Below are 230,686 nucleotides of genomic sequence, written 5' to 3' on the forward strand. Positions count from 1 at the left end.
TTATCCCACTCAGCCATTGCAGAATCAAGGCCCGTCGCACTCACTAAAATCAGGTCCGGGTGCAGGGTGGCAATAAGCTCAGGGTTGCTCTCCCCTGGGGGAAGCGCTTTAACCTTGCGCTGGACGGCTATTTCGCCCCACTGGCGTAAAAAACCATGGTCATCAGACACTTTATTGCCCGGACGCGTGGTACCGCTGGCAATCACTGGGGCATCCAACGCCAGTAACGAACCGGTAAGCGTGACGCTGGTGGAGACAATCCGCAACGGGGCTTTTGGAAGTGTATGAGTACCTTTGCTGTCAGTGAATGTGCGTGGCCAGCCACTGGCCTGGGCGGAGCAGGACAGCAGTACCATCAGGCAAGACAAGAAAAACAGGACAGTTTTTTTCACAATATCGCCATTCCATGTAATGAAAATTACTCTCATTTTCATTTTTATTTTTTTGCGACGCAAGCCCCGAAAGTGTTTTCACTGGTGTCTTGCTGCAACAGTGTTTTGTGATTTACATCAGAATTACATTCTTTTTTATTTTATTTAACATTTTACTTAAAGCATGATCCCGGCAGCGTTTTTTACCCACCGAAGCAGGTCAAATAAGCGCACATATCCTCTGTCAAACCTCTGTTGTGAAAATAAAAAAGGAAACCCTATGAATACCACGGGGAAACACCTTGTTTGGGGCATTCTGGCGCTGTTGGGGGCTTTTGCTCTGGGCTACATTGCGTTAAATCGGGGTGAGCAGATTAATGCATTATGGATTGTCGTGGCGGCAACCTGCGTGTACTTAATCGCTTATCGTTATTACGGGTTGTTTATTGCCAATAAAGTCCTGTCGGTCGATGCAACCCGCATGACACCTGCTGTGCGCCATAACGACGGGCTCGATTATGTCCCGACGGATAAAAAAGTATTGTTCGGCCACCATTTTGCCGCCATTGCTGGGGCCGGGCCTCTGGTTGGCCCGGTACTGGCAGCGCAAATGGGTTATTTGCCTGGGATGCTGTGGCTACTGGCGGGTGTAGTGCTGGCCGGTGCCGTTCAGGATTTTATGGTGCTGTTTGTTTCTACCCGCCGTGATGGCCGCTCTTTGGGTGAATTAGTTAAAGCAGAAATGGGCAATACCGCCGGGGTAATCGCACTGGTCGCCTGCTTTATGATTATGGTGATTATTCTTGCCGTGCTGGCAATGATCGTAGTGAAAGCCCTGACCCACAGCCCCTGGGGGACCTGGACCGTTGCGTTTACCATTCCACTGGCGTTATTTATGGGGGTGTACCTGCGCTATCTGCGCCCTGGCCGGATTGGAGAGGTGTCGGTTATTGGCCTGGTTATGCTGGTGTTCGCCATTATTTCTGGTGGCTGGGTAGCCGCAAGCCCCACATGGTCAGCATTCTTTGATTTCACCGGTGTACAACTGACCATCATGCTGGGCGTGTATGGTTTTATTGCCGCGGTGCTGCCAGTTTGGCTGCTGCTGGCTCCTCGTGACTATCTGTCTACCTTCCTTAAAATTGGCACCATCCTTGGTCTGGCTATCGGTATTTTATTGGTTCGCCCTGAACTGAAAATGCCCGCGCTGACTCGCTTTGTTGATGGCACCGGGCCAGTTTGGGCCGGGGATCTGTTCCCGTTCCTGTTTATTACCATTGCCTGTGGTGCGGTATCCGGTTTCCATGCATTGATTGCTTCTGGCACTACGCCGAAGATGCTGGCGAATGAAAACCAGGCTTGTTTTATTGGCTATGGTGGCATGTTAATGGAATCCTTCGTGGCGATTATGGCGCTGGTATCGGCGTGCGTGATTGACCCAGGTGTTTACTTCGCCATGAATAGCCCGCTGGCACTGCTGGTGCCGGACAATACGGTGGATGTGGTGACATCGGCGGCTCAGGTGGTCAGCAGTTGGGGCTTCCAGATAACACCAGATATTCTGCATAACATTGCCAGTGAAGTGGGTGAACAAAGTATTGTTTCCCGTGCTGGTGGTGCTCCAACACTAGCGGTGGGGATGGCTTACATCCTTCATGGCGCACTGGGTGGCCTGATGGATGTCTCCTTCTGGTATCACTTCGCTATTTTGTTTGAAGCTTTGTTTATCCTGACGGCGGTGGATGCCGGGACACGTTCTGCACGCTTTATGCTCCAGGACTTGCTGGGCCTGGTATCGCCTGGGCTTAAACGCACGGATTCATTACCGGCTAACCTGATTGCCACTGGTCTGTGTGTACTGGCCTGGGGCTATTTCCTGTATCAGGGCGTAGTCGACCCGCTGGGTGGGATTAATACGCTCTGGCCATTGTTCGGGATTGCCAACCAGATGCTGGCAGGAATGGCATTGCTGCTATGTGCCGTTGTGCTGTTCAAAATGAAGCGCCAGCGTTATGCCTGGGTTGTGCTGGTGCCTACTGCCTGGTTGCTGATTTGTACGCTGTCTGCCGGATGGGTGAAAACCTTCAGTAGCGACCCGCGTGTTGGTTTCCTGGCAATAGCCAACAAATTCCAGACAATGATAGACACCGGTGCTATTCCGGCGAAATACACCGAAGGCCAGTTGGCGCGCCTGGTATTCAACAACCGCCTTGATGCCGGTCTGACACTCTTTTTCATGGTGGTTGTGGTGGTGCTGGCCTGGTTTGCTCTGCGCTGCTGCCTGAAAGCACTGAAGAGTGATAAACCCACTGTGAATGAAGTGCCGTGGGAGGCCATGCCGCCAGAAGCTCCGGTAGCAACCCATTCGGCTCGTAACGCACATTAATCTGAAGGGCGGGCAACCGCCCCTCTGATTGCCGTGGCAGGCGGAAGGAGGAAACATGTTTGATACCCTTGCAAAAGCCGGAAAATATTTGGGCCAGGCGGCCAAACTGATGGTCGGGGTGCCGGATTATGACAACTATGTGCAGCATATGCGGCTTAATCACCCTGAACAAACGCCAATGAGCTATGAAGAATTTTTCCGTGAGCGCCAGGATGCCCGTTATGGCGGGAACGGTGGCCCACGCTGCTGTTAATACAGGATATTTATGCAACCGATAACCTTGCCTGTCACCTTGTTGACGGGGTTTCTTGGTGCAGGGAAAACCACCCTGCTTAACCACTTTTTACAACAGCCCCAGGCGGGTGCCGTTGCGATTGTGGAAAACGAGTTTGGCCCGGTGAACATTGATGGTGCGTTACTGGAAGCGCGCGATAATGTCAGTATTGTCGAGTTAAGCAATGGTTGCCTGTGTTGCAATGTGCGTGGCGAGTTCACGGCAGCATTGCATGATTTGCTGGATAAGCGGGCAGAAGGCGCGTTGAGCTTTGACCGGCTGGTAGTGGAAACCACCGGGCTTGCTGACCCGGCACCGGTTATTCAAAGTTTTTTTGTGGATGATCGCTTGCGTGAGTCACTGCAACTGGATGCGGTGGTTACCCTGGCAAATGCGCAACACATTCACCGGCAACTGGATGAGCACCCGGTTGCTGTCTCACAAATCGGGTTTGCCGACCGAATTTTGGTGACGCATGGTGACCAGGTAGAGCCGCAAGAGCGTGATGCTGTGATGGCTCGCCTTAACCGTATCAACCCACGGGCGGCGATTTACCAGGTGACGAATGGCGTGTGCCCGGCTGCGTTATGGCTGGATTTAGCGGCTTTCACTCTGAGTGATGATGCCACGTTGCAGCGGGGCTTTTTTATTGCCCGGCCACAAGTGAGTGAAGAGGTAAGCTTCCAGCCACTTTCACGGCCACGCGCAACCCGACACTGGGATGACGCTATCTCATCGTTGGTGCTTGAAGCCGGGTGGCTGGATTTGCATAGGGCCGGTGAATTTATGAACTGGTGTGTGGAAAACTGGGGTGCGGATATGTTGCGTTATAAAGGTGTACTGGCGGTGGTTGGAAAGCCGGAGCGCCTGGTAGTACAGGGTATACACAGTGTGGTGGGGTTTGATTACGGCTCACCCTGGCGTGAGAGCGAAACAGCTAGTTCCCGGCTGGTGATTATTGGCAGAAACTTGCCCACGGAAGATATTCGCCAGCGTTTTATGGCAGCCTGCGCGTAACCTATCTACGCAGGCCGCCACCTGTTAGCGTGTTCTGGCTTCGATATTTTCCAGTGCCGCCTGCAAGTGAGCCGGTGTCAGCTCACCGCCAAGATAGTGAATGGATTCACCTGGGCGAAGCGTGTGGGCAATAATGGCGTCAATTTGCGCCTGGTTATGAATGTCCACATCCAGTTCCGCCAGTGAAACGGGCAGGTGGAGCTGGCGGAACAGGGTGATTAATTGGCTGGTGACATCATCCTGGCCGAGTAGCGCACTCTGCACCAGAATCCCATAAGCTACTTTGGTGCCATGCAGAAAACGGTGGGTTTGCGGCGCAACTGTCAGCCCATTGTGGAAAGCATGTGCGGCAGCGACACGGGTGTAGCGGTCACCAAGCCCACCCACCAGGCCGCCACCGGCAATAATGGCATCCACCACATCACAAAATGCACGTGTCAGTTTCCCAGCCTCCTGGTCTGCCAGGGCCTGTTCACTCTGTTCAAGTAATACATCACGAATTTGTTCAGCGGCGGCAATGCCCATGCGTACGCTAAGCGGCAGTGTTTCCGGTTGCGGTGCCAGTACAACGGCTTCATACCACTTCGCCAGGGTATCGCCAATGCCTGCCAGCAGGTATTCTGCCGGAGCCTGAAGGATGATTTCAGGTTCAACCAGCACCAGGTGGTTGGCGTCATTAAATACTTCAAAATGCAGTGCCTGGCCTGCATCGTTATACCATACGGAAAGTGGTGTCCAGGCGGCACAGGTTGCGGCAATAGTGGGAATAGCCACCAGCGGGCAACCCAAACGGCGGGCCAGTGCTTTTGCGGTATCCATCACCGTGCCACCCCCTACGCCAATCACCACCTGGCGGTCTTTTCCCGCAGCATCGGCCAGCCGGGTGACTTCATTTTCGCTGCAATGCCCGGCGCTCAGTAATTTCTTTGCTCCGTCCAGGTGAAACTCTGGGGGCAAGAAAGGGGTTGCTGCCTTCAGGGCTTTTTCGCCATAAACCCATACAGCATGAGACAATTGTTCATGTGAATAGTGGCTGGCGAGTTTGTTAAGTGCTCCTGTCTGGGACCAGTAGTTCGCGGGTCCTGGCACAACGCGGATGTCGGTTTGTTGCATATATTCGGTTCCTGTCAGTGTTCAGGCGATTTTCGTCCGTTCTCCGTGTGTGGATAAAAGGAATCGTCTCTCTTTTATGTTATTTGCCTAATATTATGTCTGGATGTCCAGATGGCTAATAACATTTCGCTTTATGTTATGCCATTTCATTCATTGTCATGGAAGAGCCAATATGAAAAATACGATGAATTATTTCGTAAATTTCGTAGAGATTGGCATTTATGGCACAACCTCATCAGGTTGAAATGCGTGGTGTTTCCATCAGCTTTGGTGGTTTTAATGCCTTGCAGAACGTGGATTTCACCCTTAAAGGAGGAAGTGTTCACGCGCTGACAGGGGCAAATGGTGCCGGAAAATCCACCCTTATGGCAGTGTTGTCTGGTGTGTGGGAACACTACCAGGGGACGATTCTGCTTGATGGTGAACCCGTTCATTTGCGCACCCCGCGTGACGCTAAAAAACTGGGTATTCACCTGGTGCAGCAAGAAGTTGATGTTGCATTGGTGCCAGGCTTGAGTGTGGGTGAAAACATCATGCTTGACCACCTGGCAGCTCCTGGGCATGGGTTTAACTGGCGTGCTATTTGGCGGCAGGCGCGCGAAGCTCTGGCGCAACTGGATGTCAGCCTTAATGTGAAAAAGCCCATTGAGCACTGTTCTCTTGCCGAAAAGCAACAAGTGTTGTTGGCGCGTGCTCTGTCTCACCATTGCCGCTTTCTTATCCTTGATGAGCCTACCGCCCCTCTTGACCAGCATGAAAGCGACCGCCTGTTTTCAGTGGTCCGCCGCTTGCAATCGCAGGGTATTGGCGTGGTGTTTATTTCCCACCGAATTCATGAGCTAAAAGCAATTTGTGACACGCTCACAGTATTGCGCGATGGCCGCCTGATTGAAACCGCAGCAATGGCATCGCTTTGCGGTGAAGAAGTGGTAGAGAAAATGCTTGGCCACACGCTGGACAACCTCTATCCGGAACGCACTGCTGTGGCGGAAGATGCCCGCACACTGCTTGCTGTTGAAGGGCTGAATGACGAACACCTGTTGCGTGATATTAGCTTAACCCTGCGTGAAGGGGAGATCCTGGGCGTGGCCGGGTTAGCGGGCGCGGGTAAAACGGAATTGTGCAAAGCCTTATTTGGGGCGTCGCCTTGCAAGATATCCCATGGGATGTTGTTGGGTAAGAAATGGCGGCCAGTGAGCCCGGCGCGTGAAGTGTCCCGAGGCATTGCGCTGGTACCGGAAGAGCGGCGTAAAGAAGGCATTTTTATTGATGAACCGGTTGCGATGAACTTGTCTGTCAGCGCGGACAATCGCTTTTCGCGCGGTGGACTGTTTGGTTTTGGTGCCGCCAGACGTTGGGCTGAAGAAGTGATTGCGCGACTGGGTGTGCGCACAACCGGGCCAGACCAGGTTCTGCGGCGTTTATCCGGTGGCAATCAACAAAAGGTGGCAATTGGTAAATGGCTGAAAGGCGATGCCGATGTACTGATTTTTGACGAGCCCACTAAAGGCGTGGATGTCAGAGCCAAAACCGATTTGTTTACCCTGATAGCAGGCCTTGCAGACCAGGGAAAAGGCGTGATTTACGCCAGTGGCGAATTTGCCGAACTGGTTGGGTTGTGTGACCGAATTTGTGTGCTCTGGGATGGGCGCATTGTGGCTGAACTGGATGGCCGTGAGGCCAGCGAAGAAATTTTATTGATGTATTCCACTGGAGGAACCCCCGCGTGAGTAAAGCCCTGTCCCTTGAAGCGAAGGCCCCCGGGCGCCAGCGTCTATTTGATTTTTTCTATAAGTGGGGAATGTTACTCACTGTTGTGGCACTGATTGGGTTATTTGGGTTAACAACGGATAACTTTCTCGATTCGCATAACATCATCAATATTCTGCGCTCTATTGCCATCGTCACTGTTATTGCAGTCGGTGTGTCGTTGTCGCTCACGGTTGGTGGGTTTGATTTATCGGTGGGTTCCACGGCTTCACTTGCCAACTCGTTGGTGATTTCCCTGTTTGTCTGGTACGGCTTTGGCTCGACTCAGGCGATTGTCATCACCCTGGCGTTGTGCTGCCTGGTTGGGTTGTTTAATGCCTTCCTGATTGTGGTTCTGAAAATTCCCGACATGCTGGCAACCCTCGCCAGCCTGTTTGTCATCCAGGGTGTGGCGATGACATACAGCTACGGCGGTTCCATTACTGAAAACATGGTACTACCCAGCGGCGATATGGCTGAGGGCTTGATTCCTGCCGGATTTAATCTGTTGGGCCAGGTGCCGGTTATCGTAATAATCATGCTGGTGGTCACGGTGGTGGCACAACTTGGCCTTTCACTGACCACCCATGGCCGCCGGATGTATGCCATTGGTGGTAACCCGGAAGCTGCAAGGCTGTCTGGTATTCGCACCACGCGCTACCGCGTGCTGGCCTATGTCCTTTCCTCTTTACTGGCCGGGTTGGGCGGAATATTGCTGGCGTCACGCATTGGCTCTGCCCAGGTGAATGCGGGCAGTGGTTACTTGATGGACGCCGTGGCTGCCGCCTGGATTGGTTTTTCACTGGCAGGCTCGGGTAAACCCAATGCGCTGGGAACCTTATTGGGCGCAGTGATCCTCGGTGTGCTGCAAAACGGGTTAGTGATGATCTCTGTGCCTTATTACGCCATGGACATTATTAAAGGTTTGGTGTTGGCAGGTGCTTTGGCCCTGACTTATATCCAGCGCCGTTAACCAAAACGATTTTTGGGCAGATTAAACCTGCAACATATTGAATAACATCATCTAAAACAGACAGGAAACAGACAACAATGAAAATGCTTAAGTGCTCGTTAATTGCCCTGGGGCTACTGGCTGGCACCGCGACCAGTTTTGCTGCCACACTTGCGCCAGTACCCGCAGCAATTGCAGACCACAACGGGCCAATAAAAATCGCAGTGATTCGTAACCTGGGCTCAGATGATAATACTTCGCAGTTTCTTGCCGGTGCTATTCAACAAGGTAAGAAGCTGGGATTTAAAGTGAGTGTATTTTTGACCAATGGTGATGATGCGCGCTTCCAGGATTTTGTAAACCAGGCTATCAGCCAGAAATACGACGGGATTATCTTGTCTCAGGGCCGCGACCCGTATTCAACAAAACTGGTAAAACGCATTGTGGATAGCGGGATTAAGGTGTCGGTATTCGATACAGCCGTTAGCGGCAATATCCCAGGTGTGACAGTTACTCAGCAGGATGACGCTTCACTGACGCGTCTTTCCTTCGGCCAACTGGTAAAAGATTTCAACGGCAAAGCCAATATCATCAAACTGTGGGTTGCTGGCTTCCCGCCTATGGAACGCCGCCAGGCTGAATACGAAAAAATGCTCAAAGACAACCCAGGGATCCATGAACTGGAATCCATTGGCGCAGTGTCTTCCGATGTACAGGGCGATACAGCGAATAAAGTTGGGGCAGTGCTGGCGAAATACCCGAAAGGGAAAATTGACGCAATCTGGGGAACCTAGGATGCGTTCAGCCAGGGTGCTTATAAGGCTTTGGAAGAAAATGGCCGCACTGAAATCAAACTTTACAGCATTGATGCCTCTAACCAGGACTTACAGCTGATGCGCGAGGCTAACAGCCCATGGAAAGTCACTGTTGCTGTTGATCCTAAGCTGATTGGCGCCATGAATGTGCGTTTGATCGCGAACAAAATTGCTGGCGAACCGACACCGGCAACCTACGATTTTAAAGCCGCGGCAATTCCTCAGGCATTACTGGCAAGCCAGCCGGGTAATGTGAATATGGCTTCTCTGAGCAAAATTATTCCAGGTTGGGGCCAGTCTCAGGACTTTATCGCCCCCTGGTTTGCCACGCTTGAAGCGAAACAGCATAAATAAGGAGTACGGAGATGTCGTTGCCGGAACCCGAATATAGCCGCAATATGCGGCTGATAGGCCACAGTGATCAGGGCGGCCGCCCGGACGGTGTACAGGTTATGGTGCATCGTGGTTATGCCTATATTGGGCATATGGTGTCGCAGGGGTTTTCCATTGTTGATGTGCGTGATGCGAAAAACCCGCGCACCGTGGGTTATGTTCCGGCACCACCTGGCACCTGGAATGTGCATTTGCAGGCGCATGATGACCTGTTGCTGGTGATTAATGCCCGCGACTTGTTTGCAGACAGCCGGTTTGCTGATGAGCGGGTGTATTACACCCGCCAGGTAGGTGAGACTGTTAAAACGGTTTCCGGGCGTGACTGGTCTGCCGGGGTGCGTATTTTTGATATCTCCCAACCAGAAAATCCACGTGAAATCAGTTTCCTTTCCCTGGATGGAATTGGTGTGCACCGTATTTGGTATGTGGGCGGGCGCTGGGCATATGTCTCGGCGTTGCTGGATGGCTACACCGACTATATTTTCTTGACGATTGATCTGGCAGACCCGCGCAAACCAGAAGTCGCGGGGCGCTGGTGGATGCCAGGCATGAATGAAGCGGCGGGTGAGCAACCGGGCTGGCCTGAAGGAAAGCGTTATGCTTTACACCATGCGATTATCCATGGCGATACGGCCTATGGTAGCTGGCGTGATGGCGGCCTGACTTTGCTGGATGTCAGCGACCGGACTGCACCATCCCTTATCAGCCACCGAAACTGGAGCCCGCCTTATGGTGGCGGAACGCACACGGCATTGCCGCTTCCGGGCCGGGATTTGTTGGTTGTGCTGGATGAAGCGGTATTGGATGAACAGCAGGATGGTGAGAAATTTATCTGGTTGTTTGATATCCGTGAACCGGCCAACCCGGTGAGTATCTCCACCTTCCCGGTTCCGGGCGAGCGGGATTATGTTGCGAAGGGCGCACATTTTGGCCCACATAATCTGCATGAAAACCGCCCAGGAAGTTTTGTCAGTGAAACGTTGATTTTTGCCACCTGGCAAAATGCCGGGGTACGTGCTGTTGATATTAGCAACCCGTATCACCCAGTGGAAACCGGGGCATTGGTGCCTGCAGCACCAAAAACCATGATGGATACCCGCCCGGGAAGGCCACAGGTTATTCAGTCCTGCGATGTGTTTGTGGATGCTCAGGGAATTATCTATAGCACGGATTATAACGGCGGGTTGTCGATTATTGAGTACCTGGGCTAACCGGTTCTGATGCGGTTTAACTGAAACCTCATGGTGTTATGCCATGGGGTTTTTTTACTCCTAAACCATGTATTCAGGGCGTGTGTTTAATTTTCCGGTATGTTGGGGGCACAAGTATCATGGACGGAAAATCTCTGTTTCTTTAATGCAAAAGCGATTCCCGCTGTTGATAAGCAGACGTCTGGCGGTGTGGTAACTTTTATTGTTAACCGGCGTGTCAGGCTTCTGCGCAAGCCAGCATAGCGGGTGGAGATAAAATTGCAGGTACCTGTCTCTTCCCTGAGCAGGCTCTTGTGTTCTGGCTCAACTATACTGGCGTACCCGCGCGATAAACTCTTCCACTGTGTCTATTTTATCTGCAATAAGAATCAATGCTTTACCCAGTGCCAAAGCCTGGCGCTGGCAGGCAAGGCGCATAGCGTCATCGGCAATGGTGTCTATATCTGCCACATGGGATAACCCCACAGTACGGCGAATTAATTCGGTACCCGCATAGCCAATGGCATCGTGCCACACTTTTTTCAGAAACTGGGTGGTGTAGCCTGGGCAACTAAGTGCCTGGTCACGGGTTTTTTCCTGAGCCAAAGACTGAAAGCGTTCACTAAATGTGTGCCAAAACTCGTTAATATCCGCCAGACGCTGCTCACGAGCATCAGCCGCTTCGCGCAGTGGCAGTAAACCGGGCAGGCCGCAATAATTGAGCAACAGGTTGCCAATTGCTGTGCCTGGGTCAAACCCGGCCGGGCCGAAGAATCCAAATTCAGCATCAATCGCTTTCAGGCTGCCTTCGGCAACGAAAATAGAACCACTGTGGATATCACCGTGCAGCAGCGCTTCTGCATGGGAGAAAAAGCGGTGTTTCAGTGCGCTCACAGCAAGTTTCAGTGCGGTATCTTCACGCAGTGCAGCAACATCGGCCTCCAGTGCGGCAGGGTAGTTATTACGCTCGTGCTGGCAGTACGGGTCGTTAAAAAACAAGTCTTCAGTGATTTCGCACATTTCCGGGTTAATAAAGCGTGCGACTTCCGCTTTTTTCTGGTGCGGATGCAGGTAAAAATCAGAAGTATGGAACAGCACCTGCGCCAGGTATTCACCTAACTGGCTGGCGGCTTGCGGGTAATACTCACCGCGGATCAGCTCACCACGCCAGATACGGTAACGGGATAAATCTTCCATCACCATTACTGCAAGTGCCGGATCAAAATGAAGGATATTTACTGTATGTTGCGGGCAGTGCTGGTAATGGGCGATCAGTGTTTCTGCCTCCAGACGGGCACGGTCCAGGGTCAACGGCCAGGACTCCCCCACACAGCGCACATAAGGTAATGCCTGTTTAACAACAATGCGGCTTATTCCTTCGTTGTCGAACACCTTAAACACCAGATTAAGGTTACCGTCGCCCACTTCTTCAGCATGAGTAAGTTTTTCCGGGTTCTCCAGCCCACCATGTTGTTTGGCCCAGGCAACTGCGTCATCGGCAGTAAAAGTGCGGTAGTGCGACATGTGACTTCTTTCCTCGTCAATTCTTCAATTTTGGTTAATAAGCCGTTCAGACGTCTATACATCCGCTTTCCATCCTGACACAATAGAACACATCAACGCAACAAGGATTTAACTAAAATGAATAATCTCCAAACCACCAGTTTGCGCATTGCTGATAATCAACTGTGGATCCTCGACCAGCAGGCATTGCCGCAGCAGTCAAACTGGCTGGATGCCAGCGCTGTCGATTTACTGGTGGGCCATATTCACGCTTTGCGGGTGCGGGGTGCGCCACTGATTGGTTTATCTGCCAGCTTGCTACTGGCGTTATTGGCCGAGCGTGGTGACAATCGAGAAAGCCTGAATGTGGCGCTGGAAACCTTACGCGCTTCACGCCCAACCGCAGTAAACCTGATGAATAACCTCGACCGGATGAAGCAGGCACTGAACCAGAGTGACTGGGTGAGTGCCATGGTTAATGAAGCCTGGAGGCTGGTACAAGAAGATAAGCAATTATGTGATGCGATTGCCGTTGCCGGTAGCCAGTTAGTTACGCCGGGTAGCCGCCTGTTAACCCACTGCAATACCGGTGGGCTGGCGACAGCAGGGTGCGGTACTGCGCTGGGGGTGATTCACAAAGCATTTGAAGCCGGCAAAGTACAGCAGGTTTGGGTGGATGAAACGCGCCCGTTATTGCAAGGTGGGCGCTTAACTGCCTGGGAACTGGGGGAACTGAATATCCCATACCAACTGATTTGTGATTCGATGGCGGCCAGCCTGATGGCAAAAGGTGAGGTAGATGCCATCTGGGTGGGAGCAGATCGCATTGCAGCCAATGGGGATGTGGCGAATAAAATTGGCACTTATAGCCTGGCGGTTTTGGCAAAATACCACGGTATTCCGTTTTATGTTGCGGCACCGGTTACCACGCTGGATTCCTCTTGCCCGAATGGCGCAGCTATTCCCATTGAACAGCGTGCGGCTGCAGAAGTGACTGGCGTGGCAGGGAGTTTTGGTTCGGTGCAGTGGGCACCGGAGAATGCACAAGTGTACAACCCGGCGTTTGATGTGACACCGGCAGAGTTAATTAGCGGTTGGGTGCTGGACAGCGGGGTTATTACCCCGGAACAGGTGCGTGACGGGGTGTTTAAAGCTCAGGACTGAAGAGTGGCGCGGCCAGGTAATTCGTAGCCTGGCCGCATGCCGGTTCAGTCAATGCGCGGGTAAGTATCGGCAATAGGGTCGCCGGTAAATTTTGCCACCCAGCCTTGCGGGTTATCAAAAATACGAATGGCAGTGAAATTAGGTTGTGAACCCATATCGAACCAGTGTGGTGTGCCTGCGGGAACAGAAATTAAATCATTTTTCTCACACAAGACCTGGTAAACCTTGCCATCCAGGTGCAGGCAGAATAACCCCGCACCTTCAACAAAGAAGCGTACTTCGTCTTCACCATGAGTATGCTCAGAGAGGAATTTTTCCCGCAGCGCGGCTTTCTCCGGGTGGTTGGCGCGCATGCTGATGACATCCCAGCTTTGGTAGTTTTTCTCGGCAACTAACTTTTCAATTTCGTGCTGGTAGGCTGCCAGTACCGTTTCAGGTCCAGGTGCATCGCCCAGTTCCTGATTGGCTTCCCAGCGTTCAAAACGCACCCCGGCGGCATTCAGTTGTTCACGGATAGCCTCTGCGTCCTGGCTGTGCCAGAGCGCCTGGTTGGCATCGGTTTCGGAATAAATAGTAAGCGTACTCATGTGATTATGCCTCGGGGTTAATGGCGCTAAAGTCGCCGACCTGGGGATGTTGGCTGGCGTTATCTGCCGCGCCGCGAATCAGTTGAACGGTTTGCCAGCCTGCCTCACGTGCGGCATCCAGCTCCTGGTGTATATCCGATAAAAACAGTAATTCACTTGGTGCAACACCGGTTTCACGGGCGATAGCCAGGTAAGAGGCCGTTTCCCGTTTGTGGCCAATGTGTGTATCGAAATACCCACTGAACAACGGTGTGATATCGCCTGCGTCACTGTAACCGAACAACAGTTTCTGTGCGGCGACGGAGCCAGATGAATAGACATATAACGCGATACCTGATGCTTGCCATTTTTTCAGTGCTGGCAGTACATCCGGGTAGAGGTGGCCGGTGAAAGCGCCTTGCTGATAACCGGTTTGCCAAATCATGCCTTGCAACGCTTTGAGCGGGGTTGATTTGCGGTCTTCATCCATAAAGGTTAAAAGCGCGTTGACGACATCGCCGGTACTGGCTTGTGGCTGGCCAATTTCTTTGCGAACCGCATCCAGTGCAGCGGCAACATCGGGGTGTTGCTCATGGCTGGCAATAAAAGAGGCAAGGTGCTGGCGGGCATAGGGAAACAATACATTGTGCACAAAGCGAATATCGCTGGTTGTGCCTTCTATATCCGTCACGATGGCTTTAATCATAATACCTCCAGGCGGCGGCGCAATATTTCGCATTCAAATAAAAACTCCAGCCCTTCCAGATGGCGGCGGGCTTCTTCAACACTTCGTCCCCAGCAGGTCAAACCATGACCACGTAGCAGAAACCCCCATTGCAGGTCTTCTTTGCTTGTGCCGGAATGGATTCGTTGCGCCAGTGCGCTGATATCCTGGTCGTTATCAAAGACCGGGATTTGCAGGGCATCCAGATGCGATGACTGGCCGCGCAAGGATTTTTGCATTTCGTACCCTTGCAGTGTCAGGCGGTTGCCTTTGACCAGCCGGGATAATACGGTTGCATTGACCGTGTGAACATGGAGAACTGCCTGAGCTTCGGGAAACAGGCGGTAAATAAGAGTATGAAGCCCGGTTTCAGCGGAAGGCGTGCGCCCGGAAGGCGCTGTATTATCGGCAATACTGACCTGCAAGAAGTCATTTTCTGTCAGGCTGCCTTTATCTTTACCGGATTCAGTCAGCCAGCACCATTCGGTGTCCTGGCGCAGGGACATATTGCCGCCCGTTGCGGGAGCCCAGCCTTTGGCACCAAGCCAGCGGCAGGCCGCGACTAATTCTGCCAGTTGCAGTTGTTGTGTCATTACGTTCCTTATTATGCGCAGTGTTGATTCTGGCATTACGTTATTATTTGGACGTCTAAGCGTCTTGATTGCCAAATATTAACATCGTGTTATAGTGGCAGCAACACACGCATCACAACAAAATACCGGGAAGGGGAGAGAATGAATAGTAGTAACCCTTTGATTCCAGAGAGCAAACTACCATCTTTAGGCACCACTATTTTCACGCAGATGAGCGCTCTGGCACAGCAGCATAAAGCCATTAACCTGTCTCAAGGTTTTCCTGACTTTGACGGGCCGCGTTATTTACAAGAACGCCTTGCGTGGCATGTATCCCAGGGCGCGAACCAATATGCACCAATGACAGGTGCCCAGCCGTTGCGGGAAGCGATTTCCCGTAAAACGGCAGAATTGTATGGCTGGCAGCCGGACGCCAATAGTGAAATCACCGTAACAGCCGGGGCAACAGAAGCCCTGTATGCAGCCATCACTGCATTAGTACGCACCGGGGACGAAGTGATTTGTTTTGACCCCAGTTACGACAGCTATGCACCGGCGATTGAGCTGGCAGGTGGCGTAGTGAAACGCCTGGCATTACAGCCGCCACATTTCCAGGTGGACTGGGCTGCATTCAAAAACATGCTTACCCCGAAAACCCGCATGGTTATCCTCAATACCCCGCACAACCCAACTGCAACAGTGTGGCAGAAGAGCGATTTTAGCCAGTTATGGCAGGCCATTGCGGAGCAGGAAATCTATGTGCTGAGCGATGAAGTGTATGAGCACATTTGCTTTGCACCTGACGGCCATGCCAGCGTACTGGCTCATGAAGCACTGCGCGAGCGTGCTGTGGCGGTATCGTCGTTTGGTAAGACCTACCATATGACAGGCTGGAAAGTGGGTTACTGTGTGGCTCCTGCTGCAATTAGCGCTGAGATCCGTAAAATTCACCAGTACCTGACTTTTTCAGTGAATACCCCGGCACAGCTGGCTCTGGCAGATATGCTGGAAGCTGAACCTGAACACTACCGTGCATTACCGGCATTTTACCAGGCGAAGCGTGACCGTTTTGTGCAGGCGTTATCGGCCAGCCGCCTGGAGGTGTTGCCTTGCAACGGAACCTACTTCTTACTGGCGGATTACAGCGCTATTTCTGATATGGATGATGTGAGCTTTTGCCGCTGGTTAACCACCGAACATGGCGTGGCGGCGATACCGTTGTCCGTATTCTGTGCCGACCCGTTCCCTCATAAACTGATTCGCCTGTGTTTTGCCAAGCAAGAAGCGACGTTGGATGCGGCTGCAGAGCGTCTGGTGAAACTCTGATTGTTTCAGTGGTGGTCATATAAAAAAACCTGGCGTCAGTAACGGCGCCAGGTTTTTTATGCGCGGTTTTTACTGGCCGATATCGCGCAGTTTTTTCCCGGTCATCAGATTACGTTCAATATGTTCCAGCGTGACGTTTTTGGTTTCCGGAATCAGCACAAAGGTGACAATGATGAACAGAACGTTCAGTGCGGTATATAACCAGAACGTACCTGCGGCACCAATGCTGTCCAGCAGTGTCAGGAAGGTCGCGCCAATAATCATATTGGAAACCCAGTTGGTGGTCGTTGAGCAGGTCACCCCAAAATCACGGCATTTCAGTGGCTGAATTTCAGAACACAGGATCCAGACTACCGGTGCAGCGCTCATCGCATAGCCAGCAATACACATCATGGTCATACCAACAGACAACCAGGACAGCGTGCCAGAGCTGTGACCGCCTTCTACCTGCATCAGGCAGTAGCCAAGAATCAGCGTCCCCAGAGCCATAACGGTGAAGCCAATTTTCAGCGCGGGTTTACGCCCTGATTTATCTACCGTGAACACGGCAATAAATGTGGCCAGCATAAAGGTCAGCCCGACAACAACAGTGGCAACCATTTGTTGTTCTGTACTGGTGAACCCGGCCATCTGGAAGATTTTCGGGGCGTAATACATGATGATGTTCATCCCGGTAAATTGCTGCATAGCCTGCAACAACATCCCAAGGAATACCGCACGGCGCACATTGCGGTTGCTTTTAAACAGTGCCCAGCCACCTTGTTTCACTTTCAGGCTTTCGCGGATTTCGTTCAGTTCTTCACGGGCTTTTTCTGAGGAATCACGCAGCATACGCAGCACTTTTTCAGCCTGGTTGTGTTGGCCTTTTGCTGCAAGCCAGCGCGGGCTGTTGGGCAGAAACACTACCATGACCAGTAATGCGAGAGCGGGCAGCGCCAGAACACCCAGCATGGCACGCCAGTTGCCGCTGTAACTCAGTGCGGTATCTGATAAGAACGCCAGCAAAATACCCAGAGTGACCATTAACTGGTACATGCTGATCATTTTACCGCGTACATTCTCTGAAGCCATTTCAGACAAGTACAGTGGCGCAGTATAAGACGCTATCCCGACGGCTATCCCCAGTACCACACGGGACATCAGGAGAATTTCCAGGTTGGTGGACATCGCCGAACCCAGAGAACCAAGAATGAACAGAATCGCACCCGCCATCAGGCTGTATTTGCGGCCTAAACGGAAAGACAACCAGCCATTAAAGAGCGCCCCCAGCGCAGCACCGAGCATCATACTGCTGACAACCCATTCTTGTGCCTGGCTGGATAATGTGAAGTGATGAGTAATAAAAGGTAGCGCGCCTGATATAACACCGATATCCAGACCAAACAGCAGACCAGCTACAGCTGCTGAGATCGAGACAAACAGATTCATCCGGCGTGCTTTTTGTGCCTGGATAGAAAGTATATCGCCTGTTTCGCTGACATAAGACATATGTGTAACTCCAGCATAGGGTTGTTTTTATGAGGCTACGGTACGGTATTTCCGTTTGTTTGCGTCTGGCTTAAAACGTCAGTGATATGGATTATTATGCTGCTGCATGTGGTTTTGTGACGTGCGTTCCATAATGAAAACAGGCGTTACATCACAAAATATCGCTGATATGTGAGGTTTGAAGCGAGTTTGCTCACTTTAAACACGTTGTGGTAGCGAGTTTTTTTAGTTTGTGAATATGGATGATTCTTGTTTTCTACCTCTTGTTGTTGAGCGGTTACATCCTGCTTCGGTTATCCCGGTGACCGCTATTCGGCGTGGGCCACAGACAGAGAGCACCATGCCTGTTCAGGCAGGGTTTGGTGGTAAAGGTGTTTTCCTTGTTTTATGTGTGGTTAATTGCGTCTACACTATACAGGCTGAGTTTTAAGTATTTATTCATGTCCGGTAGCGTTTGCCTCGGCGATAGAAATGTGGGAACCGGGCGTAAGGAGCCTTGGCTGGTTTGATATGCAAAACCAATCACAGCCATAGGCAGGATGTAAGGCCGTAAGCATTGTCCGCCAGCCAGCCAGATGGTGTAATCGTTGCCTTGTTGCGTCTGAAAAATGGGGCAGCAGCGTACACACCAGTTGATATGGCGCTGAAGTACTGAGTGGTATTTCAGTCTCGGGCCGCCTTCCGGGTGGCTTTTTTATTTCAAGGTACCCGGTGGTTGGGCTGGTATGGCGGTTCATTCGTCAAGTTGCAACAATGAGCATGAATAGTAGGTATTGCTTATTGATTTGATAACGCAAACGCATTGGCTGAAGTGACGAATATTCGTTACTTTATATCCCGTCGATAACACGGAGGAAGTATAGATGTCCTTAATTAACACCAAAATCAAACCTTTCAAAAACCAGGCATTTAAAAACGGTGAATTCATCGAAGTTACCGAAAAAAGCGTAGAAGGCCGCTGGAGCGTGTTTTTCTTCTACCCGGCTGACTTTACCTTCGTATGTCCGACTGAGCTGGGCGACGTAGCTGACCACTACGAAGAGTTCCAGAAACTGGGTGTTGATATCTACTCAGTATCTACTGATACCCACTTCACCCACAAAGCGTGGCACGACGAGTCTGACACCATCGCTAAAATCAAATACGCGATGATCGGCGACCCGACCGGCACCCTGACCCGTAACTTCGAAAACATGCGCGAAGCTGAAGGTCTGGCTGACCGTGGTACTTTCATCGTTGACCCGGAAGGTATTATCCAGGCTATCGAAGTTACTGCTGAAGGCATCGGCCGTGACGCTTCTGACCTGCTGCGTAAAGTGAAAGCAGCTCAGTACGTTGCTACTCACCCAGGTGAAGTTTGCCCGGCTAAATGGAAAGAAGGCGATGCCACTCTGGCTCCGTCTCTGGACCTGGTTGGTAAAATCTAATTACCAAACCACACTGGTGCAGGCGATATAACACGCGCTGCACTGGTCAATAAATCGCCCGGATTGCTGGGCGACTAATTAAACGCATTCGGGTGCCTGGCACCCGAATTTCTTGCCAGGGAGATAAACATGCTCGACGCAACCATGAAAACACAGCTTAAGGGCTACCTTGAGCGTCTGACTAAACCTGTTGAGTTGATTGCTACACTGGATGACAGTGCACAGTCCGCTGAAATCAAGGAGCTTCTGGCAGAAATCGCGGCGTTGTCTGACAAAGTTTCTGTTAAAGAAGATAATGCAAAGGATGTTCGTAAGCCGTCCTTTCTGATTACTAACCCAGGCAGTGAACAAGGGCCGCGTTTTGCCGGTTCACCGTTGGGACACGAATTTACTTCATTGGTTCTGGCATTGCTGTGGACCGGTGGGCACCCGTCAAAAGAAGCGCAGGCACTGCTTGAGCAGATTCGCGATATTGACGGTGATTTTGAATTTGAAACTTACTATTCGCTCTCTTGCCATAACTGCCCTGATGTTGTTCAGGCGCTGAATTTAATGGCTATTCTCAATCCGCGGATTAAACATACTGCGATTGATGGCGGTACTTATCAGAACGAAATTACCGATCGCAACATCATGGGCGTTCCTGCGGTGTTTGTGAATGGTCAGGAATTTGGCCAGGGCCGCATGACTCTCGCTGAAATCGTTGCCAAAGTAGATACCGGTGCAGAGAAACGTACAGCAGAAGAACTCAGTAAGCGTGACGCTTATGATGTGCTGATTGTAGGCTCAGGCCCGGCAGGTGCAGCTGCAGCAGTTTACTCTGCCCGTAAAGGTATTCGCACTGGGTTGATGGGTGAACGCTTTGGCGGCCAGATCCTCGATACAGTAGATATCGAAAACTATATTTCTGTGCCAAAAACCGAAGGTGCCAAATTGGCCGGCGCGTTGAAATCACACGTTGATGATTATGATGTAGATGTGATTGACAGCCAGAGCGCGGCGAAACTGATCCCGGCAGATGTTGAAGGTGGCCTGCATCAGATTCAGACGGCATCAGGTGCAACACTGAAAGCGCGCAGCATCATTGTGGCAACCGGTGCCAAATGGCGCAACATGGGTGTGCCAGGCGAAGACCAGTACCGTACCCGTGGCGTAACGTACTGCCCACACTGTGACGGCCCGTTGTTCAAAGGTAAACGTGTCGCTGTCATTGGTGGTGGTAACTCTGGTGTTGAAGCAGCGATTGACCTTGCTGGTGTGGTTGAACATGTCACTCTGCTTGAGTTTGCGCCTGAAATGAAAGCAGACCAGGTATTGCAGGACAAAGTACGCAGCCTGAGCAATGTAGATATCATTCTTAATGCGCAAACTACGGAAGTGAAAGGCGATGGCACCAAAGTGACCGGCCTTGAATACCGTGACCGCAATAGTGGCGATATTCACCAGTTAGCGCTGGCCGGGATTTTTGTGCAGATTGGTTTGCTGCCTAATACCACCTGGCTGGAAGGGGCTGTTGAGCGCAACCGCATGGGTGAAATTATTATCGATGCGAAATGCGAAACCAATGTGAAAGGGGTATTCGCTGCGGGCGACTGCACCACTGTGCCGTACAAACAGATAATCATTGCGACTGGTGAAGGGGCCAAAGCGTCTCTTAGCTCGTTCGATTACCTGATTCGCACAAAAACTGAATAATTAATTATTTATACAGTAAAAAGGCTGCCATTTTTGGCAGCCTTTTTTTTACTTTAACGGTAACGCAATGGTAACGCAGCCAATACCTGGTCGTTACCATTTCAGCTCGAGTGCAGGTTTACAGAATAAGGCTACCCAGTGCTGCCAGCAGGAAAGCGATGGTTCCCAGCAAGGTTTCCATCACAGTCCAGGTTTTCAGCGTGGTTTTTTCATCCATTTCAAGGAAGCGGCCAACTAACCAGAAACCAGAATCATTCACATGTGACAGCACAGTGGCACCACCTGCGATAGCGATGACAATAAAGCAGAGATCGAACTGGCTGAGCCCTGGCGTTGCCTGCACCATCGGAGCAACCAGTGCCGCAGTAGTAGTTAACGCAACCGTTGCAGAACCCTGGGCCACACGCAAAATTGCTGAAACAACAAACGCGGCGACAATCAAAGGCAGACCAATATTGCCCAGAACATCTGCCAGCGCATTACCAATACCACTGGCGCGCAGTACACCACCAAACATCCCACCAGCACCCGTTACCAGCACGATGGCGCAAATTGGGCCCAGCGCACCATCACAAATTTTTTCCAGGTGTTGGCGGCTACGGCTGCCGCTGAAAACTTGCAGTGCGAAGAACACGGTAATCAGCAGCGCAACCGGTGTTTTACCCAGCATACGCAGTATTTGCACCAGTGTGTTATCTGCTGAAACCCAGCCGATAACTGTTGCGGTATTCAGGCCTGTGTCTAAGAAGATAAGTACCAGTGGCAGCATTAAAATGGTCATTACCATGCCAAATGACGGCGGCTGGTGCGAAGTATCACGCTCAATGTCACCTAAAAATGATGACGGTAATTTCACGTCAAATTTTTTGCCAGCATATTGCCCGTACAGGTATGCACCGATATACCAGGTCGGGATAGCGATAACCAGGCCAAGGATAACCAACAGGCCGATATTGGCACCCAGTAATTCACTGGCGGCAACCGGGCCTGGGTGGGGCGGAACCAGCGCATGCATCACGGCAAATGCACCTGCAGCCGGGAAGGCATATTTCAGTGTCGAGCCACCAAATTGCTTCGCCACGCTGAAAATGATCGGTAGCATCACGACCAGACCCGCATCAAAAAAGATGGGAAAGCCAAACATCAATGAGGCGACGCCAACAGCCAGTGGTGCACGCTTTTCGCCGAACTTGTTAATCAGAGTGTCGGCCAGAACCTGTGCACCACCAGAGACTTCCAGCAACCGGCCAATCATGGCCCCCAGCCCAACGAGTAAGGCTACCCCGGCAAGTGTACTTCCAAAACCATTTAACAAAGTGGGGACAACTTTATCGAAAGGAACTTTCGTTGCCAGAGCCACCAAAATACTGACCAGGGTAAGGGCCAAAAAGGCATGTACCCGAAAACGCATAATGAGAACTAAAAGGATGACAACGGAGGCAGCAGCAATCCCCAGAAGGGTACCTGCACCATATGCGTGTGTTAATTCTGTCATGGAATAACCCCTATGAAACTTGAGCGTAGTGCGAAGGTAAAAACCCTTCGTTCCGTGCTGATACCGGTAACATGATACTGGTAACATTCGTTACTCTTAAAGCGCTCCTGACATGTTTATTAATATTTTGAGATATGTATCAAGCATTGAATATAAATACGCCGTTTGTTGATCCACTCACTTGTTTTTGATGAATGACTTTGTTAGCTCATTGGGAATTGAATGTAATGTCTTTGTTAATTATAGGATTATATATAGCAGTGTGATCATTTTGGAGAATAAAAGGGAGTACAGATGGAGTTATATTATGGAAAATTCTGTATGCAGAACGCTGAATATTGCCGGTTTTCCTGGCATGTTTAGTCGATTTTTGGGGGGACGGGCTGTACCCATTAATAACGTAATGGGTACATAGATGTATCAGAAGCCAGCCTTATCCAGGCGGAATTGTTTCGGGCAGTTGCCAGGATGAGCGCCTGGGGCAAAACTATTTGGCGATAACGGTGCATTAATACTTTCTGCGCGAATGGCAATTTGAATCTCAGTTAGCCATGCCGGGTTGCCATGGCACATAAAGCGAAATGCCTTCACGCTTTTTTCACCGTAAGCCGTGCTGATAGCCTGATTAACTGATTCGCGTGAAACGGTTTCTCCATAGTGCTGCGCAAGGAAAACGCCAGCGGCACTGTGGCGTATTTCGTTGTTGAGACGCAGCATTGTGCCAAAGTAGTCGTCTGGTACAAAACCAAAGCAGACGCCATGTTTAGCGTATTCATAGCGTTCAAGGCAGGATGTTCCGCCAGCTCCGGGCATGTGCTTCACCAATTGCTCAGCAAGGGAAGGAGAAATGCCTGTATCGGGAGCGGCGCATTTTCTGCTGGCTTTCACTTCAGGCATATCAGGGGCCGGGCGTGTTGCACAACCAAAACGCATCCATCGGCGCCTGTCCACACCCTGCCTGGCAATACTGCGTGGCAGATCCGGCCATAATCCATGAATTGTCAGAAACTGTGTTTTGTCTGCCTGTTCTTGCTGGTTCTGGCATTCGCTGGGTAATGCACGCCGGCTTTGGTGCATTGACTGGCAAAAACCTGGCTGCCAAGAGAGTGCCAGTACATAGTGGTCAAAATCACTGTAATGCTGCGCCTGTAATGGCGCGCTATAGCCCGGTATGGAAACCGATAACAGTATGGCGAGAAAACAGCCAATTATTGTGCGGGTAATCATGGGGTAATCATTGAGTGGGTTGTGTTTAGCGCTACAGTGTAGCCCCTTTCGGGGCTCAGATTGATGAAAAAGAAGGAAAAAACGTAGTTTCTCCTTCTTTTTAGTTAGCAGCCGAAAGTCAATGAATTGATTTTCCTTGTTTTTTATTGGGTGGCATTCTTTCGTTCTGTGCGAACATAAAGTTTGTCATCAGACACAGCCCCCTTTCGGGGGCTGTGTGACTTAAGGGACGGCAACGGTTGCAGGAACCAGTATTTCGGTTGCTACGATAACCACAATCAGACCAACCAGCACCGGTACGGATGTGCGTTTTACTACTTCAAAAGGGGAGATCTTCGCCATACCTGCAACAGCAACCACCACGCCGGATACCGGTGAAATGGTGCGCCCCAGGTTCGATGCCTGAAGCATGGGAATGGTTAAATATGCCGGATTAATGCCTGACTGGTGTGCCAGGCGAGGAATCAGCTCAACAAAAGCATAGAACGGTGCATTACCAGAGCCTGTGGTCATTGCCGCTAACATGGTCAGGACAACCAGAACCAGCATCAGAATAATACTACCGGAACCAAATGACGTTGCAATGGATATCAGGCTCTGGATAAACCCAATCGTGCTGAGACCCTGAGCAAATAACCCGGCTGCCACTAACAACATAACCACGTTGGCAAAAGCATCGGCCATACCACGCCAGGCTACATCCAGCCCGGCAAAGACGGTTTTGCTATTAAAGCTGCGTAAAAATTCGATGATGGCGGACAGCAGCATGCAAATGACCAGGATGGTAATAATGTGCAGGCTCGGGCCCCATTTCCCGTCAAAGATTAAGACCCCAATGATGGGCGTGAAGGGTAAAATCGCATAGAAAGACGGGGCTTTGGTGTCAATTTCTTTGACGTCCAGTTGTTCACTAACAATATTTTCTTTTCTATCAAGAAAGCGCTGCCAGAAAAAATGCGCAACAGCCATACAGATAATGGCGGCAATAGAAACGGGCAGGGTGGTTTTAAAGGCAAAGTTAACCAATTCCATTTCTGATGCTTTCGCGGCAAGTACGACATCGCCAGAGGTGGGCGACAATATGATAGCAGCCGGTGATGCACAAATTGCGGCAGCAGCACCACGGCTGATACCAACATTGACCATCACCGGGAACAGCGTCGCCATTAGCAATACGCCAAGCCCGGTTGCGGAAGACACAGCCAGGGACATCAGGCAGGCAACAAAATATGCTGCGACCATCAGTAAATAAGGTGAGTTAATAAATTGAAGTGGTTTCGATGCCAGTTTCACCACCATATCATTGGCGCCAATATGCGTCATATATGCCGCAAAACCGCACAGCACCATGATCATCATGCCCAGATCACCGCCACGGCTCATCAATAATATTTTGATGTATTCCACAATATCGACGGTGAGAAAACCGGTACCTGTTTCATTGGCAGGCAGAATGCGGTGACCCATGATGGCACTGATGATAAGTAATACCAGACCACCGACAAACAGTACGCCAGTGGCCGAGTAGCCTTTGATAATGTAGCGGGCAACACCGACAATCACCAAAATGCCAACGGCAAGTTCAAAAAGAGTGAGCATAGTTTCCCCTGTTTGTGGCTAAACGCGCACGTTGGCTCATGGCATTGCGTGGCTATGGCAATGAGGTTGAAGCGTGACGCTTAGTAACACAGTGTAAATTATGTAAGCAATGCAGAGGAATGTGCCTAATCATTCCACTTTTTTTGCTGACAAAAATCAATAAATCAGCAATAAACTCTAATAATTTTTAGTTTTATGGTGTTGGAGGCTGCGGGGCTGTATGTAGAGAGAGTGGTTTGAGCAAACTGATATTTGTTGTGTGGTTATCTATTTACAGAGAGAAAGGTTGTTAGCTAAAAGAGAATTAATAGCGGTTGCAGATGTTTTGCATCAATAATAAAAATAACCAGGATTTTTCTGTGTTATATATCATGCGTTAAATGGCATGTTATGATGCACCACATACAAGAACGGTTCGTTTTATATATTCCCAGATATTTCTTGATTTGGTGATTAATGGTTTGTTAGTGCATGATAGATTTCTGCATGGTGCGCCAGGACTGGCTTGAAGGGGTGAACTGTGTGGCCGTTTTATCATGTCTCTGTATAAATCAAAATGGGGTGATTTTTCAGAATTGTAAATGTTGCTTTTTATAAAAATATTTTTTTGAATTCTTGTTCAGGTTTCATTAATAAAAGCGCGGATATGCTGTGCTTGTTTTGACTGTATTTGGTGGCGATAAAGTGATCAAGATGATTAAGCAGTTAGTTGTGTTATGTGGTTTATTGGTTCCCTGTTTATTTTCCTCATTGGCGCAGGCTGGTGATGGCGGAAATGAGAAAGGGTGGTTCAGCACCCTGACGGGTAACATTGGTGAAACCTGGCGTGAACCGCAGCATTATGATTTATACGTCCCGGCAATTACCTGGCATGCGCGCTTTGCTTACGATAAAGAAAAGACAGATAAATACAACGAACGCCCATGGGGTGCCGGCTTTGGTGTTTCTCGCTGGGATGATAAGGGCAACTGGCACGGTTTGTATTTAATGGCGTTTAAAGACTCATTTAATAAATGGGAGCCTATTGGCGGGTATGGTTGGGAAGCGACCTGGCGCCCCATCAGTGCAGACTCACGTTTTCATGTGGGGTTGGGGTACACGCTGGGTGTGACAGCTCGCGATAACTGGGACTATATCCCTATTCCTGTCGTGCTGCCTATGGCTTCTGTTGGTTATGGCCCAGCTACGTTCCAGATGACGTACATTCCGGGAACATATAACAATGGTAACGTCTACTTTGCCTGGCTGCGGTTCCAGTTTTGATAACGTGATGCTAAATTTTTTTCTTGTTCATTGTACGGAAAAGCAAAGGCTTATCGGTTGAAAAGCAAAAATATAGCGATTTTTATCACTTTTTAGTAAATATCAACTGGACAAACGGCACCACAATTGATGTACTGGACGCCGACACGGTATTTGTGTCGTTTTTTCATAAAAGGTAATTTTGATGTCTAAGATTAAAGGTAACGTTAAGTGGTTTAATGAGTCCAAAGGATTCGGTTTCATTACTCCGGAAGATGGCAGCAAAGACGTGTTCGTACACTTCTCTGCAATCCAGAGCAATGGTTTCAAAACTCTGGCTGAAGGTCAGCGTGTAGAGTTCGAAATCACTAACGGTGCCAAAGGCCCTTCTGCTGCTAACGTAATTGCTCTGTAATAACGTCTGGCTGAGAACGACAAAACCCGCCTTCAGGCGGGTTTTTTTTGTCCAGAATCCGGGGCGAAACAGGTTAGCAAGATAACCCGGCAATACCCGTGTGGCTAAAGCCACATTTCAGCTGAACAAGTAAAGTTTTAAAAAGCAACCGACGATAAGTGCGCTTAATAGCAGTGTGCTGATGTTTACCAGGCTCTCTTTCATTTTGCTGCCCATGTCTGTGTGATTGACTTAGGCAAATACTGTCAGAGAAAGATGAAGCCTACATTAACGCCCCACTTCGGGGGGGAAATTATCGTGTGGTAAGGAGTGATACCAGCCAAAATGCGAGCCCGGTCATAATTAATGAACCGGCCAGGTTGATAACCACATTTGTAGCCGCCCAGGCAAGACGCCCGTCTTGTAGCAAAAACACCACTTCTGATGAAAACGTTGAGAACGTAGTCAGCCCGCCACAAAAACCCGTCGTAATTAATAATTTCCACATGGGATCAAGGTTGGTAAGGCGGCTAAAACTTGCCAGAGCAATACCAATGATAAATGCACCCAGTAAGTTAGCTGAAAAAGTGCCCATTGGGATGGCATGATGAAGGGGGTTAAGGCGTTGGCTAATCAACCAGCGGCAAATACTCCCAAGGCCGCCGCCAATAAATACGGCAAATAACATCTGCATAAGGTATATCTCATTAATCATTAAAGCAGAAAGTCTACCGCGCAAGCAGGCTCTGGGGTAGTGTTGATTAACGCAATAAAGCGGGGAGAGTTTGTATGAATGTTGCAGCCGGGCAGTTTGCTGTTATGCCGGACTGGCAGAGTAATTTAGAACGGTGCCGTTTGTTTATCAGTGAAGCCATTGCTAAAGGTATCGATTTACTGGTGTTACCCGAAGCTATTCAGGCCAGGGATAATACTGACCCGAGTTATTCTGTCAGGCACGGGCAAGCTCTTGATGGGCCATTTGTCCGCGAGATGTGCCGGTTTACGGAAAATTGTCACCTGACCCTGATTTTCACTATCCACATTCCGGGCGATGCTGGCCGGGTGACAAATTCCTTACTCGTTTTACATCGTGGGCTGGTGACTGCGCGCTATGATAAGCTACATCTGTATGATGCGTTTAATGTTCAGGAGTCCAGCCTTGTTAGTCCTGGGCAGGCTGTTGCGCCTTTAATTGCGGTTGGTGACTTGATGGTGGGGGTTATGACCTGCTATGACTTACGCTTCCCTGAACAGGCTATGAGCCTTGCGCTGGCTGGCGCGCATGTTCTGGTGGTGCCAGCGGCATGGCTTAAAGGTGAAAATAAAGTGCACCACTGGCAAACATTACTGGCGGCACGGGCCCTCGATACCACTTGTTATATTGTGGCAAGCGGCGAGTGTGGTGATAAAAATATTGGTATGAGCCAGATTATTGATCCCATGGGTAATGTGCTTGCCTGTGCCAGTGATGAACCAGGGGTGATTGTCAGTGAACTGACACTTGAGCGTGTGAAGCAGGTCCGTGCTCAACTTCCTGTGTTAGCAAACCGGCGTTTTTTGCCGCCAACCCTTGGAAAAAGCTGAGTGTGCTTGATTCACTTTGTTACAGAATTATTTTGTATACGGGGAGTGAATAACCGTTAATAGCACAGGGCTATGTAGGTAATGCATGTAGGTAATGCATGTAGGTAATGCACTGTGGTGGGTGTGGCGCATTACGAATGAGTATGGCTGAAGATTAAGAAGGTAAGTATGGGTGAGATAAGTATTACTAAATTGCTGGTTGTCGGTGCGTTGATCGTGTTGCTTTTCGGCACCAAGAAGTTACGTACCCTGGGGAGCGACCTGGGCTCTGCGGTCAAAGGTTTCAAAAAGGCCATGAGCGAAGACGATAATAATCAGGCAATTGCCACTGGCGAGAAAAATGACGCACAAGAATTACGTGAGCGTTTGAACAACAAAGAGTAGCTTTGTGTTCTATGAAATGGCATGCAGGCTGCTGTATGCCTTGAATTTCTGAACAGAATACAAAGACAAAAAAACCGGCCTGTGCCGGTTTTTTTATAGAAAGCGGTGGGTTTATTTCACTTCTTCGCCACGAGCCTGTAAGTCAGCGTGGTAAGACGAGCGCACAAATGGGCCACAGGCCGCGTGCGTGAAGCCCATTGCCATTGCTTCAGCTTTCATTTCGTCAAACTCTTCTGGGCTGACATAACGCTGAACCGGTAGGTGATGGCGGCTTGGCTGCAGGTATTGCCCCAATGTGAGCATAGTTACACCATGGCGGCGCAAGTCACGCATGACTTCAATAATTTCTTCGTTCGTTTCTCCCAGCCCAACCATCAGACCCGATTTGGTCGGGATTTCCGGGTGTGCTTCTTTGAAGCGTTCGAGTAATTTTAGAGACCAGTTGTAATCCGCTCCCGGTCGTACCTGGCGGTACAGGCGAGGGACGTTTTCCAGGTTATGGTTGAAAACATCTGGCGGGGTAGCAGTAAGAATTTCCAGTGCACGGTCCATTCTTCCACGGAAATCAGGTACCAGTGTTTCAATTTTAATCGTCGGGCTTTCACGGCGAATTGCAGAGATACAATCGGCAAAGTGCTGTGCACCTCCGTCACGCAGGTCGTCACGGTCAACCGAAGTTACAACCACATAACGCAGCCCCATATCAGCAATTGTGCGGGCCAGTTTTTCTGCTTCACCGGCATCGGGTGCTACAGGACGCCCATGGGCAACGTCACAGAATGGGCAGCGACGGGTACAAATAGCACCAAGAATCATAAACGTAGCCGTGCCGTGGTTGAAGCACTCGGCAAGGTTAGGGCAAGATGCTTCTTCACAGACAGAGTGAAGGCCATTTTTACGCATGGCAGCTTTGATACCCTGAATACGGGTGGAGTCCGCCGGGAGTTTGATTTTCATCCACTCCGGCTTTCTTAACAGCTCCTGGCGTTCAGTGGCGACGTTTTTCACCGGGATTAGCGCCATTTTGTCGGCATCCCGGTATTTAACACCGCGTTCCATGACAATGGGTTTACTCATAGCGTGCGTATTCCAGTTGCGGATATCGAGTGAAAACGTTTCAATTCAATCAAATGTTGTATTTATCAACTATTTTTGAATTAATGGCAGGCAGTATAACATTTATAGTGCTGTGAAAGCAGCCTGCCAGGCGTTCAAAACGTGATTTTAGTGTAAATAAGTTGTTATTTTGTGCGTTTGTCGGTTAGAGGATTGCTTCACCATGTTTTTGCACAAACGCGCCCTGAATAGTTTCCATGCAGTTTCGCAATACTTCGTCATGCTGGCTGAGCTTGTTATAAAACAGGTGGGTTTCGAATTTTCCACCCGTAAATCCTTCGCACTCGATTTCACGCAGGTTCCAGTTATCCCGGAACATATGATAGAGGCCCGATGACATAAACCCAACCAGGTCGCTGTTTGCCAGCATGGCCGCCAGTGTTAGTACGTTGTAGCTGCTGAAAGTGATTTGCCTGTCAGGGAACGCTTGCTCCACTACATTACGCACATCGGGTAAAATATCATCCTGTAACACCAGCATGGTTTGCTGCTGCTGGCTGAGTAAATCTAACGATACTTCATCAGTTAATGCTGGGTGATCACTGCGGCAGACTATCACTACACGTTCTTCAAACAAGCGAAAGCTACCTATTTTGCTCATGACCGGCCTGCGGGTGTCTATCACCATATCCGCCTGAAGTTGGCTGAGTTGCGTTTCCGCCTGCGATATTGGGACATTATTTATGTTGATATTGGGGCAACGGTGATGGATAGCTTTATAAATGGTAGGCATAACCAGCGCCCCAACAGAAGGGTGGGTAGCTATGGTAATGGTGCGTTGCGCATTACTGACTTCATTAAACTCTAAAGCCCCCAGTATAGATGATAACCCCTGGCTGATATATTCATGCAGATGGGCAGCATAACTGGTTGGCATAATCCCCTGCCCATTGCGAACAAACAGCGGATCAGGAAAAACATTACGCAGTTTTTGAATAGACTGACTAATAGCAGAAGGCGTTAGATTTAACGCTCTTGCCGCGTTGACAATGCCTTTGTGAATGTAAACTGCTTCAAATACTGTCAATAAGTTAAGGTCAATCGTTCGCAGTGCCTGGAAACCACTCAGGCGTGCACTATTTGAACGGGAAAGTAAATTATTATCCTTGCCAGTGTTATTCATTCTTTCTCCCATTTTTAGAATGTGTTGTCTGTTTGCTGAAAAAAACTTCGTTTGTTTTGGGCACAAGCAAATATGGCCGTTTTGAAAGACAAAACGGCAAAGCACTTTTTATATAAGTTTGCAGTCGTGCTAAGTGCTTGCACAACATGAATAAAAGGTAGACGTAAAGTGCCGATTAAGCAAAAAAATAGGGAAAGGTAAAAAACAATTAAATAATCTAATAAACCGAAACAAAATCATTCTTGTTTCGGTTTTCTGGATTATTCATTGGCAATACAAATAGGCGGATTACCCAGTAAACGCAAAAAATTATCCAACAATATTGGTTGAATATCTGCAACTTGCGCGCCAGGACGAAATTGGTTGACCTGGGTCATTTTCATACCAGCATAACCACAAGGATTAATGCGCAAAAAAGGTGTGAGATCCATGTTAATATTCAGCGCCAGCCCATGGAATGAACACCCTTTGCGGATACGCAGCCCAAGTGAACAGATTTTATCGTCCCCTACATAGACACCTGGTGCGTCGGGGCGAGCGTGAGCGTGGATATCCAGTACCGCAAGCGTGTTCACCACACATTGCTCCAGAACTGTGACCAGTTCCCGGACGCCAAGTTTTCGCCGTTTAAGGTTGAGCAGCACATACATGACTTGTTGGCCCGGACCATGGTAAGTGACCTGGCCACCGCGGTCGCTCTGGATAACGGGAATATCTCCAGTGGCGAGCAGGTGTTCAGCTTTTCCTGCCTGCCCTTGAGTAAATACAGGGTGGTGCTCTACCAGCCAAATTTCATCCGGGGTATTTTCATCACGTGTATCAGTAAACTGATGCATGGCGAGTGATACAGGCTCATATGGCTGCAGGCCAAGGTGGCGAATCAGAATGGTATCTTGAGACAAAACCGATGTCTCCGGAGTGAGGAATACAGGCGGTCAGTATAACATAGCGGAACAAACAAATACCCGACCTTCGGCCGGGCATCAGGGAATCACGTTCGGTCACAGAACCATACGGACAATTTCGATTTTACCCAGTTCTTCGTAAAGCGTTTCTACTTGCTCAACGTGGGTTGCCGTAATAGTGATAGATACGGAATGGTAGTTACCTTTACTGCTGGGTTTGATTTGAGGGGTGTAGTCACCAGGCGCATGACGTTGCACAACCTCAACTACCCTGTCCACCAGTTCAGGTTGAGCCAGACCCATTACTTTGTAGGTAAAGGGGCAGGGGAACTCGAGGAGTTCATTCAGTTTGGTTTTCATGTCAGCTCCAGCAAAAATAAAAAACGAACTCCCGCCTGAGCGGGAGTTCCAGTGTTACATAGTATATGGGGGCAGCCGTCACACTTTCAAGTGTGCGATTTTTAACCAAACCAGTGGTGGAACATCAGTTTGATATAATCAATCATGCGGCCAAAGAAGTTGCCTTCCTGAATTTCATTCAGGACAACCAGTGGGCGCTGGTCAATTGTTTTACCATCTAGCTGGAAGTTAATGGTACCGACCACCTGATTTTTCTGCAGTGGCGCATGGAGTTCGGTGTTATTCAGCACATAGCTGGCTTTCAGATCTTTCATTCGCCCACGAGGAATCGTCAGCCAAACGTCTTTATCCACACCCAACGATGCACGGTCGCTGTCACCAAACCATACTGGCTCAGAGGCAAATTCTTTACCTGCTTTGATAGGGTTAACAGATTCAAAGAAGCGGAAACCCCAGGTCAGCAGTTTTTTACTTTCCACTTCACGGCCTTTAAATGTCCGGCCGCCCATAACTGCGGAGATGAGACGCATATTGCCATCAGTGGCTGAAGCAACCAGGTTATAGCCTGCTTTACTTGTATGGCCTGTTTTGATGCCATCCACATTCAGGCTTTTATCCCAGAGCAAACCGTTACGGTTCATCTGGCGAATGCCATTAAAGGTGAATTCTTTCTCTTTGTAGACTGCATATTCGTTTGGCACATCGCGAATCAACGCCTGGCCCAGTAACGCCATATCACGTGCGGAGCTGTACTGGCCATCTGCGTCCAAACCATGCACTGTCTGGAAATGGGTGTTTTTCATGCCCAGTGCATTGACGTAGCTGTTCATCAGGCCAACGAAGGCATCCTGGCTACCCGCGACAAAATCTGCCATTGCCACACAAGCATCGTTCCCTGATTGCAGGTTAATCCCGCGAATTAACTGAGAAACAGGAACCTGCATGCCGGGTTTAAGAAACATCAGAGATGAGCCCTGGAATACCGGATTACCTGTTGCCCAGGCATCTTTCCCGATAGTGACCACAGCGTTTTCATCGAACTTACCTGCTTTCATTGCCTGACCAATAACATAGCTGGTCATCATTTTGGTCAGGCTTGCCGGATCGCGGCGTTCGTCAGCATTTTGCTCGGCAAGCACTTTGCCTGAGTTGTAATCAATAAGAATGTATGATTCAGCGTCTATTTGCGGTACGCCAGGAATCATCGTTTTGATGTTCAGGTCATCAGCCCTGGCTAACCCAGTAGCGGCCAGTGTTAACGCAGCCCCAAAGGCAATACGCTTTACAGCAGAAGCAGAGAAAGTGGTATTCATGGTCAGAACAGCAACATCCGTGATGGAATTAAAAAAAGTGACTTACTATAACAAATGGTTTTTTACCTGGCACCAGACTTTGCACATGAGTTTGTTAATGTTACTTACGCAAATTGACAAAACTGGTGCCAGTAGCACTTATTGTGCCGGGGCAGCCGTAATAAATGATTGCTGTTGTGCCTCGTTAAGCAAGCGTTGTTGCAGGCTGATGGCCTGGCTACGGCTGGCAAATGGCCCAAGTTGCACCCGCCAGATAGCGCCATTCGGTGTTACCAAACCTGGGACACTAAATTGCTGGCTGAGCTTTTGCTGCCATTGTTGAGCCCGGCCTGCATCACTTACAGCACCAACCTGGACAACATAACCACCAGTGGCTGTACTTGCACTGCGCCCGGCAACATTTCCTTGAATGGAGCCTGGCGCTGTGACGGGATCGCTACGCAGGCCCAGGGCCGGGTTAACTGGCGTTGGTGCCGGTTCTGTCGCTGCAGAGCTTGTAGCAGAAGAGGTCTGATCTGATGGGGTAATCATTTGCGATGTAGCCGCACCAGTAGCAACAGTTGTGCTACCAGAAGATGTTACGCCTGTACCGGTAGTCGCCTGTGATGCTGGTGCCAGGAAACCGCTACTTTGTGTTTGTGTACTGGTATTTTGTGGCTGGAGTGTACTGTTACTGATAGCCTGCACGTTACTGTTTTGCGGTTGTGCCGCTGGAACAGCAGAGGATGCGCTACCTAACCCGGAGTCGAGGTTCGGGCGGGCGGGTAAGGCGTAAGTTTGTTTGGCAACAGTAATACATGCCATACCCGGGCCAGACATTGTGCCATCCTGAGCAACCAGAATCGGGTCGATACGCACGCGCGTATTATTGGACATATTCAAACGGTCGGCTGCTGCGCGGGATAATGCAACAACGCGCCCGTCATCATAAGGGCCTCGATCATTGATTTTAACAATCAACATTCTACCGTTGGCAAGGTTGGTAATCCGCGCATAGCTGGGGATTGGCAATGTTGGGTGTGCAGCCGTGAGCTGAGTTGGGTCGAACACTTCTCCTGAAGCGGTCAGGTTGCTGTTAGGTTCGGCATCATAAATAGCTGCAAGGCCGCTCTGACTGAAACGAGACGGGTCCTGGACAATAGTATAAGTCCGCCCATCTCGTTGGTAGTTTTGGTTTGCTGTAGCTGACGGGGTTTCATAGTGCGGTTCGGCACCAGAAACCTCCACGGTTGGTCCATTACATACTGGCGTGGCAGGCACTTGTTCAACACCTGCCTGCTGTTGCTCCCCACTACAGGCTGCCAGTAAAAGTGCGGCAACACAAACTCCAGGCCATTGCTTGCGCATCACTTACCTCTTATACGTTTTTCGATAACAGTTTTCGATGGGTATGTATCGACATAACAATACCAAACCCCGCCATGAGTACGATAAGTGCGGAACCACCATAACTTACCAGCGGCAGGGGAACACCCACCACAGGTAAAATTCCACTAACCATACCAATATTAACAAAGACATAAACAAACAAAATCAACATCAGCCCACCGGCCATCACACGGCCAAATGTAGTCTGTGCATGTGCGGCAATCCACAATCCCCGCATAATCAGCAATAAATACAGTGCTAACAAGACCAGCACCCCAACCAACCCTAACTCTTCAGCCAGTACGGCAAAAATGAAGTCGGTATGGCGCTCTGGCAAAAACTCCAATTGGGATTGAGTACCGTGCAGCCAGCCTTTGCCGCGCAAACCGCCGGAACCAATCGCAATTTTAGACTGAATAATGTGGTAGCCAGCGCCCAGCGGGTCACTCTCTGGGTTGAGCAGCATCATGACACGAGCACGTTGGTAATCATGCATCAGGAAGAACCACAGTACGGGAATAAATGCCGCCACTAATATCACGGCAATGCCAATCAAGCGCCAACTCATCCCGGACAGGAATAGTACAAAGATACCCGATGCGGCAATCAGGATGGATGTCCCCAAGTCTGGCTGAGCGGCAACCAACAAGGTGGGCATAAAGATCAACGCCAGCGCAATGGCGGTGTTTTTGAGTGTGGGCGGGCAGACATCGCGGTTAATGAATCGGGCTACCATAAGAGGAACCGCAATTTTGGCAATTTCTGATGGCTGGAAACGTACAACCCCCAGATCCAACCAACGTTGGGCCCCTTTGGAAATGGCACCAAAGGCATCAACGGCAACTAATAAAACGATGCAGAAAATGTATAACCAGGGCGCCCAGCCTTCATAAACCCGCGGGGGCACCTGGGCCAGCACTATCATGATGACCAGCCCCATACAAATCTGGGCGATTTTACGTTCCATCATTCCAGGGTCTTGCCCGCTGGCACTCCAGACGACCAGTGCGCTGTACAATAGCAGTGCCAGGATAGTGACCATCAGAAAGGGATCGATGTGTATCTTATCCCACAGGGACTTTTTATTCGGGTTGTCAGTCATGGGTTATTGATCCTCTCCGGCAGCGTGTTGGGCAGGGGAGTCAGTTGGTAGGGCGGTATTGTTATCGCCGAGCATAATATGATCGAGGATTTGCCGAACGACAGTACCAACTGCCGGGCCTGCGCCGCCGTTTTCCAGAATAATAGAAACCGCGACGCGTGGATTATCATAAGGTGCAAACGCGGTCATCAGTTTATGGTCACGCAAGCGTTCAGAAATTTTGTGGGCGTTATAGGTCTCGTTGGCTTTCAGGCCAAAGACCTGTGCAGTCCCTGATTTTGCGGCGATTTTATAAGGGGCACCCGCGAAATAACGGTGTGCGGTACCGTTAGGCCGGTTTGCTACACCATACATTCCGTCTTTGGCGATTTCCCAAAAACCTGAGTGAATATCGCCAATGTGCCCATCTTCTTTTTGGCTCCAGGGGACTTTCTTACCATCTACGACAGTATCCATCAGCAAATGCGGCGTTTTAATGACCCCATTGTTAATCAGTGTCATCAGCGCTTTGTTCATCTGTATTGGTGTGGCTGTCCAGTAGCCCTGGCCAATCCCTACCGGGATGGTATCTCCCTGGTACCAGGGTTTTTTGAACCGTTTGAATTTCCATTCGCGGGTTGGCATGTTGCCTGAGCGTTCTTCCGCCAGGTCAATACCCGTCAGGTGGCCGTAACCAAATTTACCCATCCATTCAGACAGGCGATCGATCCCCATATCATAGGCCACCTGGTAGAAGAAGGTATCGGCAGATTCTTCGAGCGCCTTGGTAACGTTAAGATGCCCGTGCCCCCATTTTTTCCAGTCGCGATAGCGTTTTTCGGAACCTGGAAGTTGCCACCATCCTGGGTCAAACAAGCTGGTGCTGTGGGTAATGACCCCGGCTGTCAGAGCAGATACAGCAACATAAGGTTTGACAGTGGATGCCGGTGGGTAGATTCCCTGTGTCGCACGGTTAACGAGAGGCGTGTCCGGGTCGTGCAACAGGGCAGAATAATCTTTAGATGAAATCCCATCGACAAACAGGTTCGGGTTATAGCTTGGCATCGAAACCAGAGCCAAAATGGCCCCTGTACGCGGGTCTGTCACAATGGTTGCGGCCCGGCTGCCTGCCAGCAGTGTTTCAATATAACTTTGCAACTGGAAGTCGAGCGTCAGGTAAATATCGTGGCCTGCCTGAGGCGGTACTTCTTTTAACTGGCGAATGACACGCCCACGGTTATTGACTTCGACTTCTTCATAACCGGTTTGGCCATGGAGCAAGTCTTCATAGTAGCGTTCAATGCCTAATTTGCCGATATCGTGGGTCGCAGCATAGTTTGCCAGTTTTCCGGCTTTATCCAGGCGGTCAACATCCCGGTCGTTGATTTTGGAGACATAACCAATGACATGAGTCAGGGCGGAACCATAGGGATAGTAGCGGCGTTTGTAGCCTTTTACTTCAACACCCGGAAAGCGATACTGGTTGACTGCAAAGCGAGCAACCTGTTCTTCGTTCAGGTTTACTTTTACGGGAATGGATGTGAATCGGTGTGAGCGTGCACGTTCTTTCTTGAAGTTGGCGATATCATCGTCAGTCAGGTTGACTACCGGGCGCAATGCATCCAGTGTACCCTGCACACTGTCCACTTTTTCAGGCATCATCTCTAATTGGTAAATGGTACGGTTGAGCGCCAGTGGCGTACCGTTCCTGTCATAGATAATGCCGCGTGTCGGTGCGATGGGAACCAGCTTGATACGGTTTTCGTTCGAGCGGGTTTGGTAGTCATCATGCCGGACGATTTGCAGATTATAGAGGTTGGCTATCAGCACCCCTGTCAGCGCCAGAATACCAACAAAGGCAACTAATGCCCTGCGCACAAAAAGCGCGGACTCAGCCGTATAATCGCGAAAAGAATCCTGTAATTTCATCCGCTGCTTAATCTACCTGGTGCATTACTCACGATGATAGGGATGATTCGTGGTTATACTCCACGCCCTGTACAAACTCTCCGCGACTAACACGCGCACCAGTGGGTGCGGCAGTGTCAGGGTGGAAAGAGACCAACTTTGTTCTGCTGCTGCTTTACATGCAGGAGAAAGACCTTCTGGGCCGCCAATTAATAAGCTGACATCTCGCCCATCCTGCTTCCAGCGTTCAAGTTGCTCAGCCAGTTGTGGTGTATCCCAGGGTTTTCCAGGGATATCCAGAGTGACGATTCGGTTACCTTTTCCGGCAGCAGCCAGCATGGCTTCGCCTTCTTTCTCGAGAATACGTTTAATATCCGCATTCTTACCTCGCTTGCCCGCTGGTACTTCAACCAATTCGAAAGGCATATCCTTAGGAAAGCGACGCAGGTATTCACTAAAACCGGTTTGCACCCAGTCGGGCATTTTGGTCCCGACGGCAACTAACTGAAGCTTCACACTTAACTCCAGAGTTTTTCCAGTTCATACAGGTGACGGCTTTCTTCCTGCATAACGTGCACAATCACATCGCCCAGGTCTACGACAACCCAGTCAGCACCGTTCTCACCTTCCACTCCCAGTGGCTGCAGCCCTGCCTGACGCGAAGACTGAACAACATGATCGGCAATGGAGATGACATGGCGGCTGGATGTACCGGTACAAATAATCATACAGTCAGTGATACTGGATTTGCCTTTAACATCAATGGCAATAATGTCCTGACCTTTCAGATCATCAATTTTGTCGACAATAAAGTCCTGGAGTGCTTTACCCTGCAAGTGTTCCCCCTGGTGGATTAACAATAGGTGATAGTGCCTGCATGATACCACACTGATGGCTCAGGCCTGACTGGCCGGCCAGCAGCATTACGCCAGGCGAGCTATCTTCCCACTGGCCGGGCTGGAATGCATCGCCATTTTTGTAAAACAATTTTGAAATGGCGGTGCAGGCAATTCTGGCTGCGGAGAATAACAGGCTGACAAGGGGTGTCAATGCCAGAATTGGCCCATAAGCCGTGGTACGGCGGGAGGGTTAATCATTATGCGTACTATTTCCATGGTTATTGAGATAGCGCAGGGTTGCATAATCGCCTTTCAGGTCGATACGGCTCCATGCTCCCTGTTCGATTGCAAAGTGCCACATAGCGGCGGGGGGCATATTCAGTAGTTGTGCCAGCAACATGCTAATTACCCCCTGATGGCTGACCAGAAGCAGGTTATCAGCCTGTAATGAACGTGCCGCCTGGGCAAGTTTTGCAACACGTTCAGTAAACATGGCAAAACTTTCCCCTTCCGGCGGAGTGACATGCTGCCAGTCGGCACACCAGGCCTGGTACTGTTTATCGTGTTCAATCAGCGTACTATGGTGCTGCATTTCCCAGGCACCAAAATCCATTTCGTTGAGTAGAGCGCTGGTGCGTGGTTGTGGGTGATGCGGTTGCAGGAGCAGTTGTGTTGTGTGGCGAGCACGTTCTCGTTCGCTCATCAGCACATGGTCGAAGGGCACATTGCGTAGCAGGTTGGCAACAACACATGCCTGCCCAATGCCGGTTGGCGTTAGTGGAGACTCACTTTTACCACAGAAAAGCTGCCGGGTATTTGCTTCAGTTTGCCCGTGCCGTACCAGCCATAAACGCATGTTCCTCTCCTGCAATGATTGCGGTCCAGACCGCATTATCTAATAGCGCGCAAGTTTCCGCTATGATAACGCTTTCAATAAAAGGAAAAATTATGTCCCGTTTCACGAGCCAGCATGGTGGAAATAGACGCGAAGTTGCGCAGTATTTAGGGATTGATGAGAGTGCGCTGTTGGATTTCAGTGCCAACATTAACCCTCTTGGGATGCCGTTGGGTTTACGACATCGGCTGGCGGAATCACTGGATAAACTGGAGCAGTATCCGGATGTCGACTATCAATCACTACACCAGGCGCTGGCTGCTTATCACTCAGTACCGCCAGGCTGGGTACAGGCTGGTAACGGGGAAACTGAGTTGATTTTTGACCTGGTGAAAACGTTGGAGCCAAAACAGGCTTTAGTGGTGTCTCCTGGGTTTGCAGAGTATCAACGGGCACTGGCTCTGGTTGGGTGCCAGGTGCATACCTGGTGGTTGCAGGAAAGCAGCGGTTGGCAGCTTGATGACGGTATTCTTGGTGCGTTAACACCTGAACTGGATTGTGTGTTTTTGTGTACGCCAAATAACCCCACGGGGTTACTGCCGGACTGGCCATTGCTGGAACGTATTGCCAGGGTATGCGCGGAAAATCATATTTGGTTAATTGTTGATGAAGCGTTTCTTGATTTTGTCCCGCAACAGCCTGGGTTTATACCTGTTCTGGGGAGTATGCCGTGGGTATGGGTGTTGCGTTCAATGACGAAATTTTATGCGATTCCTGGGCTGCGTCTGGGGTATGCATTGAGTAGCAACGCTGCATCGATGGCCTCGCTACGGGAAAAACGCGCTCCCTGGAGTATTAATACTCTGGCTGCTATTGCTGGTGAGCAGGTGTTGCACGAAACGGATTATCAACAAGAAACATGGCAGTGGGTGCGCGCAGAGAATCAGTGGTTACATCAGGCAATAAGTGCTGTGCCCGGCCTTCATTCCTGGGAACCACAGGCGAACTATTTATTTTTCCGCTGTGATGTACCTGACCTGGATTTACAGTGGGCGCTATTGGAACAGGCCGGTATTTTGATTCGATCATGTGCCAACTACCCAGGGCTCGATGCGCGCTACTACCGTGTTGCAGTGAAGTCACGCGCAGCGAACCAGTCATTGCTGGATGCGTTACATCTGGTGATGTCAGCTTTGGTATAAATGCTCGCGGCGGATGTAGCCCAGCACGCTGTCTGGTAATAAGTCATCACACGGGGTGTTGTTAGCCAAACGGGTACGAATGTCCGTTGCCGAGATTGCATACTCTGGGGTATCGGCAAGGAAAATTGAGCCACCAGGTGCCTGGTGGAGCTGGCTGGCCTCGGTTACCAGGTTATCTTCCAGCCATTGCTGGCGGCCTGGCTCAGGCAGGGTTAATGGGTAACCTGGGCGTCTGCATACTAATAAATGGCATAACGACAGAATTTTTTCGTGCTGGTACCACTTGTGGAGCGTTAACAGGGAATCCTGGCCAATAATAAAAGCGAGTGGTTGCTCCGGGCCATATTCACGTCGAAAGGTTTCCAGTGTGGCAACCGTCCAGGAGGGTGTGTCCCGCTCCAGCTCACGGCAATCCACAGTAAACAGTGGGTTATCTGCTACTGCCAGTTTCACCATGGTTTTACGCTGTTCACTACTTGCTTCGGGTTGTGGGCGGTGTGGCGGCACATTGTTGGGCAGGACGATGACCTGTTTAAGTTGTGCCGCTTTTGCCATGGCAATAACAGACTTGATGTGCCCGTAGTGCACCGGGTCAAAAGTGCCGCCATAGAGCGCTATGAGTTCAGGGAAAGAGTCAGCCATGAATAAAAGTATCGGGTAGTGCGCCGTGGCAGAGTAAAAGTGATAGCGCCGCGAGTGATGGCCAAATATCCTGACCAAAATCCTGTTTAAGAGTCAGCTCGGTCTGGCTTAATAACTTCACAGCCTGAAACAGTTGTTCAGACTGTAGACGGTTCAATGCCTCAGTCAGCAAGCCCCTACGGTTTTGCCAAACACGATGCTGGTCGAACAAGGTACGCAGTGGTATCTGGGGGGACTGGCGCTTCAGGTTTACCATCAGCAGCAGTTCACGCTGAATAGTGCGCACCAGTATGACGGGTTCGTCACCTTCGCGCTGGAGTTGGTTCAGAATATGTAACGCGCGTTTGCTTTTACCTGCCAACAATGCATCAACCCAGTGCCAGGGCGTAAAGTGGGCGGCATCATTGACGGCCTGTTCAACGCGGGGTAGCGTCAGTTTGCCATCTGGCCAGAGCAGAGCCAGCCGGTCAAGTGCCTGCGCCAGAGCCAGTAAGTTACCTTCATAACAATAGCAGAGTAACTGGTTGGCGGCTTTATCCAGGGAGAGCTTCATCTGTTTGGCGCGTGCATCAAGCCAGCGGGGGAGTTGAGCTTGTTCTGGTGTCTGGCAGGTGACTTGAGCTGCCTGTGCATTTACTGCTGTAAACCAGGCTGCATTTTCCTGTGCTTTGGTGAGCTTATTCCCACGAATTATCAGTAATAAATCTTCATGTAACAGGCTAACCAGAGTTTCCAGTTGCGCATTGATAGCTGCGTTTGGGCCATTCTCCGGTAATTGTAAAACCAAAGACTGGCGGCTGGAAAACAGGCTCAGAGACTGGCAACGTGTGAACAAGTCCTGCCAGTCTGTAGATGCGTCGATTTGCGCACTGTAGTGTTCTTCGAAGCCCTGGGTTTTGGCTGCATTCAGAATAGCCTGCTGGCATTCCTGCAACAGCAAAGGATCATTGCCCGCTAATAACCAAACAGTACGCAGCCCATCATTGAGCTGCGTACTGAGTTGTTCTGGATACAACTTAACCATTATTGAGCGGTAGCTGGCGTCAACGTGGACGACGGGCTGGGGGATGTTACAGCGGAGGGTTGAGTCGCTGTCGAGTTGCTGGTTTCGCTGTTTCTCTCTTGGTCCTTCGTCTGTACCGACATCAGTTTACGCACCAGTTGCTCTGCAGCTTTGTCGTACATTTCCTTCACGATAAGATCCTGCTCTGCGCTTTTTGCCAGTGCAGTGAGGGGGTTATCGAAGAATGAACGGAACACCTTGGTTGAAATGGGGTAAATACCATGCCCAGGGATCAATACAGTTGCGTTCACTGTCATTACCATCTGGTATTCCGCAGTTTGCCCATTCTGAAAAATTGACGCGGTGTCTTTGTGTATTGCCGCACCACCCAGACGCAAGGAAGGGATGTCCTGGCGAACAGAAGAGGCTTCCACAATTGTCACGTTATTAAGACGCAACTGGTTGCGTACCGCACGTCCCAACGGGCCATTCGGGTCACTTGAATTCAGAATCAACGTTTGCATGCTGGTTGGCACCGCGGAAGTACCCCGCAGGTGCCAGCCACACCCGGCGGTGACCAGCACCGCCATACTTAAGAATATAGTGAGCAAATATCTCACACGTCCTCCTGCGTTTAACCAACAACCAGGTTCAGCAATTTACCCGGCACGTAGATAACCTTGCGGATGGTTACCCCTTCAAGGTATTTCGCGACCAGGTGTTCCTGAGCAGCACTAGCCTGAACCTGTTCCTGGTTTGCATCTGCCGGAACGGTGATTTTGCCGCGGACTTTGCCATTAACCTGAACGACAACCAGGCGGGTATCTTCAACCATGGCTTGCTCATCAGCAACTGGCCAGGCCGCGTTATCGATATCACCTTCACAACCCAGTGCCTGCCACATGTTGAAGCAAATATGCGGCGTAAACGGATAAAGCATACGAACAACCGCAATCAGAGCTTCCTGCATCAAAGCACGGTCCTGCTCAGTTTCCTGTGCAGCGCGACCCAGGCGGTTCATCAGTTCCATAATGGCCGCAATTGCGGTATTAAAGGTCTGACGGCGGCCAATGTCATCGGTCACTTTAGCAATGGTTTTGTGCAATTCACGGCGCAGCACCTTCTGGTCTTCTGACAATGAAGCTACATCCAAAGCAGTAACAGCACCTTTTTCGGTATGCTCAAATACCAGTTTCCAGACACGCTTCAGGAAGCGGTTTGCCCCTTCAACACCAGATTCTTGCCATTCCAGCGTCATTTCTGCCGGGGAAGCAAACATCATGAACAGGCGCACGGTGTCGGCACCATAACGTTCAACCATGACTTGCGGGTCGATACCGTTGTTTTTGGACTTGGACATTTTGCTCATGCCCGCGTAAACCAGTTCATGGCCTGCGCTGTCAGTCGCTTTAACGATACGCCCTTTTTCGTCACGTTCAGTAATGGCATCAACAGGTGATACCCAGTTACGTTCACCATTTGCACCGGTGTAGTAGAAGGCATCAGCCAGTACCATTCCCTGACACAGCAGTTGTTTGGCTGGTTCATCGGAGGTGACCATACCTGCATCGCGCAGCAGTTTGTGGAAGAAGCGGAAGTAGAGCAGGTGCATGATGGCGTGTTCAATACCACCTACATACAGGTCAACCGGCAGCCAGTAGTTTGCTGCTTTTTCGTCCAGCATACCTTTGTCGTATTGTGCACAGGTATAACGGGCGTAATACCATGAGGATTCCATAAAGGTATCAAAGGTATCGGTTTCACGCAGTGCAGGCTGGCCGTTTACCGTCGTTTTCGCCCATTCAGGGTCGGCTTTAATCGGGCTGGTGATACCATCCATTACCACGTCTTCTGGCAGAATAACTGGCAACTGGTCTTCTGGAGTTGGAATCACTGTGCCGTCTTCCAGTGTTACCATTGGAATTGGCGCGCCCCAGTAACGCTGGCGGGAAACCCCCCAGTCACGCAGGCGGTAGTTAACTTTACGCTCACCAACCCCTTTTGCAGCCAGGCTGTCGGCGATGGCGTTAAAGGCCGCTGGGAAGTCCAGACCATCAAATTCACCGGAGTTAAACAGTACGCCTTTTTCGGTGTGTGCTGCAGTGCTCAGGTCAGGTGCATTACCTTCGGCATCCAGAATGACAGGTTTGATTGCCAGTTGGTATTTGCTGGCAAATTCCCAGTCACGCTGATCGTGCCCCGGTACTGCCATTACTGCACCAGTGCCGTATTCCATCAGGACAAAGTTAGCAATCCATACCGGAACAGCTTCGCCTGTCAGCGGATGGATGGCGTTAATGCCTGTTGCGATGCCTTTTTTCTCCATGGTCGCCATGTCGGCTTCGGCAACTTTGGTATTACGGCATTCGTCAATAAAGGTAGTAATTTCTGCGTTACCTTGCGCTGCCTGTTGTGCCAGCGGGTGGCCAGCTGCTACGGCAAGATAAGTGACACCCATAAAGGTATCCGGACGGGTGGTGTAGACGGTCAGCTTTTGGTCGCTGTTTTCAACGTCAAAGGTAATTTCCACACCTTCTGAACGCCCAATCCAGTTACGTTGCATGGTTTTAACGGTATCTGGCCAGTGATCCAGTTTATCCAGGTCGTTAAGCAACTCTTCTGCATAGTCGGTGATTTTAATAAACCATTGCGGAATTTCTTTACGCTCAACTTTGGTGTCACAACGCCAGCAGCAACCATCAATAACTTGTTCGTTAGCCAGTACGGTTTGGTCGTTCGGGCACCAGTTAACTGCTGAGGTTTTTTTGTAAACCAGGCCTTTTTTATACAGTTGGGTGAAGAACTGCTGTTCCCAACGGTAATATTCCGGTTTGCAGGTGGCCAGTTCACGGCTCCAGTCATAACCAAAACCCAGCGTCTTAAGCTGGTTTTTCATGTATTCGATGTTGTCGTAAGTCCAGGGTGCCGGTGCTGTGTTGTTTTTAACCGCAGCACCTTCGGCGGGCAGACCAAATGCATCCCAGCCAATGGGCTGAAGGACGTTTTTACCCAGCATGCGCTGATAACGGGCAACCACATCACCAATGGTGTAGTTGCGCACGTGACCCATGTGTAGTCGACCAGAAGGATAAGGAAGCATCGACAGGCAGTAATACTTCTCTTTGCTCTCGTCTTCAGTTACTTCGAATGTACGCTTCTCTTGCCAGTGAAGCTGAACGTTGGATTCTATCTCTTCCGGGCGGTATTGCTCTTGCATGGCTGCGAGTGGTCCTGTGCTATAGAAAGCTACAAATGTAGCCTGTGTGTGTTTTTTCAGATCGGCATAGCATAGCCGATTAGGGCGCGGCAAAACAGCACTTCCATGCCCCTAAGAATGATTTCCTGCTCCATTGCCTGTGTGAAATATTTGGTGCGGTTGCGAGGTGGTAAACATAGATGAGGCGGAATAACGTCTATTATTAGAAGACGTTAAGTCCAGGAGACAGGCGCCATGAATAAAGTTGCGCAATACTACCGTGAACTTGTTTCGTCCTTGAGTGAGCGATTACGTAATGGGGAGCGCGATATTGACGCGCTGGTGGCGAGCGCCCGTCGCCATATGAGTGAGACTGGGACACTCACGCGTACAGAAATGGATGAACTGGTGCGCGCGGTACGCCGTGATTTAGAAGAGTTCGCGCTGAGCTATCAGGAGAGCCAGCAAGAAGTGAGCGAAAGTGTTTTTATGCGTGTGATTAAAGAGAGTTTATGGCAAGAACTCGTGGATATTACCGATAAAACGCAACTGGAATGGCATGATGTTTTTGAAGATTTAACCCGCCACGGCGTGTACCACAGTGGTGAGGTTGTTGGTCTGGGTAATCTGGTATGCGAACACTGCCATTATCACCTGGCGGTGTATACCCCGGATATATTGCCCCGTTGCCCGAAATGCGGGCATAACCAGTTCCATCGCCAGCCATTTAATCCCTGAGGCTGATGACAAACCTCATGCCTGCACAATGCCAGAGGATGTGACCCAATAAAAAAACAGGAAAATCAATTCATTGATTTTCGCCCGCTTCATCAATCTGAGGCTGAAAGGGGAAACCTTTCAGCCTGCGTCTTTATTGTGTGGGCTGGGATAAATTAGTGAATAATTTTAGCCAGGAAGTCTTTTGCACGTTCGGATTGAGGATTGGCAAAGAACGCTTCTTTGGGCGAATCTTCAACAATTTTCCCTTCATCCATAAAGATAACCCGGGTTGCCACTTTACGGGCAAAGCCCATTTCGTGAGTCACCACCATCATCGTCATACCTTCTTTCGCCAGCTCAACCATAACATCCAGCACTTCGTTGATCATCTCTGGATCCAGTGCGGAAGTTGGTTCGTCAAACAGCATGGCTACAGGATCCATACACAATGCACGGGCGATAGCCACACGTTGTTGCTGACCACCTGATAACTGTGCCGGATATTTGTTGGCGTGGGCAGACAAACCAACACGTTCTAACAGTTTCAGGCCCTTTTCCCGTGCGGCAGCTTTATCGCGCTTGAGCACTTTCACCTGCGCCAGTGTCAGGTTATCGATAATCGACAGGTGCGGAAATAATTCAAAGTGTTGGAAAACCATACCAACATGGGAGCGTAACTGCGCCAGGTTGGTTTTTTTGTCATTCACTTTGGTGCCATTGACAACGATTTCACCTTGCTGAACAGGTTCGAGGCCATTCACGGTTTTAATCAGAGTGGATTTACCTGAGCCTGAAGGGCCGCAGACCACCACAACTTCACCTTTTTGCACTTCAGTCGAACAATCGGTCAGTACCTGAAAGTGGCCGTACCATTTAGAAATATTTTTCAGGGAGATCATCACACAGTCCTTTTCTTCAACCAGCCGACCAACAAGGAGGCACTGAGACTTATTACAAAATAGACCGCACCGGCAAACAGCACCATTTCAACCTGGGTGCCGTCACGTTCTCCAATAGTGGATGCGGTGCGGAAAAAATCAGACAGACTAAGCACATACACCAGCGATGTATCCTGGAACAGGACAATGCCTTGTGTCAGTAGCAAAGGCACCATGGCACGGAATGCCTGCGGCAGAATAACTAATTGCATGGTCTGCCATTGCGTCATTCCCAGCGCCAGTGATGCACTGGATTGGCCGCGGGAAATGCTCTGAATCCCGGCGCGGATAATCTCTGAATAATAGGCGGCCTCGAACATGGAAAACGCCACTAATGCTGAGACCAGGCGGATATCAGTTTTAGGTGATAAACCCAAGACTTGTTGTAGGAAACCTGGAACAATCAGGTAAAACCACAGCAACACCATAACCAGCGGAATTGAGCGAAACACGTTGACATAGGTTTTGGCAAACCAGGCGATGGGTTTAAAGGAGGACAGGCGCATTACTGCCAGCATAGTCCCCCACACAATCCCGACAATAATCGCAGTCAGGGTGATTTTGAAGGTCAAAATCATGCCATCTGCTAAAAAAGGCAGGGAAGGTGGAATAGAACTCCAGTCAAATTCGTACATTATTTGCTCCCCATATTACCCGGCAAACGCACTTTGCGTTCCACAATGTTCATCACCAGCATAATGACGGCATTGATGAGCACATAGGCCAGCGTGATGGCGGTGAAGGACTCCCATGCATGAGCGGAATAGTCCAGCAGTTTTCCTGCCTGTGCTGCCATGTCCATCAGGCCAATGGTGGATGCGATAGCTGAGTTTTTAACCAGGTTCATCATTTCTGATGTCATTGGTGGAACAATAACGCGGTAAGCATTGGGTAGCAGGACATAACGGTAGGTTTGCGGCAAGGTCAGGCCCATTGCCAGCCCGGCGTTCTTTTGCCCGCGGGGTAAAGACTGAATTGCTGCTCTGACTTGCTCGCAAACACGAGCGGCAGTAAACAGACCCAGGCATAGCATGGACGAGACGAAGAACTGGATATTCGGATCCAGTTCGGCCTTGAACCACATGCCGATGTTTTCCGGTAGCAATTCCGGTACGACCAGGTACCAGGTAAAGAATTGCACAATGAGTGGCACATTACGGAATAACTCAACATAGCAGGTACCAATGGCTGAAATGCCACGATGAGGTACGGTGCGTAAGATCCCGAAGAATGAACCGACAAGAAAAGCGATTATCCAGGCGCAAATTGATAACGCGATGGTGACCTGAAAACCACTCCATAACCAGCCCAGATAGGTGGTGTTCCCGAAAGGGGCAGGCTGAAAAAAGATTCCCCAGTCCCAGTTTATAGACATATTTCAACTCCGAAAAAAATGAGGGTAGCATTGCTACCCCCCAAGATTGATGAGAGACCTTATTCACGCCCGATGGGGAACGACCATCCGGCGCATAGTCTGTCCTGGTCCCTGTTGTCAATCGTAAGGGCAGGTTTTCCCGCCCATCTGTTTTTTAATTAGTTTAATGCTTTATCATTTGGGGTTTTGAACAGCGCTTTCATGTCGTCAGACAGTTCGAAGTTCATGTTGAGGTTTTTTGGCGGAATTGGGTTGCGGAACCACTTCTCAAACCATTTTGCTGCTTCACCAGACGTTTCTGCTTTGGCGATGGTGTCATCCATCAGCGTTTTAAACTCTGGGTCGTTTTTACGCAGCATACAGCCGTAAGCTTCTTTAGATTGCGGAGTCCCTACAATCACCCAGTCACCTGGTTTTTTGGCTTTGGCGCGTTCGCCTGCCAGCAACGCATCATCCATCATAAAGGCAACGGCACGGCCGCTTTCCAACGTACGGAAGGAGTCGCCATGGTCTTTAGCGCTGATAATGCGCATACCAAGGTGTTTCTCATCGTTCAGTTTATGCAGCAGCACTTCTGAAGTTGTACCGGAAGTAACAACGACATTTTTCCCTTTCAGGTCATCAAATCCTTTGATGGAACTGCCTTTTTTAACCAGCAAACGGGTGCCGATAACAAAGATAGTGTCGGAGAATGCCACTTGTTTCTGGCGTTCGAGGTTGTTTGTGGTGGAACCACATTCAAAATCGAAAGTACCGTTTTGCAGCAATGGAATACGGTTTTGAGAAGTGATCGGAATCATCTTCACGGTCAGGTTCGGCATGTTGAGCTTGGTTTTGATGGCATCAACAATGGCGTTAGAAAAATCCTGTGAGTAGCCCACCACTTTCTGTTCATTGTTGTAGTAGGAGAATGGTACGGAAGATTCACGATGACCAACCACAACCACACCGCTACTTTTGATTTTGTCCAGTGTGCTCTGAGGTGCATCTGCTGCATGCGCCACACCAGCGCAAATACCCGCGGCTAACAGTGCTGTGGCCAGTTTTGCTAATTGCATATCCAACTCCTTTATTGCAGCCCGTGGTGTAATCACCCGGGCCATTGTCGTGAGTTTGTAGTTGTGTTGTTAAAATTAGTATGGAAATACATTCAATTTATTAACATTCAATCCAGGCGAATGTAAACAAATTGCGTAATGCGTATGTATTTTTTGCGATACACCACGCACCAAATAGAGGCAAAAAGATGCCATTGCACCCTCGTGGTGCTGGCTGGGAACCCTGATGGTGCAACCAGACATTAATATTTACTGCTATAGCAGCAAACAGTTGTTACCTCTAGAAATGTCTAAGCAAAGGTCGTGCCAGAAAGGAAAGTAAAGGTAACAGCAGCATAACAAACGGATAAAAAAATGGCGCAGAGCGATGCCTGCGCCGGGAAGAGATTAGCGTTTACGGCGCCCCAGGCTCCAAACCAGTACCGCGAAACCAGCCAACAAAGAGAGCAGCCATACACTCCAGTTGCCGAACCGTGCATAAGGTGTCAGGCCACGAGTGGGCGTGACGGTGGCATCCAGCACCTGGCGGGTAAACTGCGGGATAATCGCCTGCACATCGCCATCAGGTTTGACTACAGCAGTTACACCATTGTTGGTGCTTCTCAGAAGTGGGCGAGCCAGTTCCAGTGCACGCATCCGGGCCATCTGGAAATGCTGCCATGGGCCAATTGAATGACCAAACCAGGCATCATTTGAGACGGTTAGCAGAAAATCAGTATCCGGGCGGAAGTTGTCGCGCACCTGTTCGCCAAGAATGATTTCATAGCAAATAGCGGTGGTAAGCTTGTAACCATTCGCTTCCAGTGGCTTCTGTTTATAAGGCCCACGGCTGAATGACGACATGGGTAAGTCAAAGAACGGTGCCAGCGGGCGCAAAATGGATTCCAGTGGGACAAACTCCCCAAAGGGAACCAAATGATTCTTGTTATACCTGTCGGTTGAGAAATAGTTATAAGGGTTGCCTTTCCCAAGTGTAATCACTGTATTGTAGGTATCGTAACGGTTTTGTTTATTCAGGCGGGCGTCCACGATACCGGTAATAAGTGCGGTGTTATGTGCCTGATAAGTATCATCTAACTGATGCAAAAATCGTTGCTGGTTAACTTCAAGATCACTGATTGCCGATTCCGGCCAGATAACCAGGCGTGCTTTACCTACCCAGGGTGAACTGAGGTCGACATAGGTTTGCAGGCTGTGCAGCAACTGGCCTTCATCCCACTTCATTGACTGGGGAATATTGCCCTGAACCAGAGCAACATTGACGGCTCGTTCAGGCTGAGCCTGGAACCATGTGATGTAACGCAAGGGCCAGGGCAACACTAATAACACGCACGCTGCGACCAATGAACGCCAGCTTTTTTTTGCAATTGCAAACGCCAGAAACCCTGTGAGCATTACCAGTAAAAAAGTAATGCCTTCCACCCCGGTAATAGGTGCCAGCCCTTTTAGTGGCCCGTCTATCTGGCTGTAGCCAAATTGCAACCATGGGAAACCGGTCAGCACCCATCCGCGCAGAAACTCGGTGACTTGCCAGAGTGCCGGGCTTGCCAGTACCAACCGCCATAATGTAGTGGATGGCAGGAGCCGGCTAAGAAGGCCGCTGAATAGAGCCATAAACAGTGAAAGCCAGGCTGCCAGCAAGATAACCAGGAAGATATTAACCGGGCCAGGCATGCCACCGAATTGAGCAATACTGACGTAAACCCAGTTAACTCCGGTACCAAACAGGCCAAAGCCCCAGGCAAAACCTATGGCAGCACTTTGCCATGGGCGGCGGTTCAGCGTGAGCAAATGCAGGCCAGTGAGCGAAATAATCGCCGCAGGCCAGAAATCATAAGGAGAAAAGGCCAGCGTGCCGCAGGCCCCGAAAAGTAACGCCAGCAGCAGCCGTTGCCACTGGCGAGACAAAAAGGCGAATGCCATCAATTATTCTTCCACTGTAGGCGCCGGAGAGTCATCCGGAATACGGACATGAACCTGAATAATACGGCGGCTGTCAGCCATGGCAACTTTGAACTGGTAACCGTCAATGTCAATCGTTTCGCCACGGGCTGGCAGGTGACCAAATGCCTGCATCACCAGACCACCAATTGTATCGACCTCTTCGTCACTGTATTGCGTGCTGAAGGTGTCGTTGAAATCTTCAATTGAAGCCAGTGCGCGCACGGTCCAGGTGTGGCGACTTAACTGGCGAAAATCGATATCTTCTTCTTCGTCGTACTCGTCTTCAATTTCGCCGACAATCAGCTCGAGGATATCTTCAATAGTTACAAGGCCGGAAACACCGCCAAATTCATCAATAACGATAGCCATGTGGTAACGCTGAGAACGAAACTCTTTGAGCATACGGTCTACACGTTTACTCTCAGGCACAACAACGGCAGGCCGTAACACTTTATCCATGCTAAATGGCTCAGAATCACTGCGCATAAAAGGCAGCAAATCTTTTGCCATCAAAATCCCTTCAATGTGATCTTTGTCTTCACTGATTACCGGAAAACGGGAGTGTGCGGATTCAATAATGACATCCAGACATTCATCAAGAGGTTGATTTCGTTTGAGGGTGACCATTTGTGAGCGGGGAATCATAATATCGCGAACTCGCTGGTCTGCGATGTCCATTACCCCTTCGAGCATATCCCGTGTATCCTGGTCGATAAGCTCATTTTGTTCAGAATCACGAATTAGCGCCAGCAGCTCATCCCGGTTTTTGGGCTCGCCATGGAAAAGCTGGCTGAGGATCAGGGAAAAGAAACCCTTTTTACTGTGAGGCGTGTCGCTACTGTGTGAATTATCGTCGCTCATGGCGGTGATTTTGGGTTCCTGTATCAGTTTAAAAATAACCGGCCCGGAGCAAACTCACCCGGCCGGAAACCATCTTCATTGAAGAATAACAGCAAAACGCCGTTATTCTTTCTCGGAAATGTACGGGTCAGCATAGCCAAGAGCAAGCATTATCTCTGTTTCCAGACTTTCCATCTCTTCAGCTTCATCATCTTCAATGTGATCGTAACCCAGCAAGTGCAGGCAACCATGCACTACCATATGCGCCCAGTGTGCTTCGGTAGTGATTTCCTGCTCTTGTGCTTCACGCTCAACAACCTGGCGGCAAATCACCAGATCGCCCAACAATGGCATTTCAATGCCAGGCGGGGCTTCAAATGGAAAAGAGAGAACATTGGTTGGCCGGTCTTTGCCGCGATAAGTATGATTCAGCTCATGGCTTTCCGCTTCATCAACCAGGCGGACAGTGATTTCCGCCTCTTCCTGAAATTGCAGAATCGCAGCATCAGCCCAGCGCTGGAATGCGGCTTCATCTGGCAGCCCCTGGTTGTTCTCACAGGCTAGCTGGAGATCGACTATCACCTTGCTCATTTATTCTCCTGCAGGCTGTTTTGGGCAGCCAGCGCTTCACGTTTACGCGCTTCGGCAAGTTCTGCTTTGCGTTTCTGGTCGGCTTCTTCCCATGCTTCATAAGCATTCACAATACGGGCAACCACCGGGTGGCGGACCACGTCTTCACTGTGGAAGAAGTTAAAACTAATTTCATCGACCTCAGACAGCACTTCAATCGCATGACGCAGACCAGATTTGGTATTACGTGGTAAGTCTATTTGGGTGACATCCCCGGTAATAACGGCTTTGGAGTTAAAACCGATACGTGTCAGGAACATTTTCATCTGCTCAATGGTGGTGTTCTGGCTTTCATCAAGAATAATGAATGCATCATTGAGGGTACGCCCGCGCATGTAAGCCAGTGGGGCAACTTCAATAACATTGCGCTCCATAAGCTTTTCGACCCGCTCAAAACCAAGCATTTCAAACAGCGCGTCGTACAGCGGACGCAAGTAAGGGTCTACTTTCTGGCTTAAATCACCGGGTAAGAACCCCAGTTTTTCACCCGCTTCCACTGCCGGGCGGGTCAGCAGAATACGGCGAATCTCCTGGCGCTCCAGGGCATCTACCGCAGCAGCGACAGCAAGGTAGGTTTTACCGGTACCGGCAGGGCCAATACCAAAGGTAATATCATGGTCAAGGATATGGGCGATATATTGCGCCTGGTTTGGCGTGCGGGGTTTAATAACACCGCGTTTGGTCTTGATATTAATGGCTTTGCCGTATTCCGGCACACTTTCAGCCGCTTGTTCCAGGACCCGAAATTCTTTAATCGCCAGGTGAATATGCTCCGGGTCAATGTCTTTCGTCTGGCCGCGTACCGGGGCGGTATCAACATACAGGTGGCGCAGAATATCTGCCGCAGCATTGATGACCAGAGTGCCTCCGGTCAGTTTAAAATGGTTGTCACGGCGGTTAATTTCGATACCTAACCGGCGCTCCAGATGTTTGATGTTGTCATCAAACGGGCCACATAAGCTCAACAGCCGTTGATTGTCTGCTGGCTCCAGCGTTAATTCGCGTGTTTCGATATTCAAACTTATCCTCTGGGTCACACAGGGCCTGTTAGCAAAGAAGATGCACCGCACATGATGGGCGGCATATGAAATTATTCCTGTCCGTTAGGCCGGACACAACACTTAAGGCGGATATGGGGATAGATTGCGAAGAATGCAAGGGGAACTGGCCCTGTGAAAGGGCCAGACCTGAATCAGGGTTGCCAGGTACCCACACCCAGTTCATTTTCTTTACGGGTACGGGCAATCACAGACGCCGGAGATTCGGTGATACGTAACCCCATTTCGTCTTCAGTGCGCACCACTTTTCCGCGCAATGAGTTGGGGAAAACATCAACAATTTCGACATCAACAAACTTACCAATCATATCCGGTGAGCCTTCAAAGTTAACTACCCGGTTATTTTCAGTACGCCCCGACAGCTCCATAATATTTTTGCGCGAAGTTCCTTCGACCAGAATACGCTGTGTAGTGCCCAGCATACGGCGGCTCAAAGCCATCGCTTGTTGGTTAATCCGTTCTTGCAGGATCCACAAACGCTGTTTTTTCACCTCTTCGCTGACATCATCAACCATATCAGCTGCCGGTGTGCCTGGGCGTGCAGAGAAGATAAAACTGAAGCTCATGTCAAAATTAACATCGGCAATCAGTTTCATTGTTTGCTCGAAATCTTGTTCAGTTTCCCCAGGGAAACCAACGATAAAATCGGAACTGATTTGGATATCCGGCCGTGCCGCTCGCAGTTTGCGAATGATGGCTTTATATTCCAGCGCAGTATGCGTGCGCCCCATCATCGTCAGTACGCGGTCAGCACCACTTTGTACAGGCAGGTGCAGGAAGCTCACCAGTTCTGGCGTATCACGGTAGACTTCAATGATATCGTCAGTGAACTCAATGGGGTGGCTGGTGGTAAACCGAATGCGGTCAATACCGTCAATTGCGGCAACCAGACGCAACAGCTCTGCAAAAGTGCAGATACCGCCATCAAAGGTAGGGCCGCGATAGGCGTTGACGTTTTGACCTAACAAGTTAACTTCACGCACACCTTGTGCGGCAAGCTGGGCGATTTCCAGCAGGATGTCATCACTTGGGCGGTTTACTTCTTCGCCGCGGGTATAAGGCACCACACAGTAAGTACAGTATTTGTTACAGCCTTCCATAATAGAAACGAATGCTGTAGGCCCTTCTGCACGAGGTTCTGGCAGGCGGTCAAACTTTTCGATTTCCGGGAAGCTGATATCCAGCACAGGGCTACGTGTGCCACTGACTTGTTTGATCATCTCGGGCAGGCGGTGCAGGGTTTGTGGCCCAAAAATAATATCGACATAATGGGCTCGCTGGCGAATATGCTCGCCTTCCTGCGATGCCACACAACCGCCAACACCAATGATCAGCTCAGGATTTTTGTCTTTTAATGTTTTCCAGCGGCCTAACTGATGGAAAACCTTCTCCTGTGCCTTTTCACGAATTGAACAGGTATTCAGCAGCAGAACATCTGCTTCTTCAGCCACTTCGGTCAGAGTAAAACCGTGAGTGGTCTCCAGCAGACTGGCCATCTTCGATGAATCGTATTCGTTCATCTGACAGCCCCAGGTTTTGATATGCAGTTTTTTTGTCATTGACTCATTGCTCAGTTAACGCCAGGAATGCAGGGCGCGTATTGTAATGCTTTGGCGCTGTTGTGACCAGTAGGTGAGAGACAGACAGCGCACAGGATTGAAAATCCGGTACACTTAGCCCATGTGTGCTAAGGATAATTAACCATGACGAATCTATCCACAGACGTTGCGATTATTGGCGGCGGTATGGTTGGGGCGGCACTGGCCCTGGGGCTTGCCCAAAATGGCTTTGAAGTTGCGCTGATTGAGCAGCAAATGCCGGCTGTTTTTAACCCGGAATTGCCCCCTGATGTGCGGGTCTCTGCTGTCAGTGCTGCGTCCATCGCTTTATTAAATAGCCTTGGTGTCTGGCAGTCAGTTACTGCCATGCGCAGCCATCCCTGGTGTGAACTGGAAACCTGGGAGTGGGAGAATGCCCGGGTACTCTTTTCTGCCAGGGAATTAGGTGTGCCAGTTTTAGGGCATATGGTTGAAAACCCTGTGTTACAACGTGCATTGTGGGATGCGGTTTCGTCGCATCCGGCCGTTGCGTGTTTCTGCCCTGCAACGTTAAGCGCACTATCAGTGGTGGATGATGGTCAGCAACTGGTGCTTAGTTCCGGTGAGGTGATTAACGCGCGGTTAGTGGTGGGGGCAGATGGAGCGCATTCAAAAGTGCGCGAGATGGCTGGTATCGGTATTCATGGTTGGGCCTATGATCAGTCCTGTATGCTCATTACCGTAAAACGCCCGCAGGAATCTGGCGAACGAACCTGGCAACACTTCACACCCGATGGGCCGCGAGCCTGGTTACCGTTAATGGGTAATTACGGCTCTGTCGTTTGGTATGACAAGCCTGCACGTATTCAGGCTTTAAATAAAATGCCTTTGTCACAACTGGCGAGTGAAATTCGTGCCTATTTCCCGGCACGCATTGGCGAGCCAGAGCCGGTTGCCAGGGGGGCATTCCCGCTGGTTCGACGCCATGCCTGGCGCTATGTCAAACAAGGTGTCGCGCTGATTGGTGATGCAGCACACACTATCCATCCGCTGGCGGGGCAGGGGGTTAACCTTGGGTACCGTGATGTTGATGCATTACTTGATGTGCTGATCAATGCCCGTAGTTATGGTGAAGATTGGGCATCCCAAAAAGTGTTGTTACGTTACCAGGCTCGTCGCTACCCGGACAACGTATTAATGCAAACCGGGATGGATCTGTTCTACGCTGGTTTTTCTAACCAACTGGGGCCTGTAAAACTGTTACGTAATTTAGGTTTGATGGCGGCTGAGAAAGCCGGGAAGGTCAAATCGCAGGTGCTGAAATATGCGATTGGTTTGTAACTGGCGTTGAACGTCATGCCCGGTAGTGATTGCCGGGCAATATTGTAGCCGGTTATTCACTGACTATTCGCTAAAACAACAGAGGTCGCTAATAAACAACAGATGCAAAAAAAGCCCGATAAACGGGCTTTTTTATTGAGTGGCTGGGGTACAGGGATTCGAACCCCGGATGGCGGAATCAGAATCCGCTGCCTTACCGCTTGGCGATACCCCAACAGGTGCGTTACGTATAACGTCTTTTAAATTTGGCTGGGGTACAGGGATTCGAACCCCGGATGGCGGAATCAGAATCCGCTGCCTTACCGCTTGGCGATACCCCAAGAAAATGGTGGCTACGACGGGAATCGAACCTGTGACCCCAGCATTATGAGTGCTGTGCTCTAACCAGCTGAGCTACGTAGCCAAATTGTATTGCTATTGACCAGCCTGAAGAAAACGACTGGCTGGGGTACCTGGATTCGAACCAGGGAATGCCGGTATCAAAAACCGGTGCCTTACCGCTTGGCGATACCCCAACGACTGACGCGTATCCACGCAGGAGTCGCAAAAAAATGGCTGGGGTACCTGGATTCGAACCAGGGAATGCCGGTATCAAAAACCGGTGCCTTACCGCTTGGCGATACCCCATCCGACAACGCTAACGGAAATGGTGCGGGAGGCGAGACTTGAACTCGCACACCTTGCGGCGCCAGAACCTAAATCTGGTGCGTCTACCAATTTCGCCACTCCCGCAAAAAAGATGGTGGCTACGACGGGAATCGAACCTGTGACCCCAGCATTATGAGTGCTGTGCTCTAACCAGCTGAGCTACGTAGCCATCTTTTTTTCGCGTTACCTTATCGGCGTTGCGGGGCGCATTATGCGTATTGGGCCTTGCAGCGTCAACACATTTTTTCCCGAAAAGTGGCTATGAATGTCTGTTTGACTATCTTGCGAACGACTTGGCGTGATAATCAACAAAATTTAGCGGTTTTTATTAGGCGGCTGGTTAAAAAGCCATCATTATCAGTAAGCAAAGTTTTCACCTGATGGTGGCGGTGCTATGAAAAACAGACACTACAGAACCGTGTTACCTGGCAAAACCGGGCAATAAGGGAAACCTGATTGCAGATATAAGAGGGCATGACGAGGGGGATTTTTGCTGGGCACAATAATGGGTTAATCGCTGTAGCCACAACAATGAAAAATGCCCGCTGTCGCGGGCATTGAATATTACATTAAGCAGCAAAGTTTCTGTGCTTATTTGTATGCAGACTGGTGCACACCAACAGCACGGCCAGATGGATCGTTCATAGCTTTGAATGATTCATCCCATTCAATGGCTTTGGCAGAAGAGCAGGCAACTGACGGGCCACCAGGTACACATTCAGCTGCGCTTGGTACCGGGAACAGTTCTTCAAAAATTTCACGGTACAAGTAACCTTCTTTTGACGTCGGTGTGTTGTACGGGAAACGGAAGTGCGCAGTTTCCAGTTGCTGGTCTGTAATTTGTTCAGCAGCAACTTCTTTCAGTGTGTCAATCCAGCTATAGCCAACACCGTCGGAGAACTGCTCTTTCTGGCGCCATGCCACACTGGCTGGCAGATAGGATTCAAAACATTCGCGCAGAATGTGTTTTTCCATTTTGCCGTTACCGCACATTTTATCTTGCGGGTTGATACGCATTGCCACATCGAGGAATTTTTTATCCAGGAAGGGCACACGTGCTTCCACACCCCATGCAGACATGGCTTTGTTCGCACGTGCACAGTCGAACATATGCAGAGCCTGCAGTTTACGTACGGTTTCTTCATGCAGTTCTTTGGCATTTGGCGCTTTATGGAAGTAGAGGTAACCACCAAATACTTCATCAGAGCCTTCACCGGACAGCACCATTTTTATGCCCATCGCTTTGATTTTACGTGACATCAGGTACATTGGCGTTGATGCGCGAATAGTGGTGACATCATAAGTTTCAATGTGATAAATGACATCGCGAATGGCGTCCAGGCCTTCCTGCACAGTGAAGTGAATTTCATGGTGCACAGTACCCAGATGGTCAGCAACTTCCTGCGCTGCTTTCAGGTCAGGAGATCCTTCCAGACCCACTGCGAATGAGTGCAGTTGCGGCCACCAGGCTTCGCTGCGTTCCTGATCTTCTACGCGGCGTGCGGCAAATTTCTTGGTGATAGCAGAAATAACAGATGAATCCAGGCCACCAGACAACAGTACACCGTAGGGAACGTCTGACATCAAATGGCTTTTTACAGAATCTTCCAGCGCCTGGCGTAATTCATTTTTGTCCGTTACGTTGTCTTTAACGGCATCGTAATCAAACCAGTCACGCTGATAATACTGACGAATTTCACCGTCTTTGCTCCACAGGTAGCTTCCCGGAGGGAATTCGCTGATGGTGCGGCAAACCGGTACCAGCGCTTTCATTTCTGACGCAACATAGAAGTTACCGTGTTCGTCGTGGCCCATATACAGCGGAATAATACCAATGTGGTCGCGGCCAATCAGGTAAGCATCTTGTTCACTGTCGTACAGTGCAAAGGCGAACATGCCCTGCAGATCATCCAGGAATTCTGGGCCTTTTTCTTTGTACAGCGCCAAAATGACTTCGCAGTCTGAGCCTGTCTGGAATGCATAGCGGTCAGCATATTCAGCACGCAGAGCCTGGTGGTTGTAAATTTCACCATTGACTGCCAGAGCATGGGTGTGTTCCGGGTTGTACAGTGGCTGGGCACCGGCGTTAACGTCCACAATAGACAGGCGCTCATGAGCAAGAATTGCTTTATCACAGGCGTAAACACCAGACCAGTCTGGGCCGCGATGGCGCATCAGGCGGGATAACTCCAGTGCTTTTTTTCGTAATTCAGCCGGGTCGGTTTTAATATCCAGCACACCAAAAATCGAACACATACACTTCTCCGTTTTACCGAACTGGGCGGTGATGTTGTCTTATATATATTGTGCAGCAAACCCTGTTTACCGCATTCCGTAAGTAAGAAAATGCCCCAATGTGCAAAACGGTGCAAGCCTTTTCAGGGTTCAAAAAATAAAAGTTAACCTGTCGCTGCAGAAAAGTGATTTTCTGCATGATTTTTGATTTGGCTATTATTGAATCTTCATTATTTTCTATTTTTTATTAGATAAACAATAATTGTGCTGTTTTGGTGCGCAGGTAACAAAAACGGCGCATGGGCGCCGTCAGATGTCGGGGGGGGGTGAGACTCAGAGAATGTCTATTTCGGCAACTGAAGGGTAAATCCACGATGGGCGGAAAGGTACATTATCTATGTCGTCCATACTTGAAACGCCAGAGAGAACCAAAATGGTTTCCAACCCTGCCTGGAAACCCGCAAGAATGTCCGTACGCAGGTTGTCACCGACTATCACTGTGTGTTCTGAATGCGCCTGCATTTTGTTGAGCGCTGAACGGATGATCCACGGGCTGGGTTTGCCAACATAAAACGGTTTGCGCCCGGATATTTTCTCAATACCGGCACACAAAGCACCGCAAGCGGGATAAAACCCTCTGCCGTGGGTATCCGGGTTTGTGGCAATAAAACGGGCGCCATTAGCAACAAAATAGGCTGCTTTATGCATCATTTCCCAGTTGTAAGACCGGGTTTCACCTACGATGACGAAGTCTGGATTAATATCAGTAATGGTAAAGCCGGCTTTATAGAGCTCGTGAATCAATGCGCCTTCACCTACGACATAGGCTTTTTTACCTTCCTGGCGGCGCAGAAAATCTGCCGTCGCCATGGCCGAGGTGTAAAACACAGAGTCTGGTACTTCAATGCCAGCTGCAGAGAAGCGGTTAGCTAAGTCCTGGCCTGTTTGTGAAGGGTAGTTGGTCAGTAATACTAGCGGTAAACCTTTATTCATAATGCGCGCCAGAAATTCGCTGGCGCCAGGCACGGCGACATTGTCGTGCATCAGCACACCATCAATATCGCAAATAACGTTCTGGATGGTCATTCGATACTCTTTATTAGCATACTCAAGGGGCTAACTATAGCCTGGAACAGATGAAAATCCTGTTAATTTTCCAACAAACGCTGGAGCAGTGCGCCGTTCAACATGGCTCGTTTAACCAGAGCAAACGCGCCAATTGCAGAGCGGTCATTGAGTTGAGAGCGGACTACAGGAAGTTTGGTTCTGAATGCATTCAATGCCTGAGTGTTGATACAACCCTGAATGACAGGCATAAGCACTTTTTCGGCTTCTACCAACTCGCCAGCAATAACAACTTTTTGTGGATTGAACAGGTTAATGGCGATGGCAATTGCTTTTCCAAGTTGCCGCCCGACATGCTCAATCACTTCAGTGGCCAGTGTGTCGCCCTTGTTGGCAGCTTTACAGATACTGGCAATATTGCAGTCATCAACGGTTAAACGGCTTGGGTAGCCTTGTTCGAGACGCTGGCGAACACGGCTTTCAATAGCGGCATTTGCAGCAATAGTTTCCAGGCAACCAAAGTTTCCGCAATGGCAACGTTCACCAAGCGGGTCGACCTGAATATGACCAATTTCACCTACGTTGCCATTGCGGCCAATAAATATCTGCCCGTTAGAGATGATGCCAGCCCCGGTTCCCCGATGCACGCGCACCAAAATAGCATCATCGCAGTCGCGGGTTGCGCCAAAATAGTGCTCAGCAAGTGCCAGGCTGCGAATATCATGGCCAACAAAACAGGTGATATTGAATTTTTTTTCCAGAACTGACACCAGCGGCCATTCGTTTACCGGGATGTGTGGCATATAGCGCACTACACCGGTTTCAGGCTCAACAAGACCAGGCAGGATAACGGAAATAGCGATTAGCTCACGAATTTTACGCTGATTATTGCTAATAAACGTGGCGAGGCTTTTCAGCAATGCTTCCTGCAATGTTTCTTGAGTGCGTTCAGGAAGTGAGAAATGCTCTTCCGCCAGTGTTCGGGCACTTAAATCAAATAAAGTCAGTGTGGCGTCATGGCGCCCAAGACGCACCCCGATAGCCTGGAAAAGACGTGTTTCAGTAATAATGGATATGGCGCGACGACCACCGGTTGAGGCCTGCTGATCGACTTCTTTAATTAACCCGCGCTCAAGTAACTGGCGGGTAATTTTGGTGACACTGGCGGGTGCCAGATGGCTGAGTTCGGCGATTTGAATACGCGATATGGGGCCTGCCTGATCAATCAGGCGGTAGACCGCCGCACTATTCAGTTGTTTAACCAAATCCACATTGCCAATTTGCGTTTGTCCGCCAGTTGTCATGCCTTACTTACTCTGTAACGACCTCGTTACCATTAACGATGGTCTTAATAATATGATAATCACGGGTAAACACGGTTAAATTGGCCACTTTACCAGGCTCAATCGTCCCAAGTTGTTTGTCCATGCCAATAGCTCGTGCTGGGTAAAGAGTTGCCATCCGCAGTGCTTCATCCAGCGCAATGTTAACGTGCTCAACCAGATTGCGTACTCCCTCAATCATAGTCAGTGATGAACCACTCAGTGTTCCGTTTTCATCCACACAAAGCCCGTTGCGATAGTATATTGTTTTACCAGCAAAAATGAACTGGTCGATATTCGCACCTGCCGGGGCGGTTGCATCTGTTACCAAACATAACTTGTCTTTTTTTACTTTTTTCGCTGTGCGGATATTTGCAAAATCAACATGCATGCCATCGGCAATAACACCACACCACACATCTTCTTCGTCAAAAATCGCGCCTGTCAGGCCAGGTTCACGCCCTGTGATGTAAGGCATTGCGTTAAATAAATGCGTGGCAAAGGTGATACCGGCACGGAACCCTGCTTTGGCTTCACGCAACGTGGCATTGGAGTGCCCGGCAGAAACGACAATCCCAGCACTGACTAACTGTTTAATGACTTCTGCCGGGACCTGTTCTGGGGCAAGCGTAATTTTGGTAATCACATCGGCATTCTGGCACAGAAAATCTACCAGGTGTTTTTCAGGTAACCGAATGTAATCCGGGTTGTGGGTTCCTTTTTTCTTGATATTTAGCCATGGTCCTTCGAGATGCAGGCCCAGCGCCTGGTTTGGGTGCTTACTCAAATAATCACGCATCACATTAACTCCCTGCATCATCAGGGTGTCACTGCAGGTAATCAGTGTAGGTAAAAAGCTGGTGCAACCGGATTTTTCGTTGGCAGCCTGCATTATCTCCAGCGTTTTAACACTTACTGCATCAGGTGTGTCATTGAACTGCACACCACCGCAACCATTGAGCTGCACGTCAATAAAACCAGGGGAAATAATCGCGCCGTTCACAGTATGCTGGACAAGCGTATCGGGTAGTTCAGATACAGGACAGACTCGGTCAATCAGGCCATTAGCAATGACAACGGCATAGTCTTCGAGAACTTCTCGGCCGGTATAAATTCGGCCGTGGGTTAAAGCGTACATAATTTCCCCCGGTTAATAGCGCGTGCTTAAAGATCTTTAATATTTTCAGCTTCTAATTCATTGAAATACTTCAGTGTTTTTACTTTCAGTTCCATCGTTGACGGCTCGTCACAAACGATAACGGCTTTAGGATGGAGTTGCAGGCAACTGATTGTCCACATGTGATTGACATTACCTTCTACAGCAGCTTGTAATGCCTGAGCTTTTACCTGGCCCAATGCCAGAATCATGACTTCTTCGGCATCAAGCAATGTGCCGACGCCAACAGTCAGTGCATATTTTGGCACCTGGCTGACATCACCACCAAAGAAACGTGAATTGGCAACACGGGTCTCGTGTGTCAGCGTTTTGATTCTGGTCCGTGAAGCAAGAGAAGATGCTGGCTCATTAAAGGCAATGTGCCCATCATTACCCACACCGCCCATGAAAAGGTGGATTTTTCCATAAGCGCGAATTTTTTCTTCATATTGGCGGCATTCTGCATCAATATCGGGTGCGTTACCATTCAGCAGGTTGATATTTTCTTCGGGAATATCAACGTGTTCAAAGAAGTTGCGGTACATAAAACTGTGGTAGCTTTCCGGGTGTTCTTTGGGTAAGCCGACATATTCGTCCATATTAAATGTGACCACATGTTTAAAACTAACCTGGCCTGCTTTGTGCATATCAACAAGTGCTTTATACGCTTCAAGCGGTGTGCCTCCCGTGGGCAAACCGAGAACAAAAGGGCGCTCAGCGGTAGGTTTAAATGCATTGATGCGGTTAACGATATGGCGTGCCGCCCACTTGCCAACTTGCTGTGGTGTAGCCAGGGGAATCAGTCTCATTGTTCACCTCATTGAAGATAGAAAGAAAACAGAAAAGCCGAATTGAATTGCTCTAAAGTGTAATGCTCTGTCGGTTTAAGGGCGAATAGGGTCAATCCGTCTTGATTTTTCGAATGATAAAATAAGTTTTCGTTTGAAGCCAGTTAAAAGGAGGGATATAAGAATATTTTGGTGATTTTTATCACAAAAAAGTGTAATTAATTTGCGGTGCGAATTATTTTTTCACACACTCCGGATGTAATATTAAAAGCTGTGCAGGTATTCCAGTGCCAGTTACAATAAAAACAGATAGTTAGCTAAGACTTATCGGGTCTTACAAGGGGGAATATGTGAGTGTATTAGGTTATTTACAACGCGTTGGTCGCGCGCTCATGGTGCCTGTTGCGACCTTGCCTGCCGCGGCGATACTGATGGGGGTTGGCTACTGGATTGACCCGGTTGGTTGGGGAAGTCAAAGTGCGCTGGCGGCGTTCTTCATCAAATCTGGTTCTGCCATCATTGACCATATGTCAGTGCTGTTTGCCATTGGTGTGGCTTACGGCATGTCTAAAGACAAAGATGGTGCGGCAGCGCTCACTGGCTTCGTCGGTTTTCTGGTGCTGACCACGTTATGTTCACCGGCATCGGTGTCCATGATTCAAAATATTCCTGTCGATAAGGTTCCGGCGGCTTTCGGTAAAATCGAAAACCAGTTTGTTGGTATCCTGGTTGGGGTGATTTCTGCTGAACTCTATAATCGCTTCAGCGGTGTTGAGCTGCCCAAGGCACTTTCGTTCTTTAGTGGCCGCCGGTTGGTTCCCATCCTGACGTCCTTCGTGATGATTGCTGTGGCTTTTGTCATGATGTATGCGTGGCCACTTATTTTCGGTGGTCTGGTTAGTTTTGGTGAACATATCCAGCATCTGGGGTCTGCGGGGGCTGGGATCTATGCCTTCTTTAACCGCTTGCTGATCCCGGTTGGTTTGCATCACGCACTGAACTCTGTGTTCTGGTTCGATGTCGCGGGTATCAACGATATTCCTAATTTCCTTGGTGGCGCTCAGTCTATTGAAGCGGGTAAAGCGATTCCGGGTATTACTGGCCGTTACCAGGCTGGTTTCTTCCCGATTATGATGTTCGGTTTGCCTGGTGCGGCTCTGGCTATTTACCATTGCGCTCGCCCGGAAAACAAAGCGAAAGTGTTAGGGATCATGATGGCGGGGGCGTTTGCCGCCTTCTTTACGGGGATAACTGAACCGTTAGAATTCTCCTTCATGTTCGTTGCACCGGTGCTGTATGTGATTCACGCCGTCCTTACCGGGATTTCTGTATATATCGCTGCCACCATGCACTGGATTGCCGGTTTTGGCTTTAGTGCTGGTTTGGTTGATATGGTGCTTTCTTCGCGCAACCCACTGGCTACCCACTGGTATATGCTGATTCCGCAGGGGCTGGTGTTCTTCGCGATTTACTATGTGGTGTTCCGTTTCACTATCACTAAATTCAACCTGATGACACCGGGGCGTGAACTGGCTGTCGCCGGAAGTGAAGCTGATGGTGAAGATATGAATGTCAGCAACGGTGGCGTTGCGAAAGAGCAAAACGCCACTCAGCTTGCCCGCCAGTATATTTCTGCAGTGGGTGGCTCAGATAACCTGACAGCTATTGACGCCTGTATAACGCGGTTACGCCTGAATGTGAAAGACTCTTCTCTGGTCAATGAAGCGATGGCGAAACGTCTGGGGGCTACGGGTGTTATTCGCCTGAATAAAACCAGTGTGCAGATAATTGTTGGTTTTGTTGCAGAGAAGATTGCCAATGCAATGAAAACGACCGGGCACGTTGAAGCTGCGTCTGCTCCAGCACCAGCACAAAGTGGTGCGAAATTGCAGGCTGTTCCCACGTCGACTGCAGTAACAGTGGTTTCACTGGTATCACCGGTTACAGGTGCGGTTGTTGCTCTGGAACAAGTACCTGATGAAGCCTTTGCCAGTAAAGCGGTTGGCGATGGTGTTGCTATTAAACCGACTGATAGTTTGGTTGTTGCCCCGGCTGACGGAACTATTGTGAAAATCTTCAATACTAACCACGCATTTTGCCTGGAGACTGAAGGTGGTGCCGAGCTGGTGGTACATATGGGGATTGATACTGTCGCACTGAACGGCAAAGGGTTCACGCGCCTTGTTGAAGAAGGTGAAACTGTTACTGCCGGGCAACCGGTACTGCAGTTAGATCTCGATTACCTGAATGCCAATGCTCGCTCCATGATTAGCCCGGTTGTCTGCAGTAATATCGACGACTTTGCTGGTCTGGAGTTAAAAGCAGAAGGGCAGGTTATCGCCGGGCAGACTATTTTGTTCGACATTAAAAAGTAATTAATCCCGCCTGATACGTAAATCAACGGCTGAAGGTTTTCTTCAGCCGTTTTTTACGCCCGCAGTAACTACGCAGAGCAATAAATCCAGAATTAATGCAACATAAAGGTTGTTTCCACGCGCCGCTTATTAGATCATTCTCCGTTAAATGATGTTTACGCTTTGAGGACTCTGCGATGAGTGAGGCTGAAGCCCGCCCAACAAATTTTATCCGTCAGATAATCGATGAAGATCTGGCTGCTGGTAAGCATGACCATATTTGCACCCGTTTTCCGCCGGAACCCAACGGTTATTTGCATATCGGCCATGCCAAGTCGATTTGCCTGAATTTCGGTATTGCACGTGATTACCAGGGGCAATGTAATCTGCGTTTTGACGATACTAACCCGGTTAAAGAAGACATCGAATACGTTGAATCAATCAAGCACGATGTACAGTGGTTAGGTTTCCAGTGGGCCGGGGATGTTCATTACTCATCCGATTACTTTGATAAGCTCTACCAGTACGCGCTGGAATTAATTAACAAAGGCTTGGCCTATGTTGATGAACTGACTCCAGAACAAATCCGTGAATATCGCGGTACATTGACTGCGCCCGGGAAAAATAGCCCGTACCGTTCACGTAGCGTTGAAGAAAACCTGGCGTTATTCGAAAAAATGCGTGCCGGTGGCTTCGAGGAAGGTACCGCTTGCCTGCGAGCTAAAATTGATATGGCCTCGCCATTTATGGTGATGCGCGACCCGGTCATTTACCGCATTAAGTTCGCTGAACACCATCAGACTGGGAACAAATGGTGCATCTATCCGATGTACGATTTCACCCATTGTATTTCTGATGCGCTGGAAGGCATTACGCATTCTCTGTGTACGCTGGAGTTTCAGGATAACCGCCGGTTGTACGACTGGGTGCTGGACAACATTACAATTCCGGCCCACCCACGCCAGTATGAATTTTCACGCCTGAACCTTGAATATGCTGTTATGTCCAAGCGTAAACTGAATTTACTGGTCACTGAGAAAATTGTTGAAGGTTGGGATGACCCACGTATGCCAACCATCTCTGGTTTGCGTCGGCGTGGTTATACACCCGCTTCAGTAAGAGAGTTTTGTAAGCGTATTGGTATTACCAAACAAGATAATACCGTTGAGATGGCAGCGCTTGAAGCCTGTATCCGTGAAGACCTGAATGAACACGCACCACGGGCAATGGCTGTGATCGATCCCGTTAAAGTGGTCATTGAAAACTACCCGCAAGGGCAGAGTGAAATGATTACCATGGCAAACCATCCAAATAACCCGGATATGGGCAGTCGTGAAGTGGCATTCAGTGGTGAAGTCTTTATCGACCGTGCAGATTTCCGCGAAGAAGCGAACAAGCAATACAAGCGCCTGGTGCTGGGTAAAGAAGTGCGTTTGCGTAATGCATATGTGATTAAAGCTGAACGTGTTGAGAAAGATGCTGAAGGGAATATCACCACGATTTTCTGTAGCTATGATGCCGAAACCCTGAGTAAAGACCCGGCAGACGGGCGCAAGGTGAAAGGTGTTATTCACTGGGTCAGTGCTGCACATGCTCTGCCAGTAGAAATCCGTTTATACGACCGCCTGTTTAGTGTCGCCAATCCTGGTGGAGCTGATGATTTCTTGTCAACAATCAACCCGGAATCTCTGGTGATTAAGCAGGGCGTGGCTGAAATGAACCTTAAATCTGCTCAGCCTGGCAAAGCGCTGCAATTTGAGCGTGAAGGCTATTTCTGCCTGGATGAGCGTTACAGTTCTGTAGATAAACTGGTATTCAACCGCACTGTTGGGTTACGCGATACCTGGGCGAAAATCGCTGGTTAATTATTGAATCCTGGGCTTTTGCCTGGTGAATACTGACCGTAGTCGTGTTGCACGACTACGGTTTTTTTTGCCTGCAATCCCCATTTTTGCTCCAACCCCGAAAATTTCCGCCAGCGTGCACTATTGTGTGCAGCGATTAACACCATAAATTCAATAAATTTATCCATAATTCGATTCTGTGAGAATTGCCGCAATTCTTTCTGAAACCGGTTGCAGAGGGAGTGTATGTTCAGTCAGTCTGAAACCGGTTGCAGAGAGCAAACAAACAAAGGATCAGCTATGGGCACTATCAGAGATTACAGCGCGCTGGCAAACAATATTCTCGCAGAAGTAGGTGGTGAAGCGAACCTGATAAGCTTCTCCCGCTGCGCAACTCGGTTACGTTTGGTGTTAAAGGAAGTTCCTGAATCTGCTATTGAGCGGGTGAAAAATCTGACGGGTGTTATTACCGTCGTTCTTAGTGGGGGGCAGTTTCAGGTAGTTATTGGCACGCATGTCGCTGATGTGTATCAGGCTTTTTCCTCACTGGTAGATAGCGACACGCTAACCAATGCTACAACTGAGAAAAAACGCCCATTAGATGCTGTTGTGGCAACGATGTCGGCGGTTTTTGCGCCTGTGATTTACGTCCTGGCTGCTGCTGGTTTGCTGCAGGGCCTGCTTATCATCATCAACTATTTCTCGGTATCGTTTCATACGACAGGCACTTTTGGTGTACTCAATTTTATTTCCTGGACACCGTTTGCATTTTTGCCAGTGTTCATTGCAATAACGGCAGCAAAACACTTTAAGTGCAATACCTATATAGCCGTGTTGTGCTGCTGTGCATTAATTAACCCTGACTGGGCAGTGATTGCCGGGAAAATTGCCAGTGGTGAAGGCTTTACTTTCCTCGGCATTCCGTTAGCGAAGACGGTTTATACCTCATCTGTATTACCGCCTCTGTTTCTGGTATGGGGGCTGGCACACCTGGAACGCCTGGTATTACGTGTTTTACCTGATGTAGTGGCGCCTTTATTTACACCACTCATTTGTGTTGTTGTGATGGTCCCTGTCACGCTGGTGGTTATTGGGCCGGTAACGGCCGGGCTGGCGAACGGTATTGCTCATGGTTATAACTGGCTGTTTAATGCAGCTCCTCCGCTGGCTGCTGCGGTGATAGGTGGTGTATGGCAAGTAATTGTTATATTTGGTGTTCATTGGGGAATTACCCCCGTCATTATGGCTAACTTTGATATGTATGGCCGGGACTCTTTCCAGGCGTTCCAGACGATGGCTGTTGTGGCACAAATGGCTGCAGCTTTTGCCTGTGCCATGAAAACACGCCAGGCCGCATTCCGGCCGGTTGCATGGTCTGCCGGGCTGACTGGGGTGTTTGGGATCACTGAACCCGCTATTTATGGTGTCACTCTGCGTCTGAAAAAACCGTTTATTTGCGGTTGTATCGGTGGTGCTACAGGGGCATGCGTCGCCAGTTTCTTTGGCAGTTACTACTATGCGTATGCAGGTCTCCCTGGGTTGCTGACGATTATGAATGCTATCAGCCCGGAAAACCCCCAGTCGTTTATTGGTGAAGTGGTGGGGCTTGGTGTGACTGTGGCGGTGACTTTTGCCCTGGTGTTTATGGTGGGTTTTACGGAACCGGAAATGCCGGAAAATAAACAAAACGCACCACAGCCACGCGCTAAAGAAAATATGCCCACTGAACTGGTTTTAAATAGCCCGGTTTCAGGGGAACTGGTTTCTCTGAGCCAGGTTAATGATGAAACCTTTGCCAGCAAGCTGCTGGGCGATGGTATTGCTATTTTACCTGACAACGGCGTAATTGTTGCCCCGTGCGATGGGGAAGTGGCTTCGGTTATTGATTCGCAGCATGCTGTCGGAATGCTGTGTGCAAATGGTGCCGAACTGCTTATTCATGTAGGCCTTGATACAGTCAAACTTCATGGCGCACATTTTACTACCCTGGTTAAAATAGGGGACTATGTGACCGCAGGTACTCCGTTGATTCAGTTCGATAAAGAAAAGGTTATTGAAGCAGGCTATGACATTACAACGCCGGTACTGGTGGTGAACAGTGATGAACATGCTTTGATATTTCACCAGCAGTCGGGGAAGGTTAATAGCGGTAACCCTTTATTTTCTGTTGCTTAAATCCTCGGGGCCAGCATTGCTGGCCCCGCTCTTGTTGCCTCAAAATTGAAACGGCACGCGAAACCCATTACAGTCGTGTAGCTCTGAATATATCTGTTGGGGTTCAGAGTGCAGGCTAATCTGCCTTTCAGGCCGTAGATAATTCGGGGAGTAGTTTTTCAATGGTAAAAATGCTGGATGTCGCTAAAGCGGCAGGGGTATCTAAATCTACCGTGTCCCGGGTGCTGAATGGTAAAGACATCGTCAGTGATGAAATTAAACGCCTGGTGTTTAAAGCTATTGAAGAAACGGGCTACCGGCCTAATTTGCTGGCTCAGCAGCTGGCGACGCAGAAAACACGCTTAGTGGGTTTTGTGATGACCAATGCTTTGTACAATGGCCCTTACTTCTCAACACTGATTTATGGTGCAGCAACCTGGAGTGAGCAATACGAGCATCAGCTTATTTTTGCCGATGGTAAGCACTCTGCAGAAGATGAAACAGCAGCTATAGACTACCTGGTACGTATGAAATGCGCAGGTATTATGGTTTACCCGCAATACCTCACTGCAGATGAACTTGATGCGATTATCGATACCAGCCCGGTTCCAATTATTGTTCTCAACCGCACATTACCACGCCACCCTGAGTGTGCTATCAGCGTCCTGCACTATCAGTGTGCCCGAATGATGATGTCCTTTATTCTGGATATGGGGCACCGGGAAATAGCCTGGATAAGTGGGAGAAATGGGTCTCCTACCAATAAAATGCGCTATCAGGCGTATTTGGATGAGTTATCAGCACAAGGTCTTACACCTGATCCAACACTGGCAGTGGCTGGTGACTGGAGTATGGAAAGTGGTTATGCCGCTGCCCGGCAACTGATTGAGCAGGAAGTGCCCTTCAGTATGATCCTCGCGGGTAATGATGATATGGCATTAGGTGCTATGAAAGCGTTACAAGAGGCGGGAATAGCAGTCCCTGGCGATATTTCTGTTGCCGGGTTTGATGACTCACGCATTGGCAGTTTTGTTTCCCCTGCACTAACCACTATCAAGATTCCCTTAATTGATATGGTCAAACTGGCTGTTGAACGTTTGTTAGGTATCTCCCCGCATACCAATAAGTCTTGTGTGAGTTTATCCGGTGAATTGGTCATCCGCGATTCAGTAGAAAAACTCAATTAACCTGTTTTCCATAAATGCAATTTCCTGCAAATAGCACTGGAACAACAGATAAAAAAAAGCCAGGTATTAAACCAGGCTTTTTTTTGGTGTCACATTGCACCGGCTTACAGGTACACCCGATTATTTGTTGTCTTCGTGCGCATTTTCATCGTCACGGCAATCGCCTTCTGCACAGTGACCATAGAGGTACAGGCTGTGGTTGGTCAGGCGAATTCCATGGCTGGAAGCAATTTCACGCTGGCGAGCTTCAATAGAATCGTCGCTGAATTCGATAACTTTACCGCAGTCGAGGCAAATCAGATGGTCATGATGATGTTGCTGCGTCAGTTCGAAAACGGATTTGCCACCTTCGAAATTATGGCGTGTAACGATTCCGGCGTCATCAAATTGGTTGAGCACGCGATACACGGTAGCAAGACCAATCTCTTCTCCCATATCAATCAGTCGCTTATATAAATCTTCCGCGCTGACATGGTGATTGTCCGGCTCCTGCAACACTTCCAGAATTTTTAACCGGGGAAGCGTGACTTTCAGGCCTGCCTTCTTTAATGCGGTGTTGTTGTCAGTCATGCGGAATATGTCCTGTTGCTTGCAAAATGCCCTTGAATGGGCGTACGACGGAATACGCTAAAGTTAATGCGTCTCATTATATGTTTGACACTCCCTAAAGAAAACCGCAAGTCTCCAGCAAAATTGAAAATAAATAATCTGATAGCACTGGCAAATTTACCAAAAAAAGCACGCTATCAACTGGATCATTGTACAGCGCTACTATCAAAAAGTTAAAAAAATGTAGCAATTATTTTTATTGGTTTTACCTATTAATCCGGCGCAATATAATTGCGCCGGGAAATTATCAGGCATTAATTATGCTATCGAGTTGCATTTCTTCCGCAATCTGTTTAACCCACTTTTCAACACGTTCTGCTGTCAGCTCGGGTTGACGGTCTTCATCAATTGCCAGACCAACAAAGTGTGCATCATCTGCCAGGCCTTTAGACGCTTCAAAGTGATACCCGGCTGTTGGCCAGTGACCAACGATAACCGCACCATGAGGTTCGATAATGTCGCGAATGGTACCCAGTGCGTCACAAAAATATTCAGCGTAGTCTTCCTGATCACCACAACCGAACAGGGCAACTAATTTACCAGTGAAATCAATTTCTTCCAGTGTAGGGAAGAAATCATCCCAGTCACACTGTGCTTCACCGTAATACCAGGTAGGGATACCAAGCAGCAGAATATCGAAACCTTCAATATCTTCTTTGCTGCTTTTAGCTATGTCATGTACTTCAGCAACATCTTTACCAAGCTGTTTTTGAATGATTTTAGCAATGTTTTCAGTGTTGCCGGTGTCGCTGCCGAAAAAGATGCCTACGATCGCCATGAGTTTAATAACCTCTTGAAACTTAATGTTATGGTGGCGTGAATTTGTCCACAGATAAGGCAATGATAGCAGAACAGCTTCCAGTGCGGAAACAGCTATCACCACCGGGTGCACACACTGCTACATGAAAAGGAAAGACGGCCAGAAATGCGTGGATTATATGTGACCAGATTTTGTGTCATCTAACAGAGCCATCAACATCTCTTCGATGAGTTCGCTACGGCTCATGTTACGCTCTTGCGCCAGCTCATTCAGCGCATCTACCGCATCTGCATTCAGTTTTAATTCCACACGCTTAAGCCCACGAACCTTATCGCGTTTAAGCTGGTTGCGTTTGTTGATACGCAGTTGTTCGTGACGTGACAATGGATTTGTTTTTGGGCGACCCGGACGGCGTTCATCCGCGAACAGATCTATTGTCGTACGGTCCGTTTGTTCTTTTGCCATGATTAGAATAGTGAGGAAAACAGGTGGCTGGAGCAACGTGCTCGGGCGCATTACAGCGCGCCATGATACATCAGGCAACATGACGCGCCAACGCGAAAGCCAATTTTGCCAGCCAGTCGGCGGGTTTTTAATCAGTTTTCGTCTGAAGGGTTAAGAAAACGGCGAATAGCGCGAATCACTGCCTCGGTTTTTTCCGCATGGACCCAATGCCCGGCCCCCGCAACGACCCAGGCTTTGGCACAAGGAAATTGAGCCAACAAGGTTTCGCGATATTGTTCTTGAATGTAAGGAGATAACCCGCCGCTGATAAACAACGCAGGATGTGGCCATGGCGCAACGGTTTCCCACCCGACAATATTGCCATATTGTTCTTTGAGCACCGGAACATTAAAACGCCACTCGCCATTGGCAAAAGATTTTAGCAAAAACTGAATAACACCTTCTTCATCGAGAACGTTGCGCATAATTGCCGCGGCATCCTGGCGAGTGTGCGCTCCGGCAGCGGTTACAGCTTCTATGGCGGCAAAGATAGTGTCATGGCGACGAACGTTATAATCGACAGGTGCAATATCAATCACAACCAGTTTTTCGACCCGGTTGGGAGCCAGTTGGGTAACCGCCATCGCGGTTTTTCCTCCCATGGAATGACCGATGAAAATCGCATTATTTATATGATATTCATCCAGTGTATCCAGTACATCCTGAGCCATGGCAGGCCATGTCATAATACTACTGCGAGCCGACTGCCCATGATTGCGTAAGTCTATTTGCAGCACATCATGGTCCTTAACCAGGTCCCTTGCCAGAACCCCCAGGTTATCCAGCGTACCGAATAACCCGTGTATTAACACAACCGGTGGATTGTTCGTCATTTGTTGAGCAGATTGCAGGCGAGCGTGTAATTTCATAGAAAACTTCTTTTTTTCGCTGTCTCAGGAATAGGGTATTATGTTGGCCATTCTGCCATCCGGCTGCAAGGGTTACAGTTAATTCTGACTTTTGACACCATCCCGGGTTGATGCTATTCGCCATTGGGTTTTGATTCTATAATCCCAATGATTTGTATTCAGAAAAGATATGTAACTGGATTAAAATGAAAACGATTGAAGTTGATGACGAGCTGTATCGCTACATCGCGAGCCACACACTGCATATTGGTGAAAGCGCGTCAGACATTTTGCGGCGTATGCTGAAACTCTCTTCTGGTCAGCAACCTGTTGCGCTGTCCTCTTCTGTAGTCTCAACAAGCAGTAGTGTCCCTGTGTCCCACGCTGAAAAAGCGCCTGAAAAACCGAAAGATAAAGTGCGGGCAATGCGTGAGTTACTGCTGTCAGATGAATATGCGGAGCAAAAGAAAGCGGTTAACCGTTTTATGCTGGTGCTTTCAACGCTCTACTCCCTGGATTCTTCCACATTTGCTCAGGCAACGGAGTCCTTACATGGGCGCACGCGAGTGTATTTCGCTGTTAATGAGCAAACCTTATTGAAGAATGGTAATCAGACAAAACCTAAGCAAGTTCCCAATACACCTTATTGGGTGATCACGAATACCAATACGGGCCGCAAATGCAGCATGGTCGAGCATATTATGCAGTCCATGCAGTTCCCGGCGGAATTAGTTGAAAAGGTTTGCGGCACCATTTAACGCTTGTGACAAAAAGGACCAGCAATGGCTAACCATCCTCGAGCAGGGCAACCTGCGCAGCAGAGTGATTTGATTAATATCGCTCAACTGACCGCTCAGTATTATGTATTAAAACCTGAGTCAGGTAATTCAGAGCACGCGGTGAAGTTTGGTACGTCAGGCCACCGAGGTAGTGCCGGTCGCCACAGTTTTAATGAAAGTCATATTCTCGCCATCGCTCAGGCGATAGCAGAAAACCGTGCCCAGAATGGTATTACCGGGCCGTGTTATGTCGGTAAAGATACCCATGCGCTTTCTGAACCAGCATTCATTTCTGTTCTGGAAGTGCTGGCAGCCAATGGTGTGGATGTGATTGTGCAGCAGGATAATGGCTTTACGCCGACACCTGCTGTGTCCAATGCGATTCTGGTTCATAACAAGCAGGGTGGCCCGTTGGCTGATGGCATTGTTATTACGCCATCTCATAACCCGCCAGAGGATGGTGGTATCAAATATAACCCACCGAATGGTGGCCCGGCAGACACAGGCGTGACAAAAGTCATCGAAGAGCGTGCCAATGCGTTATTGGCCGCAGGCCTTGCTGGTATTAAACGTGTGACGCTGGATGAAGCGTTGGCTGGTGGGCATGTTCAGGAAGTTGATCTGGTCCAGGCATATATTGAAGGGCTAGCAGATATCATTGATATGGCCGCTATTCAGAAAGCAGGCCTGAAACTGGGTGTCGATCCGCTCGGTGGCTCCGGTATCGAATACTGGAAACGTATTGCTGAGCATTACAAGCTGAATCTGACGCTGGTGAATGATCAGGTTGATCAAACGTTCCGCTTTATGCACCTGGATAAAGACGGCGTGATCCGCATGGACTGTTCTTCTGAATGCGCTATGGCCGGTCTGCTGGCACTGCGTGACAAGTTTGACCTGGCATTCGCGAATGACCCGGATTATGACCGTCACGGCATTGTTACCCCGGTTGGGTTGATGAATCCGAACCATTATCTTGCTGTAGCCATTAATTATTTATTCCAACATCGCCCACAATGGGGCAGCGATGTTGCGGTAGGTAAAACACTGGTTTCTTCTGCCATGATTGACCGGGTCGTGGATTCTTTAGGCCGTAAACTGGTGGAAGTACCGGTTGGGTTTAAATGGTTTGTGGATGGCCTGTTTGATGGCAGTTTTGGTTTTGGTGGGGAAGAGAGCGCCGGGGCATCATTCTTGCGCTTTGATGGTACGCCATGGTCAACCGATAAAGACGGAATCATCATGTGTCTGCTGGCAGCGGAAATTACGGCTGTGACCGGTAAAAATCCACAACAGCATTATGATGAGTTGGCTGCACGTTTTGGTGCGCCGAGCTATAACCGCCTGCAGGCGTCTGCCACTTCTGCGCAGAAAGCTGCCTTGTCCCGCCTGTCTCCGGAAATGGTCAGCGCCAGCACCCTTGCCGGGGATGAGATCACGGCTCGTGTGACGACGGCTCCTGGTAATGGTGCGGCAATTGGCGGTTTGAAAGTGATGACCAAAAACGGCTGGTTTGCTGCCCGTCCGTCAGGCACAGAAGACGCTTACAAAATTTATTGCGAAAGTTTCCTCGGCGCGGACCACCGTAAACAGATAGAAACAGAAGCAGTAGAAATTGTGAGTGCTGTATTGAGCAGTGCTAAATAATGCTCTGAGGAAAGCAAAACAACCTGTTCTGCTTTCCTGAATGAGTAAAAAAGAGCGCCGGTGGCGCTCTTTTTTTATGGCTGGTGCAGTATTGGGTCAATTAAGCATAAAACGGTAACCAATACCTGTTTCGGTAATCAGGTGGCGTGGGCGGGCAGGGTCAACCTCAAGTTTCTGGCGCAGATGCCCCATATAAATACGCAGGTAGTGGCTGTGTTCGACAGCATTTGGCCCCCAAACCTGGTTGAGCAACTGGCGTTGAGTCAGCACTTTGCCATGGTGACGTAGCAGTACAGCTAAAAGGCGAAATTCAATTGGTGTCAGGTGAATATCTGTGTCATTGCGGCAAATACGCCGGGCCGCAAGGTCGACATGAATATCGCCAAATGTATACAGGCTGTCACTTTCCTCATTGCCTGATGTACGGCGCAGAGCCACCCGTAACCGTGCCTGTAGCTCCCCAATGCCAAAGGGTTTACTCAGGTAGTCATCTGCTCCGGCATCCAGTGCGGCGATTTTATCCTGCTCATCACTGCGTGCGGAAAGCACAATAATCGGAATCGTACTCCACTGGCGAACATCGCGAATAAAATCCAGCCCGTCACCATCTGGCAGGCCCAAATCGAGAATAACCAGGTCCGGTTTACGTGTCGCTGTTTCAATTAATCCGCGTTGCAGTGTTTCTGCTTCGAAAATACGTACACTCTCTTCTTCCAGCGCATTGCGCAGAAACCGGCGGATTGCCTGTTCGTCTTCGACAACAACTATGGTAGTCACATAACCTCGTCAGTTTCATCGAGCCCCGGAGGGGAAAGGTGGGGCAGGCGGATATGAAAACTCGCACCGCCTTGTGCACGGTTCTCAGCATAGATCTCACCGTCGTGGACATCAATAATGGCCTGGCAAATCGCCAAACCCAGCCCAACACCGGGAATCGCCGATTCTTTGGTGCCACGGGCAAATTTTTCGAAAATCGTTGCCTCCTGGCCGGGAGGAATACCGGGCCCGGTATCCCAAACTTCCAGGTCAATGATGGATTCATCACTCTGCACTGTAATTCCAACCTGGGCCTGTTGGCCTGCATATTTAACTGCATTCTCCAGCAGATTAATTAGCACACGCTCAAACAGTGTTCCGTCTACATGAATTAGCATCAAAGGGTCGGGCAGGTTAATGTGTATTTCGCGTCCACCTGTTACTGGATCCAGTTGTTGAAGCGCGCCACCGATCAGTTCTTCAACAGGGATCCAGGCCCGGTGTAAATTAAACCCACCGGATTGGATCCTGGCCATATCCAGCAGGTTATTCACCAGACGAGTGGTATTGAGCACTTGCTGGCGAATTTCGTTTGCCTGAAGGGCATGTCGTGAGCCTTCAGAAGCCAGGTCAAGCGTTAAAATTTCCGCCTGGCCAAACAGCACAGTTAAAGGTGTACGTAAATCATGGGAGAGTGCTGCCAGTAACGTATTACGAATACGTTCCCGCTCACCAGCAACCCGGGCTTGTTCTTCACTGACCATTAGATTCAGATGATCTAAAGCTGAGGTAACCAACAGTAATGCTGTTTCGAGCAAGCGTTTTTGTTCGGGGATCATTAGCTGACGCAAATTATCGGGCATGATGACCATCAGACCCAGTGTTTTCCCTTGTGTTCGAAGAGGGTGAATCTGCCAGGGGACTCCGGGTAGTGTGTCGGTACCCGCCCCAGCGGGGTGCCCATTGTCAAAGCTCCAGCGAGCAATAGCATCATCCCACCACACTGCCGCCTCTTTATCACTTATTGGCCGCAGTTTCCCCTGGTTATCCGGGAGTAATAATTGTGCATCGGCCTGGAAACTCTGGCGGATAAACTGCTGGCTGGTGAGCGCTATTTCTTGCGTGTTTCGGGTTACCGCAAGAGCGCGGGATATTTCATACAAATGGTGGGTACGCTGTTCGCGGTGACGGGCTACTCGTGCCTGGTAACGAACACCAGCGGTTAAGGTGCCAATTAACAGACCAACCGCCATCATGACGGAAAAAGTGAGCAGGTATTGAACGTCGGATACAGCAAGAGTGCCACGTGGCTCAATGAAAAACAGATCAAAGCAGGCCACATTAATCACGGTGGCAAACACCGATGGGCCACGGCCATACAACAAGGCGACCAGCACAACCCCAAACAGGTAGATCATCACCATGTTGGCCGCATCCAGGCCCAGTAACCACTGGCTGGCAAATAATGTGATGACAAAACAAAATAAAGCTGCGACAACACATCCCAGTAACTGTACACGCCACTTTTCAAAAAAACGGCGTGTATCAGGCAAGTTGCCCGTTGGTTCTGGGCGGTCATCCATGGCAACCACAATGAGATCAAGATCAGGCCCATGTTGCGCCAGTTTGTCAGCAAAGGAGCGTGCGGGCCAGTAGCGTTTCCCCTGACGGCGCCCAGTGATCACTTTGCCCAGATTATGTTCACGGGCATAGCGCACAATGGCATTGACTTCCTGGGGGGCGGAAAGGGTTGCTGTGGTTGCTCCCAATTCTTGCGCAAGAGTTAATGCAGAAAGTATGGCTCGCCGTCTGGATTCATTCAGCCGGTGTAAGCGCGGCGTTTCAACATAAACGGCATGCCATGAACATCCCATCCTGGCGGCCATTCTGGCAGCGGTACGTATTAGTTTTTCATTGCCGCTACGGGCACCAATACACAGTAAAATAGCATCACGGGTATGCCAGACTTTGCCTGGCTGTTGGCGGCCGCGCCAGTCCTGCATCTGCTCATCTACACGGTCGGCAGTGCGCCGTAGTGCCAGTTCCCGTAACGCAATAAGGTTACCAGTACGGAAAAAATGCTCGATTGCCCGTTCCGCCTGGCTTGGAATATAGACTTTCCCTTCACGTAAACGCTGGCGCAAATCTTCAGCGGGAAGATCAACCAGCACCACATCACTGGCGTTATCAAAGATAGGATCGGGTACCGTTTCTTTTACCTGAATGCCAGTTACTGCACCAACAATGTCGTTCAAGCTTTCCAGGTGCTGTACATTGAGTGTGGTGAACACATCAATGCCGGCATCCAGTAGCTCCTCGACATCCTGCCAGCGCCGTGGATGGCGGGATCCTGGCACATTGCTGTGTGCCAGTTCATCAACCAGAATCAGGGCCGGGTGGCGTGCCAGAGCACTATCCAGGTCAAACTCTTCCAGTATCCTCCCCCTGTGCCCATGCCGTCTGGGGGGGAGAAAAACCAGGCCCTCCGTGAGCCTGGCGGTTTCTTCACGCCCGTGTGTTTCAACCACACCCACAACCACATCCAACCCTTGTTCATATAACCGGCGTGCTTCCTGCAACATGGCCCAGGTTTTTCCTACACCGGCACAAGCCCCGAAAAAAATACGCAGTTTCCCTCGGGCGGGAAGGTTAACTTGCTCAATTAAACGGTCCGGGTCAGGGCGGTGCGGCTCTTGGTGCATAGACATTCCTTATTAATGTGACGCCGGGTAACGGTCCAGTGCCAGATTCAGCAATAATACATTCACAACAGGTTCACCAAAATAGCCGGGTATTGGGTACTGTGTTGCTTGCTCGACCAGCGTGGTTAACACACTTTCCGGGATATGGCGTGCAGCGGCAATCCGTGGAATTTGCCATAACGCGGCTTCTGGAGGAAGCTGGCCATCCAGACCACTGCCCGATGCGGTTAATAAAGTGACAGGAATTGGTCCTGTGGCGTCCGGATTATTGTGTTTGAGTGCCCGAGCCCGCTCAGTTAACTCCTGGGTTAACTGCGGATTACCGACAGCAAGATTACTCCCGCCAGACGCCATGGGGTTATAAGGAAACTCAGCCGTAGCCGAAGGCCGACCGTGAAAATATCCGGCCTGAGTAAATGCCTGCCCAATCAGCGCAGAACCCCGAACCTGCCCTTGTATTTCAATCTGTGAGCCCATCGATTGCCACGGAAACAACCATTGCCCAAGTACAGTTGTGATGAGTGGGTAGGCACCACCAGTCAGTACAGTCAACACAAAGAACAGAGAAATCGCAGAACGTAACGGTAACATATTCACCTCAAAACAAGCCTGTGGCACTGAGCAGTAAATCGATAAGTTTGATACCGATAAAAGGCACGATTAATCCGCCTAGGCCATAAATCAGCAAATTGCGGCGTAACATGGCAGATGCGCCAAGGGGTTTATAGTGGGTGCCACGTAAGGCCAGCGGAATCAGGAAAACAATGATTAACGCATTGAAAATAACCGCACTGAGAATGGCTGAATTGGGTGAATGCAGGTGCATGACATTCAGCGCGTTCAATTGCGGCCAGTTTGCCGCGAAAGCTGCAGGAATAATGGCAAAATATTTCGCAACATCGTTGGAAATGCTAAAGGTGGTGAGTGAACCCCTGGTCATCAGCATTTGTTTACCAATATGCACAACTTCTATCAATTTGGTCGGGCTGGAATCCAGGTCAACCATGTTACCGGCTTCTTTTGCCGCCTGGGTACCTGTGTTCATTGCCACGGCAACATCAGCCTGAGCCAGAGCCGGAGCATCGTTAGTTCCGTCTCCTGTCATGGCAACCAGCCGCCCCTCTGACTGATACTGGCGTATCAAGGCCAGTTTCGCTTCGGGTGTCGCTTCGGCGAGAAAATCGTCTACGCCCGCTTCAGCAGCAATAGCGGCGGCTGTCAGACGGTTATCGCCAGTTATCATGACTGTCTTAATTCCCATTTGGCGCAACTGGGCAAAACGGGCCTTGATACCGCCTTTAACAATATCTTTCAGCTCAATAACACCCAATACCTGTGCCCCTTCAGCTACAAGCAGCGGGGTGCCGCCTAACCGCGCAATCTCCTCGACTTGTTTATCAATCTGAGTTGGAAAACGCCCTTTATTCGCCTCAATATGGCGGCGTACAGCGTCAACTGAACCCTTGCGTATAATGCGGTTTTCCAAATTGATGCCACTCATCCGGGTTTGAGCGGTGAAAGGTACAAAAGTCGCATTGAGTTGGCTGACATCCCGCTCACGCAAGTTAAAGCGTTTTTTCGCTAAAACCACGATACTGCGGCCCTCTGGCGTCTCATCTGCAAGTGATGCCAGTTGAGCGGCATCGGCCAGGCGTTGCTCATCAATGCCTGGTGCTGGCATAAACCGGGATGCCTGGCGGTTACCCAAAGTGATTGTGCCGGTTTTGTCTAACAGTAAAACATCAACATCCCCTGCAGCTTCAACCGCACGGCCACTGGTAGCGATAACATTGGCGCTGAGCATACGGCTCATCCCTGCCACACCAATCGCGGATAACAAGCCGCCTATTGTGGTGGGAATAAGACAAACCAAAAGCGCCACCAGAACCGGAATGCTGACTGCGTGGCCCATCCATGCGGTAAAAGGCCAGAGTGTGGCTGTCGCCAGCAGAAAGATAATGGTCAGTGCTGAGAGCAACACGGACAGTGCTATCTCATTAGGCGTTTTTTGGCGACTGGCATTTTCCACCATGGCTATCATTCGGTCGAGAAACGTCTCGCCTGGATTAACACTACAGCGAATAACTAACCAGTCTGAGAGGATACGCGTACCGCCAGTGACGGAGGAAAAGTCCCCGCCGGATTCACGGATAACAGGTGCTGATTCTCCTGTAATGGCGCTTTCATCTACAGATGCACCACCTTCCATTACCTCACCATCACACGGGATAATATCGCCTGCTTCAACCAGGACAATGTCACCTTTACGCAGAGCTTCTGCGGAGACCATCTCCGCATTACTGCCGTAATGTGGCTCAGACAGACGTTTTGCCTGGCTGGTTTTTTTGACTCCTTTAAGGGCGCTTGCCTGGGCTTTACTACGGCCTTCCGCAAGGGCTTCCGCAAAATTAGCGAACAGCAGTGTTACCCATAGCCAGGCACTTATTGCCAGAGTAAAACCGGTTTCTCCGTGAGTGATCCCTGCCAGCATGGCAAGACCCAGCACCGTGGTCAGGACACTGCCTACCCACACGACAAACATCACCGGGTTGTACCACAGCCTGGCTGGGTTAAGTTTGAGAACGGCATCAATGACTGCCCGGCGGCCGAGCGTTGTGTCGAACAGAGCCTGTGTTTTACGCATCATTATTCGCTCCGTTAATGGGAAAGTTGGTTTAAGTGTTCTACCACTGGGCCAAGAGCCAGTGCCGGAACAAATGTGAGGGCACCGACCAGAATAACCGTGCCGACAAGCAGCCCAACAAACAGAGGGCCACTGGTGGATAGCGTGCCGTTTTGTGGTGTTTGGGCAGGTTTGCTAACCAGAGAACCTGCTATACCCATGACTGCGGCAATAACGGCAAAGCGTCCAATAAACATGCAAAATGCCAGCATCAGATTCCAGAATGGCGTGGTGGCATTTAACCCTGCGAAGGCACTGCCATTGTTGTTTGCGGCGGAGGACAAGGCATACAGCACCTCACTGAAACCGTGAGCCCCGGGGTTCAGAATGGCCTCGTGCCCAAAAGGTGTCAGGGTTGCCAGAGCCGTACCCAGCAACACTAATGCTGGTGTGACCAGGATCGCCAGTGCAGTCCACTTCATTTCAGAAAGAGTGATTCGTTTGCCTAAATATTCAGGTGTGCGTCCAATCATTAATCCGGCAATAAATACGGCGAGGATTACAAACAAAATCATGCCGTAAAGGCCTGAGCCGACACCGCCGAAAACCACTTCACCTAACTGAATTAGCCACATTGGCACCATGCCACCCAGTGCGGTGAAGGAGTCGTGCATACCATTGACTGCACCACAAGATGCCGCAGTGGTAATCACGGCAAACAGGCTGGTGGCTAAAATACCAAAACGGCTTTCTTTGCCTTCCATATTGGCTGTGCTGTTTGCCCCAAGTGCAGCAAGGTGTGGGTTCCCCTGGGTTTCTGCCCACATCACAACCGCTACACACAAGACAAAAATCAGCCCCATCGCCCACAACAACGTGTGGCCCTGGCGGTTATCACGAGCGACCTCACCAAATGCAAAGCACAGTGCGGTTGGCAGTAAAAAAATAGCCAGCATTTGCACGAAATTAGTCAAAGCAGTGGGGTTTTCGAAGGGATGAGCCGAGTTTGCATTAAAGAACCCCCCACCGTTTGTGCCCAGCATCTTAATGGCTTCCTGAGAAGCAACTGGCCCCCCAGGTAACAAGTGATTTTGCCCCTCAAGCGTGAGGAAGGGGTGAGCAGGCGCAAAATTTTGCACTACGCCCTGTTGAATAAAAAATATGGCCATTACCAGTGCTATTGGCAGCAGCACCCATAACGTAATACGAGTGATATCGACCCAGGCATTTCCCAGCGTTTGAGCATTCTGGCGAGTTAGACCGCGGATCAGTGCGAATGCAACAGCGATACCTGTTGCGGCGGATAAAAAGTTTTGAACGCCTAATCCTGCCATTTGGCTGAAGTAACTCAGTGACGTTTCGCCGCTGTATGCCTGCCAGTTGGTGTTGGTAACGAAACTGATAGCGGTGTTGAGTGCCAGGTCCCATGGCATTGCCGCAACATGTTGGGGATTAAGCGGTAAGTGGTTTTGTAGCACGAGCAAAGTGAATAGCAGAACAATACCCGTGAGATTGAATATCAGGATAGCGCTTAAATATTCTCGCCAGCCCATCTCTTTTTGCGCAACGCCGGTAATGAACCAGAGACCTTGTTCTGGCCGTTGCATCCAGCGTGGCAGGTTACCTTCAATCAGATAACGCAGGCCATGCCCTAACGGGCGGGCCAATAATAAAAGCACCAGTAGGTAGCTACCGGTGAGCATAATCGCATTACCCATCAGAATTTCTCCGCATGTAATAAGGCGTATACCAGATAGCCGAGTAGCAGAAAGACCAGCACCATGCCGGTAACCAGGGAAAAACTCATCACGTTCACTCCGGTTATGAGATTGTCTGGGCTTACGGTAAGCAAATGGCCGGAAAAATTTCGCAAAAAAAGGTGGGGAGGGTGTAAAAAAAGTATAAAAATATACCCATAAATTAACTAATGATTAGTATTAAATTAACATTAATGTAACTAAGTTACGTCTACTGTGTATTTTTGGCGAAAAAATCATCATTTATGTGGTCGGATGAGTGGTAAAATTTCATCATGCCCGGTATGATTTACAGCAGATAACATTATTCATTCTTTACCAGCGGCGTTGCGCTGGTCCAAAAGGGGGAGAACATTATGTCGCTATACCAATCCTGGCCTCTGCACCGCATTCTCCTGCGCAGGGCCGGTGTCATTATCATCGGTACATTAGCATTGCCGGTTATGTTGTTCTGGAAAGACCGTGCGCGTTTCTATAGCTATTTACACCGCGTATGGATGAAAACCAGTGACAAACCTGTGTGGTTAGCCCATGCAGAATCAGCAGCAGGTGATTTTTACTGAGTTTAATTCCTCCGCGTTTCATTATTCCTCCAGCATTCACTGCCATGGCGTTTTTCTCCATGGCATTTTTTTATCCATTCCCTGTGCCGAAATGCCTGGCTAAACTTACAGGCAAATAGATAAGGAGTGGATATGCGAGAAAAAAAATGTTCAGGCTTGGGAAACTGTCTTGTGCTTAGTCATCACTCATGGTGCGTGCAGGCCTCTAACCTTGTGTTTCAGCGGCCTGCTCTGGAAAAACTGCGCATTACTGTTGGAGGCACTGCATCAGCATGATGTCTACTCAACAAGCTGTCCATTTAGTCTGGTTTCGCCAGGATTTACGTATTACCGATAATCTTGCTTTGTCTGCTGCTTGTAACAACACCGAAGCCCGGGTGATCGCTTTGTTTATTGCCACGCCCGTGCAGTGGCGTAGCCACAGTATGTCTGCACGCCAGGCATGGTTTATTCGTGAACAGGTGGTTTTGCTGCGCCGTTCATTAGGTGAAAAAGGGATCCCTTTGTATTGCCTCAGTGCGACAGATTTTGCTGATTCGGTAAGTAAACTGGCGGCATTTTGTGAAGCACAATGCGTGTCGCACATGTTTTATAACTACCAGTATGAGCTGAATGAAAGACAACGTGATAAGCAGGCGGAGAAGCAACTGTTCAGTAAAGTCACCTGCCAGGGTTTTGATGACAGCGTCTTATTACCACCAGGTAGTGTGCTGACAGGTAACAACGAAATGTTTCGCGTTTTTACACCATTCAGCAAAGCTTTTTTGCGCCGTCTGCGTGAAACACCGCCCCAATGCGTTCCTGCTCCTCGCCCCCGTGGTCCGGCAATCAGTGATGATACCCCTATTGAGTTTGATTACCCGCAAGAGCCAGTCGATACCGTTCAGTTTCCGCCAGGTGAAAAAGCCGCCTTGCAAAAGTTGCGAATATTTTGCCAGCAGCAGGTTCTGGATTACCACGAACAGCGAGATTTCCCGGCACTGAGCGGCACCAGTATGGTTTCTGCCTGGTTGGCGACTGGCGCATTATCTCCTCGCCAGTGCTTTCAACGTCTGTTGGCCGAACACCCTTACGTGATGGAGCGTGAAGGGGGAGCGGCTGTTTGGCTGAACGAACTCATTTGGCGTGAGTTCTACCGGCACTTATTGGTTGCCTGGCCTGCGTTGTGCCGGCATCAGCCATTTATTCGCTGGACTGATAGTGTTGCCTGGTCACATGATGAAAACCTGCTTGGCGCGTGGCAGCAGGGAAAAACCGGTTATCCCATTGTGGATGCCGGAATGCGGCAGTTAAACCGCACTGGCTGGATGCATAACCGGTTACGGATGATTACTGCCAGCTTTCTCACAAAAGATTTGCAGATTGACTGGCGAGAGGGCGAACGCTGGTTTATGGAACAGCTACTCGATGGCGATTTTGCTGCCAATAACGGAGGCTGGCAATGGGCTGCCTCTACGGGAACGGATGCTGCGCCTTATTTCCGTATTTTTAACCCTGAAACGCAAAGTAACCGCTTCGATGAGCAGGGAAAATTTATTCGCCAGTGGTTGCCTGAGTTACATCGGGTTCCCGACAGTGCCATTCATAATCCGTGGAAATGGGCGGATAAGCAGGGTGTTACTCTTGATTACCCCCGCCCGGTTGTAGACCATAAAACAGCACGTTTAAACACGCTTTCTGCCTGGGAAGCCGCAAGAGAAAAAATGAAGGATAAGCAATGAATAATTTCGAGCTGGAACAAGTGATTAACGAAAAGCTGAATGCCGCAGCTTTTAGTGATTATGCCCCTAATGGATTACAGGTTGAAGGCCAGCCAGAAGTGAAAAAGATTGTGACTGGCGTTACTGCGAGCCAGGCGTTACTCGACGAAGCAGTCAGGCTGGAAGCTGATGCGGTGATTGTTCATCATGGCTATTTTTGGAAAGGTGAATCGCCTGTTATTCGTGGTATGAAGCAGAAGCGATTGAAAACATTGCTGACGAATGACATTAATCTTTATGGCTGGCACTTGCCCCTTGATGCCCATGAAGAGCTGGGTAATAACAGCCAATTAGCTCAATTATTGGGAATTACGATAAAAGGTTCTATTGAGCCGTTGGTGCCTTGGGGAGAAGTCGCTGTCCCGGTTTCTGGTGCGGAATATGCATCCTGGTTGGAAGCTCGCTTAGGGCGTAAGCCGTTATGGTGTGGTGACAATGGCCCGGATAAAATTACCCGTGTTGCATGGTGTACCGGGGGCGGGCAAGGTTTTATTGACAGTGCGGCTCAGTTTGGTGTGGATGCTTTTATTACCGGTGAGGTTTCTGAGCAGACTATTCACTCAGCCCGTGAACAGGGTATCCATTTTTTTGCCGCAGGCCATCATGCTACTGAACGGTATGGAATCAAAGCGTTGGGCGAATGGTTAGCAGTGCAATACGAGTTGGATGTCGTGTTTGTAGATATCGATAACCCGGCATAAGTGCTATCGGAAATATGAGTCAGCAATACCACAGGAGGCAGGAGTGCAGCGAGCGCGGTGTTATTTACTGGGTGAGAATTCCGTCGTTTTATCACTGGAGCCACCTGTAAGCCTGGAAAGCCAGCAGCGGATATGGGGATTAATGCAGCGCCTGAAAGGGATGCCAGAGGTTCTGGAAGCGATTGCGGGTATGAACAATATCACGGTGATTTTACGCGTGGCTAACAGCAATGCACTGGATGCTATCGAGCGTTTGCAACGTTGGTGGGAAGAGAGCGAGGCCTGGATACCCGAGTCACGGTGCGTAGATTTCCCGGTAGTGTATGGCGGGCAACAGGGGCCTGATCTTGATGAAGTTGCTATGCATTGTGGTATGACACCCTCACAAGTGGTTGAACGCCACAGTAGCGTGGAATATGTGGTGTATTTTATGGGCTTTCAGCCTGGTTTTGCTTACCTCGGCGAGTTACCTCATGAACTGGCAATACCAAGAAGAGCAGAGCCTCGCCTGAATGTGCCTGCAGGCACGGTGGGAATAGGTGGTGAGCACACCGGCATTTATCCGCTTGAAACCCCTGGTGGCTGGAACCTGATTGGCCGAACGCCCTTGGTATTATTTGACCCGCATCGTGAGCCTCCTGCGTTACTGATGCCGGGTGACCGCGTGCGCTTTATCCCGCAGAAGGAGGGTGTATGCTGAAAATACATCATGCCGGGATGCATACCTCTGTTCAGGATGCTGGCCGTTCTGGTTTCCGTCAATTGGGAGTGAGCCTTTGCGGTGCGCTGGATCTTCCTGCGTTACGCACTGCCAACTTACTGGTAGGCAATGATCAATTTGCCGCAGGCCTGGAGGTAACGCTGGGTAACTTTGTGGTTGAATTTACCACACCAGGTTGGATTGCGCTGACTGGCGCGGGGTGTGAGGCAACACTTGCAGGAAAATCGCTGTGGACGGGCTGGAGTTTCCCTGTAAAGCCTGGCGAGCAACTCCGTTTGCATCAGCCGCGCCGGGGTATGCGAAGTTATCTTGCTGTCAATGGTGGCATTGTGGTTCCAGAGGTTATGGGATCAAGAAGTACTGATCTTAAAGGTGGTTTTGGTGGGGTTGATGGGCGGCTGGTTCGTGATGGTGACAACTTGCCTGTCGGTGAGCCAGAACGAATCGTGACGCGTTCACGGGGGGTTAAGCAACTGTTGTGGCATAACCGTGTACGGGCATTACCCGGCCCTGAATATACGGATTTTACCCCATCGGTCCGGCAAAATTTCTGGCGTAATGGCTGGCAACTTTCGGCACAAAGTAACCGCATGGGGTATCGCCTGGTGGGAAACAGCCTGGAACGTGAATCCGACCAGGAACTTCTGTCCCACGGATTGATTCCGGGAGTGGTTCAGGTACCACCGAATGGTCAGCCAATCGTGCTGATGGCTGATGCACAAACCACAGGAGGCTACCCGCGTATCGCCTGTGTAATTGAAGCAGACCGGTATCACCTGGCTCAGTTACGCCTTGGTGAGCCGCTACATTTTATGCAATGTACTCATGAAGAAGCTCATCAGGCCTGGGTTGAACAAGAGCGCTACTTTGAGCAACTGGCAAGGTATCTGATACAAGATACTTACTGACACAAAAGAAATAGAGACAAGAAGACCGTCGCAAGGCGGTTTTTTTTCCCCTGATCCAAATGAGTTACGCTAAAAATGTGAGAGTGGGTACTACTATTCTCTTTTGATAAATGTTTTTATTATTTCTTAATGGCGGTGAATGTTTCCTGAAATAACTTAGTGGAGGTTTTTCTTTTTTATTTGTTTTTGTCATTCCTGTTTTTTTGTGTGTTTTTTTAATGTGGTTGATTGTGTGGGTGGTGTTTTTTTATACTGATTTGTTGGTTATTATTTATATTAAATGGAATGTCGGTGGAAAATAAAGTGGTGTTTTTTTATTCATGGAAAGGTTTTGGCTATTGTTTTTTTGGTTATTCTTTTCTGTTTTCATTTAAACTATGTGTTTTTAATGACAGAGAGTGGAGTTCCTTCGATTTTACCTCGCTGATTACTCTAAATTCCCTACCTATTTGATTTTATTTATTGTTGTTTTGAATGTGTGATTATCTATTATTTGGTGTTTACTGTTTTTTTATTTAATTTTACTAGTATTTTATTTTGACTTAATTATTTTTTAAGGTTTTTATTCTGTTGTTAGTGGTGAAGGGGACTGTCTTATTCAGATATAAATGCGGAAAGTACAGTTTTTATTATTTCCCCTTGGGAATTAATATATTCAAACGCTTCCATCTGTATATTATTGTATGTCAGGGCAAAAAACTAAGCTGCATCAGTAAAGTATTCACTTAATCTGCATCAATAAAACATTCACCAATGAGAGAAGGGATATGAGCGATAGTTTTCAAAGGGAAATACCTAAAGCACGCATTAACTTGAAACTAGACTTACATACGGGAGGAGCACAGAAGAAAACAGAGTTACCTTTAAAGTTATTAGTTGCTGGTGATTTTAGTAACGGGAAGGAGACGCAGGCATTATCTGAACGTAATAAAATTAATATCAATAAAAATAACTTCAATAGTGTACTGGCTGACTATTCACCCTCTGTAAGCATGGCTGTAGAGAACACGCTGGCTGGTGATGGCAGTGAAGAAAATGTCAGCCTGACATTCCGTGACATGAATGACTTTTCCCCCGAACAAGTTGCCCGCCAGATCCCTCAACTCAAAGCTATGCTGGCGATGCGTAACCTGCTTCGTGATTTGAAAGCGAACCTGTTGGATAACCAGTCGTTTCGTAAGGAACTGGAAAAAATCCTGCTTGATTCTTCCCTGAGCGCTGAACTGCGGAATGAGTTGTCTGCACTGGCCCCGAAACAGGCATAACAACGGTAACAATTTTAACGGATTAAATAAGGAATGCTGATGGCTGTAAATACAGAAAGCGCAACCACTGGGGATACTGTGGTGCTGGAACGCCCTGAAGCGGGCAGTGTATATACCTCCCTGTTTGAGAAAATAAACCTTAACCCTGTTTCAGAGCTGAGTGCTCTGGATATCTGGCAAGATGCACAGGCGATGTCTGATGCGACTGCCGATGAGCGCCTGACTGCAGGTATGCAGGTTTTCCTTGAGTGCCTGAGTAAAGCGGGTTCACGTGTAGAAAAACTGGATAAGCACCTGATTGATCACCATATAGCAGAGCTGGACTGGCAAATTAGCCGTCAACTGGATGCAGTTATGCATCACGAAAGCTTCCAGTCCGTGGAATCCTTGTGGCGTGGTGTGAAATCACTGGTAGATAAAACGGATTTTCGCCAGAACGTCAAAATTGAACTTTTGGATTTGTCCAAAGACGATCTGCGTCAGGATTTTGAAGATGCGCCAGAAATTATTCAAAGTGGCCTGTATTTACAGACGTATGTTGCCGAATACGATACACCAGGCGGCGAGCCGATAGCGGCGTTAATCTCTGCATATGAATTTGATGCATCGGCTCAGGATGTTGCTCTGCTCCGTAATATCTCAAAAGTATCAGCCGCTGCGCATATGCCGTTTATTGGTTCAGCTGGCCCGGCCTTTTTCTTGAAAGACTCGATGGAAGAAGTCGCCGCTATTAAAGATATTGGTAACTATTTTGACCGTGCTGAATACATCAAGTGGAAATCGTTCCGGGAAACAGATGATTCCCGTTACCTTGGGCTGGTGATGCCACGAGTGCTTGGCCGGCTTCCATATGGCCCGGATACGGTACCAGTACGTAGCTTTAACTATGTTGAAGAAGTCAAAGGCCCGGATCACGACAAGTATTTGTGGACTAATGCGTCTTTTGCCTTTGCTGCCAATATGGTTCGTAGCTTTATCAATAATGGCTGGTGTGTACAAATTCGTGGTCCACAGGCAGGTGGCGCAGTCCAGGATCTGCCAATCCATTTGTATGATCTGGGAACGGGCAACCAGGTGAAGATCCCTTCTGAAGTCATGATTCCTGAAACCCGCGAATTCGAATTTGCTAACCTCGGTTTTATCCCGCTTTCCTATTACAAAAACCGCGATTACGCGTGTTTCTTTTCGGCAAACTCTACCCAAAAACCCGCACTGTATGACACGGCTGATGCAACAGCAAATAGCCGCATTAATGCGAGATTACCCTACATATTCTTGCTGTCGCGCATTGCTCATTACCTCAAGCTGATTCAACGCGAAAATATCGGTACCACCAAGGACCGTCGTTTGCTGGAGCTGGAACTGAATACCTGGGTGAGTGGGTTAGTAACAGAAATGACCGACCCAGGCGATGAGCTGCAGGCATCTCATCCACTGCGTGACGCAAAAGTAGTTGTGGAAGATATCAGTGATAATCCGGGGTTCTTCAGCGTGAAATTGTATGCGGTGCCGCATTTCCAGGTTGAAGGAATGGATGTCAACCTGTCACTGGTTTCCCAGATGCCGAAGGCGAAATCTTAACAAGGCAGGAAGCCGATGAAAACGGAACAACCGTTATGGGGGCGAGGCATCATGATTTCGCCCCAGCACTTCCAACAACAGGCTGCGTATGCAGCCTGGTCTGCCGAATGCATTGCCCGGATGGGGCTCAACCACCCTTGGGGGGTGGTTGAGGTTTCGTTTGAGCATGATGCACTGAAGCTAGGTTATCTCCAGGCCCGCCAATTACATGTCCGTTTCCAGGATGGTTCATTGATTGATACCAACAATGCAGATGCGTTACCGCCTGTTCTGCCGTTGGATAGTGAATCTCATGAAACGACGGTTCTCCTTGCTTTACCCCGTATGCGTGCAAATGGTGGAAATTGCCTGAAGCCTGAAGAAGTGGGCACCCGCCCGGTTCGTTTTCGTCAGGCCTGGCGAGATGTGCGTAATCATTATGGGGACGATGATCGCCAGATTGCCATACTTCAGCCTGAGCTGACCTTGCGTTTTGCGCACCAGGAAAATGGGGACTTCCTTACCTGCCCTGTTGCACATTTGGTTCAGGATTCGCAGGGCGCGTGGGGTCTGGACGACACTTTTCTTCCCCCATTACTCAGTGTGCAGAGTAGCCCATGGTTGGTACTCCACCTGGAGCAATTGATGGCACAACTGCGCGCGCGCCTGACTCGTTTAATGGCAATGCGGCGTGAAAGCAATGAACGAATGGCTGATTTTGCTGTAGCGGATGTCTCATTGTTCTGGTTACTCAATGCGCTTAATAGCGCTGAACCTGTGCTTGGGCAATTCCAGCGCTACCCACAGTCACCTGTTGAACGCCTGTATCCCGAGCTTGCTCGTTTGGCGGGTAGCTTGCTGACATTTTCCCTGGCGCACCAGGTCAACGCCATTCCTCATTATCGCCATGACGCACTGAATGAAGTCTTCCCACCATTATTCAATTTGTTGAGTGATTTATTAGAAGCCAGTCTGCCATCAAGGGTTGTGGCTATTGAACTTACTCATGATGAACGCTTGCGTCTATGGTCAGCCCGCCTGCACGACCCACGCTTGCGTGATGGGGCGGATTACTATCTTTCGGTCCGTTCCCCCATTCCAGCCTCTCGGCTGCAGGAGCAATTTCCCCTGCAATGCCGTGTTGGTAGCCCAGATTTTGTTACCAGTTTGGTTAATGCGTCTCGTCAAGGGATACCACTCAAGCCGTTGAGCCATGTTCCTGCAGCCATTCCATTGCGCCTGGAAAACCAGTATTTCTCGCTTGATTTATCTCATCCGGCAGCAAAAGAGATGCTGGAAAGCGGGAGTTGCATGTTCTACACCCCAGGCATGTTGGGCGAACCTGAACTTGAACTTTATGCGGTACTGAGAACATGAGTGAACAGACATTTGAAGACGTAAAACTTATTGATATAGATGCACTTTTGCAAAGTACATGGCTTCAGGTTATTAGCTTACGCCACAGCCCGGAATTTAAAGCTGGCGAAGGGAAAGTATTATGGGACCGCTGTGTTGAGAATATTAACCAGGTACAACAAGCACTGAAAGATGCGCAATTGGATGCAGCGAGTTGCCTGCATATTCTCACCGCGCAATGTGCGCTATTGGATGAAACGATTAAAGGGCGAGGCATTCAGGATGAAGCCTGTGTGCAGTGGTACAGCATTCCCCTGGAAGGGCATTTTCTGGGCACAATGAATGCAGGAGATACACTTTGCGACCACATGCGTGCGGTGTTGCGTGAGCCTGAGCCAGACCCTGCCGTTTTAGCCTGTTTTCATAGAGTAATGGTATTAGGTTTTTTGGGTAGTTACCGTTCACTGGATGACCCGGAGCGTAATAAATTACTCAAAGCGCTCAATGAACGAGTTGGCGCGTTTAAATACACACAATCACAACCGGTACTGGCAGAAAGATTCGATGAAGTGGGAGTAATGCGTTGTTTTTCCTCCTGGCCTGCCCGTATTGGTCTGGCAGTCTTTATGCTGGTTGTGTTGTGGTTAGGGCTTGATCTTTGGCTCGACCAGGTGCTGGTAACCCTGTTGCCTGAGGTGGTTCCATGACCCCTACACAACAGCGGATGCTGGTGTTATTGGCTGTACTGCTAAGTAGTGCGCTTTGTCTGGGATTCTTGCCTATCTCGCGTTTTCTTGCCGTATTGGTGGTGGTTGCCATTTGGGGAAGCGCCGCAGTATGTATAGGCTTGCTCTACCGCCGAGAAAACGCGATTGCTTCTACGTCCCTGGCTCATTTGCCAGGGGCGGCCTACCGTCAGCCGGTTGTTCTGGTTTGTGGTGATTTACCTTACCCATGGCCGGACACATCACCAATACTCACTGTGAGCCAGGGCTGCTGGATTCGAGTCGAAAACCCTCATAACCTGGTTGCAGTTGCACAGGAACTGTTGTCTCAACGCCCAGGCTGGAGCCGGCAGCTATCTGTAATGTTTTGCGTCTGCCCACAACAACATGAGGAGCAAAAATCGCTCACCAGCCAATTGCTCATGTTCCGTTGGCAAATAAGCCAGTTGCACAAGGTTACCGGGCATGCTGTTCCATTGCTGCTCAGCAGTGTGGTTGGTGCCTCAATGGTGAAGAATATTCATTGGCAATCGGCAACTCCTGAGGGAAATATCCGCGTATGGCATAGCGCATTAGTACCGGAAGCAGTTACTGACTGGCTTAACACAACAGACTCTCAATATGTTGAACACCCTGTATTGATGAATAGCCTGACGAACTGGTTCAGCCGCTATGTCCACTCAGTATTTACAGATAACAAACCGGATATGCCACCCGTTGTACCCACTGCAGTTGTCTGGGGAGTAAGCCCCGTTTTGGTGGGTAATTTACCCCGGTCTGTCTGGACCGACTGGTTGCATCAACATACAGCATTAAACAACGTAGCAGGCTGGCACCCGGAGGCGGCTGACAACATGGTGATGCCGCTGCTGCCTGATTTTATTTTGCCATTTTTGCCTGATGGTGAAGGGGTAACACCAGCCCAGCATTTGTGGCGTAACAGCCTTACCCTGTTAACACTGGCTATTGGTGTGGCTTTAGCCAGCAGCGCCTGGAACAACCAGCAATTACTACAACGCATCAGTTTTGACTTACAGCATTACAACCATATTGACCCGGAAGATCACCAGCTGAAAGCGCAAGCGGTAAAGCAGCTTGGCCTGCATGCGGCTCAACTGAATAGCTGGGCTCGTAATGGTGAGCCACTTCGTCTGGGCCAGGGGTTGTACCGGGGGGAATATTTACGAGCACCGGTTATGGCCGCTATCCAGTCTTATGTTGCACCGGTACAACCTGTTGTTTCCACAGCCCCGGAAACACGCCAACCCAATATCATTCACCTCGATAGCATGTCCTTGTTTGATGCCGGGAAATCTGAACTGAAACCGGGCTCCACAAAAGTTCTGGTCAATGCACTGGTGGGGGTGAAAGCCCGGCCGGGATGGTTGATTAGGATAACCGGGCACACAGATAACATTGGGAGCACGCCACTTAACCAGGCGTTGTCCTTGAAACGGGCTGAGTCGGTACGTGACTGGATGCGTGATACCGGCGAAATACCTGAGAACTGTTTTGCGGTTCAAGGGGTTGGTGCAAGCCGCCCTGTAGCAACTAACGATACAGCGGAAGGGCGTGCGCTTAACCGACGTGTCGAAATCAACCTGGTTCCACAGGCAAATGCTTGCCTGGCCCCAGGTTTATCCTCTGCGCCATCACAGGATGGTGGCGTTTAACAAAACGAAATGGAGTAACAAATGGCAATTCCTGTTTATCTTTGGCTGAAAGACGATGGCGGTGCTGATATCAAAGGTTCTGTTGATGTTCAGGACCGTGAAGGGAGTGTCGAAGTGGTGGCACAGGAGCACAACCTGTATATCCCGACTGATAACAACACCGGAAAACTAACCGGCACCCGTATCCACACGCCTTTTTTGTTCACCAAAGAAATTGATTCCGCCAGCCCGTACTTATACAAGGCTGTGACCACAGGGCAGACGCTGCAGTCAGCAGAGTTCAAGTGGTACAAAATCAATGATGCAGGCCAGGAAGTGGAGTACTTCAACACCAAACTTGAGAATGTGAAAGTGGTGAGGGTAAACCCGGTCATGCATGACATCAAAGACCCATCCTACGAGAAACACAATCACCTGGAGCGCATTGAACTGCGTTACGAAAAAATCACCTGGACTTATAAAGACGGCAACATCATTCATTCCGATTCATGGAATGAGCGCGCCACCGCATAAGTCGCCAACGCGGGCAGTTTCGGCTGCCCGCTTTTCTTTTTTGCTGAGCATCTGTTATGCGGGGGCTCAGCAAAAAATACTACAAACCCCAAACCAGACCGGATGCGCTAAGGCTCCTTATCACCAGGAAAAGCGATGGGCGGTAGCGTGCCTGAAGGTCTCTGACAGCGAGTAAAAGAATATGGAAAATTCCGCGATCCTGTTACGTCGTCTTAACCCGTACTGCGCCCGTGCTCTTGAAGGTGCGGCATCTTTATGTCAAACCCGGGCTCACGCAAAAATTCTACCTGAACACTGGCTACTCAAGTTACTTGAGCAGGGAGAAGGGGATTTGACGGTGCTGGGGAGACGTTATGAGTGGGATATGGATGCGCTGTGGCGGAGCCTGATGAACTGGCTGGATGCGTTACCCCTAAAGGTCCATAACCGACCACAACTTTCTGATGATCTTCTGGCTTTATTGCAGGAAGCCTGGTTGCGGGCTTCGTTGGCCGGGGAAGAACAGATTCGCAGTATTCATCTATTGATGGCTCTGGTTAACAAACCTCGTCTTGTCACCTGTGATGGCTTATGGCCACTGTTGACGCTGGCGCAAATCCAGCTAGAACGCCTGCGCCCACTTCTCAATACTCAATCTGATGAACGGCCAGAAGTACAGCATGATGCCAAACTGGCGCATCCACTTGCGGATAATGTCACCCTGGAAGGGCGCCCGGAAAGCCAACAAGAAAATACAGAAACATCGCACAACGCATTACAAAATACGTTGGATAAATTTACCGTTGATGTGACCGCCAAAGCCCGCAAAGGGGACATCGACCCGGTATTTGGGCGCGATACTGAAATTCGCCAGATGGTAGATATTCTTTCGAGGCGGCGCAAAAACAACCCCATTCTGGTTGGCGAGCCGGGTGTTGGAAAAACAGCGTTAGTGGAAGGGTTGGCTTTGCGTATCGCGCAAGGGAATGTTCCTGAATCCCTGAAACCTGTCACCCTGCGTACTCTGGACCTGGGGCTGTTACAGGCTGGTGCTGGTGTTAAAGGCGAATTTGAACAACGGCTGAAAAATATTATTGATGCCGTGCAGCAGTCAGATATTCCCGTTCTCCTGTTTATCGATGAAGCTCACACCATTATTGGTGCCGGGAACCAGGCGGGTGGGGCCGATGCAGCTAATCTGCTGAAACCTGCTTTGGCCCGCGGTGAACTGCGTACTATCGCAGCCACGACCTGGAGCGAATATAAACAATATTTTGAACGTGACGCCGCACTGGAACGCCGTTTCCAAATGGTGAAAGTTGATGAACCCGATGACGACACAGCCTGCCTGATGCTCAGAGGCCTTAAGCCACGTTATGCGCAACATCATGGTGTCCATATTACCGATGATGCTGTGCGTGCTGCAGTGATTCTGTCACGCCGCTACCTGACCGGGCGCCAGTTGCCAGATAAAGCGGTCGATTTGCTGGATACCGCCGCAGCCCGTGTTCGTATGAGCCTCGATACATTGCCGGAAGCTTTGACTGATCACCGTTCGCTCATTACCGCACTGGAAATGGAGCGCAAAGCACTTCAGGAAGATATTGATGCTGGTGGTGATGTGCCCAATGAGCGCATTACCGCCCTCGAACAAGAAGAAATTGGTCTGGTGGTGGCACTTGATGAACTGGAGGCTCAATACGGCAAAGAGCGGGCTTTGACCGAACAAATTCTGGGTTGCGCAGGCGATGCATCTGGCTCAGGGGAAAGAGCTTCCTTGCTTAAACAGTTGCGTGAAGTTCAGCAGGAACAGGCGCTGATCTACCCAGATGTTGAACCGCGCACCGTAGCAAATGTTATTGCAGACTGGACAGGGGTACCGCTCTCTTCGTTGATGAAAGACGAACAAACTGAGTTGCTAAGCCTGGAACATGAAATCGGCAAACGGGTAGTTGGCCAGGATGGCGCGTTGAATGCTATTGCCCAACGGTTGCGGGCCGCCAAAACTGGGTTGACACCAGAAAACGGCCCTCAGGGAGTCTTTCTGTTGGTTGGCCCGAGTGGAACCGGTAAGACAGAAACCGCACTGGCACTGTCCAACACGCTGTACGGTGGTGAAAAATCACTGATCACCATTAACTTATCGGAATACCAGGAGCCTCATACCGTATCCCAGCTAAAAGGCTCACCACCAGGCTATGTGGGGTACGGGCAAGGTGGCATTCTGACTGAAGCGGTGCGTAAACGCCCCTACAGCGTGGTGTTGCTGGATGAAGTTGAAAAGGCTCACAGGGATGTGATGAATCTGTTTTATCAGGTTTTTGACCGCGGCTTTATGCGCGATGGTGAAGGCCGCGAAATAGACTTCCGCAATACAGTGATATTGATGACATCTAATCTGGGTGGCGACTTGTTGATGCAAATGCAAGATGACCAACCTGAAGTCAAAGATGTGGATTTGCATGAACGACTGCGTCCTTTATTGCGTGATCATTTTCAGCCTGCGCTGTTGGCGCGTTTCCAAACAGTAATTTATCGCCCGTTGTCACCTGCTGCTATGCGCTCTATCGTCGAAATGAAACTGGCACAGGTGAGCCAGCGTTTGCAGCGACATTATGGGCTGAAAACACAAATAGAAAATAACCTGTATGACGCATTAACCTGCGCCTGCCTGTTACCCGATACCGGTGCGCGCAATATCGACAGCCTGCTTAACCAGCAAATTTTGCCAGTACTGAGCCAGCAACTGCTGGCTTACCTGGCGCAGAAACAGCTTCCACAGAGCCTGACTCTGGGTTGGCATGAAGCGGAAGGGATAACCCTGGTATTTGGCACGCATGCCGGTAATGGTGATACCCCTGACAATGGAGGTGTGGAATGAGCAGCAATCCGTCCCGGGTGCTATTCAGCCACAGCCACCATTTACTGACGATTAAAGGCTGCCAATCTGAGCCGGACGTGCTGGCTTTTGAAGGCCGTGAGGCGCTGAGTGAGCCATTTAGTTATCGTATTGAGTTTACCAGTACAGACCACGGCATCAGCAGGGAAAATATGCTGATGAAAGCAGGCTCACTGACGCTACAAGCGCCTGTAGACCAGGGCTACGGTATTAAAGTTCGCCAACCTGTCCGCACTATTCAAGGTGTGGTAACCGGGCTTGAACGCCTCAGCACTTCAAAAGATGAAACACATTATGCCGTGACGCTGCAACCGCGCCTGGCGCTACTCTGCCGTACACGCCATAACGCGATTTACCAGGATATGTCAGTTCCGCAAATTGTGGAAAAAATCCTGCGTGAACGCCATAAAATGCGTGGCCAGGACTTTCTTTTTTCACTGACCAAAACATACCCACGCCGTGAACAGGTAATGCAGTATAACGAGGACGACTTGCAGTTTATTACTCGTTTGCTCGGCGAAGTGGGGATTTGGTTTCGCTTCACTACTGACACGCGCCTGAACATTGATGTTGCGGAGTTCTACGATAGCCGACAAGGCTACGAAACCGGCCCTGTGCTGCCTTCTGTTCCGGTCTCCGGGCAGCTTGACCGGGGAGAAGAGTCCGTGTGGGGGCTGGAGAGCCGGTATCAGGTGGTTGAAAAAGCAGTTAGCTTGCGGGATTACAACTACCGGGAAGCCGCAGAGGACATGAATATCCGGGTGGACGTTGCCCGTGACGACCCCGGTACTTATGGTGAAGCGTACCACTATGCCGATAACTACCGCGCACCAGGTAGTGTTTATGAACACAACTCTCCACCTGAAAATGGGGTGTTTTACGCCCGAATGCGCCATGAACGCTATCTGAACGGGCAGGCAACGCTGTCTGGAATGTCTAGCTGCGCCACGCTGTGCCCTGGGCAGGTACTGAAGGTCACCGGCGGCCATGAGGTGACGGAAGACTTTACCCGCGGGGTGGCGATCACCACCATTACTTGCTATGCACGGCGCGACAAGAGCTTGCTGGTGTGTTTTGGCGCTATCCCAACTAACCCGGATTACAGTTTCCGCCCATCTCGGGGCTGCCGGCCAGTCATGGCCGGGACGTTACCCGCCAGAGTCACCAGCACAAAGAAAAACGACGCCTATGGGCATATTGATAAGTTCGGGCGTTATCGGGTCAACATGTTGTTCGACCGGGATGACTGGGAACTGGGTTCGGAAAGCATGTGGTTACGCCAGGTGCGGCCTTATGGTGGTGATACCTTCGGCCTGCACTTACCTTTACTGGCAGGAACCGAGGTGGCAATAGGGTTTGAAGATGGTAACCCCGACCGCCCTTATATTGCCGGTGTGCTGCATGACTCAACACATCCGGACCTGGTCACTATCCGTAATTATCGCCGCAATGTGTTACGCACTCCGGCGAACAATAAAATCCGCCTGGAGGATAACCGCGGCCGGGAGCATATCAAAATTTCCACTGAGTACGGTGGCAAAAGCCAGTTAAATCTGGGCCACCTGGTGGATAGTGAGAAGAAAAAACGCGGCGAGGGAATTGAGTTACGGACTGATCGCTGGGGGGCAATACGTGCACAGGCTGGGTTATTTATAACTGCTGACGCGCAGATTAAAGCTCAGGGAAATGTACTGGCAATGGATGCTGCCTTAGGTACTCTCAGACAGGCTCATGGGCTGGCGCAGTCATTAAGTGAAGCTGTGTCTGTTGCTCAGGCCGAGCTGGCACAACTCCGTGCGCAAAAGGATTTGCTCGAATCTTCATTAAAAGACCTGCAGATGTCCGCATTGCTGTTGAGTGCGCCAGACGGAATTGCACAAGTCTCGCCACAAAGCATTCAGATCAGTAGTGGGCAAAATTTCATTCAAACCTCCGGAGAAAATAGCGACTTCAGCGTATTTAAAAAATTCACGGTTGCTGCCGGAGAAATGGTCAGCCTGTTTGCTAAAACGTTGGGTATTAAAATATTCGCGAATCAAGGCAAAGTGGATATTCAGGCGCAGGGTGGGGAAATGTCCTTGACCTCGCTTAACGCGATGAATCTCACCAGTAAAGATGGCGAAATAACACTCCAGTCAAGTAATAAACTTACTCTGTCCAGCGGGAAGACTGCTTTGGTAATAGAGCCTTCAGGTATCACGTTAATGACACCCGGAGATCTGAATATTAAATGCACCAGTTGGCACAGGGAAATCGCGCAGAGTTATAGCCCATCGCCGGTGAGTGTACCGCCAACTGCAACCTGTGTGGAGAATAACCGCTGATGAATGCTCCGGACATGTCGCTGCTGGATAATCTCAATGCCCAGTCCGATGAGTATCGTTACCTGTTACTCGACCCCATCAAACCAGTGGCACCCTGGAGCCCGGTGAATGTGGATAATCTCTATCAAACAGCCGGACGTGAGGCTTTTTCTATTGTTCCCAGGCACGACCTTGCCTGGTCACCTGAACATTGCCCTCAGTTATTGTTACTGGCACCACCGCAGGCGTCCTGTGATGCCATGCTGGTTCAGGATAGTGAAATGTATTCACGCAATGAAGTGCTGCATGAGAAGCGCTATATCTGTGGGTGGTTAAGTTCACCGCTACCCCCGAAAGAAATGGCAAACTGGCTGGCTGAATTGTGTACAAGGCTAACAACTGACAGTGTTGTGCCTGTTTATGAACCATTCAGGCTTGAGTTGTTGAGTATGGTTGCTGAGCCTGCGTTGCTGGCATCGCTGCTCGCACCTGTTAACGCGTGGCACATAGCGTCTGTCACTGGAAGGTTAATCACATTACGGGGTGAGCAACAAAATAACGGTAGCCGCCTTAGCTGGCGAGCGGAACAGGTATTAAACAGTATTCACCCAATACGGCTTTTGTTGTCTGAGTGGGAAAAACAGTGCGCAGTGCTTTCAGAAAATGCGGTATCTCTGGCAACGGATGCATGGATAACTTCAGGGGAAAGCAAACTTCATCATTTTAGTGACCGTTTTTTTCTTGCGCTCAATAACCTGATTCTGGGCGTTGATATGACGCAACATCCCGCTATACAAGCACTGTTACAGCAAGTAGCTGATACCCCCAGCCTGTATTTCACCCAGGTGATAGAAAACATTGATGATTCAGTCTGGCAGGCCCTGCATCCTGCCGGGCCTTTAACGGAAAGGAGTTCCGGCGATGAATATCAAAGAACAGATTGCCCGTAATGCACTCGCAGCACGCCAGGCTGCGGCAGCGCCCTCTGGCTGTAAAGCCTGCAGCCGGCAGGGTGTGGCCATTTACCCGTTGCGGGTGGCGGCTGTGCCCGCTTTTCTGGTGCATCCTGCCTGGCGTCCGGCGGTGCCTGAACCGGCGGTTCCTCTGGCGGGTGGGGAATTCAAGTATGCCCTGCGCACCCTGCGTGGCGGGTACGTCTATGTGCTGCTGGACGGGGAAATCTGGCAGGGGTACCAGGTGACCCCGGAAGGGTACCTGCGCCAGTTTAATGTGGAAGAGATGCCGGCCAGCCCGGACATCCCGCCCCTGAATACCGCCTGCCGGAGACAGCACCATGACATCCTGGCCAGTTTTATCACCGTCGCACCCCATCACACGGATATTCGCATGGCATTCAGCAGCGACCCGTGGAGCATGGACGTCCTGGATGCCTGGCGCAGCAAAAACGGCCCGTCTGCGCGTTTTACCCAACTGACCCTGTCCGGGGGGCAGGTGAGCGCCACGCAGCCGCACCGGCACCGGGCGCTGGAGCCTTCCCTGGACACCCTGAAAGCACAGGTTGCTGAGTTTGCCGTGGAATCTTTCCCGTCGGTGGCCGGCCGTGGCGGCACCCCGGGCGGGGCGCACGGCTTTTATCCGCGCACGAACAGGGAAAAGCAGCGGGTGCTGGGGCTGCACCTTGCCCGTGCTGAGCAACAGTACGGTGCGCCGGTCAGTGCCGTGGTGCTGGATGACATTGTCGGGGTGGTACAGGAATTAAACCACAGCCGGCTGGACGTGACGGACGCGCTGGCGGCGTACACCGGGCAAAAGAAGGTGATTCACCAGTTGATGGTGTCGGAAAGCATTCTGGCACTCCGTGAAGGCACCCGGTTGCGGGTGCATAATGACCCGCAACTGAAAGGGTTTTCCACGCCGGGTTACCACGCCTCGTTCAGCCTGAGCCGGGAGGCGGAGGTGGCCCTCAGAACGCATGAAGCGTTAAGACGGATGGAGCGGTTTTATCATGAGCCTGCCCGGGCGGAGTTTGCCCGTGAATATGAAAGCATGGTGGGCAGCCATCGCCGGCGTATTGCAGCCATCTGGCAGGACCTGGCGCGGCTGCAGGGCTCTGCCGCCTGGCAGGGCATAATGCAGGACGACTATGCGCCGGAGCGTAGTGTGCTCAGCTGGTCGTTTCTGTTGCGCACACTGGCCAGTTGCCTGCATGGCGGGCCGCATAAAGACGTGCCGGAAGAGCGGGCCGGGCCAGCGGAAGGCCACGCGGATTTTTCCGGCTGGCGCGCCTGGCTGGAGAACCCGGCCAGCCCGCTGTTTGTGGCCATGCTGGGGGGGCAGAAAGTGTCTGCCGGGGTGTTCGGCGGGCTGTTTTCGTATGCCGACCTGAAATCAGCCCTCACCAGCAGCGAAGTCAGCCAGTTTGTGAACAGTGAGGTGTACCAGCGCCAGGCGGCGAGCCTGGTCACGGCGGTGAGCGGGGCGTTTGCTCACCTGCGCCATACCCTGCCTGAGAGGGTCAGAAACGGGGTGGAGCGGGTGGTGATGGCGGTGGGCAGTGCCACCACCGGTGGCCCGGGTGTGGGGGTCTTTACCGGGGAGATGACGGTGCGGGACTTCCAGTCACAGGTCCGCCGCCAGTTAACCGCCCACGGGCGGCCTTTATGGACCACCCGCACGGCCCCGGACGGGCAGCTTACCCGCACTACCAGTGCCCGGCACCCACCACAGATAACGGATGCGGAGATACTGAACCGCAGAATCAGGGTGCGGCTGGCACTGCCGCTGAACAGCCCGGAGCTGCTGGCCGGGGTAACGGGGATGACCCCGGAGGCGATGAGCAGTGCGCTGAAAAACGGGGATATCGCCCTCAGTGATGCAGAGATAAAACGCGTGGCCCGGGCGCAGGCCCGGATTTCTCCGCACCTGCAGAGCGGGGTGCTGGGTCTGGTGCTGGCCGGGGTGATGGTCAGCACCACTGCCGATAATCTGGCAGCCCTGAAAAGTGCGATGCCCGGCGACACCCAGGCAGAAATGGCGCTGGCATCCGGTGTGCTGATACTGATGGCGTCAGCCGTGGAAATTGTGGGGCAGAGTGCGGCGGTACTGAACCTGTTTAACAAGGGAGAGGCGTTACTTAAAGTTGCTGGTATGACTGCCGGGCTGGCGGTGATTATTCAGGGGATTGCACTGGGATTACGAGCCCGGGAGTTAAAGGAGAATAGCGATGTAATGGCATTCTATCTTTATGGTGCAGCAGCAGTATCCACATTTATAGCAGGTTTTATTGGTCTATATTTCAGTAAAATCGGTCATTTCGCTCTGCTTGGCCCGGTAGGCTGGTGTATTGCCCTGGGTATTCTGGCCGCCACCCTGGTGGCGCTGGGCAATCGCTATATCCGCTCTCCGCTGGAGCGCTGGCTGAGCCACTGCTGCTTTGGTAACCGTAACAGGTGCGATGAACGCGAACCGGTCTGGCACCCGCAAAGCCTGGAAGACCTGCAGGAGTGCCTGGACGCGCTGGCGATTATAACCAGCGGGGTGTCGGTGCAACTGCGTTATGACCGGCTGGCCGCGCTGAGCAAAGCGGCTCCATTACCGGGCACCCGTCTGCTGGCGGCCCGGGTCATTCTGGCAGACTGCCACCCGGAAAACTCCGCCTGGCGGGTGGAACTGGCGGGTATCACCCACGGGGGAATACGCCAGGTACTGGCATGCAGTGCCTCCGCAGACCAGCAGGGTAACCTGCCACCACTACAGCCACAGACCTATGAAGCCCTGCGGGTACAGTATTCCCGCGCGTATGTCATGGCGCCGAATCCCCAACCGGTCAGGCAGGTCACTGCCGCCACCACGCTGGCAGAAACCTGGTTTACCCGGGAACAGGCACCGGAGCCGGGCCGGCAGGATGACACCGGAAGGGCCAGGGCAGAACAACCGGTTCAGGGCCCGGCATCAGACGGCACCTGCCCGCAAGACAATGCCACGACAGCGGGCTCACAGCCGGAAAAAAACGGTGAGCAGAAAAAGCCGGAGCCCCACGGGTTGCAACTGGACGGCACCTTTCCCCTTAACACCACCCGTTTTAAGCGTGCGGAACTGTCGGTGGTCTGGTGGCCGGATAAATCACTGCCGGACGAATACCTGCAACTGGCCACCCATATAGACTGATGCGCTAACAAGGATGAATAACCATGTCTTTTATGCAGTTTGATTACCCCAAACCCCGTTTGCACCCCAAACACAACAACTGGCGTGAAGACCTGCTGGAAAACCATGAGCCACAACTGGTGCCGCCGCAACTGCGCTGGCTGACGGAGCGGAATGATATTTACCTGGAAGTGCCCCGTTACCGGATTGAGGTGATGTGGGGAGCCTGGATTGTCCTTGCTATTTTATTTTTTGCATGTTCAATTTTTTTTAGTTGTTTTGGTTTGATTATGGGTGATGGGGTAGCTCTGTGTTTTGGGCTACTTGGTGCATTGATTCCTTTTTCTTCGGGGCTCTGGGTGTTAAAAGTATATTTTGTTGAACCTCGCAGCCTTCCAATACGCCTGAACCGCAAGCGGCAAAAACTCTATGTCTATAACTATAAACAGCCCTGGCAGCTCTGGCGGAAAGCCATAATCCGTATCAGTGTGTATAACTGGGCAGATATCCACGGAGAAGTCCATTTTGAAAGCACCCCGGGTATCAGTGGCTACCACCTGTATGGGGCGTTGTGTGAACCCGGCACCCACCAGGTGGTGGAGCGATTTGTACTGGCGAAAGAGTGGGGGGAGCGGGAGCAGCTGAACCAAATCTGGAGTTACCTGTGTATGTATATGCAGCACGACGATGAACTGCCACCGCCACGCAATGCCGGAACCGCGGACTTCTGGCAACCCCGCAAGGCCGATGCCTGGCCGGAAGCCATGGAGCGGGAATCCACCAGCACACCGTAGACACACCGGCAACGGCCACCCATATGGACTGATACGCTAACAAGGATGAATAACCATGTCTTTTATGCAGTTTGATTACCCCACACCCCGTTTGCACCCCAAACACAATAACTGGTGTGAAGACCTGCCGGAAAACCATGAGCCCCAATTGGTGCCACCACAACTGCGCTGGCTGACGGAGCGGAATGATATTTACCTGGAAGTGCCCCGTTACCGGATTGAGGTGATGTGGGGGGGAATGCTTTGTGCTGCCCTGTTCCCACTTGGTGGGGCTTTACTGATGATAATCATACTAATAATTCAGTATGGGTGGGGGAGTTATGATTATGTCGCTATGTTATTAGGCAGTTGCGGAACTACTGTATTGTTATCGTTGTTCCTCCACGGATTGAAAACTACTTTCATAGAGCCTCGCAGCCAGCCAATACGCCTGAACCGCAAGCGGCAAAAACTCTATGTGTATAACTATAAACAGCCCTGGCAGCCCTGGCGGAAGGCCATAACCCGTATCAGTGTGTATAACTGGGCAGATATCCACGGAGAAGTCCATTTTGAAAGCACCCCGGGTATCCGTGGCTACCACCTGTATGGGGCGTTGTGTGAACCCGGCACCCACCAGGTGGTGGAGCGATTTGTGCTGGCGAAAGAGTGGGGGGAGCGGGAGCAACTGAACCAAATCTGGAGTTACCTGTGCATGTACATGCAGCACGACGATGAACTGCCACCGCCACGCAATGCCGGAACCGCGGACTTCTGGCAACCCCGTAAGGCCGATGCCTGGCCGGAAGCCATGGAGCGGGAATCCACCAGCACACCGTAGACACACCGGCAACGGCCACCCATATGGACTGATACGCTAACAAGGATGAATAACCATGTCTTTTATACAGTTTGATTACCCCACACCCCGTTTGCACCCCAAACACAATAACTGGTGTGAAGACCTGCCGGAAAACCATGAGCCCCAGCTGGTGCCGCCACAACTGCGCTGGCTGACAGAGCGGAATGATATTTACCTGGAAGTGCCCCGTTACCGGATTGAGGTGATGTGGGGAGGGGTACTTGGTTGGGGAATATTTACCATTGCATATATATTCTTTTTAAATGTATTCGTTTTTAGTGTGGGTATATATGTATTTACTTTGATGACGTTATTAGCTTCTGTCTTCAAGTTTGTAATCGCCTACTTTTGTTTTAAAACCTATTTTATCGAACCTCGCAGTCTTCCAATACGCCTGAACCGCAAGCGGCAAAAACTCTATGTGTATAACTATAAACAGCCCTGGCAGCCCTGGCGGAAAGCCATAATCCGTATCAGTGTGTATAACTGGGCAGATATCCACGGAGAAGTCCATTTTGAAAGCACCCCGGGTATCCGCGGTTACCACCTGTATGGGGCGTTGTGTGAACCCGGCACCCACCAGGTGGTGGAGCGATTTGTGCTGGCGAAAGAGTGGGGGGAGCGGGAGCAACTGAACCAAATCTGGAGTTACCTGTGCATGTACATGCAGCACGATGATGAACTGCCACCGCCGCGCAATGCCGGAACCGCAGACTTCTGGCAACCCCGCAAGGCCGATGTCTGGCCGGAAGCCATGGAGCGGGAATCCACCACGATATCACAGGTGTAGTTCACATCTATGTGTGATATGCATCATTTTATATGGTGTTCGCTATATGTGAATTTTTTCTTTAAATACACCACTCAGTCGAGTGTTTTTGTTTACTTAATTTAAGATGAAACTATGCCTGTTGATTTGAAAAAGATACCTGGTGTGAGCCTTCGGCCAAAAATAATGGGGATTAATCGATGGCTTATTTTATTTTCTTTTTTGGTGATTTTGTATATTTTTATTTTATATTTTTTTACGAATATTACGGGTGGTTTTTATTTTATTTTAGTACCTGTGTTTTTTGTTTTTTCTGGTTTTTATTGCGTATGTTTTGTCTGCTCATTAAAACATGTGTCTGCTAATGCATGGGACAAGCAGAGAGAGGAGGTTATTCTCCAGGAGGTTCGTCGGGGGCGCAGATCATTACAAATCCTGGCAGCTGAGTGTTGTACTGCTCATTCACTTATTGATACACCATTTACACCAGTGACTAGTAATCTTTTGAACAATGATAATGTGCTTTTTTCTCAGCAGTCATGGTTGGCAGAGGATAATGTTCACCTAAGCCAGTTAGATAGAATGGCGGGAAAAAATGAGGAGTGTAATGTTAGGATGCTATTTTTTGAACTGGCTAAAAAAATAGCAGAGCCGCTCTCTCAGTTGCCTGTAAATAATCCTGTTATGTTGTTGTTTGAAACATCATCATCAATATCAAATGATAAACTTAATAACTTATGGTTACAGGCATGGCAGACAGTGGGTATACAGCAATCTTATATACATATTAATGGTTCTGGCCTTGGGGTTATTGATGACTGGCTTGATAATAATATTCGTAGCAATGCAGTTTTGTTAATTATTGGATTACAATACGTGCCTGAGCATACTGCAATGTCTGCTGAAGTGATCAGTTGTATATTATTAGGTAATAGACTTACTCAACACATAATTCCTCCACTGGCTTTTATCCACAGACCTGAATCTGTAGAAAAACACACAAATCACCTTCATGATGCAATTACCCAGGCATTAGATTGGGTGCCTGTGAGTATGGATAAACCAAAACATATTTGGGTTAGTGGTATTTTGGGGGGAACCCATGAGTATAATGTATTAATGCAATCTCTTGAAAATGGACTTTTAACAGGGGTTAACCGGCAGACCGGTATTCACAATTTTGGTGATTTTATTGGAGACCCAGATAAAGCTGGCATGAGTCTGGCTATCGCTGCAGCAACGCAATCGGTGAATAAAAAATCTGAGTATCATCTTTTAATTATACGGGAAAAGGGTTCAGCCAATATTTGGGGTGTGGCTATATCTCCATGCTTTATTGCTAAGGACGGTACGTAATGAAAAAAATAAAAAAGTGGCTAAAAGAAAATGACAGAGCTTATTGGCTTCTGGTCATCAGTGTCTTGCTCGCATTATGTCTTCTCTATTATGTTGTTCATTTTTACCCGGGCTGGTTAGGGATTGTACGTGATACACCTTTGTGGAATAAATGGGAAGCTTATGCCAGAAATAGTGCTATTTTATTTTCCATTGCCAGTTTTTCTCTGTTTGTATTTTTTCATGAAAGAGGAAGAAATAAATTTGAGGCTAAGATAAATAGTATAACAGGAGATGATATAGCAATAGCCAGTAACGAAGGGTCAGCAGAGACTTCATGTGCTATAAATGTCGAAATTTGTGATTATCTACGAAATCGCTCCGGGCCATTCTGGCACCGCAAAGTCCGCCTGCTACTGATTACCGGTGATGACAGTGCTGTCAGTCGCCTGGTTCCTGGTCTTAAGGAAAACCAGTGGCTGGAATGCAACGGCACAGTGCTGATATACGGCGGTAACCTGGATAGCCTGCCTGATACTGAAACGTTTGATGCCCTGCGTAAACTGCGCCGCAGCCGCCCGTTGGACGCTATTATTCGGGTACTGGACACCGACCAGGCTCTAACGCCCCAGCGCAGCGACACAGACCTGCGTAGCCTGGAAAAGATCAGTGAAATCCTGCGTTATTCTCCCCCTGTCTGGCTGTGGCAACTGTGTGCCAGTGCATGGCCGCAAGAGGGCAGAGAACCACAGGCTGTGGGCGTAACCCTGCCACGCAATGCAATGCCGGATGACGTGAAAGCACAGCTAAATGCGCTGTTGCCACAGTTACGCCAGCAAGGGGTGGCGCAGGTGGGAAGTAACTGGTCATATGATTTCTTGCTGCGTCTTGCATGGCAACTGGGGCAAGGGGGTAGCGAGCAATGGAAGGCTCAATTGCTCCCTTGGCTGCAAGGTGCATCATCGCGCATTTCACTAAGAGGGGTGATGTTCAGCCTGCCTGAGCCTGTGGAAAAAAATAATGGTAAGAAGAACCTTCCATTGCATCCTCATGCGCTGGTGTTGTCACCAACCTGGCAGGGGGTACTGAATGGTTGTGCGCGGGTACGTGGTTTCCGAGTGGGCCGCCCATGGGAGCCGGTACTTGCGTGGAGCCTGGCGGCTCTGTGCGCTGTCTGGTTCACCGGCCTGTTGATTTCAGCAACGGTTAATTACCGCCATATTTCCAGTGTCGCGGCTCGGGCTCACTCTTTGAATGCAAATCCGCCAGTCTCTGATGAACAACTCACTGCTCTGCACGCCCTGCGTAACGAAGCCGGGCGCTTGCAATACCACATCCAGCGGCGCGCGCCCTTGTACTGGCGTTTTGGTCTGGATCATAGCCAGCCTTTACTGGATGCGTTACTGCCTTATTACGGCAGGGCGAATAACCACCTAATACGTGACTCGGCCAGCCAGGTGCTGGCACAGGCATTACGTACACTGGTGAATACCCCGCCAGATAGTAGCCAGCGAGCAGAACTGGCTAAATCAGGTTATGACCAACTAAAAGCCTGGCTGATGATGTCCCAGCCAGAACGGGTGGATGCAACTCTTTATGTCGAAGTAATGAAAAGCGTGCAGCCAACATTGCCCGGTGTGTCTTCTGGGTTATGGCAGGTACTGGCACCGGATTTATGGGAATTTTGGCTAACTTTGTTGCCATCTCAGCCCGGTTGGGCCATTACGCCGGACAATGCCTTGGTAACCTGGAGCCGCCAGGTGTTGTTACAGCAAGTGGGCCAGCGCAATGCGGAAAGTACACTCTATAACGACATTTTGCTGGCCGTGCGGCGTAATGTGGCCGATGTCACACTGGAAGACATGACAAACGGCACAGAAGTAGGGCGATTATTCTCAACCCGGGAAGTGGTTCCGGGAATGTTTACCCGCCAGGCTTGGGAAAATAGTGTTGCCCAGGCCATTGACCGGGCAGCAAATGCACGGCGAGAAGAAATTGACTGGGTCCTGAGTGATGGGCGGAACAGTGTGTCGGAAGACATTACGGCTGAAGCGCTGAAAACCCGGCTGACACAGCGGTATTTTACTGATTTCGCTGGGGCCTGGCTGAATTTTCTCAACAGCCTTCAACTGACCCCAGCAAACACAATTGCCGATGTTACCGACCAACTGACACTGATAAGTGATGTGCGCCAGTCTCCGGTTATTGCTCTGATGAATACACTTGCCTGGCAGGGGCAAACAGGCCGACAGGGGGAAGGATTGTCAGGCATTCTTTTACGCCCGGTTAAGAATCTGACTGGCGGCCAGCGGCCTGTTATTGACCAACTTGCCGCTGAACCGCAAGGGCCTCTGGATGATACTTTTGCTCCCCTGTTGGCGCTGGCAGGTATTTCTGGTGGTTCCAGTGTGATAACGGCAGACAGCAGTTTAAGCCTGCAAACATGGCTAACGCGTATTACACGAGTGCGCCTGCGCCTGCAACAAGTGGCTGCAGCGCCAGACCCACAGGAAATGATGCAGTCCCTGGCTCAAACTGTGTTTCAGGGAAAAAGTGTGGATCTGACAGATACGCGCCAGTATGGCAGCCTGATGGCCGCGAGCCTTGGGGAAGAGTGGAGCGGTTTTGGCCGCACGGTATTTGTGGAGCCTCTGACTCGGGCATGGGAATCGGTTTTGCACCCGTCAGCCATAAGCCTGAATGGCCACTGGAAACGCTCTGTGGTGGCCGACTGGCAGACAGCTTTTGGTGGGCGTTACCCAATGGCCGACAGCAAAAGTGAGGTATCACTGCCAATGCTGGCGGAATTTATTCGTGCTGATAATGGGCGGATTGACCGTTTCTTGTCCACACAACTGGGGGGTGTCTTGCATAAGGAGGGCAGCCGGTGGGTGCCAGATAGTGCTAACAGCCAGGGGCTGACATTCAACCCAGACTTTCTGGATGCGGTAAACCAACTGAGCCAGTTAGCCGCGATTCTGTTTACCGATGGCCAGCAAGGTATTCGCTTTGAACTACAAGCGCGCCCGTCACCAGAAGTGGTGGAAACTCGCCTGAACATTGATGGGCAACAACTGCACTATTTTAACCAAATGGCCGACTGGCATACTTTCCGCTGGCCGGGGGAAACATACCAACCCGGGCTGATGCTGACATGGGCATCAACCCGGGCCGGTACTCGTCTGTTTGGTGATTATACCGGCACTTGGGGGCTGGTTCGTTGGCTGGAACAGGGAACCAGTAAGCCTCTTAGCCGCAGTGAGTGGATGATGAGTTTCACAGCGCCGGATGGCCGGAAGCTGGAGTGGGTATTACGTTCACAACTGGGAAAAGGGCCATTAGCTCTATTGTCATTGCGTGGTTTTCGGCTGCCAGAACAGATATTTACCGTGGGGAAATATACTTCCGGGCAATATTCACCTCAAGACAGCACCATAGTATTACAACAAGGAATTGAAGAATGAGTGCCCTCCAGAATCTTATTTCCGCCTGTGAAACAGATGAAAATACTCTACGAGCGAAAACCCTGGCACATATTGTTAACTGGGAACGTTGGCTTAAACCTCTCAGCGATAACGAACCCACAGGGGGAGACTCTGGTTACGACGATGATTTCCAGATGGTGCGGAATGAAGTTAACAAGCTTACAGGCATAGATACCACCCTGATTTGCCAACTGGCTGAAAAGCTACTTACCAATACCAGTAAAGATCTGAGAGTGATCACGTTTTATGTCTGGGCTCGCTTACACCAGGATGGTGAAAGCGGGTTTGCAGAAGGGCTTGAATTGCTGGCCGGTATGCTTGAACGGTATGGCTCCCGTTTACACCCTTTACGAGAACGCACCAGAAAATCTGCGCTCGAATGGTTAACCAGCCGCAAGATTATGGACAGCCTTTTGCTGTACCCCGAAGTGGATATGGCTGTAATGCCACGCATTACCGGGGCATTACTGTTGGTGGAACAGGCTATTCAACAGTTAGATGAGCCATCCCGACCGGTATTGGCACCTCTCTACCAGGGGTTAAACCAGCGCCTGGAACAAAGTGGAGGGGCTAATAGCCTTGTGCCACAAAATAGCCGTGAAGAGGGGAGTTCACCACCCGTAACACGCTCTTCAGCGCCATCAATTTCCTCGGTATCTTCTGGAAGGGATCTTCTTGATCAAGCTAAAGTGCTGGTCGCCTACTTACGTGAGCAACCTGGTGGCTGGCTTGCAGGGCATCACCTGATAAAAAGTGTGCGTTGGGATACGCTGGCAACCTTACCTCCACTGGACTCAGCAGGCCGTACACGTCTGGTACCACCAAAACCAGATAACCGGGCACACTTGAAGCGCTTGTATCTGCAGCAAAGCTGGAGTGAATTACTTGAGCGTGCAGATAATTTGCTGGGGCAGGGGGTTAATCACCTGTGGCTTGATGTGCAGTGGTATATCTGGCAAGCCTTGCTCAAAATAGATGACGACACTGTTCGTGCCGATATTATTTGCCGCGACCTGCAGGGGTTGCTTTCCCGGCTTCCTGGGTTAGAAACCCTGGCATTTGACGACGGTACCCCTTTTGCCGACGAAGTCACATTGAACTGGATTAATGCCAATGTGCTGGATGATGGTAATAGCTGGAAAGAAGAACCGGTTAATGCACCAGACTTATCCGGCGATGCAGTACTGGCTCTTGAGGCAGAAGTGATACAGCTCGCAGACACCGAAGGCGTTGAAACGGCATTAAACTGGTTGCAATGCCGCCCTGGCTTTTCTTCTGCTAAGGACCGGTGGATGGTTCGCCTGCTAATGGCAAGAGTAGCTGAACAGTACAATAAAAATGAGCTGGCATTACATTTGTTAAGTGACCTGGACAACCGCGCCAGTGCTCTCACTCTGGATCACTGGATACCCGAACTTATGTTTGAAGTTAAAGCCCGCTGGGTAAGGTTACTCAGAGCAAAAGCTGGGCGTAATGACGTCGATAAATTGCGCCTTCAGGCTGATATGGACGCCCTGTTATCCGGGTTGATTGCACTGGATCCTGCTCGTGCTGCAGTATTATGCAATTGAATAATCAGATGAGTAATTAAAGGAGAGACTCGTTATGGCTAAAGGTCATTATCTGGTAATGGGAGATATAACAACCTGCGGTGGGAAAATTATAGGAGGCGCAACGGACCACAAGTTGTTTGGTATGCCGGTTGCGTGTGAGGGAGATAAAGTCTCTTGTGGTCGCTCTCCTTTTATTTACGTAATTCAGGGAGGAGTAATAAATGATACTCTCCATGGGCGTAAGCTTGCCGGTACCATTGAGAGTGTAAGTTCCTGCCCTTGTAAAGCCCGATTTATCCCTTCTGTGGTACAAGATACTTATGAGTAAATTAGCTGGGTGTTATTATATAATTGATTTAGTTGCTGCGTGATTTATAAATAAAAATTAATCTCAATATTTTTATTCGCTCTCTCTTAAGTTACAGGGGGGTTAATGTCGCCTTTTGGTTTGTATTAATACACATAAAAATGAAAAGTGGCATTGCCTGCTATGATGTTTGGATAAATAGCTTTTATAAAAATATTAAAGGTGAAGGGCGGAGTAAGTGATTTATTTACATCCAAAGTTCTGACAAAGATATTTGGTATTAACTTTTAGTAATTATTTAAGTAGAAAATATTATGGATGATTTAACCCTGCGTTATTACGACGCTGAAATGCGTTACCTGCAAGAAGCGGGTGAAGAATTTGCCAAGGCTTACCCGGACCGGGCGGCCATGCTTAATCTTGATAAATCCGGCGCCCGTGATCCCTATGTCGAACGCTTGTTTGAAGGGTTCGCATTTTTAATGGGGCGGTTGCGGGAAAAACTGGATGATGACTTGCCCGAACTCACAGAAGGGCTGGTCAGCTTGTTGTGGCCCCATTACCTGCGCACGATTCCTTCGCTATCCATTGTTGAGTTTTCCCCAGACTGGCGCGAAATGAAGGAAAGGCACCAGATCCGTAAAGGTTTTGAAGTGCTTTCCCGGCCAATAGGCGAAAAGGCAACCCAGTGCTGCTACACCACTACCCGCGAACTTGGCCTGTACCCACTTTCGCTGGAAAAGGTCTCTTTGAAAACTAATCAGAATGGATGTTCAGTCATTAATTTCCGCTTCAGTTGCAGTAACCTTGCAGACTGGAGCCAGATTAACCTGAGTGAACTGCCGCTTTATTTTAATGCTGATGCCCCGCTGGCCTGTGCTATGCACGAAGCATTTACCATGAATGTGGACCGGATGCGGTTGCACTTATCAGATGGCAGTGAAATACGTGAATTTGACGGCTATTTTACGGCTCATGGTTTTGATGATGAGGATTGCCTGTGGTCAAAAGGCACCAGTAGTTTCAGCGGCTATCAGCTATTGCTTGAATATTTCACCTTCCGTGAGAAGTTTATGTTCAGTGGTTTGCGTGGTCTGGATTCCATCCAGTTCCCACCTGATTTGCAGTGGTTCGAAATTGAAGTTCTTCTGGCTCAGCGGTGGGAGCATGATTTCAGTTTTAGCGAAAAACATATACGCATGAACTGTGTACCCGTTATTAATTTGTTTCGGCTGGAGTCAGACCCGCTCAATATAAATTCTTTGCAAACGGAATACCTGTTAACGCCAATGCGGATTCAGGACGGGTACACAGAGATTTACGCGGTCGATGTGGTGACCTCATCCAGTTCACATTCCTATGTGCCATTCTCAAGCTTTCGTCATAAAGGCGGCATGATGTGCCATGAGGCACCTGAGTATTACTATCATACCCGGGTTCGCCGTGGCCCATCTGGTTTGCATAACACCTGGCTGATTCTGGGCGGGGAGGCATTTGATAACCATACTGTCCCAGATGATGAAAGCCTGTCTCTCACACTAACCGGGACGAATGGGCAACTGCCACGCCGGGCGTTGCAAAGCACAGTGCTGGATACAGTAATGAGAGCGACTGATGTCAGTGTCACTGTAACCAATCTGTGTGCTCCTACACTACCCGTTTACCCTCCAGAGCAAGACCGTTTTCACTGGCGTATCCTCAGCCATCTCGGCAGTAGCTTTTTGTCCATGATGGAGGACGCGGAGGTCTTGCGCGGCACATTGGCGCTTTACGAATGGACTGGCAGCGAGATGAATCGACGGCGGCTGGAAGCCATTATTCATGTTAAGCATTCTGAAACCGAACGTTTTGAACAAGGTTACCTGGTTCGTGGTGTGCAAATTGATGTAACGCTGGACAGCCATGGTTTCGCCGGAAGAGGTGACATATGCCTGTTTGGTGAGATGTTAAGTCGTTTTTTTGCCTTGTATACCGACATCTATCTGTTTAATCGCCTAATAATCACTCTGCAACCAACCGGAGAGCGCCTGGAATGGGAAGAGAAACACAGCCGTCGCATTCCAGGCTGAGCCCGCGTCTGGAAAAAGAACTGAACCGGATTAATTTCTATCGATTCTGTCAGCTACTGGAAAAAAAACGGCCAGGTAGCCCACCATTAGGTTCCACCAACCATCCGGTAGATGACCCGGTACGTTTTTGCCCTCATCCCGGTATGGGATTCCCGGTCAGTGAACTAAAACGTGTGGAGTATGATGAAGAAGTCAGTGCTAATCCTCCTGTTATTCGTACCACGTTTATGGGCCTGTATGGTGTTGATTCGCCATTGCCAACTGCGTATCTCGATGACATCACGCAAAAACGTGAAGGCCATGAGGCACTACAAGGCTTTTTGGATATATTCAACCACCGCATTCTCACTCAGTTTTACCGCATTTGGCGTAAATATTCTTATCCGGCGTCCTTTGAACCTGGCGGAACAGACAATATCTCGCAGTCATTATTAGGGTTAGTTGGCTTAGGTATACCTGGTATGGCGAAGCATATTGGCACGCCTGTATCGCGGTTTTTAGCGCTGTTAGGCATGTTGCGCCAACCAGGTAAAACCCAGGAAGGGATTCGGGCGTTGGTGGCACTGCTGGCACCTGAAACCAGAGCGAAAGTAAGCCCTTATTGCCTGCGCCCTGTAGAAATAAGCCATCCGCTGGGTTTTTGTAACGGCGACGATATTTTGTTGGATGGCAATATGCCGCTGGGTGATGAAGTTATGGATGCAAGTAGCCAGCTATTAATAACACTTAACACGGAAAATCCCCTGGAGGCCCAGAGTTGGAGGCCTGATGGCCAGTTGTATCAAGACTTCCTGGTTATGTTGCGTGTTTATCTCGGATGGCGCTTTAAGGCAAAAATTCAACTGACGGTTTGCACTGAAGCATTGGGGATGCCCCCTCTGGGCGATGCGCCATTGTGGCTGGGCATAAATGGCGTGCTGGGCGTTGAAGGGGATAACGTGCCTGGGGATATCCCGCCAACTTTTACCACTGAACTTGGCTATTACTATGGCCTGCAACCCGCAACACAACGAGAAGGAAACCGACGTGTCAGGTACCAATTTAAGTAGCAAATTTTTCTGGATAGTGCCGGTGTTGGCATTTAGCCTGGTTGGGTGTGGTTTAACACAAAGTGTGGCCGATGGGAGTAAATCTGTATTTAACGCAGTTTTTTACAAACAGATCAAAGTGCTGCACCTGGATTTTACGGCTCGCGAAGCACTTAACACCGATTCACGAGAGAACCACTCACTTTCGGAGCCTGTCGTTGTGCGGGTCTATCAACTCAAAGACAGCCAGGAATTTGAAAAGATAGTTTATGAACAATTGCTTCGTGATGGTGAAAACAGCCTTAAAGAGGACTTACTGGTAACCCGCGATGTGGTGGTTAAGCCCGGCGGTGATGCCATGTTAGATGTCCCTCTTGAAGCCGGAGCCAAATTTGTGGGTATTGCGGGGCTGTTTCGCAATCCAGATAAAACAGCTAACAATTGGAAACTCATCATTCAGCGTGAGTCCCTATCAGTAGATAAAGCACGCATAATCGAGTTGGGTACGAACAGTCTGCGGTTATTACCCGTTAAGGATTAGTAATGCAAAGGAAACATCGATCACCTTCTCTTTATGAGATTCTCAGCGGTAATTTTAACAGCGGTTTGGACTTGTTTCAGGTGAGTGAGGAAAACCAGGTTATTTTGTCTGTGCTGGACAACATGCAGCGAATCCTTAACTGCCGGGCAGGTACACTGGCGCACTTACCAGACTATGGATTACCTGACATGGCGGATATCCTTCAGGGAATGCCGGGGACGGCTCACCAGCTAATGCGCACTCTCTCCGCTGTTTTGCTTAAATATGAGCCTCGCCTGAAAAAGATTGCTGTAGTGATGCTGGCACAGGTGCAACCTGGTGAACTGCGTTATGCCATTGATGCTGAACTGAAAGATATTGGCCTGGTGCGCTATGGCACACAGTTTATGCCTGAAGGTAAGGTGCTGCTCAGGCACTTGAAACAACAGCAATTTATTACCAACTCGCCTGGTTTTTAAGTTTTTTCACCACTGACGGAACAGACTTGTGAATACCCGAAAACACCTTCGTACAGGCAGTGACCCACGCTCTCAGCCTGACTATATCGCTCTGCGCGATGAAATGATGAAACTCACTCACCCCGCCCGGCCCGATGTGAATTGGCACAATGCCGAAATACGCTGCCTTCGGTTATTTGAACATAACGGCGTAGAGCTACAAAGTGCGGCATGGTACACCCTTGCACGTATGCACATTGCTGGCGTAGCTGGCATGAATGAAGGGCTTGCTTTGATTAATGCATTAGCCGCTCACCAGTGGTCAGTGATGTGGCCTGTGAGTATTCATGTGCGTATGGAAATCATTACTGGCCTTAACCAGCGGCTACAGGCTGTTTTTCGCACCCAGAGCTACCGCGACCCGGATGACCTTGCTGAACTCTACCAGGCGCAACAAGCACTGGCTGAACTCAGCGAGACACTTGGTCGCCATGAACTTAAACAAACAAGCCAACTGGATGTACTGCAGCAACAGATAACACAGGTCATTATCCGGCTGGAGAATTTGCCGCCTGGCGCGCAATCTGCTCAGGGAATAGTGTTGCCTGCTCAGGCAGTCAGTTCGTTTGCTGAACCCTTGCGCCCGTCCCCGGAGCGTTTGGTTTACATTGTTCCCCATGAACCAACAGTGGGTGTTGATATACAGCCACACCCAGGGAAATTGAAGCATAGAAATGTAGGGATGTTTCTGGCTGGGGCTGGCACTGCGTTAATGTTGAGTGGCATCGCTGTCTGGGGATGGGATTACCTGAATACACAGCCCATGGCTCTGGCGCAACTGAAAGCTTCACTTACTCCATTGCCAGGGGCTGTACCAAAAGAACAGAGAGTGGCTTTGAGCCAGTACGTGGGAGCAAAACGCAAGGGTAGTGAAACACTGAAGGAACAAACCCGTGAACAACTCAACTGGTTGGCAACGTTGCCACCAGATTGGCAGCACCAATACTCCCGGCAGCTACTATCGCAGGCTACATTTTTGTTGCCATACAATACGGCTATGGAACAGATGACGCGAGACTGGCAACAACAGGCCGAAGCAAATGCTCTGACTTTGTCACAGCTAAACGGCTGGCAAGAAGGTATGGCAAAACTAGAACATCTTGCTGACAAGCTTAATACCCTGGATGAGAAGCGTGGCAAGTACATGACTGTCAGTGAGCTAAAGTCACAAGTTTTTGGCATTACAGAAGCTTTCCGCCAGCATCTTCCTGCTGAAGAACGGTTGCGCCAGTTGATACAGGCAGGTGATTCCGGCATCCAACATGGTGCTTTACAGTTGCAAACCGAACTGCACATCAGGCAACTTCTTTACCGCTATAACCTGATAAACATGCACCTGGAAAGCCCGGTTACCGGAACAAGTGGAAAACAATAACGGCGTGAGGTTGCAGTGGAAGTCAGTAACCTTAACAACCGGTTATACAAAAAATAAAGCCCCAGTTCAGGGGCTTTATTTTTGTTTCCACAACAGCAGGCAAAAAGGTTTGCCTTAGTGGGACGATAAATCCGACGTAAAGTCACGCTTGGCATAGCCGGTATACAACTGGCGAGGACGAGCAATTTTCAAGCCCTCTGCATGCATTTCGCTCCAGTGAGCAATCCAGCCTACAGTACGCGCCATTGCAAAGATAACAGTAAACATTGAAGACGGAATCCCCATCGCTTTGAGGATAATGCCCGAATAGAAGTCAACATTCGGGTACAGTTTACGTTCAATGAAGTATGGGTCGTTCAGTGCAATGTGTTCTAACTCCATTGCCACTTCCAGCAGGTCATCTTTCATGCCCAGCTCTTTGAGCACTTCATGGCAGGTTTCACGCATAACTGTTGCCCGAGGATCGTAGTTTTTATAAACACGATGCCCAAAGCCCATCAGGCGGAAAGAGTCATTTTTGTCTTTCGCACGGCGAACAAATTCTGGAATGTGCTCTTTCGCGCTAATCTCTTCGAGCATTTTCAGGCAGGCTTCGTTCGCACCACCGTGAGCAGGCCCCCAAAGTGATGCAATACCTGCAGCAATACAGGCGAAGGGGTTAGCACCAGAAGAGCCTGCAGTACGTACTGTTGACGTTGAGGCGTTCTGCTCGTGGTCTGCATGGAGAATCAGAATGCGGTCCATCGCGCGTTCCAACACCGGGTTAACTTCATAAGTTTCACACGGTGTGGCGAACATCATATGCAGGAAGTTACCAGCATAGGAGAGGTCATTACGTGGGTAAACGAAAGGCTGCCCGATGGAATACTTGTAACACATCGCCGCCACGGTTGGCATTTTGGACAGTAAGCGGAACGCCGCGATTTCACGGTGACGAGGAATATTGACGTCCAGTGAATCATGGTAAAACGCCGCCAGAGCACCGGTTACACCGCACATTACAGCCATGGGGTGAGAGTCACGACGAAAACCATGGAACAGGCGAGTAATCTGTTCATGGATCATGGTATGACGGGTAACTATTGTTTTAAACTCATCATATTGTTCCTGTGTAGGTTTTTCTCCGTACAACAGGATATAACAGACTTCCAGATAGTTGGAATTTGTTGCCAACTGATCGATGGGGAAACCGCGGTGCAGCAAAATACCTTCATCGCCATCAATAAAGGTTATTTTAGATTCACAGGATGCGGTTGAGGTGAATCCAGGGTCAAAAGTAAAAACCCCTTTTGAACCAAGGCTACGGATATCGATAACATCCTGGCCCAGGGTGCCTTGTAGCACGTCCAGCTCAGCGACAGAGCCCCCTTCGAGGGTTAGGTTTGCTTTTTTATCAGCCATTTACGGTCTCCTTAGCGCCTTATTGCGTAAGACTGCGGCTTTACCAGTTTGCTTTCATGGCCAGGTTGAAGTTTACCAGTTTGTTATATCAGCTCTCGTCTCTGTTTTTAGAGGATATGACCAGGGTACAGAGCGATGGGCGCTTGCAGGTAACCATTCAGACCGTGGTGAAACAACAGCAAATCAGGGTGTTAGCAGTCAGTATCATAAATCTTTATATCACTAATAACTGTCCTGACTACTGCGGTCAATACCGACACACTGTTACATAACTTATTCTCAGGTGAAAGAGTGACCCTATAACTTTTGCGAATTATACGGCGTTTTCGGTGATGGATGTAACAATAATGTTTAAATTTTGTCAAATCAGATAATTAAAATTTAAATAATTGTTGTTATCGTGATCCTGTTCACTGTTCCAGCCAAAAACACACAAACTATTTGTAGGTTAATTGTAATGATATTGTGAACATCCTATACTGCCGCCAGGTCTCCGGAACATACTGCTCCCGCGAGCCACCCAGCGTAGTACTCGTCATTTTAGCACCTGGAAGCAGTTGTTTTACATGACGCTGAGTTATAGAAAACCACGCTGTCTGACCGCCTGCAGACCGGAGGAAGGAATAATAAAAACAGCATGTGGGCGCTATTCATAATGAAAAATGTGAAAAAACAAAGACCTGTTAATCTGGATCTGGCTACGATCCGATTTCCCGTCACCGCAATTGCTTCCATCCTCCACCGCGTTTCCGGCGTGATCACCTTCGTGGCGGTCGGCATTCTGCTTTGGTTGCTGGGGCTATCCCTTTCTTCACCCGAAGGCTTCCTGGTTGCTTCATCAATTATGGACAGCTTTATCGTTAAATTCATCATGTGGGGCATTCTTACTGCACTGGCTTACCATGTTGTCGGTGGGATTCGTCATATGCTGATGGACTTTGGTTACCTGGAAGAAACCTTAGAGGCAGGGAAGCGTACTGCCAACATCGGTTTCGGTATTACTGTCGTGCTTTCTATTCTTGCAGGAGTTCTCGTATGGTAAGCAACGCCTCTGCGCTTGGTCGTAATGGTGTGCACGACTATATTTTGGTGCGTGCAACTGCGATTATCATGGCGCTCTATATCGTCTATATGGTTGGTTTCTTCGCAACCAGTGGTGAACTGACCTGGCAAATCTGGACGGGTTTCTTCGCTTCCGCTTTCACAAAAGTATTCACCTTGCTGGCACTTTTTTCTGTGCTCATCCATGCCTGGATTGGCATGTGGCAGGTGTTAACCGACTACGTTAAACCACTGGCTATTCGCCTTGTCCTGCAACTTGCCATTGTTGCAGCGCTGGTGGTTTACGTCATTTATGGGTTCGTTGTGGTGTGGGGTGTGTAATGAAATTGCCAGTCAGAGAGTTTGATGCAGTGGTTATTGGTGCAGGTGGCGCAGGTATGCGTGCTGCACTGCAAATTTCCCAGTCAGGGCAAACTTGTGCTCTGCTGTCCAAAGTATTTCCTACTCGCTCCCATACGGTATCTGCGCAAGGGGGCATTACGGTCGCATTAGGCAATTCCCATGAAGATAACTGGGAATGGCACATGTACGACACCGTGAAAGGTTCTGATTACATTGGTGACCAGGACGCAATTGAATATATGTGCAAAACCGGCCCTGAAGCGATTCTTGAGCTGGAGCATATGGGTTTACCTTTTTCTCGCCTTGATGATGGGCGTATTTATCAGCGTCCGTTCGGTGGCCAGTCTAAGAATTTTGGTGGTGAGCAGGCAGCACGTACTGCGGCAGCAGCAGACCGTACTGGCCACGCTTTGTTGCATACGCTGTATCAACAAAATTTGAAAAACCACACGACTATTTTTTCTGAATGGTATGCCCTGGATCTGGTGAAAAACCAGGATGGCTCCGTGGTGGGTTGTACCGCACTGTGTATTGAAACCGGCGAAGTTGTTTACTTTAAAGCCCGTGCCACAGTGCTGGCAACTGGCGGCGCAGGCCGTATCTACCAGTCCACTACCAATGCGCACATTAATACCGGCGATGGTGTCGGTATGGCAATGCGTGCAGGCGTACCTGTACAGGATATGGAAATGTGGCAGTTCCACCCAACCGGTATCGCCGGGGCAGGGGTTCTTGTCACTGAAGGTTGCCGTGGTGAAGGCGGTTACTTATTGAATAAACATGGCGAACGTTTCATGGAACGTTATGCGCCAAATGCCAAAGACCTTGCCGGTCGTGATGTGGTTGCCCGCTCAATCATGATTGAAATCCGTGAAGGTCGCGGTTGCGATGGCCCGTGGGGCCCGCATGCAAAACTCAAACTCGATCACTTAGGTAAAGATGTCCTTGAATCCCGCCTGCCTGGTATTCTTGAACTGTCACGTACCTTTGCACACGTCGACCCGGTAAAAGAACCTATCCCCGTTATTCCTACTTGCCACTACATGATGGGTGGAATCCCCACCAAAGTAACGGGCCAGGCGCTTACCGTGAATGAAAAAGGTGAGGATGTTGTTATTCCGGGCCTGTTTGCCGTTGGTGAGATTGCCTGTGTGTCTGTTCATGGTGCTAACCGTCTGGGTGGCAACTCGCTGCTGGACCTTGTGGTATTCGGCCGTGCGGCAGGTATGCATCTGCAGGAATCCATAAATGAACAGGGTGCGCTGCGTGATGCAAGTGAGTCTGATGTGGAAGCCTCCCTTGAGCGCATGAATCGCTGGAACAATAACCGCACAGGTGAAGACCCGGTGGTTATCCGCAAAGCATTACAAGAATGCATGCAGCACAATTTCTCCGTATTCCGCGAAGGTGATGCTATGGCGAAAGGCCTGGAAGACCTCAAAGGTATTCGTGAGCGCCTGCAAAATGCACGTCTTGATGATACGTCGAGTGAGTTTAATACCCAGCGAGTGGAATGCCTTGAGCTGGATAACCTCATGGAAACAGCGTTCGCCACCGCTATGTCGGCTAACTTCCGTACTGAAAGCCGTGGCGCACACAGCCGCTTCGATTTCCCTGAACGTGATGACGAGAACTGGTTGTGTCACTCCTTGTACTTGCCAGAAAGTGAATCCATGGTGCGCCGTAAGGTGAATATGGAACCTAAATTGCGCCCGGCGTTCCCGCCGAAGGTACGTACTTACTGATTGCGGAGACAAGGTGATGAAACTCGAATTTTCAGTCTATCGTTATAACCCAGATGTTGACGATGCCCCGCGCATGCAGGATTACACGCTGGAAGCGGACGAAGGGCGAGACATGATGTTGCTGGATGCGTTAATCCAGTTGAAAGAAAAAGATCCTACGCTTTCTTTCCGCCGCTCCTGCCGTGAAGGTGTGTGTGGTTCTGACGGCATGAATATGAATGGCAAAAATGGCCTGGCCTGTATCACTCCCATTTCAGCATTGCGTAACGGTAATCAAAAAATTGTGATCCGCCCGTTACCTGGGTTACCCGTTGTGCGTGATCTGGTTGTGGACATGGGGCAGTTCTATACTCAATATGAGAAGATTAAGCCTTACCTGTTGAATAATGGGAAAAATCCACCGGCGAGAGAGCATTTACAGTCACCAGAACAGCGAGAAAAACTCGATGGGCTGTACGAATGTATTTTATGTGCATGCTGTTCAACATCCTGCCCATCATTCTGGTGGAACCCGGATAAATTCATTGGGCCAGCGGGTTTGTTGGCTGCTTATCGTTTCCTGATAGACAGCCGTGATACAGAAACTGATGAACGCCTTGAAGGGTTGAGTGATGCTTTCAGTGTGTTCCGCTGTCACAGTATTATGAACTGTGTCAGTGTTTGCCCAAAAGGTTTGAACCCAACTCGCGCAATTGGCCATATTAAGTCGATGTTATTGAAACGTAGTGCATAATATGAAGGGCCGGGAAGTGGTTTCCCGGCCTTTCAGGAAATCTTTAAAAACTGCCGGTAGCACCTTGCACCGGGTGTCCTACTCAAAAGGTGCAATTGCGTGAAGACAGTTTTTAAAGGTTCCTTCGCGGGCTATTCAATTATAAAAGCTCGCTGAAAGTGAACCCTGGTACGTGCCCCATAAGGGTGTACGATGTAGTTATTACGGCGAAAGTAAGCCTGTAAGGCTTAAGGGATCACGATGCAGAACGGCGCAATGAAAGCCTGGCTGGACTCTTCTTACCTGTCTGGTTCCAACCAGACGTGGATAGAACAGCTCTATGAAGACTTCTTAACCGATCCTGACTCAGTGGACGCACACTGGCGCTCCATGTTCCAGCAGTTGCCAGGAACAGGGGTAAGACCGGATCAATTCCATTCCAAAACACGTGATTATTTTCGTCGTCTGGCGAAGGATGCCTCACGTTACACTTCCTCAATTACCGACCCTGACACTGATGCTAAGCAGGTAAAAGTCCTGCAGCTCATCAATGCCTACCGCTTTCGCGGTCATCAGCAGGCTAATCTTGACCCGCTTGGGCTCTGGCAACAAGAGTCGGTACCTGATCTCTCTCCAGCATTTCATCACCTGACGGAAGCTGATTTCCAGGAGAGCTTTAACGTGGGGTCTTTTGCTATTGGCAAAGACACCATGAAGCTGGGCGACTTAATCGCTGCACTGAAGCAAACCTATTGTGGTTCTATCGGTGCGGAATATATGCATATCACCAACACAGAAGAAAAACGCTGGATTCAGCACCGGATTGAATCTGTGGTTGGTCAGCCTTCCTTCTCCACAGAAGAGAAAAAGCGTTTCCTCAGTGAGCTGACAGCAGCTGAGGGCATGGAGCGTTATCTCGGTGCCAAATTCCCGGGGGCAAAACGCTTCTCGCTGGAAGGTGGCGATGCGCTAATCCCCATGCTTAAAGAACTGATTCGCCATGCAGGCAACAGTGGCACCCGCGAAGTGGTACTGGGCATGGCGCACCGTGGGCGTCTTAACGTGCTGGTCAACGTTCTGGGTAAAAAACCGCAGGATTTGTTTGACGAATTCTCCGGGAAGCATAAAGAGCACCTGGGAACGGGTGATGTGAAATATCACATGGGTTTTTCGTCAGACATTGAAACAGACGGTGGTTTGGTCCACCTGGCGCTGGCGTTTAACCCTTCTCATCTGGAAATCGTCAGCCCGGTTGTTATCGGTTCAGTGCGTGCGCGCCTTGACCGCCTGGACGAACCTGGGAGCAACAAAGTTCTGCCTATCACTATTCATGGTGATGCCGCTGTTGCAGGCCAGGGTGTGGTTCAGGAAACCCTGAACATGTCTAAAGCCCGTGGTTATGACGTAGGTGGTACAGTTCGTATCGTTATTAATAACCAAATTGGTTTCACCACGTCGAACCCACTGGATGCTCGCTCCACACCTTATTGTACGGATATCGGGAAAATGGTGCAGGCACCTATTTTCCACGTGAATGCGGATGACCCGGAAGCAGTGGCATTTGTGACCCGTCTTGCGCTGGATTACCGCAATACTTTCCAGCGTGATGTATTTGTTGACCTGGTGTGTTACCGCCGCCATGGGCATAACGAGGCTGATGAACCCAGTGCAACTCAGCCGCTTATGTACCAGAAAATCAAAAAACACCCAACTCCGCGCAAGCTCTATGCTGACAAACTGGAACAGAACCAGATTGCCACTCTCGAAGATGCTACAGAGCTCGTGAACCTCTACCGCGATGCCCTGGATGCTGGTGAGTGTGTGGTGCAAGAGTGGCGTCCGATGAATATGCATTCATTCACCTGGTCTCCTTACCTGAACCACGATTGGGACGAAAGCTACCCGAACAAAGTTGATATGAAGCGTTTGCAGGAACTGGCAAAACGCATCAGTACTGTTCCGGATGCTGTAGAAATGCAGTCCCGCGTAGCGAAGATTTACGGTGATCGTCAGGAAATGGCGGCGGGTAACAAACCGCTCGACTGGGGGGCTGCAGAAAACCTGGCCTATGCCACGATGGTTGACGAAGGCATTCCGGTGCGTATTTCTGGCGAAGATGCTGGTCGTGGCACGTTCTTCCATCGCCATGCAGTCATCCACAATCAGACAAACGGTTCGACTTACACGCCACTGTGCCATGTACATAATGCACAAGGGACTTTCCGTGTATGGGATTCCGTTTTATCGGAAGAAGCCGTACTGGCTTTCGAATATGGTTACGCAACAGCAGAGCCTCGTACCCTCACTATTTGGGAAGCACAATTTGGTGACTTTGCTAATGGTGCTCAGGTAGTCATTGACCAGTTCATCAGTTCTGGTGAACAGAAATGGGGCCGGATGTGTGGTTTGGTAATGTTGTTGCCTCATGGCTATGAAGGGCAGGGGCCAGAACACTCTTCTGCTCGCCTGGAGCGTTATCTGCAACTGTGCGCTGAGCAAAATATGCAAGTGTGTGTACCGTCCACACCAGCACAGGTTTACCATATGCTGCGCCGTCAGGCATTGCGTGGCATGCGCCGGCCGCTGATAGTGATGTCACCCAAATCATTGCTACGCCATCCACTGGCTATTTCCAGCCTGGATGAACTGGCAAACGGAACTTTCCAGCCAGCTATTGGTGAAATTGATGATATCGATCCACAGGCCGTGAAGCGTGTGGTGATGTGTTCCGGCAAGGTGTACTACGATTTGTTGGAACAACGTCGTAAAAATGATCAACACAATGTGGCGATTATTCGTATTGAGCAGTTGTATCCCTTCCCGATCCAAACGGTGCAGGAAGTGCTTAAACGGTTCGCCCATGTACATGACTTTGTCTGGTGTCAGGAAGAGCCACTGAACCAGGGCGCATGGTATTGCAGCCAGCACCACTTGCGCGAAGTGATACCTTTTGGCTCCGCACTGCGTTACGCAGGGCGTCCGGCGTCGGCATCACCTGCCGTCGGGTATATGTCCGTTCACCTTAAACAGCAGCAAGATCTGGTTAATGACGCGCTGAATGTCGAATAGTTAAAGGATAAATAATGAGTAGCGTAGATATTCTTGTTCCCGACCTGCCTGAATCCGTTGCCGACGCCACTGTGGCAACCTGGCATAAAAAACCGGGTGACGCGGTAACCCGCGACGAAGTTCTGGTTGAAATCGAGACTGACAAAGTGGTACTGGAAGTACCAGCATCCGCTGATGGTGTACTGGATGCAGTCCTTGAAGCTGAAGGCACAACAGTGACTTCTCGTCAGATCCTTGGGCGGCTGCGTGAAGGTAACAGTTCTGGTAAAGAAACCTCGGCCAAAGCAGATGAAAAGGAATCAACACCAGCACAACGCCATACAGCGGATCTTGAAGAACAAACTAATGACGCGTTAAGCCCTGCTATTCGCCGCCTGTTGAGTGAACACGACCTTGATGCCAGTGCAATCAAAGGAACGGGTGTGGGTGGGCGTATCACGCGTGAAGATGTTGAAAAACATCTTGCTAAAGCTTCTGCAGCCGCACCGGCGGCTACGGCTCCGGCAGTAGAACCTGTTGCAGGTAACCGCAGTGAAAAACGTGTTCCAATGACTCGTTTGCGTAAGCGTGTTGCTGAACGTTTGCTGGAAGCGAAAAACTCGACGGCAATGCTGACTACGTTTAACGAAGTTAACATGAAGCCGATTATGGATTTGCGTAAACAGTACGGTGAGGCGTTTGAAAAACGCCATGGCATCCGCCTGGGCTTTATGTCTTTCTATGTGAAAGCCGTCGTCGAGGCTCTGAAGCGTTACCCTGAAGTGAACGCGTCAATTGATGGCGATGATGTGGTTTACCACAACTATTTCGATGTCAGTATGGCGGTTTCCACACCTCGTGGGTTGGTAACGCCAGTATTACGCGATGTCGATACCCTGGGAATGGCCGATGTCGAAAAACGTATCAAAGAGCTGGCTGTGAAAGGCCGTGACGGTAAACTTACCGTTGAAGACTTGACCGGTGGTAATTTCACGATTACTAACGGTGGTGTCTTTGGTTCCTTGATGTCCACCCCGATCATTAATCCACCGCAAAGCGCCATTCTGGGTATGCATGCCATCAAAGACCGCCCTATGGCGGTAGGCGGTAAAGTAGAAATTCTGCCAATGATGTATTTGGCGCTTTCTTACGATCACCGTCTGATTGATGGGCGTGAATCCGTCGGCTTCCTGGTGGCAATTAAAGAGATGCTGGAAGACCCGACTCGTCTGCTGCTGGATGTGTAGTTGTGTGGGGGGATTCCCCCACTCATTGATTACCCGGCCACGGCATTTGCCGTGGCGCAGAGTACCCCGAGCCTAGATGCTCTTCATCTGATTTGAATGGATAGAACTCATGAACTTACACGAATATCAGGCGAAACAATTGTTTGCCCGGTATGGCTTGCCGGCACCGGTGGGTTATGCCTGTACCACACCGCGTGAAGCGGAAGAAGCAGCGTCTAAAATTGGTGCTGGTCCGTGGGTAGTAAAGTGCCAGGTACACGCAGGTGGCCGCGGTAAAGCCGGCGGTGTGAAAGTTGTTAAAAATAAAGAAGACATCCGGGCCTTTGCAGAACAGTGGCTGGGTAAACGCCTGGTAACCTACCAAACAGATGCGAATGGTCAGCCGGTTAACCAGATTCTGGTTGAAAATGCGACTGATATCGCGAAAGAACTGTATCTTGGTGCGGTAGTGGATCGCAGCAGCCGTCGGGTGGTGTTCATGGCTTCCACTGAAGGTGGTGTGGAAATTGAGAAAGTTGCTGCTGAAACACCGCATCTTATCCACAAAACTGCTATTGACCCGCTGACGGGGCCGATGCCGTATCAGGGGCGTGAGTTGGCATTCAAGCTGGGGCTGAAAGGTAAGCAAATTCAGCAGTTCAGCAAAATTTTCATGGGCCTGGCTACCATGTTCCTCGAACGTGATCTGGCGCTGGTGGAAATCAACCCATTAGTCATTACCACCCAGGATGACCTGATTTGTCTTGATGGCAAGCTGGGCGTTGATGGCAATGCAATGTTCCGCCAACCAGAAATGCGTGAAATGCATGACCAGAGCCAGGAAGACCCACGTGAGGCCCATGCTGCGCAGTGGGAACTCAACTATGTGGCGCTGGAAGGCAATATCGGTTGCATGGTAAATGGCGCAGGCCTTGCTATGGGCACCATGGATATTGTGAAGTTACACGGTGGTGCGCCTGCTAACTTCCTTGATGTAGGTGGTGGGGCGACGAAAGAACGTGTTACAGAAGCGTTTAAAATTATTCTGTCGGATGATGCGGTTAAAGCGGTTCTGGTCAATATCTTCGGTGGGATTGTTCGTTGCGACTTGATTGCTGATGGCATCATTGGTGCTGTTGCTGAAGTTGGCGTGAATGTGCCAGTTGTGGTGCGTCTTGAAGGTAATAACGCAGAGATCGGGGCGAAGAAGCTGGCGGAAAGCGGCCTGAATATTATTGCGGCGACGAGTCTGACAGATGCCGCGCAGCAGGTTGTTGCTGCAGTGGAGGGGAAATAATGTCCATTTTAATCGATAAAAACACCAAAGTTATCTGCCAGGGTTTTACCGGAAGCCAGGGGACATTCCATTCTGAACAGGCTATTGCTTATGGCACCCAAATGGTCGGTGGTGTTACGCCTGGCAAAGGCGGTACCACTCACTTGGGCTTGCCCGTATTTAACACTGTTCGCGAAGCTGTAGATGCTACAGGGGCGACTGCATCTGTTATCTATGTCCCGGCACCTTTCTGCAAAGACTCGATTCTTGAAGCAATCGACGCGGGTATCAAGCTGATTATCACGATTACTGAAGGCATTCCAACCCTGGATATGCTGACAGTGAAAGTGAAACTGGACGAAGCTGGCGTGCGCATGATTGGGCCCAACTGCCCGGGCGTTATCACTCCGGGTGAATGCAAAATCGGCATCATGCCTGGGCATATCCACCAACCGGGTAAAGTCGGTATTGTTTCACGCTCTGGTACGCTGACCTATGAAGCGGTGAAACAAACAACTGACTACGGTTTTGGCCAGTCGACTTGTGTTGGTATTGGTGGTGATCCGATTCCTGGTTCCAACTTTATCGATATTCTGAAAATGTTCCAGGAAGACCCACAAACCGAAGCCATCGTCATGATCGGTGAAATCGGTGGTAGCGCAGAAGAAGAAGCCGCTGCTTATATTAAGGAACATGTCACTAAGCCGATGGTGGGCTATATAGCAGGTGTTACCGCGCCGAAGGGCAAACGTATGGGCCATGCGGGTGCCATTATTGCAGGTGGTAAAGGTACTGCAGATGAAAAATTTGCGGCATTAGAAGCTGCTGGGGTGAAAACTGTACGCAGCCTGGCGGATATTGGTGAAGCGCTTAAATCTATTCTTCCTCAATAAAAAAATGGTGATCGCCAGAAAGGCGTGAACCCCTTTTCGACATGGTTGGCCATCCACTGGGTGGCCTTTTTTTTCAGTGAATTCGGTACAGCAAAACAAAAAAACAAAATTGAAAATAAAAAGTTAAAAACTTGAAGAATTTTGTGAAAGAACTAAGCTTAAATTTATTTCATATAGTTACTGTTTCATTCTGAAAATGGCAACCACGCTGCACTTTAATTATTTATAACATTTAACACCCAACATATATAATTAACCTCAATTTGATTAACATAAAGTTAACCTTGCCATACGCTTAAATAACGTCATTAACATAAACTCGCGTTATTGATTTAAATCAATAAAATAACCTCTTGTTAGTAAATGAAAAATACGTGATTTGTCGAAGATCAAACTAGCGCTCAGAGCTGTTTTTCGCTATAAATTGATCACCGTCGAGAAACGCAAAAAACGTTCAATAAAAACCTATTTATTGTAAGTCTATTGAAGCGTAATATATTCGCGGGATTCATTTGGTATTAATTAACGTATTTGTAACCTTTTGGCTTTTCTTGTTTTACATTCAGTGGTGCCGGAAAAGAAAGAGGTCGCAAATGTTTTTTGTATTGGGGCAAGTGTAGGGGAATGCTGTAGCCAGGTATTCTTCTATTGCGCGTCTTCATGCGAGGAGCAAGGAGTCAAGATGTTTGATATAGTCGAACTGTCACGATTGCAGTTTGCCTTGACCGCACTGTACCACTTTCTGTTTGTGCCACTGACGCTGGGTATGGCGTTCTTGCTGGCCATCATGAATACGATATATGTGCTGTCTGGTAAACAAATCTATAAAGATATGACCAAGTTTTGGGGAAAGTTGTTTGGTATCAACTTTGCTCTTGGGGTTGCCACTGGTTTAACCATGGAATTCCAGTTCGGTACTAACTGGTCGTATTATTCGCATTATGTGGGCGATATTTTTGGTGCGCCGCTCGCTATTGAAGGTTTAATGGCCTTCTTCCTTGAGTCAACATTCGTTGGGCTCTTCTTCTTTGGCTGGGACAGATTGACCAAAGTACAGCATATGGCTGTTACCTGGTTAGTTGCATTAGGTTCTAACCTTTCAGCGTTGTGGATTCTGGTTGCAAACGGCTGGATGCAAAACCCCATCGCTTCTGAGTTCAACTATGAAACTATGCGTATGGAAATGGTCAGCTTCTCTGAGCTGGTCCTGAACCCGGTTGCGCAGGTTAAATTTGTTCACACTGTTGCTGCGGGCTATGTAACCGGTGCGATGTTTATTCTTAGCATCAGCGCATGGTACATGCTCAAAGGTCGTGACCTCGCATTTGCAAAACGCTCCTTTGCGATTGCTGCCAGCTTCGGGATGGCTGCTGTGCTTTCCGTTATCGTACTGGGTGATGAATCCGGTTATGAAATGGGTGACGTACAGAAAACCAAACTGGCTGCCATTGAAGCTGAATGGGAAACGCAACCTGCTCCTGCATCATTTACCTTGTTTGGTATTCCTGACCAGGCTGAGCAGAAAAACCATTACTCTATTCAGATTCCGTATCTCTTGGGGCTTATCGCCACACGTTCTGTTGATACGCCAGTGCTGGGTCTTAAAGACCTCATGGCGCAGCATGAAGAGCGTATTCGTAATGGGATGAAGGCTTATAAGCTGCTGGAAGAGTTGCGTGCAGGCTCAACCGACCAGACGGTGCGTACTGAGTTTAACAGCGTGAAGAAAGACCTTGGCTATGGCCTGTTGTTAAAACGTTATACACCGAATGTCACGGATGCCACTGAAGCTCAAATTCAGAAAGCGACCAAAGACTCCATCCCAGAAGTTGCTCCACTCTATTTCGCTTTCCGTATCATGGTTGCTTGTGGGATCTTGTTGCTCTTGATTATCGGCCTGTCGTTCTGGTCAGTGATTCGTAACCGTATCGGTCAGAAAAAATGGCTATTGCGTGCGGCTTTCTATGGCCTGCCACTACCGTGGATTGCAGTAGAAGCCGGGTGGTTTGTGGCTGAATACGGTCGCCAGCCATGGGCAATTGGGGAAGTGTTACCCACCGCCGTTGCAAACTCAACATTGTCTGTATATGACTTGATTTTCTCAATCGTATTGATATGCGGTCTGTACACCTTGTTCCTGGTGGCAGAACTGTTCCTGATGTTCAAGTTTGCACGTCTGGGGCCAAGTAGTCTGAAAACCGGTCGCTATCATTTTGAGCAATCCGGCGCTACAGCTCAAACGGCACGCTAAGACAGGAGTCGAAACATGATCGATTATGAAGTATTGCGTTTTATCTGGTGGTTGCTGATTGGCGTTCTGCTGATTGGCTTTACCGTGGCTGATGGTTTCGACTTCGGCGTAGGTATGCTGACCCGCTTTATGGGCCGTAATGATGTTGAACGTCGTGTGATGATTAACAGCATTGCGCCACACTGGGACGGTAACCAGGTATGGCTTATCACTGCAGGTGGGGCATTATTTGCAGCCTGGCCGATGGTATATGCTGCCGCTTTTTCTGGCTTTTATGTCGCGATGATCTTAGTGCTGGCATCATTGTTCTTCCGCCCGGTTGGCTTTGATTACCGCTCTAAAATTGAAGACACTCGCTGGCGTAATATGTGGGACTGGTGCATTTTTGTCGGCAGCTTTGTTCCACCGCTGGTTATTGGTGTTGCTTTTGGTAACTTGTTGCAAGGTGTTCCATTTACTGTCGATGAGTATCTGCGCCTGACATATACCGGTAATTTTTTCCAGTTGCTGAACCCGTTCGGCCTGTTAGCGGGTGTTGTTAGTGTGGCTATGTTCCTGACTCAGGGGGCAACCTACCTGCAAATGCGTACCAACGGTGAGTTACTGTTACGTGCTCGTGCAGTTTCTCAGGTTGCCACACTGGTCATGATGGTGTGCTTTATCCTTGCCGGTGTTTGGGTTGTCTACGGTATTGATGGTTATGTGGTTACATCCGCAATGGACCACCACGCAGCATCCGATCCGCTTGTCAAAGAGGTATCTCGCCAGGCTGGAGCATGGCTGGTCAACTTTAACAATGCACCAATTCTCTGGGCGATCCCTGCTCTGGGTGTTGTGCTGCCGTTGCTTACTGTGCTGATGACCCGTGTGAATAAAGCTGCCCTGGCCTTTATTTTCTCCTCGCTGACTATTGCGTGCGTCATTCTGACTGCTGGTGTGGCAATGTTCCCATTCATTATGCCATCCAGCGTTATGATGAATGCCAGCCTGACAATGTGGGATGCGACATCCAGCCAGTTAACTCTGTCTGTGATGACCTACGTAGCGGTTGTGTTCGTGCCAATCATTCTTTTGTATACCGCCTGGTGTTACTGGAAAATGTTTGGTCGTATCACGAAAGAACACATTGAAAGCAACACGCATTCTCTGTACTAAGTAAGGAGCTGATTATGTGGTATTTCGCATGGATTCTGGGCACCCTTCTTGCGTGTGCATTCGGTGTGATTACGGCGCTGGCGCTGGAACACGTTGAAGCCAGCCAGTCCGGGGAAAAAGAGCAGGGATGAAAAATCTGATTTCATCGCTCTACAAGCTGGTAGATAAGAGCCCGTTAAGGGCTCTTTCTCTGGTGATGGCACTGGTCCTGGCTGGTTGTATGTTCTGGAACCCGTCACGCTTTGCCGCGCACACCAGCGCGTTATCTGTCTGGCACGGTTTATTACTGATGTGGGCAGTTTGCGCTGGGGTTATTCATGGTATTGGTTTTAAGCTGAAAGCCATTCAGTGGCAGGCTGTTTTTTGCCCATTACTCGCCATGATCGTACTGGCAACGGGGTTGGTTTTTTTCTTTTTTTGAATAAGCTACCTCCGTCACAATTTATGGGCTTTACAAAGCCCATAAATATTTACACTCCGCACCCCTTAACCCATTCCCAACCCACTTCAGCTTGCGTATAGTAGCAACGTTTATTTTGCCTTACCGGGATGTAAAGTGAGCACTAAGCAGTTTCAATGGCCTGTGCGTGTCTACTATGAAGATACTGATGCAGGGGGAGTGGTTTACCACGCCAGTTACATTGCCTTTTATGAAAGAGCACGTACTGAAATGCTGCGTGAACATAACTTCAGTCAGCAGGCATTGCTGGAAGAGCGTGTTGCCTTTGTTGTGCGCCGTATGTCCATCGAGTACCACGCGCCAGCCCGGCTTGACGACTTACTCGAAATCCAAACAGAGATTACCACGCTACGCAGGACATCTATGGTCTTTACGCAGCGTATAGTCAATGCAGACAACAAGATCCTTAATGAAGCGGAAGTGCTTATTGCTTGCGTTGATCCAATCATCATGAAGCCAAAAGCGCTTCCACTTTCTATTGTCGCGGAGTTCAAGCAGTGACTGACATGAATATCCTTGATTTGTTCCTGAAGGCAAGCCTTCTGGTCAAACTCATCATGTTGATTTTAATGGGTTTCTCTATTGCATCCTGGGCTATCATTATCCAGCGAACCCGCATTCTCAATGCGGCAACACGCGAGGCTGAAACCTTCGAAGATAAGTTCTGGTCAGGTATTGATCTATCCCGCCTGTATCAGGAAAGCCAGGGGCGTCGTGAGAATTTGAGTGGTTCCGAACAAATTTTCTATTCGGGCTTCAAAGAGTTTGCCCGCCTGCATCGGGCTAACAGCCATGCACCGGAAGCCATTGTTGAAGGGGCATCGCGGGCAATGCGTATCTCAATGAACCGTGAGCTTGAGTCGCTGGAAACGCATATTCCGTTTCTGGGGACTGTAGGCTCTATCAGCCCGTATATTGGTTTGTTTGGTACGGTGTGGGGGATCATGCATGCGTTTATCGGCCTGGGTGCAGTGAAGCAAGCTACATTGCAGATGGTTGCTCCAGGGATTGCAGAGGCGCTGATCGCGACTGCGATTGGTCTGTTTGCCGCTATCCCGGCGGTTATGGCTTACAACCGTTTGAACCTGCGTGTTAACAAGCTTGAGTTGAATTACGACAACTTCATGGAAGAGTTTACCGCGATTCTGCACCGTCAGGCGTTTACCACTAGTGAGAGCCAAAAGGGGTAAACCATGGCCAGAGTGCGGGGACGAGGTAGCCGGGAGCTGAAGTCCGAAATCAATATTGTGCCGTTGCTGGATGTTCTGTTAGTGCTGGTGCTTATCTTTATGGCCACGGCACCTATCATCACACAGAGCGTCGAGGTGGATTTACCCGATGCAACGGATTCACAGTCCGTGGCGACTAACGATGATCCCCCCGTCATTATTGAAGTCTCTGGTGTGGGGCAGTACAGCGTTGTGGTTGCGAAAGATCGTATGGATCAACTTCCGCCAGAGCAAGTTATTGCAGAGGCTCAACGGCGCCTGGCAGCAAATCCGAAAACGGTATTTCTGATCGGGGGCGCGAAAGAAGTCCCTTACGATGAAATTATTAAAGCGCTTAATTTGTTGCATCAGGCTGGTGTGAAATCGGTAGGTCTGATGACCCAACCAATTTAATCAGCGCTATAACGGCAGAGTTTTTGGGAACCAAGAGTGTCAAAGGCAACCGAAGAGAACAAAAAGCTTAAACGTGCCATCATCATCTCAACGGTACTGCATGTCATACTGTTTGCGGTGCTGATTTGGAGTTCGTTTGACGAACATATTGATGCCAGCGCCGGTGGTGGTGGCGGTTCGTCTATTGATGCCGTGATGGTTGATCCTGGCGCTGTAGTCGATCAATACAACCGCCAGTCACAACAGCAGGCCAGTGCGCAAAGAGCGGCTGAGCAGCGTGAAAAACAGGCTCAGCAGCAGGCTGAAGAACTCCGCGAGAAGCAGGCTGCGGAGCAACAGCGTCTGAAAGAACTCGAAAAAGAGCGGTTAGCTCAGGAGCAGGCACAACAGCAAAAAGAGGCTGAACAGGCTGCAGCAGAAAAAGCTGCTACGCAAAAAGCAGCAGCAGATAAGGCAGCAGCCGAGAAGGCTGCAGCTCAAAAAGCAGCAGCAGATAAGGCAGCCGCCGAGAAGGCGGCAGCTCAGAAAGCAGCAGCAGATAAGGCAGCAGCCGAGAAAGCGGCAGCTCAGAAAGCAGCAGCAGATAAGGCAGTAGCCGAGAAAGCGGCAGCTCAGAAAGCAGCAGCAGATAAGGCAGTAGCCGAGAAAGCGGCAGCTCAGAAAGCAGCAGCAGAGAAGGCCGCAGCCCAGAAAGCGGCGGCAGAGAAGGCCGCAGCCGAGAAAGCTACAGCCCAGAAAGCGGCGGCAGAGAAGGCCGCAGCCGAGAAAGCTACAGCCCAGAAAGCGGCGGCAGAGAAAGCGGCTGCTAAAAAGGCGGCAGCCGAGAAAGCCGCAGCAGAAAAAGCTGCTGCCAGTAAAGCCGCAGCTAAACAGGCTGCAGGGGTTGATGACTTATTAGGTGACCTCAGCGCCAATAAAAATGCACCAAAAGCTGGGGGTGGGGCAAAAGGTAGCAACGCCTCACCAGCAGGGAGTGGTAATACCAAGAATAATGGTGCATCAGGTGCTGAAATTAATGGCTATGCTTCGCAAATTAAATCTGCCATTGAAAGCAAATTCTATGATTCAGGCTCTTATGCAGGCAAAACCTGTACGCTCAGAATCAAGCTGGCACCTGATGGCATGTTGCTGGATGTGCAGTCAGAAGGTGGTGACCCGGCATTATGCCAGGCGGCACTTGCAGCTGCTCGCCAGGCGCATATGCCAAAACCGCCAAGCCAGGCAGTTTATGAAGTATTTAAGAATGCGCCGCTGGATTTCAAACCGTAATTCTATTCCCCTGTAATAAGGGGATAGCATGAACGTTAAGTCGCCGTGTGGCGGTAGTTGTGTGTTGTTGGGTTTGTTAACCTTCTGCTAATTATCGTGGATCTAGTGTCCAGATAAGGGAGATATGATGAAGCAGGCATTACGAGTTGCATTAAGTTTCCTGATGCTGTGGGCAGCAGTGCTGCACGCGGAAGTACGCATCGAGATAACCCAGGGGGTGGACTCGGCTCGCCCCATCGGTGTTGTACCGTTTAAATGGGCGGGTCCTGGTGCCGCACCGGAAGATATTGGCAGCATTGTGGCTGCAGATTTACGTAACAGTGGCAAATTCAATCCGCTGGATACATCGCGCTTGCCTCAACAGCCTGCTACTGCGCAGGAAGTTCAGCCCGCAGCGTGGTCCGCATTGGGGATTGATGCTGTAGTCGTTGGCCAGGTCTCTCCGAATCCGGATGGCAGCTATTCTGTATCATACCAACTGGTTGATACTGGTGGTGCCCCAGGCTCTGTTCTGGCTCAGAACACCTACAAAGTGAATAAGCAGTGGTTACGCTATGCCGCTCATACTGCCAGTGATGAAGTTTTTGAAAAACTGACGGGCATCAAAGGCGCTTTCCGTACACGTATTGCTTATGTTGTCCAGACAGCAAACAGCCAATATCCTTATGAACTGCGTGTCGCAGACTATGATGGCTACAACCAGTTCCTGGTACATAAATCACCAGAACCGCTGATGTCTCCGGCATGGTCTCCTGATGGTAGCAAACTCGCTTATGTGACCTTTGAAAGTGGCCGTTCTGCCTTAGTTGTTCAGAACCTGGCTAATGCTACTGTACGACAGATAGCGTCTTTCCCGCGGCATAATGGCGCACCAGCATTTTCACCGGATGGTACCAAACTGGCTTTCGCACTGTCTAAAACAGGCAGTCTGAATCTGTATGTGATGGATTTAGCATCTGGGCAGATTCGCCAGATTACCAATGGTCGTAGCAATAATACTGAACCAAGCTGGTTCCCGGACAGCCAAACCCTGGCTTACACTTCTGACCAGGCTGGTCGTCCGCAGGTGTACAAAATCAACATTAATGGCGGTGCTCCACAACGCCTGACCTGGGAAGGTGCACAAAACCAGGATCCGGATGTTAGCGCCGATGGTAAATTCCTGGTGATGGTGAGTTCCAGTGGTGGTGCTCAGCATATCGCCAAACAGGATCTGGAAACGGGAGGAGTCCAAACTTTAACTTCTACGTTCCTGGACGAAACGCCAAGTCTGGCACCTAACGGCACTATGGTAATCTACAGCTCTTCTCAGGGGATGGGATCCGTGCTGAATTTGGTCTCTACAGATGGGCGTTTCAAAGCGCGTCTACCGGCTACTGATGGTCAGGTGAAATCACCAGCCTGGTCGCCGTATCTGTAAATAAAAGAGTTCTTACTAAGGATTATAAAAAATGCAATTTAACAAAGTGCTGAAAGGGCTGATGCTGGTTCTGCCTGTTATGGCCATCGCTGCTTGTAGCTCTCACAAGAATGCAAATAATGGTCAGAGCGAAGGCATGCTGGGTGCCGGCACCGGTATGGAAGGCAATGGCAACATGTCTTCTGAAGAACAAGCTCGTCTGCAGATGCAACAACTGCAGCAGAACAATATCGTTTACTTCGATCTGGATAAATACGATATCCGTTCTGAATTCGCAGCGATGCTGGACGCGCATGCCGCATTCCTGCGTAGCAACCCGTCTTACAAAGTGACTATTGAAGGTCACGCGGATGAACGTGGTACGCCGGAATACAACATCGCACTGGGCGAACGCCGTGCGAACGCAGTGAAAATGTACCTGCAGGGCAAAGGTGTTGCTGCAGATCAGATCTCTATCGTTTCCTACGGTAAAGAAAAACCAGCAGTACTGGGCCATGACGAAGCCGCTTATGCGAAAAACCGTCGCGCCGTACTGGTTTACTAAGAGAATGGCATGATCAGTAACTTCAGACATCATCTGTTGAGTCTGTCGTTACTGGTTGGCGTAGCGGCCCCCTGGGCCGCTAATGCTCAGGCGCCAATCAGTAGTGTAGGCTCAGGGTCCGTAGAGGACCGCGTAACGCAACTCGAGCGCATTTCCAATGCGCACAGCCAGCTTTTAACCCAACTCCAGCAGCAACTTTCAGATAACCAGTCCGACATAGACACACTCCGTGGTCAAATTCAGGAAAGCCAGTATCAACTTAGCCAAATTGAAGAGCGGCAAAAGCAGATATTGTTGCAGTTAGGGAATATGTCTGGTGGAGCATCTGCGAATGGTGCGGCTCCTGCAGACGGGAGTACGAACGGTGATACCGGGAATACGGCAGCACCTTCTGCACCAGCTCCATCAACGCCGGTTCAAACCGGTGACGCCAATACAGATTACAATGCTGCGTTTGCTCTGGTGCAGGATAAATCGCGCCAGGATGATGCCATTGCTGCATTCCAGAACTTTGTGAAAAAGTATCCGGATTCAACCTATGTTCCAAATGCTAATTTTTGGCTGGGGCAATTGTATTACAGCAAAGGCAAAAAAGACGACGCGGCTTACTATTTTGCTTCAGTCGTTAAAAACTTCCCGCAGTCACCGAAAGCACCGGATGCAATGTATAAAGTCGGTTTGATCATGCAGGAAAAAGGCGACACGGCAAAAGCGAAAGCGGTTTACCAACAAGTGGTCGCAAAATATCCCGGTACCGATGGTGCTAAACAGGCTCAAAAACGCCTGAATGGTATGTAATGACCATGGCAAGGCCTGATAATGTCGTTTTTCTGGCCTTGCCGCCTGAAACATAAGCAGTTGAAGCGCCTTTCTCGAAATTTTTGTTGCGCTGAAATGAGAAAGCAGTAATATATGCCGCCGTTGCCGGGGGATACGTCACTTAAGAGTGATGAGCCTGCAAGACGATGGGTCGTTAGCTCAGTTGGTAGAGCAGTTGACTTTTAATCAATTGGTCGCAGGTTCGAATCCTGCACGACCCACCAAAAATTTTGGTGTTCGTCACGGCAAAAGGTGTTTCATGTGGTTTTTATCCATGACCCACCATTAAGGCAGTTACTGCCTGTCAAAGTAGTACATGTGGGTGATTAGCTCAGCTGGGAGAGCACCTCCCTTACAAGGAGGGGGTCGGCGGTTCGATCCCGTCATCACCCACCACTTCGGGTCGTTAGCTCAGTTGGTAGAGCAGTTGACTTTTAATCAATTGGTCGCAGGTTCGAATCCTGCACGACCCACCAGTTTTCTCCGGTGGATATGTCTAAGGCAGCAAGTTGTCTTGTTGCGTGGTTTGTTTACTTTGTGAAAACTGTTGAACAGTAGTAAAAGTAGTCGCTTAATTGATGGGTCGTTAGCTCAGTTGGTAGAGCAGTTGACTTTTAATCAATTGGTCGCAGGTTCGAATCCTGCACGACCCACCATCACTTAAGCCAGTATTACCCGAAAGGGGTCGTTAGCTCAGTTGGTAGAGCAGTTGACTTTTAATCAATTGGTCGCAGGTTCGAATCCTGCACGACCCACCAGTGTGGAAAGGCGCCCTAAAGGCGCCTTTTTGCTATGTGCAAAAAGTGCAGGATGAGAACCTGCGAAGGTTCGAGCCGAGCGAAGCGAGACAACGTTGCCTCGGGCAACGGCCCGCAGGGTGAGGCCAACGGCCGAATAATCCTGCACGACCCACCAGTGTGGAAAGGCGTCCTAAAGGCGCCTTTTTGCTATGAGTAAAAAGTGCAGAATGAGAACCTGCACAGGTTCGAGCCGAGCGAAGCGAGACAACGTTGCCCCTGGCAACGGCCCGCAGGGTGAGGCCAACGGCCGAACCGTCCTGCACCTCAACGATTCAGCTCCCAGCAAATCATCACAAGTAAGCCCTGCCCCATACAGATATTCTCCCGCCAGTAAAATGTGGCAACGCACAAAACTGCAATTTCGCGTATTTGGTAAACAAAATTTCACGACAACAAGCAATAATTCGGCTATCTTGTTTAGCATATAAAACAAATGACCTGCTCTGAATGGAAAAATACGGGTTGCAGGCATTTTTTGGTTAAGTTGTTAAACGAGAGTGTCCCATGAGTGTAATGGCCGAACTGCACAATTCCATTTATCCCTTTCCACCCAAACCGCCTCGTCTGAGTGATGCTGAAAAAGCACTGTATCGGGAAAAAATTAAAACGCTATTGAAGGAGCGTAATGCGGTCATGGTAGCGCATTACTATACCGACCCAGAAATTCAGGCTCTGGCTGAGGAAACGGGAGGGTGTGTAGCCGATTCGCTGGAAATGGCCCGATTTGGAGCTAATCACCCGGCTTCTACACTATTGGTTGCGGGTGTGCGTTTTATGGGGGAGACAGCAAAGATCCTCAGCCCAGAAAAAACAGTATTAATGCCAACGCTTGCAGCAGAGTGTTCCCTGGATTTGGGCTGCCCGGAAGATGAGTTTAGTGCATTTTGTGATGCACACCCGGACAGAACCGTAGTGGTGTATGCCAATACATCGGCAGCGGTTAAAGCGCGTGCTGACTGGGTTGTGACATCCAGTATTGCAGTAGAACTTATCGAGCATCTCGACAGCCTGGGTGAAAAAATTATTTGGGCTCCGGACCGCCATTTAGGGCGTTATGTCCAAAAACAGACAGAGGCCGACATTCTTTGCTGGCAGGGTGCCTGCATTGTTCATGATGAATTTAAAACTCAGGCACTGTTACAGATGAAGGCGCTTTACCCGGATGCTGCCGTATTGGTTCACCCCGAATCTCCACAGGCTATTGTTGACCTGGCAGATGCGGTAGGCTCAACCAGCCAGCTCATTGCTGCTGCACGTAAATTGCCGCATCCAAGGCTGATTGTCGCTACCGACCGCGGCATTTTTTATAAAATGCAGCAGGCCTGCCCGGATAAAACATTGCTGGAAGCACCAACAGCAGGCGAAGGTGCAACTTGCCGTAGCTGTGCTCATTGCCCATGGATGGCTATGAATGGTTTGAGTGCGATTGCCAGTGGGTTGGAGCAGGGGGGATCTGAGCATGAAATTCATGTCGATCCGGCTTTACGGGAAAAGGCGCTTTTGCCTTTGAACAGAATGCTACAATTCGCGGCGTCTCTGAACCAGGTTGTCAAAGGGAATGCGTGACCTCATGCCCGTGGGGCCTGGCACGGGCATATCGTTTACTCAATGCTAATGATGGTGGTGATGAGCCCCGGCAGGCTGTGTTTGGTTGAGATCGCACAGCGCTGTTTCGCACGGCTGGTATTCCATTTGTACCGTGGCATGTGCAATGTGGTAATTTTCACGCAGAAAAGTATGGATACGCTCCAGTAGTTCGTCGTGATCACGTGGAGGAATGACTTGCACATGCAGTGTAATAAGTGGTTGCTCCCCAACCAGCCAAACATGGACATGGTGCACCTGGCGAACTTCAGGCAAAGCCCGTGTAAGGGCTTTTTGCATTTTCGCAATATCCAAATCCCGCGGTGCGCCTTCCATCAATTCATTGACACTTTCCTTTAACAGCTTCCAGGCACTGCGCAACACCAGGCAGGAAACCAGTACGGACAATATTGGGTCTACCGGTGTCCATCCTGTCCACATAATCACAATCGCGGCAACAATAGCGCCAACCGACCCCAGCAAATCCCCCAGCACATGCAGTGCTGCGGCACGCACGTTCAGATTACTTTCGCTGTTACCACGATGAAGCATCCAGAAAGCCGCAAGATTCGCCAGTAACCCCAAAATGGCGATGGTGAGCATCATGGTGCCGCCAACTGGCCGTGGATGCCAGAAGCGCACCACAGCTTCCCAGACAATCAGTACGGTGATAACGACAAGCGCAATAGCATTAACAAATGCGGCAAGGGTGGGCAGCCGTAGCCAGCCAAATGTATGGCTACGCACCGGCGAGCGACGTGCTATTCGCACAGCTATAAGGGCAATAAACAGCGCTACGGCATCTGTGAGCATATGACCAGCATCTGCCAGCAAAGCCAAAGAACCCGACAGTAAACCACCAATAACCTCTGCGACCATAAACAAGGCAGTTATTACAAACGCATAGAACAAGCGCTTTTCATTGTCATCACTGCCATTATGCGAATGATGATGGGAATGGGTGTGAGCCATGTTTCTCCTGAGCAATAATGGGGTACACCAAGAAATTCGTTGAAGTATAAAGCTATTATGGCTTCAGGACCGGTATGGGTACAGAAGAGAAAACGGCAAACAACCGTTATTCTTTCACGGTGGATTTAAAAATATAATTTATTATCAATTAATTAAGTGATTTCGAGCGAAAAATTATGTTTTTGGCTTATCTGGTGGGTTTTAGTGGTTAAAAGTTCAATTAGAAACCTGTTGTCCAGCATTAACTCCTGTCGCGCCAGTCTCTGTCTGGTATTTTGTTCTTGAAGTGTAAAATTGCGTTTACACAACCAGAGTGAAGAGATAGATTGAGCAGGTTGCAATCAGGAAATTAGCATAGCCAGTCTTTATTGGGATTATCATGAATTATCAGAATGACGATTTACGTATTAACGAAATTAACGAGCTTTTACCTCCGGTAGCGTTGTTGGAAAAGTTTCCGGCAACCGACAATGCTGCGGCGACCGTGTCAGGTGCCCGTAATGCCATCCATAATATTCTCACCGGGCAGGATGATCGCCTGTTGGTCATTATTGGCCCTTGTTCAATTCATGATCCCAAAGCTGCGCAAGCTTATGCCGCGCGTTTGCTGGAAATGCGTGAGGCCCTCAAAGGGGAGTTGGAAGTCGTAATGCGGGTGTATTTTGAAAAGCCGCGCACCACGGTTGGTTGGAAAGGGCTTATCAACGACCCTTACATGGACAGTAGCTATCAGATTAACGATGGTTTGCGTATTGCCCGTAAACTCCTGCTGGAAATTAACGATACCGGTTTGCCGACTGCGGGTGAGTTCCTCGACATGATCACGCCGCAATATATGGCGGATCTGATGAGCTGGGGGGCTATTGGCGCACGCACAACGGAATCTCAGGTTCACCGTGAACTGGCCTCTGGCCTGTCTTGCCCGGTTGGTTTTAAAAATGGTACCGATGGAACAATAAAAGTCGCAATTGACGCCATCAATGCAGCTGGTGCGCCGCACTGCTTCTTGTCTGTAACGAAGTGGGGCCATTCAGCCATTGTTAATACCAGTGGCAATGGTGATTGCCATATCATTTTACGCGGCGGTAAAGCACCAAATTATAGTGCGGAACATGTCGCGCAGGTGAAGCAAGGCCTGGAAAAAGCCGGTTTGGCACCGCAAGTTATGATTGATTTCAGCCACGCGAACTCCAGCAAGCAATTTAAAAAGCAAATGGATGTGTGTACTGATGTTTGCGGGCAAATTGCTGGCGGCGAACAAGGCATTATGGGTGTGATGGTTGAAAGCCACCTTGTTGAGGGTAACCAGAGCCTGGAAAGTGGTAAACCTCTGGAGTATGGCAAAAGTATCACTGATGCCTGCATTGGCTGGGAAGACACTGCAACACTGTTAACCCAGCTTGCTGATGCAGTAAAAGCACGCAGAACAAAGTAAGAAAACCGCTCTGGTGAGCGGTTTCGTCGAGAAACGGTGCCGGGGTAAGCCTGGCACCGTTTTTTATTACTTAGCTTTACCCTGGTTGGCAACAGCCGCCGCTTTCGCTGCGATTTCATCTGCGTTGCCCAGGTAGTAGCGTTTAATCGGGTTGAAGTTTTCGTCAAACTCATAGACCAGCGGAACACCTGTTGGGATATTAAGCTCAAGAATCTCATCTTCGCTCATGTTATCCAGGTATTTAACCAGCGCACGCAGAGAGTTACCGTGAGCGGCAACAATCACACGTTCACCACTTTTCATACGTGGCAGAATGCTTTCAGTCCAGAAAGGAATCACACGTTCGATGGTCAGCGCCAGGCTTTCTGTTACCGGCAATTCTTTTTCTGACAGGCTTGCATAACGAGGGTCATGACCCGGGAAACGCTCGTCGTCTTTAGTCAGTTCCGGTGGCGTAACTGCAAAACCACGACGCCATTGCTTAACTTGCTCGTCACCATATTTTTCAGCAGTTTCTGCTTTATTCAGCCCCTGCAGAGCACCATAGTGGCGTTCATTCAGTTTCCATGATTTTTCGACAGGCAACCATACCTGGTCTACTTCATCCAAAATATTCCACAGGGTGTGGATGGCTCGTTTCAGCACAGAAGTGTATGCAAAATCGAAGCTATAGCCTTCATCTTTGAGCAGTTTACCTGCAGCTTTCGCTTCGCTTTTACCTTTTTCAGACAGGTCAACATCGTACCAGCCAGTAAAGCGGTTTTCCTGGTTCCACTGACTTTCACCGTGACGAACCAGAACCAGCTTAGTTACAGCCATAATATTACTCCTCGTAATCCTGGGGATTGAATGATAACAATTATCATTATATTGCCGTGGTGGCGCCAGCGGCAACGCCAAACCTTAAACATAGCGAAATTCTTGGCAGAGTGTAAGGCTGATGTGAATTTGCAGTTGCTCTTTTGCTGCTAAATGGTTTTAAAAACAGCATTTTGTTTAAAAAGTGTGCTTATTGGGTATCTGGCAAGGCGAAATAACAGATGCTGCTGAAAGGATACAACATCAGTAAAATTGGAGGATGGCATGAGTTTTAACAACGCCCTCAAGTGAGGGCGTTCAGAAAACAACGTGCAGATGGCTTACCGTGATACTGCGGACAGCTTCCTGCTGCTCTGTAGCCGCATGGGGCTCTGTATCAAGCTGTTATAACGCCGTGAACTGGTACTCTGTAATACTTTGCCAGGTTTCACCCGGTTTGAGCACACAGTCAGGTTGTGGCCATTCGGGGTGATTAGGGCTGTCTGGCAAAAACTCACTTTCCAGCGCCAGGCCTTCAAAGGATGCATAGTGGGTAAAATGCCGAGCCGGCGTGCCGTCAAGATAGTTCCCTGAATAAAACTGCAATGCCGGTGCTGAGGTAAACACGCTCATTTTGAGTTTGTTATCTGAAGACCAAACGTTAGCAGCGGGAACCGTAGCATCACCGCGTGCTGTGAGCAGAAAAGCATGATCGTAGCCTTTAACGCCAGCCTGGTTTTCATCACGCAGGAAATCTTCATCAATAGTCTTCGGCCCGCGGAAATCAAACCCTGTATGCTGTACGCCAGCCAGTTCGCCCGATGGAATACCGTCACTATTAACCGGCAACCACTGGTCTGCGAACAACTGCAGGCGGTGCTGGCGAATATCGCCTTTTTTGCCGTCCAGATTGAAGTAGGCATGGTTGGTCAGGTTAACCGGGCAGGGTTTATCCACCTGAGCATGGTAAATAATAGCAATACGGTTATCAGGTGTTACCCGGTAAATGACGCTGGCTGTCAGATTACCTGGAAAACCCTGATCGCCATCCGGTGAGGTCAGTTGTAAAACCGCCTGTTGGCTGTCATGGCTGACTATCTCCCAACGGCGCTTATCGAAGCCTTCAGGGCCACCATGCAGTTGGTGTTCCCCCTGGCTGGGTTTCAAATGTACTGTTAGCCCATCGAGGGTGTACTGGCTGTTGTTAATACGGTTTGCATAGCGGCCAATTGAAGCACCCAGAAAAGCACCTTGCTGAGTATATTGCTCAGGTGTTTCACAGCCCAACAGCACTTCACGGGTATGCCCGTCTTTCAGCGGAACGCGACACGACAACAGTGTTGCGCCCCAGTCCATCAGCATGACTTCCATGCCAGCCTGGTTGTGTAGGGTTATCAGTTTAAATGGTTGGCCATCCGGTGCCATACCGTGTTCCTGGCTTAACATAATCCGGCTCCTTCGGAGGGTTTGCACACGTAAAAGGTTTCTTTAATACCGGTTTTTGCTTCGTACTGGCTGGCAACCGCCTGGCGAACATCATCCACCAGTGTTTCAGGCACCAGTGCCACAACGCACCCACCAAAGCCACCGCCAGTCATACGCACGCCGCCTTTATTACCGATAGCAGCCTTAACAATATCAACCAGCGTGTCAATTTGTGGGACGGTTATCTCAAAATCGTCACGCATAGAAACGTGAGAAGCTGCCATCAGCTCACCCATTTTCTGCAAATCGCCTTCAGCCAGTGCATCAGCGGCTGCCAGAGTGCGTTCATTCTCAGTTAACACATGGCGTACACGTTTTGCTACCACTGGGTCCAGCTCATTAGCGACAGCATTAAACGACGCCAGGCTAACATCGCGTAATGCTTTTTGCGTGAAGAAGCGGGCACCCGTTTCACACTGTTCACGTCGGGTGTTGTATTCACTGCCAACCAGTGTGCGTTTAAAGTTACTGTTGATAATGATAACTGCCACGCCTTTTGGCATTGGGACAGCTTTAGTACCCAGGCTACGGCAATCAATAAGCAATGCATGGTCCTGCTTGCCCAACGCGGAAATCAGTTGGTCCATAATCCCGCAGTTACATCCCACAAACTGGTTTTCTGCTTCTTGCCCATTCAGCGCCAGTTGCGAACCATCCAGTGGCAGGTGGTACAGTTGCTGGAAGACTTTACCTACAGCAACTTCCAACGAGGCAGATGAGCTCAAACCGGCCCCTTGGGGCACATTGCCGCTAATCACCAGGTCGGCACCACCGAATGCGTTGTTGCGTTTTTGCAAATGTTTAACTACGCCGCGCACATAATTAGACCATTGTTGGTCTGGGTGGCTCAGAATCGGCTCATCAAGGGAAAACTCATCACGCTGGTTATCGTAATCTGCGGCGATAACACGCACGACACGGTCATCGCGTGGTGCACAACTGATCACAGTCTGGTAATCAATTGCACAAGGCAAAACAAAGCCATCGTTGTAGTCAGTGTGCTCACCAATCAGGTTCACACGGCCTGGTGCCTGGATAGTTTCTTTTGCCGGGTAGCCAAAAATTTCAGTAAAAAGGGCCAGGGTGTTTTCTTTCAGACTCATTGTTATTCTCCTGATTCGCGAAAATGAATATCACTGACCGCCCGCAAGCGCTCAGCAGCCTGCTCCGCGGTTAAATCGCGCTGTGTTTCCGCCAGCATTTCGTAACCCACCATAAATTTGCGTACCGTTGCTGAGCGCAACAGTGGTGGGTAAAAGTGAGCATGTAACTGCCAGTGTGAGTTATCTTTGCCATTAAATGGCGCGCCATGCCAACCCATGGAGTAAGGGAAAGAGCACTGAAATAAGTTGTCATAGCGGCTGGTCAGCTTTTTCAGGGCGACAGCCAGGTCTTTGTGTTGTTCGGGTGACAAATCAGTCAGGCGCTGAGTGTGCACTTTAGGCAATAGCAGTGTTTCAAATGGCCAGGCTGCCCAATAAGGCACTACAGCCAGCCAGTGTTGTGTTTCGACAACGGTACGGCTGCCATCATTCATTTCTTGCCGGGCATAATCCACCAGCATAGGTGACCCATGTTGGGCAAACCAGGCTTGCTGATGTTCATCTTCGCGAGCCGCTTCATTAGGCAGGAAGCTGTTAGCCCATACCTGGCCATGTGGATGCGGGTTAGAGCATCCCATTGCGGCCCCTTTATTCTCGAAAACCTGAATCCAGGGGTAAGTCTGCCCCAGTTCTGCGGTTTGTTCCTGCCAGGTGCTGATAACACCTTCCAGCGCCTCTGGTGTCAGTTCCGGTAGGGTTTTACTGTGGTCAGGAGAGAAACAGATTACCCGGCTGGTACCACGAGCACTCTGGCAACGAAACAGTGAGTCCGGTGTTTCTGTTGCATCTGGTGTATCGGGCATCAGTGCTGCAAAATCATTGGTAAAAACGTGCGTCCCGGTGTAATTGGGATTGGTATCTCCCGTTACTCGGGTATTACCCGGACACAAATAACATTCAGGGTCGTGCTGTGGTAATGCTTGTTTGGCTGGCGTCTCCTGCGCCCCTTGCCAGGGGCGCTTTGCACGGTGCGGAGAAACCAGAACCCATTGCCCTGTTAACGGGTTATAACGGCGATGTGGGTGTTCGACAGGATTAAAGGGTTCCATAACATTTCCTTAGTCAGGGTAACCTTGCGGGTGAGCAGATTGCCACCGCCAGGTATCGGCAGCCATTTCATCCAGCGTGCGTGAAACACGCCAGCCCAGTTCTTTATCCGCTTTGGTTGCATCGGCCCAGTAAGCAGGTAAGTCACCCGCACGGCGCGGTGCAAAGTGGTAATTGACGGGTTTGCCACAAGCTTTACTGAACGCATTAATCACATCCAGCACGCTGCTACCAACACCAGCCCCCAGGTTGTAGATATGTACGCCGGGTTTATTTGCCAGTTTCTGCATGGCCACAACATGCCCATCAGCCAAATCCATAACATGGATATAGTCCCGCACGCCGGTGCCGTCTTCCGTCGGGTAGTCGTTACCGAACACAGCCAGTGACTCCCGGCGGCCAACAGCAACTTGAGCAATATAAGGCATCAGGTTATTAGGAATACCTTGTGGGTCTTCGCCCATGTCGCCTGATGGGTGAGCACCAACCGGATTGAAGTAGCGCAGCAGGGCAATACTCCAGCTTGGGTCTGCGGTATGCAGGTCGGTTAAGATCTGTTCCACCATTAACTTGCTGCGCCCATAGGGGCTTGCAGGCATCCCGGTTGGGAAGGTTTCTACGTAAGGGATTTTCGGCTGGTCGCCATATACCGTAGCTGATGAACTGAAGATAAAGTTTTTGACATTGGCTGCCCGCATTGCAGCAATCAGGCGCAGGGTGCCAGTGACGTTGTTATCGTAGTATTCAACAGGTTTTTGGACTGATTCACCAACAGCTTTCAGGCCAGCGAAGTGAATAACAGCCTCAATTGCATGGTCATGAAGAATTTCAGTGAGTAAGGCTTCGTTGCGAATGTCACCATCAATAAATAACGGCTGTTTTCCGCCAAGGCGTTCAATGACAGGCAGTACACTACGTTTGCTGTTGCACAGGTTATCAAGGATAAAGACCTCGTGCCCGCTTTGTAGTAACTGAACGCAGGTATGACTGCCAATGTAACCGCTACCACCTGTTACCAGAACTCTCATTTTTCGCTCCATTACGCTTATGGTATGTAATAAACATAGCATAACAGAGTGGCAAAAAGTGTGACATGGAATAAATTAGTGGAATCGTTTACACAGAGATTTCATCTACAGATCAACCCTGAACAGGCGCATTGTAAATCAACAGGATAGATTGTGTAGATGCGGGGATTCCGAAAAAACGGGCCAGTGGCCCGCTTGTTTTTACAGAATATCGGTCTGGTAACGATAAATGCCGTTGTCCGGAACAAAGGTTAAACGATGAGTGATGCAGTCTGGTGCATCCTGCATGTGGTGAGAGACGAAAAGCAACTGGGTATCACCTTCACTAATCAACACATCAATAAAGCGGCGTACCAGCAAACGGTTTAACGGATCCAGGCCTTGCAAGGGTTCATCCAGAATCAACAAAGTAGGGTGTTTGACCAGTGCGCGGGCAATCAATGCAATACGTTGCTGCCCCCAGGAAAGGGAGTGGAAAGGGGCATCGGCCGTAGCATTATCCATCCCCAGTAATTGCAGCCATTCACGGACCAGGCGTTGCTGGCGTTCAGATACGGCCTGGTAAATGCCAATCGTATCGAAGAAACCAGAGAGAATGACATTACGAAGTGTTGTGCTGACACGGTAGTCAAGGTGCAGGCTGCTACTGACATAGCCAATATGTTTTTTAATATCCCATATGGTTTCGCCACTGCCACGACGCCGCCCAAACAACGTCAGGTCATTACTGTAACCCTGAGGATGATCGCCAGTAACCAGACTCAGCAACGTGGATTTTCCTGCACCGTTTGGGCCGACAATTTGCCAGTGCTCGCCAGGGCTTACTTGCCAGTCAAGCTCATGCAAAACCGGGCGGTCATTCCAGGATACTACGCCTTTATTCAGGGTAATTAATGGCTGCGCAGGGTCGAGAGTGGCACGTGGTGAAGGTACATCGGCTTCTGGAATACTGATGCCTGCCAACCGTTCACTGTGGGCCAGTTGTGCAATCAGTGCCTGTGAAAGTAATTCAGCTTTATCACCAGTAGTCTGCAAAGCACAATCGGCCAGCACACCCGCATAGCGGATAAATTCGGGGATCTCATCGAACCGGTTAAGTACCAGCACCAGGGTGTAACCTTGCTGGTTGAGGTGGGCGAGTTCACCAGCCAGTTGCTCCCGCGACTCAATATCAAGCCCATCAAAAGGCTCATCAAACACCAGTAAATCCGGGTTGGGCATCAGTGCCTGGCATAACAGCGCCTTGCGCGTTTCGCCAGTTGACAGGTATTTAAACCGCCTGTCCAGCAAATGGCTGATACCGAACCGTTGCGCCAGTTGCAGGCATTGTGCCGGGTCTTTTACTGAGTCCTGAATAATTTCAGCGGTAGTGCGGCCGGTATCGTCCTCATCAGCACTGAGCATATCAGTATTATTGCGTTGCCACTCCTCACGAACTAATTGGTGCAGCAATTCAAATGACAGCAATACAGGCTTGTGAAACGAACTGGTCAGTGTGCCGCGCATGGCGGGCAGATTGCCACTCAGTACGCGGGCGAGTGCAGATTTTCCACTGCCGTTCGCGCCAACAAAAGCCCAGCTTTCCCCGGCGCGAATAGTTAAATCATCAATCACCAGTGAACGGGTATCGCTCAGGTGAAACGTACATTGCGAAATTTGCAACAATGACATCATATATCCCGTTTATTGCAGTAAATAATACAGGGATACGTGTTCCGCACGGGCTTGTCAATCACTATGCAGTGTAACGCCACCATCCAAGGATGCTGGCTAAGCCCGATTAACAGAGTGTGGCAATGATAACGTGATCGGCATTGAAATAAGCTGTAACCTGGCTCTCGGCCTCCAGCGCTTCCGCCGCTACAACCTGGTTGGGAAGTGTTGCACACAGCGTTTGCCCATCTGGCAGTGTCACCAGAACCTCACTTTGTTCTGGGCCCTGTTCAATGGTTTTGATTGTGCCGGGTAGTATGTTGTCAGCCTGGCTTGCGCGTTGCACATCGCGGGTAATCCCTACCCAGGGCGCTTTTATCAGAACCAGCACCTCTTTACCTGGTTCCAGCCCAAGCCTGTGCGCACTTTGTTCCGTCAGGGCTACTTTTAACTGTGTTTGCCCGTCGGCGAGTAGAATATTAACGTGTTGCTGAACATGTTGATTATCGCGCTCAAGGAGGGTGCCAAACAGCTGGTTTCTGGCACTGGTTTGCAGTGAGAAACGTGAAATGGCTGCCAATAAACTGTCCAGTGGAAGGGCGTCATCACGCAGTACATCGAACGCTTTTTGCTGAATTTGCGCCAGCAAATCATACAACTGAATTAACCGCTTTCCATAAGGCGTCAGTAGCGCGCCGCCACCGCCTTTGCCCCCGGTCGCTCTTTCTACCAGCAACTGGTCGGTCAGTTGGTTCATTTCATTTATGGCATCCCAGGCGCTCTTGTAGCTAATACCTGCCATTTTAGCGCCCTGGCTAATTGAGCCCGTTTGTTCTATTTGTTTAAGAAGAGAAATACGCCGTGGGTCTGCAAAGAGGCTTCCCTGAAGTTTTAGCGTGAGTAAGATTTCAGCCTGCATGTGCGGCTCCTGGTTAAATGAGAATCCAGTGATTGTAAACGTCAGGGCAAATTCGCACAAAAGGCGTGTGCGTTTTTGGTGGATAACAGTACAATGGCCGGGAATTTACAAGGGAGACAACCATGTTAGAGTTATTGAAAAGTCTGGTTTTCGCCGTTTGCATGGTGCCTGTCATGATGGCGATTATTCTCGGGCTGATTTATGCGTTTGGTGAGGTATTCAACATCTTTTCGGGTATTGGTCGTAAAAAAACCTCCTGAGTCTCCATGCATAACGCCATTTCCAACGCCCGGTTTGCCCGGGCGTTGCTGTTTTTAGTAAGCAAGAAAAAACATAGTTTACCCTGCCTGTAGCTGAAAACAGCACCTCAATAAACTCCACTAAGAGCCAATTACAGCAAGTGATGCTGGCTTTTCGTATCACCCGGTTTAACCGGGCTTTTTTCGTTGTAAAGACCCTGGTTTTTTTGCCGATAAATGTTATGAGAATCACAGGTGTTACGTTATATTGCAAAATATACAACGAAAAACCTGGAGAAAATCATGGCTAAGACGTGGGTAAAACTGGCAGTGGGTGTCACTTTATCATTGGGAATGGCAGCACAGGCGATGGCAGACAATGCCAAAGTCACTATTTTTGCGGCAGCCTCTTTAACCAATGCACTGCAAGATATTGCAACACAATATAAAAAAGAGAAGCATGTTGATGTGGTCGCTTCTTTTGCTTCGTCCTCAACGCTGGCACGCCAGATAGAGGCAGGTGCTCCGGCTGATTTATACATCTCCGCAGACCAAAAATGGATGAATTACGCAGTCGATAAAAACACCATTGATACCGCCAGCCGTAAAACGCTGTTGGGCAATAGCCTGGTGCTGGTCGCGCCAGCAGCCGCTTCCCAGGGCGATGTTACAATTAACGATAAAACTGACTGGGTGGCGTTATTGAAAGGCGGGCGTCTGGCTGTGGGGGACCCTGCTCATGTTCCGGCAGGGATTTATGCAAAACAGGCACTGGAAAAATTAGGGGCCTGGGATACACTTTCCGCAAAACTGGCTCCCGCGCAAGATGTGCGTGGTGCGTTAGCTCTGGTTGAACGCAGTGAGTCACCCTTGGGGATTGTCTATGGTTCTGACGCAGTAGCCAGCAAAGGGGTAAAAGTGATTGGAACCTTCCCGGAGGATTCCCATCCGAAAGTTGAATACCCACTTGCGATAGTAAAAGGGCATACTGATGCTCAGGTGAAAGCATTCTACGAATACCTGCAAGGCCCTGAAGCAGCCGCAGTATTCAAACAATATGGGTTTACAACGAAACAATGATATTGACTGATCCCGAATGGCAGGCGCTATTACTCAGCCTGAAAGTTTCAACATTTGCTGTTTGCGTGAGTTTGCCATTTGGGATTGCATTAGCCTGGGTGCTGGTCCGTTGCTCCTTCCCCGGAAAATCTTTACTGGATGGCATTGTCCACCTTCCTCTTGTTTTGCCGCCTGTTGTTGTCGGTTACCTGTTGCTGGTGGTGATGGGGCGCAATGGCGTGGTTGGCCGTTTTCTTTATGATTGGTTTGGCCTGACATTCGCCTTTAGCTGGCGTGGTGCGGTAATGGCTGCGGCAGTGATGTCATTTCCTTTAATGGTGCGTGCTATTCGCCTGGGGCTTGAAGGGGTGGATCAGCGCCTGGAACATGCGGCAAGAACCCTTGGTGCCAGCCGCTGGCGGGTGTTCTGGACGATTACGCTGCCGCTAACGTTGCCCGGTATTATTGTTGGTACCGTTCTGGCATTTGCCCGTTCGCTGGGCGAATTTGGCGCTACTATCACGTTTGTTTCGAATATTCCCGGTGAAACCCGCACACTGCCTTCCGCAATGTACACTTTGATTCAGACACCTGGTGGCGAAGGTGCTGCCGCCCGTTTGTGCGTTATTGCCATTATTCTGGCTTTATGTTCACTGATGATTTCTGAATGGCTGGCCAGGCTGAGCCGTCGGCGCATAGGGAGAGAGTAATGCTGGAGCTGCAATTTACCCAAACACTTGGCACACATCGTTTGCATATTGATGAAACCTTGCCTGGCAAAGGAATTACCGCCATTTTCGGGGTGTCTGGTGCCGGGAAAACTTCGTTGATTAATGCAATAAGCGGCCTGACTCGCCCCCAGGAAGGGAAAATTGTGCTTAATGAGCGGGTACTGAGCGACACCGAACGGGATGTCTTCCTTGCCCCGGAAAAACGGCGTATAGGCTATGTCTTTCAGGATGCGCGCCTGTTTCCCCATTACCGTGTGCGCGGCAATTTGAAATACGGCATGGCAAAAAAAATGGCACCACAGTTTGATAAACTGGTGCAATTACTGGGGATAGAACCATTACTCGATCGCCTGCCAGGCAGCCTTTCCGGTGGTGAAAAACAGCGGGTGGCGATTGGCCGTGCCTTGCTGACTGCACCTGAACTTCTGCTGCTCGATGAGCCTTTAGCCTCACTGGATATTCCCCGCAAGCGAGAAGTGCTGCCATATCTCCAGCGGCTGGCTCAAGAAATCAGCATCCCAATGTTGTATGTGACGCACTCTCTGGAAGAAATTCTGCACCTGGCGGAAAAAGTGCTGGTGCTGGATCAGGGGCTGGTTAAAGCCTACGGGAATCTGGAAGACGTGTGGACCAGCCAGGTTATGCACCCGTGGCTGCCGGAAGAGCAGCAAAGCACGGTGTTTAAAGTGACTGTGCTCGAGCACCACCTGCATTACGCCATGACGGCTCTGGCTGTGGGCGACCAGCATTTATGGGTACACCGGCTGGAGTTATCTGAAGGGGCAGCGGTGCGGATTCGCATTGCGGCTTCGGATGTCTCTCTGGTGTTGGTCCCGCCACAAAGCAGCAGTATCCGCAACGTTCTGCGAGCCAAAGTTGTCGAGTGCTATGACAACGAGAACGGGCAGGTTGAAGTACGCCTGGAAGTGGGCTCCCGCACACTCTGGTCACGTATCAGCCCGTGGGCCCGGGATGAACTGGCGATCAAGCCTGGCCTGTGGCTGTACGCACAGATAAAAAGCGTTTCTATTACTACATAATTTTCGGTGGTTATGGGGCAATAGCTACAATACCAGACAGAGAAAACATTGGTTTTATTCGGGCATGTTGAAAGCCGTGCTGCCTGCATGGGTACGACGCTGGTGGCGCTTATGCCATTGGTGAATGGTTGTATCGGTTATTTACCAGTAGCATAATCTCCCGTACCCGTTCAAACACAAGGAAAGGTAATGACCTGGCAGGATGTTGATATTACTACTGGTGGCCCGGCATTAAGTATGTGGCCGCCTGTTATTTATTATTTTTTGTCAATCATTGTCGGTGGGGGTTTATATATTGGCAGGCACTTTGTTGAAAAATGCGCCAATATTACAGTTTTTGTGATTTACGTTTTTTGTGTGCTATTCATTGCAGCGCTTCATTACTGTCTTTTCAAATTTGGTGCGGAGTTTGCCAGTGATGTACTCAGGGTACATTTAGATGTATATGCTTATGATTCTATACACTTTGGCTCAATTGCATTTGCACTTATCTATATTTTTGCAGTTCCATCAAAATTCAAGTAATTGAACATGTTGGAGGGCAAGGAAAGTACAATGACCTGGAATGATATTATAATTACGGCTCCAATATGGCCTCCCGTAATTTACTATATTGTGTCAATTATTGTAGGTGTATTGTTATACGTAGGGAAGTACTATGTGCATCGCTGTGCTAATTTTACTGTCTTCATGCTTTATGGGTTAGTTGTGGGTGCTGCCGCCTCGGTACAAATGTGTCTATTTAGGTTTGGTGAAGACTTTGCGAAAGATATATTAAGAATAAATTTAGATGTGTATGGGTACGATTCAATATATAATGGCGCATTTATATTTTTTGTAATATACATTTTTTCGATGCCAATAAAATTCAAATAATCACAATGTCCAGTACTTGTATTTAACTGAAGTGCCTGGGCATAATTACAACAATAAATACTAAGTGTTTCTAATAATAAAATAATCAACAGGCGGTAATGATGCCAACTTACTGATTTAGCGTATGATGGTGTTTTTGAGGTGCTACGTCGGCGCTAAATCATGCCAGCGCTGGCTGTTTTAGGCATATGACAGGGTATGCAGGACGGTCGTGGCCCACATTTTTGGTGAATGCACCATAAAGAATACACTGGAGCGCCTTCTGAGCCTGCTGTCGGCCTTTGACGTGGGTAGGATCAAATGATGTTCATCTGCTGGTTTAAATTTTCCCTTCGCTGATTGTGCTCGTGTTTAACTCGCCTCAAGTACTTTGATAGCGGTACTAATCCTATTGACTGTTTGACTTTCAGTGAGTTAATGACACTAACGTGAGGTTACACTCTTGCCACGACACAACCCGTATCAGGGCGATTTTGAACGCAAGGCCAAAGAACTCGAAAACTATGCACAGCTTATGGTAATGAGATGGAGCATGGGGAGATCTGGTACTAATCAGTTTGTTCATGAGCAGCAGGTATTCATTGAAAACCTGAAACGTGATATCACGACATACTGTATGTCTTATCGATATGGTATTGCTGAAATCGATCGCCATATGGATGGTCTAAAAAAACAAAGTGATATGCTTGCTTCCACAGAAACAGAAATGTATGCGGTTATCAAAAAGGAAAGAAGGAAAGGTAGAATAGCACTTGTCCTTGCTGAGGTTGGTTTTGTTTCCGGGCTAACTCAAATGGTTGGTGGTGGAGTGTTGTGTGTTAAATCCAGAGGGGCTGCATGTGCTAAATATGGGATGCCAAACATTATACAGGGTGCTAATAATATATATGAGAACGGCTACTATATTATCTTTATGAAAAATACCACGGGTACGGTAAGGGATGTATATCATTATGTGGCAAATAAGTTAGGTGTATCAAATGATGCGGCAGATCAAATATATGGGGTAGTAGATATTGCTTTAACCACTGGAAATTATACAAAACTAACACTGTTGGCCAGAGAAAAATCTTGGAGGTTATTCAGGCATGTCAGATCGGACTTCATTCGTGGATGGCAAGGCATAGGGGCAGTAGGTTTTTCTATCGATGCATTAGGTGTAGTTGGTACTGGTTATCAGATATATCAAATTGAGATGGAAAATAAACCACTGGTTAGTGAATAAGGATAAATATAATGAGTTGGCAAAATATAGATATTTACTCATCTGGTCCTGTATTGAGTCTGTGGCCTCCTGTGCTGTACTATATAATGTCTATTATCACTGGCGTATTATTATTTATTGGTAAGCAGTTTGTACATAACTATGCTAATTTTACTGTATTCATCCTTTATGCTTTTTTCGTTGTAGGTGTTGGGGGGTGCCAACTGGCTCTTTTCAGATTTGGTTCTGATTTTGCCAGAGATGTATTTAGAATACATTTAGACGTATATGCATATGACTCAATTTTTTGGGGAAGTCTTTGTTTTGCATTTTTATATTGTATTGCAGTCCCGACAAAATTTAAATGAAAATATATTAAGTGCCTTACAGGGCGTAGTTGTGGGGGCTAAAAATATAATTGAAAGGGAGGGGGGCAATACTGGTACTGTTAACCAGAAGAAATAGTTTGTGTGAGGATGGTTTTTATTAAAGTTATGATTTAAGTCTAATCCTATTGACTGGTTGAGTACTGGTGGTTTAAAAACAGCAAAGGAAAGTAGGGAGGTTAAATCATGCCACTACATAACCCGGATCTGGTCGATTTTTGACGCAAGGCTAAAGAATTAGGGAGTATTGCCTGTCATTATGAGAATGAGATGGAGCATGGGAATATCTGGAACTGATGATTTTGTTCATGAGCAGCAGGTATTCGTTGAAAGCCTGAAACGTGATATTACTACCAACTGTATGTCTTATAGATATGGTATAGCTGAAATCAATTGCCATATGGCTGATCTCAAAAAACAAAGTGATATGCTTGCTTCTAAATAAACTGAATCATATGCGATTATTCGAAAGGAGAAAATAGAAGCATACATAAACCTTGCCCTTGCTGAAGTTGGTTTTTTGGCTGGTCTTTCTCAAATGGTAGGTGGTGGAATAATATGTGTGAAGAGTCGAATTTCATCTTGTAAAAAATATGATATTCCGAACTTTATACAAGGTGCTAACAATATTTATGAAAATGGTTATTATGTTATTTTTATGAGAAACACTACAGGATCTGTAAGAGATGCGTACCATTACGTAGCAAACAAATTAGGTGTATCAAATGATACAGCAGACTTGGTATACGGAGCCGTTGATCTTGGGCTTACAACTGGTAACTATACTAAACTTACTCTTTTAGCTCGTGAAAAATCCTGGAGTTTATTCAGACATATAAGATCTGATTTTATCCGTGGCTGGAAAGAAGTTGGAATAACGGGGTTCCTTGCTGATACATCCGGTGGTTTTGCGACGTTATACCAGATGTACCATATAATAAATAAACCGTCTGCTACACAAGAAAACGTACAAGGGGAAAAATAATGAATTGGCAAGATGTTGATATTACCAGTACTGGAGCAACACTAAGTATGTGGCCTCCTGTACTGTATTATATAGTTTCAACGATTGTTGGTGTATTATTATATATCGGTAAGCTTTTTGTTCATCGCCATGCTAATTTTACTGTTTTTATTCTTTACGCTTTCTTCGTTACTCTGTTTTCTGGTGTTCAAATGTGTTTATTTAGATTTGGAGATGAATTTGCCAAAGATATACTCCATATAAATCTAGATGTAGATGAGTATGATTCTATATTCTTTGGAACATTTCTATTTTTTTTATTATATGGCATAGCTGTACCAACAGAATTTAAATAATCATACCTAAGCACAAGGAAAGTACGATGACCTGGAATGATATTGTAATCACAAATTCAATATGGCCTCCCGTAATTTACTATATTGTGTCAATCATTGTTGGTTTGTTGCTATTCGTTGGTAAGTACTATGTACATCGCCGTGCTAATTTTACTGTCTTTATGCTTTATGGCCTTGTTGTGATCTTTTGTGGTGGTTGCCAACTGGCACTTTTCAGGTTTGGTGGTGGTTTTCCCAGAGATATACTAAGAGTAAACTTAGATGTATATTCATATGATTCAATTTTCTATGGTTCATATCTGTTTGCTTTAGTGTATGCTCTTGCAACTCCAATTAGATTTAAGTAACCACACCTAAGTGCAAGGGAAATACAATGACCTGGAATGATATTATAATAACAGATTCAATATGGCCTCCAGTGCTATATTATACCGTATCAATTATTGTTGGCATATTACTATATATTGGTAAGCTCTTTGTACACCGTTATGCTAATTTTACTGTGTATATGTGTTATGCTTTGTTTGTTACTCTTTTTTCTGGTATTCAATTATGTATATTCAGATTCGGCGGTGAATTTACTAATACAGTATTTGGAATTGATTTGGATACGCTTACCTATAAATCCATATACAATGGTGCTTTTGTGTTTTTCCTGGCATATGGCATAGCTGTACCAACAGAATTTAAATAATTACACCTAAAGAGTAAGTAAAGCACAATGATCTGGGATAATGTTATAATCACAAATTCAATATGGCCCCCAATAATATACTACATTGTTTCAATTGTCGTTGGTGTGCTGTTATTCATTGGTAAGTATATTGTGCATCGCCGTGCAAATTTGCTAGGCTTTCTACTTTATGCCTTCTTTGTTATTACCATTACAGCAGTACAATTTTGTTTGATGCGGTTTGGTGCGGATTTTGCCAAGGATATACTAAGAATAGATTTAGATGTATATGGATATGATTCAATATTCAATGGAACATATATTTTTACCATTATATATTCCCTTGCATTACCAACTAAGCTTAAATGATCATAGTCTCCGGTATGTTGCAGGGAATTATTGCGGATTATGGCAACAGTCATGCTTAAAACCCGCTGTTGTAAATACCGCTACTTTATTTCCACATACTTTTCGGGTGTAGCCAGGAGTGTATGGGAATGACACTTGCCCCGGCGAGTGAGAAAGGCTATGACGCAATCACCAGTGATGGTAGAAAAGTACAGATAAAGTCACGAAAGAATAATGCTAAGAATAAATCAATGATACTTGGTATAATCTGAAATTATGAACTTAATCAATTTGATGATCTGATAGCTGTAATCTACCATCCAGACTTCAGTATTCGATATGCATTACAGATACCCCATGAGTTGGTTAAAGTCTATGGAAGGTTTAACCTAAGTCATAGTGCTTTATTGGCTAACTAAATGCATCGTTATTATATTTTCATTGACCTATCTTTATTGTTAAACTTATATCTTTAGAAGATTCTCTTACAATCTTTGATGATCTATCCATCGCTTTGAATAAAGAATTAAGTGACTCAATATTTTCAATGGATTTCGTAAGGTATTCAGGTGATTGTTCTTCAGTATCAGGATTATAAGACTTATGATGATCAATGCTGAAGTAAAGATGCTCGCTGAATTTATTTGAGAATTGTTTTATGCTTTTTAGAGTTTCATCAATTGGTATAATGAAGGAAACATTGAATCTAATCAACTTGTTCTTCATTTTATTAATTTCAATTAATTCAGTTTCAAGCGAATCAATTGTATTGATGATTTTTTTAAACGATTCAACTGGTTCATCAATAAATTGATTAACGACTCGAAACTCTTGAAAAATTATATCATATTCATAGACCACATCATCCAGTTTAGAGAAGAAATCTGCTGATTTATCAAATGCAAATTGCTGTGATTTTGAGCGAAACCAATTCTTAGCTTGATAAGCAGCATAAGCAGCAGCACAAGCCATAACTACATTAGAGCCAGCACTCACCCAATCACTAACACTACCAAATTCCATAGCATGCCCCGTATATTGAATAAGAAGTACATTAGCAAAGGCTACAATAGCTACCAATAATAGTACTACCACTAACGATACCAGAATGTAGTTAAATTTCTTAATCATACTGGCATTCTCATTAATGGGAGAGGAATATGCCATTTATTTGCTAGGTAATATATAAACATGATTGTAAGACCTATACAAAAAGTAGTTAACACCTTAAATATAAGACTCTTGATATGGGATCTTGTATCACTGCGATGTGCCTGTTTAATCTCATCTGTCAACGTGGTAATGCCTTTAGACATTTGTGTTAATTGATGCCATACCGATTGATAACCACTTGCAGTTATACCTGACTTGAAAAGTGATGCAATTTCATGCGGTGCTCTATCTTTTTTATGTTGGCAAACGTCAGAAATGAAATTATCAATAATTCTATTGAAATATTCTTCATCTGGAACAGTGTACTTGGTTTTTTGTTTTCTTATAGCCTCTAAAATCCGCTTAGTAACTGTATGGTGTTCTGTCTCTAGTGCCATATTAACAACCCCTAAGTTATTCAATGTTTCGAATTGCACCCTAAATACCTTATAGACAACTATAAGGAATACCCAATGATAGAACGCAATGACTATGGCGAGAATATCGAGCTAATAAAAACAAACGCTGAAGGTGAAGTACTCGCACTGTCCTCATGACAGATCTACACGACGAATGCCATCGAGTCACTGAACAGCGTGATCCGTGCGGCTATCAAGAAGCGCAAGGTGTTCACGACTGATGACTCGGTGCGAAAAGTTATCTATCTGGCGATCAAGGATGCGTCGAAAAAATGGAGTATGACGATCCAGAACTGGCGGCTGGCAATGAGTCGTTTTATTATCGAGTTCGGTGACCGTCTGAGCGATCACCTTTAATACAGTGGCAGTTACACAGAATTACTGACAGGCTCTCAAAAGTATTTCTTAAGCAGGTCAGCAATACCTGTTTGAGTATTATCACCAATCACCATATCAGCACAGGCTTTAAGTTCTTCTACTGAATTCCCCATAGCCACACCAAGCCCGGCACTTTGCAACATACTCAGGTCGTTATGGTTATCACCAAAAGCAATCACCTGGTTCATTGATAAACCCTGAGATTCCACCCACTGTGCCAGGCGTTTCCCTTTACTGTTTCCGGTCTGCGCAACATCAACCTGATCATGCCAGGACCACTCACAGGTAAGGCCCAGCTCCTGTTCAACCACTGCGGTAAATTGTTGCAGGCGGGGAATGTTGTCATCTGTCAGGGCGAACTTCCATATGGAATCACACTGGTCTACTTCCTGCTCTAAAGAAGCAACATGCAAAAATACCGGGCGTTGTTCTTCTGGTAACGTACTGGCCCATTTCCGGGTACGCTCAACATGCCCAACATCATGCTGATACAACATAGCATCATCGACATACATCAGCCCGTGTACCTGGTGTTGCGCCAGTAACTTCACCACAGCATGAGCCTGCTGGTGGGAGAGTGGGTCGGATGAAAGCACTTTTTTTGCATGATAATCATACAAATAAGTGCCATTACAGCAGATGGCAGGTGTATCAAGGTTCAGAGCCTGATAAAAAGGATGTATAGCAACGTGATGGCGCCCCGTCACAATCAAAACCTGGTAACCTGCCTGTTTTGCTTTTTGCAGTGCAGCAAGGGATTCAGGCAAGATGGTTTTTTGTGGCGTCAGTAAAGTGCCATCTAAATCAAGTGCAATAACACGATAAGTCATTTAAGGTTCCATTACGAAAGGGTCTGGTTCGATGGTACACCGTTGGCGCCAACAGGAAAACTCCCGGCGCCACTTGAACCGGGTACTGTCGGCGGCCCTTCAGCCCGTTGCTACCAGGCTACCGTGATAACAGGAGTATTCATGAAACAAATCGTCTATACCGCCAGTCCTGAAAGCCAGCAAATCCATGTATGGCAGCTTGATGCCAGCGGTGAGCTGACCTTGCGGCAAGTTGTGGATGTCGCAGGCCAGGTTCAGCCCCTGGTTATCAGCCCGGACAAGCGTTTTCTGTATGCCGGTGTACGCCCTGAATTCAGGGTTATCGCCTGGCATATCTCACCAGAAGACGGCACATTATCCGATGCCGGCCATGCTGCTTTACCGGGCAGCCCTACGCATATCTCAACCGACCACACCGGGCGTTTCTTATTCTGTGGCTCTTATAATGGTGGTTGTGTCAGTGTCACCCCGCTGAACGACGGCCTGCCGGGGGAAGTGGTCGAAGTGATTGAAGGCCTGGAAGGGTGCCATTCCGCCAATATCAGCCCGGATAATAAAACCTTGTGGGTTCCGGCATTAAAACAGGATCGCATCTGCCTGTTTACCCTGGAAGAGAGCGGAAAGTTAACACCGCAAAAACCGGCAGAAGTCACTACGGTGGAAGGGGCCGGACCACGCCATATGGCATTTCACCCCGGCGGGAAATTCGCCTACAGCGTGAATGAGCTTAATGGCACCGTCAATGTTTGGGCGCTGAGTGACCCACACAACCAAATCGCCTGTGTGCAGACCATTGATATGATGCCGTCCGATTTCACCGACACCCGCTGGGCGGCAGATCTTCACATTACACCTGACGGCAGGCATTTATATGCCTGCGACAGAACCTCCAGCCTGTTAACCATTTTCACTGTTTCGGAAGATGGCAGCGTACTGGCGCTGGAAGGCTTCCAGCCAACAGAGACACAACCGCGTGGGTTCAATATAGATAACAGCGGCAAGTATCTGATTGCGGCAGGCCAGAAATCGCACCATATCTCGGTTTATGAAATTAAAGGCGAGCAAGGTTTGCTGGAAGAAAAAGGGCGTTATGCCACCGGCCAGGGGCCAATGTGGGTGGTGGTGAATACGTTATAAAAACGGGTAACGATGTGTGCCATTGAATGTGTCACATCCCGCTAAAATAAAAACGCCGCAGAAATAACTCTGCGGCGTTTTTTTCAGGCTAATTGGGTAGTTTACTTGTTGGTATTAAAAACCACTTTGCTGCCTAACCCACGGTTGTTGAATTCCCACATACGGTTGAAATTCACATCGTTCAGGTCGCGAACCCATTTTTTATCCTGTTCGCTGCCAGTATTCCCGGCAAACGGGCGTTGGGAGTCTTTGGCTGCACCCCATGGCTGTGCGATGTTAAACCCGGCGTTAATCACGCTGTCGCGGATCACTACCTGGCCGTTGGCACTTTGCCCCGGAACATAACCATTTTCGGCACCTAAATCCCACGCGCGGCCAAGTTGAGCCACACCTTCGCCAGCAGCGTTGAATTCGCTGTTAACCGCCAGGAAGCCATAGTAGATGTTAGGCAGGGTTGCTGGTGCGAACACATAACCTTCTTTCTGAGTGCGGCTGTTCACCACATTGAAACGAGTGTGTTCAAACACCACAGCACCACGGCCAGAAACCAGGTCAACATCCCCTTCGATATAACTGTTGGTTACCAGTGTGCGAGGCTGGCCGGTGGTCATCATCCGGTTATTCACATCACTGTTAGTCACAAAGAAGGTGTTCTGGCGGCCAAGAATGTTCACATTGTTAATCTGAACCTGGTCGCCATCGCTGCGTAATGCCACCGCTTCGTGATTACCGGCATCCACACTGTCACCCAGGGTGTTCTGAATGGTCAGGTTCTGCAATTGCAGACCACTGTTTTGCGACCACACAGCAGCAGAACACATAATCCCCATATCTGCACCACGCTGATTCAGGCAGTTCTGGTACATGTACCATGCAGATTTGCCGGGCATAAACTGCCCTGCCGGGTTAAGGGTTTTACGCCAGGTTGCTTTGTCCATCCGCGCATCTAACGCCAGGCCAATTTTAACATCGCCAGGCTGGCTGCCAGTGCCGTACAGCGTCAGGCTGCCAGGTGCTGCGGGAATATAGACTGCTTCCTGGTAATCGCCGGGCATAATCGCGATATACAAACGGCGGCTGGAGTGACGGGCCATTGCTGCATCAACCGCAGATTGAATGGTGTTCTGTGTCACACCTGGCGTACCGGCTGGCCCAACCACAAAATCAGCCTGAGCAGGTAAGGTAATACCGGTGGGTTTCCAGGGCTGAGCACTGGGCGTCATGCTGGAAAAATAGCGCGAAGGCACAAAGTTTTGTGCTTCATCTGTAGACAGTACCGGGCGTGACTGGCTTCCCGGCGCAACCTGTTCTGACGGACGGTCCTGAGGTGGAACGGATTTACATGCCGTTAAAGTCAGGCCGAAGGCAAGAGCCAGTGCCAGGCGAGAAACCGAAAGAGTGTTCAAGGGTTGCTCCTTGCTTAGCAAAAAAAGAGAACGATTCAGTAAAGTTTGCTTTTTTATACTAAGTTGAGCAAAACAGGAAGCCGATTTATGTATCGGCCCCCAAAAAAGCATATTCAGCGGTACATTGCGGTCAGTGTGGCATTCCCTAAGGTATGAAAATGCACATTAAAGCCAACCATGGCACCGCTGGATTGTGTATCAACATCTATCTGTTCTACATCCAGTGCATGCACCGTGAAAATATAGCGGTGGCGTTCACCGGCAGGCGGCGCTGCACCACCATACTGGCTATTACCAAAATCAGTACGTGTCTGTAATGCTTTACCAGGCAGTGGGGCAATACCAGAACCTGCGCCCCGAGGTAATTCACGGGCATCTGCAGGGATATTGGCAACAACCCAGTGCCACCAACCAGAGCCTGTCGGCGCATCAGGGTCATAACAGGTGACAACAAAACTTTTGGTGCCTTCCGGGGCATCATCCCAGGCGAGGTGAGGGGAGATGTTATCCCCCTGGTAACCCATGCCGTTAAAAACATGGTGGTCAGGCAGCGTCTGCCCTTCCTGAAAATCCTTGCTGAAGAGTTTCATGATATCTCCCGTAGTTGGTCGTCTGCCAAGTGTAGAGCATCTGCCAGAAGCGGGAAAACTCAGCCGCCATTAATGTTAAATAGTGCTGGCTGCTCAATGGCCTGGGCGGTGGCATGGGTAAGCCTGGCAAGTTCCTGTTCACTAATAACAAAGGGTGGCATCAGGTAGATTAACCGCCCGAATGGCCTTATCCAGACGCCTTCATCCACAAAGAAACGTTGTAATGCAGCCATGTTTACCGGGTGTACTGTTTCGACAACACCAATTGCCCCCAGCACTCTCACCTCTTTTACCAGTGCAGATTGTGCCAGTGGCTGTAACTGTATCCGTAACTGGTGTTCAATCTGCGCAACCTGTGTTTGCCACTCGCCACTTTCCAAAATACTCAGGCTGGCGCAGGCCGCGGCGCAGGCCAGTGGGTTCCCCATAAAGGTTGGGCCGTGCATAAAGCAGCCCGCTTCCCCATTACTGATAGTCTCGGCAATTTCCCGGCTGGCCAGCGTGGCTGACAGGGTCATCGTACCGCCAGTCAGCGCTTTCCCCAGGCACAGAATATCGGGGCTTATCTGTGCATGTTCACAGGCGAACAGTTTACCTGTGCGGCCAAAGCCGGTAGCAATTTCATCGGCAATCAGCAAAATACCTTCGCGGTCGCACATTTGCCGCACACGTTTAAGCCAGTTCGGGTGGTAGAACCGCATCCCACCAGCACCCTGAACCACTGGCTCAAGGATGATGGCGGCAATTTCGTTACGGTGTGCTGCCAGCAGCCGGGCAAAAGCAATAACGTCTGCCTCATTCCATTCTTCGTCAAACCTTGTTTGCGGGGCGGGAGCAAAAAGATTCTCTGGCAGGTAGCCTTTCCACAGGCTGTGCATGGAGTTGTCCGGGTCACAGACCGACATAGCGGCAAATGTATCACCGTGGTAACCGTGGCGGAAAGTCATAAACCGGCGGCGTTGCTGGCCTTTCGCCTGCCAGTATTGCAATGCCATTTTCATGGCAACTTCAACGGCCACCGAGCCCGAATCAGCCAGAAAAACACACTCCAGCCCATCCGGGGTCATCTCAACTAACTTGCGGCACAGTTCTATGGCAGGAGCATGAGTTATCCCGCCAAACATTACATGGGGCATGGCATCAATTTGCTGCTTCATCGCCTGCGTAATTTGTGGGTGGTTATAGCCATGAATTGCCGCCCACCATGAAGACATCCCGTCAACCAATTGCCTGCCGTCCGCAAGCGTTAAGGTACAACCTTGTGTACTGGCTACGGGGTAAACCGGCAACGGATGCGTCATCGACGTGTAAGGGTGCCAAATATGGCGCTGGTCGAAATCCAGACCATGTTGATCGATCATGTTCTTGTAAACCATTTTAAAAAGATTTAGTTTACGACACTAAATCATGTAAACCAAAAATAACAGATTTTAGTTTACAACTATAAGCTCAAGCTTACCGCTCGTTTCACTTATTCTGGAGATGCCAGTGGCACATACTCAACGTTGGACAATGTCGCAAGTTACCGCTCTGTTTGAAAAACCGCTTCTTGAACTTCTGTTCGAGGCGCAACAGGTACATCGCCAGCATTTTGATCCCCAGCAAGTCCAGGTGAGTACATTGCTGTCGATTAAAACCGGGGCCTGCCCGGAAGACTGTAAGTACTGCCCACAGAGCGCACGTTATAAAACCGGCCTTGAATCAGAGCGTTTGATGGAAGTGGAGCAGGTGCTGGCTTCTGCCGAAAAAGCAAAAGCAGCAGGCTCTGGCCGCTTCTGTATGGGGGCTGCATGGAAAAACCCTCAGGACCGTGACATGCCCTACCTGGAACAAATGGTGAAAGGGGTTAAAGCGCTGGGCCTTGAAGCCTGTATGACACTCGGCACACTGAGTGGCAGCCAGGCACAACGGCTGGCGGATGCCGGGCTGGATTACTACAACCATAACCTGGACACCTCGCCGGAATTTTACGGCAACATTATTACCACCCGTACTTACCAGGAGCGCCTTGATACTCTGGGCAAAGTACGCGATGCCGGTATTAAAGTGTGTTCAGGGGGAATAGTGGGGCTGGGGGAAAGCGTAAACGACCGTGCCAGCCTGTTGCTGCAACTGGCAAACCTGCCCACACCACCGGAAAGTGTACCGGTTAATATGCTGGTGAAAGTGAAAGGCACACCGCTGGCCGACAACGACGATGTTGACCCTTTTGATTTTATCCGCACCATTGCGGTCGCCCGCATCATGATGCCTTCGTCCTGGGTCCGCTTATCCGCCGGGCGTGAACAAATGAATGAACAAACCCAGGCCATGTGTTTTATGGCAGGAGCGAATTCTGTGTTCTATGGCTGCAAACTGCTCACTACGCCTAACCCGGAAGAAGACAAAGACCTGCAACTGTTCCGCAAACTGGGGATCAACCCGCAAACCACGCACGTCAGCCATGGTGATAACGCCCAGGAAAGTGAATTAACGGAGCAGTTATTACATGCAGACACCGAACAATTTTACAACGCCGCACTCTGATGAGCTGGCCGCAACGTATTGATAACGCGCTGTCAGCACGGCGCGAACAAGGCCTGTGGCGCACAAGGCAAGTGCGCCACCCAGGCACTGAACGCATGTTCTCCAATGGGCAGCAGCAGTGGCTTAACTTTGCCAGTAACGATTATTTAGGGATGAGCCAGCACCCTGCGGTTATCCGCGCCTGGCAAGCCGGTGCTGCACGCTATGGGGTGGGAAGTGGTGGCTCCGGCCATGTCACTGGCTATACCCGCGCCCATGCTGAGCTTGAAACGTCTCTGGCCGACTGGCTGGGCTACCCGCGCGCTTTACTGTTTATTTCTGGTTTCGCAGCCAACCATGCCGTGATAAGCGCGCTAATGCAGCAAGGCGACAGGCTACTGGCCGATAAGCTCAGCCATGCCTCGTTACTGGAAGCCGCCATGCAATCACCCGCCGTGTTGCGCCGTTTTGCACATAACGATGCCGGTTCACTGAGCCGCTTACTTGCTGGTGGGCACACCGGTGAGCAACTGGTGGTCACGGAAGGGGTGTTCAGTATGGATGGCGACCAGGCCCCGCTCCCCGAACTTGCACAACTTACACAGCAGTCCGGTACCTGGCTGATGGTAGATGATGCCCACGGTATTGGTGTGTTGGGGGAAGGTGGCCGGGGAAGTTGCTGGCAGGCTGGTATTCAGCCAGACATCCTGGTGGTGACTTTTGGTAAGGCGTTTGGTGCCAGCGGTGCTGCTGTGTTGTGCAGTGAAGCTGTTGCGGATTATCTGGTTCAGTTTGCCCGCCATCTGATTTACAGCACATCGCTTCCCCCTGCTCAGGCTGAAGCACTCAGTGCCGCGTTGGCCGTCATCCGTCACGCAGATGAATCACGGGAAACCCTTCAGCGCCACATTGGGCATTTTCGGGCCGGGGCGGCAGGGCTGCCCTGGGCGCTGTGCGAGTCATCTACGGCGATTCAGCCACTCATCATTGGTGATAATGCCCACGCGTTACACCTTGCACAGTGCCTGCGAGAGCAGGGCATTTGGGTGACGGCGATACGCCCGCCTACAGTACCGCCGGGCACGGCCCGTTTGCGTTTTACGTTGACGGCGGCTCACAAGCCAGAGGATATAGACCGCTTGCTGGAGGTGCTTTATGCCCTTGCCCGTGAATAAAACAGCGGTAGCGGCAGCTTTTGGGCGTGCTGCTTCTGGTTACGACAAACATGCTCATTTTCAGCGTGAAAGCGGCCAGCAGCTTATTGCCATGCTGGGTGATGTATCACCTGCTCAGGTACTGGATGCCGGGTGTGGTACCGGCTGGTTCAGCCGTTACTGGAGCCAGCGTGGTGCAGCTGTTACCGGGCTGGATCTCTCGGTTGCCATGTTGGAGCAGGCAAGCCTGCAGAGCCCGGCAATAGAGTTCCTGTGTGGCGATATAGAAGCGTTGCCACTTTCGGATGCCTGTGTTGACCTCGCCTGGAGCAACCTTGCAATTCAGTGGTGCGCAGATTTACGCCAGGCGTTGAGTGAACTCTGCCGGGTAACCCGGGCCGGAGGGCATGTTGCATTCACAACACTGGCGGCGGGTTCTTTGTGTGAATTGCATCAGGCCTGGCAGGCGGTTGACCAGCGCAGCCATGGCAACCATTTTCTCCCCCAGCAAGCTATTGACGATGCCTGCCGGGGCTGGCAGTGCCAAATAAACACGGTCACTGTGCGTGAACGTTGGGTTGATGTGTTAAGCGCGATGCGTTCCCTGAAAGGAATTGGCGCCACGCATCTACACGCGGGGCGAGCGTCCACCACCTTAACCCGGCAACAACTTCAGGCGCTGTCACTGGCCTGGCCACAGGAAGCGGGTGAATACCTGTTAAGTTACCAATTAATTGTAGGAGTGATTACACGTGAGTAGATTACACGTGAGTAAACGTTGGTTTGTTACCGGTACGGATACGGAAGTCGGGAAAACCGTTGCCAGTTGTGCACTATTACAGGCGGCAGCACAGCACGGGTTTAGTACTGCAGGCTACAAGCCTGTGGCATCAGGCAGCGAAACCACGCCGGAAGGAATACGTAACAGCGATGCGCTGGCACTGCAGCGCAACAGTACCGTACCGTTGGCCTATCATCAGGTAAACCCGTTGGTCTTCCTGGAAGCGACTTCGCCACACCTGGTCAGCCGGGATACCGGGCAACCCATTACTTTTACCGCAATATCTGCCGGGTTAGCTGCGCTGGAGCCCCTTGCCAACTGGGTACAAGTTGAAGGTGCTGGTGGCTGGTTTACACCACTGAGTGAAGAAACAACGTTTGCAGGTTGGGTGGAAGAAGAGCAATTACCCGTGATTCTGGTTGTGGGGGTTAAGCTTGGGTGTATTAATCACGCCATGCTGACTTTACAGGCTATACGCCAGTCCGGGTTACCCGTCGCAGGCTGGATTGCTAATACAGTATTACCACCAGGGGCGCGTCATCTGGATTATCTGTCAACATTACGCCAGCGGCTCAATGTACCTTTTCTGGGGGAAATTCCTTTTTTGGAACATGCTGAAACACATACCAATCTTGGGCAGTATCTTGATATCACTGCCCTGATTTAGTCTTGTGGCATCACGGTGCTATCCAGTCTGAAACCATATTGTCATCCAGCATGGTCAGGTCGCCCTGAGCAATGCTCCGCCCGCGATGTAGCAGGCAAAATTTATCCGCCACCCAACGAATAAATGACAGCCGTTGTTCAACCAACAGTATCGTCAGGCCAAACTCCTGGTTCATGCGGCGTAACGTCTGGCCCAGGTCCTGAATAAAGCTGGTTCCCCGCCCATTTGTTGGTTCATCCAGAATCAGCAGCTTAGGGTCGTTAACCAGTGCTCGCGCCAGTGCCAGTTGCTGTTGTGTATCTCCTGCAAGGTCACCACCGCGCACCTGGCGTAAGGTATAAAGTTCAGGAAATAACTCATAAACCAGCGGTGAAATCCGTTTGTGCTGCTCACCGGCGGCCATCATGGCGATATGCAGGTTTTCTTCCACACTCAGTTGCGAAAAAATCCGCTTATCCTGGGGAACATAGCCTATCCCCAGCGCAGTACGCCCCTCTGGTGGCCGGGTTAACAAATCTTCCGGCGGGCAGCCTTGCGCCTGCCAGAGCATACTGCCACTTTGTACCGGAATATGGCCGGTAATACAGTTCACCAATGTCGTTTTCCCCACGCCTGGTGCACCAAGCAGGCAAATGCATTGCCCTGTGGGCAAGTCCAGATCAACATTCCATAATGTATGTTTTTCACCATAAAATTGGTTAACGGCACGCAAACTCAACATAATGTCCTCCTCCCGGACCGGCTCTACGTCAGGCTATTCCACTAAGGCGTAAATGCCCCCAGCGCTGGTAACCACTCATATCACCACTGCGTCCTGCATCGCTTTCTGCCAACAGGAAAGGGGTTGAGCTCCAGTCTGGTAGACTGTGCAATTCTCTTGCCAGAAAGCGTTATCACGACAGAAATTTCCACGAACCAGGATGATGCTTACAAAAAATACTGTTTTTGGCGGCTGCAACTACGACTTTGGTAGCACAGTGCACTTTGGCAGTGCTTCCCTGAGGATAATTTTGGTGCAGCGTATTGACACAAAAGAAATCCCTGTGTGGTGCAGTGCAAATAATGTTGTCAGGTCATCGACAAAAAAGATGGCTGGCAGCGAAAAAATTTTGACGGAAATTTTTTTATGCGGTGTTTTTGCAAGAAAGCATCAATCAAAAGGACTATGCCCTTACAGGGCTGGAAGCAGTTATCCACTATTCCTGTGGATAACCTTGTGCATTAGAGTTAGAAAACTCATGGCAAGCGAGAGAATACGCGGCTTTCGACTGAATTGATGTTAAAGCCGCCTTTATTTAAAAATAAATATTTATCAAATAGTTATATAAAATCAATCCTTCAAGATTTTGCTGTGTGTTGTTTCATAAAACTTTCATGACGTCCCTTGACAAATGTTAAAAATGGAAAAAATCTGGGGATAACCGGGTCATGGCGAAAGTTGCTGGTATAAACGCCGGGTGTTTGTGCCAAAACGTGTCATTTTGTGCTGTCATTTTCTGGTTTCACTGTGGGTTACTGGTTATTTACCCAGTTATTAAGGTTGGCAAAAAATAGCACGGCAGTTAAAATTGCTTCTTCCTTCCGCCATGGTGCAACAGGTCACGTCTTATGAGTAAATTGTTTAAATTACACTCCAGCTTTACCCCATCCGGGGACCAGCCCGATGCCATTCGTCGTTTATCCGAAGGGTTGGAAGATGGGCTGGCGCACCAAACGCTGCTTGGCGTGACCGGGTCAGGGAAGACATTCACTATTGCGAACGTTATTGCAGACCTGCAACGCCCTACTATGGTGCTGGCACCTAACAAAACACTGGCGGCGCAACTCTATGGCGAAATGAAGGCGTTTTTCCCGGAAAATGCTGTTGAGTATTTTGTCTCCTACTACGATTACTACCAGCCTGAAGCTTATGTTCCCAGTTCTGACACCTTTATTGAAAAAGATGCGTCTGTGAATGAGCACATCGAACAGATGCGGCTTTCAGCCACCAAAGCATTACTGGAACGGCGAGATGTGGTCGTGGTGGCATCTGTTTCTGCCATTTATGGCCTGGGTGACCCGGATCTCTACCTGAAAATGATGCTGCACCTGACTGCCGGGATGATTATTGACCAGCGCGCTATTCTGCGCCGTCTGGCTGAATTGCAGTACACCCGCAATGATCAGGTGTTCCAGCGCGGTACTTTCCGGGTACGTGGCGAGGTTATTGATATCTTCCCGGCGGAATCTGATGACATCGCCTTGCGGGTTGAATTGTTTGATGAAGAAGTTGAGCGGTTGTCGCTATTTGACCCGCTGACCGGGCAGGTGGAGTCTGTTATTCCGCGTTTTACCATTTACCCGAAAACCCATTACGTTACACCCCGCGAACGTATTCTGCAGGCCATGGAAGAAATCAAAGTTGAGCTGGCTGACCGGCGCAAGGTGTTACTGGAAAACAATAAATTACTTGAAGAGCAGCGCATTACCCAGCGCACCCAGTTTGACCTCGAAATGATGAATGAGCTGGGGTATTGCTCAGGCATTGAAAACTACTCCCGCTTCCTTTCCGGGCGAGGCCCAGGCGAGCCACCACCAACCCTGTTTGACTACCTGCCAGCTGATGGCCTGCTGGTTATCGATGAATCTCACGTTACAGTGCCGCAAATTGGCGGGATGTACCGGGGTGACCGGGCACGTAAAGAAACGCTGGTTGAATATGGTTTCCGGTTGCCTTCGGCGCTGGATAACCGCCCCATGAAGTTCGAAGAGTTTGAAGCACTGGCACCGCAAACTATTTATGTTTCTGCCACACCAGGCAATTACGAATTGGATAAATCTGGCGGTGAAGTCATAGACCAGGTTGTGCGCCCTACAGGTTTGCTGGACCCACTGATAGAAGTGCGCCCGGTCGCTACACAAGTGGACGATTTGCTCTCAGAAATTCGCAAGCGTGCGGCCATTAATGAACGTGTACTGGTTACCACCCTGACGAAACGCATGGCGGAAGACCTCACAGAATACCTTGAAGAGCACGGTGCTCGTGTGCGCTACCTGCACTCAGATATCGACACTGTCGAGCGCATGGAAATTATCCGTGACTTGCGCCTGGGTGAATTTGATGTACTGGTTGGGATTAACCTGTTGCGTGAAGGCCTGGATATGCCGGAAGTGTCGCTGGTGGCGATTCTCGATGCAGACAAAGAAGGCTTCCTGCGTTCTGAGCGCTCGTTGATTCAGACCATTGGCCGTGCGGCTCGTAACCTTAATGGCATGGCAATTCTCTATGGCGACAAAATTACGCCGTCTATGGCAAAAGCCATTGGTGAAACCGAGCGCCGTCGTGAAAAACAGGAACTCTATAACAAAGAGCATGGCCTGGTGCCAAAAGGCCTGAACAAGAAAGTGGTGGATATCCTGGCGCTGGGCGAAGGGGTAATGAAAACCAAGGCGAAACGGGGTAAAACCCGTGGCGGAGACGCCGCCCGCGCTATTGCGCAGGATATGTCACCGAAGGCCATGGAGCAGAAAATCCATGAACTGGAAACACAGATGATGACTCACGCGCAGAATCTGGAGTTCGAAGAGGCGGCTAAAGTACGCGATCAGCTCCAGCAATTGCGCGCATTGTTTATTGCCGCCTCGTAAACGTTAGTTGCTCTTCTGTAGCGCCAGGTCAATCGCCTGGCGCAAACGCTGGCGGTCGTGGCGGTAGGGAACGTCACTGGCTGTCAGTGCTGTCTGAATTACCGTTTTCGCGTCATGGCTGGCGGGCAAGGGGTTATTCTCCCCAGTGATAACTGTGCTAATAACGGGTTTTCCTATTGCCTGTTCCATTATATCCAGCCGCTCATCCAACGACAGCAGCGCCGCAGCACTGTGTTCTTTACCCAGGTTATCAATAAACACGACTTTCGCCTGGGTGCGCCGTAACGCTTCTGTCAGCTCTCGCATTAATAAAATAGGCATCAGGCTGGTGTAGAAACTTCCTGGGCCAATAATCACCAGGTCGGCTTTTTCAAGGGCGAGAACGGCTTCTCGCGTGGCACAAACCTGCGGGGATAATTGCAATCCTTTTGGGGGAACCTTGAGTTGGTCAATATTCACTTCTCCCCAAACTTCGTGGCCTTCGTCATCTATTGCCACCAAATCCACCGGTTGTTCGGACATCGGGATTAGCAGAGCGTCCACATGCAGCCAGGTGCGGATCAAGTTAATCGCTTCCAGTGGACGGACACTCAGGTGGTCGAGCGCCTTAAGAATTAAATTCCCCAGGTTGTGCCCGGCTAATTCACCATTGCCACTAAACCGGTATTCAAATAATGCGGAGGCGACACTCGGGTCGGTAATTAACTGGTTCACGCAATTACGCATGTCACCCCACGCAATTCCCCCTTCTGAACGGCGAATGCGCCCGGTTGAACCGCCATTGTCTGTCGTGGTGACAATGCCTGTCAGGCGTTGGCCTAAAAAACTCAGGGCTGACATTACCCGGCCAAGCCCATGACCACCACCCAGAGTGACCACACAATCCAAATCGGCCAGAGCCCGACTGCGCATAGGATTTCCTTATAAAACAGATTTACCGCCTAAATTACCTGAATAGCGGTTAAAAGACGAACCTTTGGCAAGGGAAAATGACATCTGTCAAAGCAATGCTGGGAAACAGCCGCTATTTTGTCGCGAAAATGCAGAATTGTGTCGCTATATACTTGTTTATATAACGAAAGTCGCCTGGCACTTCATGTCAGAAAGCGCTACTATCCTGCTAACCCGGTTTCAGATATCTGAAACTGACACTCAAGCCTTGGTACCTGTGTCGCAAGATATGGTGCCCTGGCCGTGGCGCTACGTCGTCACCAGGGTGCAGAAAGAAATGCCTGCATCTCCCGTATTTGGAAAGGTGTACATGGTCTCTCAACTTACCGATGCATGGGCACGTAAGTTCTATTACTTGCGCCTGTCTGTGACTGATGTTTGCAACTTCCGTTGCACATATTGCCTGCCTGATGGCTACAAACCACACGGTGTGGCGAACAAAAGCTTTCTCAGCCTCGATGAAATTCGCCGGGTTACCCGCGCATTTGCTACTGCAGGCACTGAAAAAGTTCGCCTGACCGGAGGTGAGCCTTCTTTACGCCGCGATTTTACCGATATCATTGCCGCCGTTCGTGAAAATGCCTCCCTGCGCCAAATCGCCGTGACCACCAATGGTTACCGCATGGCGCGTGATGCACAGAAATGGCGTGATGCCGGGCTGACAGCAATTAACGTCAGTGTCGATAGCCTTGATGCCAGGCAGTTTTACGCCATCACCGGGCAGGATAAATTCCGCCAGGTGATGGAAGGTATTGATGCCGCATTTACTGCCGGTTTTGAGCGCGTGAAAGTCAATACCGTGCTAATGCGTGACGTAAATCACCACCAACTGGACACCTTTCTCGGCTGGATTAAAACCCGGCCAATTCAATTACGTTTTATTGAACTGATGGAAACTGGCGAGGGCAGTGATCTGTTTCGCCAGCATCATATTTCCGGCATGGTAATTCGCGACCAACTACTGGAACGAGGGTGGATTCACCAAATTCGCGAGCGCAGTGATGGGCCAGCCCAGGTATTCTGCCACCCTGATTACCAGGGCGAAATTGGCCTTATCATGCCCTATGAGAAAGATTTCTGTGCCAGTTGTAACCGTCTGAGAGTGTCATCCATTGGTAACCTGCATTTGTGCCTGTTTGGTGATGGCGGCATTCCGCTGCGCGATTTGCTGGCAGACGACCAGCAACAGGGAGAACTGCAGGCACGTATCAGCCAGGCACTGGCAGGCAAAAAACAAACCCATTTCCTGCATCAGGGAAACACGGGTATCACGCAGAACCTGTCGTATATCGGTGGGTAAGCGTTCGTAAGGAGAGAATCATGAGTCAGGTAAGCAGTACTTTTGTTCCGGCGCGTGTCGCTATCATGACCGTAACTTCACACCGCACCGAAGAAGAAGATTCTTCAGGCCATTACTTGCGCGATGTTGCCACTGAAGCTGGCCACCAGGTTGTTGCTAAAGCGATTATCAGTGAAAACCGCTATGCCATTCGCGCTCAGGTTTCACAGTGGATCGCCAGTGACGATATCCAGGTAGTGCTGATTAACGGCGGGACCGGGTTGACTGATGGCGATCAGGTTCCTGAAGCCCTGTTACCCCTGTTTGATCGTGAAATTGAAGGTTTTGGTGAAGTTTTCCGCATGCTGTCTTATGAAGAAATCGGCACTGCGACATTGCAGTCGCGCGCAGTGGCTGGCATGGCAAACCGCACGGTGATTTTCGCCATGCCGGGTTCAACCAAGGCCTGCCGCACAGCCTGGGAAAATATCATCCAGCAGCAGCTCGATGCACGCCAGCGCCCGTGTAACTTCCATCCTCATCTCAAGAAATAGTTATGTCGCAATTAACCCATATTAATGCGGCTGGAGAAGCACATATGGTGGATGTTTCCGCCAAAGCTGAAACAGCCCGCGAAGCCAGAGCGGAAGCTTTTGTCACTATGCATCCCGACACGCTGGCAATGATTGTCGAAGGGCGTCACCACAAAGGTGATGTCTTCGCCACGGCGCGTATCGCCGGTATTCAGGCCGCTAAACGCACCTGGGAATTGATTCCTCTGTGCCACTCATTATTACTCACCAAGGTAGAAGTTCACCTGGAAGCGCAACCTGAAGAGAACCGGGTGCGCATTGAATCAGTTTGCCGCCTGAGTGGTAAAACGGGTGTCGAAATGGAAGCGCTCACGGCGGCTTCGGTTGCCGCGCTGACGATTTACGACATGTGTAAAGCGGTTCAAAAAGATATGGTTATTGGCCCGGTGCGTTTGCTGGCGAAATCGGGTGGAAAATCAGGTGATTTCAGGGCGGTGCAGAATGATTGATGTACTTTTCTTTGCGCAAGTGCGCGAACTGGTTGGGTGTGACGCTTTACGTCTCGACGCCTCTTTTTCTTCAGTTGAAGCGCTGCGCCAGCACCTGGAAAACCAGGGGGGGCGTTGGGCTCTGGCACTGGAAAGCGGCAAATTATTAGCGGCTGTTAACCAGACGTTGGTTCCGCTCGACCATGCCATTCAGGCAGGCGATGAAGTGGCGTTCTTCCCCCCGGTGACCGGAGGCTGATATGTCAGAACAAACACGCATTGGTGTGGGGCGCAGCAATATTGATGTGGGTGCGGAATACCAGTGGTTGTCGGCTTGTGATGACGATGGCGCTGTAGTGACGTTCACCGGAAAAGTACGTAACCATAATCTGGGTGATAATGTTAGCGCACTGTGCCTGGAACATTACCCGGGCATGACAGAAAAAGCGCTGGCAGACATTGTTGCCACTGCCCGTGAACGCTGGCCGTTGCAGCGCGTAACTGTTCTTCACCGCATTGGCGAAATGTACCCTGGCGAAGAAATCGTTTTTGTCGGCGTGACCGGCGCGCACCGCAGCAGCGCTTTTGCTGCGGCGGAATTCATTATGGATTACCTGAAAACCCGCGCACCATTCTGGAAACGGGAATCCACAGAGCAGGGTGCCCGCTGGGTGGAAGCACGCGAAAGCGATAAAGTCGCAGCAGAGCGCTGGTAAGACTGCGCATCACCGTCGAATGTGGTAGTCTGAAAGTCTGTTTTCCCATCAAAATCAGAGGATATGTCATGGACCGCTTCCCACACGCCAATGGCTCAATCGTCCAGAACACCCGCACAGGTCTGCAAACCTATATGGCGCAGGTGTACGGCTGGATGACTTGTGGCCTGTTACTGACGGCGTTTGTTGCCTGGTATGCCGCAGCGACCCCGGCAGTACTGATGTTCGTTTTTTCCAGCCAGTTAATCTTCTTTGGTTTGATCATTGCTCAGCTGGCACTGGTATTTGTTCTGTCTGGTATGGTGCATAAACTGAGTGGCGCAATGGCAACCACGCTGTTTATGCTTTATTCCGCGCTTACAGGGCTAACGTTGTCGAGCATTTTTGTTGCTTACACCTACTCATCCATCGCCAGTACGTTCATTGTGACCGGCGGGATGTTTGGCGTAATGAGCCTGTATGGTTACACCACCAAGCGTGATTTGAGCAAGTTCGGTAGCATGCTGTTTATGGCGCTGATCGGCATTGTTCTGGCTTCTGTCGTCAACATTTGGCTGAAAAGCACCGCGTTAATGTGGGCTGTAACCTACATCGGTGTGGTCGTTTTTGTTGGCCTGACCGCCTGGGACACCCAGAAGCTGAAAAGTATTGGCAGCCAGATTGATACCCGTGACAGCACCAACCTGCGCCGCTACTCCATTATGGGTGCTCTCACTCTGTACCTTGATTTCATCAACCTGTTCCTGATGATGCTGCGCATTCTCGGCAACCGCCGTTAAGCGCTTATTGTAACCCGGTGGCGCGCGTTTTAACCGCGCCCACCTGGTTGCGCTTTACCTCGCCTTCCTTGCGTAATTTGCCCGCCTTGCCTTCCAGTACGGCATAACACACAGCAGCAATAATCAATGGGATAAAGTAATACAGCGCCCGCCAGACCAGTAACGCGGCAATAATACTGCCATGGCTTATTTGCGACGACGGTAGCAGCGCCAAAAACACCGCTTCCAATACCCCAATCCCTGCCGGGATATGAATAATCACCCCTGCAATACTGCTGAGTAACGTCACGGCAAGCACAGTCATAAAATCAACCTGCTGCTGCATAAGCAGCCAAATTGTCGCGCCCATAATCAGCCAGTTCAGCGCGGATAATAAGAACTGCATAATGGTGAAACGGGCCCCCGGCAGCCGTACCCGCCGCCCACGTACTCGCCACGTTCTTTTTGGGGAAAAAGAACATAGCAATAACCAGCCAAGGCTCAGAGCAAGCAGAACACCACCAATACAGCGCAGCGTCAGCGTATCGATATACCACCCGGAGGGCAGGTGCAACGTACCAAAGGTAAACAGTATTCCACCAACCAGAACATAGCCCAGCCAGTTCGTCATAATGCTAAAGGAAAAAATCCGGGCTATGGTGCCGCTGCCTAATCCTAACCGTGAATACAGCCGGTAGCGCATACCAATCCCGCCCACCCATGTACTCAGCGTCAGGTTAAAGGCATAGCAAATAAAAGAAACCAGCATCACTATTCGGGCATTAAGGCCATGGCCTGACCATGACTTGCTCAACAAATCATACAGACCATAAATAACGTAACTCACCACCACCAACCCGGCGGCACTGAGAAGCGCATTACGGTTATAAGTGAGTAACGCTTGCCAAACCTCCTGCCAGTCTACCTGGCGGGCATACAGTACAAGCAGTACCACAACGGCCAGTAAGAATACGCCAGACAGCCCTTGCTTGACCCGGCGGCGGTAGTGGGCAGGTAATGAACGGTGCAGTAACGACATGGCTATTGTCCTCCTGAGTCCGTGGTGACATGTTGGTCCTGTTGCTCAAGCTCGGGTTGAACTGGCGGTGGGACGCGGGTAATACGTGGCGTATGCGCGGGTAACCAGCCCACCATGGCCGGGAAATGCCGCACAAAGTGGAAGGCAAGAACACTACAGGTCAGCCCCCACCAGCGTGGGCCGGGCAGCAACACACGGTCGGCTTGTGTCTGCTCTGTGCTGTGGCTTATCAGTTTCATCAGGTTGTCGCGCAATGTCTGGTTGAATTCACGGTCGTGAATCACCAGGTTGGCTTCAAGATTCAGTGATAAACTCAGCGGGTCAAGGTTACTGGAACCCACGGTTGCCCAGTGGCTGTCCATCACCGCCACTTTGCCGTGCAGCGGGCGTTGCTGGTATTCATAAATATGGACACCGGCTTTAAGCAGGTAAGGGTAGAGCAGGCGGGCTGCAGTCTTTACCACCGGAATGTCTGGCTCACCTTGCAAAATCAATTTAACACTGACACCACGGCGTGCTGCGTTACGCATGGCGTGTAGCAGCCGGTACCCTGGGAAGAAATAAGCATTGGCGATAATCACCTCACGGCGTGCCCGTGCCAGCATACGCAAATAATAACGCTCAATATCATCGGGGTGGTGGTTGTTATCCCGCCAAATAAACAGTGCCTGTGCTTCCCCAGCCTGGTTTTGGTCTTGTGCTCTGTACCGCCGCCAGCGCCAGCGACGTGTTCGGGTACTTTCCGGCAGGTTATCAATAACAAATTGCTGAATATCGCTGACCACCGGGCCGCGAATGGCAACGGCATAATCCTGTTTAGCTTCCGGACCATAGTTGGTGAGATGCTCTGCGGAGTAATTAATACCGCCAACAAATGCCAGTTCGCCGTCAATCACCACTATTTTCCGATGCATGCGGCGGAACAGATTGGTTCGCATCCCAAGAAACAGTGGTGACGGGTCGTAATAACGTACAACCACGCCCGCCTGAGTCAGTGTGCTGATAAACGTCTCACTCAGGTCCGGGGAGCCATAGCCATCCATCAATACTTCTACCTGCACACCACGTTGTGCGGCTGCCAGTAAAACCTGGTGCAATGCCTGGCCCACGTCATCGTCAAACCAGATGAACGTTTCCAGTAGTACCTGCTTTTTCGCCTGATTTATGGCATCGAATACTGCCGGATAATAGGCATCGCCATTCTCCAGTAACGTAATTTGATTACCGCTGCGCCATGTTGTTTTCACAGACTAATCTCCACAGCTAACGGTGCGTGATCTGACAACCCACGCCATGGGCGCGAAGAGAAGGGCAAAGGTTGGCACTGTTGCACGTGGCGTACATAAATTCTGTCCAGGCGCAACAAAGGCTGCCATACCGGGAATGTGCGAGCGGGTTTTCCAAACTCACGGCTGAATACTTCCTCCATGCCATCACACCCGTGCAGGCGCGGGTGGAGCCGTTGTCGCCAGTCATTAAAATCGCCGGCTACAACCAGTGGCGCATTCTCGGGGAGTTGGCGAATAACTTCCCATAGCTTATTCAGTTGCGCCTGGCGATGGGCCTCTTTAAGCCCAAGATGAACACAAATAACATGCAGCGGCCCGGCTTGCCCTGGTAATGCGATTCGGCAATACAACAAGCCCCGTTGTTCATGCCCTTCAATGGATACATCAATGTTTTCGCTGTATTCAATAGGAAAACGGGATAAAACTGCATTCCCGTGGTGACCTTCCGGATAAACCGCATTGCGCCCATAGGCATAATCGCGCCACACTGTATCGGCTAAATATTCATAGTGGCTGGTCGTTGGCCAGCCCGGAATTGCCCTGGACAATGTTTGGTGTTCACCACTGACTTCCTGCAAGCAAACAACGTCCGCAAGTGTTGCACGCAAAGCATCACGCAGAGCTGGCAGAGAAAAACGGCGGTTAAAAGCAGTAAATCCTTTATGTGTGTTAATTGTTAGTATTTTGATAATTGTATGTGAAGGCATAACGCCAGTTTCCTCCTTGTTTTGTTTCTGTGTGCAAATAAAGTGTAGTGTTTGTCACAAAAAACTGGCGGGATACGGAATTTTCCGTAAAGTGCGGTACTCTGATTAGTAGTCAAAAAATCCATCAGGAGAGAAGACATGAAATGGCAACAACGACTTCGTGTCGCAACAGGCCTGAGTTGCTGGCAAATTATGCTGCATTTGCTGGTTATAGCTGTGCTGGTTTCCGGCTGGATGAGTAAGTCCCTGGTTCAGGTTGGCATTGGTCTGTGTCTGTTATACACCCTGACTTTAGTGATGATGCTGGCTTTACAGCGTTTTCACGATGGTTGGTTAAGGGAGTTGGGTGATTTTCTCGAAGAGCTCACCACCACATGGTATTTTGGTACGGCGTTAATTGGCCTGTGGCTGTTATCCCGTGTTTTTCAGAGCCATCTGGTGCTGGTGCTTGCCGGCGTGGTTATCCTCGCCGGGCCTGCAGTTGTGTCGTTGCTGGCGAAAGACAGCAAACGGCACCGGTCAGGCGATTTTTCTGCGAAACATAGCGTACGCCGCTGAACCGGTTATGGCCGTTATAACTAATAACGGCCATAAGCTTTGCCACACAATACTGAAATCCGCATCCTTCAGGTAAATCTCTTTGGTGATATCGGTGAAATGCCGAATCGGGTTTACCCACGTCAGGTCTTGCAACCATACAGGCATATTCTCTACCGGGGAAACATACCCGGAAAGCAAGATTGCCGGCATCATAAATACAAACACGCCAATAAACGCCTGCTGCTGGGTTGAACACAGCGACGAAATCAGCAAGCCGAACCCCACCAGTGATAACCCATAAACCAGCATAGTGAAATAAAACAGCAGCAGAGAACCGGCAAAGGGGATCTGGTAAGCCCATATCCCCACGCCCAGTACAATTGATGCCTGAAAACAGGCGACAATTAATGCTGGTACCGCTTTGCCAACAAAAATCTGCCAGGTAGCAAGCGGTGAAACCAGCAATTGGTCCAGTGTGCCTTGCTCGCGTTCGCGGGCAACCGACAGTGACGTCACAATCATCACGCCTATGGTAGTAATCATGGCAATCAGCGAAGGAACAACAAACCACTTGTAGTCCAGGTTCGGGTTATACCAGTTACGTATCACCAGTTCACTGTTGTTCTGTTTCTGCCCGTTAAGCAGCGATTGCTGGTAATCATTAATTATCTGTTGCACATAACGGGCCGCAATTTGCGCACTGTTTGAATTGCGCCCGTCCAGCAGTAACTGCACTTGTGCGGGGGTTAATTGGTCCAGATTACGGGAAAATGTGGGCGGGAAACGTACCACTAACAGCGCCCGCTGGTTATCAATCACATCACGAATTTGCTGTGGGTTGTTGAGTAGCAGAATATGGGAAAACGCTTTTGCCTGCGCAATACGCTGAGTCAGTTCAACCGAGTGTTTGCCGTTATCTTCATTATAAATAGCGACAGTTGCATTGGTGACTTCGAGTGTCGCGGCAAACGGAAAGAGTACAACCTGGAGAATAACCGGCATTATCAGGATTGCACGGGTTTGCGGCTCTCTTAATAACGACTGTAACTCTTTACGGATAAGCGTCCACAAGCGATGCAGCATAATGTGTTACTCCCTGTCGAGCCGGCGGCTGGTTTTCAACAATGTCAGCCCAATAAACACGACTGCTGAAGCAATTAAAAACAGCACATTGACCACCAATACCGAAGCAATATTACCCGCCAGAAACAGTGTTTGCAGCGTGCTGACAAAATAGCGGGCAGGAATAATGTACGTCACGGCACGAATAATGGCAGGCATGCTGTCTATCTGGAATATAAAACCAGACAACATAATCGATGGCAAAAAAGCCGCGTTCAGCGCAACCTGCGCGGCATTAAACTGGTTACGTGTCAGCGTGGAAATCAGCAGGCCCATACCCAGAGTGCTCAGCAAAAACAGGCTGGTAATAAGAAACAAAATCAGCAGTGACCCGCGCCAGGGAACACCCAGAATAAACACCGAAACCAGCATACACAGCAACATAGCCAGCATACCGAGAAAGTAATAAGGAACCAGCTTACACAACAGTAATTCAGTGCGAGTGACTTCGGTGGACAATAACGCTTCCATGGTGCCGCGTTCCCATTCACGGGCAATCACCAGTGAAGTGAGAATTGCGCCAATAACCGTCATGATAATAGTAATCGCGCCAGGAATAATAAAATGGCGGCTGATAGCGGCCGGGTTGAACCAGTAACGGGTTTGTACATCAATCAGGGGTTCGAAGGTTTCACCACGGTCTTCGGCGCGTTGCTGTTGCCAAATTTGCCAGATACCCTGGGCATAAGCCTGCACAAAATTGGCCGTATTGGGTTCGCTGCCATCCGTTATCACCTGAATGGGAGCCGTATCGCCAGCGCGAGCCATTTGTGCGGCAAAATTCACTGGAATGGTAATGATGCCGCGTATTTTCCCGGCCTGCATCAGGTCAATTAAATGCTGGCGGTTATCGCTTATTGTTGGGGCAATAAAAGGCGAAGCACTAACTGTATGCGCAAAAGATAGCGCCTCTTCACTTTGTTGCTCCAGCAATACGCCCACATGCAAGCGGCTGGAATCCAGGTTAATGCCATAGCCGAAGATAAACAGCAGCATGAGCGGGATAACTACCGCAATCAACCAACTACTCGGGTCGCGAATAATCTGGCGGGTTTCTTTAATGCACAGCGCTCTCACGCGATGCCAGGCAAGGATGCTATGGGTGGACACTGGCATGCTCCTTATCCCATTGGTGAATCAGTTGAATAAATGCCTGCTCCATGGTTGGGTCGGGCATTTCATCACTGGCGGCGCTGGCTTTAAGCGCATCCGGGGAACCACTGGCAATTAATTTCCCACGATAAACCAGCCCGATACGGTCACAATATTCGGCTTCATCCATAAAGTGAGTTGTGACCATCACGGTGACACCACGTTCCACCATGCTGTTAATGTGCAGCCAGAATTCGCGGCGGGTGAGGGGGTCAACACCGGATGTCGGTTCATCCAGAAACAGAATGTCCGGCTCATGCATTAATGAACAAGCCAGGGCAAGGCGTTGTTTAAATCCAAGGGGCAGGGCATCGGTTGCCTGATTTGCGACTGCCTGCAAGTTGAATGCATCGGTCATGCGCTGGATCTTTTCTTGCTGGCGTGCGCCGCGTAAACCGTAGATCCCGGCAAAAAAACGCAGGTTCTGGGTAACGGTCAGGTTGCCATACAGCGAGAATTTCTGTGCCATATATCCCAGGTGCTGGCGGGCTTTGCCTGAACTGGTTTTTAAATCCATATTGAGCACTAACGCCTGGCCATCGGTAGGGACCAGCAACCCACACATCATTTTAAATGTTGTGGATTTTCCGGCACCATTCGGCCCTAATAAGCCGAATATTTCGCCACGTTTTACCGCGAAGTCAACGTGGTCAGTTGCGGCAAAATCACCAAACTTCTTGGTCAGGTTGCGGGCCTCAATCACGGTTTCTCCTTTACTGCCTTGCACCTGGTGCAAAATAGCGCCCAGCGGGGATTCCCGCGTTTTGGTGCCACCTAGCAGGTCAATAAAGGCATCTTCAAAACGTGGCTGAGTTTCCCGAAAGCACGTTTCAGGTAACGATAATGTGTTGGCGAGTTCAGGAATAGCTGAGGGTGTATTGACAATCAGGCGAACCGAGTGGCCCTGAATCATTCCGTCGCTTACGCAAGGCTGGCGCAGTGCTTGTTGAAGCAGCGGGCGATTTTTCCCCTCTGGGCTGGTAACAAGCCAGGTGCGCCCGGCGATTTGTTGGGTCAGAGCATCTGGCGTGCCCTGGTACAGCCGTTCACCTTCATTCATTAACAACACTTCCCGGCATTGTTCCGCTTCATCCAGGTAGGAAGTGCTCCATAAAATCAGCATGCCGTCATTAGCCAGCTCATGCACCATACGCCACAATTCACGCCGAGAAATAGGGTCAACACCCACACCGGGTTCATCCAGCAACAGCACGCTGGGCTGGCCAACCAGGGTGCAGGCCAGCCCCAATTTTTGTTTCATACCACCAGAAAGTTTACCTGCAAGGCGTTTGGTAAATGGCCCAAGATCAGTAAATTCAAGTAACTGGTTAAATACCTGTTGGCGTTGTTCACCACGAACACTGCGTAAATCGGCGTACAAATTCAGGTTTTCCATCACCGTTAAATCTTCGTACAGGCCAAATTTTTGTGGCATATAGCCCAACATGCTGTGCAACTGTGTATCGTCACGAATGGGATCAAGGCCCAGCACCTCAATCCTTCCCTCGCTCGGGGTCAGTAACCCGGCAAGCATGCGCATCAGCGTGGTTTTACCTGCACCATCGGGCCCGACCAGGCCGGTGACGGCACCTGCGGTAATTTCCGTATTCAGGCTGGCAACGGCGGGGCGGTCGAGCCCCCGAAAACATTTGACGACGTTCTCCAACCTGATTGTCGCCGCCTGGCTCATTACTGCTCTCCCTCAAACCGAATGGTAACAGGCATCCCCTGGCGTAATGTATCGTCGGGGTGGGTGACAATAATACGTAACCGGTACACAAGGTCAGTTCTCAAGTCGGGGGTTTCTACTGTTTTCGGGGTGAATTCTGCAGTGGGTGAAACGAAACCAATTTTGCCCTTCCACGGGTTCCCAGGGCGGCCATCAATATAAATCAGCACATTGCGCCCAGGCACTGCTTGCCCCAGGTTTTTCTCATCAACATAAGCGCGCACCCAAACCGGGCGGGTTAATGACAATGTCAGAACAGTGCTACCCGCACTTAACATCGTGCCGGGTTCTACTGCGCGTGTCAGCAGCGTGCCATCTGAGGGCGCGGTGAGTACCGTGTCGTTTAAATCCAGTTGTGCCTGTGCAAGGGCCGCCTGGGCTTGCTCCAGGCTCGCTTTAGCCTCAGCAATTTCCTGTGGGCGGTTACCAGCCTTGTACTGGCTAAGTTTATCTTCAGCGGCTTTCAGGTTGGCCTGCGCTTGAATACTTGCTGAGCGTGCATTGGCTAAATCATCGGCGGAGTTGACCCGTTGTTGCCACAGCGCCTGCTGGCGCTGGTAATAACGTGTGGCATACTGGGCTGCGGCCTGCGCCTGTTTCACTGCGGCTGCCGCCTGGGCGATTTCTTCACTGCGGTAGCCTGCCATCACCAGGTCATATTTTGCCTGTGCGGCATCTTCGTTGGCCTTAGCCTGCGCCAGTGCGATGCTGTAAGGCTTTTTATCCAGCATACCGAGTGTTTCACCGGCAGAGATTTTATCACCTTCATCGACATTCAGTTCTTCAAGCCGCCCACCAACCCGAAAACTCATGTTAACAGTACGAATATCAACATTGCCGTAAAGTGTCAGAGTGTCATCCTGGTGTTGCTGATACCACCAGACTCCGGCACCTGCCACAATCAGAACAAATAAAATCACAGCGGCTATCAGTGGCTTGCGGTGTTTCATGCCAGCGTTCCTCAGTGTTGAGACAGTCCGTATAAAATGAAATCAATATGCGATGCAATAACGTTGCTAATCAGCCCAACTTTTTGATTATCAAATTGTGTCCAGCCCATGCGCAGTAAAATTGTTTCGCGCCCAAGGCGAAAGGCGAGGATTTCGCCCAATAAAGCATGGGTGTGCAAAATAGTGTCGGTATCCAGCGGGTCGCGGCCACAGTAACTGGCAATTAATGCACACAGATGATCGTGCATCGGCGAGATAACCTGGTCGTGAATCAGGGTATAAGCGGAGGTAGGGGAAAGTTGTTCACGGGAAATAAACTTACTCAGATTAAGCGTTTCATCTGAGGTCAGCAATTTGCACATATGGCCACAGGCCAGGTGAATTAACTCGCGCACGGCTGATTTATCGGGTTGCTCCTGGGAAAGTAATTGCACAGCAGAAGCAACATGTGGCCGAAAATTATGACTGATAAAATCCGCTATCCACTGCGCACAGGCCATATACAGCTCTTCTTTAGAACCAAAATAGTAAGTAATGGCAGCAATATTTTGGTCTGCCTGTGTGGCAATATCGCGAGTGGTTGCATGCAAACCAAATTCACCAAACTGGGCAATTGCGGCAGTAATTAATTGGTTTTTAGCAAGTTCACCCCTGGAGGTGACGGGCGTATTCGTTGTGTTCATCACCAGACTCTTTAAAACTTAATCAATCATTTGATTAAGTTTATGTCATCTTTTGGTATCCGGCTACTGGCAGCTTTTTATTTTGTAGATATTTCTGTTCGCGGGAATTTATGCAGCACGAAGGAAAAGCTGCTACACTCCGCCGCTTCATGACACTGTGGTTGTGTCACTGTTGTTTGGCTAAGGGAACCCCCTTGCCACGAAAACGACGATCCCTGGAACTACGCCGTAAACTGCGGGCAGGGTGAGTGAGGAGTTGTTATGTCTTTTGAATCACTCGGGTTAAATCCGGCAATTTTACAGGCAGTAGCTGAACAGGGTTATAGCGAGCCAACCCCAATTCAACAACAAGCGATCCCGGCAGTGCTTGCCGGGCGCGATTTAATGGCTAGTGCACAAACTGGCACCGGGAAAACCGCCGGGTTTACCCTGCCATTACTGCAAAAATTATCCCAGTCTCCGCACACGCTTAGTGGCAAACGCCCGGTACGAGCCCTGATTCTGACCCCTACCCGGGAACTGGCGGCTCAGGTTTGGGAAAATGTGCGTGCCTACAGCAGCCACCTGAAACTACGTTCACTGGTGGTATACGGCGGCGTCAGTATCAACCCGCAAATGATGAAGCTACGCGGCGGTGTCGACATTCTGGTTGCCACACCGGGGCGCTTGCTGGACCTGGTGCATCAGAATGCTGTCAGCCTGGACAAAGTTGAAGTGTTGGTGCTCGACGAAGCAGACCGCATGCTGGATATGGGCTTTATCCATGATATTCGCCGTGTGCTGGCAAAATTACCGTCGAAACGCCAGAACTTGCTGTTCTCTGCAACCTTCTCCGATGACATTAAACATCTTGCTTCCGGGCTACTTAAAAACCCAGAAGTGATTGAAGTTGCACGCCGTAATGCGCCTTCAGAGCAGGTAACACAATATGTGCATCTGGTGGATAAAAAACGTAAGCGTGAATTGTTGTCTCACCTGATTGGTAAAGATAACTGGCAGCAGGTACTGATTTTTACCCGTACAAAATACGGTGCCAACCACCTTGCGGAACAACTGAATAAAGACGGCATCAGCGCTGCGGCTATTCATGGTAATAAAAGCCAGGGGGCGCGCACCCGTGCACTGGCTGATTTTAAATCCGGCGCAATACGTGCGCTGGTGGCAACAGACATTGCCGCACGCGGGATTGATATTGAATCACTGCCTTATGTCGTTAACTACGAACTGCCGAACGTACCGGAAGACTACGTACACCGTATTGGCCGTACCGGGCGTGCTGCTGCAACCGGGCAGGCAGTGTCATTAGTGTGTGTGGACGAACACAAACTGTTAAAAGACATTGAGCGGTTACTCAAACGCCCAATACCGCGTATGGCGATTGAAGGCTATGAGCCAGACCCATCAATTAAAGCCGAACCGGTGGAAGACCGCCAGTCGCGTGGCCGCCGTGGTGCGGGGCAGGGGCGTGGTAGCCGCCCTTCAGCCGGAGCACCGGCGAAGAAACGTAACTCCCGGCCAGAAAACCGTGGTGCTAAACCTGAAAATGCCAACGGCAAACCAGCAAACCGCCCGGCAAAACCCCGCCGCCCACGCCCGCCAAGAAAAGAGAGTGGCAACGGCCAGTAATAGTCTGCCACAGTAAGTTATCTCCGGCCTGTTGGCTGCTTCCGGCAATTCTGGTTCACGGAATTGCCGGCTCTCTTCCAGTAAACCATTTTGCTCTAAAAAGCAGTTCAGCCAGCCACGAAAAAATGCCACAATAGTGGTTGTTTATACAGTACAGGAACTGCAATGGCCTTATCAGCGGCACAAAAGGCGCAAATAGCCGCATGGTACAAAGCGCTGCAACAACAAATTCCCGATTTTATCCCTCGGCCTCCCCAGCGGCATATGATTGCCGAAGTGGCAAAAAATCTGGCGGGTGATAGCGGCAGGCATTTGGTTATTGAAGCGCCCACCGGTGTAGGTAAAACGCTCTCCTACCTGATTCCGGGTATTGCCCTTGCCAGAGATGAAAAAAAAACGCTGGTGGTCAGCACTGCCAACGTCGCATTGCAGGATCAGATCTACAGTAAAGATCTCCCCCTTCTGAGCAAAATAATCCCTGAATTGCGTTATACCGCGGCATTCGGCCGTGGGCGTTATGTTTGCCCGCGTAACCTGGAAGCGCTCGCCAGTGATAACAGCAACCAGGGCGACTTGTTGGCCTTTCTTGACGATGACCTCACGCCGAAAAATAAAGCGGAACAACAGCGCTGTGCGGCATTAAAAAAAGACCTCGACAGTTACAGTTGGGATGGCCTGCGTGACCACACGGATAAAGTCATTGATGACGGCTTGTGGGCGCGCCTGAGCACTGACCGCGCTGGTTGCCTTGGCAGCAACTGCCGTTGGTACCGGGAATGCCCATTTTTTGTCGCCCGCCGTGAAATTCGTGAAGCGGAAGTCGTGGTGGCGAACCATGCGCTGGTTCTGGCGGCAATGGAAAGTGAATCCGTGTTACCAGAGCCGGACAATCTGCTATTAGTGCTGGATGAAGGCCACCATATACCCGAGGTCGCCCGTGATGCACTTGAAATGAGTGCTGAAATCACGCCGGGCTGGAGCCGTTTGCAACTGGATCTGTTTTGCAAACTGGTCAATACCTGTGTGGAACAATTTCGCCCCAAAACGGTGCCGCCACTGGCAACACCAGAGCGCCTGGCAAACCATTGTGAAGAAATCACTGAACATCTTGCTGGCCTGGTTGCACAGTTTGATTTAGCGCTGCCTGCCACAGAAGAGGGGGATTACCGTTTCCCCATGGGGGTTTTGCCCGAAGATGTCATGGCGCATTGTGAGCGCCTGGCAAAACTCACAGATGCACTGCGTGGCCTTGCCGAATCCTTCCTGAATGATTTAAGTGAACGTACCGGGCAACATGATATTGTGCGGTTGCACCGCTTGATTCTGCAAACCAACCGGGCTTTTGGGCATTTTGAGGCTCAGAGTAAATTGTGGCGGCTGGCAGCTATGGAAAAAGCCTCTGGAGCACCGGTATCAAAATGGTTTACCCGTACTTTCCAGGATGGCCAGGCACACCTGTTTTTTCATTGCGTCGGGATCCGTGTCAGCGACCAACTTGAGCGCCTGCTCTGGCGGCAAATCCCCCATATTGTGGTGACGTCGGCCACATTGCGTTCACTGAACAGTTATACACGTATTCAGGAACTCACCGGGTTGAATGAAAAGCGGGGGGATACCTTTGTTACCCTGGACTCCCCATTTAACCATGTTGACCAGGGGCGCATTGTTATTCCCCAAATGCAAACCGACCCACAGCCAGCAACAGAACGCCAGCATATTGCTGAAATGGCGGCGTTTTTCCGTGAGCAACTCAAGGCAGGCAAGCATAAAGGGATGCTGGTGTTATTTGCCAGCGGTCGCGCCATGAATATTTTCCTTGAAGCAGTGCAGGACTTGCGCCTGGTGTTACTGGTCCAGGGGGATCAACCCCGTTACCGGCTGGTGGAACTCCACCGTAAACGGGTAAGCCTGGGGGAAACCAGTGTGCTGGTGGGGTTGCAGTCTTTTGCCGAAGGCCTGGATTTGAAAGGTGAACTATTAAGCCAGGTGCATATCCATAAAATCGCGTTTCCTCCCGTGGACAGCCCGGTAGTGGTTACCGAAGGGGAGTGGTTGAAAAGCCTGAAACGCTACCCTTTCGATGTGCAAAGCCTGCCCGGTGCTTCCTTCACGCTGATTCAGCAAGTGGGCCGGTTGATTCGTAGCCACAGCTGCTGGGGGGAAGTCGTGATTTATGACCGTCGCCTGCTGACAAAAAACTATGGTAAAAGACTGCTGGATGCGTTACCTGTATTTCCTATCAGCCAGCCTGAACTTCCTGAACTCCCGCGTTCTGCTAAGACGGAAAAGCGGGAAAAACCGGAAAAAAAACGCAGGCGCTCACCTCGCAAGGCGCTGGAAAAACCAGGCAGAGAGTAAAACATGGATTACCGTAAAATTATCAAAGAAATTGGCCGGGGAAAAAACCATGCCCGGGATCTGGACCAAGAAACCGCTCAGGCGTTATATGCCGGTATGTTGCGTGGCGATGTACCAGACCTGGAACTGGGTGGGGTATTAATTGCTTTGCGTGTGAAAGGCGAAGGCGAAAGCGAAATGCAGGGCTTTTACCAGGCCACCAGGGCGCACACAATGCAACTTTCAGCCCCTGCAAACCGGCCATTGCCCATTGTTATTCCCAGCTATAACGGCGCACGTAAGTTACCGAACCTGACACCGCTTCTGGCACTATTACTTTCCCGGCTGGGCTTTCCGGTTGTGGTTCATGGTGTGAGCGATGACCCTGGAAGGGTTATAACTGAAACCTTGTTTTCCATGATGGGCATAGAAGCGGTGCATTCCCGTGGCCAGGCTCAGGCGGAGCTGGAAGGCGATAAACCAGTTTATATTCCGGTCAGTGCATTGTGCCCGCCACTGGCTACGCAACTGGCACTGCGCTGGCGCATGGGGGTACGTAACAGTGCCCACACCCTGGCAAAATTACTAACACCGTTCCCGGAAGGGGCTGCATTGCGGCTTTCGAGTGTCTCGCACCCGGAATATTTATCCCGCGTGAGCCAGTTTTTCCAGACAATAGGTGGCCAGGCGCTGGTTATGCACGGAACGGAAGGGGAGGTTTACGCTAACCCGTTGCGTTGCCCGCAAATTAACTGGGTGAATGCACAAGGTGAGCAGGTAGTTTATGCACGCCAGGCAGAAGTCATCCCGGCACCTGTTTTCCCTTCAGGTAAAGACCCACAACTGACAGTTGAGTGGCTAACACGTTGCTTGCGTGGAGAAGAACCTGTTCCTGAATCCATCCAGGTTCAGTTGGCATGTTGTTTACTGGCGGCAACAGAGGTCGCTACTCTGGAAGAGGGTTTACAACGGGTAAGGCAGTCAATTCAGGGCTAAAGGCGTGTAAAAATGCCACCGCACAGGCTCTGGGCCAGCAATACGGGTTACTGGAAAACAGTAGAAGCATGGCGGTGGTTGGCCTGATGTTCAGGCAAAGATAAGGGCAAATAACAATAGGGTAATACACGGAGCCAGGCACCCATATAACTAGGGGCAGGCTCATAAGAGCCTGCCCCAACAACGTCTGTACGCAAATAGCGATGGTGGAAAACCCCCTGTTAAATACAGGCGTTTCCGTGCAGGTACGTCTTTATATGTATTGTCTTACTCTGTTGGAGCTATTATCGCAGCCTTTTGGTAAGCATTAACAGGTAAAAACCTTGTTGTAGTTATTCAAAAAAATTGAATGTAACAATTCGGGCGAATTTATCACTGGCGATCATCGGGCCGAATAAGATCAAATCTCAATGATTCATCAATACCATAATAAGCACTCGGGCCACCGGCCCGCATAACCGGATGCGCTTTTGCTGTTTGGTAAATACCCTCTTCCAGCAGGTGAGCGGCAATATGCACCGCAACCACTTCCCCTAACACCAGCCAGGTATTCAGCTTCTCTTCTGCGGCATTCGTCAGTTGTATGCACTGGGTCAGTTTGCATTCAAAATTAACCGGGCTTTCGCTGACTCGGGGTACGGGTACTCTGCGCGAAGGTGCAGCAGTTAACCCGGCAAGGGTGAATTCATCTACACCGGCAGCTACCGAGGCGGATGTTTCATTCATGGCGCTGGCAAGCTCGCGAGTAACCAGGTTCCAAACAAAGTGCCCGGTACGGGTGATATTCTCCACACTGTGTTTCCAACCAGAACTGGCAAAACCAATGATTGGGGGTTGGTAATTGAAACAGTTAAAGAAGCTGTAAGGTGCAAGGTTGGCCACCCCTTGTTCATTTACCGATGAAATCCAGCCTATCGGCCGGGGGCCAATTATTGCGTTCAGTGGGTTATGGGGCAAACCATGCCCATGTTCAGGCTCATAATAGTAGCTTTCAGCAGTCATTTTTCTGGCCAGTTTGTTAACAGGTGATAACAGGCTAGCACAAGGTATATGGCTTGCACTTTACCTTGTTATGCTGAACGCGTATCTTACGCGCCCGGACACAAGGAGCCAGGATGAAACAGATTGCTGAAAAAACGCAGTTGCACCCGCGTAACCGCCACCAGGGCCGTTATGATTTTGACCGCCTGATTCAGGCTTTACCCGAACTGGGGAGCAAAGTAATACTTTCACCTCGCGGGGAAAAAACGGTTAATTTTGCTGACCCCGAGGCGGTTAAAATGCTTAACCGTGCATTGCTGGCGGCGGATTACGGCATTCAGCACTGGGATATTCCCGCGGGTTTTTTGTGCCCGCCAGTGCCTGGCAGGGCCGATTACATCCACCATCTGGCTGATTTATTGGCTCAGACAGGTAAACAGGGTATACCGCACTCCGCCAGTCTTCTGGATATTGGTACCGGGGCGAATTGTATCTACCCGCTGATTGGGCAGCATGAGTATGGCTGGCGTTTTACCGGAACAGATACCAGTAAAGAAGCGCTGAGCCATGCCCAACAGATTATTCAGGCTAACCCAGGCTTAAGTACCCGGATTCGTTTGCGTCGCCAAAAAACACCCGGCGCTATTTTTTCTGGGGTGGTTACCAAAACAGACCGTTTTGATGCCACGCTATGTAACCCGCCTTTTCATGCATCAGCGCAGGCGGCTCAGGAAGGTAATACCCGCAAGCGCAAAAACCTGGGGCTTAAAGATGCCACTCCGGCACTTAATTTTGGCGGGCAGCACAATGAGCTATGGTGCGAAGGAGGAGAACTGGCTTTTATTCGCCAGATGGTAGACGAAAGCCGTAATATTGCCCGGCAAGTATTATGGTTTACTTCATTGGTCTCTAAAGCGGAACATATGCGCAGTATTGAACATGCCTTGCGTGATGCGGGTGTGGCTATTGTGGTGAAGCAAGCTATGGCACAGGGGCAAAAACAGAGCCGCTTTGTGGCCTGGAGCTATTTATCCCCGGAAGAACGCCAGGCCTGGGCCAACAAATGGCATAAATAAAAGTGGTAAAGCGTGGGGCAGTTCTGCCCCACATTACGCCGTTTTATTCGTTATTTCTTTTGAGTTTCATCAGTATTACCTTGTTATTATCACCGTCAGGTGAGTTTGGCCTTACATCAGTAATAAAAACCCACGTATTTAATATACCCGCCAGCATATTCACTCTTTAATATTTTCAAATTTTGTCTGAATGGTAAATTAATTATTTTCAATTATAAATTTGAAAAATAAGGAAATTATTCTTTATTTTTTTGTGCTGATCGCCCGTAACGATCAATCTCTTAAAATTGATCGATCACTTATGGCGATCAATTTTTCAATATTGATCGTTATTTACCTTTCTCCCCTTAATTTTTTGCGTGCTTTGGTCGCTTCTATTATCAGACGCCGGGGCGTCTCCCCGGCTGTGGTTTTTGGCCCGCGGCCCCACAAATTAAGGACAGTTTGATGAAAAACAAAACCGCAACACTGAGTGCGCTTTCTGTGTGCATATCTCTGGCGCTGAACGGCCAGGCGATGGCACAAACCCCACCCCTTACAGGCACAGTTCCTGCAGACGCCGTGGAATGCCCGGCAGACCTGAGCCTGCTCACCCGCGAAGAGCTGGCCGCCCTGCCGGAGCAGTGCCAGTTACCCGAAGAGGAAACCCCCGCACAGGCTTCCGGCAGTGAACTGCCCGGCTGGATGACCGACCAGACCACCCTGTTAGCCGGGGGCGGTGCCGCTGCCCTGGCTGCCACCATTGCCATTGTGGCGGGTGGCAGCAGTGGCAGCAGTGGCGGTGGCAGTGATGACGGCGACCGTAACGAAGGTGGTGACGGAGGCGATGACGGCAACAACTACGAAGAGTGGGAAATTGGCAACCAGCTGGACGGGGATAACCAGGAAAACACCCTGGAAGGTAACACCAGCGCCGGAGACGGGGAAATCGGCAACCTGGTCACCGGCAACAACACCGACAACACCCTGGAAGGCAACACGGACGTCACCGAAGGCGGTAAAGGCACGGTGGTGGACGGCAACAACACCAGCACCACCAATGAGGGCGACATCAATGCCAGTGGTGAAGGCTCGGTGGGGCTGGAAGTGAACGGCAACGATGCCACTGTCACCAACAACGGCAACAATAACGTGGGCGGTGGCAGCACCGGGGTGAACGTGAACGGCGACAATGCCACCGTGAGCAACGAAGGCAACAGCACGGTAACCGGTGGCGGCACCGGCACCCAGATCAGCGGCGACAACGCCAGTGTCACCAACACCGGGGAAACCAGTGTCAGCGGCGAAGGTTCGGCGGGCACGGTGGTCACCGGGGATAACGCCAGCGTCAGCAACGAAGGCAACAGCACGGTAGCCGGTGGCGGCACCGGTACCTGGATTAGCGGTGATAACGCCAGTGTCACCAACACCGGGGAAACCAGTGTCAGCGGTGAAGGCTCGGTGGGGCTGGAAGTGAACGGCAACGGTGCCACTGTCAGCAACAACGGTAACAACAACGTGACCGGCGGCGGCACCGGCACCCAGATTAGCGGCGACAACGCCAGTGTCACCAATACCGGGGACACTGATGTCAGCGGCGAAGGTTCCACCGGGATCGCCATTACCGGGGACAACAGCGATGTACAACTGGGCGGTGACCTGTGGGTAACCGGCGGGGCCACCGGGGTGCAGGTGGATGGCAACAACGCCGCCCTGGAAAACCAGGGCAATATCACCGTGCAGGGTGACGGCAGCACCGGGCTGGTGGTGACCGGCTCCGGTGCGCATTTCAGCAACCAGGGCGACATGCATATTTCCGGCAACGGCCTGGGGATGGCGCTGGAAGGTGACGGCTTTAACGTGAACCTGGGCGGCAGCATTACGGTGGATGCCGGTGAGCAGCGTGAGGCGGCAGACGGGGTGAAAATCACCGGGCATAACGGCACGCTGGTGGTCAGCGGCAACCTGAACCTGACGGATGTGGCCATGACCCTGGCGGGAACCCGGCCGGACCAGACCGGGCTGGCAGTGCAGGGGGATAACAACCAGGTGACCATCAGCGGTGCGGTGAATCTTAGCTACCAGGGCCTGGTCAGCACCCAGCCCCATGGCAGTACCACCCAGACCGGGGTGCAGGTGTCGGGGAGTGGTAACCATATTCTGATAAACGGCGGCCTGAATGTGGACTACCGGGCGGAAGACGGTGGTGGTTCGTCGGCCTCAAGGCAGCATAATCTTTACGGCCTGCAGGTAACCGGCACCGGCAACACGGTGACACTGAGCGGGGAGTCCAGTTATCTGCATGATGGCGCTACGCCCGATAGCCGTACCATGCGTTATGTGGATATAAATGGGGCGGGCAACCGGTTAATCCTGGATAAGGATTTTGCTTTCACCTACACCTCTGCCAACAAAACATATGCGAATGCGTTTCTCGGTGCCTTGAGTATATTCTCTCTGACGAATGGTGCGCGGATGGATAACCACGGTGAGCTGGCTTTCGAACAGGGGTTTACCTGGGGAGTAAGTCTTGACGGAGGTTCCAGCCTGTATAATAACGGCACACTGCGTTTCCGGCCAAATAAGGACAACGGAGAATATATTGCCAGTTCGTTGGTACGCATCGACAACTTATCACTGATGCATAACGATGCAGACGGCCTGCTGGATGCTGTCTCGGTGCGGGATTCACGAAGTTCCACTGGTGGTTATTCGTCAGGTCTATATATTAATTACTGGACAGGGCTGTACGGCGTGGGGGTGGGAACTAACTCCACATTTATCAATGACGGTACCGTGCAGGTCAGCGGCCAGGGGGCCCACGGTGTGTCTGTGGGGCGTAACGGCCTGGCCGTCAATAACGGCCTGATAACCCTGAACAGTATGTCGAACGACCTGGATGAAGACGGCAACCTGTTAACCGAAACCGGCCTGCACCTGACCGCGCAGAACTTCCGCCGCGGCACGGCGATGCTGGCGAACTTTGCTGGTGCACAGGCAGTGAATGCGGCCGGTGGTGAAATCCGGGTGCATAACGCCGGGATGGGGATGGTGGCGAATGACGGTACAGCCCTGAACCAGGGGACCATCACCCTGACGGTGGATAACGATAATACAGATGGCCTGTATGCCATGGCGGCCATCGGGAGTGGTATTGCCATTAACGACACCACCGGGGTGATTAACATTAACACTGACCTGGGCCAGGCATTTTACACTGAAGGCAACGGTCAGGTGTTTAACTTTGGTACGGTGAACTTTTACGGCAGCCCGATAAATAACGGCGACCCGAACTGGGGCGCCTCTACCAGTGAATCTGATTATGCCGTTATCACCACCCCGGTGCTGACGGCAGAGGGGGAAACCGGTAGCTGGAGCGGTGAGACCCGGCCCTGGCTTCTTGTTCAGGATACCGCCAATTATGGCGATGCCACCTTTGATGGTGCGCTGGAATTACTCCCTGGCAGCAACATCTGGCTGCACAACTTTGGCAACCTGTCGGCCACCGCCCTTACTGCGGGAAACCTGAACAACGCCGGTACTCTGGTGGTGGACGGCCAGCTTTCTACCTACGGATGGCTGCACAACGCTGGTGAGCTGTCAGCCACCACCCTGACGGCGGAGGGCCTGAACAACACCGGTACCCTGAATGCCGGCAGCCTGACGGTTGGCACCCTGCTGAACGGCGGTGAACTGACCGGCGACCTGCAGGTGACGTCCATGGGGGTGAACCTTGAAGGTGGAACCCTGAACGGCAATGTCCATGTCACCGGCAGCAATTTTCGAAATGACGGTACGGTGAACGGCACCCTGCGTGGCGGGGGGGCCAGCTATAACCTGGTGAATAACGGCACGGTGGTGGTGAGCACTTCCGGGGATGCCGGTATGAAAAATGCCAACCTGTACAACAGGGAAGGCGGGCATATTTATAACGGGGTGCAGGCCACGGCAGAGAACGCGGGCACCAGTGCGCTGATGTCTGTCAGCGCAACGAATGGTTCCCCGGCCATGGTGAATGCCGGAACGCTGACCGCGACTGACGGGTATTCTGCGATGCGGGCGGCCTGCACCACCTGCACCAGCCAGACATGGATGACGAACACGGAAAGCGGCGTGATAAGCGGGGTGATGGATGCCGGTATCAACCGTTCCCTGGTGTCTGCCGGGCGGGGGTATCACTTCTATAACGCCGGTGAAATCACGGTGCAGGGTGATAATGCCGTTGCCGTGGATATGGGGGATTCCGCAGACTTACCCCGAGTCCTGGTCAATGACGGTGTGATTAACGTTGGCCGGGAAAACGGGGGGGAAGCCAACGGCACCGGGCTGACCGGGATAATGGGCACGGCGGACAACACCACGTTCTACAACAACAGCGGTGGCGTGATTAACCTCTGGGCGGACAATTCCTGGGCGTTTAACGTGAAGGGAACGCTGTATAACTTCGGCGATGTGCTGCTTCACGGTGAAAACACGCTCCTTTTCCACCCGGACAGCACTGCCCCGGTCACCGAAGGTAATGACCATGATGCGCCATCGGTAGGCACCGGCCCGGATATCAGCACACCCAACCCACCTACAGTGCCCACCGCACCCACTGAAAACGGCGCCAGCCTGGTCAACAACTATGTTATCGGCACCAATGCAGACGGCACGGCGGGGAAACTGGGGGGCAACAACCTGCATATCGACAGCACGGTGACCATCAGCGCCGGGTTTACGGCGGGCACGGCAGCGAAGGAAGTCACCTTCAGCGATGTCTTCACCGGCAACAGCATCAGCGGGGCAGAGAACATCGGTTCACAGACCGTGGTGTGGAACGCACAGGGGTATAACAACGCCGACGGCAACGTGGACGTGACCATGACCAAAAACGACTACGTGGCGGTCATCAGTGACCAGCGCGTGGCGGGCGTGGCAGCGGCGCTGGATAACGGCTACACCAGCAACAGCCTGTACAGCAGCCTGAACGTGTCCACCTCTGCCGAGCTGGACCGGGCGCTGAAACAGGTGTCCGGTGTCCAGGCCACGGGCCTGAACAAAGAAGCGCGTATTCTGGGCCAGCGCTTCACCCGGCTGGCGGCCGAATCCCCGGTGGCCACCGACAGCGGCCTGTCGTTTAACGTGGTGGCCAAAGGCGACAAACGGACCGAAATGGCCAACAAAGTGACCTACGACATGGTGGCGGTGGGCCAGCGCTTTGACAGCGGTTTTGGGGAGCTGGAAGCGCACTACGGCATGGCACGGCTTTCCGGCAGTGGCGGCAACGCCATGAGCCGCGCCGGGGATAACGGGCTGACCGGCGGTTACAGCCAGTTCTTCGGGCTGGGCCACCACCTGAGCCTGGGCGACGGTCTGGGCTGGCACAACAGCCTGCGTTACGACCGCCACCAGCTGGACAGCCGCCGCGACATCCGCTTTGAAGGGGTGCGCAACAGTGCGCGCAGTGACGTGCACATTCAGCAACTGGCGCTGCGCAGTGAAGGGGCGAAAACCCTGAACCTGGGCGACAGCCTGAGTGTGAAACCGTTCGCCGGGGTGGCGGTGCGCCACCAGATGACAGGCGGCATGCAGGAGCGCGGCGCAGGTGATTTCAACCTGAGCATGAGCCGTTACACCGAAACGGCGGTGGATGCGGTAACGGGCCTGCGGGTGAACTGGGCAGGGGAAAGTGGCTGGGGTGCCCATGCCCACCTGGAAGCGGGGCCGAACCTGGCATTCAGCCGCCAGGGGCGCACGGCAAGCCTGGCAGGTGCATCGGGGCAGCAGTTCCGGGTGGAAGACGGCAAGCGCGGTGGCGGGGTGAACAGCCAGGCCACGGCGGGCACGAACTACCGTCAGGGCAACCTGGATATCGGTGCAAATGCGTTCCACTGGCGTGAGGACGGCGCACAGGACAAAGGCTTCCTGTTAAACCTGACCCGCTATTTCTGATATAAACCACCCGTAATGGGGCGGTAATAACAAAGGGCGCGGCCATTACTGGCTGCGCCCTTTTGCTAACATTTGGCTTCCTGGTTATATCAGGAAACGTGTTGCAGGAACTCTTGCAAACGTTGGCTTGGTGGGTTTTCGATAAGCGCTTGTGGATCACCGTCTTCCGCAATACGCCCTTTATCAATAAAGATCAGGCGTGAAGCAACTTTTTCTGCAAACCCAACTTCGTGCGTAACGATAACCATCGTCATGCCTTCTTCTGCCAGGTCCTGCATCACTTTAAGTACTTCATGGCGTAATTCAGGATCCAGCGCGGAGGTGGGTTCATCAAACAGCATCATTTTCGGTTTAACTGCCAGTGCACGGGCAATGGCAACACGCTGTTGCTGCCCGCCAGACAGTTCAGACGGGTAATGATTCGCACGCTCAGCCAGCCCCACTTTTGCCAGCAGGTCTTTTGCCAGTGCTTCGGCTTCAGGTTTGGACATCCCGCGTACACGGGTAGGGCCGAACATGACGTTTTCCAGCGCAGTCAACTGCGGAAACAGATAGAACTGCTGGAACACCATCCCAGCTTCCTGGCGAATCAGGCGCTCGTCTACTTTGGGGTCATTAACCTTCAGCCCATCAACGAACAGATCACCGCTGGTTATCTCTTCCAGTTTATTAATGCAACGCAGCAAGGTGGATTTACCGGAACCAGAAGGGCCGATGATGACTACCACTTCACCCTGGTTAATTTTCAAATCAATATTGTGCAGCACCTGGGTTTGACCAAAGTGCTTGGAAACATTCTTAAATTCAATCACAGGATTTTCATCCTTTTCTCAAAGCGACGCAGGATAAAGCTTAAAACAAGAGTAATGATGAGATAAATAACCGCTACAGCACTCCAGATTTCCAGTGCCCGGAAGTTACCAGCGATAATCTCCTGGCCCTGACGGGTCAGTTCGGCTACCCCAATGACAATAAACAGTGACGTATCTTTAATGCTGATGATCCACTGGTTACCCAACGGTGGCAGCATACGGCGCAAAGCCAGTGGCATGATGACATAACGGATGGTTTCCCTGCGGGATAAACCTAATGCCAGGCCAGCTTCACGAAAGCCTTTGTGGATAGACAACACTGCACCACGAGTAATTTCTGCGATATAGGCACCGGAGTTGATCATAATCGTGACAACAGCGGCTGTCAGAGGATCGATACGTATTTCCGGGAAAGCCATTGGCAGTGCAAAGTAGATAAACATGACTTGCACAACAATTGGCGTACCGCGAATAACTTCGATAAATACCAGTGCGATGAGGTTAGCGATTTTACCGCCGTAAGTACGGGCAAAACCCGCTGCCAGGCCAATGATTAAACCACCAATTAACCCGAGGACAGAGATCCATAAGGTTAATCTTGCGCCTTCCATTAAGGCGGGGATGGCAGGCCAGATGGCGCTCCAGTCAAACTGCATGATGGGTTCCTGTTACCGTGTTTTTTAAAAATAGCAGGGGCGACAAAAGAGCGCCCCTGGGACTGCTTTGTTTTTTTAATTATTTAGGTTCGGTATCGAACCATTTTTTGTAAATCGCGTTGTAAGTACCGTTAGCTTTCAGCGTTTTCAGTGCTGCGTTAACTTTGTCACGCAGTGCATCGCTGCCTTTCGGGAAAGCGATACCGTATTCCTGTGCTTCCAGCGATTCACCTACAGCTTTGAACTGGCCATGACCCGCGGTTTTGATGAAGTACAGAATGTTTGGTGTATCGTGCAGTACTGCATCGGCACGGTTGGTACCCAGTTCCATATAAGCGTTGTCGATATTCGGGAACTGGTGCAGCTCTTTGGTTTTGATATGCGCTTTCGCATAATCAACAGAGCCAGTACCACTTTTCACCGCAACAATCTTGCCGTCTAAATCTTTAACGCTTTTGATATCGTTATTGTTGGCTTTTACCATAACCAGCAAGCCACTGTGGTAGTAGCCATCAGAGAAGTCGACCGCTTTTTTACGTTCGTCAGTGATGGTAATACCTGCCATGGCAACATCGATGTTTTTGGTTTGCAGTGCCGGGATAATCCCGCTGAAGTCCATCGGTTTCAGTGTGTAATCCAGTTTCGCTTCTTTAGCGATAGCGGCCCACAGGTCTACATCAAACCCAACGTATTTATCGCCTTGTTTGAATTCAAATGGCACAAATGCAGTATCGGTTGCCACAATCAGTTTTTTCTCTGCTGCGTGCGAAGAAGAAACAGCAAAGGCCAGGGTAAGTGCAGCCAGTGAGACTTTTAAAATAGACTTCATAGCGTTTCCTTAGTTAAACCTTGGGGCAAGCCCCTGCGAAAGCATGCGCAACATGAAAAAATCGTGCCAGATTTACAACATATTGTTTTTGCTTATGACTGATATGTAACATCGCACAAACAGTGATGCAAGGTGGTATTAATGCACTATGTTGGGGCTTTATTATGGTGCATAATATCAGCCGCTAGTGCGGTGCTGTTTTTTGAACCATATTTCGCTGAAACAATAGCCGTATTTTACGTATTTGCAACTGATTAGATTTATCTTATTTACCTGGTGCCAAAAAAAAGCGCACTTACGTGCGCTTTTATGGTGCATATGGCTATGCCTGCCAGCGTAACTAAGTGTTATGGCCGGCGCAGAATTAATCGATGTTGGATTCAATAAACCACAGGAATTTATCCAGATCACGGGATGCAGCAGTGAAAATATCCGCTGTATCTTCGTCTTTGGCTTCTGTAATAGCTTTACGTACATCGTTCGCGACAATCGCGTAGCGGTCTGCCAGTTCTTTAAGGTGATCCTGAACTGAATGAATATCCAACGGGTAACTTTTCAGTGGTGTCTGGGTATTAATAACTTGTGTGGTACCCAAAGCAACACCGCCAAGCTGCACTGCTCTTTCCGCCATCGTATCCAGGTGGTCGGTCAGTGCCGTTCTGAAACCATCCAGCATTTCGTGTACAGCAATAAAATTAGCGCCGCGCATATTCCAGTGAGCCTGTTTCGTTATCAGTGACAGGTCAATAAACTGAATCACCTGACGGTTAAGTAATTCAATAGTGGCTTTTTTATCACTGTCGGCGACATCATTACGCGTATCCAGAAGTGAGGTTTCATTCATTTTAACCAATTTTGCAGTACTCATTGTTGATATCCTCTCTCGTCAGGTTCCAAATATCTTACGCAACTGAGTATAGCAGTTGATTGGGGTAGGTTATTTCTGTCACTGCCTATCAGTTAAATAGCTACAGCAATGCTTGTTTTATTTTATGATTAATAATCAATGTGTTGTATGTTTTTGTGGCGAATTGTCGGGATGAGGGATTATCAGAATGTTCTATATGAATATATTTTCTTACGGGTTGCCAGTGTTACCAAATAAATACATCGCTATGAATTAAACTGCATTTTGGTAAAAAATAACCCGGGTGAACGGGTTATTTAATGGCGAGCGAAATTTAAATGTAAATATTAATTAATCTCAACACGCTGGATTTGTGCATCACGGCGCAAAGTCATAGCGGAACCTGCGGATGCAACAATAATAGAAATTAACGCTAACCCCTGAGGCCAGGTGAGTGTTTCACCAAGAAAAATCAACCCGGAAATGGCCGCCAGAGCAGGTTCCATACTCATTAAGGTGCCGAATGTACGGGTTGGCAAGCGGGTTAGCGCAATCATTTCCAGGGAATAGGGTAATGCGGTTGATAACAGCGCAATACACAACCCCAGCGGTATTACTGCCCAGTGCCATAACCCGGCACTGGCCTGAAACATGCCCAGCGGCACAAAGACAATAGCGGCTATTAATGAACCCATTGCCACGGTTGCCGGGCCATGATCGGCACCAGCCCGGTGACCAAAGAGTATATACAGTGCCCAAAACGCACCAGCGCCCAAAGCACAGAGCGCGCCAACCAAATCCACACCGGCAACATTCTTGCCCAGCGGTAACAGAAACCATAAGCCCAGTACGGCTAAAATTACCCACACAAAGTCAATTACCCGCCGGGAAGAGAACAGGGCAACAGTGAGGGGCCCGGTGAACTCCAGTGCTACGGCAATGCCCAAAGGGACGGTGCGAATAGACAGATAAAACAGGTAGTTCATTCCCCCCAGCGCAATACCGTATATCAACAGTGGGATGCGTTGTTCGGCTGTAAAACGCAGCCTCCAGGGTTTAAAGAAGAGGGCCAACATGAGTGTACCCAATGCCAGACGCAAAGCAGTTACGCCTGGCGCACCAACCTGAGCAAACAAGGATTTAGCCAGCGAGGCACCACTTTGAACTGAGATCATGGCAATAATCAGAACAAAAACAGAAAGCAAAACAGATTTTCGGGATTTGCGCAGTTGTGCTGGCATGAGCGTCCTTTCATCAACAGATTTAGTCATTAGGCCACAAGGCAAAAGCGTCGCTTATTCTAGTGGATTTTAATCGTGGTGGTTGATGTTCTATTGAAAAAAAATCGGCAAAGGCGGCATACAATAGCCATTTATGGAGCTTATGAATATAACGCGCATTAGGAATAATCCTTTATTAATACAAATTCTAAGTGATTAATAAATTAGCGTTTAATAGGTTATTTTCATGAAAAATAAGGAAAATCTTCCGATGGGAAAATTCCTGTTACAGGAATTCCTGCTTTAGACAACACAAAACGGCAGGAGTTTCTTCCATAAGTTTGATATATTGGACACTTACGGAATTATTTGAAGCACATTTGAGGTGGTTATGAAAAAAATTGCATGTCTTTCAGCACTGGCTTGCGTTCTGGCCGTTTCCGCAGGTACTGCATTTGCAGGTACCAGCACTGTTACTGGTGGTTACGCGCAGAGCGATATGCAGGGCGCTGCTAATAAAGCTGGCGGCTTCAACCTGAAATACCGCTACGAATTTGATAACAGCCCGCTGGGTGTTATCGGTTCCTTCACTTATACCGAAAAAAATCGCAGTGAAGACAGTGTTTACCATAAAGGCCAGTACTACGGCATCACTGCTGGTCCTGCTTACCGCATCAACGACTGGGCAAGCATCTACGGCGTAATTGGTCTGGGTTATGGTAAATTCCAGCAGACTGACTACCCGGAAAAAGCTGACATGAGCGACTACGGTTTCTCTTACGGCGCTGGTCTGCAGTTCAACCCGATTGAAAACGTTGCGCTGGACTTCTCCTATGAACAAAGCCGCATCCGTAGCGTTGACGTTGGCACCTGGATTGCCGGTGTAGGTTACCGCTTCTAATTCCTTTCGGGGAATAAAAAATCCGCCATCCGGCGGATTTTTTTTATCCCACAGATATGCCGTTGCTGAATGTGTTGGGTTGGTATCACTTTGGCAATGCCTGCTGGTATTTTCTTCACTAAAAGCGTGTTACATCCACCCGGCTGAAAATGGCTGGGGCACAGGATTGTATCGGCGCGAATCATCTTGTTAAAAAATGCAAAATATGTCTTGCTGAACGAGGCGTTGCCCTGGGATAGGCGTAATTCTTTTATTGGTACCTGCCGCCGAGGGCAAAAATCAGGCTCTTTGGTGACGAGCTGGCGGGCAAAGCTAAGCCGCAGCTTTTTAGGTTGCTGAGCTGCGGCGCTGAATTCGTGGGATCAGGCGCTTTTGTCGTTACAATTACGCGGCGTGCTGCTAAGCCGTTCACACAGCAATTGCAACAACATCAGGCGTACTTTAAAAGGAGAATGACTGAACACGTTTAGGCACCTCTTAACTTCATTCATTGTGACCTCCCTGGTTGTTGTATCTGTAGGGTTGCCAGCTTTCCTTTCTGGCTGTGTTATATACAGATATAGCATGAGCTATATTATATAGCTATGGCTATTTATGTTTTTTTTTGCGTCAGGGCCTGGCTGGATTACAATGACTGCCCCGTGATGACACCATCGCGAAAGAAAGAAAGAAAAAGAAAGAGGAATCACTATGGTCCGTCGCGCCGGAAAAAATAATACGGATAGCGCCACTCAATTGGTGAATGTTGAGGAACATGTTGAAGGTTTTCGCCAGGTTCGGGAAGCGCATCGGCGAGAGTTGGTTGATGATTATGTTGAGCTTATTTCTGATTTAATTCGCGAAGTAGGGGAAGCTCGCCAGGTTGACATGGCGGCACGTTTGGGGGTTTCTCAACCTACTGTTGCGAAGATGCTTAAGCGTATTGCCGGAATGGGGTTAATAGAACAAATCCCATGGCGTGGTATTTTTCTGACTCCAGAAGGTGAAACTCTGGCGCAGGAAAACCGTGTACGCCACCAGATTGTGGAGCATTTTTTATTGGCGTTAGGAATAAGCCCGGAAACCGCGAGAGTGGATGCCGAAGGTATGGAGCACCACGTAAGTGAAGAAACACTGGCGGCCTTTGCGCGTTTCACCCAACAACAACGCGAGCAGGAACCTTGCTAAAAGCGGTCCCCAGAGGTTGCTTTATCGTGTATAGAAAAACCCCCAGCCAGGCTGGGGGTTTCCGTTTTACAGAGACGCCGCATAGTCTCAGTTCAGGCGAACAGGCATACCAGAGCGTTGCTCGATAGCCTGGCTCAGAACATCCTGGTTAACGTCGGGTTCATTAGTTACAGCCTGAACACCTTTGGTCAGGGCAATCGGAACCACTTCGTTGTTGGCCATTTGTGCTTCCGTTGTTGACAGCGGATTATGCACTTCAATAAACCGTGAACCGTCTGGCTCGGTGGTGGCTTTTACTGGTACATCAATAAACTGAACACGGGTACCAACTGGCACGTGGTCGAACAGGTATTTGATATCTTCAGCACGCAGACGCACACAGCCATGGCTTACACGCAGGCCGATACCAAAGTTGGCGTTGGTACCATGAATGGCATACAGGCGGCCGATATACATGGCATACAGCCCCATCGGGTTGTCCGGGCCTGCCGGAACAACGGCTGGCAACGGTTTACCCATTTCAGCATATTCAGCATGCATCTTGGCCGTTGGTGTCCAGGTTGGGCCGGCTTTTTTCCGCTCAACTTTGGTCACCCAGTTAATTGGCGTGTCTTTACCTAACTGGCCAATACCAATCGGCAGAACAACGACCGTTTTGGTGCCAGCCGGGTAGTAATACAAACGCATTTCAGCACTGTTGATAACAATGCCTTCATGGGGCGTATCCGGCAAAATCAATTGTTGGGGGATGTTGAGCACTGTACCAGGTTTCGGTAAGTAGGCATCCACGCCTGGGTTTGCCTCAAGCATGTTGGACAACCCCATTTGGTATTTCGCGGCGAAATACTCCAGCGGTTCCCTACTACCCTCTGGAATAGTAACAACCTGATTTTGACCAATCAAACGGCTGCCATCGGTGGGCAGGGGATAGGTCACAGCCGAGGCGGTTTTGCAAAAACTCACCACAGAAAATGCTGCCAGTAAAAGAGTACGTAATTTCATGTTCATATTGCGCTATGCAAGTCACGATGCCACATGGGCCGTTAGTTGAAAAAACAGGTAGTGGCGTATTATAGGTTTATTCTTACTTGCTGGGAATTCAGATGTGGATGAAATCACATTTTTTTCTTCATGGTGCAGTAGGTAGTGAAGCGCCGACGGGCGTGATGCGAGGTTTTATGGCATAATAGATCGTTTGTCACATTTTTTTGGGAAGAGAGCCTGTGTTAGTCACCAGTAATATCACCATGCAGTTTGGCAGTAAGCCGCTGTTCGAAAATATCTCAGTTAAGTTTGGCGGCGGAAACCGCTATGGCCTGATCGGCGCCAATGGTAGCGGCAAATCCACCTTCATGAAAATACTGGGGGGTGACCTGGCCCCGTCTGTTGGGAATGTGTCCGCCGATCCGAATGAACGTATTGGTAAATTGCGCCAGGATCAGTTTGCGTTTGAAGAGTTCACCGTGCTGGATACCGTGATCATGGGCCATGGTGAACTGTGGGAAGTGAAACAGGAGCGTGACCGTATTTATGCCCTGGCCGAAATGAGCGAAGAGGATGGCTATAAAGTTGCCGACCTCGAAGTGAAATATGGCGAAATGGATGGTTATTCCGCTGAAGCTCGTGCTGGCGAATTGTTGCTGGGGGTTGGCATCCCGATGGAGCAGCATTATGGGTTAATGAGTGAAGTGGCTCCTGGCTGGAAGTTGCGTGTGTTGTTGGCACAGGCACTGTTCTCTAACCCAGATATACTGTTGCTCGATGAACCGACCAACAACCTGGATATCGACACCATCCGTTGGCTGGAGCAGGTGCTTAACGAACGTGAAAGCACCATGATAATCATTTCCCATGACCGTCACTTCCTGAATATGGTCTGCACCCATATGGCCGACCTCGATTACGGTGAGTTGCGTGTCTACCCGGGTAACTACGACGAGTACATGACTGCAGCAACTCAGGCGCGTGAACGCTTGTTGGCTGATAATGCCAAGAAAAAAGCACAAATTGCCGAGTTGCAGTCTTTTGTCAGCCGCTTCAGTGCGAACGCATCAAAATCGCGCCAGGCAACGTCTCGCGCCCGCCAGATTGATAAAATCAAACTGGATGAAGTGAAAGCGTCCAGCCGTCAGAACCCGTTTATTCGCTTCGAACAAGACAAAAAACTGTTCCGTAATGCACTGGAAGTGCAAAAGATAAAGAAAGGCTTTGATAATGGCCCGTTGTTCAGCGATGTGTCGTTGTTGCTGGAAGTGGGTGAACGCCTGGCTGTTCTGGGTACCAACGGCGTGGGTAAATCCACATTGCTGAAAACCCTGGTGGGTGAACTGGCTCCTGACGCGGGCGAGGTGAAATGGTCTGAGAACGCGAGTATTGGCTATTATGCTCAGGATCACGCAGCCGATTTTGACAACGACCTGACAGTGTTTGACTGGATGAGCCAGTGGAAACAGGAAGGTGACGATGAACAAACCGTGCGCAGTGTGTTGGGGCGGTTGCTGTTCAGCCAGGATGATATTAAGAAACCGGCCAGCGTACTTTCGGGTGGTGAAAAAGGGCGGATGCTGTTCGGCAAACTGATGATGGAAAAGCCGAACATCCTGATTATGGATGAGCCAACTAACCACCTGGATATGGAATCTATCGAATCGCTGAATGCCGCGCTGGAAATGTACCAGGGAACACTGGTTTTCGTTTCCCATGACAGGGAGTTTGTTAGCTCACTGGCAACCCGCGTGCTGGAGATAACCCCGGAACGTGTTATCGACTTTACCGGTGGCTACGAAGATTACCTGCGCAGTAAAGGTATTGAATAACTGCCGTTAGGTTCATCTATAAGCACGGCTTCCAGGGTGCCTGGAAGCCGTGTTATTTTTCAGCATCAGCGTGACGTATTTTTTAGCGCGTCCAGTGTGTGCTTTCCACCCCGTTAATCACTAATTTACGGGTTTCTCCTGCCGGAAGTTGTACATCCAGCTGTTGCCAGGCTGGCTGGTAATCCCCTTTTGCGGTTACTGTTAGCTGGATTTCTTCTGCGGTACAGTTCATTACCCAGTTAACCCATAGTGCATTGCCTGTCTGGTAACCCCAGCTTTCACCGTCGTCTTCGAACAGCATGCCGCTGCAGCTACCCGGGTTACGCAACGGGAACAGTTGCAATGCGCGTTTGTTGTCAGCAGACGGGTTAACATGGCCGATATATCCACTCAGTGGCAGACCAGCTCCTGCCCGCACCAGCAATGGCAACGTTTCCAGTGGTGCCGGACGGGTTATCCACTGGCCACCGGCAAACCATTCCCCGGTATGGAAGTCATACCAGCCTGCCTGGTTGTCTGGAAGCCACAATGTCCTTTCCCGTGCACAGGGTTCTACCACACTGGCAACCAGAATATCGCGGCCCAGCATAAATTCATCGCACTCTGCGAAGGTTTGCTCGTCCTGCTCGTGGTCAAGGAATGTTGGGCGCAGCATTGGCTCATCGTCCTGGTGTGCCTGCCACAACAGGGTATACAGGTAAGGCAACAGGCGGTAACGCAGTGCAATTGCTCCGCGAATAGCTGGCGTAACCGCCGGGTACATCCAGGGTTCATTCACCGTCTGGTCATCATTCCATGAGTGAATGGTAAACCGCGGGTGCATGATGCCATTCTGTACCCAGCGAACAAACAATTCTGCATCTGGTTTATCGCCCGAGAAACCACCGACATCATGGCCGACGTTATACAGTCCAGACAGGCTCATGCCGAGGCCCATGCGAATGTTATAACGCAGTGTTTGCCAGTTGGTTCGGTTATCGCCACTCCAGGTTTGAACATAGCGCTGCATCCCGGCGCAACCTGAGCGTGAAATAAGGAATGGGCGTTTACCGGGGGCAAACTTCTGTTGGGCTTCCATTGATGCCCGCATCATCAGTAATGGCATCACCGGGCGAATATGTTTAATAGCGACTGGCTGCCCAAAACCACAGCAGCGTGCTTCACCATCCCAAACTTCATACTCGTTGTTGTCATTCCAGGTGGAATCAATACCTTTTTCCAGTAACTGGCGGGTAACGCCTTCCTGCCACCAGGCAATCGTCGCGGGGTTAGTGAAATCAAGGTGAGAACCTTCGTCATCCCAAAAACTGGAGCGTTCGGGTTGCCCGGTTTCTGAATCCTGAATGAACAGCCCCTGTTCGGCAACCTGCGCATATTGTGGATGGTCTTGCAACAGGCAGGGTTTGATATTGGCAGCCAGGCGTAACCCGGCATCATGAAACGCAGCACTCAACGCATTTGGATTTGGAACTTTGTCGTAGTTCCAGTTAAACACATAACGCTTGTTGTTAATGGAAGTGTAACCCGACGAAAGCTGGAAGGAATCGCAGGGAATAGCATGTTCCTGGCACAGCGAAATAAACTGCATGAGTTGGTTTTGTGCATCTGGTGCATCGGTGTAATGCATGGTCGAGCCACTGTAACCCAGGCTCCATTTCGGGCCAAAAAACGTTTTCCCGGTTAAGCGTACAAAGGTTTTAGTTACATCCAGAACTTGTTTACCGGCAAAAATATAATAATCAATATCGCCAGCTTCAGCCTGCCAGCGGCGGTAGGCGGTGTGGTAGTTGTCCAGTTCATTACCCAGGTCAAACCAGCAACTGCTCAGGTTGTCGTAAAACAACCCGAAGCTGATATCCGGGCGGCGCGTAATGGTAAAAGGTACATGTTTATACAGGGGGTCTGTGGACTGGGCGTTATACCCCATGGCATCCAGATTACGCATTTCATAGCGCTTGCCGTTGCGGGACAGGTCACCTGATTTTTCACCCAGCCCGTAATAGCGGTCCTGAGCAAAACGGCGCTGGTAGTGGGCAACACCATCGCCATGGGCATTGAGCAGGTAAGCGCTGGTTGGGCGGTCACTTGCCATAAATTGCCACTGGCCCGCGTCATCACGGTAATGCCATTCCAGCCATAGAGGCTGGTGAACTGTTACGCGTAGCTGGCCGCTGGCAAGGGTTAGGGTATCATTCTGTTGTTGTGCCACCATTGGGGGAAGAGTGAAGCCATCGAGTGCGTCACGCGGGCGGCCAGAAAGCGGCGTGTCTTCTTTGCCAGGTGCGACAGACCAGGTGCGGTCCAGGCTCCAGTTCCCCTGGCGTTTCAGGCTAACCCGGAACATACCGGGTTCCAGGAGAGTGATACAGAGCTGATGTTTTTCCTCAACATCCAGTACAGCCTGGTGCTCATCAATATGCGCAACGCGCCAGTGTTTTAGGGTTTTCATCAGTGACTTATCCTTTAGTTACGTGCAGTGCGGCGTTCAGCAATAAACATCACTAAGAAGACCGCGCCTATCAAATCGAAGAAGCCCATTGCAATGAACAGTGGGTTAAAACCAATCTTGTCGGCAGTCACACCGATAAGCAGTGAGAACAGGAAGCTGGCAATCCAGGCAGCAGAACCCCGCATACCATTTACTGTTGCCATCTGGCCTTTATCAAAGGACTCAACCACCAGGGCGCTTAACATGCAGGAGATAATCTGGTGGCCAAATCCGCCAATGGAGATAAGTGCAATGGTGATGTATGGGTCACGGGTAAAGGCAACAATGGCCAGTGAAATCATTAAAAAGGCACCGGTTACCGAACTGGCTACCACGGAGTTGATGCGGGTGCAGCCAAAAAAGCGGGTATAGAGGCGGGTCAGATAACCGCTGGTAACACTGCCAAGGTCGGCGGCGAGAAACGGCAGCCAGGCGAACATCGCAATTTGTTTAAGGTCCATGCCATGATCTTTTGCCAGGTAAAGCGGTACCCAGAAGCTCAGTACAGCCCAGGCGGGTTCCGCCATAAATGCCGGGATAGCGATACCATAGAAGCGTTTATTTTTTGAGACTGTTTTCAGTGCGGTGAAAAAAGGTTGTTTAACGGCAGGGGGTTCATTGTCTTGCTTGATATAATCCAGTTCACTTTTTGCCAGGTTCGGGTGTTTATCGGGAGTATTGTAAAAGACCCACCACAGAATCACCCATAGCGCAGCCAGCACACCGGTAAACATGAAAGCGCCTTGCCAGCCGAATGATGCATGTGCGAAATAGATAATGGGCGGGGCGAGCATGGCACCAATCGAGAACCCAACACCTGCCCAACCAGAAGCAACCGGACGCTCTGATTTCGGGAACCATTCACCAATGGTTTTGGCGTTAGCGGGCGTAGCAGCGGCTTCAGAAGCCCCCATCATAAAGCGCAAAATAGCAAGGTGTATCCAGGAGCCAGCACCAGCATGCAGGAGACACATCAGTGCCCAAACCCCCGCACAAACCATAAAACCTATCTTCAGGCCAATAACATCTATTAGCCAGCCACACAGGGGTTGGAACAGGGTATAGGCCAACTGAAAACCACCCACAATCCACGAATATTGTTCAGTGGTAATCCCCAGGCTGGTTTTCAGCTCTGGCGCAAGAATACCAAGGGAGTTACGGGTTATGTAATTAACGGTGACACCGAGTAAGAACAGCGCCAGCATATACCAGCGCAGGTTTTTTATAACGCGGCGGGTTTTGCTGACCGCGACTGGGGTATTTATGTCCTGACTCATTTCTTTTTTCTCCACAAGACGGACGGTAGGGGATATGTCTCAGGTGCAATGATTTTTATATTGTTGATATTGCTTATCTTGTTACTATTTTCACCAGAAAAACTAGTATGGAAGTTAGCTGGTGAATTCACCTTAAAGGAGAAAAAAAGCAGGTAATAGCGGATTTTGTGCAAATATTCTCATACATGGCAAAAATGCTCTGCCATTATTAGCTTGAATCCAGTTATCGCCTTATTTATGGGAAATGAAAATTTTTTCATTTCGCAAATGGAGCCAGATCACAAAATGGATAAAAAGCTAAAAATCGCCGAAATCGCAGCCCGTACTCAGCTCTCTGTCAGCACCGTTTCCCGCGTACTGGCAGGGAAAGCAAATACCAGCCAACGCGCCCGCGAGCAGGTTATGGCTTGCGCCCGCGAATTGGGGGTATTTCAGGGGATGGCGGCAGGCCGGTTGTTGCTTAACAGTATTGTGGTGTTTGCGCCACAACGTGCTTTTGACGAACGCTCGGATATCTTTTACTACCGTGTGATTCAGGGCATCAGTAAAGCGGTTGCCGCCCATGATGTTCGGCTACGGTTTTGTGCGCTGGAAGAAAATGACAGTGACGCCAATGCGTTTTTGAGCCGCATGAATGAAAAAGAGACCGAAGCTGCACTGTTGGTGGGGATTGATGACCCTCATATCCATGACCTGGCCGTCGATATCGGTAAGCCCTGTATCCTGATTAACTGCCGTGACCAGAAAATGCGCTTGCCTGTAGTGGCTCCCGACCATGCGTTAATTGGCACATTTGCTGCCAGTTACTTGTTTGATATGGGGCATAAATCTGTCATGAATCTGCTGTGCCTGCGCCGCTATACCATGGAGTTACGCCTGGCCGGAATTCGGGATGCATGGGATGCCCATAACCTGCAATTTTCCCCGGCAGATAACCTGCTGGTGGCCGATAATTTTAGCGCGGCGCAAAGTGAGCGCATTGTTACGCAATGGCTTGGTAACTTACCCGCCGCACGCTTGCCCAGCGCTTTGTTGGTGGGTGGGGATTTTATGGCTTCAGGGGCGGTGAATGCCCTGCAAAAAGCAGGTTTACGGGTGCCACAGGATATTTCTGTAATGAGTATTGACGGGTTCAACCTGGCGGCTATTCAGGATGTGCCGTTAACTGCAGTGCATGTCCCGCGTGATACTTTGGGCGAAGAGGCTGTGCATGTTTTACAACAGCGGCTCATTCGCCCTGAAGCTCCGGTTGGGACATTGCTACTTAACGGCTCATTGGCTGTGCGTGATTCAGTCCGGCGTATCCGGCCAGGTAAACGCCCGGCCAGCGTACAACGGGATGGTTTGTATGGTTAACTGGCCGCTGTGCCACAGACCTCACAGCCCGGATTGCGCGGCAGGCGCATTTCCCTGAACTGCCCGCTCATGGCATCGTACATCAGGATTTTGCCACTTACCGGGTTACCAAACTGCGCCTGAACTTTAATGGCTTCCATTGCCTGAAGCGCACCAATAACGCCTACCAGTGGAGACATCACGCCAGCTTCTGCGCAGGTGAGCGCATTTTCACCAAACAGACGGCTCAGGCAGCGGTAGCAGGGTTCATCCTGTTGCCAGGTAAACACGCTAATTTGCCCTTCCATACGAATTGCGGCCCCGGATACCATGGGAACCCGATGGTTGTAGCAGCTTTGGTTGATTTGGTTACGGGCAGCTACGTTGTCTGTACAGTCAAGCACTAAAGTATGCTGGCTCACCAGTCTGCTCAGTTCACTCCCTTCCAGTAATGCATTGTGTGTAGTAATTTGCACCAGCGGGTTGATAGCAGCCAGAGCCTGGCGGGCCGATTCTACTTTTGGCATGCCCAGGGTTACATCTGTGTGTAACACCTGGCGCTGCAGGTTGGATACCGAAACGGTGTCGAAATCGAGTAACGTCAGATGGCCGACCCCCGCTGCTGCCAGATACTGCGCCGCGGCGCAACCTAACCCACCCAGCCCGACAACCAGCATACGCGCCTCTTTCAGCGCTTCCTGGCCTTCAAAGTCAAAACCACGCAGTGAAATTTGCCTGTTGTAGCGCAGTATTTCGGCATCGGACAGTTCAGCCATATCAACCCCCGAATAAGTGGTTGAATAACTCGACATCCACCCATTCTCCTGGCTCAACATGGCCCCGTTCGCGTTCCAGCACAATAAAACAGTTGCCAGCATGGAAAGAGCTGAACACATGTGAGCCCTGGTTGCCGGTGCTGCTGACAACTAACTCGCCCGCGCCATTGGTGTGCAGAATGCCACGCTGGAAATCCAGGCGACCTGGCGATTTTTTAAGGCGCTGAGTGGTTTTCACCCGCAGCCGTTGGCCCCCCGCTAAGCCAGTTTGCCCGCTAAAGCAGGCCAGCATGGGTAAAACCAACTGGTAGAATGTTACCGCGGCTGAAACGGGGTTGCCCGGCAAGCCACAGAACCAGCTATGGCTGAGTTTGCCAAAAGCGAAAGGTTTACCTGGCTTCATTGCCAGTTTCCAAAAATGGATGGTTCCCAGTTCATCAAGAATTTGTTTGGTGTAGTCGGCTTCACCAACCGATACGCCACCAGAACTGATCACGACATCTGCAAGTTCATCGGCTTTCTTGAACGTTTCCCGCAGTAACTCAGGGTCATCTTTCACCGCACCAAGGTTAACGACTTCATACCCGGATTGCTCCAGCATGATGTGCACAGTTAGGCGGTTGGTGTCATAAATTTGCCCCGGCCCCAACGGTTGCCCTGGCTGTTGCAGTTCATCTCCGGTGGAGAATACTGCCACTTTGACCTTACGCTTCACACAGACTTCACCAATACCCAGAGACGCAATAACCGGGATTTCAGCAGCAGTCAACCGTTGCCCGGCGGCAAACACCACGGCATTTTTGGCAATATCTTCGCCACGACGGCGAATGTTTTGGTGCAACTTGATGGCACGGTTAATGACAATACCGTCGTCACTGGCTGTAACATCTTCCTGCATGACAACGGCATCACAGCCTTGTGGCACGGGCGCGCCTGTCATTATGCGCACACAAGTACCGGCAGGCCATTCACCAGTGAAAGGTTGCCCGGCAAAGGCTTTTCCGGCCACAGGCAATGGCGTGCTGGCGGTAAAATCCGCTTCCCGCAAGGCATAGCCATCCATCGCGGCATTATCAAAACCTGGAACATCAAGGGGAGAAAGAATATCTTCGGCCAGAATTCGGCCAAAAGCGTCGGTCAGGGGAACAATGTTAGTAGCGGAAATCGGTGTGATTTGAGACAACATTTGTTCCAGCGCCGTATCAAGAGAAATTAGCTCACTGGGCTGTGCCATGGTAAAGCTCCTGCGCTGGTAAAAAGATGGCGGTCATTATGGCAGAAAATACCCGGCCACAGAATGGTGAATCATTCAGCCAGGTATACAAGCCCGCGGATGCTCTGGCTGTGTGTTTGTTGTGTGTAACGAAACAGGAATTCGTCACCGTTAGCTATTGCGAAATAAACTGCTGACAGTACAGTAACGAATAATAAACACAGGATTATCTCATACTGACGACGTTATTCAGGACAGAGCTCAATGGAAAAAGCGGTGATAGCGATTCATGGTGGCGCAGGGACTCTTTCCCGCAGCAATACCAGCCCGGAAACAGCTCGCGAGTATACAGAAGCATTACACCAGACATTACTGGCAGGGCAGGCAATCCTCGCGGCAGGGGGAAGTGCGCTGGATGCAGTAACAGAAGCTGTGCGCTTACTGGAAGAGATTCCGCTGTTTAATGCGGGTACCGGTTCGGTATTCACCCATGCAGCCACCCATGAAATGGACGCTTGTATTATGGACGGGAGGCTGCTTGATGCCGGTGCGGTTGCTGGCGTGCGCTGCGTGCGTAATCCTATCCTGGCTGCACGAGCTGTGCTGGATAACAGCCCACATGTCCTGTTGATCAGTGACGGAGCTGAACAATTTGCTCGTGAGCAAGGCCTGGAAATAGTCGCGCCTGATTTTTTTTCCACAGCAGAACGTGCCGCGCAACTTCGTCAGGCCCGCGGCCAGGAGCAAATAGTGCTCGACCACGATGTGCCGGTACCACCGATTGCGCCTGATACGAAGTTTGGCACCGTGGGTGCTGTTGCCCTGGATGCACACGGCAACCTGGCCGCAGCGACTTCAACGGGTGGCATGACCAATAAACGCCCTGGGCGGGTGGGGGATTCACCGTTACCGGGAGCCGGGTGTTATGCCAACAATGCCAATGTGGCGGTATCTTGTACCGGAACAGGGGAAGTATTTATGCGTATGCTGGCGGCCTACGATGTGGCAGCACTAATGGAATACAGTGGTGTCAGCCTGCCGGAAGCAGCAGATCGGGTTATTAAAGAGAAGCTGGCGGCGCTTAACGGTGAGGGTGGGCTAATTGCAATAGACCGTGAAGGCCATGTTGTGATGCCTTTCAACACCGAAGGCATGTACCGTGGTGTGGCTTGGGTGGGTGATATGCCCAGTGTTGGTATCTGGCAGGAGTAGCCGGTGAGTAAGCTGAATCTGCTTGAAAACCAAGTGCTTTCTGTCTCGAACCTTAATATCTCTTTTTCCGATGGCAGGCAGGATACTGCCGTGGTGAATAATCTCAGCTTTACACTTGAGCGTGGGCAAACCCTTGCGTTGGTTGGGGAATCCGGTGCCGGTAAGTCTGTAGTGGCAATGGCTTTGATGCAACTGACTGACCCGGTGGCAGGTAAAGTGAAGTGCGATGCCATGTTATTGCGCAGGCGCAACGATCAGGTGGTTTCTCTAAGTAATATCAGTAAATCGCAATTGCAATCGGTGCGCGGGGCCGATATTGCGATGGTGTTTCAGGAACCGATGCGCTCACTAAACCCGGTATTTACGGTGGGTGAACAGGTGGCTGAATCTATCCGCCTTCATCAAGGGCTGAGTTTTCGCAATGCGTTACACGAAGCGGAACGGATGCTGGAACGGGTGCGTATTCCTGATGCCGCGCAAGTGCTGTCGCGCTACCCGCACCAGTTATCGGGAGGGATGCGCCAGCGGGTGATGATTGCTATGGCGCTTTCATCGCGCCCGGCAGTACTGATTGCTGATGAGCCTACAACAGCCCTGGATGTGACAATTCAGGCGCAAATCCTGCAACTTATTCGCGTGCTTCAGCAAGAAATGGATATGGGAGTGATCTTTATCACTCATGACATTAGCGTAGTTGCTGGTATGGCTGACCGCATTTTGGTCATGCAGGATGGGAGCAAGGTGGAAGAAGGTGAAACCACCGCACTATTGAATGCCCCTCAGCACCCATACACCCGTGAAATGCTGGCGTCAGTTTTGCATTTTGGCGCAATGCAGGGTAACCCGCTTCCCCGTACGTTCCCCAGCCCGAATGACCCGGCAGAAACCATACAGACACAGCAAAATACAGTAAGTGTGCAGGATAAACCTGTGCTGTCGGTGTCTGGCCTGATAGTGCGTTTTCCAATTTGTACAGGGGTATTTAACCGGGTTACCCGGCAGGTGCATGCGGTTGAACAGCTGAGTTTTGATTTGTGGCCTGGCGAGACACTGGCATTAATGGGGGAGTCAGGGTGCGGTAAATCCTCGGTTGGCCGGGCGTTGTTACGTTTAATAGCGGCAAACGCGGGTGTGGTTGACATTAATGGTTACCGGATGGACACATTGCAGGGCGCTAAGTTACAGGCTGCCCGCCGGGATATTCAGTATATTCCGCAAGACCCATGGGCTTCTCTGGACCCGCGTATGACAGTGGGTGAAACGGTAATGGAACCCTTGCTGATTCACCGGGTTATGAGCCGCGCCGATGCAGGCAAATATGCAGTCGAACTATTAGTGCGTGTTGGGTTGAAACCTGAACATGCGTTACGTTTCCCTCATCAGTTTTCTGGCGGGCAGCGGCAGCGGATTTGTATTGCCCGTGCATTAGCATTAAAACCGAAAGTGATTATCGCCGATGAACCGGTGTCTTCTCTCGACATGCCGATACGCGGGCAGATTATGAACTTGTTGATGTCACTGCAGCGCGAAACAGGCATCGCGTGTTTATTAATTTCCCATGATATGGCGGTGGTTGAACGTATCAGTCATCGTGTGGCTGTGATGTATTTGGGGCAGATAGTGGAGGTGGGTACACGCCAGGATGTGTTTGAAAACCCATTGCATCCTTACACGCAGCGCTTGCTCTCAGCCGTGCCGGTTGTTGATCCTGCCCGCAGGCACAGGCCAAGTATCTTGTTGTCTGATGACCCGCCATCGCCTATACGGCGCATTGGCGATGAGCCTTTTGTTGCGCCGTTGCTCGAAATATCGCCCGGCCATTTTGTAGCCCGTCATCCTATTCTGGGGGCGGTTTCTTAACCTCAAAGTGGTGCGATGCTGCCCGCTTTTCAGGAGAATGTTATGCGACAACGCGTTGGGCTACGTAGGGGAATGTGGGGTATTGCGTTGGTGGCCTGGCTCGCCCTGAGCACTCCGGCTATGGCGAGTAAAGATATTATTGTCGCGGTGGGTTCCAATTTTACCACGCTGGATCCTTATGATGCCAATGACACGCTGTCTCAGGCAGTTGCAAAGTCATTTTATCAAGGGTTATTTGGCCTTGACCGGAACATGAAAGTGGTTCCGGTACTGGCAAAAGACTGGCAGGTATCACCGAATGGCCTGGATTACACAATCACACTGCGCGAAGGTATTAAGTTTCAGGATGGTACGGATTTTAATGCAGAGGCAGTGAAAATAAACCTGGACCGTGCCAGAAACCCGGCTAACCACCTTAAGCGTTATAACCTGTATAAAGACATTACCAGTGTGGATGTTCTGGACGATTCTCATGTGCGAATTACGCTGAAAACGCCGTACTCTGCGTTTATTAACGTACTGGCGCACCCGGCAACGGTAATGATTTCACCCAGTGCCTTGCATCAGTGGGGGCGGCATATTGGTTTCCACCCGGTTGGTACTGGGCCCTATGTGCTCGATACCTGGAATACGACAGACTATTTGCGGGTAAAAAAATTCAGCGGTTACTGGCAATCTGGTTTGCCAAAGCTTGACAGTATTACCTGGCGGCCTGTTGTGGATAACAACACACGGGCATCAATGCTACAAACCGGAGAAGCGACCTTTGCGTTCCCGATTCCTTATGAACAGGCCCCTGTACTGAAGAAAAACCCGGACATTGAGCTGGTTTCCACTCCGTCTATCATGCAGCGCTATATCAGTATGAATGTCACCCGCAAACCGTTTAACGATATTCGGGTGCGGGAGGCCATTAATTATGCGATTAACCGTGATGCGCTGGTCAAAGTGGCCTTTTCCGGGTATGCCACACCCGCGACAGGAATCATTCCCCCGACAATAGCTGGGGCAACGCAGTATGCTCCCTGGCCTTGGGATCCTGCTAAAGCGCGGGAGTTATTGCGTGAAGCGGGTTACCCAAACGGTTTCACCACCACGTTGTGGTCATCTCATAATCACAGCACGGCTCAAAAAGTGCTGCAATTTCTCCAACAACAACTGGCTACCGTGGGGATTCAGGCGAAAATCACGGCGCTGGATGCCGGAAGACGGGCCTCATTAGTGGAGGCAAAAGACCAGGCAGAAAGTGGTGTACGGTTGTTCTATACCGGTTGGTCTGCGTCAACCGGTGAAGCAAACTGGGCATTGGCTCCACTATTCGCGACACAAAACTGGCCACCTGTGTTATTCAATACCGCGTTTTACAGTAATCCTCAGGTTGACCGTGAACTGGTGCTGGCTTTAAAAACAACCAACGAACAAAAAAAGGCCCTTTTATATAAGAACATACAGGACATCATTTGGCATGATGCCCCCTGGGTTCCGCTGGTTGTTGAAAAGCTGGTTTCGGCGCATCGTAAGCAACTTACCGGGTTTTATGTCATGCCTGATACCGGGTTTAGTTTTGATAATGCAGACCTTCAATAACCGTTTGCCCACAATTTTGCAGGTAGTGTAACGAAAGGAACGTTTTTGATTATGAATAATCAACGGGATGTAGCCGCGGCATGTTGACATACATAGCGAAGCGCCTGCTCGGGCTTATTCCTACACTGTTTTTTGTCAGTGTGCTGGTCTTTCTGTTTGTACACTTGCTGCCGGGTGACCCGGCAAGGCTTATGGCTGGCCCCGAAGCCGGGCCTGCTGTGGTTGAGATGGTACGCAAGCAGCTTGGGCTGGACGCACCTTTATGGCAGCAGTTCTTGCGGTTTATTGGGCAGTTGTTGCAGGGTGACTTTGGCACTTCAATGGTTTCCCACCGGCCTGTAGCTGAAGAGATAGCCGTACGTTTTATGCCTACATTTTGGCTGGCTTGTTTGAGCATGGCCTGGGCGGTAATTTTTGGCTTAATCAGTGGTGTTGTCGCTGCTGTCTGGCGTAACCGTTGGCCCGATTACCTGAGCATGGCTCTGGCAGTAACGGGTATCTCCTTCCCGGCTTTTGCTCTGGGAATGGTGCTTATTCAAGTGTTTGCTGTTGGACTTGGCTGGTTCCCGGTTGTGGGAGCTGATTCCTGGCAACACTATATTCTGCCTTCCGTTACATTGGGCGCAGGGGTTGCAGCCGTGATGGCGCGTTTCACCCGGGCGGCATTTGTGGATGTGTTGCAGGAAGAATATATGCGCACTGCCAGAGCCAAAGGGCTGCGGGAAAGGGTTGTTATCCTCAAGCATGGGTTGCGCAATGCGATGGTGCCGGTTGTTACGATGATGGGGTTGCAATTTGGCTTCTTGCTGGGCGGGTCTATTGTAGTGGAAAAGGTCTTTAACTGGCCGGGGCTTGGCAGGTTATTGGTGGATTCAGTAGAAATGCGTGATTACCCGGTTATTCAGGCCGAAGTTCTGTTGTTTTCACTTATCTTTATTTTGATAAACCTGGCCGTGGACGTTATCTACGCGCTACTGAATCCGGCCATTCGTTATAAATAGAAGGGTGAAACGAGCAAATGACGCTGTTTAACTGGCGACGCCAGGCAATTATCAAAGCAATGCCTGTGGTTCATCCGCACCGGGGTACTCCCCCCTGGCGCACGTTCTGGAGACGTTTTCGCCGCAAGCCCGTCGCTATGGCTGCGGGTGGTTTTGTTTGCCTGTTGATAATTCTGGCAATCCTTGCACCCTGGATAGCCCCTTATAACGCACAGACTTACTATGACTACGACCAACTGAATGCCGGTCCTTCACTGGCTCACTGGTTTGGTGTGGACTCCCTTGGGCGTGATATTTTTTCCCGTGTTCTGGTTGGTGCGCGTATCTCGCTGGCGGCCGGGGTGCTGGCGGTGTTTATTGGCATGGTAATTGGTGCCGGGCTTGGGCTGGTGGCTGGGTATTATGAGGGCTGGTACGACCGGCTGATTATGCGCCTGTGCGATGTCATGTTTGCTTTCCCTGGGATTTTGCTCGCTATTGCGGTTGTTGCTGTGATGGGAAATGGAATGAGCAATGTGATTATCGCGGTCGCTATTTTTAGTATTCCTGCGTTTGCTCGCCTGGTCAGGGGCAATACGCTGGTATTGAAAAACCAAATGTTTATTGAGTCAGTGCGCAGTATTGGCGCTTCTGACTGGGTAATTATAGTGCGCCATATTCTGCCCGGTACTTTGTCGTCTATTCTGGTATTTCTGACGATGCGCATTGGGCTATCTATTATTTCTGCATCCAGCCTTTCATTTCTGGGAATGGGCGCTCAGTCTCCCACCCCGGAGTGGGGCGTGATGCTCAGCGAAGCTCGCAGCGATATGGTGATTGCACCCCATGTGGCTATTTTCCCAAGCCTTGCGATTTTCCTGAGTGTACTGGCATTTAACTTATTGGGGGATGGGCTACGAGATGCCCTGGAAGGCGACGGCCCTGAATCATAAAAGAGCCCGTGATGGGTAATGCCGGTTCTGAAGGGAGTAGAGTTAACCCCAGACCATAAAATAGGCCTGGGGTTAGCGGGTTAGCGAACCAGTGAGCCCCACAAATCGTATTCGTCGGCGTTTTCCACTTTCACTTTGACGATATCCCCGGCTTTCAGGTGTGTTTCACCATTCAGGTATACCGCACCGTCAATTTCAGGTGCATCGGCCATGCTGCGGCCAATTGCGCCTTCTTCATCGGTTTCGTCAATCATAACCAGGATTTCCCGGCCCACTTTTTCTTGCAGACGTTCTGCAGAAATCTTCTGCTGTAACTGCATAAAGCGGTGGAAGCGTTCTTCTTTGACATCTTCCGGCACCGGAGATGGCAGTTCATTGGCTGTTGCACCTTCTACCGGGCTGTATTTAAAGCAACCGACACGGTCAAGGCGGGCTTCAGTGATGAAATCCAGTAGCATCTGGAAGTCTTCTTCTGTTTCGCCAGGGAAGCCGACAATAAATGTCGAACGCAGCGTTAATTCTGGGCAGATTTCCCGCCAGCGCTTAATGCGCTCAAGGGTACGCTCAACGGCGCCTGGGCGTTTCATCAGCTTCAGGATTCTGGGGCTGGCATGCTGCAGGGGAATATCCAGGTAAGGCAGAATCTTCCCTTCCGCCATCAATGGAATGACTTCATCAACATGGGGATACGGGTATACATAGTGCAGGCGAGTCCATACACCAAGCCGGGAAAGCTGCTCACACAGGCTGACCATGCTGGTTTTCACTGGCTGCCCATTCCAGAAGCCAGTACGGTGCTTCACGTCAACGCCGTAGGCAGAGGTATCCTGAGAGATAACCAGCAATTCTTTTACCCCTGCTTCAACCAGGCGTTTGGCTTCATCCAGCACTTCACCAATTGCCCGGCTGTCGAGGTCGCCGCGCATAGAAGGGATGATACAAAAGGTGCAGCGATGGTTGCAGCCTTCTGAAATCTTCAGGTAAGCGTAATGGCGTGGCGTTAATTTTACGCCTTGTTTTGGCACCAGGCTGACAAACGGGTCGTGCTCAGGTTTGGGCGCATAATGGTGCACATGGCTCAGTACCTGTTCATAGCTGTGCGGGCCGGTGATTTCCAATACTTTGGGGTGGACATCACGGATTTGGTCTTCCTTTGCTCCCAGACAACCTGTGACGATAACTTTACCGTTTTCGTTTAATGCTTCACCAATCGCTTCCAGTGATTCCTGGACCGCGCTGTCGATAAAACCGCAGGTGTTAACGATAACCAGGTCGGCATCGTCATAACTGGGTACCACATCATAGCCTTCAGTACGTAATTCAGTCAGGATGCGCTCTGAATCCACCAGATTCTTTGGGCAGCCTAACGACAGAAATCCAATTTTTGACATTTTTTATACAGTTCATTGCTCACAATCGGGCGATTATACCCAGTCAGCCCCATGACAGCCACAGCCTGGCGTGTAGCTGTAATGTAAATTCTGTATTCTGGTGGTCAAATATTGACCTAAAGCAGCATTCAGCGCATCAATCAGATCTAGCCTTATTGTATTAGCCAGAGTTATGTCTTTGGCTAATATCAAGGGAGGTTTATGATGACCGCAAATACATGCAAAGCTGAACTGATGGCAAAAATGGCCGCAGCCCGGGCAGCATTGCAATGCTACTCTCAGTTGCGGCAGGCCAAAGGATATATGTCCGTTAACGAAGGTCTGCAGTTACGGGAAACATTGCTGGCGTTGTGCAATGATTTTCGTGACGACTGGCCTGCTATTCGGGCTGACTTGCCAGGCAGTGAAATTACTGATTTTCATCGGGCAATAGAAGCAGTGGCTTCGGCATCTTTATGTTTATTGTCAGGTGGGCATGATTGCCCGGCTTATATAACAGTAGATGCCAGTAAATTGCAGGCATGCATTGATGACCTTGATGAATGCCTGAACCACCTCGAACATCATGCTGAAGATGGGGTGACATAATAATGATGCGGCGCGCTTTGGGAAAAAGCGCGCCAGCACTGGAGAGCTGAGTTGTTGCCTGTTAGCTCAAAGGAATCATCACGATACGCTGAAACGCCGGGCGTTCTGCCAGGCGTTGATACCAGTTACGCAAATGTGGCCATTCAGGCCAGGTAATATCCAGGTTCAGCAACCCATAAACCATGGGAGCCGGGGCGATGTCGGCAATACCGAATTTGTCGCCAGATAACCATGCAGAACCCGCCAGCGCCTGGTCCAGCATAGACAGTAACCTTTCACACTCCTGAAGGCCTTGCTCAATACTTTGTTGGTCGCGCTGTTCCGGTGGTGTTCTTACCATAGGAAGGAAAACACGGCGGAAAGCGTAGGGAAGTGTGCTGGCAGACCAGTCCATCCACTTTTCACCCAGTGCGCGTTTTGCCGGTTCTTCTACCCACAGGCTCTGTTGCCCGTACTGAGCTGCCAGGTAACGCACAATGGTGTTGGATTCCCACAGCGTAATGCCGGTTGCGTCATCCTGCAGGCATGGGATGAGTGCGTTAGGGTTCATGGCAAGGTACTCTGGCTCATGTGTTTTCCCAAACTGACCACCGACCGGAATATTGTCATATTCCAGCCCCAGCTCTTCCAGGCACCATAATACTTTCTTCACATTGGTTGAGTTGTTTCTGCCCCAGACTTTAATCACCCTGTTCTCCCAAAAAAGTTAATTTTTTTGTCAGTATGCGCGTTGGTGTTCAATATACCAACATGTTGTTTATTAATTGGTAACAATGAAAAGCAGGGTTCCCGGTTATCGCATAAACTTAAAAAACTTTACCAATTCAAGGTTTCTTTAACGCAGGCAGCGCGTTAGGTTACTGACTATCTTTTTTTAGGCAGGTCGCAAGGCGCTGTTGTTTTGGAATGGATACTCAGGTGGCAAAGTTATGAAAAAACGTGGTTTATCCTCCTCGTTTCGTGCCTGGTGCGCGGGAACAACACTTCTCTTACTCGTTTCTCCCCAGGTTTTTGCTGAGCCAGCCGCACCTGCGGCTCCGGCAGTTGATGCAAAGGCCTGGATTCTGATGGACTATGCCAGTGGCAAAGTCCTGGCCGAAGGTAATGCTGACGAAAAACTGGACCCCGCCAGCCTGACGAAACTGATGACCAGTTATGTCGTCGGCCAGGCACTGAAAGCGGGTAAAATTCACCTTACGGATATGGTGACTGTGGGCCAGGATGCCTGGGCGACCGGCAACCCGGCTCTGCGTGGCTCGTCGGTTATGTTTTTAAAGCCCCGTGATCGTGTGTCTGTTGATGATCTCAATAAAGGTATTATTATTCAGTCAGGTAACGATGCCTGTATTGCCATGGCAGACTATATCGCTGGCAGCCAGGATGCTTTTGTTAACCTGATGAACGGTTATGCAAAACGGCTGAATCTGACTAATACGACATTCAAAACGGTACACGGTCTTGATGCGCCAGGGCAGTTCACCACTGCGCGCGATATGGCGTTATTAGGCCAGGCGCTGGTACGTGACGTGCCAAATGAATATGCCGTTAACAAAGAAAAAGAGTTTACGTTTAACAATATTCGCCAACCTAACCGTAACCGCCTGTTGTGGAGCAGCAGCCTGAATGTTGATGGCATGAAAACCGGCACGACGGCTGGAGCCGGGTATAACCTGGTTGCCTCTGCAACGCAGGGGAATATGCGGCTTATCTCGGTGGTTCTCGGCGCGAAAACTGACCGTATTCGGTTTAATGAATCAGAAAAATTACTGACCTGGGGTTTTCGTTTCTTTGAGACAGTTACCCCCATCAGCCCTGACAGGCCCTTTGTGACAAAACGTGTCTGGTATGGCGATAATTCAGAGGTCAACCTGGGTGCTGGCGATGCCGGTGCCATTACGATTCCTCGTGGGCAAATGAAAAACCTGCGAGCGTCTTATACCCTGAATTCTCCTGAATTAACTGCACCTTTGAAAA

At 50.0% G+C, this 230,686-nt stretch carries 205 protein-coding genes, 12 tRNA genes, 2 other RNA genes, 3 pseudogenes and 1 riboswitch (2 of these 223 running past the window's edge); of the genes and pseudogenes, 123 read left to right on the forward strand and 99 right to left on the reverse strand.

The window, feature by feature from the left end; all coding sequences use genetic code 11:
• Positions 1-356 carry the beginning of a Fe2+-enterobactin ABC transporter substrate-binding protein gene (gene fepB, locus LC084_RS02460; RefSeq protein WP_404808347.1) on the reverse strand. It extends 562 nt beyond the left edge of the window, so 356 of the gene's 918 nt are visible here — the first part of the coding sequence; its start codon is at positions 354-356; its stop codon lies beyond the left edge, outside the window.
• A 295-nt stretch (positions 357-651) separates the two neighbouring features.
• Between fepB and cstA the strand changes: the two genes are divergently transcribed.
• The 3 genes from cstA to LC084_RS02475 are packed head-to-tail and all read left to right on the forward strand — an operon-like array spanning position 652 to position 4,048.
• Positions 652-2,757 carry a pyruvate/proton symporter CstA gene (cstA, locus tag LC084_RS02465; RefSeq protein WP_226569058.1) on the forward strand — a complete coding sequence of 702 codons (2,106 nt, stop codon included), beginning with the start codon at positions 652-654 and terminating at the stop codon, positions 2,755-2,757.
• A gap of 55 nt (positions 2,758-2,812) precedes the next feature.
• Positions 2,813-3,010 carry a YbdD/YjiX family protein gene (locus tag LC084_RS02470; protein ID WP_036109624.1) on the forward strand — a complete coding sequence of 66 codons (198 nt, stop codon included), beginning with the start codon at positions 2,813-2,815 and terminating at the stop codon, positions 3,008-3,010.
• Between the two features lie 12 nt (positions 3,011-3,022).
• The gene (locus LC084_RS02475) at positions 3,023-4,048 is read left to right on the forward strand and encodes a CobW family GTP-binding protein (protein WP_226569060.1); all 1,026 of its coding nucleotides are present in this window, start codon (positions 3,023-3,025) and stop codon (positions 4,046-4,048) included.
• A gap of 24 nt (positions 4,049-4,072) precedes the next feature.
• On the opposite strand, the gene LC084_RS02480 is transcribed toward LC084_RS02475, so the two are convergent.
• Positions 4,073-5,161 (reverse strand): oxidoreductase, encoded by a 1,089-nt coding sequence (locus LC084_RS02480; protein WP_226569062.1) that lies wholly within the window; start codon positions 5,159-5,161, stop codon positions 4,073-4,075.
• 221 nt (positions 5,162-5,382) lie between these two features.
• Between LC084_RS02480 and LC084_RS02485 the strand changes: the two genes are divergently transcribed.
• The 4 genes and pseudogenes from LC084_RS02485 (at position 5,383) to LC084_RS02500 (ending at position 10,281) form a co-directional block, all read left to right on the forward strand.
• A complete protein-coding gene (locus tag LC084_RS02485) occupies positions 5,383-6,891 on the forward strand; it encodes a sugar ABC transporter ATP-binding protein (protein WP_226569064.1) in 1,509 nt (502 codons plus the stop codon).
• Complete coding sequence (locus LC084_RS02490) at positions 6,888-7,883, forward strand: ABC transporter permease (protein WP_226569066.1); 996 nt, start codon at positions 6,888-6,890, stop codon at positions 7,881-7,883. Before LC084_RS02485 ends, LC084_RS02490 begins: the two co-directional genes overlap by 4 nt.
• A gap of 77 nt (positions 7,884-7,960) precedes the next feature.
• Positions 7,961-9,031, forward strand: a pseudogene (locus LC084_RS02495) (sugar ABC transporter substrate-binding protein).
• Positions 9,032-9,042: 11 nt separating this feature from the next.
• The gene (locus tag LC084_RS02500) at positions 9,043-10,281 is read left to right on the forward strand and encodes an LVIVD repeat-containing protein (protein WP_226569068.1); all 1,239 of its coding nucleotides are present in this window, start codon (positions 9,043-9,045) and stop codon (positions 10,279-10,281) included.
• A 303-nt stretch (positions 10,282-10,584) separates the two neighbouring features.
• Here the strand turns inward: LC084_RS02500 and mtnK are convergent, their stop codons facing one another.
• Positions 10,585-11,784: an S-methyl-5-thioribose kinase gene (gene mtnK / locus LC084_RS02505; RefSeq protein ID WP_226569070.1), complete on the reverse strand. Its 1,200-nt coding sequence runs from the start codon at positions 11,782-11,784 to the stop codon at positions 10,585-10,587.
• 117 nt (positions 11,785-11,901) lie between these two features.
• Between mtnK and mtnA the strand changes: the two genes are divergently transcribed.
• Complete coding sequence (gene mtnA / locus LC084_RS02510) at positions 11,902-12,927, forward strand: S-methyl-5-thioribose-1-phosphate isomerase (protein ID WP_226569072.1); 1,026 nt, start codon at positions 11,902-11,904, stop codon at positions 12,925-12,927.
• 44 nt (positions 12,928-12,971) lie between these two features.
• On the opposite strand, the gene LC084_RS02515 is transcribed toward mtnA, so the two are convergent.
• Genes LC084_RS02515 through LC084_RS02525 form a run of 3 tightly spaced genes read right to left on the reverse strand, consistent with a single transcriptional unit; the run spans position 12,972 to position 14,810 of the window.
• Positions 12,972-13,514: a 1,2-dihydroxy-3-keto-5-methylthiopentene dioxygenase gene (locus LC084_RS02515; protein ID WP_226569073.1), complete on the reverse strand. Its 543-nt coding sequence runs from the start codon at positions 13,512-13,514 to the stop codon at positions 12,972-12,974.
• Positions 13,515-13,518: 4 nt separating this feature from the next.
• Positions 13,519-14,199 (reverse strand): acireductone synthase, encoded by a 681-nt coding sequence (gene mtnC, locus LC084_RS02520; protein ID WP_226569075.1) that lies wholly within the window; start codon positions 14,197-14,199, stop codon positions 13,519-13,521.
• On the reverse strand, positions 14,196-14,810 hold the full coding sequence (locus LC084_RS02525) for a methylthioribulose 1-phosphate dehydratase (protein ID WP_226569077.1): 615 nt from the start codon (positions 14,808-14,810) through the stop codon (positions 14,196-14,198). Before LC084_RS02525 ends, mtnC begins: the two co-directional genes overlap by 4 nt.
• 141 nt (positions 14,811-14,951) lie before the next feature.
• Between LC084_RS02525 and LC084_RS02530 the strand changes: the two genes are divergently transcribed.
• A complete protein-coding gene (locus LC084_RS02530; protein ID WP_226569078.1) occupies positions 14,952-16,115 on the forward strand; it encodes a pyridoxal phosphate-dependent aminotransferase in 1,164 nt (387 codons plus the stop codon).
• 69 nt (positions 16,116-16,184) lie between these two features.
• Here LC084_RS02530 and LC084_RS02535 read toward each other — a convergent pair whose 3' ends face one another.
• Positions 16,185-17,603 carry a sugar porter family MFS transporter gene (locus LC084_RS02535; RefSeq protein WP_226569080.1) on the reverse strand — a complete coding sequence of 473 codons (1,419 nt, stop codon included), beginning with the start codon at positions 17,601-17,603 and terminating at the stop codon, positions 16,185-16,187.
• Positions 17,604-18,466: 863 nt separating this feature from the next.
• Between LC084_RS02535 and ahpC the strand changes: the two genes are divergently transcribed.
• Together ahpC and ahpF are read left to right on the forward strand one after the other, a co-directional pair.
• Positions 18,467-19,030, forward strand: a complete 564-nt coding sequence (gene ahpC, locus LC084_RS02540) for an alkyl hydroperoxide reductase subunit C (RefSeq protein ID WP_226569082.1) — start codon at positions 18,467-18,469, stop codon at positions 19,028-19,030.
• 129 nt (positions 19,031-19,159) lie between these two features.
• Entirely contained in the window at positions 19,160-20,725 is a 1,566-nt protein-coding gene (gene ahpF / locus LC084_RS02545; protein WP_226569084.1) for an alkyl hydroperoxide reductase subunit F, read from the forward strand.
• A gap of 118 nt (positions 20,726-20,843) precedes the next feature.
• Here the strand turns inward: ahpF and LC084_RS02550 are convergent, their stop codons facing one another.
• From LC084_RS02550 to dcuC, 3 genes are all read right to left on the reverse strand, one after another.
• Positions 20,844-22,220 (reverse strand): GntP family permease, encoded by a 1,377-nt coding sequence (locus LC084_RS02550; protein ID WP_226569086.1) that lies wholly within the window; start codon positions 22,218-22,220, stop codon positions 20,844-20,846.
• Between the two features lie 420 nt (positions 22,221-22,640).
• On the reverse strand, positions 22,641-23,447 hold the full coding sequence (locus LC084_RS02555; RefSeq protein ID WP_226569088.1) for a ribonuclease T2 family protein: 807 nt from the start codon (positions 23,445-23,447) through the stop codon (positions 22,641-22,643).
• A gap of 222 nt (positions 23,448-23,669) precedes the next feature.
• Positions 23,670-25,046 (reverse strand): anaerobic C4-dicarboxylate transporter DcuC, encoded by a 1,377-nt coding sequence (gene dcuC, locus LC084_RS02560; protein ID WP_226569089.1) that lies wholly within the window; start codon positions 25,044-25,046, stop codon positions 23,670-23,672.
• Positions 25,047-25,739: 693 nt separating this feature from the next.
• Between dcuC and pagP the strand changes: the two genes are divergently transcribed.
• The gene (pagP, locus tag LC084_RS02565) at positions 25,740-26,309 is read left to right on the forward strand and encodes a lipid IV(A) palmitoyltransferase PagP (RefSeq protein WP_226571112.1); all 570 of its coding nucleotides are present in this window, start codon (positions 25,740-25,742) and stop codon (positions 26,307-26,309) included.
• A 184-nt stretch (positions 26,310-26,493) separates the two neighbouring features.
• Entirely contained in the window at positions 26,494-26,703 is a 210-nt protein-coding gene (cspE, locus tag LC084_RS02570) for a transcription antiterminator/RNA stability regulator CspE (protein WP_002439184.1), read from the forward strand.
• Between the two features lie 292 nt (positions 26,704-26,995).
• On the opposite strand, the gene crcB is transcribed toward cspE, so the two are convergent.
• Positions 26,996-27,397, reverse strand: a complete 402-nt coding sequence (gene crcB, locus LC084_RS02575; RefSeq protein ID WP_226569091.1) for a fluoride efflux transporter CrcB — start codon at positions 27,395-27,397, stop codon at positions 26,996-26,998.
• 74 nt (positions 27,398-27,471) lie between these two features.
• On the opposite strand from crcB, the gene LC084_RS02580 reads away from it, so the two are divergent.
• Entirely contained in the window at positions 27,472-28,266 is a 795-nt protein-coding gene (locus tag LC084_RS02580; RefSeq protein ID WP_226569093.1) for a deaminated glutathione amidase, read from the forward strand.
• Between the two features lie 168 nt (positions 28,267-28,434).
• The gene (gene tatE / locus LC084_RS02585) at positions 28,435-28,650 is read left to right on the forward strand and encodes a twin-arginine translocase subunit TatE (protein WP_226569095.1); all 216 of its coding nucleotides are present in this window, start codon (positions 28,435-28,437) and stop codon (positions 28,648-28,650) included.
• A gap of 111 nt (positions 28,651-28,761) precedes the next feature.
• Here the strand turns inward: tatE and lipA are convergent, their stop codons facing one another.
• The 12 genes from lipA to LC084_RS02645 all read right to left on the reverse strand — a co-directional run bounded on the left by lipA (position 28,762) and on the right by LC084_RS02645 (position 39,519).
• Positions 28,762-29,727, reverse strand: coding sequence for a lipoyl synthase (gene lipA / locus LC084_RS02590; protein WP_226569097.1), 966 nt, complete (start codon positions 29,725-29,727; stop codon positions 28,762-28,764).
• Positions 29,728-29,911: 184 nt separating this feature from the next.
• Complete coding sequence (locus LC084_RS02595) at positions 29,912-30,889, reverse strand: YbeF family transcriptional regulator (protein WP_226569099.1); 978 nt, start codon at positions 30,887-30,889, stop codon at positions 29,912-29,914.
• Between the two features lie 260 nt (positions 30,890-31,149).
• On the reverse strand, positions 31,150-31,791 hold the full coding sequence (lipB, locus tag LC084_RS02600) for a lipoyl(octanoyl) transferase LipB (protein ID WP_226569101.1): 642 nt from the start codon (positions 31,789-31,791) through the stop codon (positions 31,150-31,152).
• Between the two features lie 99 nt (positions 31,792-31,890).
• Positions 31,891-32,154 (reverse strand): DUF493 family protein YbeD, encoded by a 264-nt coding sequence (gene ybeD, locus LC084_RS02605; protein WP_036109542.1) that lies wholly within the window; start codon positions 32,152-32,154, stop codon positions 31,891-31,893.
• A gap of 101 nt (positions 32,155-32,255) precedes the next feature.
• Positions 32,256-33,467, reverse strand: a complete 1,212-nt coding sequence (gene dacA, locus LC084_RS02610; RefSeq protein ID WP_226569103.1) for a D-alanyl-D-alanine carboxypeptidase DacA — start codon at positions 33,465-33,467, stop codon at positions 32,256-32,258.
• Positions 33,468-33,605: 138 nt separating this feature from the next.
• Entirely contained in the window at positions 33,606-34,814 is a 1,209-nt protein-coding gene (gene rlpA, locus LC084_RS02615) for an endolytic peptidoglycan transglycosylase RlpA (protein ID WP_226569105.1), read from the reverse strand.
• A gap of 10 nt (positions 34,815-34,824) precedes the next feature.
• A complete protein-coding gene (gene mrdB / locus LC084_RS02620; RefSeq protein ID WP_226569107.1) occupies positions 34,825-35,937 on the reverse strand; it encodes a peptidoglycan glycosyltransferase MrdB in 1,113 nt (370 codons plus the stop codon).
• 3 nt (positions 35,938-35,940) lie between these two features.
• On the reverse strand, positions 35,941-37,845 hold the full coding sequence (mrdA, locus tag LC084_RS02625; RefSeq protein ID WP_226569109.1) for a peptidoglycan DD-transpeptidase MrdA: 1,905 nt from the start codon (positions 37,843-37,845) through the stop codon (positions 35,941-35,943).
• A 24-nt stretch (positions 37,846-37,869) separates the two neighbouring features.
• Positions 37,870-38,340, reverse strand: a complete 471-nt coding sequence (gene rlmH, locus LC084_RS02630) for a 23S rRNA (pseudouridine(1915)-N(3))-methyltransferase RlmH (protein WP_226569111.1) — start codon at positions 38,338-38,340, stop codon at positions 37,870-37,872.
• Positions 38,341-38,342: 2 nt separating this feature from the next.
• Positions 38,343-38,660 carry a ribosome silencing factor gene (gene rsfS / locus LC084_RS02635; protein ID WP_226569113.1) on the reverse strand — a complete coding sequence of 106 codons (318 nt, stop codon included), beginning with the start codon at positions 38,658-38,660 and terminating at the stop codon, positions 38,343-38,345.
• The gene (locus LC084_RS02640) at positions 38,650-38,874 is read right to left on the reverse strand and encodes a hypothetical protein (RefSeq protein WP_226569115.1); all 225 of its coding nucleotides are present in this window, start codon (positions 38,872-38,874) and stop codon (positions 38,650-38,652) included. The genes rsfS and LC084_RS02640 overlap by 11 nt, the downstream gene beginning before the upstream one ends.
• Before the next feature lie 39 nt (positions 38,875-38,913).
• Entirely contained in the window at positions 38,914-39,519 is a 606-nt protein-coding gene (locus LC084_RS02645; protein ID WP_226569117.1) for an adenosylcobalamin/alpha-ribazole phosphatase, read from the reverse strand.
• Between the two features lie 92 nt (positions 39,520-39,611).
• On the opposite strand from LC084_RS02645, the gene cobD reads away from it, so the two are divergent.
• On the forward strand, positions 39,612-40,700 hold the full coding sequence (gene cobD / locus LC084_RS02650; RefSeq protein ID WP_226569119.1) for a threonine-phosphate decarboxylase CobD: 1,089 nt from the start codon (positions 39,612-39,614) through the stop codon (positions 40,698-40,700).
• On the opposite strand, the gene nadD is transcribed toward cobD, so the two are convergent.
• The 4 genes from nadD to leuS are packed head-to-tail and all read right to left on the reverse strand — an operon-like array spanning position 40,686 to position 45,562.
• Entirely contained in the window at positions 40,686-41,342 is a 657-nt protein-coding gene (nadD, locus tag LC084_RS02655) for a nicotinate-nucleotide adenylyltransferase (RefSeq protein WP_226569121.1), read from the reverse strand. The genes cobD and nadD overlap by 15 nt on opposite strands.
• Entirely contained in the window at positions 41,335-42,366 is a 1,032-nt protein-coding gene (gene holA / locus LC084_RS02660) for a DNA polymerase III subunit delta (RefSeq protein ID WP_226569123.1), read from the reverse strand. Before holA ends, nadD begins: the two co-directional genes overlap by 8 nt.
• The gene (lptE, locus tag LC084_RS02665; protein ID WP_226569126.1) at positions 42,366-42,965 is read right to left on the reverse strand and encodes an LPS assembly lipoprotein LptE; all 600 of its coding nucleotides are present in this window, start codon (positions 42,963-42,965) and stop codon (positions 42,366-42,368) included. Before lptE ends, holA begins: the two co-directional genes overlap by 1 nt.
• 14 nt (positions 42,966-42,979) lie before the next feature.
• Entirely contained in the window at positions 42,980-45,562 is a 2,583-nt protein-coding gene (leuS, locus tag LC084_RS02670) for a leucine--tRNA ligase (RefSeq protein WP_226569128.1), read from the reverse strand.
• Between the two features lie 234 nt (positions 45,563-45,796).
• Here leuS and LC084_RS02675 point away from each other — a divergent pair, with 234 nt between their 5' ends.
• Positions 45,797-46,279, forward strand: coding sequence for a zinc ribbon-containing protein (locus tag LC084_RS02675; RefSeq protein ID WP_226569130.1), 483 nt, complete (start codon positions 45,797-45,799; stop codon positions 46,277-46,279).
• Positions 46,280-46,434: 155 nt separating this feature from the next.
• Here the strand turns inward: LC084_RS02675 and LC084_RS02680 are convergent, their stop codons facing one another.
• From LC084_RS02680 to miaB, 9 genes are all read right to left on the reverse strand, one after another.
• Positions 46,435-47,160: an amino acid ABC transporter ATP-binding protein gene (locus tag LC084_RS02680; RefSeq protein ID WP_226569132.1), complete on the reverse strand. Its 726-nt coding sequence runs from the start codon at positions 47,158-47,160 to the stop codon at positions 46,435-46,437.
• Positions 47,160-47,834, reverse strand: a complete 675-nt coding sequence (gene gltK / locus LC084_RS02685) for a glutamate/aspartate ABC transporter permease GltK (protein ID WP_226569133.1) — start codon at positions 47,832-47,834, stop codon at positions 47,160-47,162. The genes LC084_RS02680 and gltK overlap by 1 nt, the downstream gene beginning before the upstream one ends.
• A complete protein-coding gene (locus LC084_RS02690) occupies positions 47,834-48,574 on the reverse strand; it encodes an amino acid ABC transporter permease (protein ID WP_226569135.1) in 741 nt (246 codons plus the stop codon). The genes gltK and LC084_RS02690 overlap by 1 nt, the downstream gene beginning before the upstream one ends.
• Before the next feature lie 158 nt (positions 48,575-48,732).
• On the reverse strand, positions 48,733-49,632 hold the full coding sequence (locus LC084_RS02695; RefSeq protein WP_226569137.1) for a glutamate/aspartate ABC transporter substrate-binding protein: 900 nt from the start codon (positions 49,630-49,632) through the stop codon (positions 48,733-48,735).
• A 387-nt stretch (positions 49,633-50,019) separates the two neighbouring features.
• Positions 50,020-51,555, reverse strand: a complete 1,536-nt coding sequence (lnt, locus tag LC084_RS02700) for an apolipoprotein N-acyltransferase (protein WP_226569139.1) — start codon at positions 51,553-51,555, stop codon at positions 50,020-50,022.
• Positions 51,556-51,558: 3 nt separating this feature from the next.
• Positions 51,559-52,437: a CNNM family magnesium/cobalt transport protein CorC gene (gene corC, locus LC084_RS02705; RefSeq protein WP_226569141.1), complete on the reverse strand. Its 879-nt coding sequence runs from the start codon at positions 52,435-52,437 to the stop codon at positions 51,559-51,561.
• Positions 52,438-52,539: 102 nt separating this feature from the next.
• Positions 52,540-53,007 carry an rRNA maturation RNase YbeY gene (ybeY, locus tag LC084_RS02710; RefSeq protein ID WP_036109458.1) on the reverse strand — a complete coding sequence of 156 codons (468 nt, stop codon included), beginning with the start codon at positions 53,005-53,007 and terminating at the stop codon, positions 52,540-52,542.
• Entirely contained in the window at positions 53,004-54,065 is a 1,062-nt protein-coding gene (locus tag LC084_RS02715; protein ID WP_226569143.1) for a PhoH family protein, read from the reverse strand. The genes ybeY and LC084_RS02715 overlap by 4 nt, the downstream gene beginning before the upstream one ends.
• A gap of 173 nt (positions 54,066-54,238) precedes the next feature.
• Positions 54,239-55,663 (reverse strand): tRNA (N6-isopentenyl adenosine(37)-C2)-methylthiotransferase MiaB, encoded by a 1,425-nt coding sequence (gene miaB / locus LC084_RS02720; RefSeq protein ID WP_226569145.1) that lies wholly within the window; start codon positions 55,661-55,663, stop codon positions 54,239-54,241.
• Positions 55,664-55,807: 144 nt separating this feature from the next.
• Between miaB and ubiF the strand changes: the two genes are divergently transcribed.
• Positions 55,808-56,983: a 3-demethoxyubiquinol 3-hydroxylase gene (gene ubiF / locus LC084_RS02725; protein ID WP_226569147.1), complete on the forward strand. Its 1,176-nt coding sequence runs from the start codon at positions 55,808-55,810 to the stop codon at positions 56,981-56,983.
• Between the two features lie 140 nt (positions 56,984-57,123).
• Here ubiF and LC084_RS02730 read toward each other — a convergent pair.
• From LC084_RS02730 to nagB, 12 genes are all read right to left on the reverse strand, one after another.
• Positions 57,124-57,197: transfer RNA gene (locus tag LC084_RS02730), tRNA-Gln, on the reverse strand.
• A gap of 32 nt (positions 57,198-57,229) precedes the next feature.
• Positions 57,230-57,303: transfer RNA gene (locus tag LC084_RS02735), tRNA-Gln, on the reverse strand.
• A gap of 6 nt (positions 57,304-57,309) precedes the next feature.
• Positions 57,310-57,386 (reverse strand) — tRNA-Met (locus tag LC084_RS02740).
• Between the two features lie 37 nt (positions 57,387-57,423).
• Positions 57,424-57,498 (reverse strand) — tRNA-Gln (locus tag LC084_RS02745).
• A 37-nt stretch (positions 57,499-57,535) separates the two neighbouring features.
• Positions 57,536-57,610, reverse strand: a tRNA-Gln gene (locus LC084_RS02750).
• A gap of 20 nt (positions 57,611-57,630) precedes the next feature.
• Positions 57,631-57,715 (reverse strand) — tRNA-Leu (locus tag LC084_RS02755).
• Positions 57,716-57,723: 8 nt separating this feature from the next.
• A tRNA-Met gene (locus tag LC084_RS02760) sits at positions 57,724-57,800 on the reverse strand.
• 422 nt (positions 57,801-58,222) lie between these two features.
• Positions 58,223-59,887: an asparagine synthase B gene (gene asnB / locus LC084_RS02765; protein WP_226569149.1), complete on the reverse strand. Its 1,665-nt coding sequence runs from the start codon at positions 59,885-59,887 to the stop codon at positions 58,223-58,225.
• Positions 59,888-60,199: 312 nt separating this feature from the next.
• Positions 60,200-60,952 carry an HAD-IIA family hydrolase gene (locus tag LC084_RS02770; protein ID WP_226569151.1) on the reverse strand — a complete coding sequence of 251 codons (753 nt, stop codon included), beginning with the start codon at positions 60,950-60,952 and terminating at the stop codon, positions 60,200-60,202.
• Positions 60,953-61,014: 62 nt separating this feature from the next.
• Positions 61,015-62,235: a DNA-binding transcriptional regulator NagC gene (nagC, locus tag LC084_RS02775; RefSeq protein ID WP_226569152.1), complete on the reverse strand. Its 1,221-nt coding sequence runs from the start codon at positions 62,233-62,235 to the stop codon at positions 61,015-61,017.
• 7 nt (positions 62,236-62,242) lie between these two features.
• Positions 62,243-63,391: an N-acetylglucosamine-6-phosphate deacetylase gene (gene nagA / locus LC084_RS02780; RefSeq protein ID WP_226569154.1), complete on the reverse strand. Its 1,149-nt coding sequence runs from the start codon at positions 63,389-63,391 to the stop codon at positions 62,243-62,245.
• Between the two features lie 26 nt (positions 63,392-63,417).
• Complete coding sequence (gene nagB, locus LC084_RS02785; protein WP_064599671.1) at positions 63,418-64,218, reverse strand: glucosamine-6-phosphate deaminase; 801 nt, start codon at positions 64,216-64,218, stop codon at positions 63,418-63,420.
• Between the two features lie 329 nt (positions 64,219-64,547).
• On the opposite strand from nagB, the gene nagE reads away from it, so the two are divergent.
• Positions 64,548-66,572, forward strand: a complete 2,025-nt coding sequence (gene nagE / locus LC084_RS02790; RefSeq protein ID WP_226569156.1) for an N-acetylglucosamine-specific PTS transporter subunit IIBC — start codon at positions 64,548-64,550, stop codon at positions 66,570-66,572.
• A 176-nt stretch (positions 66,573-66,748) separates the two neighbouring features.
• Positions 66,749-68,416 (forward strand): glutamine--tRNA ligase, encoded by a 1,668-nt coding sequence (gene glnS, locus LC084_RS02795; RefSeq protein WP_226569158.1) that lies wholly within the window; start codon positions 66,749-66,751, stop codon positions 68,414-68,416.
• Here the strand turns inward: glnS and LC084_RS02800 are convergent.
• Positions 68,413-68,583 (reverse strand): hypothetical protein, encoded by a 171-nt coding sequence (locus LC084_RS02800; RefSeq protein ID WP_226569160.1) that lies wholly within the window; start codon positions 68,581-68,583, stop codon positions 68,413-68,415. The genes glnS and LC084_RS02800 overlap by 4 nt on opposite strands.
• 112 nt (positions 68,584-68,695) lie before the next feature.
• Between LC084_RS02800 and LC084_RS02805 the strand changes: the two genes are divergently transcribed.
• Complete coding sequence (locus tag LC084_RS02805) at positions 68,696-70,570, forward strand: beta-glucoside-specific PTS transporter subunit IIABC (protein WP_226569161.1); 1,875 nt, start codon at positions 68,696-68,698, stop codon at positions 70,568-70,570.
• 161 nt (positions 70,571-70,731) lie between these two features.
• Positions 70,732-71,736, forward strand: coding sequence for a LacI family DNA-binding transcriptional regulator (locus LC084_RS02810; protein WP_226569163.1), 1,005 nt, complete (start codon positions 70,732-70,734; stop codon positions 71,734-71,736).
• 120 nt (positions 71,737-71,856) lie between these two features.
• Here LC084_RS02810 and fur read toward each other — a convergent pair whose 3' ends face one another.
• The 4 genes from fur to ybfF form a co-directional block, all read right to left on the reverse strand.
• Complete coding sequence (fur, locus tag LC084_RS02815) at positions 71,857-72,306, reverse strand: ferric iron uptake transcriptional regulator (protein ID WP_226569165.1); 450 nt, start codon at positions 72,304-72,306, stop codon at positions 71,857-71,859.
• A gap of 286 nt (positions 72,307-72,592) precedes the next feature.
• On the reverse strand, positions 72,593-73,123 hold the full coding sequence (gene fldA, locus LC084_RS02820; protein WP_226569167.1) for a flavodoxin FldA: 531 nt from the start codon (positions 73,121-73,123) through the stop codon (positions 72,593-72,595).
• A gap of 156 nt (positions 73,124-73,279) precedes the next feature.
• A complete protein-coding gene (ybfE, locus tag LC084_RS02825; protein WP_226571113.1) occupies positions 73,280-73,570 on the reverse strand; it encodes a LexA regulated protein in 291 nt (96 codons plus the stop codon).
• A gap of 131 nt (positions 73,571-73,701) precedes the next feature.
• The gene (gene ybfF / locus LC084_RS02830; protein WP_226569169.1) at positions 73,702-74,478 is read right to left on the reverse strand and encodes an esterase; all 777 of its coding nucleotides are present in this window, start codon (positions 74,476-74,478) and stop codon (positions 73,702-73,704) included.
• A gap of 185 nt (positions 74,479-74,663) precedes the next feature.
• Between ybfF and seqA the strand changes: the two genes are divergently transcribed.
• Positions 74,664-75,215 carry a replication initiation negative regulator SeqA gene (gene seqA, locus LC084_RS02835; protein ID WP_226569171.1) on the forward strand — a complete coding sequence of 184 codons (552 nt, stop codon included), beginning with the start codon at positions 74,664-74,666 and terminating at the stop codon, positions 75,213-75,215.
• Between the two features lie 24 nt (positions 75,216-75,239).
• Positions 75,240-76,883 (forward strand): phosphoglucomutase (alpha-D-glucose-1,6-bisphosphate-dependent), encoded by a 1,644-nt coding sequence (gene pgm / locus LC084_RS02840; protein WP_226569173.1) that lies wholly within the window; start codon positions 75,240-75,242, stop codon positions 76,881-76,883.
• 96 nt (positions 76,884-76,979) lie between these two features.
• On the opposite strand, the gene kdpE is transcribed toward pgm, so the two are convergent.
• Genes kdpE through kdpF form a run of 6 tightly spaced genes read right to left on the reverse strand, consistent with a single transcriptional unit; the run spans position 76,980 to position 84,771 of the window.
• Entirely contained in the window at positions 76,980-77,660 is a 681-nt protein-coding gene (gene kdpE, locus LC084_RS02845) for a two-component system response regulator KdpE (RefSeq protein WP_226569177.1), read from the reverse strand.
• A complete protein-coding gene (kdpD, locus tag LC084_RS02850; protein ID WP_226569179.1) occupies positions 77,657-80,341 on the reverse strand; it encodes a two-component system sensor histidine kinase KdpD in 2,685 nt (894 codons plus the stop codon). Before kdpD ends, kdpE begins: the two co-directional genes overlap by 4 nt.
• Positions 80,342-80,353: 12 nt before the next feature.
• Complete coding sequence (kdpC, locus tag LC084_RS02855) at positions 80,354-80,932, reverse strand: potassium-transporting ATPase subunit KdpC (protein WP_226569181.1); 579 nt, start codon at positions 80,930-80,932, stop codon at positions 80,354-80,356.
• A 7-nt stretch (positions 80,933-80,939) separates the two neighbouring features.
• Positions 80,940-82,988 carry a potassium-transporting ATPase subunit KdpB gene (kdpB, locus tag LC084_RS02860; RefSeq protein WP_226569183.1) on the reverse strand — a complete coding sequence of 683 codons (2,049 nt, stop codon included), beginning with the start codon at positions 82,986-82,988 and terminating at the stop codon, positions 80,940-80,942.
• Between the two features lie 11 nt (positions 82,989-82,999).
• Positions 83,000-84,682: a potassium-transporting ATPase subunit KdpA gene (gene kdpA, locus LC084_RS02865; protein ID WP_404808318.1), complete on the reverse strand. Its 1,683-nt coding sequence runs from the start codon at positions 84,680-84,682 to the stop codon at positions 83,000-83,002.
• Positions 84,682-84,771 carry a K(+)-transporting ATPase subunit F gene (gene kdpF, locus LC084_RS02870; RefSeq protein ID WP_226571115.1) on the reverse strand — a complete coding sequence of 30 codons (90 nt, stop codon included), beginning with the start codon at positions 84,769-84,771 and terminating at the stop codon, positions 84,682-84,684. The genes kdpA and kdpF overlap by 1 nt, the downstream gene beginning before the upstream one ends.
• A 306-nt stretch (positions 84,772-85,077) precedes the next feature.
• Between kdpF and LC084_RS02875 the strand changes: the two genes are divergently transcribed.
• From LC084_RS02875 to LC084_RS23275, 27 genes are all read left to right on the forward strand, one after another.
• Positions 85,078-85,284 carry a YbfA family protein gene (locus tag LC084_RS02875; RefSeq protein ID WP_036110692.1) on the forward strand — a complete coding sequence of 69 codons (207 nt, stop codon included), beginning with the start codon at positions 85,078-85,080 and terminating at the stop codon, positions 85,282-85,284.
• A gap of 272 nt (positions 85,285-85,556) precedes the next feature.
• Positions 85,557-87,005 (forward strand): deoxyribodipyrimidine photo-lyase, encoded by a 1,449-nt coding sequence (phrB, locus tag LC084_RS02880; RefSeq protein WP_226569185.1) that lies wholly within the window; start codon positions 85,557-85,559, stop codon positions 87,003-87,005.
• Positions 87,002-87,745, forward strand: a complete 744-nt coding sequence (locus LC084_RS02885) for a type 2 GTP cyclohydrolase I (protein WP_226569187.1) — start codon at positions 87,002-87,004, stop codon at positions 87,743-87,745. Before phrB ends, LC084_RS02885 begins: the two co-directional genes overlap by 4 nt.
• 43 nt (positions 87,746-87,788) lie before the next feature.
• Positions 87,789-88,445: a 5-oxoprolinase subunit PxpB gene (pxpB, locus tag LC084_RS02890; RefSeq protein WP_226569189.1), complete on the forward strand. Its 657-nt coding sequence runs from the start codon at positions 87,789-87,791 to the stop codon at positions 88,443-88,445.
• Positions 88,439-89,374 (forward strand): 5-oxoprolinase subunit PxpC, encoded by a 936-nt coding sequence (gene pxpC, locus LC084_RS02895; protein WP_226569191.1) that lies wholly within the window; start codon positions 88,439-88,441, stop codon positions 89,372-89,374. The genes pxpB and pxpC overlap by 7 nt, the downstream gene beginning before the upstream one ends.
• Before the next feature lie 767 nt (positions 89,375-90,141).
• Positions 90,142-90,639 carry a type VI secretion system contractile sheath small subunit gene (gene tssB, locus LC084_RS02900; protein ID WP_226569193.1) on the forward strand — a complete coding sequence of 166 codons (498 nt, stop codon included), beginning with the start codon at positions 90,142-90,144 and terminating at the stop codon, positions 90,637-90,639.
• Positions 90,640-90,672: 33 nt separating this feature from the next.
• The gene (tssC, locus tag LC084_RS02905; RefSeq protein ID WP_226569195.1) at positions 90,673-92,220 is read left to right on the forward strand and encodes a type VI secretion system contractile sheath large subunit; all 1,548 of its coding nucleotides are present in this window, start codon (positions 90,673-90,675) and stop codon (positions 92,218-92,220) included.
• Between the two features lie 15 nt (positions 92,221-92,235).
• The gene (tssK, locus tag LC084_RS02910; protein WP_226569197.1) at positions 92,236-93,576 is read left to right on the forward strand and encodes a type VI secretion system baseplate subunit TssK; all 1,341 of its coding nucleotides are present in this window, start codon (positions 92,236-92,238) and stop codon (positions 93,574-93,576) included.
• Positions 93,573-94,262, forward strand: coding sequence for a type VI secretion system protein TssL, short form (gene tssL, locus LC084_RS02915; protein ID WP_226569199.1), 690 nt, complete (start codon positions 93,573-93,575; stop codon positions 94,260-94,262). The genes tssK and tssL overlap by 4 nt, the downstream gene beginning before the upstream one ends.
• Positions 94,259-95,953 (forward strand): OmpA family protein, encoded by a 1,695-nt coding sequence (locus LC084_RS02920; protein WP_226569201.1) that lies wholly within the window; start codon positions 94,259-94,261, stop codon positions 95,951-95,953. The genes tssL and LC084_RS02920 overlap by 4 nt, the downstream gene beginning before the upstream one ends.
• A 21-nt stretch (positions 95,954-95,974) precedes the next feature.
• Positions 95,975-96,466, forward strand: a complete 492-nt coding sequence (gene hcp / locus LC084_RS02925) for a type VI secretion system effector Hcp (RefSeq protein ID WP_226569203.1) — start codon at positions 95,975-95,977, stop codon at positions 96,464-96,466.
• 181 nt (positions 96,467-96,647) lie between these two features.
• Positions 96,648-99,326 (forward strand): type VI secretion system ATPase TssH, encoded by a 2,679-nt coding sequence (gene tssH / locus LC084_RS02930; RefSeq protein WP_226569205.1) that lies wholly within the window; start codon positions 96,648-96,650, stop codon positions 99,324-99,326.
• On the forward strand, positions 99,323-101,668 hold the full coding sequence (locus LC084_RS02935; RefSeq protein ID WP_226569207.1) for a type VI secretion system Vgr family protein: 2,346 nt from the start codon (positions 99,323-99,325) through the stop codon (positions 101,666-101,668). The genes tssH and LC084_RS02935 overlap by 4 nt, the downstream gene beginning before the upstream one ends.
• Positions 101,668-102,597: a hypothetical protein gene (locus LC084_RS02940; RefSeq protein WP_226569209.1), complete on the forward strand. Its 930-nt coding sequence runs from the start codon at positions 101,668-101,670 to the stop codon at positions 102,595-102,597. Before LC084_RS02935 ends, LC084_RS02940 begins: the two co-directional genes overlap by 1 nt.
• Positions 102,569-105,775 (forward strand): T6SS effector BTH_I2691 family protein, encoded by a 3,207-nt coding sequence (locus LC084_RS02945; RefSeq protein ID WP_226569211.1) that lies wholly within the window; start codon positions 102,569-102,571, stop codon positions 105,773-105,775. The genes LC084_RS02940 and LC084_RS02945 overlap by 29 nt, the downstream gene beginning before the upstream one ends.
• A gap of 23 nt (positions 105,776-105,798) precedes the next feature.
• Complete coding sequence (locus LC084_RS02950) at positions 105,799-106,548, forward strand: DUF6708 domain-containing protein (protein WP_226569213.1); 750 nt, start codon at positions 105,799-105,801, stop codon at positions 106,546-106,548.
• A 55-nt stretch (positions 106,549-106,603) separates the two neighbouring features.
• The gene (locus LC084_RS02955) at positions 106,604-107,368 is read left to right on the forward strand and encodes a DUF6708 domain-containing protein (protein ID WP_226569215.1); all 765 of its coding nucleotides are present in this window, start codon (positions 106,604-106,606) and stop codon (positions 107,366-107,368) included.
• A gap of 55 nt (positions 107,369-107,423) precedes the next feature.
• Entirely contained in the window at positions 107,424-108,179 is a 756-nt protein-coding gene (locus tag LC084_RS02960; RefSeq protein WP_226569217.1) for a DUF6708 domain-containing protein, read from the forward strand.
• Positions 108,180-108,293: 114 nt separating this feature from the next.
• Positions 108,294-109,514, forward strand: a complete 1,221-nt coding sequence (locus LC084_RS02965; RefSeq protein WP_226569219.1) for a hypothetical protein — start codon at positions 108,294-108,296, stop codon at positions 109,512-109,514.
• Positions 109,514-112,957 carry an ImcF-related family protein gene (locus LC084_RS02970; protein ID WP_226569221.1) on the forward strand — a complete coding sequence of 1,148 codons (3,444 nt, stop codon included), beginning with the start codon at positions 109,514-109,516 and terminating at the stop codon, positions 112,955-112,957. Before LC084_RS02965 ends, LC084_RS02970 begins: the two co-directional genes overlap by 1 nt.
• Positions 112,954-114,549, forward strand: a complete 1,596-nt coding sequence (gene tssA, locus LC084_RS02975; RefSeq protein WP_226569223.1) for a type VI secretion system protein TssA — start codon at positions 112,954-112,956, stop codon at positions 114,547-114,549. The genes LC084_RS02970 and tssA overlap by 4 nt, the downstream gene beginning before the upstream one ends.
• A 58-nt stretch (positions 114,550-114,607) precedes the next feature.
• Positions 114,608-114,859, forward strand: coding sequence for a PAAR domain-containing protein (locus LC084_RS02980; protein WP_226571116.1), 252 nt, complete (start codon positions 114,608-114,610; stop codon positions 114,857-114,859).
• A 293-nt stretch (positions 114,860-115,152) separates the two neighbouring features.
• Complete coding sequence (tssF, locus tag LC084_RS02985) at positions 115,153-116,907, forward strand: type VI secretion system baseplate subunit TssF (RefSeq protein WP_226569225.1); 1,755 nt, start codon at positions 115,153-115,155, stop codon at positions 116,905-116,907.
• The gene (tssG, locus tag LC084_RS02990) at positions 116,871-117,956 is read left to right on the forward strand and encodes a type VI secretion system baseplate subunit TssG (RefSeq protein ID WP_226569227.1); all 1,086 of its coding nucleotides are present in this window, start codon (positions 116,871-116,873) and stop codon (positions 117,954-117,956) included. Before tssF ends, tssG begins: the two co-directional genes overlap by 37 nt.
• On the forward strand, positions 117,934-118,476 hold the full coding sequence (tssJ, locus tag LC084_RS02995; protein WP_226569228.1) for a type VI secretion system lipoprotein TssJ: 543 nt from the start codon (positions 117,934-117,936) through the stop codon (positions 118,474-118,476). The genes tssG and tssJ overlap by 23 nt, the downstream gene beginning before the upstream one ends.
• Positions 118,477-118,478: 2 nt before the next feature.
• Positions 118,479-118,934 carry a type VI secretion system baseplate subunit TssE gene (gene tssE, locus LC084_RS03000; RefSeq protein WP_226569230.1) on the forward strand — a complete coding sequence of 152 codons (456 nt, stop codon included), beginning with the start codon at positions 118,479-118,481 and terminating at the stop codon, positions 118,932-118,934.
• 28 nt (positions 118,935-118,962) lie between these two features.
• Positions 118,963-120,348, forward strand: coding sequence for a VasL domain-containing protein (locus LC084_RS23275; protein WP_226569232.1), 1,386 nt, complete (start codon positions 118,963-118,965; stop codon positions 120,346-120,348).
• A 114-nt stretch (positions 120,349-120,462) separates the two neighbouring features.
• Here LC084_RS23275 and LC084_RS03010 read toward each other — a convergent pair whose 3' ends face one another.
• Both LC084_RS03010 and LC084_RS23410 read right to left on the reverse strand, forming a co-directional pair.
• Entirely contained in the window at positions 120,463-121,749 is a 1,287-nt protein-coding gene (locus LC084_RS03010; protein WP_226569234.1) for a citrate synthase, read from the reverse strand.
• Between the two features lie 191 nt (positions 121,750-121,940).
• Positions 121,941-122,114 (reverse strand): hypothetical protein, encoded by a 174-nt coding sequence (locus tag LC084_RS23410; protein ID WP_449826305.1) that lies wholly within the window; start codon positions 122,112-122,114, stop codon positions 121,941-121,943.
• A gap of 272 nt (positions 122,115-122,386) precedes the next feature.
• Between LC084_RS23410 and sdhC the strand changes: the two genes are divergently transcribed.
• From sdhC to nadA, 27 genes are all read left to right on the forward strand, one after another.
• Complete coding sequence (gene sdhC, locus LC084_RS03015; RefSeq protein ID WP_226569236.1) at positions 122,387-122,791, forward strand: succinate dehydrogenase cytochrome b556 subunit; 405 nt, start codon at positions 122,387-122,389, stop codon at positions 122,789-122,791.
• Positions 122,785-123,132, forward strand: coding sequence for a succinate dehydrogenase membrane anchor subunit (gene sdhD / locus LC084_RS03020; RefSeq protein WP_226569238.1), 348 nt, complete (start codon positions 122,785-122,787; stop codon positions 123,130-123,132). Before sdhC ends, sdhD begins: the two co-directional genes overlap by 7 nt.
• Positions 123,132-124,898, forward strand: coding sequence for a succinate dehydrogenase flavoprotein subunit (sdhA, locus tag LC084_RS03025; RefSeq protein ID WP_226569239.1), 1,767 nt, complete (start codon positions 123,132-123,134; stop codon positions 124,896-124,898). The genes sdhD and sdhA overlap by 1 nt, the downstream gene beginning before the upstream one ends.
• A gap of 16 nt (positions 124,899-124,914) precedes the next feature.
• On the forward strand, positions 124,915-125,631 hold the full coding sequence (locus LC084_RS03030; RefSeq protein WP_226569241.1) for a succinate dehydrogenase iron-sulfur subunit: 717 nt from the start codon (positions 124,915-124,917) through the stop codon (positions 125,629-125,631).
• A gap of 240 nt (positions 125,632-125,871) precedes the next feature.
• Positions 125,872-128,679 (forward strand): 2-oxoglutarate dehydrogenase E1 component, encoded by a 2,808-nt coding sequence (sucA, locus tag LC084_RS03035; protein ID WP_226569243.1) that lies wholly within the window; start codon positions 125,872-125,874, stop codon positions 128,677-128,679.
• Between the two features lie 14 nt (positions 128,680-128,693).
• The gene (gene odhB / locus LC084_RS03040) at positions 128,694-129,905 is read left to right on the forward strand and encodes a 2-oxoglutarate dehydrogenase complex dihydrolipoyllysine-residue succinyltransferase (RefSeq protein ID WP_226569245.1); all 1,212 of its coding nucleotides are present in this window, start codon (positions 128,694-128,696) and stop codon (positions 129,903-129,905) included.
• A gap of 109 nt (positions 129,906-130,014) precedes the next feature.
• Entirely contained in the window at positions 130,015-131,181 is a 1,167-nt protein-coding gene (sucC, locus tag LC084_RS03045) for an ADP-forming succinate--CoA ligase subunit beta (protein WP_226569247.1), read from the forward strand.
• The gene (gene sucD, locus LC084_RS03050) at positions 131,181-132,053 is read left to right on the forward strand and encodes a succinate--CoA ligase subunit alpha (protein WP_226569249.1); all 873 of its coding nucleotides are present in this window, start codon (positions 131,181-131,183) and stop codon (positions 132,051-132,053) included. Before sucC ends, sucD begins: the two co-directional genes overlap by 1 nt.
• A 682-nt stretch (positions 132,054-132,735) precedes the next feature.
• Positions 132,736-134,304, forward strand: coding sequence for a cytochrome ubiquinol oxidase subunit I (cydA, locus tag LC084_RS03055; protein ID WP_226569250.1), 1,569 nt, complete (start codon positions 132,736-132,738; stop codon positions 134,302-134,304).
• Positions 134,305-134,319: 15 nt separating this feature from the next.
• A complete protein-coding gene (cydB, locus tag LC084_RS03060) occupies positions 134,320-135,459 on the forward strand; it encodes a cytochrome d ubiquinol oxidase subunit II (RefSeq protein ID WP_226569252.1) in 1,140 nt (379 codons plus the stop codon).
• Between the two features lie 14 nt (positions 135,460-135,473).
• Positions 135,474-135,590 (forward strand): cytochrome bd-I oxidase subunit CydX, encoded by a 117-nt coding sequence (gene cydX / locus LC084_RS03065; RefSeq protein ID WP_226569254.1) that lies wholly within the window; start codon positions 135,474-135,476, stop codon positions 135,588-135,590.
• Positions 135,587-135,880: a cyd operon protein YbgE gene (gene ybgE / locus LC084_RS03070; RefSeq protein WP_226569256.1), complete on the forward strand. Its 294-nt coding sequence runs from the start codon at positions 135,587-135,589 to the stop codon at positions 135,878-135,880. Before cydX ends, ybgE begins: the two co-directional genes overlap by 4 nt.
• Positions 135,881-136,015: 135 nt before the next feature.
• Complete coding sequence (ybgC, locus tag LC084_RS03075) at positions 136,016-136,420, forward strand: tol-pal system-associated acyl-CoA thioesterase (protein WP_064597004.1); 405 nt, start codon at positions 136,016-136,018, stop codon at positions 136,418-136,420.
• Positions 136,417-137,109: a Tol-Pal system protein TolQ gene (gene tolQ, locus LC084_RS03080; protein WP_226569258.1), complete on the forward strand. Its 693-nt coding sequence runs from the start codon at positions 136,417-136,419 to the stop codon at positions 137,107-137,109. Before ybgC ends, tolQ begins: the two co-directional genes overlap by 4 nt.
• 3 nt (positions 137,110-137,112) lie before the next feature.
• Positions 137,113-137,541, forward strand: coding sequence for a colicin uptake protein TolR (gene tolR / locus LC084_RS03085; RefSeq protein ID WP_064597005.1), 429 nt, complete (start codon positions 137,113-137,115; stop codon positions 137,539-137,541).
• A gap of 36 nt (positions 137,542-137,577) precedes the next feature.
• Complete coding sequence (tolA, locus tag LC084_RS03090; protein WP_226569260.1) at positions 137,578-138,810, forward strand: cell envelope integrity protein TolA; 1,233 nt, start codon at positions 137,578-137,580, stop codon at positions 138,808-138,810.
• A gap of 127 nt (positions 138,811-138,937) precedes the next feature.
• Positions 138,938-140,230 carry a Tol-Pal system beta propeller repeat protein TolB gene (gene tolB, locus LC084_RS03095; protein WP_226571117.1) on the forward strand — a complete coding sequence of 431 codons (1,293 nt, stop codon included), beginning with the start codon at positions 138,938-138,940 and terminating at the stop codon, positions 140,228-140,230.
• Between the two features lie 31 nt (positions 140,231-140,261).
• On the forward strand, positions 140,262-140,774 hold the full coding sequence (pal, locus tag LC084_RS03100; protein WP_226569261.1) for a peptidoglycan-associated lipoprotein Pal: 513 nt from the start codon (positions 140,262-140,264) through the stop codon (positions 140,772-140,774).
• A 9-nt stretch (positions 140,775-140,783) separates the two neighbouring features.
• Complete coding sequence (cpoB, locus tag LC084_RS03105; RefSeq protein WP_226569263.1) at positions 140,784-141,572, forward strand: cell division protein CpoB; 789 nt, start codon at positions 140,784-140,786, stop codon at positions 141,570-141,572.
• A gap of 169 nt (positions 141,573-141,741) precedes the next feature.
• Positions 141,742-141,817: transfer RNA gene (locus LC084_RS03110), tRNA-Lys, on the forward strand.
• A gap of 96 nt (positions 141,818-141,913) precedes the next feature.
• Positions 141,914-141,989 (forward strand) — tRNA-Val (locus LC084_RS03115).
• Positions 141,990-141,993: 4 nt separating this feature from the next.
• A tRNA-Lys gene (locus LC084_RS03120) sits at positions 141,994-142,069 on the forward strand.
• A 104-nt stretch (positions 142,070-142,173) separates the two neighbouring features.
• Positions 142,174-142,249, forward strand: a tRNA-Lys gene (locus tag LC084_RS03125).
• A 26-nt stretch (positions 142,250-142,275) separates the two neighbouring features.
• Positions 142,276-142,351 (forward strand) — tRNA-Lys (locus LC084_RS03130).
• Between the two features lie 31 nt (positions 142,352-142,382).
• Positions 142,383-142,508: non-coding RNA, RtT sRNA (locus LC084_RS03135), on the forward strand.
• Positions 142,509-142,539: 31 nt separating this feature from the next.
• Positions 142,540-142,664, forward strand: a non-coding RNA gene (locus LC084_RS03140) — RtT sRNA.
• Positions 142,665-142,897: 233 nt separating this feature from the next.
• Positions 142,898-143,959 (forward strand): quinolinate synthase NadA, encoded by a 1,062-nt coding sequence (gene nadA, locus LC084_RS03145; protein ID WP_226569265.1) that lies wholly within the window; start codon positions 142,898-142,900, stop codon positions 143,957-143,959.
• Positions 143,960-144,004: 45 nt separating this feature from the next.
• On the opposite strand, the gene zitB is transcribed toward nadA, so the two are convergent.
• Positions 144,005-144,949 carry a CDF family zinc transporter ZitB gene (zitB, locus tag LC084_RS03150; RefSeq protein WP_226569267.1) on the reverse strand — a complete coding sequence of 315 codons (945 nt, stop codon included), beginning with the start codon at positions 144,947-144,949 and terminating at the stop codon, positions 144,005-144,007.
• A gap of 379 nt (positions 144,950-145,328) precedes the next feature.
• On the opposite strand from zitB, the gene aroG reads away from it, so the two are divergent.
• The gene (gene aroG, locus LC084_RS03155; protein WP_226569269.1) at positions 145,329-146,384 is read left to right on the forward strand and encodes a 3-deoxy-7-phosphoheptulonate synthase AroG; all 1,056 of its coding nucleotides are present in this window, start codon (positions 145,329-145,331) and stop codon (positions 146,382-146,384) included.
• Positions 146,385-146,450: 66 nt separating this feature from the next.
• On the opposite strand, the gene gpmA is transcribed toward aroG, so the two are convergent.
• From gpmA to modE, 7 genes are all read right to left on the reverse strand, one after another.
• Positions 146,451-147,203 carry a 2,3-diphosphoglycerate-dependent phosphoglycerate mutase gene (gene gpmA / locus LC084_RS03160; protein WP_226569271.1) on the reverse strand — a complete coding sequence of 251 codons (753 nt, stop codon included), beginning with the start codon at positions 147,201-147,203 and terminating at the stop codon, positions 146,451-146,453.
• Positions 147,204-147,587: 384 nt separating this feature from the next.
• Positions 147,588-148,628 (reverse strand): galactose-1-epimerase, encoded by a 1,041-nt coding sequence (gene galM / locus LC084_RS03165; protein ID WP_226569274.1) that lies wholly within the window; start codon positions 148,626-148,628, stop codon positions 147,588-147,590.
• Positions 148,622-149,770: a galactokinase gene (galK, locus tag LC084_RS03170; protein WP_226569276.1), complete on the reverse strand. Its 1,149-nt coding sequence runs from the start codon at positions 149,768-149,770 to the stop codon at positions 148,622-148,624. The genes galM and galK overlap by 7 nt, the downstream gene beginning before the upstream one ends.
• A 2-nt stretch (positions 149,771-149,772) precedes the next feature.
• Positions 149,773-150,819: a galactose-1-phosphate uridylyltransferase gene (galT, locus tag LC084_RS03175; protein ID WP_226569278.1), complete on the reverse strand. Its 1,047-nt coding sequence runs from the start codon at positions 150,817-150,819 to the stop codon at positions 149,773-149,775.
• Between the two features lie 9 nt (positions 150,820-150,828).
• The gene (gene galE, locus LC084_RS03180) at positions 150,829-151,845 is read right to left on the reverse strand and encodes a UDP-glucose 4-epimerase GalE (RefSeq protein WP_226569280.1); all 1,017 of its coding nucleotides are present in this window, start codon (positions 151,843-151,845) and stop codon (positions 150,829-150,831) included.
• 201 nt (positions 151,846-152,046) lie between these two features.
• The gene (gene modF, locus LC084_RS03185) at positions 152,047-153,516 is read right to left on the reverse strand and encodes a molybdate ABC transporter ATP-binding protein ModF (protein ID WP_226571118.1); all 1,470 of its coding nucleotides are present in this window, start codon (positions 153,514-153,516) and stop codon (positions 152,047-152,049) included.
• A gap of 109 nt (positions 153,517-153,625) precedes the next feature.
• Positions 153,626-154,417 carry a molybdenum-dependent transcriptional regulator gene (gene modE / locus LC084_RS03190; protein WP_226569281.1) on the reverse strand — a complete coding sequence of 264 codons (792 nt, stop codon included), beginning with the start codon at positions 154,415-154,417 and terminating at the stop codon, positions 153,626-153,628.
• 122 nt (positions 154,418-154,539) lie between these two features.
• On the opposite strand from modE, the gene LC084_RS03195 reads away from it, so the two are divergent.
• The 14 genes and pseudogenes from LC084_RS03195 (at position 154,540) to LC084_RS23315 (ending at position 162,565) form a co-directional block, all read left to right on the forward strand.
• Complete coding sequence (locus LC084_RS03195) at positions 154,540-154,677, forward strand: AcrZ family multidrug efflux pump-associated protein (protein ID WP_036109227.1); 138 nt, start codon at positions 154,540-154,542, stop codon at positions 154,675-154,677.
• Between the two features lie 282 nt (positions 154,678-154,959).
• Positions 154,960-155,736: a molybdate ABC transporter substrate-binding protein gene (gene modA, locus LC084_RS03200; protein ID WP_226569283.1), complete on the forward strand. Its 777-nt coding sequence runs from the start codon at positions 154,960-154,962 to the stop codon at positions 155,734-155,736.
• The gene (gene modB / locus LC084_RS03205; RefSeq protein WP_226569285.1) at positions 155,733-156,425 is read left to right on the forward strand and encodes a molybdate ABC transporter permease subunit; all 693 of its coding nucleotides are present in this window, start codon (positions 155,733-155,735) and stop codon (positions 156,423-156,425) included. The genes modA and modB overlap by 4 nt, the downstream gene beginning before the upstream one ends.
• Positions 156,425-157,486 (forward strand): molybdenum ABC transporter ATP-binding protein ModC, encoded by a 1,062-nt coding sequence (gene modC / locus LC084_RS03210; protein WP_226569287.1) that lies wholly within the window; start codon positions 156,425-156,427, stop codon positions 157,484-157,486. Before modB ends, modC begins: the two co-directional genes overlap by 1 nt.
• 189 nt (positions 157,487-157,675) lie before the next feature.
• Positions 157,676-158,011: a hypothetical protein gene (locus LC084_RS03215; RefSeq protein ID WP_226569289.1), complete on the forward strand. Its 336-nt coding sequence runs from the start codon at positions 157,676-157,678 to the stop codon at positions 158,009-158,011.
• 496 nt (positions 158,012-158,507) lie between these two features.
• A pseudogene (locus LC084_RS03220) lies at positions 158,508-158,651 on the forward strand (IS1 family transposase); the annotation flags it as partial.
• A gap of 153 nt (positions 158,652-158,804) precedes the next feature.
• Positions 158,805-159,587 (forward strand): DUF4225 domain-containing protein, encoded by a 783-nt coding sequence (locus LC084_RS03225; protein WP_226569291.1) that lies wholly within the window; start codon positions 158,805-158,807, stop codon positions 159,585-159,587.
• Positions 159,588-159,598: 11 nt separating this feature from the next.
• Positions 159,599-159,934, forward strand: coding sequence for a hypothetical protein (locus LC084_RS03230; protein WP_226569293.1), 336 nt, complete (start codon positions 159,599-159,601; stop codon positions 159,932-159,934).
• Between the two features lie 295 nt (positions 159,935-160,229).
• Positions 160,230-160,397, forward strand: a complete 168-nt coding sequence (locus tag LC084_RS03235; protein WP_226569295.1) for a hypothetical protein — start codon at positions 160,230-160,232, stop codon at positions 160,395-160,397.
• An 18-nt stretch (positions 160,398-160,415) separates the two neighbouring features.
• On the forward strand, positions 160,416-160,937 hold the full coding sequence (locus LC084_RS03240) for a DUF4225 domain-containing protein (RefSeq protein WP_226571119.1): 522 nt from the start codon (positions 160,416-160,418) through the stop codon (positions 160,935-160,937).
• Positions 160,937-161,272 (forward strand): hypothetical protein, encoded by a 336-nt coding sequence (locus LC084_RS03245; RefSeq protein WP_226569297.1) that lies wholly within the window; start codon positions 160,937-160,939, stop codon positions 161,270-161,272. The genes LC084_RS03240 and LC084_RS03245 overlap by 1 nt, the downstream gene beginning before the upstream one ends.
• A gap of 26 nt (positions 161,273-161,298) precedes the next feature.
• Entirely contained in the window at positions 161,299-161,619 is a 321-nt protein-coding gene (locus LC084_RS03250) for a hypothetical protein (RefSeq protein ID WP_226569299.1), read from the forward strand.
• 26 nt (positions 161,620-161,645) lie between these two features.
• Positions 161,646-161,966 carry a hypothetical protein gene (locus LC084_RS03255; RefSeq protein WP_226569301.1) on the forward strand — a complete coding sequence of 107 codons (321 nt, stop codon included), beginning with the start codon at positions 161,646-161,648 and terminating at the stop codon, positions 161,964-161,966.
• A 470-nt stretch (positions 161,967-162,436) separates the two neighbouring features.
• On the forward strand, positions 162,437-162,565 hold the full coding sequence (locus LC084_RS23315; RefSeq protein ID WP_404808319.1) for a DUF6998 domain-containing protein: 129 nt from the start codon (positions 162,437-162,439) through the stop codon (positions 162,563-162,565).
• 166 nt (positions 162,566-162,731) lie between these two features.
• Here the strand turns inward: LC084_RS23315 and LC084_RS03260 are convergent, their stop codons facing one another.
• Both LC084_RS03260 and LC084_RS03265 read right to left on the reverse strand, forming a co-directional pair.
• Positions 162,732-163,424, reverse strand: a complete 693-nt coding sequence (locus LC084_RS03260; RefSeq protein ID WP_226569303.1) for a hypothetical protein — start codon at positions 163,422-163,424, stop codon at positions 162,732-162,734.
• Positions 163,421-163,882, reverse strand: coding sequence for a hypothetical protein (locus LC084_RS03265; protein WP_226569305.1), 462 nt, complete (start codon positions 163,880-163,882; stop codon positions 163,421-163,423). Before LC084_RS03265 ends, LC084_RS03260 begins: the two co-directional genes overlap by 4 nt.
• 123 nt (positions 163,883-164,005) lie before the next feature.
• On the opposite strand from LC084_RS03265, the pseudogene LC084_RS03270 reads away from it, so the two are divergent.
• Positions 164,006-164,221, forward strand: a pseudogene (locus LC084_RS03270) (transposase); the annotation flags it as partial.
• Between the two features lie 35 nt (positions 164,222-164,256).
• On the opposite strand, the gene LC084_RS03275 reads toward LC084_RS03270, so the two are convergent.
• On the reverse strand, positions 164,257-165,072 hold the full coding sequence (locus LC084_RS03275; protein WP_226569307.1) for a pyridoxal phosphatase: 816 nt from the start codon (positions 165,070-165,072) through the stop codon (positions 164,257-164,259).
• A 141-nt stretch (positions 165,073-165,213) separates the two neighbouring features.
• Here LC084_RS03275 and pgl point away from each other — a divergent pair, with 141 nt between their 5' ends.
• A complete protein-coding gene (gene pgl / locus LC084_RS03280) occupies positions 165,214-166,209 on the forward strand; it encodes a 6-phosphogluconolactonase (RefSeq protein ID WP_226569309.1) in 996 nt (331 codons plus the stop codon).
• Between the two features lie 101 nt (positions 166,210-166,310).
• Here the strand turns inward: pgl and LC084_RS03285 are convergent, their stop codons facing one another.
• From LC084_RS03285 to bioA, 3 genes are all read right to left on the reverse strand, one after another.
• The gene (locus LC084_RS03285) at positions 166,311-167,615 is read right to left on the reverse strand and encodes a putative acyl-CoA thioester hydrolase (RefSeq protein ID WP_226569311.1); all 1,305 of its coding nucleotides are present in this window, start codon (positions 167,613-167,615) and stop codon (positions 166,311-166,313) included.
• Between the two features lie 113 nt (positions 167,616-167,728).
• Positions 167,729-168,205, reverse strand: coding sequence for a kinase inhibitor (locus LC084_RS03290; RefSeq protein ID WP_226569313.1), 477 nt, complete (start codon positions 168,203-168,205; stop codon positions 167,729-167,731).
• A gap of 59 nt (positions 168,206-168,264) precedes the next feature.
• Positions 168,265-169,566, reverse strand: a complete 1,302-nt coding sequence (bioA, locus tag LC084_RS03295) for an adenosylmethionine--8-amino-7-oxononanoate transaminase (RefSeq protein WP_226569315.1) — start codon at positions 169,564-169,566, stop codon at positions 168,265-168,267.
• A gap of 127 nt (positions 169,567-169,693) precedes the next feature.
• Here bioA and bioB point away from each other — a divergent pair, with 127 nt between their 5' ends.
• The 4 genes from bioB to bioD are packed head-to-tail and all read left to right on the forward strand — an operon-like array spanning position 169,694 to position 173,312.
• Positions 169,694-170,731, forward strand: a complete 1,038-nt coding sequence (bioB, locus tag LC084_RS03300) for a biotin synthase BioB (protein WP_226569317.1) — start codon at positions 169,694-169,696, stop codon at positions 170,729-170,731.
• Positions 170,731-171,885 carry an 8-amino-7-oxononanoate synthase gene (gene bioF / locus LC084_RS03305; protein ID WP_226569319.1) on the forward strand — a complete coding sequence of 385 codons (1,155 nt, stop codon included), beginning with the start codon at positions 170,731-170,733 and terminating at the stop codon, positions 171,883-171,885. The genes bioB and bioF overlap by 1 nt, the downstream gene beginning before the upstream one ends.
• Positions 171,866-172,624, forward strand: a complete 759-nt coding sequence (bioC, locus tag LC084_RS03310; RefSeq protein WP_226569321.1) for a malonyl-ACP O-methyltransferase BioC — start codon at positions 171,866-171,868, stop codon at positions 172,622-172,624. Before bioF ends, bioC begins: the two co-directional genes overlap by 20 nt.
• Before the next feature lie 7 nt (positions 172,625-172,631).
• Positions 172,632-173,312, forward strand: a complete 681-nt coding sequence (gene bioD, locus LC084_RS03315) for a dethiobiotin synthase (RefSeq protein ID WP_226571120.1) — start codon at positions 172,632-172,634, stop codon at positions 173,310-173,312.
• A 10-nt stretch (positions 173,313-173,322) separates the two neighbouring features.
• Here bioD and LC084_RS03320 read toward each other — a convergent pair whose 3' ends face one another.
• Positions 173,323-174,033 carry an ATP-binding cassette domain-containing protein gene (locus LC084_RS03320; protein WP_226569324.1) on the reverse strand — a complete coding sequence of 237 codons (711 nt, stop codon included), beginning with the start codon at positions 174,031-174,033 and terminating at the stop codon, positions 173,323-173,325.
• 887 nt (positions 174,034-174,920) lie between these two features.
• Here LC084_RS03320 and uvrB point away from each other — a divergent pair.
• The gene (gene uvrB, locus LC084_RS03325) at positions 174,921-176,939 is read left to right on the forward strand and encodes an excinuclease ABC subunit UvrB (protein WP_226569326.1); all 2,019 of its coding nucleotides are present in this window, start codon (positions 174,921-174,923) and stop codon (positions 176,937-176,939) included.
• A 3-nt stretch (positions 176,940-176,942) separates the two neighbouring features.
• Here the strand turns inward: uvrB and yvcK are convergent, their stop codons facing one another.
• Positions 176,943-177,851 carry a uridine diphosphate-N-acetylglucosamine-binding protein YvcK gene (gene yvcK / locus LC084_RS03330; protein ID WP_226569327.1) on the reverse strand — a complete coding sequence of 303 codons (909 nt, stop codon included), beginning with the start codon at positions 177,849-177,851 and terminating at the stop codon, positions 176,943-176,945.
• A 225-nt stretch (positions 177,852-178,076) separates the two neighbouring features.
• Positions 178,077-178,213, forward strand: a riboswitch (molybdenum cofactor riboswitch).
• Here yvcK and moaA point away from each other — a divergent pair.
• The 6 genes from moaA (at position 178,201) to LC084_RS03360 (ending at position 181,685) form a co-directional block, all read left to right on the forward strand.
• Positions 178,201-179,190: a GTP 3',8-cyclase MoaA gene (moaA, locus tag LC084_RS03335; RefSeq protein ID WP_226569329.1), complete on the forward strand. Its 990-nt coding sequence runs from the start codon at positions 178,201-178,203 to the stop codon at positions 179,188-179,190. (Overlaps the previous riboswitch by 13 nt.)
• A 20-nt stretch (positions 179,191-179,210) precedes the next feature.
• Positions 179,211-179,723, forward strand: a complete 513-nt coding sequence (gene moaB, locus LC084_RS03340) for a molybdenum cofactor biosynthesis protein B (protein WP_226569332.1) — start codon at positions 179,211-179,213, stop codon at positions 179,721-179,723.
• 2 nt (positions 179,724-179,725) lie between these two features.
• Positions 179,726-180,211: a cyclic pyranopterin monophosphate synthase MoaC gene (gene moaC, locus LC084_RS03345; protein ID WP_226569334.1), complete on the forward strand. Its 486-nt coding sequence runs from the start codon at positions 179,726-179,728 to the stop codon at positions 180,209-180,211.
• Entirely contained in the window at positions 180,204-180,449 is a 246-nt protein-coding gene (gene moaD, locus LC084_RS03350) for a molybdopterin synthase sulfur carrier subunit (RefSeq protein WP_036109070.1), read from the forward strand. The genes moaC and moaD overlap by 8 nt, the downstream gene beginning before the upstream one ends.
• 1 nt (position 180,450) lies before the next feature.
• Positions 180,451-180,906 carry a molybdopterin synthase catalytic subunit MoaE gene (gene moaE, locus LC084_RS03355; RefSeq protein WP_226569335.1) on the forward strand — a complete coding sequence of 152 codons (456 nt, stop codon included), beginning with the start codon at positions 180,451-180,453 and terminating at the stop codon, positions 180,904-180,906.
• 68 nt (positions 180,907-180,974) lie between these two features.
• Entirely contained in the window at positions 180,975-181,685 is a 711-nt protein-coding gene (locus LC084_RS03360) for a Bax inhibitor-1/YccA family protein (RefSeq protein ID WP_226569337.1), read from the forward strand.
• 4 nt (positions 181,686-181,689) lie between these two features.
• Here LC084_RS03360 and LC084_RS03365 read toward each other — a convergent pair whose 3' ends face one another.
• Genes LC084_RS03365 through LC084_RS03375 form a run of 3 tightly spaced genes read right to left on the reverse strand, consistent with a single transcriptional unit; the run spans position 181,690 to position 184,699 of the window.
• Positions 181,690-182,703 carry a lysylphosphatidylglycerol synthase domain-containing protein gene (locus tag LC084_RS03365; protein WP_226569339.1) on the reverse strand — a complete coding sequence of 338 codons (1,014 nt, stop codon included), beginning with the start codon at positions 182,701-182,703 and terminating at the stop codon, positions 181,690-181,692.
• A gap of 2 nt (positions 182,704-182,705) precedes the next feature.
• Positions 182,706-183,950, reverse strand: coding sequence for a cardiolipin synthase ClsB (gene clsB, locus LC084_RS03370; RefSeq protein ID WP_226569341.1), 1,245 nt, complete (start codon positions 183,948-183,950; stop codon positions 182,706-182,708).
• A complete protein-coding gene (locus tag LC084_RS03375) occupies positions 183,947-184,699 on the reverse strand; it encodes an endonuclease/exonuclease/phosphatase family protein (protein WP_226569343.1) in 753 nt (250 codons plus the stop codon). Before LC084_RS03375 ends, clsB begins: the two co-directional genes overlap by 4 nt.
• 138 nt (positions 184,700-184,837) lie before the next feature.
• On the opposite strand from LC084_RS03375, the gene LC084_RS03380 reads away from it, so the two are divergent.
• Entirely contained in the window at positions 184,838-185,257 is a 420-nt protein-coding gene (locus LC084_RS03380) for a YbhQ family protein (protein WP_226569345.1), read from the forward strand.
• Here the strand turns inward: LC084_RS03380 and LC084_RS03385 are convergent.
• The 5 genes from LC084_RS03385 to cecR are packed head-to-tail and all read right to left on the reverse strand — an operon-like array spanning position 185,219 to position 190,875.
• The gene (locus LC084_RS03385) at positions 185,219-186,322 is read right to left on the reverse strand and encodes an ABC transporter permease (RefSeq protein ID WP_226569347.1); all 1,104 of its coding nucleotides are present in this window, start codon (positions 186,320-186,322) and stop codon (positions 185,219-185,221) included. The two genes, LC084_RS03380 and LC084_RS03385, sit on opposite strands and share 39 nt — an antisense overlap.
• A gap of 6 nt (positions 186,323-186,328) precedes the next feature.
• The gene (locus LC084_RS03390; RefSeq protein WP_404808320.1) at positions 186,329-187,471 is read right to left on the reverse strand and encodes an ABC transporter permease; all 1,143 of its coding nucleotides are present in this window, start codon (positions 187,469-187,471) and stop codon (positions 186,329-186,331) included.
• Positions 187,458-189,203 (reverse strand): ATP-binding cassette domain-containing protein, encoded by a 1,746-nt coding sequence (locus LC084_RS03395; RefSeq protein ID WP_226569351.1) that lies wholly within the window; start codon positions 189,201-189,203, stop codon positions 187,458-187,460. Before LC084_RS03395 ends, LC084_RS03390 begins: the two co-directional genes overlap by 14 nt.
• Positions 189,203-190,192 (reverse strand): secretion protein HlyD, encoded by a 990-nt coding sequence (gene hlyD / locus LC084_RS03400; RefSeq protein ID WP_226569352.1) that lies wholly within the window; start codon positions 190,190-190,192, stop codon positions 189,203-189,205. The genes LC084_RS03395 and hlyD overlap by 1 nt, the downstream gene beginning before the upstream one ends.
• An 11-nt stretch (positions 190,193-190,203) precedes the next feature.
• Positions 190,204-190,875: a transcriptional regulator CecR gene (gene cecR, locus LC084_RS03405; RefSeq protein WP_226569354.1), complete on the reverse strand. Its 672-nt coding sequence runs from the start codon at positions 190,873-190,875 to the stop codon at positions 190,204-190,206.
• Between the two features lie 261 nt (positions 190,876-191,136).
• Here cecR and rhlE point away from each other — a divergent pair, with 261 nt between their 5' ends.
• The 3 genes from rhlE (at position 191,137) to ybiB (ending at position 195,834) form a co-directional block, all read left to right on the forward strand.
• Positions 191,137-192,501: an ATP-dependent RNA helicase RhlE gene (gene rhlE / locus LC084_RS03410; protein WP_226569356.1), complete on the forward strand. Its 1,365-nt coding sequence runs from the start codon at positions 191,137-191,139 to the stop codon at positions 192,499-192,501.
• Positions 192,502-192,666: 165 nt separating this feature from the next.
• Positions 192,667-194,859, forward strand: a complete 2,193-nt coding sequence (gene dinG / locus LC084_RS03415; protein WP_226569358.1) for an ATP-dependent DNA helicase DinG — start codon at positions 192,667-192,669, stop codon at positions 194,857-194,859.
• A 3-nt stretch (positions 194,860-194,862) separates the two neighbouring features.
• Complete coding sequence (gene ybiB, locus LC084_RS03420; protein WP_226569360.1) at positions 194,863-195,834, forward strand: DNA-binding protein YbiB; 972 nt, start codon at positions 194,863-194,865, stop codon at positions 195,832-195,834.
• Between the two features lie 372 nt (positions 195,835-196,206).
• On the opposite strand, the gene LC084_RS03425 is transcribed toward ybiB, so the two are convergent.
• Positions 196,207-196,836 carry a flavin reductase family protein gene (locus LC084_RS03425; protein WP_226569362.1) on the reverse strand — a complete coding sequence of 210 codons (630 nt, stop codon included), beginning with the start codon at positions 196,834-196,836 and terminating at the stop codon, positions 196,207-196,209.
• A gap of 113 nt (positions 196,837-196,949) precedes the next feature.
• Between LC084_RS03425 and rlmF the strand changes: the two genes are divergently transcribed.
• Both rlmF and LC084_RS03435 read left to right on the forward strand, forming a co-directional pair.
• The gene (gene rlmF / locus LC084_RS03430; RefSeq protein ID WP_226569364.1) at positions 196,950-197,891 is read left to right on the forward strand and encodes a 23S rRNA (adenine(1618)-N(6))-methyltransferase RlmF; all 942 of its coding nucleotides are present in this window, start codon (positions 196,950-196,952) and stop codon (positions 197,889-197,891) included.
• A 447-nt stretch (positions 197,892-198,338) separates the two neighbouring features.
• Positions 198,339-203,804, forward strand: coding sequence for an autotransporter outer membrane beta-barrel domain-containing protein (locus LC084_RS03435; RefSeq protein ID WP_226569366.1), 5,466 nt, complete (start codon positions 198,339-198,341; stop codon positions 203,802-203,804).
• An 89-nt stretch (positions 203,805-203,893) separates the two neighbouring features.
• Here LC084_RS03435 and glnQ read toward each other — a convergent pair whose 3' ends face one another.
• From glnQ to rhtA, 5 genes are all read right to left on the reverse strand, one after another.
• The gene (gene glnQ, locus LC084_RS03440; protein ID WP_226569368.1) at positions 203,894-204,616 is read right to left on the reverse strand and encodes a glutamine ABC transporter ATP-binding protein GlnQ; all 723 of its coding nucleotides are present in this window, start codon (positions 204,614-204,616) and stop codon (positions 203,894-203,896) included.
• Positions 204,613-205,272, reverse strand: coding sequence for a glutamine ABC transporter permease GlnP (gene glnP / locus LC084_RS03445; RefSeq protein ID WP_036107532.1), 660 nt, complete (start codon positions 205,270-205,272; stop codon positions 204,613-204,615). Before glnP ends, glnQ begins: the two co-directional genes overlap by 4 nt.
• A gap of 79 nt (positions 205,273-205,351) precedes the next feature.
• Entirely contained in the window at positions 205,352-206,101 is a 750-nt protein-coding gene (gene glnH / locus LC084_RS03450) for a glutamine ABC transporter substrate-binding protein GlnH (RefSeq protein ID WP_226569370.1), read from the reverse strand.
• Between the two features lie 364 nt (positions 206,102-206,465).
• Positions 206,466-206,969: a DNA starvation/stationary phase protection protein Dps gene (gene dps, locus LC084_RS03455; RefSeq protein ID WP_226569372.1), complete on the reverse strand. Its 504-nt coding sequence runs from the start codon at positions 206,967-206,969 to the stop codon at positions 206,466-206,468.
• Between the two features lie 326 nt (positions 206,970-207,295).
• A complete protein-coding gene (gene rhtA, locus LC084_RS03460) occupies positions 207,296-208,189 on the reverse strand; it encodes a threonine/homoserine exporter RhtA (protein ID WP_226569374.1) in 894 nt (297 codons plus the stop codon).
• 370 nt (positions 208,190-208,559) lie between these two features.
• Here rhtA and ompX point away from each other — a divergent pair, with 370 nt between their 5' ends.
• Positions 208,560-209,069, forward strand: coding sequence for an outer membrane protein OmpX (ompX, locus tag LC084_RS03465; RefSeq protein WP_226569376.1), 510 nt, complete (start codon positions 208,560-208,562; stop codon positions 209,067-209,069).
• 362 nt (positions 209,070-209,431) lie between these two features.
• Here ompX and mntS read toward each other — a convergent pair whose 3' ends face one another.
• Positions 209,432-209,560, reverse strand: coding sequence for a manganase accumulation protein MntS (gene mntS / locus LC084_RS03470; protein WP_226569378.1), 129 nt, complete (start codon positions 209,558-209,560; stop codon positions 209,432-209,434).
• Between the two features lie 199 nt (positions 209,561-209,759).
• Between mntS and mntR the strand changes: the two genes are divergently transcribed.
• Complete coding sequence (mntR, locus tag LC084_RS03475; protein WP_226569380.1) at positions 209,760-210,236, forward strand: manganese-binding transcriptional regulator MntR; 477 nt, start codon at positions 209,760-209,762, stop codon at positions 210,234-210,236.
• Between the two features lie 87 nt (positions 210,237-210,323).
• Here the strand turns inward: mntR and ldtB are convergent, their stop codons facing one another.
• Complete coding sequence (gene ldtB, locus LC084_RS03480) at positions 210,324-211,244, reverse strand: L,D-transpeptidase (protein ID WP_226569382.1); 921 nt, start codon at positions 211,242-211,244, stop codon at positions 210,324-210,326.
• A gap of 215 nt (positions 211,245-211,459) precedes the next feature.
• On the opposite strand from ldtB, the gene LC084_RS03485 reads away from it, so the two are divergent.
• Complete coding sequence (locus LC084_RS03485) at positions 211,460-213,052, forward strand: ABC-F family ATPase (RefSeq protein WP_226569384.1); 1,593 nt, start codon at positions 211,460-211,462, stop codon at positions 213,050-213,052.
• Between the two features lie 82 nt (positions 213,053-213,134).
• On the opposite strand, the gene LC084_RS03490 is transcribed toward LC084_RS03485, so the two are convergent.
• The gene (locus tag LC084_RS03490; RefSeq protein WP_226569386.1) at positions 213,135-215,501 is read right to left on the reverse strand and encodes a glycoside hydrolase family 31 protein; all 2,367 of its coding nucleotides are present in this window, start codon (positions 215,499-215,501) and stop codon (positions 213,135-213,137) included.
• A 14-nt stretch (positions 215,502-215,515) separates the two neighbouring features.
• Complete coding sequence (locus tag LC084_RS03495) at positions 215,516-216,817, reverse strand: MFS transporter (protein ID WP_404808321.1); 1,302 nt, start codon at positions 216,815-216,817, stop codon at positions 215,516-215,518.
• A 285-nt stretch (positions 216,818-217,102) separates the two neighbouring features.
• Here LC084_RS03495 and LC084_RS03500 point away from each other — a divergent pair, with 285 nt between their 5' ends.
• A complete protein-coding gene (locus tag LC084_RS03500) occupies positions 217,103-218,173 on the forward strand; it encodes a LacI family DNA-binding transcriptional regulator (protein ID WP_226569390.1) in 1,071 nt (356 codons plus the stop codon).
• Here the strand turns inward: LC084_RS03500 and moeB are convergent.
• Both moeB and moeA read right to left on the reverse strand, forming a co-directional pair.
• Positions 218,170-218,928, reverse strand: coding sequence for a molybdopterin-synthase adenylyltransferase MoeB (gene moeB, locus LC084_RS03505; RefSeq protein WP_226569392.1), 759 nt, complete (start codon positions 218,926-218,928; stop codon positions 218,170-218,172). The two genes, LC084_RS03500 and moeB, sit on opposite strands and share 4 nt — an antisense overlap.
• Position 218,929: 1 nt before the next feature.
• A complete protein-coding gene (gene moeA / locus LC084_RS03510; protein WP_226569394.1) occupies positions 218,930-220,162 on the reverse strand; it encodes a molybdopterin molybdotransferase MoeA in 1,233 nt (410 codons plus the stop codon).
• Between the two features lie 243 nt (positions 220,163-220,405).
• Here moeA and LC084_RS03515 point away from each other — a divergent pair, with 243 nt between their 5' ends.
• From LC084_RS03515 to gsiD, 5 genes are all read left to right on the forward strand, one after another.
• Entirely contained in the window at positions 220,406-221,353 is a 948-nt protein-coding gene (locus LC084_RS03515; protein WP_226569396.1) for an isoaspartyl peptidase/L-asparaginase family protein, read from the forward strand.
• 3 nt (positions 221,354-221,356) lie between these two features.
• On the forward strand, positions 221,357-223,213 hold the full coding sequence (locus tag LC084_RS03520) for a dipeptide ABC transporter ATP-binding protein (protein ID WP_226569398.1): 1,857 nt from the start codon (positions 221,357-221,359) through the stop codon (positions 223,211-223,213).
• A gap of 42 nt (positions 223,214-223,255) precedes the next feature.
• A complete protein-coding gene (gene gsiB, locus LC084_RS03525; protein WP_404808322.1) occupies positions 223,256-224,800 on the forward strand; it encodes a glutathione ABC transporter substrate-binding protein GsiB in 1,545 nt (514 codons plus the stop codon).
• 80 nt (positions 224,801-224,880) lie between these two features.
• Positions 224,881-225,801: a glutathione ABC transporter permease GsiC gene (gene gsiC, locus LC084_RS03530; protein WP_226569400.1), complete on the forward strand. Its 921-nt coding sequence runs from the start codon at positions 224,881-224,883 to the stop codon at positions 225,799-225,801.
• Between the two features lie 17 nt (positions 225,802-225,818).
• On the forward strand, positions 225,819-226,733 hold the full coding sequence (gene gsiD, locus LC084_RS03535) for a glutathione ABC transporter permease GsiD (RefSeq protein ID WP_226569402.1): 915 nt from the start codon (positions 225,819-225,821) through the stop codon (positions 226,731-226,733).
• An 80-nt stretch (positions 226,734-226,813) separates the two neighbouring features.
• Here the strand turns inward: gsiD and rimO are convergent, their stop codons facing one another.
• On the reverse strand, positions 226,814-228,124 hold the full coding sequence (gene rimO / locus LC084_RS03540) for a 30S ribosomal protein S12 methylthiotransferase RimO (RefSeq protein ID WP_226569404.1): 1,311 nt from the start codon (positions 228,122-228,124) through the stop codon (positions 226,814-226,816).
• 201 nt (positions 228,125-228,325) lie between these two features.
• Here rimO and LC084_RS03545 point away from each other — a divergent pair, with 201 nt between their 5' ends.
• A complete protein-coding gene (locus LC084_RS03545) occupies positions 228,326-228,712 on the forward strand; it encodes a biofilm formation regulator BssR (protein WP_226569405.1) in 387 nt (128 codons plus the stop codon).
• 61 nt (positions 228,713-228,773) lie between these two features.
• On the opposite strand, the gene LC084_RS03550 is transcribed toward LC084_RS03545, so the two are convergent.
• Positions 228,774-229,400, reverse strand: coding sequence for a glutathione S-transferase family protein (locus LC084_RS03550; protein ID WP_226569407.1), 627 nt, complete (start codon positions 229,398-229,400; stop codon positions 228,774-228,776).
• A gap of 241 nt (positions 229,401-229,641) precedes the next feature.
• On the opposite strand from LC084_RS03550, the gene dacC reads away from it, so the two are divergent.
• On the forward strand, positions 229,642-230,686 hold the 5' portion of the coding sequence (gene dacC, locus LC084_RS03555) for a serine-type D-Ala-D-Ala carboxypeptidase (protein ID WP_226569409.1). 164 nt of this gene lie beyond the right edge of the window; 1,045 of the gene's 1,209 nt are visible here — the first part of the coding sequence; it begins with the start codon at positions 229,642-229,644; its stop codon lies off the right edge, out of view.

Origin of the sequence: Mangrovibacter yixingensis (genome assembly GCF_020523985.1) — a bacterium.
GTDB classification, from domain to species: Bacteria; Pseudomonadota; Gammaproteobacteria; order Enterobacterales; family Enterobacteriaceae; genus Mangrovibacter; species Mangrovibacter yixingensis.

Bases quoted from the DNA above. Each gene is read 5' to 3' on its own strand.
- cstA (WP_226569058.1), top strand. From the start codon at position 652: ATGAATACCACGGGGAAACACCTTGTTTGGGGCATTCTGGCGCTGTTG.
- LC084_RS02470 (WP_036109624.1), top strand. From the start codon at position 2,813: ATGTTTGATACCCTTGCAAAAGCCGGAAAATATTTGGGCCAGGCGGCC.
- LC084_RS02475 (WP_226569060.1), top strand. From the start codon at position 3,023: ATGCAACCGATAACCTTGCCTGTCACCTTGTTGACGGGGTTTCTTGGT.
- LC084_RS02480 (WP_226569062.1), bottom strand. From the start codon at position 5,161: ATGCAACAAACCGACATCCGCGTTGTGCCAGGACCCGCGAACTACTGG.
- LC084_RS02485 (WP_226569064.1), top strand. From the start codon at position 5,383: ATGGCACAACCTCATCAGGTTGAAATGCGTGGTGTTTCCATCAGCTTT.
- LC084_RS02500 (WP_226569068.1), top strand. From the start codon at position 9,043: ATGTCGTTGCCGGAACCCGAATATAGCCGCAATATGCGGCTGATAGGC.
- mtnK (WP_226569070.1), bottom strand. From the start codon at position 11,784: ATGTCGCACTACCGCACTTTTACTGCCGATGACGCAGTTGCCTGGGCC.
- mtnA (WP_226569072.1), top strand. From the start codon at position 11,902: ATGAATAATCTCCAAACCACCAGTTTGCGCATTGCTGATAATCAACTG.
- LC084_RS02515 (WP_226569073.1), bottom strand. From the start codon at position 13,514: ATGAGTACGCTTACTATTTATTCCGAAACCGATGCCAACCAGGCGCTC.
- mtnC (WP_226569075.1), bottom strand. From the start codon at position 14,199: ATGATTAAAGCCATCGTGACGGATATAGAAGGCACAACCAGCGATATT.
- LC084_RS02525 (WP_226569077.1), bottom strand. From the start codon at position 14,810: ATGACACAACAACTGCAACTGGCAGAATTAGTCGCGGCCTGCCGCTGG.
- LC084_RS02530 (WP_226569078.1), top strand. From the start codon at position 14,952: ATGAATAGTAGTAACCCTTTGATTCCAGAGAGCAAACTACCATCTTTA.
- LC084_RS02535 (WP_226569080.1), bottom strand. From the start codon at position 17,603: ATGTCTTATGTCAGCGAAACAGGCGATATACTTTCTATCCAGGCACAA.
- ahpC (WP_226569082.1), top strand. From the start codon at position 18,467: ATGTCCTTAATTAACACCAAAATCAAACCTTTCAAAAACCAGGCATTT.
- ahpF (WP_226569084.1), top strand. From the start codon at position 19,160: ATGCTCGACGCAACCATGAAAACACAGCTTAAGGGCTACCTTGAGCGT.
- LC084_RS02550 (WP_226569086.1), bottom strand. From the start codon at position 22,220: ATGACAGAATTAACACACGCATATGGTGCAGGTACCCTTCTGGGGATT.
- LC084_RS02555 (WP_226569088.1), bottom strand. From the start codon at position 23,447: ATGATTACCCGCACAATAATTGGCTGTTTTCTCGCCATACTGTTATCG.
- dcuC (WP_226569089.1), bottom strand. From the start codon at position 25,046: ATGCTCACTCTTTTTGAACTTGCCGTTGGCATTTTGGTGATTGTCGGT.
- pagP (WP_226571112.1), top strand. From the start codon at position 25,740: ATGATTAAGCAGTTAGTTGTGTTATGTGGTTTATTGGTTCCCTGTTTA.
- cspE (WP_002439184.1), top strand. From the start codon at position 26,494: ATGTCTAAGATTAAAGGTAACGTTAAGTGGTTTAATGAGTCCAAAGGA.
- crcB (WP_226569091.1), bottom strand. From the start codon at position 27,397: ATGATTAATGAGATATACCTTATGCAGATGTTATTTGCCGTATTTATT.
- LC084_RS02580 (WP_226569093.1), top strand. From the start codon at position 27,472: ATGAATGTTGCAGCCGGGCAGTTTGCTGTTATGCCGGACTGGCAGAGT.
- tatE (WP_226569095.1), top strand. From the start codon at position 28,435: ATGGGTGAGATAAGTATTACTAAATTGCTGGTTGTCGGTGCGTTGATC.
- lipA (WP_226569097.1), bottom strand. From the start codon at position 29,727: ATGAGTAAACCCATTGTCATGGAACGCGGTGTTAAATACCGGGATGCC.
- LC084_RS02595 (WP_226569099.1), bottom strand. From the start codon at position 30,889: ATGAATAACACTGGCAAGGATAATAATTTACTTTCCCGTTCAAATAGT.
- ybeD (WP_036109542.1), bottom strand. From the start codon at position 32,154: ATGAAAACCAAACTGAATGAACTCCTCGAGTTCCCCTGCCCCTTTACC.
- dacA (WP_226569103.1), bottom strand. From the start codon at position 33,467: ATGAATACCACTTTCTCTGCTTCTGCTGTAAAGCGTATTGCCTTTGGG.
- rlpA (WP_226569105.1), bottom strand. From the start codon at position 34,814: ATGCGCAAGCAATGGCCTGGAGTTTGTGTTGCCGCACTTTTACTGGCA.
- mrdB (WP_226569107.1), bottom strand. From the start codon at position 35,937: ATGACTGACAACCCGAATAAAAAGTCCCTGTGGGATAAGATACACATC.
- mrdA (WP_226569109.1), bottom strand. From the start codon at position 37,845: ATGAAATTACAGGATTCTTTTCGCGATTATACGGCTGAGTCCGCGCTT.
- LC084_RS02645 (WP_226569117.1), bottom strand. From the start codon at position 39,519: ATGCGTTTATGGCTGGTACGGCACGGGCAAACTGAAGCAAATACCCGG.
- cobD (WP_226569119.1), top strand. From the start codon at position 39,612: ATGTCCCGTTTCACGAGCCAGCATGGTGGAAATAGACGCGAAGTTGCG.
- nadD (WP_226569121.1), bottom strand. From the start codon at position 41,342: ATGGCTGACTCTTTCCCTGAACTCATAGCGCTCTATGGCGGCACTTTT.
- holA (WP_226569123.1), bottom strand. From the start codon at position 42,366: ATGGTTAAGTTGTATCCAGAACAACTCAGTACGCAGCTCAATGATGGG.
- leuS (WP_226569128.1), bottom strand. From the start codon at position 45,562: ATGCAAGAGCAATACCGCCCGGAAGAGATAGAATCCAACGTTCAGCTT.
- LC084_RS02675 (WP_226569130.1), top strand. From the start codon at position 45,797: ATGAATAAAGTTGCGCAATACTACCGTGAACTTGTTTCGTCCTTGAGT.
- LC084_RS02680 (WP_226569132.1), bottom strand. From the start codon at position 47,160: ATGATCTCCCTGAAAAATATTTCTAAATGGTACGGCCACTTTCAGGTA.
- gltK (WP_226569133.1), bottom strand. From the start codon at position 47,834: ATGTACGAATTTGACTGGAGTTCTATTCCACCTTCCCTGCCTTTTTTA.
- LC084_RS02690 (WP_226569135.1), bottom strand. From the start codon at position 48,574: ATGTCTATAAACTGGGACTGGGGAATCTTTTTTCAGCCTGCCCCTTTC.
- LC084_RS02695 (WP_226569137.1), bottom strand. From the start codon at position 49,632: ATGCAATTAGCAAAACTGGCCACAGCACTGTTAGCCGCGGGTATTTGC.
- lnt (WP_226569139.1), bottom strand. From the start codon at position 51,555: ATGGCATTCGCCTTTTTGTCTCGCCAGTGGCAACGGCTGCTGCTGGCG.
- corC (WP_226569141.1), bottom strand. From the start codon at position 52,437: ATGAGCGACGATAATTCACACAGTAGCGACACGCCTCACAGTAAAAAG.
- ybeY (WP_036109458.1), bottom strand. From the start codon at position 53,007: ATGAGCAAGGTGATAGTCGATCTCCAGCTAGCCTGTGAGAACAACCAG.
- miaB (WP_226569145.1), bottom strand. From the start codon at position 55,663: ATGACAAAAAAACTGCATATCAAAACCTGGGGCTGTCAGATGAACGAA.
- ubiF (WP_226569147.1), top strand. From the start codon at position 55,808: ATGACGAATCTATCCACAGACGTTGCGATTATTGGCGGCGGTATGGTT.
- asnB (WP_226569149.1), bottom strand. From the start codon at position 59,887: ATGTGTTCGATTTTTGGTGTGCTGGATATTAAAACCGACCCGGCTGAA.
- LC084_RS02770 (WP_226569151.1), bottom strand. From the start codon at position 60,952: ATGACCATCCAGAACGTTATTTGCGATATTGATGGTGTGCTGATGCAC.
- nagC (WP_226569152.1), bottom strand. From the start codon at position 62,235: ATGACAACTGGCGGACAAACGCAAATTGGCAATGTGGATTTGGTTAAA.
- nagA (WP_226569154.1), bottom strand. From the start codon at position 63,391: ATGTACGCTTTAACCCACGGCCGAATTTATACCGGCCGAGAAGTTCTC.
- nagB (WP_064599671.1), bottom strand. From the start codon at position 64,218: ATGAGACTGATTCCCCTGGCTACACCACAGCAAGTTGGCAAGTGGGCG.
- glnS (WP_226569158.1), top strand. From the start codon at position 66,749: ATGAGTGAGGCTGAAGCCCGCCCAACAAATTTTATCCGTCAGATAATC.
- LC084_RS02800 (WP_226569160.1), bottom strand. From the start codon at position 68,583: ATGGATAAATTTATTGAATTTATGGTGTTAATCGCTGCACACAATAGT.
- LC084_RS02805 (WP_226569161.1), top strand. From the start codon at position 68,696: ATGGGCACTATCAGAGATTACAGCGCGCTGGCAAACAATATTCTCGCA.
- LC084_RS02810 (WP_226569163.1), top strand. From the start codon at position 70,732: ATGGTAAAAATGCTGGATGTCGCTAAAGCGGCAGGGGTATCTAAATCT.
- fur (WP_226569165.1), bottom strand. From the start codon at position 72,306: ATGACTGACAACAACACCGCATTAAAGAAGGCAGGCCTGAAAGTCACG.
- fldA (WP_226569167.1), bottom strand. From the start codon at position 73,123: ATGGCGATCGTAGGCATCTTTTTCGGCAGCGACACCGGCAACACTGAA.
- ybfE (WP_226571113.1), bottom strand. From the start codon at position 73,570: ATGGCAAAAGAACAAACGGACCGTACGACAATAGATCTGTTCGCGGAT.
- ybfF (WP_226569169.1), bottom strand. From the start codon at position 74,478: ATGAAATTACACGCTCGCCTGCAATCTGCTCAACAAATGACGAACAAT.
- seqA (WP_226569171.1), top strand. From the start codon at position 74,664: ATGAAAACGATTGAAGTTGATGACGAGCTGTATCGCTACATCGCGAGC.
- pgm (WP_226569173.1), top strand. From the start codon at position 75,240: ATGGCTAACCATCCTCGAGCAGGGCAACCTGCGCAGCAGAGTGATTTG.
- kdpD (WP_226569179.1), bottom strand. From the start codon at position 80,341: ATGCACCAAGAGCCGCACCGCCCTGACCCGGACCGTTTAATTGAGCAA.
- kdpC (WP_226569181.1), bottom strand. From the start codon at position 80,932: ATGTTACCGTTACGTTCTGCGATTTCTCTGTTCTTTGTGTTGACTGTA.
- kdpB (WP_226569183.1), bottom strand. From the start codon at position 82,988: ATGATGCGTAAAACACAGGCTCTGTTCGACACAACGCTCGGCCGCCGG.
- kdpA (WP_404808318.1), bottom strand. From the start codon at position 84,682: ATGGGTAATGCGATTATGCTCACCGGTAGCTACCTACTGGTGCTTTTA.
- kdpF (WP_226571115.1), bottom strand. From the start codon at position 84,771: ATGAGTTTTTCCCTGGTTACCGGCATGGTGCTGGTCTTTCTGCTACTC.
- LC084_RS02875 (WP_036110692.1), top strand. From the start codon at position 85,078: ATGTCGCTATACCAATCCTGGCCTCTGCACCGCATTCTCCTGCGCAGG.
- phrB (WP_226569185.1), top strand. From the start codon at position 85,557: ATGATGTCTACTCAACAAGCTGTCCATTTAGTCTGGTTTCGCCAGGAT.
- LC084_RS02885 (WP_226569187.1), top strand. From the start codon at position 87,002: ATGAATAATTTCGAGCTGGAACAAGTGATTAACGAAAAGCTGAATGCC.
- pxpC (WP_226569191.1), top strand. From the start codon at position 88,439: ATGCTGAAAATACATCATGCCGGGATGCATACCTCTGTTCAGGATGCT.
- tssB (WP_226569193.1), top strand. From the start codon at position 90,142: ATGAGCGATAGTTTTCAAAGGGAAATACCTAAAGCACGCATTAACTTG.
- tssC (WP_226569195.1), top strand. From the start codon at position 90,673: ATGCTGATGGCTGTAAATACAGAAAGCGCAACCACTGGGGATACTGTG.
- tssK (WP_226569197.1), top strand. From the start codon at position 92,236: ATGAAAACGGAACAACCGTTATGGGGGCGAGGCATCATGATTTCGCCC.
- tssL (WP_226569199.1), top strand. From the start codon at position 93,573: ATGAGTGAACAGACATTTGAAGACGTAAAACTTATTGATATAGATGCA.
- LC084_RS02920 (WP_226569201.1), top strand. From the start codon at position 94,259: ATGACCCCTACACAACAGCGGATGCTGGTGTTATTGGCTGTACTGCTA.
- hcp (WP_226569203.1), top strand. From the start codon at position 95,975: ATGGCAATTCCTGTTTATCTTTGGCTGAAAGACGATGGCGGTGCTGAT.
- tssH (WP_226569205.1), top strand. From the start codon at position 96,648: ATGGAAAATTCCGCGATCCTGTTACGTCGTCTTAACCCGTACTGCGCC.
- LC084_RS02935 (WP_226569207.1), top strand. From the start codon at position 99,323: ATGAGCAGCAATCCGTCCCGGGTGCTATTCAGCCACAGCCACCATTTA.
- LC084_RS02940 (WP_226569209.1), top strand. From the start codon at position 101,668: ATGAATGCTCCGGACATGTCGCTGCTGGATAATCTCAATGCCCAGTCC.
- LC084_RS02945 (WP_226569211.1), top strand. From the start codon at position 102,569: ATGAATATCAAAGAACAGATTGCCCGTAATGCACTCGCAGCACGCCAG.
- LC084_RS02950 (WP_226569213.1), top strand. From the start codon at position 105,799: ATGTCTTTTATGCAGTTTGATTACCCCAAACCCCGTTTGCACCCCAAA.
- LC084_RS02955 (WP_226569215.1), top strand. From the start codon at position 106,604: ATGTCTTTTATGCAGTTTGATTACCCCACACCCCGTTTGCACCCCAAA.
- LC084_RS02960 (WP_226569217.1), top strand. From the start codon at position 107,424: ATGTCTTTTATACAGTTTGATTACCCCACACCCCGTTTGCACCCCAAA.
- LC084_RS02965 (WP_226569219.1), top strand. From the start codon at position 108,294: ATGCCTGTTGATTTGAAAAAGATACCTGGTGTGAGCCTTCGGCCAAAA.
- LC084_RS02970 (WP_226569221.1), top strand. From the start codon at position 109,514: ATGAAAAAAATAAAAAAGTGGCTAAAAGAAAATGACAGAGCTTATTGG.
- tssA (WP_226569223.1), top strand. From the start codon at position 112,954: ATGAGTGCCCTCCAGAATCTTATTTCCGCCTGTGAAACAGATGAAAAT.
- LC084_RS02980 (WP_226571116.1), top strand. From the start codon at position 114,608: ATGGGAGATATAACAACCTGCGGTGGGAAAATTATAGGAGGCGCAACG.
- tssF (WP_226569225.1), top strand. From the start codon at position 115,153: ATGGATGATTTAACCCTGCGTTATTACGACGCTGAAATGCGTTACCTG.
- tssG (WP_226569227.1), top strand. From the start codon at position 116,871: ATGGGAAGAGAAACACAGCCGTCGCATTCCAGGCTGAGCCCGCGTCTG.
- tssE (WP_226569230.1), top strand. From the start codon at position 118,479: ATGCAAAGGAAACATCGATCACCTTCTCTTTATGAGATTCTCAGCGGT.
- LC084_RS03010 (WP_226569234.1), bottom strand. From the start codon at position 121,749: ATGGCTGATAAAAAAGCAAACCTAACCCTCGAAGGGGGCTCTGTCGCT.
- sdhC (WP_226569236.1), top strand. From the start codon at position 122,387: ATGTGGGCGCTATTCATAATGAAAAATGTGAAAAAACAAAGACCTGTT.
- sdhD (WP_226569238.1), top strand. From the start codon at position 122,785: ATGGTAAGCAACGCCTCTGCGCTTGGTCGTAATGGTGTGCACGACTAT.
- sdhA (WP_226569239.1), top strand. From the start codon at position 123,132: ATGAAATTGCCAGTCAGAGAGTTTGATGCAGTGGTTATTGGTGCAGGT.
- LC084_RS03030 (WP_226569241.1), top strand. From the start codon at position 124,915: ATGAAACTCGAATTTTCAGTCTATCGTTATAACCCAGATGTTGACGAT.
- sucA (WP_226569243.1), top strand. From the start codon at position 125,872: ATGCAGAACGGCGCAATGAAAGCCTGGCTGGACTCTTCTTACCTGTCT.
- odhB (WP_226569245.1), top strand. From the start codon at position 128,694: ATGAGTAGCGTAGATATTCTTGTTCCCGACCTGCCTGAATCCGTTGCC.
- sucC (WP_226569247.1), top strand. From the start codon at position 130,015: ATGAACTTACACGAATATCAGGCGAAACAATTGTTTGCCCGGTATGGC.
- sucD (WP_226569249.1), top strand. From the start codon at position 131,181: ATGTCCATTTTAATCGATAAAAACACCAAAGTTATCTGCCAGGGTTTT.
- cydA (WP_226569250.1), top strand. From the start codon at position 132,736: ATGTTTGATATAGTCGAACTGTCACGATTGCAGTTTGCCTTGACCGCA.
- cydB (WP_226569252.1), top strand. From the start codon at position 134,320: ATGATCGATTATGAAGTATTGCGTTTTATCTGGTGGTTGCTGATTGGC.
- cydX (WP_226569254.1), top strand. From the start codon at position 135,474: ATGTGGTATTTCGCATGGATTCTGGGCACCCTTCTTGCGTGTGCATTC.
- ybgE (WP_226569256.1), top strand. From the start codon at position 135,587: ATGAAAAATCTGATTTCATCGCTCTACAAGCTGGTAGATAAGAGCCCG.
- tolR (WP_064597005.1), top strand. From the start codon at position 137,113: ATGGCCAGAGTGCGGGGACGAGGTAGCCGGGAGCTGAAGTCCGAAATC.
- tolB (WP_226571117.1), top strand. From the start codon at position 138,938: ATGAAGCAGGCATTACGAGTTGCATTAAGTTTCCTGATGCTGTGGGCA.
- pal (WP_226569261.1), top strand. From the start codon at position 140,262: ATGCAATTTAACAAAGTGCTGAAAGGGCTGATGCTGGTTCTGCCTGTT.
- cpoB (WP_226569263.1), top strand. From the start codon at position 140,784: ATGATCAGTAACTTCAGACATCATCTGTTGAGTCTGTCGTTACTGGTT.
- nadA (WP_226569265.1), top strand. From the start codon at position 142,898: ATGAGTGTAATGGCCGAACTGCACAATTCCATTTATCCCTTTCCACCC.
- zitB (WP_226569267.1), bottom strand. From the start codon at position 144,949: ATGGCTCACACCCATTCCCATCATCATTCGCATAATGGCAGTGATGAC.
- aroG (WP_226569269.1), top strand. From the start codon at position 145,329: ATGAATTATCAGAATGACGATTTACGTATTAACGAAATTAACGAGCTT.
- gpmA (WP_226569271.1), bottom strand. From the start codon at position 147,203: ATGGCTGTAACTAAGCTGGTTCTGGTTCGTCACGGTGAAAGTCAGTGG.
- galM (WP_226569274.1), bottom strand. From the start codon at position 148,628: ATGTTAAGCCAGGAACACGGTATGGCACCGGATGGCCAACCATTTAAA.
- galK (WP_226569276.1), bottom strand. From the start codon at position 149,770: ATGAGTCTGAAAGAAAACACCCTGGCCCTTTTTACTGAAATTTTTGGC.
- galT (WP_226569278.1), bottom strand. From the start codon at position 150,819: ATGGAACCCTTTAATCCTGTCGAACACCCACATCGCCGTTATAACCCG.
- galE (WP_226569280.1), bottom strand. From the start codon at position 151,845: ATGAGAGTTCTGGTAACAGGTGGTAGCGGTTACATTGGCAGTCATACC.
- modF (WP_226571118.1), bottom strand. From the start codon at position 153,516: ATGTCATTGTTGCAAATTTCGCAATGTACGTTTCACCTGAGCGATACC.
- modE (WP_226569281.1), bottom strand. From the start codon at position 154,417: ATGCAGGCTGAAATCTTACTCACGCTAAAACTTCAGGGAAGCCTCTTT.
- LC084_RS03195 (WP_036109227.1), top strand. From the start codon at position 154,540: ATGTTAGAGTTATTGAAAAGTCTGGTTTTCGCCGTTTGCATGGTGCCT.
- modA (WP_226569283.1), top strand. From the start codon at position 154,960: ATGGCTAAGACGTGGGTAAAACTGGCAGTGGGTGTCACTTTATCATTG.
- modB (WP_226569285.1), top strand. From the start codon at position 155,733: ATGATATTGACTGATCCCGAATGGCAGGCGCTATTACTCAGCCTGAAA.
- modC (WP_226569287.1), top strand. From the start codon at position 156,425: ATGCTGGAGCTGCAATTTACCCAAACACTTGGCACACATCGTTTGCAT.
- LC084_RS03215 (WP_226569289.1), top strand. From the start codon at position 157,676: ATGACCTGGCAGGATGTTGATATTACTACTGGTGGCCCGGCATTAAGT.
- LC084_RS03230 (WP_226569293.1), top strand. From the start codon at position 159,599: ATGAGTTGGCAAAATATAGATATTTACTCATCTGGTCCTGTATTGAGT.
- LC084_RS03235 (WP_226569295.1), top strand. From the start codon at position 160,230: ATGGGAATATCTGGAACTGATGATTTTGTTCATGAGCAGCAGGTATTC.
- LC084_RS03245 (WP_226569297.1), top strand. From the start codon at position 160,937: ATGAATTGGCAAGATGTTGATATTACCAGTACTGGAGCAACACTAAGT.
- LC084_RS03250 (WP_226569299.1), top strand. From the start codon at position 161,299: ATGACCTGGAATGATATTGTAATCACAAATTCAATATGGCCTCCCGTA.
- LC084_RS03255 (WP_226569301.1), top strand. From the start codon at position 161,646: ATGACCTGGAATGATATTATAATAACAGATTCAATATGGCCTCCAGTG.
- LC084_RS23315 (WP_404808319.1), top strand. From the start codon at position 162,437: ATGGGAATGACACTTGCCCCGGCGAGTGAGAAAGGCTATGACGCAATC.
- LC084_RS03260 (WP_226569303.1), bottom strand. From the start codon at position 163,424: ATGATTAAGAAATTTAACTACATTCTGGTATCGTTAGTGGTAGTACTA.
- LC084_RS03275 (WP_226569307.1), bottom strand. From the start codon at position 165,072: ATGACTTATCGTGTTATTGCACTTGATTTAGATGGCACTTTACTGACG.
- pgl (WP_226569309.1), top strand. From the start codon at position 165,214: ATGAAACAAATCGTCTATACCGCCAGTCCTGAAAGCCAGCAAATCCAT.
- LC084_RS03290 (WP_226569313.1), bottom strand. From the start codon at position 168,205: ATGAAACTCTTCAGCAAGGATTTTCAGGAAGGGCAGACGCTGCCTGAC.
- bioA (WP_226569315.1), bottom strand. From the start codon at position 169,566: ATGATCGATCAACATGGTCTGGATTTCGACCAGCGCCATATTTGGCAC.
- bioF (WP_226569319.1), top strand. From the start codon at position 170,731: ATGAGCTGGCCGCAACGTATTGATAACGCGCTGTCAGCACGGCGCGAA.
- bioC (WP_226569321.1), top strand. From the start codon at position 171,866: ATGCCCTTGCCCGTGAATAAAACAGCGGTAGCGGCAGCTTTTGGGCGT.
- LC084_RS03320 (WP_226569324.1), bottom strand. From the start codon at position 174,033: ATGTTGAGTTTGCGTGCCGTTAACCAATTTTATGGTGAAAAACATACA.
- uvrB (WP_226569326.1), top strand. From the start codon at position 174,921: ATGAGTAAATTGTTTAAATTACACTCCAGCTTTACCCCATCCGGGGAC.
- yvcK (WP_226569327.1), bottom strand. From the start codon at position 177,851: ATGCGCAGTCGGGCTCTGGCCGATTTGGATTGTGTGGTCACTCTGGGT.
- moaA (WP_226569329.1), top strand. From the start codon at position 178,201: ATGGTCTCTCAACTTACCGATGCATGGGCACGTAAGTTCTATTACTTG.
- moaB (WP_226569332.1), top strand. From the start codon at position 179,211: ATGAGTCAGGTAAGCAGTACTTTTGTTCCGGCGCGTGTCGCTATCATG.
- moaC (WP_226569334.1), top strand. From the start codon at position 179,726: ATGTCGCAATTAACCCATATTAATGCGGCTGGAGAAGCACATATGGTG.
- moaD (WP_036109070.1), top strand. From the start codon at position 180,204: ATGATTGATGTACTTTTCTTTGCGCAAGTGCGCGAACTGGTTGGGTGT.
- moaE (WP_226569335.1), top strand. From the start codon at position 180,451: ATGTCAGAACAAACACGCATTGGTGTGGGGCGCAGCAATATTGATGTG.
- LC084_RS03360 (WP_226569337.1), top strand. From the start codon at position 180,975: ATGGACCGCTTCCCACACGCCAATGGCTCAATCGTCCAGAACACCCGC.
- LC084_RS03365 (WP_226569339.1), bottom strand. From the start codon at position 182,703: ATGTCGTTACTGCACCGTTCATTACCTGCCCACTACCGCCGCCGGGTC.
- LC084_RS03375 (WP_226569343.1), bottom strand. From the start codon at position 184,699: ATGCCTTCACATACAATTATCAAAATACTAACAATTAACACACATAAA.
- LC084_RS03380 (WP_226569345.1), top strand. From the start codon at position 184,838: ATGAAATGGCAACAACGACTTCGTGTCGCAACAGGCCTGAGTTGCTGG.
- LC084_RS03385 (WP_226569347.1), bottom strand. From the start codon at position 186,322: ATGCTGCATCGCTTGTGGACGCTTATCCGTAAAGAGTTACAGTCGTTA.
- LC084_RS03395 (WP_226569351.1), bottom strand. From the start codon at position 189,203: ATGAGCCAGGCGGCGACAATCAGGTTGGAGAACGTCGTCAAATGTTTT.
- hlyD (WP_226569352.1), bottom strand. From the start codon at position 190,192: ATGAAACACCGCAAGCCACTGATAGCCGCTGTGATTTTATTTGTTCTG.
- cecR (WP_226569354.1), bottom strand. From the start codon at position 190,875: ATGAACACAACGAATACGCCCGTCACCTCCAGGGGTGAACTTGCTAAA.
- rhlE (WP_226569356.1), top strand. From the start codon at position 191,137: ATGTCTTTTGAATCACTCGGGTTAAATCCGGCAATTTTACAGGCAGTA.
- dinG (WP_226569358.1), top strand. From the start codon at position 192,667: ATGGCCTTATCAGCGGCACAAAAGGCGCAAATAGCCGCATGGTACAAA.
- ybiB (WP_226569360.1), top strand. From the start codon at position 194,863: ATGGATTACCGTAAAATTATCAAAGAAATTGGCCGGGGAAAAAACCAT.
- LC084_RS03425 (WP_226569362.1), bottom strand. From the start codon at position 196,836: ATGACTGCTGAAAGCTACTATTATGAGCCTGAACATGGGCATGGTTTG.
- rlmF (WP_226569364.1), top strand. From the start codon at position 196,950: ATGAAACAGATTGCTGAAAAAACGCAGTTGCACCCGCGTAACCGCCAC.
- LC084_RS03435 (WP_226569366.1), top strand. From the start codon at position 198,339: ATGAAAAACAAAACCGCAACACTGAGTGCGCTTTCTGTGTGCATATCT.
- glnP (WP_036107532.1), bottom strand. From the start codon at position 205,272: ATGCAGTTTGACTGGAGCGCCATCTGGCCTGCCATCCCCGCCTTAATG.
- glnH (WP_226569370.1), bottom strand. From the start codon at position 206,101: ATGAAGTCTATTTTAAAAGTCTCACTGGCTGCACTTACCCTGGCCTTT.
- dps (WP_226569372.1), bottom strand. From the start codon at position 206,969: ATGAGTACTGCAAAATTGGTTAAAATGAATGAAACCTCACTTCTGGAT.
- rhtA (WP_226569374.1), bottom strand. From the start codon at position 208,189: ATGCCAGCACAACTGCGCAAATCCCGAAAATCTGTTTTGCTTTCTGTT.
- ompX (WP_226569376.1), top strand. From the start codon at position 208,560: ATGAAAAAAATTGCATGTCTTTCAGCACTGGCTTGCGTTCTGGCCGTT.
- mntS (WP_226569378.1), bottom strand. From the start codon at position 209,560: ATGAATGAAGTTAAGAGGTGCCTAAACGTGTTCAGTCATTCTCCTTTT.
- mntR (WP_226569380.1), top strand. From the start codon at position 209,760: ATGGTCCGTCGCGCCGGAAAAAATAATACGGATAGCGCCACTCAATTG.
- ldtB (WP_226569382.1), bottom strand. From the start codon at position 211,244: ATGAACATGAAATTACGTACTCTTTTACTGGCAGCATTTTCTGTGGTG.
- LC084_RS03490 (WP_226569386.1), bottom strand. From the start codon at position 215,501: ATGAAAACCCTAAAACACTGGCGCGTTGCGCATATTGATGAGCACCAG.
- LC084_RS03495 (WP_404808321.1), bottom strand. From the start codon at position 216,817: ATGAGTCAGGACATAAATACCCCAGTCGCGGTCAGCAAAACCCGCCGC.
- LC084_RS03500 (WP_226569390.1), top strand. From the start codon at position 217,103: ATGGATAAAAAGCTAAAAATCGCCGAAATCGCAGCCCGTACTCAGCTC.
- moeB (WP_226569392.1), bottom strand. From the start codon at position 218,928: ATGGCTGAACTGTCCGATGCCGAAATACTGCGCTACAACAGGCAAATT.
- moeA (WP_226569394.1), bottom strand. From the start codon at position 220,162: ATGGCACAGCCCAGTGAGCTAATTTCTCTTGATACGGCGCTGGAACAA.
- LC084_RS03515 (WP_226569396.1), top strand. From the start codon at position 220,406: ATGGAAAAAGCGGTGATAGCGATTCATGGTGGCGCAGGGACTCTTTCC.
- gsiB (WP_404808322.1), top strand. From the start codon at position 223,256: ATGCGACAACGCGTTGGGCTACGTAGGGGAATGTGGGGTATTGCGTTG.
- gsiC (WP_226569400.1), top strand. From the start codon at position 224,881: ATGTTGACATACATAGCGAAGCGCCTGCTCGGGCTTATTCCTACACTG.
- gsiD (WP_226569402.1), top strand. From the start codon at position 225,819: ATGACGCTGTTTAACTGGCGACGCCAGGCAATTATCAAAGCAATGCCT.
- rimO (WP_226569404.1), bottom strand. From the start codon at position 228,124: ATGTCAAAAATTGGATTTCTGTCGTTAGGCTGCCCAAAGAATCTGGTG.
- LC084_RS03545 (WP_226569405.1), top strand. From the start codon at position 228,326: ATGATGACCGCAAATACATGCAAAGCTGAACTGATGGCAAAAATGGCC.